General features: G+C 73.4%; 189 protein-coding genes and 6 pseudogenes (1 of these 195 only partly in view). 74 read left to right on the top strand and 121 right to left on the bottom strand.

Annotated features, from left to right (window positions below; translation table 11 throughout):
• Positions 1-128: 128 nt before the first annotated feature.
• Entirely contained in the window at positions 129-1,337 is a 1,209-nt protein-coding gene (locus DEJ43_RS31760; RefSeq protein WP_015037528.1) for a low temperature requirement protein A, read from the top strand.
• A 19-nt stretch (positions 1,338-1,356) separates the two neighbouring features.
• On the opposite strand, the gene DEJ43_RS31755 is transcribed toward DEJ43_RS31760, so the two are convergent.
• From DEJ43_RS31755 to DEJ43_RS31735, 6 genes are all read right to left on the bottom strand, one after another.
• Positions 1,357-3,270: an alpha/beta hydrolase gene (locus DEJ43_RS31755; protein ID WP_015037527.1), complete on the bottom strand. Its 1,914-nt coding sequence runs from the start codon at positions 3,268-3,270 to the stop codon at positions 1,357-1,359.
• Positions 3,271-3,345: 75 nt separating this feature from the next.
• Positions 3,346-3,510, bottom strand: coding sequence for a hypothetical protein (locus tag DEJ43_RS38645; protein ID WP_158506275.1), 165 nt, complete (start codon positions 3,508-3,510; stop codon positions 3,346-3,348).
• A gap of 58 nt (positions 3,511-3,568) precedes the next feature.
• Positions 3,569-3,955 (bottom strand): hypothetical protein, encoded by a 387-nt coding sequence (locus tag DEJ43_RS31750; RefSeq protein WP_015037526.1) that lies wholly within the window; start codon positions 3,953-3,955, stop codon positions 3,569-3,571.
• A 101-nt stretch (positions 3,956-4,056) separates the two neighbouring features.
• Entirely contained in the window at positions 4,057-5,487 is a 1,431-nt protein-coding gene (locus tag DEJ43_RS31745) for an amino acid permease (RefSeq protein ID WP_078508803.1), read from the bottom strand.
• Between the two features lie 71 nt (positions 5,488-5,558).
• Positions 5,559-7,727: a phage holin family protein gene (locus tag DEJ43_RS31740; RefSeq protein WP_015037524.1), complete on the bottom strand. Its 2,169-nt coding sequence runs from the start codon at positions 7,725-7,727 to the stop codon at positions 5,559-5,561.
• 170 nt (positions 7,728-7,897) lie between these two features.
• Entirely contained in the window at positions 7,898-8,314 is a 417-nt protein-coding gene (locus DEJ43_RS31735; protein ID WP_015037523.1) for a hypothetical protein, read from the bottom strand.
• 136 nt (positions 8,315-8,450) lie between these two features.
• On the opposite strand from DEJ43_RS31735, the gene DEJ43_RS31730 reads away from it, so the two are divergent.
• Together DEJ43_RS31730 and DEJ43_RS31725 are read left to right on the top strand one after the other, a co-directional pair.
• On the top strand, positions 8,451-9,230 hold the full coding sequence (locus tag DEJ43_RS31730; RefSeq protein ID WP_015037522.1) for an MBL fold metallo-hydrolase: 780 nt from the start codon (positions 8,451-8,453) through the stop codon (positions 9,228-9,230).
• Between the two features lie 17 nt (positions 9,231-9,247).
• Positions 9,248-9,859, top strand: a pseudogene (locus DEJ43_RS31725) (DedA family protein); the annotation flags it as partial.
• A 117-nt stretch (positions 9,860-9,976) separates the two neighbouring features.
• Here the strand turns inward: DEJ43_RS31725 and DEJ43_RS31720 are convergent.
• The 3 genes from DEJ43_RS31720 to DEJ43_RS31710 all read right to left on the bottom strand — a co-directional run bounded on the left by DEJ43_RS31720 (position 9,977) and on the right by DEJ43_RS31710 (position 13,725).
• On the bottom strand, positions 9,977-11,017 hold the full coding sequence (locus DEJ43_RS31720) for an MBL fold metallo-hydrolase (RefSeq protein ID WP_015037520.1): 1,041 nt from the start codon (positions 11,015-11,017) through the stop codon (positions 9,977-9,979).
• A gap of 73 nt (positions 11,018-11,090) precedes the next feature.
• Positions 11,091-12,323 carry an aminotransferase class I/II-fold pyridoxal phosphate-dependent enzyme gene (locus DEJ43_RS31715; RefSeq protein WP_015037519.1) on the bottom strand — a complete coding sequence of 411 codons (1,233 nt, stop codon included), beginning with the start codon at positions 12,321-12,323 and terminating at the stop codon, positions 11,091-11,093.
• A gap of 154 nt (positions 12,324-12,477) precedes the next feature.
• Positions 12,478-13,725 (bottom strand): sulfite oxidase, encoded by a 1,248-nt coding sequence (locus DEJ43_RS31710; RefSeq protein WP_015037518.1) that lies wholly within the window; start codon positions 13,723-13,725, stop codon positions 12,478-12,480.
• A 174-nt stretch (positions 13,726-13,899) separates the two neighbouring features.
• Here DEJ43_RS31710 and DEJ43_RS31705 point away from each other — a divergent pair, with 174 nt between their 5' ends.
• The gene (locus tag DEJ43_RS31705; RefSeq protein WP_015037517.1) at positions 13,900-14,418 is read left to right on the top strand and encodes a GNAT family N-acetyltransferase; all 519 of its coding nucleotides are present in this window, start codon (positions 13,900-13,902) and stop codon (positions 14,416-14,418) included.
• A gap of 102 nt (positions 14,419-14,520) precedes the next feature.
• Positions 14,521-15,366 (top strand): methyltransferase domain-containing protein, encoded by an 846-nt coding sequence (locus tag DEJ43_RS31700; protein ID WP_015037516.1) that lies wholly within the window; start codon positions 14,521-14,523, stop codon positions 15,364-15,366.
• 46 nt (positions 15,367-15,412) lie between these two features.
• On the opposite strand, the gene DEJ43_RS31695 is transcribed toward DEJ43_RS31700, so the two are convergent.
• Together DEJ43_RS31695 and DEJ43_RS31690 are read right to left on the bottom strand one after the other, a co-directional pair.
• Complete coding sequence (locus tag DEJ43_RS31695; RefSeq protein WP_015037515.1) at positions 15,413-15,640, bottom strand: hypothetical protein; 228 nt, start codon at positions 15,638-15,640, stop codon at positions 15,413-15,415.
• Positions 15,641-15,719: 79 nt separating this feature from the next.
• Positions 15,720-17,810, bottom strand: a complete 2,091-nt coding sequence (locus tag DEJ43_RS31690; protein WP_015037514.1) for a DUF5107 domain-containing protein — start codon at positions 17,808-17,810, stop codon at positions 15,720-15,722.
• 179 nt (positions 17,811-17,989) lie between these two features.
• Between DEJ43_RS31690 and DEJ43_RS31685 the strand changes: the two genes are divergently transcribed.
• A complete protein-coding gene (locus DEJ43_RS31685; RefSeq protein ID WP_015037513.1) occupies positions 17,990-18,322 on the top strand; it encodes a DUF6204 family protein in 333 nt (110 codons plus the stop codon).
• Between the two features lie 149 nt (positions 18,323-18,471).
• On the opposite strand, the gene DEJ43_RS31680 is transcribed toward DEJ43_RS31685, so the two are convergent.
• Together DEJ43_RS31680 and DEJ43_RS31675 are read right to left on the bottom strand one after the other, a co-directional pair.
• Complete coding sequence (locus tag DEJ43_RS31680) at positions 18,472-18,822, bottom strand: hypothetical protein (RefSeq protein ID WP_015037512.1); 351 nt, start codon at positions 18,820-18,822, stop codon at positions 18,472-18,474.
• Positions 18,819-19,070: a lipopolysaccharide assembly protein LapA domain-containing protein gene (locus DEJ43_RS31675; RefSeq protein ID WP_015037511.1), complete on the bottom strand. Its 252-nt coding sequence runs from the start codon at positions 19,068-19,070 to the stop codon at positions 18,819-18,821. The genes DEJ43_RS31680 and DEJ43_RS31675 overlap by 4 nt, the downstream gene beginning before the upstream one ends.
• A gap of 176 nt (positions 19,071-19,246) precedes the next feature.
• On the opposite strand from DEJ43_RS31675, the gene DEJ43_RS31670 reads away from it, so the two are divergent.
• The gene (locus DEJ43_RS31670) at positions 19,247-20,041 is read left to right on the top strand and encodes a GntR family transcriptional regulator (protein ID WP_015037510.1); all 795 of its coding nucleotides are present in this window, start codon (positions 19,247-19,249) and stop codon (positions 20,039-20,041) included.
• On the opposite strand, the gene DEJ43_RS31665 is transcribed toward DEJ43_RS31670, so the two are convergent.
• Positions 20,038-20,928 carry a LysR family transcriptional regulator gene (locus DEJ43_RS31665; protein WP_015037509.1) on the bottom strand — a complete coding sequence of 297 codons (891 nt, stop codon included), beginning with the start codon at positions 20,926-20,928 and terminating at the stop codon, positions 20,038-20,040. The two genes, DEJ43_RS31670 and DEJ43_RS31665, sit on opposite strands and share 4 nt — an antisense overlap.
• Positions 20,929-21,104: 176 nt before the next feature.
• Between DEJ43_RS31665 and DEJ43_RS31660 the strand changes: the two are divergent.
• Together DEJ43_RS31660 and DEJ43_RS31655 are read left to right on the top strand one after the other, a co-directional pair.
• Positions 21,105-22,252, top strand: a pseudogene (locus DEJ43_RS31660) (alkene reductase).
• Between the two features lie 303 nt (positions 22,253-22,555).
• Positions 22,556-23,644 (top strand): adenosine deaminase, encoded by a 1,089-nt coding sequence (locus tag DEJ43_RS31655; protein WP_015037506.1) that lies wholly within the window; start codon positions 22,556-22,558, stop codon positions 23,642-23,644.
• 25 nt (positions 23,645-23,669) lie between these two features.
• Here the strand turns inward: DEJ43_RS31655 and DEJ43_RS31650 are convergent, their stop codons facing one another.
• The 6 genes from DEJ43_RS31650 to DEJ43_RS31625 all read right to left on the bottom strand — a co-directional run bounded on the left by DEJ43_RS31650 (position 23,670) and on the right by DEJ43_RS31625 (position 32,841).
• Positions 23,670-25,460, bottom strand: a complete 1,791-nt coding sequence (locus DEJ43_RS31650; protein ID WP_041663102.1) for a CocE/NonD family hydrolase — start codon at positions 25,458-25,460, stop codon at positions 23,670-23,672.
• 160 nt (positions 25,461-25,620) lie between these two features.
• Positions 25,621-26,538, bottom strand: a complete 918-nt coding sequence (locus DEJ43_RS31645; RefSeq protein ID WP_041664429.1) for a S66 peptidase family protein — start codon at positions 26,536-26,538, stop codon at positions 25,621-25,623.
• Between the two features lie 77 nt (positions 26,539-26,615).
• Complete coding sequence (locus tag DEJ43_RS31640; protein ID WP_041663101.1) at positions 26,616-28,619, bottom strand: S9 family peptidase; 2,004 nt, start codon at positions 28,617-28,619, stop codon at positions 26,616-26,618.
• Between the two features lie 24 nt (positions 28,620-28,643).
• Positions 28,644-29,978: a M20/M25/M40 family metallo-hydrolase gene (locus tag DEJ43_RS31635; protein WP_015037502.1), complete on the bottom strand. Its 1,335-nt coding sequence runs from the start codon at positions 29,976-29,978 to the stop codon at positions 28,644-28,646.
• Positions 29,971-30,804 carry a M55 family metallopeptidase gene (locus DEJ43_RS31630; protein WP_015037501.1) on the bottom strand — a complete coding sequence of 278 codons (834 nt, stop codon included), beginning with the start codon at positions 30,802-30,804 and terminating at the stop codon, positions 29,971-29,973. Before DEJ43_RS31630 ends, DEJ43_RS31635 begins: the two co-directional genes overlap by 8 nt.
• A 96-nt stretch (positions 30,805-30,900) precedes the next feature.
• A complete protein-coding gene (locus DEJ43_RS31625; RefSeq protein ID WP_015037500.1) occupies positions 30,901-32,841 on the bottom strand; it encodes a hypothetical protein in 1,941 nt (646 codons plus the stop codon).
• Between the two features lie 173 nt (positions 32,842-33,014).
• On the opposite strand from DEJ43_RS31625, the gene DEJ43_RS31620 reads away from it, so the two are divergent.
• The gene (locus DEJ43_RS31620) at positions 33,015-34,220 is read left to right on the top strand and encodes a hypothetical protein (RefSeq protein ID WP_015037499.1); all 1,206 of its coding nucleotides are present in this window, start codon (positions 33,015-33,017) and stop codon (positions 34,218-34,220) included.
• Positions 34,221-34,263: 43 nt separating this feature from the next.
• Here the strand turns inward: DEJ43_RS31620 and DEJ43_RS31615 are convergent, their stop codons facing one another.
• The 4 genes from DEJ43_RS31615 to DEJ43_RS31600 form a co-directional block, all read right to left on the bottom strand.
• Positions 34,264-35,541, bottom strand: coding sequence for an FAD-dependent monooxygenase (locus DEJ43_RS31615; RefSeq protein ID WP_106433776.1), 1,278 nt, complete (start codon positions 35,539-35,541; stop codon positions 34,264-34,266).
• Positions 35,542-35,586: 45 nt separating this feature from the next.
• A complete protein-coding gene (locus DEJ43_RS38400; protein WP_015037497.1) occupies positions 35,587-38,625 on the bottom strand; it encodes an ATP-binding protein in 3,039 nt (1,012 codons plus the stop codon).
• A 107-nt stretch (positions 38,626-38,732) separates the two neighbouring features.
• The gene (locus DEJ43_RS31605; RefSeq protein ID WP_015037496.1) at positions 38,733-41,228 is read right to left on the bottom strand and encodes an MFS transporter; all 2,496 of its coding nucleotides are present in this window, start codon (positions 41,226-41,228) and stop codon (positions 38,733-38,735) included.
• Between the two features lie 238 nt (positions 41,229-41,466).
• The gene (locus tag DEJ43_RS31600) at positions 41,467-41,910 is read right to left on the bottom strand and encodes an SRPBCC family protein (protein ID WP_015037495.1); all 444 of its coding nucleotides are present in this window, start codon (positions 41,908-41,910) and stop codon (positions 41,467-41,469) included.
• 147 nt (positions 41,911-42,057) lie between these two features.
• On the opposite strand from DEJ43_RS31600, the gene DEJ43_RS31595 reads away from it, so the two are divergent.
• From DEJ43_RS31595 to DEJ43_RS31585, 3 genes are all read left to right on the top strand, one after another.
• Positions 42,058-43,089 (top strand): Rv2578c family radical SAM protein, encoded by a 1,032-nt coding sequence (locus DEJ43_RS31595; RefSeq protein WP_015037494.1) that lies wholly within the window; start codon positions 42,058-42,060, stop codon positions 43,087-43,089.
• A gap of 143 nt (positions 43,090-43,232) precedes the next feature.
• Positions 43,233-44,825, top strand: coding sequence for an alpha/beta hydrolase (locus tag DEJ43_RS31590; protein WP_041663099.1), 1,593 nt, complete (start codon positions 43,233-43,235; stop codon positions 44,823-44,825).
• 91 nt (positions 44,826-44,916) lie between these two features.
• On the top strand, positions 44,917-45,393 hold the full coding sequence (locus DEJ43_RS31585; RefSeq protein WP_015037492.1) for a RidA family protein: 477 nt from the start codon (positions 44,917-44,919) through the stop codon (positions 45,391-45,393).
• Here DEJ43_RS31585 and DEJ43_RS31580 read toward each other — a convergent pair.
• Positions 45,364-45,966, bottom strand: a complete 603-nt coding sequence (locus tag DEJ43_RS31580; RefSeq protein WP_041663097.1) for a HEAT repeat domain-containing protein — start codon at positions 45,964-45,966, stop codon at positions 45,364-45,366. The two genes, DEJ43_RS31585 and DEJ43_RS31580, sit on opposite strands and share 30 nt — an antisense overlap.
• Before the next feature lie 305 nt (positions 45,967-46,271).
• Between DEJ43_RS31580 and DEJ43_RS31575 the strand changes: the two genes are divergently transcribed.
• The 9 genes from DEJ43_RS31575 (at position 46,272) to pssA (ending at position 57,144) form a co-directional block, all read left to right on the top strand.
• Entirely contained in the window at positions 46,272-48,053 is a 1,782-nt protein-coding gene (locus tag DEJ43_RS31575; RefSeq protein ID WP_015037490.1) for a 3-hydroxyacyl-CoA dehydrogenase family protein, read from the top strand.
• 115 nt (positions 48,054-48,168) lie between these two features.
• The gene (locus tag DEJ43_RS31570) at positions 48,169-48,999 is read left to right on the top strand and encodes a TetR family transcriptional regulator (RefSeq protein ID WP_015037489.1); all 831 of its coding nucleotides are present in this window, start codon (positions 48,169-48,171) and stop codon (positions 48,997-48,999) included.
• A 386-nt stretch (positions 49,000-49,385) separates the two neighbouring features.
• Positions 49,386-50,723, top strand: a complete 1,338-nt coding sequence (gene ccrA, locus DEJ43_RS31565; protein ID WP_041663092.1) for a crotonyl-CoA carboxylase/reductase — start codon at positions 49,386-49,388, stop codon at positions 50,721-50,723.
• Positions 50,724-50,737: 14 nt separating this feature from the next.
• Positions 50,738-52,759: a protein meaA gene (locus tag DEJ43_RS31560; protein ID WP_015037487.1), complete on the top strand. Its 2,022-nt coding sequence runs from the start codon at positions 50,738-50,740 to the stop codon at positions 52,757-52,759.
• The gene (locus tag DEJ43_RS31555) at positions 52,756-53,721 is read left to right on the top strand and encodes an HpcH/HpaI aldolase/citrate lyase family protein (protein ID WP_015037486.1); all 966 of its coding nucleotides are present in this window, start codon (positions 52,756-52,758) and stop codon (positions 53,719-53,721) included. Before DEJ43_RS31560 ends, DEJ43_RS31555 begins: the two co-directional genes overlap by 4 nt.
• 4 nt (positions 53,722-53,725) lie before the next feature.
• On the top strand, positions 53,726-54,250 hold the full coding sequence (locus DEJ43_RS31550; protein WP_015037485.1) for a MaoC family dehydratase: 525 nt from the start codon (positions 53,726-53,728) through the stop codon (positions 54,248-54,250).
• 3 nt (positions 54,251-54,253) lie between these two features.
• Positions 54,254-55,459 (top strand): acyl-CoA dehydrogenase family protein, encoded by a 1,206-nt coding sequence (locus DEJ43_RS31545; protein ID WP_015037484.1) that lies wholly within the window; start codon positions 54,254-54,256, stop codon positions 55,457-55,459.
• A 169-nt stretch (positions 55,460-55,628) separates the two neighbouring features.
• Positions 55,629-56,285 (top strand): phosphatidylserine decarboxylase, encoded by a 657-nt coding sequence (locus DEJ43_RS31540; protein ID WP_015037483.1) that lies wholly within the window; start codon positions 55,629-55,631, stop codon positions 56,283-56,285.
• Complete coding sequence (gene pssA / locus DEJ43_RS31535) at positions 56,278-57,144, top strand: CDP-diacylglycerol--serine O-phosphatidyltransferase (protein WP_041663089.1); 867 nt, start codon at positions 56,278-56,280, stop codon at positions 57,142-57,144. Before DEJ43_RS31540 ends, pssA begins: the two co-directional genes overlap by 8 nt.
• A gap of 69 nt (positions 57,145-57,213) precedes the next feature.
• On the opposite strand, the gene DEJ43_RS38725 is transcribed toward pssA, so the two are convergent.
• Entirely contained in the window at positions 57,214-58,215 is a 1,002-nt protein-coding gene (locus DEJ43_RS38725; RefSeq protein ID WP_015037481.1) for a GNAT family N-acetyltransferase, read from the bottom strand.
• 58 nt (positions 58,216-58,273) lie between these two features.
• On the opposite strand from DEJ43_RS38725, the gene DEJ43_RS31520 reads away from it, so the two are divergent.
• Positions 58,274-59,113, top strand: a complete 840-nt coding sequence (locus DEJ43_RS31520) for an NAD-dependent epimerase/dehydratase family protein (protein WP_015037480.1) — start codon at positions 58,274-58,276, stop codon at positions 59,111-59,113.
• 4 nt (positions 59,114-59,117) lie between these two features.
• On the opposite strand, the gene DEJ43_RS31515 is transcribed toward DEJ43_RS31520, so the two are convergent.
• From DEJ43_RS31515 to DEJ43_RS31495, 5 genes and pseudogenes are all read right to left on the bottom strand, one after another.
• On the bottom strand, positions 59,118-60,383 hold the full coding sequence (locus tag DEJ43_RS31515; protein WP_015037479.1) for an ABC transporter substrate-binding protein: 1,266 nt from the start codon (positions 60,381-60,383) through the stop codon (positions 59,118-59,120).
• 99 nt (positions 60,384-60,482) lie between these two features.
• Positions 60,483-61,580: pseudogene (locus DEJ43_RS31510) on the bottom strand (branched-chain amino acid ABC transporter permease); the annotation flags it as partial.
• Complete coding sequence (locus DEJ43_RS31505) at positions 61,573-62,463, bottom strand: branched-chain amino acid ABC transporter permease (protein WP_015037477.1); 891 nt, start codon at positions 62,461-62,463, stop codon at positions 61,573-61,575. The pseudogene DEJ43_RS31510 and the gene DEJ43_RS31505, both read right to left, overlap by 8 nt.
• Positions 62,460-63,422: an ABC transporter ATP-binding protein gene (locus tag DEJ43_RS31500; RefSeq protein ID WP_071892261.1), complete on the bottom strand. Its 963-nt coding sequence runs from the start codon at positions 63,420-63,422 to the stop codon at positions 62,460-62,462. Before DEJ43_RS31500 ends, DEJ43_RS31505 begins: the two co-directional genes overlap by 4 nt.
• Positions 63,419-64,237, bottom strand: a complete 819-nt coding sequence (locus tag DEJ43_RS31495; protein WP_015037475.1) for an ABC transporter ATP-binding protein — start codon at positions 64,235-64,237, stop codon at positions 63,419-63,421. Before DEJ43_RS31495 ends, DEJ43_RS31500 begins: the two co-directional genes overlap by 4 nt.
• 205 nt (positions 64,238-64,442) lie before the next feature.
• Between DEJ43_RS31495 and DEJ43_RS31490 the strand changes: the two genes are divergently transcribed.
• Entirely contained in the window at positions 64,443-65,642 is a 1,200-nt protein-coding gene (locus DEJ43_RS31490) for a PucR family transcriptional regulator (protein ID WP_015037474.1), read from the top strand.
• A 399-nt stretch (positions 65,643-66,041) separates the two neighbouring features.
• On the opposite strand, the gene DEJ43_RS31485 is transcribed toward DEJ43_RS31490, so the two are convergent.
• Positions 66,042-67,193 carry a glycerate kinase gene (locus tag DEJ43_RS31485; protein ID WP_015037473.1) on the bottom strand — a complete coding sequence of 384 codons (1,152 nt, stop codon included), beginning with the start codon at positions 67,191-67,193 and terminating at the stop codon, positions 66,042-66,044.
• A gap of 112 nt (positions 67,194-67,305) precedes the next feature.
• Between DEJ43_RS31485 and DEJ43_RS31480 the strand changes: the two genes are divergently transcribed.
• A complete protein-coding gene (locus DEJ43_RS31480) occupies positions 67,306-69,012 on the top strand; it encodes a BCCT family transporter (protein WP_015037472.1) in 1,707 nt (568 codons plus the stop codon).
• Between the two features lie 70 nt (positions 69,013-69,082).
• Positions 69,083-70,168, top strand: a complete 1,086-nt coding sequence (locus tag DEJ43_RS31475; protein ID WP_015037471.1) for an ADP-ribosylglycohydrolase family protein — start codon at positions 69,083-69,085, stop codon at positions 70,166-70,168.
• Positions 70,169-70,296: 128 nt separating this feature from the next.
• Here DEJ43_RS31475 and DEJ43_RS37660 read toward each other — a convergent pair whose 3' ends face one another.
• Both DEJ43_RS37660 and DEJ43_RS31470 read right to left on the bottom strand, forming a co-directional pair.
• Positions 70,297-70,458 (bottom strand): hypothetical protein, encoded by a 162-nt coding sequence (locus DEJ43_RS37660; RefSeq protein WP_015037470.1) that lies wholly within the window; start codon positions 70,456-70,458, stop codon positions 70,297-70,299.
• Positions 70,459-70,574: 116 nt separating this feature from the next.
• Entirely contained in the window at positions 70,575-70,778 is a 204-nt protein-coding gene (locus tag DEJ43_RS31470; protein ID WP_015037469.1) for a type II toxin-antitoxin system VapB family antitoxin, read from the bottom strand.
• Positions 70,779-70,841: 63 nt separating this feature from the next.
• On the opposite strand from DEJ43_RS31470, the gene DEJ43_RS31465 reads away from it, so the two are divergent.
• Entirely contained in the window at positions 70,842-71,585 is a 744-nt protein-coding gene (locus DEJ43_RS31465) for an SIR2 family NAD-dependent protein deacylase (RefSeq protein ID WP_015037468.1), read from the top strand.
• A gap of 33 nt (positions 71,586-71,618) precedes the next feature.
• Here DEJ43_RS31465 and DEJ43_RS31460 read toward each other — a convergent pair whose 3' ends face one another.
• The 6 genes from DEJ43_RS31460 to DEJ43_RS31435 all read right to left on the bottom strand — a co-directional run bounded on the left by DEJ43_RS31460 (position 71,619) and on the right by DEJ43_RS31435 (position 77,659).
• Positions 71,619-72,122 carry a methylated-DNA--[protein]-cysteine S-methyltransferase gene (locus tag DEJ43_RS31460; protein ID WP_015037467.1) on the bottom strand — a complete coding sequence of 168 codons (504 nt, stop codon included), beginning with the start codon at positions 72,120-72,122 and terminating at the stop codon, positions 71,619-71,621.
• 6 nt (positions 72,123-72,128) lie between these two features.
• Positions 72,129-73,613 carry a DNA-3-methyladenine glycosylase 2 gene (locus DEJ43_RS31455; protein WP_041663087.1) on the bottom strand — a complete coding sequence of 495 codons (1,485 nt, stop codon included), beginning with the start codon at positions 73,611-73,613 and terminating at the stop codon, positions 72,129-72,131.
• Positions 73,614-73,726: 113 nt separating this feature from the next.
• On the bottom strand, positions 73,727-74,494 hold the full coding sequence (locus DEJ43_RS31450) for a metallophosphoesterase (RefSeq protein WP_015037465.1): 768 nt from the start codon (positions 74,492-74,494) through the stop codon (positions 73,727-73,729).
• Positions 74,495-74,619: 125 nt separating this feature from the next.
• Entirely contained in the window at positions 74,620-75,240 is a 621-nt protein-coding gene (locus tag DEJ43_RS31445; RefSeq protein WP_015037464.1) for an L-threonylcarbamoyladenylate synthase, read from the bottom strand.
• Between the two features lie 18 nt (positions 75,241-75,258).
• Positions 75,259-76,677 carry a phytoene desaturase family protein gene (locus DEJ43_RS31440; RefSeq protein WP_051026215.1) on the bottom strand — a complete coding sequence of 473 codons (1,419 nt, stop codon included), beginning with the start codon at positions 76,675-76,677 and terminating at the stop codon, positions 75,259-75,261.
• Positions 76,678-76,822: 145 nt separating this feature from the next.
• Positions 76,823-77,659 (bottom strand): inositol monophosphatase family protein, encoded by an 837-nt coding sequence (locus tag DEJ43_RS31435; RefSeq protein WP_015037462.1) that lies wholly within the window; start codon positions 77,657-77,659, stop codon positions 76,823-76,825.
• Between the two features lie 112 nt (positions 77,660-77,771).
• Here DEJ43_RS31435 and lplAB point away from each other — a divergent pair, with 112 nt between their 5' ends.
• The 3 genes from lplAB to DEJ43_RS31420 all read left to right on the top strand — a co-directional run bounded on the left by lplAB (position 77,772) and on the right by DEJ43_RS31420 (position 80,732).
• A complete protein-coding gene (lplAB, locus tag DEJ43_RS31430) occupies positions 77,772-78,839 on the top strand; it encodes a lipoate-protein ligase LplAB (RefSeq protein ID WP_015037461.1) in 1,068 nt (355 codons plus the stop codon).
• 38 nt (positions 78,840-78,877) lie between these two features.
• Positions 78,878-79,765 (top strand): hypothetical protein, encoded by an 888-nt coding sequence (locus DEJ43_RS31425; RefSeq protein ID WP_015037460.1) that lies wholly within the window; start codon positions 78,878-78,880, stop codon positions 79,763-79,765.
• A 154-nt stretch (positions 79,766-79,919) separates the two neighbouring features.
• Complete coding sequence (locus DEJ43_RS31420) at positions 79,920-80,732, top strand: serine protease (RefSeq protein WP_106433775.1); 813 nt, start codon at positions 79,920-79,922, stop codon at positions 80,730-80,732.
• Here DEJ43_RS31420 and DEJ43_RS31415 read toward each other — a convergent pair.
• Positions 80,686-82,227, bottom strand: a complete 1,542-nt coding sequence (locus tag DEJ43_RS31415; RefSeq protein ID WP_015037458.1) for an NCS1 family nucleobase:cation symporter-1 — start codon at positions 82,225-82,227, stop codon at positions 80,686-80,688. The genes DEJ43_RS31420 and DEJ43_RS31415 overlap by 47 nt on opposite strands.
• 244 nt (positions 82,228-82,471) lie before the next feature.
• Between DEJ43_RS31415 and DEJ43_RS38385 the strand changes: the two genes are divergently transcribed.
• Positions 82,472-84,904 (top strand): AfsR/SARP family transcriptional regulator, encoded by a 2,433-nt coding sequence (locus DEJ43_RS38385; protein ID WP_233448007.1) that lies wholly within the window; start codon positions 82,472-82,474, stop codon positions 84,902-84,904.
• Position 84,905: 1 nt separating this feature from the next.
• Here DEJ43_RS38385 and DEJ43_RS31400 read toward each other — a convergent pair whose 3' ends face one another.
• The 4 genes from DEJ43_RS31400 to DEJ43_RS31385 all read right to left on the bottom strand — a co-directional run bounded on the left by DEJ43_RS31400 (position 84,906) and on the right by DEJ43_RS31385 (position 92,347).
• Entirely contained in the window at positions 84,906-85,721 is an 816-nt protein-coding gene (locus DEJ43_RS31400; protein ID WP_015037454.1) for a 4'-phosphopantetheinyl transferase family protein, read from the bottom strand.
• An 81-nt stretch (positions 85,722-85,802) separates the two neighbouring features.
• Positions 85,803-88,364, bottom strand: coding sequence for an FtsX-like permease family protein (locus DEJ43_RS31395; protein WP_181399403.1), 2,562 nt, complete (start codon positions 88,362-88,364; stop codon positions 85,803-85,805).
• Positions 88,364-89,143, bottom strand: a complete 780-nt coding sequence (locus tag DEJ43_RS31390) for an ABC transporter ATP-binding protein (protein ID WP_015037452.1) — start codon at positions 89,141-89,143, stop codon at positions 88,364-88,366. Before DEJ43_RS31390 ends, DEJ43_RS31395 begins: the two co-directional genes overlap by 1 nt.
• 147 nt (positions 89,144-89,290) lie before the next feature.
• A complete protein-coding gene (locus DEJ43_RS31385) occupies positions 89,291-92,347 on the bottom strand; it encodes an AfsR/SARP family transcriptional regulator (protein ID WP_015037451.1) in 3,057 nt (1,018 codons plus the stop codon).
• A 138-nt stretch (positions 92,348-92,485) separates the two neighbouring features.
• Between DEJ43_RS31385 and DEJ43_RS31380 the strand changes: the two genes are divergently transcribed.
• Positions 92,486-93,205 carry a 4'-phosphopantetheinyl transferase family protein gene (locus tag DEJ43_RS31380; protein ID WP_041663086.1) on the top strand — a complete coding sequence of 240 codons (720 nt, stop codon included), beginning with the start codon at positions 92,486-92,488 and terminating at the stop codon, positions 93,203-93,205.
• A 76-nt stretch (positions 93,206-93,281) separates the two neighbouring features.
• Here DEJ43_RS31380 and DEJ43_RS31375 read toward each other — a convergent pair whose 3' ends face one another.
• The 17 genes and pseudogenes from DEJ43_RS31375 to DEJ43_RS31310 all read right to left on the bottom strand — a co-directional run bounded on the left by DEJ43_RS31375 (position 93,282) and on the right by DEJ43_RS31310 (position 121,852).
• The gene (locus DEJ43_RS31375; RefSeq protein ID WP_015037449.1) at positions 93,282-94,238 is read right to left on the bottom strand and encodes a daunorubicin resistance protein DrrA family ABC transporter ATP-binding protein; all 957 of its coding nucleotides are present in this window, start codon (positions 94,236-94,238) and stop codon (positions 93,282-93,284) included.
• Between the two features lie 5 nt (positions 94,239-94,243).
• Positions 94,244-94,462: an MbtH family protein gene (locus DEJ43_RS31370; protein WP_015037448.1), complete on the bottom strand. Its 219-nt coding sequence runs from the start codon at positions 94,460-94,462 to the stop codon at positions 94,244-94,246.
• 4 nt (positions 94,463-94,466) lie between these two features.
• The gene (locus DEJ43_RS31365) at positions 94,467-95,831 is read right to left on the bottom strand and encodes a cytochrome P450 (protein ID WP_015037447.1); all 1,365 of its coding nucleotides are present in this window, start codon (positions 95,829-95,831) and stop codon (positions 94,467-94,469) included.
• Positions 95,832-96,092: 261 nt separating this feature from the next.
• On the bottom strand, positions 96,093-96,917 hold the full coding sequence (locus DEJ43_RS31360; RefSeq protein ID WP_041663085.1) for an ABC transporter permease: 825 nt from the start codon (positions 96,915-96,917) through the stop codon (positions 96,093-96,095).
• Positions 96,917-108,937: a non-ribosomal peptide synthetase gene (locus DEJ43_RS31355; protein ID WP_483027955.1), complete on the bottom strand. Its 12,021-nt coding sequence runs from the start codon at positions 108,935-108,937 to the stop codon at positions 96,917-96,919. The genes DEJ43_RS31360 and DEJ43_RS31355 overlap by 1 nt, the downstream gene beginning before the upstream one ends.
• A gap of 99 nt (positions 108,938-109,036) precedes the next feature.
• Positions 109,037-110,446 (bottom strand): annotated as a pseudogene (locus DEJ43_RS38875) (amino acid adenylation domain-containing protein); the annotation flags it as partial.
• Between the two features lie 183 nt (positions 110,447-110,629).
• A pseudogene (locus tag DEJ43_RS38870) lies at positions 110,630-111,889 on the bottom strand (condensation domain-containing protein); the annotation flags it as partial.
• Positions 111,889-113,001, bottom strand: a complete 1,113-nt coding sequence (gene sbnA, locus DEJ43_RS37655; RefSeq protein ID WP_015037444.1) for a 2,3-diaminopropionate biosynthesis protein SbnA — start codon at positions 112,999-113,001, stop codon at positions 111,889-111,891. The pseudogene DEJ43_RS38870 and the gene sbnA, both read right to left, overlap by 1 nt.
• Before the next feature lie 29 nt (positions 113,002-113,030).
• Positions 113,031-114,080, bottom strand: coding sequence for a 2,3-diaminopropionate biosynthesis protein SbnB (gene sbnB, locus DEJ43_RS31350; protein ID WP_015037443.1), 1,050 nt, complete (start codon positions 114,078-114,080; stop codon positions 113,031-113,033).
• 115 nt (positions 114,081-114,195) lie between these two features.
• Positions 114,196-115,371, bottom strand: coding sequence for an acyl-CoA dehydrogenase family protein (locus tag DEJ43_RS31345; protein WP_015037442.1), 1,176 nt, complete (start codon positions 115,369-115,371; stop codon positions 114,196-114,198).
• Positions 115,368-116,093 carry a hypothetical protein gene (locus tag DEJ43_RS31340; protein ID WP_015037441.1) on the bottom strand — a complete coding sequence of 242 codons (726 nt, stop codon included), beginning with the start codon at positions 116,091-116,093 and terminating at the stop codon, positions 115,368-115,370. The genes DEJ43_RS31345 and DEJ43_RS31340 overlap by 4 nt, the downstream gene beginning before the upstream one ends.
• Positions 116,090-116,962, bottom strand: a complete 873-nt coding sequence (locus tag DEJ43_RS31335) for a hypothetical protein (protein ID WP_015037440.1) — start codon at positions 116,960-116,962, stop codon at positions 116,090-116,092. The genes DEJ43_RS31340 and DEJ43_RS31335 overlap by 4 nt, the downstream gene beginning before the upstream one ends.
• Positions 116,959-117,234 (bottom strand): acyl carrier protein, encoded by a 276-nt coding sequence (locus DEJ43_RS31330; RefSeq protein ID WP_015037439.1) that lies wholly within the window; start codon positions 117,232-117,234, stop codon positions 116,959-116,961. The genes DEJ43_RS31335 and DEJ43_RS31330 overlap by 4 nt, the downstream gene beginning before the upstream one ends.
• A 29-nt stretch (positions 117,235-117,263) precedes the next feature.
• Positions 117,264-118,562 carry a type III PLP-dependent enzyme gene (locus DEJ43_RS31325; RefSeq protein WP_015037438.1) on the bottom strand — a complete coding sequence of 433 codons (1,299 nt, stop codon included), beginning with the start codon at positions 118,560-118,562 and terminating at the stop codon, positions 117,264-117,266.
• Positions 118,559-119,953 carry a preATP grasp domain-containing protein gene (locus DEJ43_RS31320; RefSeq protein WP_015037437.1) on the bottom strand — a complete coding sequence of 465 codons (1,395 nt, stop codon included), beginning with the start codon at positions 119,951-119,953 and terminating at the stop codon, positions 118,559-118,561. Before DEJ43_RS31320 ends, DEJ43_RS31325 begins: the two co-directional genes overlap by 4 nt.
• 17 nt (positions 119,954-119,970) lie before the next feature.
• Positions 119,971-120,900 carry a 3-oxoacyl-[acyl-carrier-protein] synthase III C-terminal domain-containing protein gene (locus DEJ43_RS31315; protein ID WP_015037436.1) on the bottom strand — a complete coding sequence of 310 codons (930 nt, stop codon included), beginning with the start codon at positions 120,898-120,900 and terminating at the stop codon, positions 119,971-119,973.
• Between the two features lie 223 nt (positions 120,901-121,123).
• A complete protein-coding gene (locus DEJ43_RS31310) occupies positions 121,124-121,852 on the bottom strand; it encodes a DUF4097 family beta strand repeat-containing protein (RefSeq protein WP_015037435.1) in 729 nt (242 codons plus the stop codon).
• Positions 121,853-122,111: 259 nt separating this feature from the next.
• Here DEJ43_RS31310 and DEJ43_RS31305 point away from each other — a divergent pair, with 259 nt between their 5' ends.
• Both DEJ43_RS31305 and DEJ43_RS31300 read left to right on the top strand, forming a co-directional pair.
• Positions 122,112-122,819 (top strand): aspartate/glutamate racemase family protein, encoded by a 708-nt coding sequence (locus DEJ43_RS31305; protein WP_015037434.1) that lies wholly within the window; start codon positions 122,112-122,114, stop codon positions 122,817-122,819.
• Between the two features lie 10 nt (positions 122,820-122,829).
• The gene (locus DEJ43_RS31300; protein WP_015037433.1) at positions 122,830-123,543 is read left to right on the top strand and encodes a thioesterase II family protein; all 714 of its coding nucleotides are present in this window, start codon (positions 122,830-122,832) and stop codon (positions 123,541-123,543) included.
• Here the strand turns inward: DEJ43_RS31300 and DEJ43_RS31295 are convergent.
• Positions 123,521-124,939, bottom strand: a complete 1,419-nt coding sequence (locus DEJ43_RS31295) for a class II 3-deoxy-7-phosphoheptulonate synthase (RefSeq protein WP_015037432.1) — start codon at positions 124,937-124,939, stop codon at positions 123,521-123,523. The genes DEJ43_RS31300 and DEJ43_RS31295 overlap by 23 nt on opposite strands.
• A gap of 222 nt (positions 124,940-125,161) precedes the next feature.
• Here DEJ43_RS31295 and DEJ43_RS31290 point away from each other — a divergent pair, with 222 nt between their 5' ends.
• The gene (locus DEJ43_RS31290; RefSeq protein ID WP_078508925.1) at positions 125,162-126,676 is read left to right on the top strand and encodes an anthranilate synthase component I family protein; all 1,515 of its coding nucleotides are present in this window, start codon (positions 125,162-125,164) and stop codon (positions 126,674-126,676) included.
• Positions 126,677-126,782: 106 nt separating this feature from the next.
• The gene (locus DEJ43_RS31285; RefSeq protein WP_015037430.1) at positions 126,783-127,415 is read left to right on the top strand and encodes an anthranilate synthase component II; all 633 of its coding nucleotides are present in this window, start codon (positions 126,783-126,785) and stop codon (positions 127,413-127,415) included.
• On the opposite strand, the gene pdxR is transcribed toward DEJ43_RS31285, so the two are convergent.
• Positions 127,393-128,781 (bottom strand): MocR-like pyridoxine biosynthesis transcription factor PdxR, encoded by a 1,389-nt coding sequence (gene pdxR, locus DEJ43_RS31280; protein ID WP_015037429.1) that lies wholly within the window; start codon positions 128,779-128,781, stop codon positions 127,393-127,395. The two genes, DEJ43_RS31285 and pdxR, sit on opposite strands and share 23 nt — an antisense overlap.
• A gap of 142 nt (positions 128,782-128,923) precedes the next feature.
• On the opposite strand from pdxR, the gene trpD reads away from it, so the two are divergent.
• Complete coding sequence (trpD, locus tag DEJ43_RS31275) at positions 128,924-129,988, top strand: anthranilate phosphoribosyltransferase (RefSeq protein WP_015037428.1); 1,065 nt, start codon at positions 128,924-128,926, stop codon at positions 129,986-129,988.
• A gap of 74 nt (positions 129,989-130,062) precedes the next feature.
• Here trpD and trpC read toward each other — a convergent pair whose 3' ends face one another.
• The 11 genes from trpC to DEJ43_RS31220 are packed head-to-tail and all read right to left on the bottom strand — an operon-like array spanning position 130,063 to position 139,059.
• Complete coding sequence (gene trpC / locus DEJ43_RS31270; RefSeq protein WP_015037427.1) at positions 130,063-130,992, bottom strand: indole-3-glycerol phosphate synthase TrpC; 930 nt, start codon at positions 130,990-130,992, stop codon at positions 130,063-130,065.
• Between the two features lie 49 nt (positions 130,993-131,041).
• Positions 131,042-132,151 (bottom strand): hypothetical protein, encoded by a 1,110-nt coding sequence (locus DEJ43_RS31265; protein WP_015037426.1) that lies wholly within the window; start codon positions 132,149-132,151, stop codon positions 131,042-131,044.
• Complete coding sequence (locus DEJ43_RS31260; RefSeq protein WP_015037425.1) at positions 132,148-132,858, bottom strand: 2-hydroxychromene-2-carboxylate isomerase; 711 nt, start codon at positions 132,856-132,858, stop codon at positions 132,148-132,150. The genes DEJ43_RS31265 and DEJ43_RS31260 overlap by 4 nt, the downstream gene beginning before the upstream one ends.
• A gap of 1 nt (position 132,859) precedes the next feature.
• Positions 132,860-133,606, bottom strand: a complete 747-nt coding sequence (fabG, locus tag DEJ43_RS31255) for a 3-oxoacyl-[acyl-carrier-protein] reductase (RefSeq protein WP_015037424.1) — start codon at positions 133,604-133,606, stop codon at positions 132,860-132,862.
• Positions 133,603-134,154, bottom strand: coding sequence for a 3-hydroxyacyl-ACP dehydratase FabZ family protein (locus DEJ43_RS31250; protein WP_015037423.1), 552 nt, complete (start codon positions 134,152-134,154; stop codon positions 133,603-133,605). Before DEJ43_RS31250 ends, fabG begins: the two co-directional genes overlap by 4 nt.
• Positions 134,151-134,564 carry an ApeI family dehydratase gene (locus DEJ43_RS31245; protein ID WP_015037422.1) on the bottom strand — a complete coding sequence of 138 codons (414 nt, stop codon included), beginning with the start codon at positions 134,562-134,564 and terminating at the stop codon, positions 134,151-134,153. The genes DEJ43_RS31250 and DEJ43_RS31245 overlap by 4 nt, the downstream gene beginning before the upstream one ends.
• Positions 134,565-134,574: 10 nt before the next feature.
• Positions 134,575-135,693, bottom strand: a complete 1,119-nt coding sequence (locus DEJ43_RS31240) for a beta-ketoacyl synthase N-terminal-like domain-containing protein (RefSeq protein ID WP_015037421.1) — start codon at positions 135,691-135,693, stop codon at positions 134,575-134,577.
• A complete protein-coding gene (locus DEJ43_RS31235) occupies positions 135,690-136,655 on the bottom strand; it encodes an acyl-CoA thioesterase family protein (RefSeq protein WP_015037420.1) in 966 nt (321 codons plus the stop codon). Before DEJ43_RS31235 ends, DEJ43_RS31240 begins: the two co-directional genes overlap by 4 nt.
• Complete coding sequence (locus tag DEJ43_RS31230) at positions 136,652-137,455, bottom strand: alpha/beta fold hydrolase (RefSeq protein ID WP_015037419.1); 804 nt, start codon at positions 137,453-137,455, stop codon at positions 136,652-136,654. The genes DEJ43_RS31235 and DEJ43_RS31230 overlap by 4 nt, the downstream gene beginning before the upstream one ends.
• The gene (locus DEJ43_RS31225; RefSeq protein ID WP_015037418.1) at positions 137,452-138,756 is read right to left on the bottom strand and encodes a beta-ketoacyl-[acyl-carrier-protein] synthase family protein; all 1,305 of its coding nucleotides are present in this window, start codon (positions 138,754-138,756) and stop codon (positions 137,452-137,454) included. The genes DEJ43_RS31230 and DEJ43_RS31225 overlap by 4 nt, the downstream gene beginning before the upstream one ends.
• Positions 138,757-138,798: 42 nt before the next feature.
• Complete coding sequence (locus DEJ43_RS31220; RefSeq protein ID WP_015037417.1) at positions 138,799-139,059, bottom strand: acyl carrier protein; 261 nt, start codon at positions 139,057-139,059, stop codon at positions 138,799-138,801.
• Between the two features lie 221 nt (positions 139,060-139,280).
• Here DEJ43_RS31220 and DEJ43_RS31215 point away from each other — a divergent pair, with 221 nt between their 5' ends.
• From DEJ43_RS31215 to DEJ43_RS31200, 4 genes are all read left to right on the top strand, one after another.
• Entirely contained in the window at positions 139,281-139,979 is a 699-nt protein-coding gene (locus DEJ43_RS31215; RefSeq protein WP_015037416.1) for a 4'-phosphopantetheinyl transferase family protein, read from the top strand.
• Positions 139,976-140,215: a hypothetical protein gene (locus DEJ43_RS31210; protein ID WP_015037415.1), complete on the top strand. Its 240-nt coding sequence runs from the start codon at positions 139,976-139,978 to the stop codon at positions 140,213-140,215. Before DEJ43_RS31215 ends, DEJ43_RS31210 begins: the two co-directional genes overlap by 4 nt.
• Before the next feature lie 73 nt (positions 140,216-140,288).
• Positions 140,289-141,080: an ABC transporter ATP-binding protein gene (locus DEJ43_RS31205; RefSeq protein ID WP_015037414.1), complete on the top strand. Its 792-nt coding sequence runs from the start codon at positions 140,289-140,291 to the stop codon at positions 141,078-141,080.
• Positions 141,080-142,741 (top strand): ABC transporter permease, encoded by a 1,662-nt coding sequence (locus DEJ43_RS31200; protein WP_015037413.1) that lies wholly within the window; start codon positions 141,080-141,082, stop codon positions 142,739-142,741. Before DEJ43_RS31205 ends, DEJ43_RS31200 begins: the two co-directional genes overlap by 1 nt.
• A 7-nt stretch (positions 142,742-142,748) precedes the next feature.
• Here the strand turns inward: DEJ43_RS31200 and DEJ43_RS31195 are convergent, their stop codons facing one another.
• Together DEJ43_RS31195 and DEJ43_RS31190 are read right to left on the bottom strand one after the other, a co-directional pair.
• Complete coding sequence (locus DEJ43_RS31195; protein WP_015037412.1) at positions 142,749-143,708, bottom strand: LysR family transcriptional regulator; 960 nt, start codon at positions 143,706-143,708, stop codon at positions 142,749-142,751.
• A 155-nt stretch (positions 143,709-143,863) separates the two neighbouring features.
• On the bottom strand, positions 143,864-144,607 hold the full coding sequence (locus tag DEJ43_RS31190) for an AfsR/SARP family transcriptional regulator (protein WP_015037411.1): 744 nt from the start codon (positions 144,605-144,607) through the stop codon (positions 143,864-143,866).
• A 441-nt stretch (positions 144,608-145,048) separates the two neighbouring features.
• Between DEJ43_RS31190 and DEJ43_RS31185 the strand changes: the two genes are divergently transcribed.
• From DEJ43_RS31185 to DEJ43_RS31175, 3 genes are read left to right on the top strand one after another with little or no spacing between them, the layout of a single operon-like run.
• On the top strand, positions 145,049-146,599 hold the full coding sequence (locus tag DEJ43_RS31185; protein WP_015037410.1) for a tryptophan halogenase family protein: 1,551 nt from the start codon (positions 145,049-145,051) through the stop codon (positions 146,597-146,599).
• Between the two features lie 31 nt (positions 146,600-146,630).
• Entirely contained in the window at positions 146,631-147,926 is a 1,296-nt protein-coding gene (locus DEJ43_RS31180) for a cation:proton antiporter (protein WP_015037409.1), read from the top strand.
• Positions 147,923-148,447 (top strand): flavin reductase family protein, encoded by a 525-nt coding sequence (locus DEJ43_RS31175; protein ID WP_015037408.1) that lies wholly within the window; start codon positions 147,923-147,925, stop codon positions 148,445-148,447. Before DEJ43_RS31180 ends, DEJ43_RS31175 begins: the two co-directional genes overlap by 4 nt.
• Positions 148,448-148,596: 149 nt before the next feature.
• On the opposite strand, the gene DEJ43_RS31170 is transcribed toward DEJ43_RS31175, so the two are convergent.
• Together DEJ43_RS31170 and DEJ43_RS31165 are read right to left on the bottom strand one after the other, a co-directional pair.
• Positions 148,597-149,565: an ArsR/SmtB family transcription factor gene (locus DEJ43_RS31170; protein ID WP_015037407.1), complete on the bottom strand. Its 969-nt coding sequence runs from the start codon at positions 149,563-149,565 to the stop codon at positions 148,597-148,599.
• A gap of 168 nt (positions 149,566-149,733) precedes the next feature.
• Entirely contained in the window at positions 149,734-150,084 is a 351-nt protein-coding gene (locus DEJ43_RS31165) for an ArsR/SmtB family transcription factor (protein WP_015037406.1), read from the bottom strand.
• Positions 150,085-150,461: 377 nt separating this feature from the next.
• Between DEJ43_RS31165 and DEJ43_RS31160 the strand changes: the two genes are divergently transcribed.
• The 4 genes from DEJ43_RS31160 (at position 150,462) to DEJ43_RS31145 (ending at position 155,115) form a co-directional block, all read left to right on the top strand.
• A complete protein-coding gene (locus DEJ43_RS31160; protein WP_015037405.1) occupies positions 150,462-150,653 on the top strand; it encodes a hypothetical protein in 192 nt (63 codons plus the stop codon).
• A 19-nt stretch (positions 150,654-150,672) separates the two neighbouring features.
• A complete protein-coding gene (locus DEJ43_RS31155) occupies positions 150,673-152,991 on the top strand; it encodes a TOMM precursor leader peptide-binding protein (RefSeq protein WP_015037404.1) in 2,319 nt (772 codons plus the stop codon).
• Positions 152,992-153,114: 123 nt separating this feature from the next.
• A complete protein-coding gene (locus DEJ43_RS31150; protein ID WP_015037403.1) occupies positions 153,115-154,452 on the top strand; it encodes a sensor histidine kinase in 1,338 nt (445 codons plus the stop codon).
• A 51-nt stretch (positions 154,453-154,503) separates the two neighbouring features.
• Positions 154,504-155,115 carry a response regulator transcription factor gene (locus DEJ43_RS31145; protein WP_015037402.1) on the top strand — a complete coding sequence of 204 codons (612 nt, stop codon included), beginning with the start codon at positions 154,504-154,506 and terminating at the stop codon, positions 155,113-155,115.
• Positions 155,116-155,200: 85 nt separating this feature from the next.
• Here the strand turns inward: DEJ43_RS31145 and DEJ43_RS31140 are convergent, their stop codons facing one another.
• The 4 genes from DEJ43_RS31140 to DEJ43_RS31125 all read right to left on the bottom strand — a co-directional run bounded on the left by DEJ43_RS31140 (position 155,201) and on the right by DEJ43_RS31125 (position 158,077).
• A complete protein-coding gene (locus DEJ43_RS31140; RefSeq protein ID WP_051025961.1) occupies positions 155,201-155,830 on the bottom strand; it encodes a hypothetical protein in 630 nt (209 codons plus the stop codon).
• A gap of 104 nt (positions 155,831-155,934) precedes the next feature.
• A complete protein-coding gene (locus DEJ43_RS31135; protein WP_015037400.1) occupies positions 155,935-156,141 on the bottom strand; it encodes an MbtH family protein in 207 nt (68 codons plus the stop codon).
• Positions 156,138-157,451, bottom strand: coding sequence for an ATP-grasp domain-containing protein (locus DEJ43_RS31130; RefSeq protein WP_015037399.1), 1,314 nt, complete (start codon positions 157,449-157,451; stop codon positions 156,138-156,140). The genes DEJ43_RS31135 and DEJ43_RS31130 overlap by 4 nt, the downstream gene beginning before the upstream one ends.
• Positions 157,445-158,077, bottom strand: coding sequence for a 2OG-Fe dioxygenase family protein (locus DEJ43_RS31125; protein WP_158506274.1), 633 nt, complete (start codon positions 158,075-158,077; stop codon positions 157,445-157,447). The genes DEJ43_RS31130 and DEJ43_RS31125 overlap by 7 nt, the downstream gene beginning before the upstream one ends.
• A 549-nt stretch (positions 158,078-158,626) precedes the next feature.
• On the opposite strand from DEJ43_RS31125, the gene DEJ43_RS31120 reads away from it, so the two are divergent.
• From DEJ43_RS31120 to DEJ43_RS31095, 6 genes are all read left to right on the top strand, one after another.
• Positions 158,627-160,384 (top strand): non-ribosomal peptide synthetase, encoded by a 1,758-nt coding sequence (locus tag DEJ43_RS31120; protein WP_015037397.1) that lies wholly within the window; start codon positions 158,627-158,629, stop codon positions 160,382-160,384.
• A gap of 32 nt (positions 160,385-160,416) precedes the next feature.
• Complete coding sequence (locus DEJ43_RS31115) at positions 160,417-161,457, top strand: methyltransferase (protein ID WP_015037396.1); 1,041 nt, start codon at positions 160,417-160,419, stop codon at positions 161,455-161,457.
• A complete protein-coding gene (locus DEJ43_RS31110) occupies positions 161,457-162,242 on the top strand; it encodes a thioesterase II family protein (RefSeq protein WP_015037395.1) in 786 nt (261 codons plus the stop codon). Before DEJ43_RS31115 ends, DEJ43_RS31110 begins: the two co-directional genes overlap by 1 nt.
• Positions 162,239-163,477, top strand: coding sequence for a cytochrome P450 (locus DEJ43_RS31105; RefSeq protein WP_015037394.1), 1,239 nt, complete (start codon positions 162,239-162,241; stop codon positions 163,475-163,477). The genes DEJ43_RS31110 and DEJ43_RS31105 overlap by 4 nt, the downstream gene beginning before the upstream one ends.
• A 95-nt stretch (positions 163,478-163,572) precedes the next feature.
• The gene (locus DEJ43_RS31100; RefSeq protein WP_015037393.1) at positions 163,573-164,829 is read left to right on the top strand and encodes an ATP-grasp domain-containing protein; all 1,257 of its coding nucleotides are present in this window, start codon (positions 163,573-163,575) and stop codon (positions 164,827-164,829) included.
• 40 nt (positions 164,830-164,869) lie between these two features.
• Positions 164,870-166,186: an MFS transporter gene (locus DEJ43_RS31095; protein ID WP_015037392.1), complete on the top strand. Its 1,317-nt coding sequence runs from the start codon at positions 164,870-164,872 to the stop codon at positions 166,184-166,186.
• On the opposite strand, the gene DEJ43_RS31090 is transcribed toward DEJ43_RS31095, so the two are convergent.
• Genes DEJ43_RS31090 through DEJ43_RS31040 form a run of 11 tightly spaced genes read right to left on the bottom strand, consistent with a single transcriptional unit; the run spans position 166,154 to position 180,896 of the window.
• Positions 166,154-166,561, bottom strand: coding sequence for a hypothetical protein (locus DEJ43_RS31090; protein WP_015037391.1), 408 nt, complete (start codon positions 166,559-166,561; stop codon positions 166,154-166,156). The genes DEJ43_RS31095 and DEJ43_RS31090 overlap by 33 nt on opposite strands.
• Positions 166,558-167,772, bottom strand: coding sequence for a cytochrome P450 (locus tag DEJ43_RS31085; RefSeq protein ID WP_015037390.1), 1,215 nt, complete (start codon positions 167,770-167,772; stop codon positions 166,558-166,560). The genes DEJ43_RS31090 and DEJ43_RS31085 overlap by 4 nt, the downstream gene beginning before the upstream one ends.
• Before the next feature lie 56 nt (positions 167,773-167,828).
• Positions 167,829-168,794: a 3-oxoacyl-[acyl-carrier-protein] synthase III C-terminal domain-containing protein gene (locus tag DEJ43_RS31080; RefSeq protein WP_015037389.1), complete on the bottom strand. Its 966-nt coding sequence runs from the start codon at positions 168,792-168,794 to the stop codon at positions 167,829-167,831.
• Positions 168,795-169,730, bottom strand: coding sequence for a 3-oxoacyl-[acyl-carrier-protein] synthase III C-terminal domain-containing protein (locus DEJ43_RS31075; protein WP_015037388.1), 936 nt, complete (start codon positions 169,728-169,730; stop codon positions 168,795-168,797).
• Complete coding sequence (locus DEJ43_RS31070; protein WP_015037387.1) at positions 169,727-171,271, bottom strand: AMP-binding protein; 1,545 nt, start codon at positions 171,269-171,271, stop codon at positions 169,727-169,729. The genes DEJ43_RS31075 and DEJ43_RS31070 overlap by 4 nt, the downstream gene beginning before the upstream one ends.
• The gene (locus tag DEJ43_RS31065; RefSeq protein ID WP_015037386.1) at positions 171,268-172,482 is read right to left on the bottom strand and encodes an OsmC family protein; all 1,215 of its coding nucleotides are present in this window, start codon (positions 172,480-172,482) and stop codon (positions 171,268-171,270) included. The genes DEJ43_RS31070 and DEJ43_RS31065 overlap by 4 nt, the downstream gene beginning before the upstream one ends.
• 43 nt (positions 172,483-172,525) lie before the next feature.
• Complete coding sequence (locus DEJ43_RS31060; RefSeq protein ID WP_015037385.1) at positions 172,526-173,809, bottom strand: trans-sulfuration enzyme family protein; 1,284 nt, start codon at positions 173,807-173,809, stop codon at positions 172,526-172,528.
• Positions 173,794-175,035, bottom strand: a complete 1,242-nt coding sequence (locus DEJ43_RS31055) for an NAD(P)/FAD-dependent oxidoreductase (RefSeq protein ID WP_015037384.1) — start codon at positions 175,033-175,035, stop codon at positions 173,794-173,796. The genes DEJ43_RS31060 and DEJ43_RS31055 overlap by 16 nt, the downstream gene beginning before the upstream one ends.
• Positions 175,032-179,447: a non-ribosomal peptide synthetase gene (locus tag DEJ43_RS31050; RefSeq protein ID WP_015037383.1), complete on the bottom strand. Its 4,416-nt coding sequence runs from the start codon at positions 179,445-179,447 to the stop codon at positions 175,032-175,034. Before DEJ43_RS31050 ends, DEJ43_RS31055 begins: the two co-directional genes overlap by 4 nt.
• Entirely contained in the window at positions 179,444-180,607 is a 1,164-nt protein-coding gene (locus DEJ43_RS31045) for a cytochrome P450 (RefSeq protein WP_015037382.1), read from the bottom strand. Before DEJ43_RS31045 ends, DEJ43_RS31050 begins: the two co-directional genes overlap by 4 nt.
• 34 nt (positions 180,608-180,641) lie before the next feature.
• The gene (locus DEJ43_RS31040) at positions 180,642-180,896 is read right to left on the bottom strand and encodes a phosphopantetheine-binding protein (RefSeq protein WP_015037381.1); all 255 of its coding nucleotides are present in this window, start codon (positions 180,894-180,896) and stop codon (positions 180,642-180,644) included.
• A 642-nt stretch (positions 180,897-181,538) separates the two neighbouring features.
• On the opposite strand from DEJ43_RS31040, the gene DEJ43_RS31035 reads away from it, so the two are divergent.
• From DEJ43_RS31035 to DEJ43_RS30985, 11 genes are read left to right on the top strand one after another with little or no spacing between them, the layout of a single operon-like run.
• Positions 181,539-182,195, top strand: coding sequence for a Phenylacetic acid catabolic protein (locus DEJ43_RS31035; RefSeq protein ID WP_041663080.1), 657 nt, complete (start codon positions 181,539-181,541; stop codon positions 182,193-182,195).
• Positions 182,196-182,233: 38 nt separating this feature from the next.
• Positions 182,234-183,355 (top strand): radical SAM protein, encoded by a 1,122-nt coding sequence (locus DEJ43_RS31030; RefSeq protein WP_015037379.1) that lies wholly within the window; start codon positions 182,234-182,236, stop codon positions 183,353-183,355.
• Between the two features lie 55 nt (positions 183,356-183,410).
• On the top strand, positions 183,411-183,665 hold the full coding sequence (locus tag DEJ43_RS31025) for an acyl carrier protein (protein ID WP_015037378.1): 255 nt from the start codon (positions 183,411-183,413) through the stop codon (positions 183,663-183,665).
• Positions 183,662-184,888 (top strand): beta-ketoacyl-[acyl-carrier-protein] synthase family protein, encoded by a 1,227-nt coding sequence (locus DEJ43_RS31020; RefSeq protein ID WP_015037377.1) that lies wholly within the window; start codon positions 183,662-183,664, stop codon positions 184,886-184,888. The genes DEJ43_RS31025 and DEJ43_RS31020 overlap by 4 nt, the downstream gene beginning before the upstream one ends.
• On the top strand, positions 184,888-185,712 hold the full coding sequence (gene fabI, locus DEJ43_RS31015; RefSeq protein WP_015037376.1) for an enoyl-ACP reductase FabI: 825 nt from the start codon (positions 184,888-184,890) through the stop codon (positions 185,710-185,712). The genes DEJ43_RS31020 and fabI overlap by 1 nt, the downstream gene beginning before the upstream one ends.
• The gene (locus DEJ43_RS31010) at positions 185,709-186,653 is read left to right on the top strand and encodes a beta-ketoacyl-ACP synthase 3 (RefSeq protein ID WP_015037375.1); all 945 of its coding nucleotides are present in this window, start codon (positions 185,709-185,711) and stop codon (positions 186,651-186,653) included. Before fabI ends, DEJ43_RS31010 begins: the two co-directional genes overlap by 4 nt.
• Positions 186,650-187,537 carry an alpha/beta hydrolase family protein gene (locus tag DEJ43_RS31005; RefSeq protein ID WP_015037374.1) on the top strand — a complete coding sequence of 296 codons (888 nt, stop codon included), beginning with the start codon at positions 186,650-186,652 and terminating at the stop codon, positions 187,535-187,537. The genes DEJ43_RS31010 and DEJ43_RS31005 overlap by 4 nt, the downstream gene beginning before the upstream one ends.
• Entirely contained in the window at positions 187,495-188,892 is a 1,398-nt protein-coding gene (locus DEJ43_RS31000; RefSeq protein WP_071892255.1) for an MFS transporter, read from the top strand. Before DEJ43_RS31005 ends, DEJ43_RS31000 begins: the two co-directional genes overlap by 43 nt.
• The gene (locus DEJ43_RS30995) at positions 188,892-189,575 is read left to right on the top strand and encodes a 4'-phosphopantetheinyl transferase family protein (protein ID WP_015037371.1); all 684 of its coding nucleotides are present in this window, start codon (positions 188,892-188,894) and stop codon (positions 189,573-189,575) included. Before DEJ43_RS31000 ends, DEJ43_RS30995 begins: the two co-directional genes overlap by 1 nt.
• The gene (locus tag DEJ43_RS30990; protein ID WP_015037370.1) at positions 189,572-189,967 is read left to right on the top strand and encodes a hotdog family protein; all 396 of its coding nucleotides are present in this window, start codon (positions 189,572-189,574) and stop codon (positions 189,965-189,967) included. Before DEJ43_RS30995 ends, DEJ43_RS30990 begins: the two co-directional genes overlap by 4 nt.
• Before the next feature lie 40 nt (positions 189,968-190,007).
• Positions 190,008-191,534, top strand: coding sequence for a long-chain-fatty-acid--CoA ligase (locus tag DEJ43_RS30985; protein ID WP_015037369.1), 1,527 nt, complete (start codon positions 190,008-190,010; stop codon positions 191,532-191,534).
• 3 nt (positions 191,535-191,537) lie between these two features.
• On the opposite strand, the gene DEJ43_RS30980 is transcribed toward DEJ43_RS30985, so the two are convergent.
• The 3 genes from DEJ43_RS30980 to DEJ43_RS30970 are packed head-to-tail and all read right to left on the bottom strand — an operon-like array spanning position 191,538 to position 195,612.
• Complete coding sequence (locus DEJ43_RS30980) at positions 191,538-192,998, bottom strand: amidase (protein WP_015037368.1); 1,461 nt, start codon at positions 192,996-192,998, stop codon at positions 191,538-191,540.
• 59 nt (positions 192,999-193,057) lie between these two features.
• Positions 193,058-194,365, bottom strand: a complete 1,308-nt coding sequence (locus DEJ43_RS30975) for an amidohydrolase (protein WP_015037367.1) — start codon at positions 194,363-194,365, stop codon at positions 193,058-193,060.
• On the bottom strand, positions 194,362-195,612 hold the full coding sequence (locus DEJ43_RS30970; RefSeq protein ID WP_015037366.1) for an MFS transporter: 1,251 nt from the start codon (positions 195,610-195,612) through the stop codon (positions 194,362-194,364). Before DEJ43_RS30970 ends, DEJ43_RS30975 begins: the two co-directional genes overlap by 4 nt.
• Before the next feature lie 101 nt (positions 195,613-195,713).
• Here DEJ43_RS30970 and DEJ43_RS30965 point away from each other — a divergent pair, with 101 nt between their 5' ends.
• Complete coding sequence (locus DEJ43_RS30965) at positions 195,714-196,769, top strand: Lrp/AsnC family transcriptional regulator (protein WP_015037365.1); 1,056 nt, start codon at positions 195,714-195,716, stop codon at positions 196,767-196,769.
• Between the two features lie 89 nt (positions 196,770-196,858).
• Here DEJ43_RS30965 and DEJ43_RS30960 read toward each other — a convergent pair whose 3' ends face one another.
• Positions 196,859-197,620: a DUF4253 domain-containing protein gene (locus DEJ43_RS30960; protein ID WP_015037364.1), complete on the bottom strand. Its 762-nt coding sequence runs from the start codon at positions 197,618-197,620 to the stop codon at positions 196,859-196,861.
• Between the two features lie 173 nt (positions 197,621-197,793).
• Positions 197,794-198,246 carry a MerR family transcriptional regulator gene (locus DEJ43_RS30955; protein WP_015037363.1) on the bottom strand — a complete coding sequence of 151 codons (453 nt, stop codon included), beginning with the start codon at positions 198,244-198,246 and terminating at the stop codon, positions 197,794-197,796.
• 28 nt (positions 198,247-198,274) lie between these two features.
• Here DEJ43_RS30955 and DEJ43_RS30950 point away from each other — a divergent pair, with 28 nt between their 5' ends.
• Positions 198,275-199,045 carry a methyltransferase domain-containing protein gene (locus DEJ43_RS30950; RefSeq protein ID WP_015037362.1) on the top strand — a complete coding sequence of 257 codons (771 nt, stop codon included), beginning with the start codon at positions 198,275-198,277 and terminating at the stop codon, positions 199,043-199,045.
• An 807-nt stretch (positions 199,046-199,852) separates the two neighbouring features.
• Positions 199,853-200,335, top strand: coding sequence for a hypothetical protein (locus DEJ43_RS37650; protein ID WP_015037361.1), 483 nt, complete (start codon positions 199,853-199,855; stop codon positions 200,333-200,335).
• Here DEJ43_RS37650 and DEJ43_RS30940 read toward each other — a convergent pair.
• From DEJ43_RS30940 to fabV, 6 genes and pseudogenes are all read right to left on the bottom strand, one after another.
• Complete coding sequence (locus DEJ43_RS30940) at positions 200,313-201,626, bottom strand: hypothetical protein (RefSeq protein ID WP_015037360.1); 1,314 nt, start codon at positions 201,624-201,626, stop codon at positions 200,313-200,315. The two genes, DEJ43_RS37650 and DEJ43_RS30940, sit on opposite strands and share 23 nt — an antisense overlap.
• 640 nt (positions 201,627-202,266) lie before the next feature.
• Positions 202,267-202,770 carry a hypothetical protein gene (locus tag DEJ43_RS37645; protein WP_041663078.1) on the bottom strand — a complete coding sequence of 168 codons (504 nt, stop codon included), beginning with the start codon at positions 202,768-202,770 and terminating at the stop codon, positions 202,267-202,269.
• 885 nt (positions 202,771-203,655) lie between these two features.
• Positions 203,656-204,060, bottom strand: a complete 405-nt coding sequence (locus tag DEJ43_RS30930; RefSeq protein WP_041663077.1) for a RidA family protein — start codon at positions 204,058-204,060, stop codon at positions 203,656-203,658.
• Positions 204,061-204,397: 337 nt separating this feature from the next.
• Positions 204,398-204,672: pseudogene (locus DEJ43_RS38380) on the bottom strand (PIN domain-containing protein); the annotation flags it as partial.
• An 8-nt stretch (positions 204,673-204,680) separates the two neighbouring features.
• Positions 204,681-204,944 (bottom strand): hypothetical protein, encoded by a 264-nt coding sequence (locus DEJ43_RS30920; protein WP_015037353.1) that lies wholly within the window; start codon positions 204,942-204,944, stop codon positions 204,681-204,683.
• A gap of 85 nt (positions 204,945-205,029) precedes the next feature.
• On the bottom strand, positions 205,030-206,244 hold the full coding sequence (gene fabV / locus DEJ43_RS30915; RefSeq protein ID WP_015036930.1) for an enoyl-[acyl-carrier-protein] reductase FabV: 1,215 nt from the start codon (positions 206,242-206,244) through the stop codon (positions 205,030-205,032).
• Positions 206,245-206,984: 740 nt separating this feature from the next.
• On the opposite strand from fabV, the gene DEJ43_RS30910 reads away from it, so the two are divergent.
• A complete protein-coding gene (locus DEJ43_RS30910; protein WP_015037350.1) occupies positions 206,985-207,464 on the top strand; it encodes an HIT family protein in 480 nt (159 codons plus the stop codon).
• A gap of 51 nt (positions 207,465-207,515) precedes the next feature.
• Here the strand turns inward: DEJ43_RS30910 and DEJ43_RS30905 are convergent, their stop codons facing one another.
• Entirely contained in the window at positions 207,516-207,698 is a 183-nt protein-coding gene (locus DEJ43_RS30905) for a hypothetical protein (protein ID WP_145953727.1), read from the bottom strand.
• 303 nt (positions 207,699-208,001) lie between these two features.
• Between DEJ43_RS30905 and DEJ43_RS37870 the strand changes: the two genes are divergently transcribed.
• Positions 208,002-208,517, top strand: coding sequence for a hypothetical protein (locus DEJ43_RS37870; protein ID WP_181399512.1), 516 nt, complete (start codon positions 208,002-208,004; stop codon positions 208,515-208,517).
• Here the strand turns inward: DEJ43_RS37870 and DEJ43_RS30895 are convergent.
• From DEJ43_RS30895 to DEJ43_RS30860, 8 genes are all read right to left on the bottom strand, one after another.
• Positions 208,445-209,458: a TIGR03842 family LLM class F420-dependent oxidoreductase gene (locus DEJ43_RS30895; protein ID WP_015037348.1), complete on the bottom strand. Its 1,014-nt coding sequence runs from the start codon at positions 209,456-209,458 to the stop codon at positions 208,445-208,447. The two genes, DEJ43_RS37870 and DEJ43_RS30895, sit on opposite strands and share 73 nt — an antisense overlap.
• Positions 209,459-209,468: 10 nt before the next feature.
• Entirely contained in the window at positions 209,469-210,872 is a 1,404-nt protein-coding gene (gene hydA, locus DEJ43_RS30890) for a dihydropyrimidinase (RefSeq protein ID WP_015037347.1), read from the bottom strand.
• Between the two features lie 37 nt (positions 210,873-210,909).
• On the bottom strand, positions 210,910-212,190 hold the full coding sequence (locus DEJ43_RS30885) for an aspartate aminotransferase family protein (RefSeq protein ID WP_015037346.1): 1,281 nt from the start codon (positions 212,188-212,190) through the stop codon (positions 210,910-210,912).
• Positions 212,187-213,029 (bottom strand): nitrilase-related carbon-nitrogen hydrolase, encoded by an 843-nt coding sequence (locus DEJ43_RS30880; protein WP_015037345.1) that lies wholly within the window; start codon positions 213,027-213,029, stop codon positions 212,187-212,189. Before DEJ43_RS30880 ends, DEJ43_RS30885 begins: the two co-directional genes overlap by 4 nt.
• Before the next feature lie 333 nt (positions 213,030-213,362).
• Positions 213,363-214,808 (bottom strand): hypothetical protein, encoded by a 1,446-nt coding sequence (locus DEJ43_RS30875; RefSeq protein ID WP_015037344.1) that lies wholly within the window; start codon positions 214,806-214,808, stop codon positions 213,363-213,365.
• A gap of 115 nt (positions 214,809-214,923) precedes the next feature.
• Positions 214,924-215,307, bottom strand: a complete 384-nt coding sequence (locus tag DEJ43_RS30870; RefSeq protein ID WP_015037343.1) for a PPOX class F420-dependent oxidoreductase — start codon at positions 215,305-215,307, stop codon at positions 214,924-214,926.
• A 10-nt stretch (positions 215,308-215,317) separates the two neighbouring features.
• A complete protein-coding gene (locus DEJ43_RS30865) occupies positions 215,318-216,541 on the bottom strand; it encodes an alginate lyase family protein (protein WP_015037342.1) in 1,224 nt (407 codons plus the stop codon).
• A 41-nt stretch (positions 216,542-216,582) separates the two neighbouring features.
• The gene (locus tag DEJ43_RS30860) at positions 216,583-216,966 is read right to left on the bottom strand and encodes a winged helix-turn-helix transcriptional regulator (protein ID WP_015037341.1); all 384 of its coding nucleotides are present in this window, start codon (positions 216,964-216,966) and stop codon (positions 216,583-216,585) included.
• A 61-nt stretch (positions 216,967-217,027) separates the two neighbouring features.
• Between DEJ43_RS30860 and DEJ43_RS30855 the strand changes: the two genes are divergently transcribed.
• On the top strand, positions 217,028-217,711 hold the full coding sequence (locus tag DEJ43_RS30855) for an NAD(P)-dependent oxidoreductase (protein WP_015037340.1): 684 nt from the start codon (positions 217,028-217,030) through the stop codon (positions 217,709-217,711).
• A 38-nt stretch (positions 217,712-217,749) separates the two neighbouring features.
• Here DEJ43_RS30855 and DEJ43_RS30850 read toward each other — a convergent pair whose 3' ends face one another.
• Both DEJ43_RS30850 and DEJ43_RS30845 read right to left on the bottom strand, forming a co-directional pair.
• Complete coding sequence (locus DEJ43_RS30850; protein WP_106433769.1) at positions 217,750-218,313, bottom strand: mycothiol transferase; 564 nt, start codon at positions 218,311-218,313, stop codon at positions 217,750-217,752.
• Between the two features lie 66 nt (positions 218,314-218,379).
• Positions 218,380-218,631, bottom strand: coding sequence for a helix-turn-helix domain-containing protein (locus DEJ43_RS30845; protein ID WP_015037338.1), 252 nt, complete (start codon positions 218,629-218,631; stop codon positions 218,380-218,382).
• A gap of 32 nt (positions 218,632-218,663) precedes the next feature.
• Between DEJ43_RS30845 and map the strand changes: the two genes are divergently transcribed.
• Positions 218,664-219,431, top strand: coding sequence for a type I methionyl aminopeptidase (map, locus tag DEJ43_RS30840; RefSeq protein ID WP_041663076.1), 768 nt, complete (start codon positions 218,664-218,666; stop codon positions 219,429-219,431).
• 179 nt (positions 219,432-219,610) lie between these two features.
• Here the strand turns inward: map and ggt are convergent, their stop codons facing one another.
• On the bottom strand, positions 219,611-221,422 hold the full coding sequence (gene ggt, locus DEJ43_RS30835; protein WP_015037336.1) for a gamma-glutamyltransferase: 1,812 nt from the start codon (positions 221,420-221,422) through the stop codon (positions 219,611-219,613).
• Between the two features lie 105 nt (positions 221,423-221,527).
• On the opposite strand from ggt, the gene DEJ43_RS30830 reads away from it, so the two are divergent.
• Positions 221,528-222,259, top strand: a complete 732-nt coding sequence (locus DEJ43_RS30830) for a hypothetical protein (RefSeq protein ID WP_015037335.1) — start codon at positions 221,528-221,530, stop codon at positions 222,257-222,259.
• On the opposite strand, the gene DEJ43_RS30825 is transcribed toward DEJ43_RS30830, so the two are convergent.
• A complete protein-coding gene (locus DEJ43_RS30825) occupies positions 222,210-223,496 on the bottom strand; it encodes a cytochrome P450 (protein ID WP_106433768.1) in 1,287 nt (428 codons plus the stop codon). The two genes, DEJ43_RS30830 and DEJ43_RS30825, sit on opposite strands and share 50 nt — an antisense overlap.
• Before the next feature lie 222 nt (positions 223,497-223,718).
• Between DEJ43_RS30825 and DEJ43_RS30820 the strand changes: the two genes are divergently transcribed.
• Complete coding sequence (locus DEJ43_RS30820) at positions 223,719-225,287, top strand: alpha/beta fold hydrolase (RefSeq protein ID WP_015037333.1); 1,569 nt, start codon at positions 223,719-223,721, stop codon at positions 225,285-225,287.
• Positions 225,288-225,325: 38 nt separating this feature from the next.
• On the opposite strand, the gene DEJ43_RS30815 is transcribed toward DEJ43_RS30820, so the two are convergent.
• The 3 genes in view from DEJ43_RS30815 to DEJ43_RS30805 are tightly spaced (at most 18 nt apart) and all read right to left on the bottom strand, a layout consistent with a single transcriptional unit that may run on beyond the window.
• Positions 225,326-226,183 (bottom strand): amino acid ABC transporter permease, encoded by an 858-nt coding sequence (locus DEJ43_RS30815; RefSeq protein WP_015037332.1) that lies wholly within the window; start codon positions 226,181-226,183, stop codon positions 225,326-225,328.
• Positions 226,180-226,824 (bottom strand): amino acid ABC transporter permease, encoded by a 645-nt coding sequence (locus DEJ43_RS30810; RefSeq protein WP_015037331.1) that lies wholly within the window; start codon positions 226,822-226,824, stop codon positions 226,180-226,182. The genes DEJ43_RS30815 and DEJ43_RS30810 overlap by 4 nt, the downstream gene beginning before the upstream one ends.
• An 18-nt stretch (positions 226,825-226,842) precedes the next feature.
• Positions 226,843-227,142, bottom strand: the 3' portion of a protein-coding gene (locus DEJ43_RS30805; protein ID WP_015037330.1) for a glutamate ABC transporter substrate-binding protein. Its footprint extends 618 nt past the window's final position; 300 of the gene's 918 nt are visible here — the last part of the coding sequence; its start codon lies beyond the right edge, outside the window; its stop codon occupies positions 226,843-226,845.

Here is a 227,142-nt window from a genome sequence, read left to right as displayed (position 1 = left end):
GGTGTCTCCGAGCATGCCGGGCGGGCGGCGGGGGGTCGATTACGTGGGAGGTCATGCGGGCGGTCCTGGCGTGAGTATTGTTCGCGCCGGGGTGGCCGGGAGCGGTCTGCCCGGAGGGGGAGAGACGGATGGTGTGGAACGGGGAACGGGCCCGCATGGTGGCCACCGGGGACGATCACAAGGTGACGCCCGCGGAGCTCTTCTTCGACCTGGTGTTCGTGTACGCGATCACCCAGGTCACCGCGCTGATGGCGGTCGCGCCGTCGCCGCTGCGGGTGGTCGGCGGGATGGTCGTGCTCGCGCTGCTGTGGTGGTGCTGGTGCTGCTTCGCCTGGCTGGGCAATGTCGTACGGGCCGACTCCGGCGCCCTCTTCGGGGTGCTGGTGACGGTGATGGCCGTGGTCCTGATCGTGTCGCTCGCGGTGCCGGAGGTCTTCGCGGACGAGCCCGGCGGTCTTTCGGCGCCGTTGCTGTTCGTGCTCTGCTACGGCGCGGTGCGGGTCCTGCACCTGGCGTCGTACTGGCTGTCCGGCCCGGGTGACCGCGCCCTGCGCGTCACCCTGCGGCGTACGGCCCTGGCGTCGGTGCTGCCGCCGCTGGTGCTGCTCCTGATCGGCAGCGCGTACAGCGGGCGGGTCCAACTCCTGCTCTGGCTCGGGGCGGTGGCCGTCGACTACGGCGGCATCTACGTCACCGGTTCCTCCGGATGGCGGGTCAACTCCCCCGGGCACTTCGCCGAGCGGCACGGCTTGATCGTGATCATCGCGCTCGGCGAGTCCATCGTCGCGATGGGCGTCGGCGTCTCCGGATTCCCGCTCACGGTCGCGGTGCTGGGCGCGTCCGCGGCCGGGCTGCTGCTCTCGGCCGGGCTGTGGCGGCTGTACTTCCGGCAGCTCGGCGAGGCGGCCGAGCACCGGCTGGCGGCGCTGGACGGCGACGACCGCACCCGCTTCGCCCGGGACGTGTACACCTTCCTGCACCTGCCGTTGGTCGCGGGCGTGGTGCTCTGCGCGCTCGGCATGAAGAAGGCCCTCCAGCAGGTCGCCGACACCGGCCACTACGGCCTCGCCGAGCCGCTGCACGGGGTCGTCGCCTGGTCGCTGACGGGCGGGGTGGGGGTGTATCTGCTGGGCGCGGCCGCGATCGTGCTGCGGACCACGGGCCGCCGCCCCTTCGCCCTTGCCGCGGGCGGCGTGTGCTGCCTGGCGGCCGGCCCGCTGGTCGGTCTGGTGCCGGCCCTGGTGGCCCTGGCCGCCCTGGCCACGACGGCGGCGGCCCTGGTCTGGGTCCACGGCCGGCGCACGTCGGGGACGTTCGAGGCGGTGGAGGCGGCCTGAGCCGGCCGGTCCCCCTCGGTCAGTACGCCGCCGGGCGGTGGGCGATGAAGGCACGCAGGCGCCTGGTGTCGGCGTCGGTCCAGCCGGGCGGCGGGAGGACGGCCGCCCAGCCGTCGACGGCCCCCGCCCCGTAGCGGTGGCCGTGCGGGGCGTCGACTCCGTACGAGACGGCCATGTCCACGGAGGTCTGCCAGAAGGCGACGAAGGGGAACCAGCTGATCTCGGGGGTGATGTCGGGGCCGAGGGGTTCGTCGAGCCAGGCGGGGCGGCTGAGCAGGAGGTCGGGCGACCACCAGACGACGGGGTCGGAGGCGTTCTGCAGGTAGACCGCGCGCGGGTGTCCCCAGGCGCTCGCCGGGCGGGCCAGGTCGGTCTCCGGGAACTGGGCGAAGCGGATCCGCGTGCCGCCCCGGTACTGGGGGCGCCAGACGGGGCTGCCGGGGTCGCGGTCGCGGCGGATCTCGCGGGAAATCGGGGAGAAGTTGGGGGCGCCCATGAGGAGGGCGCCGTCGGTGGAGGCGAGCAGGTCGTCGGCGCCTTCGAAGGAGGCCTCCACGGCGTAGGCGCCGAGGCTCTCACCGGTGACGACGAGCTTGGGCCGCCGGTCGGCGGGCAGGGTGCCGAGCCGGTCGCGCACGGCGTCGAGGAGGGCGCGGGTGGCCTGGCCGGCCTTCTCCTTGTCGACGAGGAAGGAGACCCAGCTGGGGAGGTACGAGTACTGGACGGCGACGATCGCCGTGTCGCCCCCGTACATGTACTCCAGGGCCTCGGCGACGTTCGGGTCGACCCAGCCGGTGCCGGTGGTCCCGGCGACGGCGAGCACCGCGCGGTCGAAGGCGCCGGTGCGGTCGAGTTCGCGGACGGCGAGCCGGGCCTGGGCGGCGAAGGGGCTGCCGTCGTCGAAGGCGGCGGGCAGCGCGGAGGGTATGTAGACGCGGACGGGGGCCCGGGCGGGGCGGCCCGTCCAGGCGGTGAGGGTGGCGCGGGTGGGTGTGGAGCCGGTGAAGTTGCGGCCCTGGTAGCCGAGGTCCGTCCAGGGGATGAGGGAGCCGGGTCCGCCGGAGACGAACCGGGAGGCGGGGCGGCGGATGCCGTCCTTGGTGCCGCCGTTGGTGGCCTCGGCGATGCGGTCGGCGAGGTCGACGACCCCGCGGTCGAAGACGATGTCGCGGACGCCGACGAGGACGACGAGGGTGGACAGGACGGCGCCGACGGCGAAGGCGACGGGGCGGGGCAGGAGCCGGCCGAGCAGCCGGATCAGGGTGACGGCCCCGAGGCGTACGGCGCGGGCGACGAGGAGGGCGGCGAGCAGCAGGCCGAGCGCGATCAGGGCGATCATCGGGGTGTGCCAGGTGAGGGCGGGCGGCAGTCCCTGGAGGACCCGCAGCTGACGCTGCATCCGGGCGCTCTCGGAGATGAGCCAGACGGCGAGGACCGGGCTGAGCAGCCAGTACGCCTGCCAGCAGCGGGTGCGGAACCACTCGGGCGGCCGCCACGGCGCGAGGGCCCGGTAGAGCCAGGCGAGCCCGGAGCCGAGGGCGTACCCGATGACGGCGGTGATGCCGCCGACGAGCCCCTGGAGGTACCAGGGGCGGGGCACGAGGGAGGGCGTGAGGCTCGACCAGAAGAAGACGGTGGCGAAGCAGAGCGCGACGAGGTCGGGCCACCGTCGGATGCGGTACGCGGGGTCGGGGCGGTCCCAGTAGGGGCGCCGCGCGAAGGCGAGCAGCCGGTCGGCGGCGCGCCGGCCGACCGACGCGGCACGGGTGCCCCTGCGGGGTGAGATGCCTGTGCCTGTGCCTGTGCCTGTGCCTGCGCCTGGTCCTGTGCCTGGTCCTGGTCCTGTGTCGGTGTCCGGGCCGGTGGGCGGGTCGTCGGCGGGTTCGGGTCCGGCGGACCGATCGGGGCTGGTGTTCCGGTCGGTCGAGGTCATCGGGACAGCCTGGTACGCCCGGACGCCGGTACGCAATCAGATTTCGCGTGGGCCGCGTCCGGGCGTGACGGAGGGTCAGCGGACGGGGTCCTCCCGGTACGGGGCCGGCTCGGGCTCAGGGGAGGCGGCGGGTTCGGGGGCCGGGGCGGCGGGTTCGGACGCCCTGCGGTCGGCGCGTCCGGCGCGCGAGGCCTCGGCGCGCAGCAGGGCCTGGAGGACGGCGTACGGGTCGACGGGCATGACGAAGCTCCTCGTGGTGCGGGGGTGATGTCGAGAACTGCCGGGAGGTGCGGGCCTCTCAGCAGCGCATCACCACGCACCGGAGCGCGTCGCCGCGCGGGGCGGGGCCGGGGGCCGGGACGGTGGTACGGGAGGGGCGGCGGGCGCCGCGGGGGTGCCGGTGTCCGGGGGCGGGCCGGGCGCCCGTGCGGTGCCGCCGGGTCCGGCCGGGCAGCCCGGCCTCGGCGGCGGCCGGGTCGTGGGTCTCGCCGCCGGTGTCGGACGCCGGGGAGGCGGCGGCCGGCCGGAGCTCGGCGCCGCCGGTGAGCGTGGCGGCCGCCCCGGTGCCGAACAGCGCGGCGACGACGAGGAGCAGCACGATCCAGCGGCGCCGGGCGGGCCGCGGACGTGCCGGGCGGCCCGCCGGTCCGGCGGGCGCACGGGTCGTCCGGTGCACGGGGCTCACGGTGAACCGTCCTGCCCCGCCCGAACCCCCGGGAGGCGCGCCGGAGCGCAGATCCGCCCGGGCGGCCTAAGAGGTGTCCCCCGCCGGACGCCCCCGCCCCCCTACGGCCGGGCTTCCCGGACCTCCGGGGCCTCCGGGGTGTCCGTGGTGCGGTCGTCACCGCCGGCGCGCTGCCTGCGGGCGGACATCCCCGCGTACACGAGCACGCCCGCGAAGAGGAACAGCACGCCCTGGTAGACCGCCGCGTAGCCGGAACCGGCGACCAGCCAGAGGGAGAAGCCGAAGGCGGCGAGGGTGAGGACGGTGTCGCGGATCAGACGGGGGCGGTGGACGCGGTCGGACCGCCCGGAGAGCAGGAAGGAGAACTGCGCGGCGGAGGAGAGCAGATACGGCACGGTGGCGGTGAAGGTGGTGACGAGGACGAGGGTCTCGAAGACCCCCTCGGCGCCGGCCGTGTAGTTGTAGACGGTGAGGAGCGAGGCGAGGACGACGGTCACGAGGACGCCGGCCGTGGGGACTCCGCGCCGCTTGCGGGCGAAGGCCTTCGGGAAGAGGCCGTCGCGCGCGGCGGCGTACGGGGTCTGGGCGCTGAGCAGCGTCCAGCCGTTGAGCGCGCCGACCATCGAGACGAGGGCCATGCAGGCGACGGCCGTGCCGCCCCAGGTGCCGCCGAACATGAGGTTGACGGAGTCCGTGAAGGGGGCGTCGGAGGCGACGAGCCGCTCGTGCGGGACGGTGCCGAAGACGGACAGGGTGGTGAGGAGGTAGAGCAGGGCGGCGCCGAGGGTGCCGAGGACGGTGGCGCGGCCGACGTTGCGGCGCGGGTCGCGGACCTCGCCGGCGCTGACGGCGGCCGACTCGACGCCGAGGTAGCTGAAGAGCAGGATCGCGGCGGAGGCGGAGACGGCGCCGAGGGCGCTCCCGTCGGTGGCGCGGAAGGGGCCGAGGTTGGCGCTGTCGAAGGAGAGCAGGCCGCCGACGGCGACGAGCAGCAGCGGGACGAACTTGAGCACGGTCGCGACGAGCTGCACGGCGCCGACGTAGCGGGTGCCGGCGAGGTTGGCGAGGGCGGGCAGCCACTGGAGGAGGAGCGCGGCGGCGATGGTCGCGGGCTTCGATCCGTGGAGCGGGACCAGCACGTCGAGGTAGCCGACGGCGGCGACGGCGAGGGCGGCGTTGGAGACCCAGGTGGTGATCCAGTACGACCATGCCGTCAGGAATCCGGCGAAGTCGCCGAAGGCCTCGCGGGCGTAGACGTAGGGCCCGCCGGTCAGCGGGTGGCGGTGGGCGAGGCGGCCGAAGACGAGGGCGAGGGCGATCGCGCCGAGGGTGAGGACGCCGAAGGCGAGGAGGCTGATGGTGCCGAAGGGGGCGACGGAGGCGGGCAGCAGGAAGATGCCGCCGCCGATGATGTTGCCCATGACCAGGGCGGTCGCGACGGGGAGGCCGAAGCGGCGGGAGTGCCCGCGGCCGGCGGGGGTGCCCGTGGCGGCTTCGGTGTCGCGCTGTGGAGTTGTGGTGGCCGTGCTCATCGGGTGGTGCGCCTTCGCCGTCGTTCGGACATTCCGGGCCATCGTCCGGTAGTGCCGAACAGGCGTCCAAATCAGCGGTTTTTGTCCTGTGCGACCGGCCGGTCAACCGGAAGAAGTGATTCCGAACCGCCCGTGGGCGGCGAAATCTCCAGCGGCACCTGCGGACCCGAGCACTCCCGGAGCCAGCGCCGCAGCACCTGGTGCACCTGCTCCGCGCCGACCAGCTCCTCCCCCGCCGCCACGGGCGGCGACAACTCCGGCGGGGACAGCAGGAAGGGGTGCGACTGCTCGCCGCCGAGACCGCCGTGCGAGCCGATCTGCTCCTCGAAGGCGTGCACGGTGCCGGTCGCCGGGTCGTACATCGAGTTGACCATGATGTCCGCGACGTGCGGGAAGCCGTCCGTCCGCCGCACCGCGCGCGCCGCGCCCGGCCCGAAGACGGCGAGCGGCCCCCCGTCGTCGAGCTCGGCCACCGGCACCTCCACCCCGTCACGGGCGAGCACCACCGAACCGTGCTCCTCGCTCGCCACCAGCACGAAACCGATGCCCGGATGGTGGGCGAGGGCGCGCAGCAGCGCCGGATGGCGGCGATCGATCTCCTCCCGCGTCATCCGGTGCGGCACGTCGGGGAACGAGACGAGACCCAGGTTTCCGGAGGCGAGGACGATCGGCTCGGAGGGACGGGCGGGCAGCTCCTTCGCCGTCTCGCCGGTCTCGTCCACGGGCCGGTGCAGCGCGAGCCGCAGCGCGTCCCGCGCCGCGTCGCGCGCCTCCGAGCCGCCCCCGGACCCCGCCCCGGGACGCCCCCGGCGGATACGGCGCACCCGCCGGGGCACCGGAAGGCCGCACCCCGCCCTGACCAGCTCCTTGAGCGTCAGCCCGTACGCCCCCTCGAAGGTCTCCCCCGGGCTCTGCCCGTGGTCGGAGAGGAGCACGATCCGGTACGGGCGCGGGGCGTGCTCGGCGACGGTGGCGATCAGCGCCACCGAGCGGTCGAGGCGCCGCAGGACCTGGTCGGTGTCCCGGCCGTGCGGGCCCGAGTGGTGGGCCACCTCGTCGTAGGCGACGAGGTCCGCGTAGACGGCGGTCCGCCCGGCGAGCATGTCGCCCATGACGGCCGCGACCACGACGTCCCGCTCCACGACCGTCGCGAAGGCGCGGACGAAGGGGTACGTGCCGCCGCGCGAGACCCTCGGGGTCTCGCGGCGCAGCAGCGCCCCGGTCGACTGGAAGATCTCACGGAAGCACTCGGCGACCAGCGATCCGGCGGTGCGGACGGCGTTGGCCGGGTCGGAGAAGTACGCGAAGTAGCCGGCCCGCGAGCGGTTGCGCCGGCCGCGCCGTGCGGCCATCGACAGGACGAGGGCGAGCTGGTCGGCGCCGCCGCTGAAGAGGTTGCCGCGCGAGGCGCCGTCGACGGTGAGGAGGCCGCCGTCACCGGTGCGGCGCACCGCCCGGCGCTGGAGCTCCACGGCGCTCGCGGGCCGGTTCGACACCATCACCCGGCCGGTGTCCTTCTCGTACCAGCGGAAGGCGGGCACGTCCTCGTTCGAGCCGTGCAGGATGCCGAGCTGGCTCGCGCCGGTCTGGCTGGACCAGTCGGTGCGCCAGGGCGTGAGCCGGTGGCCCGCCTCGAGCCAGGACGCGACGGTCGGCATGAGCCCGTCGGCGACGGCGCCGCGCAGGACGTGCAGGCCGACGCCGTCGAGCTGGAGGAAGACCGTCCCCGGGGCCTGCTCGGGCGAGCCGTCCGAGACCCGGGGGCGGGTGCGGCCGGTGAGCCGGTAGAGGCGGCGGCGGTAGGCGTCGTCGTCGCGGACGGCGAGGCCGGTGGAGGTGGCCGAGGCGACGGCCGACATGACGGCGGCGACCACGACGGCGGTCTCGGGGTCGGCGGTGCCGCGGCCGTCGGGGACCAGCCAGAGCGCGACGAGCAGCAGCGAGCCGTTGAGGAAGAAGACGAGCAGACCGAGCACGAGGGCCGGGACGAGCAGCAGGGCCCGCACGATCAGCGGCCACACGAGCGCGCCGAGCAGACCGAACGCGCCGGCCGCCGCGGCCGCGGTGAGCGCCGTCCTCGTGAAGGTGTCGCCTTCGGCGGACTGCAGCGCGAAGGCGGGGAGCAGGGCGGCGAGGATCAGCATCGTGAGCGTGGAGACCGCCCAGACGGCGACCACCCGCCCCAGTGCCCTGCCCGCGGACCGCCAGCGCTCGGCGCCACCCCATCGCCCGTCACCCACGCCCGCTTCACCTTTCGCCCGTTTCCTGTCCCAAGCGTGGCACAACGCCCACGGCCGGCGGGGAGAACGGGTGACGGCGGCGGGCCAGGGTGTGTCAGGTCGGACGTGGACGAGGGGCCCTCACGGGTGCGGGGAGGGGCGGTTCCGCCAGGGGGCCCGGGCCCCTACGGTCAGGAGCCGTCGTAGCCCGCCGTCGGCATCGAGAGGCGCCGGTGGACACCGGCCTTGGCGGCCGTGTCGTACACCGGTTCGCACGCGGGGCCTTCGGGGCAGGCGGTCTCCACCCGCACCCCGCGCCGGGCGCACTCGGCGCGGAAGCCGGGCACGGAGGTCAGGGCGCGGGCGAGGACCCGCTCGTTGGCGGCGACGAACAGGTCGACCGCGCCCGCCTCCACGTCCACCCAGAGCGCCGCGTGGTCCGGCCGGAGTCCGTAGAACAGCAGCTGGCGGGCGACCACGTACCCCTTTTCGTCGGCCCAGCGGGCACACACCGCGTACTGGCCGCGCGTGTCGACAAGGAAGGGGTCGCTGTCCAGCTCTTCGAGCGGGGTGAGGCTGGCGATCGCCGCCACCCGAACGTCGTCCATGGGCCGACCCTACTGCGGTACGGCACGGCCGAACATCCTCCGGTGCCCGCTCCGGACATTTACCCTCGATGGGGAGTTGGGGAACGGTCACGGACATCGTGCACGGCGGCCCCGGCCCACGAGAACGGAAGGCGGCATGCCGGTGGAGGTCACCTGGTGGGGTCACGCGACCTGCACGGTCGAGGACTCCGGGGTCCGCTTCCTCACCGATCCGCTGTTCGCGCGGCGGCTCGCGCACCTGCGCCGTCGGCGCGGGGCCGTGCCGCCGCCGGAGGCCGCGGCCGCCGAGGCCGTCCTCGTCTCGCACCTGCACTCCGACCACCTGCACCTGCCCTCGCTTGCCCGGATCGCGCCCGGGACCCTGCTCGTCGTACCGCGCGGCGCCCCCGCCGCCGTACCGGGACTGCGCAGGCTCGAAGCGAACGGGGTGCGGCTCGCCGAGGTGGAGCCGGGCGACACGGTGACGGTGGAGGGCGTGACGGTACGGGCCGTGCCCGCGCGCCACGACGGACGGCGGCTGCCGGTCGGGCCGCACCGCGCTCCCGCGCTCGGGTACGTCGTCGAGGGCGAGGCGCGGACGTACTTCGCCGGGGACACCGGACTGTTCGACGGGATGGCCGAGGCGGTCGGGCCGGTGGACGTGGCGCTGCTGCCGGTCGGCGGCTGGGGGCCCTACCTCGGGCACGGGCACCTCGACGCGGGCCGGGCGGCCGAGGCGCTGGCCGCGCTGTCGCCGGCGGCGGCGGTGCCGGTGCACTACGGCACGTACTGGCCGATCGGGCTCGACGGGGTCCGCCCGCACGAGTTCCACGCGCCGGGGGACGAGTTCGTACGGCACGCGGCGCGGCTCGCGCCGAAGGTGACGGTGCACCTGCTCGGCCACGGCGAGCGGGTGCGGCCGGAGGTCGCCCGGTGAGCGAGGGGTTCACCGGCATCCTGGCGGCGGCCGGCGACCTGCCGCCGGAGTCGACGCAGCAGGCCGTCGGCTACCCCTCGCTGTTCCTGCTGGTGGCGCTCGGCGCGCTGGTGCCGGTCGTGCCGACGGGCGCGATCGTCAGCTCGGCGGCGGTGGTCGCCTTCCACCAGTCCTCGCCGTTCGCGCTGCTGTACGTGTTCCTGGTGGCGGCGTTCGCCGCGTGCCTCGGCGACGCGGCGCTCTACTGGCTGGGACAGCGCGGGATCCGCTCGCGCAACGGCTCCCGGTGGCTCGCCTCGCTGCGGGGCCGGGTCACCCCCGAGCGGCTCGCCCACGCGCAGGAGCGGCTCGACACCCATCAGGTGTCCGTGCTCGTGCTGTCCCGGCTCGTGCCGGCCGGGCGCATCCCCGTGATGCTGGCCTGCCTGCTGTCGGAGATGCCGCTGCGGCGGTTCGTCCGGGGCGACGTCGCCGCCTGTCTGGCCTGGGCGGCGACGTACCAGCTGATCGGCATCCTGGGCGGCTCGCTCTTCCCCGAGCCGTGGCAGGGCGTGGTCGCGGCGGTCGGCCTCACGGTGCTGATCAGCGCGGTGCCCGCGCTGTGGCGGCGGCTCAGGGGGCGGGCGGCGGCGGACGAGCCGTCAGGACAGGAGACGTCGGGACAGGGGACATCGGGACACGGGACATCGGGACACGGGGTGTCAGGCCAGGGCACGTCAGGGGGCGGGACGTCAGGGCGCGGGACCTCAGGGCACGAGCACCCGTGAGCCGCCGACCGGCAGGTCCCACAGGTCATCGCGGGACAGCCCGGCCTGCTCCCAGGCGGCCCTGACCCGGGTGAGGGGTTCGAGGACGGGCTCGGAGGACAGCACGAAGGTCGCCCAGTGCATCGGGGCCATCCGCCGGGCCCCCAGGTCCTGGTGGGCGCGGACGGCCTCCTCCGGGTCGGTGTGGACGTCGCTGAGCCACCAGCGGGGGTCGTAGGCCCCGATGGGGAGCAGGGCCAGGTCGATGCCGGGGTAGCGGCGGCCGATCTCGGCGAACCAGTGGCCGTAGCCGGTGTCCCCGGCGAAGTGGACGCGCCGGCCGGACCGGTCGGTGAGCACCCAGCCTCCCCACAGGGAGCGGCAGGTGTCCAGGAGGGTGCGCTTGGACCAGTGGTGGGCGGGGACGAAGTCGAAGCGCACGCCGTCGAGTTCGGCCGCCTCCCACCAGTCGAGCTCGGTCACCCGGGTGAACCGGCGGCGGGCGAACCAGCGGCCGAGGCCGGCCGGGACGAAGACCGGGGTGTGCCGGGGCAGCCGCTTCAGGGTGGGGGCGTCGAGGTGGTCGAAGTGGTTGTGGCTGATGACGACGGCGTCGACGCGCGGCAGGTCCTCCCAGCGGACGCCGACCGGGGTGAGCCGGGCGGGGGTGCCGAAGATGCGGCGGGACCAGACGGGGTCGGTGAGGACGGTCAGCCCGCCGATCCGCAGCACCCAGCTGGCGTGCCCGGCCCAGGTGACGGCCAGTGTGTCGGGCCCGGCCGGCGGGAGCGGGCCGGGCTCGAAGGGCAGCAGCGGGATGTCGCGGAGGCCTTCGGGGCGGGGGCGTACGGCTCCCTCGCGGGCGAAGCGGGCCAGCGCACGCACGCCGGGGAGGGGGGCGGTGAGCCGGTCGGCGAAGGTACGGGGCCAGTCGGACCGCAGCCGGCCCACCGGCTGGAGCCCGGGGGCGGGCGGCGCCGGGGCCGTGGCGGCGCGGGGGGCCTGTGCGGCGCGCGCGGGGTGTGCCGTCCGTTCCGTCATGTGCGGGCTCCGTTCTGCGCGGATCGTTCGGCCGGGACCGGAGGGTCGAGGGGTGCGGCTTCGGGGGGCGTGGTCACCGGAGTTCCTCCAGGGCTCCTCCGAACTCGGCCAGTCTCCGCGCCACATGGGGCAGCTCCTCCGGGTCCCGTGCGCCGAGGGTCTCGGCGCGTTCCTCCTCCCTCCTGCCCAGGAACATGCCGGTACCGAACCTCACCCGGAGTGCGCCGAGCTCGTCGCCGAAGCGGTGGCCGCCGGTCACGGGGGCGCCGAGCCGGTCGGTGAGGTGGTTCTCCAGCTCCAGGGAGTCGGTGACACCCCGGGCGGCGAGACCGGCCCGCAGCGGCCCGAGGTCGGCGTAGAGGTGGCGGCCGGCCTGCGGCGGCCGGGCGAGGGCCCCGGCGGCGAGCACGGCGCGGTGCGCGGCCCCGGCGAGGCGCCCGTGGACGGCGGCGGCGCGCCGGGCGCGTACGGTCACGTCCTCCGGCTCGTCGAGGGCGTGCGCGGCGGCGGGGGCGACGGGCCCGGGCACGACGGCCCCGAGGGCGGTGAGCACGTCGAGGACGCGGGCCCGGCGGTCGGTCCAGCGGTCGGCGCGGGACGGGTCGGTGGGCGGGAAGCGGGCGACGGCGCAGGGCCAGGCGGCCGGGGCGAGGGCGCCGCCGAGGTCGGAGAGGATCGTCACGTCGTCCGGGCACATCTCGGCGGGACTGAGGAGCACGGTGTCCTCGGGGTGGTGGCGGGTGTCGCGCCAGGTCTCGTCGCTGATGACGTGCAGGCCCTCAGCGACGGCCGCCTCGCAGGCCTCGCGGACGAGTTCGGGCGGGGCGACGGTGCCGGTGGGGTCGTCGGCGACGGAGAGCAGCAGGACGCGCGGGTCGCCGCCCTCGGCGCGGATCCGGCGGACGGTCTCCATGAGGGCGTACGGGTCGGGGACGCCGCCGGCCTCGGCCGGGGTCGGCACGTGGTACGTCGGGCGGCCGAGGAGCCGGGCCTGCGGGGTCCACCAGGCGGGGCAGGGCCGGGGCAGCAGCAGGTCGCCGCCGTGGGCGGCGACCAGGGCGAGGAGCAGGGCGGGGGCGCCGGGTCCCGCGACCACGTCCTCGGGGTGGGTGCGCAGGCCGCGCCGCCACCAGTAACCGGCGGCGGCCTCGCGCAGCACCGGGCCGCCGCCGGGCGGCTCGGGCGCGGTCCGGCCCGCGGCGGCGGCGAGGAGTCCGGCGAGCCCCGGCAGGACGGGCAGCCCGGTGTCGGTGGCCGGAGGGCCGTAGCGCACCGGGCCGCGGCCGTCCGGAGCCGTCTGCCGCATGTCCCGTACCTCCTGAGCGCACGGGGGCGCCGGCACGGCACCCCCGTGCCCTTTATACGAAGGTTCGTCCGGTTCCGCCGCTCCAGGCGTCATTCAGGCGTCATTCAGGCGACGGTCGGGCGGCGGGCGAGCGGGCGGCGGGCGGGCCGCGGGCTCAGACGACGGTCACCGGGTGGCGCACGACGGCGTTGAAGAGGTAGCCCTGCGTGTTGTGGACGGCCCGCTCGGGCTGGGTGTTGCCGGCGGTGTCGGTGGTGCGGGAGAGCAGGGTGACGGGTCCGGTGCTCCGCGGGCGCCACGGCACGCTCCAGCGCACCCAGCCGTCCCGGCGCGGCGTGTCGTGGAGGTGGGCGCGCCGCCAGTGGGCGCCGCCGTCGGTGGACACCTCGACCGAGCGCACGGGCGCGAGGGCGGACCAGGCGCGGCCGGTGAGGCGGTGGACGCGGCCGGACTCCAGGGTGGCGCCGAACGGCAGCTGGTAGGCGGACTTGAGCGTCTGGCGGCTGATCGGGGCGCTGCCTCCGGCCGGGTGGGCGGCGCCGAAGAGGCGGTACCAGTCGGTGGACCAGGGCGAGCTCAGCGGCCGGGTGGAGACCTCGATGTCGCCGAGCCATTTGATGGAGGCGATGCCGACCCAGGAGGGCACGACGAGCCGGACGGGGTGGCCGTGGTCGTACGGGAGGGGCTCGCCGTTCATCTCGTACGCGAGGATGACGTCGTCGAAGGCCTTGGCGACCGGCAGCGGGCGGCGGACCCGGCCGTAGTCGATCCCGCCGGAGACGTACGGGTCGTCGAGGCCGCGCGGCAGGAGGTCGACGGCGTCCCGCGCGATCCCGGCCCGCCGCAGCACGTCGGCGAGCCGCACCCCGCGCCAGCGGGCGGCCCCGACGGCGCCCAGGGTCCAGGCGGTGCCGGTGACCGGTTCGCCCTGCTGGCTGGCGTAGAGGCTGCGGCCGTTTCCGGCGCACTCGATCAGGGCCGTACGGGTGACGGAGGGCAGGTCGCGGAGCTGGCCGTAGGTGAAGTGGACGGGGCCGCGGCCGTGCAGTCCGTCGCCCCAGAGGGTCAGCCGCCAGTCGGCGGCGTCGAGGACGGGGGTGGAGGTGTGGTTGCGGACGAAGAACCGGTCGGCGGGCGTGAGCGCGCCGGTGTCCCCGAAGGCGTCGAAGCGCGCTTCGGCGTTGGTGCCGCGGACGGTGAAGTGCTCGGACGGGAGGGCCTTGACGATCCCGGGCGCGGAGAGGAGGCCCGGGGTGGCGAGGGGCCCGGAGGCGGGCGCGGCGGGCGTGGGTGCGGCGTGTGCGGGTGCGGCGGTGGCGAGCCCGCCGAGCGCGGAGACCGCGGGGGCCGCCGCGAGGACCTTGAGCAGGGAGCGGCGGGCGGGCACGGGCGGGTTTTGCACGGGACTCCTCGGCGGGTTGAGGGCGCAACCACCGGGCGGCGGCGGGCCGATCCTAGGCGCGCGGGGCCGCTCCTGACGGCCCGTTCATGGTGCTGTCACACAGGCTTCGTCAGGTCGGAAGGGTCGCTCCGGAAAACGGCGGGCGGGCCGGCCGTCCTCGGCCGACAATGCCGCATGGTGATCCGTGAAGCCCTTCCCGAGGACGCGGCGGCTGTCGCCGCCGTGCAGGTGCTGTCCTGGCGGGCCGCCTACCGCGGCCTGGTCCCCGACGCGTATCTGGCGGCCCTGGACGTCGAGGAGCGCACCGCCGTGTGGCGGGCGCGGCTCGCGGCCCCGGACCGGCCCACGGTCCTGGTCTCGACGGGTCCCGGCGGGCGGGTGCGGGCCTTCTCCTGCTTCCGGGCCTGGCCCGACGAGACGTTCGCCCCGGGGACCACGGCCGAGCTCGCCGCCCTGTACGCCCTGCCGGAGGCGTGGGGCACGGGGGTGGGGAGGGCGCTCCTCGCGGCGTCCGCCGAGGCGCTCGTGGAGGCGGGGTTCCGCGCGGCCGCGCTGTGGGTCTTCGAGGGGAACGCACGGGGGCGCCGCTTCTACGAGGCGGCGGGCTGGCGGCCGGACGGCGAGGTCGTGCGGGAGGAGACGGGTGGCCGGGAGCTGGCCGAACTCCGCTACGGGCGCGACCTGTTCGCCTGAGCCCCACGACACGGCGTGTCCACATGGCGATACGCGGGTCTCATCATTCGACATCACTGCGTACGGTGGTGAGCACGCAACCACACCGAGGGAGCCGCTTCGATGACGCACGCCTCCGCCCCTTCCGCCCACCCGGCAGCCCATGAGACCGCCGTCTACACCCACGGCCACCACGAGTCGGTCCTGCGCTCGCACACCTGGCGGACCGCCGCCAACTCCGCGGCCTACCTGCTGCCCTCGCTGACCGCCGGACTGGACGTCCTGGACGTGGGATGCGGGCCCGGCACCATCACCGCCGACCTGGCGGCGCTGGTCGCGCCGGGCCGGGTGACGGCGGTCGACGCCGCCGAGGGCGTACTGGCGAACGCCCGCGCGGTCGCGGCCGAACGCGGCCTGGGCAACGTCGAGTTCGCGGTCGCCGACGTGCACGCCCTGGACTTCCCCGACGACTCCTTCGACGTCGTCCACGCCCATCAGGTGCTCCAGCACGTCGGCGACCCGGTGCAGGCCCTGCGCGAGATGCGACGGGTCTGCCGCCCCGGCGGCGTCGTCGCGGCCCGCGACAGCGACTACGGCGCCTTCACCTGGTTCCCCGAACGGCCCGCGCTGGACGGCTGGCTGGACCTGTACCACCGGGTCGCCCGCGCCAACGGCGGCGAACCGGACGCGGGCCGGCGCCTCGTCTCCTGGGCCCGCCGGGCCGGCTTCACCGAGATCACCACGACGGCCGCCACCTGGTGTTTCGCCACGCCCGACGAGCGGGCCTGGTGGAGCGGCCTGTGGGCGGACCGTACGACCGGCTCCGACTACGCCGAACTGGCCGTGTCCGGCGGCCACGCGACCCGCGCCGAACTGACGTCGATCGCGGAGGCCTGGCGCGAATGGGGTGCGCGGGAGGACGCCTGGTTCATGGTCCCGCACGGCGAGATCCTGTGCCGGGTGTCCTGACCGGCCGCCCGATCACGTCGCCCGGTGGAGACGTGGCCCAGGACGGTCAGGAGAAGTCGTGGACGCCGAGGCAGTCCGGGTCCTGGAGCGGGCAGCTCGGGTGGGGTGTGCGGTCGGGCGGTGGGGGCGGGGGCGGTTCGTCCGGGATCGCCGGGGGCGGGGGCAGCGCGAAGGCCTCGCAGAGGCAGGCGCCGCACGTGCCGGAGAAGCGGGGTTCGCCGTGCCGGAAGCGCGGATGGCCGCATCTGCACTCCTGTGTCGCCCACGCCGCCATCGCCGGACCTCCGATCCCCCGCTCGGTCGCGTCACGGATCAGGGTAGCGGCCGGGACGCTCGCCCCGGCCGCTCCTTTCTCAGCTCGGGCGCATCCTGAACTCGTAGGCGTCCGGCAGGGGTTCGTCGGTGAGCCGGGCCCAGATCTCGCCGAGGATCTCCGCGCCCTCACTCAGGTCCGCGACCTCGAATCCCGCGTCGAAGACGGCACGGGCCTCGTCCCGCCGGCCCTCGGCGAGCAGCAGCCGGGCTTCGAGCAGCCGGAAGGCACCGCGTCGGCGGGCCGGCTCCGGGAGCCGGGACCACAGGGCCCGTGCGCGGTCGGGCCGGCCGACGGCGAGGAGCGCCTCGATCGCCTCGCGGGCGAGGGCGGCGGCCACGGTGTCCCCCGGGGCCGGGTCCGCGCCGTGCCGCGCTACCGGGGCCCGCACGGGCCGGTCCGTCCCGGCCCCGTCGCCCCCGGCCCCGTCGTTCCCGGCCCCGTCGCGCCCGCTCCGGTCCCGCCCGCTCCGGTCCTGCCCGCTCCGGTCCTGCGCCTCGTGGCTGGTGAAGGCCTCCGTGAAGCGTTCGGCCGCGCGGTCCGGGTGGCCGTCCTCCCGGTCGGCGACGGCCAGGCAGTACAGCAGCGGCCAGCGCACGGTGGCCTCCTTGAGGCCCCGCTCCCAGCTCCGTACGGCCTGGGCCCGGTCACCGGCGTGCCACTGGGCGATGCCCAGGTGGTACTCGGTGGAGGGGTCGGCCGGGGCGGTCTCCAGCATGTCCCGCCACGGCGCGGCGACCAGCGGCGCGCCCGGTGCGGCGCCCTCGGCCGGGGGCGGCAGGACGCCGGTGCGGAGCAGCTCCCGCCAGGGCTCCTGATCGGGGCCGATCGTCGACTCGGGGAAGGGCGTGCCGGGCAACTCGTGTCCCCCGCGCAGGACTTCAAGGGCTCCCCAGCCCGATCCGGTCGCCAGGACCTCGTCCGGCGCGGTGTCGGCGGCCCCCTCCCGCCAGGCGGTGTACGCCGTGTCGACGGCGGCCCGGGGCAGCGCCCCCGCGAGGGTGCGCTCGACGTCCGCGCGGGCGGCGGCCCAGTCCTCGCCGAGGACGGTGGCGGGGTCGGCGGCGAGCGGTCCGTACGCCTCCAGCCAGCTGAACTCGGCGCCGCCCGCGAGTTCCAGGTGTTCCAGCTGGGTGCGGGCGAGCCCGGCCTGGATCTCGGCGTACCCGGGGGTGCCGGGCTCCGTCAGCCACTCCTGCCAGCGCCGGCCGCCGCGCCCGGTGCCCCACACGAAGAGCTTGCGGCCGCGCAGCGGGTCGGTGGAGGTCTGGACGAGGCCGGTGCCGTCGCCGTCGAGGGCGGCGATCCAGCGGCGCTGCCCCTCGGGCAGGTCGTAGAACCAGTCGGCCGCGTGGGAGCTGCCGCGCGGGTACGAGCGGTCCGTGCCGTCCTCGGACGCGGGCACGGGGACGCGGCGCAGGCCGCGTTCGTAGCCGTGGTGCCAGGCCGCGTCGGCGGGGACGAGGACCCGGCGGTCCTCGGGGACGGCGATGTTCGACCACCAGTAGACGGGGGCGGGGCGCTCGTGGGGGTTGCGGATCCGGACCCCGACGTACAGGAAGTCGGAGCCCTCCGGGAGCCAGAGGTCGACCTGGAAGGGCAGGTCACGCAGCCGCTCCCACTCCCAGAGCCGGAGCATCGGCCCGCCGTCGGGGGCGCGGACGGTGGCCGCGTGGAGCGGCGCGCAGGACAGGGTGGTGTGGCCGGTGGCCCCGATGTTCCATTCGACGCCGCCGGAGAACCAGGCGCCGTTGAGGGCGAAGGCGGCGGGCTGGAACACCGGGTTGCGGTAGAGGAGTTCGCGACCGGTGGGCTTGTGGTGGAGGGAGTGGACGCGGCCGCCGAGGCCGGGCAGCACCGTCACCCGGAGCCGGTCGTTCTCGATCACGATCGTGTCGAGGTCCGTGGGGATGCGCTCGCGACCGTACCCGTCGCGCACGGGTGCGGGCAGCAGGCTGCGCAGCGGGGAGCGGCCGATACCGCGGGCCATGTCGCGCGGGAGCTCCGCGAGGGTCGACGCGTCGACCGCGTGGCCCCCGGCGCCGGCGGGGGTCCGCAGGGCGGGCAGCGGGTTGTCCGGGCCCAACGGGGCGGCGGGCAGCGTCAGTACGGCTCGTCGTACGGTCGTCATCGCCCCATCGAACACGCCGTGGCCCGTCCTGACCAGGGGCTCTCCGCATCGGGCTTCGGCAGGGCCGGGGGTCCGGGGGCCGCCCGGATATTCCGGGCGGCGGGGCGGTCGCCGCCCGTACTGTGGAGGGTCGGCGCGCCGGGTGGCAGCCGGGGAACCAGCACCGAGGAGTACGAGGAATGGGCACGCAGCACACCTACCGGGTCATCGTGCGCGGCACGTTCGACGGTCTGTCGGAGGAGAGCCGGACCCGGCTGCTCGCCGAGGTGGACGCGCACGGGCTGACCGCGATGCAGTTCACGGAGGAGGGCTCGCTGGCCTACGACCGGACGCTGAAGCACTTCTCGTACCGGCTGGTCGTCGTCTCCGACGCCGAGGACGGCGAGGAGATGGCGGGCGCGCTCGCGGAGGACCGGGTGGAGACCGCGCTCCGGGAACTCGGCCACGGGTACAAGGCGCTGCGCTCCACGGTGACCGACCTCGACACGATGAAGATCAACTACAAGCGCTGAGCGGCGGGCCCGTCAGCGGATCGGGGGGCGGGTCCGTCAGCGGACGACGGGGGCGCGCCCGTCACCGGACGGCGGGCGCGGGTCCGTCAGCGGCGGGCGCGGGTCCGTCAGCGGCGGGCGCGGGCCTCTCAGCGGCGGGCGCGGGACCCTCAGCGGCGGGCGGTGCGGACGCGTGGCGGGCAGGTCTCCCCCTTCCGTACGACTCCGATCATGACGGTGGTCCTGCGGTCGAGGCCGGTGCCCGCCGCCGGGTACTGCGTGCAGACCTGCCAGCGCGGCGGCCAGAGCACCCGCCGGTCCCGCCCGCTGACGTCGTGGACGTCGAGCCGGGTCCGGCGGTCCAGACGGGTGAAGACCTGCCACAGGCCCCGGCCGAGGAAGTCCGGCATCGGACGTGTCCCGGCCTCCTCGCCGGCCGTCGCGGTCTCCTCCGTGGAGCTGACGGCGACGGCCGCGAGCGCGAGGACGGCGCCCGCGCCGACGACGGCGCGCCGCCTCACTTCCGCCTCCGGGCCGCGGCGTAGTAGCCGCAGGCGGCGCCGAGGAGCGCGGCGGCCAGCAGGGCCAGGTAGAGCGGCATGGTCACCTCGGGGATCAGGAGCCTGATCCTGACCTCGCGGGTGTTCTCGAAGATGAAGACCAGGGTGATGGCCGCGAGCAGGATCATCCCGATCCGGCCGGGGGTGAAGGCCCCGGCGAGCCGGGACCTGCCCCCGTCGGGTGTCCGTGTCGTCTCCTTGGGACTCATGCCCGCCCTCTCCGTCCGTCGTGCCGTCGGCCGTACCCGACCACCGCCGTGGGACCAGAATGGGGTGATCGGGGCCGCTCCGGGACGGCGAGGAGAGCCGTACGGGTGACTTGTCAGACAACGTGAGCCGACTACCGTGGTCCCGGACACCGGCGGAGACGAGGCGAGGAGCGGCCGTGGCGGTCAGCGGACAGCGGCGGCGACCGGTCGTCGCGCTCTACGAGCGCATCGCGGACGCCGTCCACGACGGCACCTATCCCCCGGGCTCCACGCTGCCCTCCGAGCCGAAGCTCGCGGCGGAGCTTGGGGTGAGCAGGCCCGCGCTGCGCGAGGCCCTGCTGCTGCTCCAGGAGGACGGGCTCCTGACCGTACGGCGCGGGGTCGGCCGCACGGTCAACGACCGGCCGCCCCGGCGCGGTTTCGAGCACGTCCAGGCCCTGGAGGAGCTGATCGGGCCGGGGGCGCCGCTGCGGGTGCGGGCGCTGTTGCGGACGGTCGAGGAGCCGACCGACTTCACCACCCAGCACCTGCTCGCCCCGGCCCGCGCCGAGCTGCGGTTCTGGGAATCGGTGCTCACCGGGGAGGGCACGGCGGCGGCGCTGAGCCACGAGTGGGCGGCGGCCGACGAGCTCCTGGACCGGGTCCACCCCGAGTTCGCGCGGGCCCTGCGGGCGACGGACACGGAGGCCCGGGCGGCGACGGCCGCGGGTGGCGCGGTGCGCGGGCCCGGGCCCGCCGTCTCGATGCTCTCGGTCCTGCTCGGAGCCTCGCGCGAGACGGCCCTGAGCGCCCACAGCGGCATCACGGCGACGCTGCTCGGGCGTCGGCGCGGGGAACAGCTCGGCCGGCCCGCGGACACCCCGGCCGTACTCGTCACCCAGGTGGTGCGGGTGGGTGAGACCCCGGTCCTGGCCGCCAAGCACATGCTCCCGACGGGGGCGCCCGCCCTGCCCGTGCTCCAGTCGCACTAGGCCGTGACGCCCGCCACCTCGCGGACGGTGTCGGTGAAGGCGCGGGTCCGGGCGTTCTCGGTGCCCGTCGGCCAGAACGCCCCGTACTCGATGGGCTCCGCGTCGCTGAACGGCACCCAGGCCACGTCCTGCCGGGCGTAGTAGCGGCTCGCGCCCTCGCAGGCGGGCGAGACGCCCTTCCCGCGGCCGACGAGGTTCAGCACCTCCGTCCAGTACGTCGTGGAGATCCGCGCGATGGGCCGGCCGCCCGGGGTGTGCCGGGGATAGTGGCGGTCCACCCAGTACGGCGGCTGGTCCCCCTCGACGGCGACGAGCGTGGTCTCCGCGAGGTCCTCCAGGGACACCGACGCGCGTCGCGCGAAGGCGTGGCCGGCGGGGACCATCAGCACGCGGCGTTCGGAGAACAGGACCGGGCCGAGGGTGAGGTCGGGCTCGTCCACCGGGCCCTCGCTGACCTGGAGGTGCAGCCGGCCGCTCCTGATCGGTCCGAAGGATTCGAAGAGCTGGACCTCGTGGATCTCCACCTCGCAGCCCGGACACCGGGCGCGGAACACGTCGGCCGCCTTCAGGAGCAGCTCCGCGACCATGGGGCTCGAGTAGCCGACGTGGAGGACCTCCGTCACGCCCCGCCCCGCGGCCTTCACGCGGTCGACGGCCCGCCGCAACTGCTCCTGGACGGGCAGCAGGTCGTCCCGCAGCTGCCGGCCCGCCGGGGTCAGGGCGACATGCCGGCTGGTGCGTTCGAACAGCGCCACGCCGAAGCGGCGCTCCAGCTTCTTGATGGTCTGGCTGACCCGCCCCTGGGCCAGTCCGAGCCGCTCGGAGGTGCGGCGGAAGTGCAACTCCTCGGCCAGCGTGAGGAATGCCTCGATCTCGTGTCGCTCCACCGCCGGCCTCCGTCGCTCACATCCCCCACCACCGGTGAGTCCGGGTCACCGATCGTAGACGAGATCGATCTTGTTCGGCGCGCCGGTCCGTTCGAGAGTGGGTCCCCCGGAGCATCCGGGAGGACGGTGCGCCCGGCGTACCGAGCGAGGTGTCCTGTACGAGGGGGAGAACCACCATGACCAGCGTCTTCGACAGCGTCCGGCTCGGCGAACTGCCGCTCCCCAACCGTCTGGTGATGGCCCCGATGACCCGGAACCGGGCCTCCGCCGACGGCGTTCCGACGCCGCTCATGGCCGAGTACTACGCGCAGCGGGCCTCCGCGGGGCTGATCATCGCCGAGGCCTCCACGCCGAACGCCGTGGGGCAGACGTATCCGAACATCACCGCGATCCACAACGACGCACACGTGGCCGGCTGCGTCGGGTCACCGAGGCGGTGCGGGAGGCCGGCGGCCGGATGTTCCTCCAGCTGCAGCACGGCGGGCGCATCGGCCACCCCGACAACAGCGGCGGTCTGACGCCCGTCGCCCCCTCCCCGATCGCGCTCCCCGACACCATCTTCACGTCCGGTGGGCACCGGCCCGCCGTCGTACCGCGCGAGATGACCACCGAGGACATCCGGGAGACGGTGCACGACTTCGCCGCCGGGGCGCGCAGGGCCGACGAGGCCGGGTTCGCCGGGGTCGAGGTGCACGGCGGCAACGGCTATCTCCTCCACCAGTTCCTGGCCTCGGGCACGAACCACCGCACCGACGCCTACGGCGGCTCTGCGGCGGGCCGCATCCGGTTCGTGCGGGAGGTGGTCGAGGCCGTCGCCGAGGCGATCGGCCCCGACCGGGTGGGCCTGCGCATCGCCCCCGGGGTGACCGCCAACGGCATGCACGAGGACGACGCCGACGACGTCTACCCGGCGCTCGTCGACGCCCTGTCCGACAGCGGCCTCGGCTACCTCCACGTCGTCTTCGCCGACCCCGACGAGCCCCTCTTCCAGCACATCCGCAAGCACTGGGCCGGCACCCTGATCGCCAACCCTGCGCTGCCCTGGCCGGGCCCGCTTCCGGCGGACGGCGGCAGGCACGAGGTCGAGCGGCTCCTGGCCGCCGGGGCCGACCTCGTCTCCCTCGGCCGCGCGTTCCTGGCCAACCCGGACCTGGTGGAGCGGCTGCGCGTCGGCGCGCCCCTCAATCCCCTGCGGGACAGGGGACTGATGTACGTGGGCGGGGCGGACGGCTACACCGACTACCCGGCGCTGGAGACCGCTCCCGGCCGTACCGAGGCATCGGCCACGGCGTCAGCACCGGCACCGGCACCGGCCGCTTCCTGACCTCGCCGTCGGCCTGCGGGGCCCGGGCGGTCGGCGGGGGCCCGCGACGCCGCTCCGGTCCTGGACGGGGGTCAGGGCCGGGCGGGGCAGGGCAGGGCAGGGCCCGCCCGCGCGGCGGGGCAGGGCGTGGGCCGTGCGGCGGGGGCAGGGCTCGGGCCGTGCGGCGGGGCGGGCGCGGGCTGCGCGGCGGAGGCGGGCGCGGGCCGTGCGGCGGGGCGGGCGCGGGCCGCGCAGGAGGCGGGGCCCAGGCCGCGCGGTGGCCTTCGCAGCGCGCTCCTCCGGCGTGGCGTACACTTCCCCGCCATGCACTTGTCTGACAACCCTGCCACGCCTGCCGCCGCCACCGTCTCCGAGTGGATCCGCCGGGCCCCCAAGGCCGTCCTCCACGACCACCTCGACGGCGGGCTGCGCGCCGCGACCATCGTCGAGCTGGCACGGGAGTGCGGCTACACCGCGCTGCCGACCGAGGACCCGGCCGCGCTCGCGGTCTGGTTCCGCGACGCCGCCGACTCCGGCTCGCTCGAGCGCTACCTGGAGACCTTCGCCCACACCTGCGCGGTGATGCAGACCCGCGGGGCGCTCACGCGCATCGCGGCCGAGTGCGCCGAGGACCTGGCGGCGGACGGTGTCGTCTACGCCGAGATCCGCTACGCCCCCGAGCAGCACCTGGAGGGCGGCCTGACCCTCGACGAGGTCGTCGAGGCCGTGAACGAAGGCTTCCGCGAGGGCGAGCGCCGCGCCGGCGGCCGGATCACCGTCCGCACCCTCCTCACCGGCATGCGCCACACCGACCGCTCCCTGGAGATTGCGCGGCTCACCGTCGCGCACCGGGACAACGGCGTGGCCGGCTTCGACATCGCCGGCGGCGAGATAGGCAACCCGCCGGCCCGCCACCTCCCCGCCTTCCAGCACCTGAAGCGGGAGAACTGCCACTTCACGATCCACGCGGGCGAGGCCGTCGGCGCGGAGTCGATCCACGAGGCCGTGCAGGTCTGCGGCACCGAGCGGATCGGCCACGGCGTGCGGATCACGGACGACATCGCCGAGGACGGCACGCTGGGCCGGCTGGCCTCGTACGTCCGGGACAACCGGATCGCCCTGGAGGTCTGCCCGACCTCCAACCTCCAGACCGGCGCCGCGAAGGACTACGCCTCGCACCCGATCGACGAGCTGCGCCGCCTGGGCTTCCGGATCACGCTCAACACCGACAACCGGCTGGTCTCCGGCACCACCATGAGCGAGGAGTTCCAGCACATGGTGGACGCCTTCGGGTACGGCCCCGAGGTGTTCGAGGAGTTCACGGTCGCCGCCCTGGAGGCCGCCTTCCTGCCGCTGCCGGAGCGGCAGCGGCTGATCGACGAGGTCGTCCGCCCGGGGTACGCGGCGCTCTGACCGCGCCGGTCCGGGCGACGGCGGGTCAGCCCACCGTGCCCTGGACCAGGGGCAGTTCGAGGGTCCCGGTGTCGTCGGGGGTGCTGGCGACGGTCACCGGCTTGACTCCTCGGTTGCCGGAGTACGCCGTGTCGCTCGCGGCGATCACCAGCTCCAGCCGGTGGCCGGTCTCGTAGCGGTGGACGACGGCGGGCAGTTCGACGGTGAAGGGGCGGGTGACATCGGGCACCCGCACCGGCGCCACGAGCCGGTTGACCAGGGTCTTCGTGCCGTCGGGGGCGACGTCGTAGAGCTTGGCGAAGAGCACCAGCTTGTCGGCGGCGTCGCCGGAGTCCTGGACCCGCTCGGCCGCCGGGGAGTCCACCTTCAGGGTGGCCTTCGGGGCGCCGACGAGGTCGACGGGGGCGGTGAGCGGGGCGGTGGTCCAGCCGAGGTAGGTCCCCGGGGTGTCGTACGGCCGGGGGTCGGGCAGTCCGATCGTCCCGGCGAGCGAGGACTCCGAATGGCTCGTCGGGACCAGCCAGTTGCTGTACCGGCGGGACCCCTCGGCGACCTTGGCGCGGTTGTCGACGAGCTTGCCGTCGCCGGAGAGGTACAGGCGCTGGCTGAGCGCGGGGACGCCGTCGGCCGTGCCGTAGCCGCTCTGCCCTTCGCGGTACCAGGCGAAGGCCGGGCCGGTGTCCGCGGCCGTGTTCTTCCGCAGGTACCGGTCGAACCATCCGAGGATCCGCTGCCCGACGTAGCTGCTCTCCAGGTTACCCTGCCCCAGGTCGAGTTCGCCGGGCTTCTGACCGCCGCTGTGACCCCAGGACTGCCAGATCATCCGGGTGTCGACGCCGCGCTCGCGCAGCCGGTCGTAGGTGGCCCGTGCCTCGTTGAGGTTGAACAGGGTGTCGGCCTGGCCCTGGACGAGGAGCGTGGGGGCGGTGATCCGGTCGACGTACGAGACCGGGGAGACGCTGCGGGCGTAGGCGAGCATCTTGTCGGTCGCGGCCTTCGGGTAGCGGCCGGAGTTGAGGAGCCGCACGGTGTCGCAGGCGTCCGTGACGAAATGCAGACAGCCGAGCGAGTTGATCCGGCTGGGGTCGAGGGAGGGGACGAGGAGCGGCTGACCCTCGCCCATCAGATAGAACCCGTTGGCCCACTGCCATTTGAAGACGCCCGGGGTGTCGCGGTCGGCGGCGTTGGGGGCGAGGGAGTACGCGAGGTCGTTCCAGGTGATGAGCGGGACGAGGGCGTCGACGCGGGGGTCGACGGAGGCGGTGGCGAGCTGCACCGCGCCGCCGTACGAGCCGCCGATCATGCCGACGCGCGGGTCGCCGGCGCCGTCGCGGGTGACGAAGTCGGCGCGGGTGCCGTCGTCGGCGGCCAGGGCGCCGGCGAGGAAGTCGACGAGCCGGGCGGCGGCGCGGCCGTCGGTCTCCGGAGCGTCGAGCGATATCAGGCAGCCGGACTTGCCGAAGCCGAGGCCCGAGTAGACGAGGCCCACGTAGCCGCGCTCGGCGAAGGCCTTGCCGATGGCGTCGGTGGAGCCGTCGTTCTTGCTGCCGCCGAAGCCGTTCGTGGCGAGGACGGCGGGCGCGGGGTGCTCGGCGTCCACTCCGGCCGGCCGGTAGAGGTCGGCGTCGACGGCACAACTCCGGCCGCCCGCCTGGACGGTGAACCGCAGCGGGGTCACGGTGTAGGCGCCGGCGGCGGTCTCGGCGCCGCTCGCGGGGGCGGCGAGCGCCAGGGGCGCGGCGAGCGCGGCCGCGCCGGCCACGAGCGCGAGGACCTTGCGGGATCGGGGCACGGCACGGGACACAGGGACCTCCATGCTGAGGACGACACCGGGGGGACCCAGTCGCCTACCGACTGGTAGGTACCTGGGCAGCGCCCATGCTGTGACACGTGTCAGAGCCCGTCAACGCTCCGGACGAAGGTTGTTGACGGAGATTCGGTGAAGACGGGGCCCGGGGGCCGGCCCGCCCGGCGCCTCAGCGCAGGGCGGGTACGTCGAGGGTGAGGGTGCCCCGCTCCGCGTCGAGGGTGCCGCTGATCCCGAGGGGCATGGTCAGCGCCGTCTCGCTGTGGCCGAAGCCCATCTCCTCCACGACCGGCACCCCGAGGCCGCCGAGGCGGTCGACGAGGACGGCGCGTACCTCCTCGTAGGGGCCGCACTCCACCCAGGAGCCGAGCCCGATGCCCGCGACCCCGTCGAGGTGTCCGGAGCGCAGGAGTTGGGTGAGGATGCGGTCGAGTCGGTACGGCTCCTCCCCCACGTCCTCAATGAGCAGCAGCCCGCCCCGGGCGGACGGTCTGCCGTGCCGGGTGCCGAGGTCGGCGGCGAGGAGGCTGACGCAGCCGCCGAAGGTGACGCCCCGGGCCCGCCCCGGCACCAGGGCCCGTGCCGTCTCCAGGCCGAGGGTCAGGACCGATTCCGGCTCGAACAGGGTGGCGCGCAGCGACTCCCGGGTCCGCGGGTCCGAGAGGAAGGTCCCCGCGGCGACCATCGGGCCGTGCAGGGTGGCGAACCCCGCCCGGACGGCGAGGGCCTCGTGCAGGGCGGTGACGTCGCTGTACCCGACGAACGCCTTGGGGCCGGCCTCCCGGATCGCCCGCCAGTCGACGAGGTCGACCATGCGCTGTGCCCCGAATCCGCCGCGCGCGCAGAGGACGGCGGAGACCGTGGGGTCGCACCAGGCCTCGGTCAGGTCCCTGGCCCGGTCGCGGTCGGCGCCCGCGAGATGGCCGAGGGTGGGGTGGGTGTCCAGGACGTGCGGGGCGACGACCGGATCGAGGTCCCAGCCGCGCAGGACGTCGAGCCCGGCCCTCAGCCGCTCCTCGGGGACGGGCCCGCTGGGGGCGACGACGGCGACCCGGGCGCCGGGGCGCAGCCGCTCGGGCCGGGTCAGCGGTCCGACGTGCGGCCGGGCCGCCGCCTCGCCGTGGCCCCCGGTGGGCGCGGGTTCGGGCGCGGGATCGGGCGCGGTCACGTCCGGTACTCCAGGTCGGGCACGTCCGTCCGGGTGATACCGAAGACGCGTGCGTACAGGGCGAGTTCGGCTTCGAGGGCGCGCACCATGGTGTCCGCCCTGCGGAAGCCGTGGCCCTCGCCCTCGAAGGCGAGGTAGGCGTGCGGGACGCCCCGGCCGGCCGTGCGGGTGAGGAAGCGCTCGGCCTGGGCGGGCGGGCAGATGACGTCGTCGAGGCCCTGGAGGAGCAGGAAGGGCGCGGTGACCCGGTCGACGTGCTCGATCGGTGAGCGCTCCTTGTAGCGGGCGGGCACCTCGTCGATCGATCCGATGAGGCCGTGGAGGTACTGGGACTCGAAGTCGTGGGTCTCGTCGGTGGCCCAGCCCCGCAGGTCGAGGATGGGGTAGATGATCGTGCCGCAGGCGTACACGTCGGTGGCGACGAGGGAGGCGGCGGTCGTCCAGCCGCCCGCGCTGCCGCCGCGCACGGCGAGCCGGGCGGGGTCGGCGGTGCCCTCGGCGGCGAGCGCCGCCGCGACGGCGGCGCAGTCCTCGACGTCGACGACGCCCCACTGTTCGCGCAGCCGCTCCCGGTACTCCCGGCCGTAGCCGGTGGAGCCGCCGTAGTTGACCTCGGCGACCCCGATGCCCCGTGAGGTGAAGTAGGTGATCTCCAGGTCCAGGACGAGCGGGGCGTGGCCGGTGGGTCCGCCGTGCGCCCAGATCACGTACGGCGGCAGCTCGTCCGGCGGGCCGGTGAATCCGGGGTGGTGGGGCGGATAGATCTGGGCGTGGATCTCCCGGCCGCCCGGTCCGGTGAACGTACGGACGCGGGGCTCGGGGTGGTGGGCGGGGTCGACGGCGTCGGTGTGCGCGGCGCCGACCACGCGGGTGCGGCCGGTGCGGGTGTCGAGTTCGACGAGTTCGTAGGAGCTGTGGGGGCCGGCGGCGACGCCGATCGCCCGGGTGCCGTGGGCGGCGAGCGTGGGGGCCCATTCGGTCCAGGGCCCCGCGGCGTCGACGAGGGCGCCGCGCTCCGGGTCGAGGATGCCGAGGGAGGTGGTCCCCTTGCCGTGGACGACGGCGATCAGCCCGTTCTCCAGAGGGGCGAACCAGTTGAGGCCGATCTTCCAGAGCGGGCCGCCGAACTCCTCTGCGCGAGGGCAGAGGGCGGCCTGTTCGCCGAGTCCGCCGCGCGGGTCGAGTTCCGCCCGGTAGAGGTTCCACCAGCCGGTCCGGTCGCTGACGAGGAGCAGCCGTCCGGCCGCGTCCCAGTCGACCTGCGGGATCGACTCGGCGGGGCCGCCCGCGACGGTCGTGGCCCCGTGGAAGGTGCCGTCGGGGGTGACCTCGGCGAGCTGGACCTCGGTGCCGTCCCAGGGCATCCGGGGGTGGTCCCAGGCGATCCAGGCAGCCCGTCGTCCGTCCGGGGAGAGCCGGGGCCCGGTGACGAACCGGTGGCCGTCGTCGGAGAGTTCGCGGACGGCAGCGCGGTCCTCGGCGGCCGAGCCGTCGAGCGGTACGGCGGCGATCACCCGGCGGACGTCGGTGGGCGAGGGTCCGGTGAACTCCTCCAGGACGCACCACACCTCGCCCCGCTCCCGGTGGATCACCGGGTCCACCCAGCGCAGTCCGCCGCCGGTGCCGGAGACGGGGGTGAGGGGCCGGGGCGTGGCGTCGGGGCCGGCGTCGGGCTCGTACGCGTAGAGCCGCTGGTCGGGGAAGTGGCAGAACACCAGGAGCGGGCCGCCGGCCGGGCGGGGCACCGCGGCCCAGGGGAGGCCGCCGTACTCGATGACGCGGCTGCGGACGTTCCACGGGGCGGGCAGCACGCCCTCCTCGGTGCCGTCGGCGCGCCGCCGGACCAGGGCCCGCCGGCCGCCTTCGGCGGGGCGGGGCTCCGTCCACCACAGTTCGTCGCCGACGACGCCGGGGTACTCGGGCCGCCCGTCGTGGGCGGCGGCGAGCGCCGCGTCGACGGGTGACGGCCAGCTGCCGTAGGCGGCCGTGGTCGTGGTCATCCCAACTCCCCCTGTCACGCGGTCCTAGGCGGACCTCAGATAGTGGTCGAGCACCCGGACACCGAAGTGCAGGGCGTCCACGGGTACGCGTTCGTCGACGCCGTGGAAGAGGGCACCATAGTCCAGACCGGGGGGCAGCCGGAGCGGCGAGAAGCCGTATCCGGTGATGCCTAGCCGGGAGAACTGCTTGGCGTCGGTGCCGCCGGACATGGTGAACGGCACGACGTGCCCTTCGGGGTCGAAGCGCTCGACGGCGGCCTTCATCTTGGCGAACGTCGGCGAGTCGACGGGGGCTTCCAGGGCCACCTCGCGGTGGTGGAACTCCCACTCGACGTGCGGTCCGGTGAGCTCGTCCATGGTGGCGGCGAACTCCTCGTCGGTGCCCGGCAGGGTCCGCCCGTCGATGTGGGCGACGGCCTGGCCGGGGATCACGTTCACCTTGTACCCGGCGTCGAGCATCGTCGGGTTGGTGCTGTTGCGGAGGGTGGGTTCGACGAGGGCCGCGGCGGGGCCGAGCTTGTCGAGGAGGAGGTCCACATCGACGACGGGCCCGCTGGTGTCGACGTCGAGGCCGTACACGGCGGCGAGTTCGGCGAGGGCGGCGCGGACGGTCGCGGTGAGGCGGACCGGCCAGGTGTGCGAGCCGATCCGGGCGACGGCGTCGGCGAGCCGGGTGACGGCGTTGGCCGTGTTCACCTTGGAGCCGTGGCCCGCCCGGCCGTGGGCGGTCAGTTTCAGCCAGGCGGTGCCCCGCTCCCCCGCGGCGATCGGGTAGAGGGTGGTGCCGGGCTGCGGGTGGAAACTGAACGCCCCGGACTCGCTGATGCCCTCGGTGCAGCCCTCGAAGAGCGCGGCGTGCCGGTCGGCGAGGAAACCCGAACCGTCCTCGGCGCTCGCCTCCTCGTCGGCGGTGTAGGCGAGGACGATGTCGCGGCGCGGCCGGACGCCCTGCCGGGCCCAGGAGCGGACGACGGCCAGGACCATCGCGTCCATGTTCTTCATGTCGACGGCGCCGCGGCCCCAGACGACTCCGTCGCGGACCTCGCCGGAGAAGGGGTGGACGCTCCATTCGGCGGGGTCGGCGGGCACGACGTCCAGATGGCCGTGGACCAGGAGCGCGTCGGCCGTCGGGTCGGTGCCGGGGATGCGCGCCACCACATTGGTGCGGCCGGGGGCCCGCTCCAGGAGGGTGGGCTCGATCCCGGCGGCGGCGAGCCGCTCGGCCGCGTACTCGGCGGCGGGGCGCTCGCGGCAGTCGCCGCCGCCCCGGTTGGTGGTGTCGATGCGGATGAGCTCGGAGGTGAAGGTGACCACCTCGTCGAGCGCCGTCGTGTCCGGACCCCGGACCTCCTCAGCCATACTGCTCCTCCACCGCGGCCGAGACGATGGTCGTGACCGCCTTGAACGTGCGAATTGCCTCGTACATCGTCCCGCTGGTGTACGCGACGCGCCGCTCGGCGGCGCGCGCCACGCCGGGAACCACCGTGGCGGCCGCGCCCAGGTGCTCGGCGTCGAATTCCAGCTCCACCGTGAAGGGGCCGCCGCGGACCGGTTCGTGGCGCACGGCGAGCGCGGCGCCGGTCTTCGCCGCCGCGCGGATGTCGGCGGCGGTTCTCGCCGGGGTCCGGCACACCGCCGCGTACCGCGAGACGTGGTCCTTGACGGCGACCTTGGGCGCCTCGGGGGCGTATCCGAGGGCGTCCTCGCAGGTCAGGTCGTCGCCGGTGACGAGGACGACGGGGACGCCGTACTCCGCGACCACATGGGCGTTGAGCAGGCCCTCGCTGGCCCGCTCGCCGTTGAGCCAGACGCCGGTGATCGAGTTGGCGAGATAGGTGTGGGCGAGGACCCCCTCGGCGCCGGCTCCGGTGTGGTACCCGACGAAGGCGATGCCGTCGACGTCCCCGTGCTGCACGCCCTCGACCATGGACAGCGACTTGTGCTTCCCGGTGAGCATCTCGGCCCGCTCGTCGAGCCGCTCCAGGAGCAGGTTCCGCATGGACCAGTGCGCTTCGTTGATGAGGACCTCGTCCGCGCCGCCGTCGAAGAAGCCGAGCACCGCCGCGTTCACATCGGAGGTGAACATCGAGCGGCACCGCTCCCACTGGGGCGTGCCGGGCAGCACGTCGGCGGGCCAGGTGACACCGGTCGCGCCCTCCATGTCGGCGCTGATGAGGATCTTCATGTCTGGCACCGTACGCGCCGCCCGGCGGCGTCACCACCCCTGTGGAAAACCGCCGTTGGAGTGGACCACTGACGATCACCGGGACGGCGGTACGGATCACCCGGACGCCCGCGCGTACCCCCTGGGGTCCTCCTCGGCGAGGCGCCGCAGGGCGGCTTCGGCCCGTGTCTCCGGTGGGGTTCCGTCGTCGGGGAGGTACCAGAGGAACTGCCGTTCCCCCTGCCCGGTCCCGGCGCCGTCGGCCGTCTCGCCGTCGGCCGCCGGCGGGCCGTGGAAGGTGACCACGGTCGTCTCCGGCGACCAGTGGTCCGTGGAGATCCAGCCGCGCCGCAGCCCCCAGCGGGTGAGCAGCTCCGGGCGCTCGCGCAGCCCCGCGCCGATCAGCCACGCGGTGCGGCGGGCCGGCCAGCTCCAGCTCTGGTCCCGCTCGGCGCGGGCGATCTCGGCGTCGTACGCGTCGGCGTCGAAGCGGTACGCGGGGAGGTCGGGCCATCCGCTCGGGGCGCCCGGCCTCCGCCAGCCGTCCCAGACCACGTGGGCGCCCTCGCGCCGCACGGTGACGTGGAGCGCGCCGCAGCAGCCCTCGGTGCAGTACGCCTCGGCGATCCGCACCTCGCGGGGTTCGGGCCCGGCCCGCAGGGCGCCGTTGGCCAGGAGGCGCTCGGGCGGTTCGCCGGGGCCCCGTTCGAAGGCCACGGGGACGAGGGGCCGCCCATCGACGAGGAGGCGGGTCTCGACGCCGTCCGGGTCATTGGGGTCGGCGACGGCGACCTCGATCCGGAGGCGCGGTGCACCGGCGGCCTCCTGGGGCCGGGCGGCCCGGAGCTGCCGTACGGCACGGCCGATCCAGTCGGCGCGGTGCCGGTCCCCGGGCGCGGGAACGTCCCCGGGTTCGGTGACGACGCCGGGTTCGGTGACGACCCCGGGCGGGGTGACGTCCGCAGGCGCGGCGACGACGGCCCCGGGCGCCGCGAGGTCCCCGGGCGCGGCGACGACTCCGGGCGCCGTGCGGTCCCCGGGCTCCGCCGTGTCCCCCACGGCGGACAGCAGCAGCGCCATCAGTTCCCGTCTGCGCCCCGGCGGCCAGGGCAGCAGGTGCGCGGGGCCGCTGTGGAGGCCCTGGGCAAGGGTGACCAGGCGGGCGCGGTGGTCGAGGAGCGGGGGCAGTTCGTGGGTGCGGGCGGCCACCGCCTCGTACAGGTCGACGGCGCCGTCGTACCTGCGCAGCTCGTCCTGGTAGCCGCGGCCGCTGCCCATCCGAGTGAGGAGGCGCAGCGCTTGGACGAGGAGTTCGGGGCGGTCCGGCTCCCGGCGCAGGAGCGCGGGCAGGTCGAGGGCTTCCGCGAGGCGCCGGGCGTGCTCGGGGCCGAGGTCCCGTGGGGCGTAAGAAAGCCCGGAGAGCCGTTCGCGTACGGCGGTCCCGTCGTCGGCGGCCAGCGCGTCGGTGACTCGTCTCAGGGCGTCGCCGCGGGCGAAGTGGACCAGCCACAGCACGGCGGCGGCCTGCCGGTCCAGGCCCTCAAGGGCGGTGACGGCGTGGCGGCCGAGGCCGTCGAGGAGACCGAGGGTGCGCAGGTACGGCACGTCCTCGGGCTCGCCGAGCCGGGTCAGGAGGCCGAGGCCCGCGGCCACGGCGCGGACGGTCGTCCCGTGCCGGGTCAGGCACCGCGCGAGTGCGCGGGCCCGGTCCCGGTGGGCGGGCTCGCCCGGCAGGGGGATCGCGGTGAGGGCCGCGAAGACGGCCCGCTCACGGGCGGGGGTCGCGGCGAGCACCCGCTCCAGCTCCACGGCGGCCCGCTCGGGGTCCGGGGCGGTGAGGAAGGGGCGGACGAGCGCGGGGACGGCGAGGCGGGCCTCGCGGGTGGTGAGGACGGGGGCCGTGAGGTGCGCGGTGGCCGGGTCACGCGACGGGCGCGCGCCCTCGGGCAGCGGAAGGCCGCCCTGGGGAAGGGGAGCGTGGGGTGCGGCGTCGCGCAGGCCCTTGGCGTACGCGTGGAGGGAGGGTGCGAGCGTCGTGCGCTCGTACGGCGCGCTCATCGCGCGGGGTGGGACTCGATTCCGTAGGTCATGGCAGCATCCTGTGCGTCGACCGTCCGCCGCGCCAACGCTTTTTCCCGCGCCCGCCGCGTGGAAGAGGACGAACCGTCATCAAGGGGTGCGTATAGGCTGTCGGCCGCAGTTCTCGTACCCGACCTTCCGGAGTGCTCTCGGTGACCATCGCCCTCGACCCTTCCGACACCTCCCCCGCCGTCCCCGCGCCCGCCGACACCTCGGAGGAGTTCTGGGTCCAGCAGCCCGACCCGCAGGCCGCCGCGCCCCACGCGGAGACCGAGACGGAGCCCGCGCCGGGGTCGGAGCCGCAGGCGGAGTCGGAGCCGGCGGGTGATGAGCCCGCCGCCGAGGAGGTGGCCGCGGCCGACCTCGACCCCGTCGTCGTCCGCGACGCCGAGGACTTCGGGGTCTACGCCCGCACCGGCGGCTGGGCCTTCGCGCTCAAGGTGGCGCGCAGCGTCCGGCCCGGCGGCCAGCCCGCCGAGGGTACGGCCGCGACGAAGGTCTCCGCGAAGGCCTTCGCCCGGCTCGCGGGCTGCTCGCCGGAGCGGGTCATGCGCTACTACAAGGCCTGGGACATGGCGGCCGACGACGGTCTCGTCCCGCAGTTCGAGGTGCTCGTCCCGGGCGAGGACATCGAGCTGCCCGAGGCGGACGTCTGGCTCTCGTACTACACCTCCCGCAACAGCGCGACGTCCGTGCGCGGTCAGGCGATCACGGCGGCGGCCGAGGCGGAGGGCATCCGGCCGACGAAGGCCCTGGAGGTCGCCGAGAACCCGACGGCGCTGCGGGCCGCGATCCTCGCGGACCCGGGCACGGCCGAGGCGGCCCGCGGCGCGCTGCTCGACCGGATGAAGGAGGACCCGGCCCTGCAGACCGAGATGGCCCGTGCCATCGCGCGCACCGACGATCTGAAGAAGGCGGTGGCGAGCGAGGCGAAGGCCGCCGACCGCATCGGCTACGTGCGCCAGATCGTCGAGAACGGCCAGATCAAGACCCCCGCCGGGCAGACCGTGGACGCGCCGGCCGAGCTGCGGGCCGAGGCCGAGCGCCACCTGTCCCTCCTCGACGAGCTCGACGACTCCGAGGAGGCGGGCGAGTGGGCCGGTGAGGCCTACGACACCGTCAAGGGCCTGGTGGCCAAGGCCGTCGAGGAGGATCCGGCGCTGCGCGTCCAGGAGCGGCGGACGAAGTTCTACAACAGTCTGCAGAAGGCGACGAAGGTCTTCGAGGAGCTGACCCTCGACGAGGTCCTTGAGGAGGAGATCTTCGAGGACGACATGCTCCAGCGCCTCGAGGCCCTCCAGGAGGCGATCAGCTCCTGCATCAACACGCTGCGCAAGGCGTCCTCGACACCTTCCTAGCGGTGTCTTGCCGATCAGGCCGGGCGCACGGCCCCGCGCGGGGTCACCCGGCCTGCCCGTAGTCCCGCAGCGTGATGTTCTCCGCGGTCCTGCGGGCGATCCTGGCCGCCATGTTCTTGCCCGGCAGATAGGGCAGGAGCTGGTAGTAGCGGTTGAGGAGGCCGGCCATCAGGCGGCTGCCGGGGACCATCAACCGGGCGACGCCGTCGCCCATCTTCCGGCAGCCCTCGGCGTACTCCCGCAGCTCCTCCTCGTAACGGGCGAACGCGACCCGGTGGTCGCCGTGCGCGGCGGCCAGTTCGCCCGCCAGGACGTACGCGCCGACGAGGGCGAGTCCGGTGCCCATGCCGGACAGCGAGGAGGGGCAGTAGGCGGCGTCGCCGAGCAGGGCGACCCGGCCGCGGGACCAGGAGTCCATCCGGACCTGGCCGACCGAGTCGAAGTAGAAGTCGGGCGCGTGCCGCATGGCGTGGAGCAGCCTGTCGCACTCCCAGCCGGTGCCGGCGAACTGCTCGGCGAGGACCGCCTGCTGGCGCTCGACGTCGCGCCGGCCCAGGTCCAGGGCCTCGGAGGCGAAGTAGAAGACGGCCTTGGCCTCGGCGTTGTGGCGGGCGCTGTAGAGCGCGGCGAGCTTGCCGGCGGTGCGGTAGGCGTGGCCGGTGTGGTCGAGGCCGAGGTGGTTGGCGGTGGTGAAGATCGCGCAGTGCACGCCCAGGTGGCGCACGAACCGCTCCTCCGGTCCGAAGGCGAGCCGGCGGGTGGTGGAGTGGAGTCCGTCGGCGCCGACGACCAGGTCGAAGCGGCGCGGTGCGGCGCGCTCGAAGGTGACGGTCACGCCGTCGGCGTCCTCGGTGAGCGAGGTGACGGAGTCCCCGAAGACGTACTCGGTGTGCTTCTCGGTCGCGTCGTGGAGGATGCGGGCGAGGTCGCCACGGAGGATCTCGACGTCTCCGGCGAACAGGTCGGCGGGCAGCTTCGCCTGCGGCTTGCCCGCGCTGTTGACGTACGACATGGAGCCCATGCCCGTCCTGGCGGCCCGGACGGCGTCCAGGAGGCCCATGCGGCGCAGGACCGTCAGGTGCGCCTCGCCGCGGAAGTCGACGGCGTAGCCGCCGTCGCGGAGCGCCGGGGCGCGCTCGACCACCGTGACGTCGAAGCCGTGGCGGTGGAGCCAGAGGGCGAGGGCGGGGCCCGCGACGGAGGCGCCGGAGATCAGGACGTGGATGTTCTTGCCGGTCTTCGGGTTCTTCTTGTTCGCGTTCGTCGTGTCGGCGTTCTTCGCGTTCGGGTTCTTCGTGTTCGTCGTCTGCGCGTTCGTCATGGGCAGAGCTTCGCCGGGGGCCCTCACCCCGGGCTCACCGCGCGCTCACCGCTCCTCACCGGCCTCCGCGATGCTCGCCACGACGTCCTCCGGGAGGCCCAGCAGGCGGAGCGCGCCCGGGGTGTCGGGTCCCATGACGGCGGCCGACCCGCCCGCTTCGCGGTACCGGGTGCGGGCCGTGCCGGAGTCGCCGCGCGCCTCGGCGATCCGGCCGAGTCCCGCGAGGGTACGGACCCGGGTGCCGACGCTCCTGATCCAGTGCGGGTCGGCCCGTTCGAGGGCTTCCGTGTAGAGGCGCTCCGCCCCGGCCGGGTCCCCGGCGAGCAGGGCCGTGTCGCCGAGCCCGCGCAGGGCCGCCGCGAGGCCGGTGGAGCTGCCGGCGCGGCGGGCGAGGGCGGCGGCCCTGTCGTAGTCGGCGCGGGCCGACCCCGGGTCCCGGCCGATGTGCTGGTCGCCCCGGTTGACGAGCAGGTCGGCGCTGTCCTCGAGGGCGCCGATCCGCTCGGTGAGCGCGAGGGCCTCGTCGGTCAGCGCGGTCGCCCTGGCGAGGTCGCCGCGCCCGGCGGCGAGGCCCGCGAGGGCGTCCAGGGCGAGCGCGGTGCCCCACCGGTCGCCGAGCGCGCGGAAGTCCTCGGCGGCCGTGCCGAAGGCGCGTTCGGCGCGGTCGGTGTCCCCTTCGCCGAGCGGGCCGAATCCGGAGACGTACCGAGCGGTCGCCCGCGCCCACGGCTCGGGGCTGTCGTGCAGGGACGAGACGAGGGCGAAGGCGCTCCGCGGGTCGGCCTCGCCCGCGCTGCGCAGCATCCACAGGAGGAGGGCGACGGGGTGGCGGCCGGTGCGCCCGTCGGCCCAGGCGGCGGCGAGTGCCTTCTCGGCGCTCGTACGGTGGCGCTGCCACACCGGGCGCCCGGCGGTGCCTGAGGCGGCGAGCAGCACGCACAGCACGTACTCCTCGCCGAGGCCGGGCGGGGGCTCGCCGTCCAGCTGGTCCAGGAGCGCGATCGCCGACGGTGCGACCGAGGCGGAGGCGCCCCGGATCCAGAGGTACGTGGAGGCGGCGGCCAGCAGCCTCAGGCCCGCCGCCGTGTCCGGGGCGTCGACCGTCCGGCGTACCGCCGCGAGGAGGTTGCCGTGCTCGGCGGCGAGGACGGGCAGCCACTCCAGCTGTTCGGCCCGCCGCAGGTGGGGGTCGGCGGTCCGGAGCAGCTCCAGCAGCCACTGTCCGTGGGCGCGTTCGACGACGTCCCGTTCGGTGAGGGCCCGCGCGGCGGAGGCGTCGGCGGTGCAGACCCCCTCGCGGGAGGCGCGGTCGGCAGTGATCCCAGCGGTCGCCTCACCGGAGGCCCGCTCGCCGGGCGCGGGTTCGGCAGGGGTCGATTCGTCCTCGGGGGCGTCGAGTCGTTCCGAGGCGTACGCGGCGATCGTCGCCAGCATCCGGTAGCGGCCGCCCGCCACCTCCAGGAGCGATTTGTCGACGAGCGACTCCAGCGTCTCGTCGTCGGTCGCGCAGACCCGCGGCGCGGCCCCGGCCGTCGCGCCGCCGGCGAAGACCGTGAACCGGCGGGCGGCCCGCCGCTCCTGCGCGGAAAGCAGGTCCCAGCTCCAGGCCACCACCGCGCGCAGGGTCCGGTGCCGCTCGTCGGCCGTGCGGCTGCCGCGGGCTCCGACTCCAAGCCGGTCGTGGAGCCGTGCCGCGAGGTCGGCGACGTCGAGGGTACGGACCCGGGCCGCCGCGAGTTCGATGGCCAGCGGCAGGTTGTCGAGCGCCGCGCAGATCCGGCCGACGACCCGCTGGTCGGCGGTGAAGCCGCGCCGCGCGGCGCGGGCCCGGTCGGTGAAGAGGCGCACGGCGGCGGCGCCGTCGAGCGGCCTGACCTGCCAGAGGTTCTCGCCGGTGATGCCGAGCGGCTCTCGGCTGGTCGTCAGGACGCGCAGTCGTGGACAGACCGCGAGCAGCCGCGCGACGAGCGCCGCGGCCTCCTCGACCACGTGCTCGCAGTTGTCGAGGACGAGCAGGAGCGTCCGGTCGGAGAGCGCGGCGGCGAGCCGGTCGGCGGGACTCCGCGCGCCCGCCCCGATGCCGAGGCCGTTCTCCCGCAGGCCCAGCGCGCTCAGGAGTGCCTGTGGCAGGGCGGCGCCGTCGCGCAGCGGTGCCAGCTCCACGAAGCAGACGTCGCCGGCCGCGGCCTCGTGGCGTCCGGAGACCTCGATGGCCAGCCGGGTCTTGCCGACCCCGCCGGGGCCGATCAGCGTGACGAGCCGGGCCGCCCGCAGCAGGCCGGCGACCTCGGTCACCTCGTCGCCGCGGCCGACGAACGACGTCAGCTGCGCGGGCGGCGCGGCGGGCGCGGGAGCCGAGTGGGCGCTCAGCAACTCCCGGTGGAGTTCGCTGAGTTCGGCCGAAGGATCGGCGCCGAGTTCGTCGGCAAGGCGCCGCCGGGTCTCCTCGTACACCATGAGCGCCGCGGCCTGTCCGCCGTCGGCGGCCAGCGCCCGCATCAGTAGTCCGGCCGGCCGCTCCCGCAGCGGGTGCCGGCCGACCAGTTCGCGCAACTCGGGTATGACGGCCCGCGGGTCGCCCAGTCGGCACTCGGCCTCGATCCGGTCCTCCAGGGCGCCGAGCCGGTGTTCCTCGAGGCGTACGGCGGCGGGCCCGGCGGTCTCGCCGTCGGCGAGGCCGTCGAGGGCGGGCCCCCGCCACAGGGCCAGCGCCTCGCGCAGCGGCGCGAGGGCGCCGGCGGGGTTCCCTGCGCGCAGGGCGGCGCGCCCTTCCTCCGCCAGGCGTTCGAAGCGGCCCGCGTCGACGTCGTCCGGCGCGACCAGGATGCGGTAGCCCGCCCCGGCCTGTTCGATCACGGCCCCGGAGCCGAGGGCCTTGCGCAGTCGGGAGATCTGGGACTGGACGGCGTGCGGGGACACCGCCCCGTCCGGGTCGGCGGCGTCGGCGAGCCGGTCCGCCGGCACGACCGCTCCGGGCCGGACCAGCAGCAGGGCCAGCAGCGAGCGACGGGCCGGACCGCCCAGCGGAACCTCGGTCCCGTCGTCGTACCAGGCCCGTGTCTCACCGAGGATTCCGAACAGCATGCCGGTGATTATCCACGGGAGTTGATCACTCTCCGGGGCCGTCGGCGGCGGTGAGCGCCCGGTGGGCGCTCACCCGCTCGCCTCCCGCTCACCGGCCGGTGCGGGCCTCAGTCCTGGTGGCCGAGTTGGAGGTCGCGTTCGGTGCGGCCGCCGCCGGCCATCTGGAGGACGGTGGCGACGGGCGGGTAGCCGGCGGCGATGACGGTGTACTCGCCGGAGGAGAGGTCCACGAAGCGGAAGGTGCCGTCGGCGCCGGTGGTGAGGGTGTCGACGACGTTGCCCGCCGCGTCGAGCAGGGTGACCCGGGCGTCCTCGACGGGGCGGCCGCCGCCGGCCCGTACGGTGCCGCGGAGCACCGCGCCGCCGGCCAGTTCGATGTCCTGGCGGGTCTCGCGGGAGGCCTGGACGCTGACGGGGAGCGCGGCGGGCCGGAAGGCGGGGGCGCTGGCGGCGAGCGTGTACTCGCCCGCGACCAGTTCGGAGATGACGTATCCGCCCTCGCGGCCGCTGCGGGTGGAGGCGACGACCTCGCCGCGGACGTCGGTGAGGGTGACGGCCGCGTCCCGTACGGGGGTTCCGTCGGCGGTGACGACGCTGCCCGCGAGCCGTCCGGCGCCGCCGAGGACGACGTCGAGCTCGATCGGCCGGTCGCCGACGGTGACGGAGACGGCCTGGGGCTGGTGTCCGCCGGCCGCAGCGATGAGGACGTAGGCGCCGCTGCCGGGGGCGCTCAGCGCGTACCTGCCGTCGTCGCCGCTGGCCCCGCGGCCGACCTGGCGGCCCTGGACGTCGATGAGGGTGAGGGCGGCCCGGGGGACGCGGCTGCCGTCGTGGTGTCGGACGGTGCCGCAGACGGGGAGTCCGGAGTGCGGCGCGGCGAGGGCGGTGGCCGCGGGGGCGGCGTGGCGGGCGTGCGGGACGGCCTGGACGCTGCCGAACTCTTCGGCTCCGGTGGCCTCGGTGGTGGGGCTGTGGTGGGACACCAGCGGTTTCTCCTTGAGGAAGAAGGCGAGGACGAGGCCGAGCACGAGGACCGGCACGAGGTAGAGGAAGATCCGCGGCATGGCGTCCGCGTACGCCTGGATGTAGGCGTCGCGGACGGCGGGCGGCAGGGTGTGCACCGTCTGCGGGGTGATCGACTCGGCGGGCGGCAGGGCGGTGGTGCCGCCGGCCAGGACGCCGGTGAGCCGGTCGCCGAGGGCGTCGTCGAGGCGGGAGGCGAAGAGGGTGCCGAAGACGGCGGCGCCGACGCTGCCGCCGATCTGGCGGAAGTAGTTGTGGGCGCTGGTGGCGGTGCCGACGTCGGCGGGGCGTACGGAGTTCTGTACGGCGAGGACGAGGACGGGCATCACCAGGCCGATGCCGGTGCCGAGGACGGCCTGCCAGAGGCTGTACTGGGGGCGGGGGGTGTCGACGTCCATCCGGGACAGCAGCCACATGCCGAGGACGGACAGGGCGCCGCCGAGCAGGGGGTAGATCTTGTAGTGGCCGGTGCGGCTGATGAGCTGGCCGGAGACGACGGAGGAGATGACGATGCCGCCCATGAGGGGGAGCATCATCAGGCCGGACTCGGTGGCGGTGGCGCCCTCGACCATCTGCAGGAAGCTGGGCAGGTAGCTGGCGGCGCCGAAGAGCGCGATGCCGACGACGGCGCCGACGAGGGCGGTGACGGTGAAGACGGAGTCGCGGAACAGCCTGAGCGGGATGAGGGGTTCGGGTGCGAAGTGCTCGACGACCAGGAAGAGCAGGGTGGTTCCGGCGGCGCCGCAGGCGAGGGCGATGACGACGCGGGAGTCCCAGGCGTACTCGGTGCCGCCCCAACTGGTGAGCAGGACCAGGCAGGTGGAGGCGGCGGCGAGGAGCAGGGCGCCGAGGACGTCGAGCCGTGCGGGGGCCGTGGGCTTGGGGAGTTTGAGGACGACGGCGACGACGGCGAGGGTGACGAGCCCGAAGGGCACGTTGAAGTAGAAGCACCAGCGCCAGGAGACGTGGTCGGTGAAGAAGCCGCCGAGGAGGGGTCCGGCGACGGAGGCGAGGCCGAAGGCGGCGCCGATGAGGCCCATGTAGCGGCCGCGTTCGCGGGCGGGCACGATGTCGGCGATGATCGCCTGGACGCCGATCATGAGGCCGCCGGCGCCGACGCCCTGGAGGGCGCGGAAGGCGATGAGCTCGTCCATGCTGCGGGACCAGCCGGCGAGTCCCGAGCCGATGACGAAGACGACGATGGCGAAGAGGAAGACGCCCTTGCGGCCGAGGAGGTCGCCGAGCTTTCCGTAGATCGGCAGGCCGATGGTGGAGGTCAGCAGGTAGGCGGTGATCGCCCAGGACATCCGGTCGAGGCCCTGGAGTTCGCCGACGATCTTCGGCAGGGCGGTGGCGACGATCATCTGCTCGAGCGCGGCGAGGAGCAGCGCGAGCATCAGGCCGCAGAAGACGAGCCGGACGCGGCGGGGGTCGAGGTGGGCGGCGGGTGCGGGGTCGGGCGATGGGGCGAGGCCGGCCGGCGGGCCGTCGGCGGCGAGCGGTTCCGGGTGGGCCGCTCCCCCGGCGTCCGGCGTGTTCTCGGTGCCCTCTGCGTTTCTCACGATCGTGCTCGCACCCACGTACCTGCTCCCCTCGTCACGGCGTCTGCGCCGCGCCATTCTTCGCATTGCGCGCGAAGGGGGAGCAAGTCGGGCGGTACGGGAGGCCGATGGCGCCCGGGGGTCCGAACGGCCCGAGGCTACGGCGCACTTGGGTCGCTCATCAGCGCGTTTACGAGGGGGCCCGCGCCCCCTGGCGCGCGGGGGCGCCAGTGCGGGGGTGCGGGCGATCCACTCGAATCGGTGAACGCTCCGGGCGTTACTTCTCGACCTCGTCCGCCAGCTTGGCGAGTACGGCGTCGTAGATCCGGCCGAGGCCCTTGGGCGCGAAGGTGCGCTCGAAGAAGCCGCCGACGCCGCCGGCGCCGTCCCAGACGGTGGTGACGACGGCGCGGGACTTGCCCTCGCCGGCGGGGGTGACGATCCAGGTCGTGACCATGGAGGAGTTGCGGTCCTTCTCGACGAGCTGCCCGTCGGTGGGCTCGGTGACCTCCAGGAGGCAGTCGCGGACGCGCTTGCTGGTGGCCTGGAGCTTCCAGTGGACGAGGGTGCCCTCGCCGTCGCCGCCCTCGCGCACCTCGTACTCGCTGAAGTGCTCGGGGAGCAGCTTCGCGCGCGTGCCGCTGTAGTCGGCCAGGGCGTCGAACACCGTCTCCGCGTCCGCGGCGATGATCCGTTCCGTGGTGGCCTCGACCTGCGCCATTGACTTCCTCCAGCTCGTGGTTCCTCAGGGGTGTGGGCCTAGAGAACCACGTGGGCTGCGGGGTGCGAAATCCGGGTTGCAACGATCAAGGGAACAGGTGTTCTATTCTGAGCGAACGGTCGACGCAGAGCCATCGAGGAGGCGTCCATGCGCTGGGACAATCTGGGCGACACCCCCGCCGCTCCCGCCGACATCGCCCTGTTCGGTACGGACGCGGTGACCACCCGCACCTTCGACACCCCGGAGTTCCGGGGCATCACCTTCCACGAGATCCGGGCCCGCTCGATCCTCAACCGGGTGCCGGGCGCCTCACGGATGCCGTTCGAATGGACGGTCAACCCGTACCGGGGCTGCACGCACGCCTGCGTGTACTGCTTCGCCCGCAAGACCCACAGCTATCTCGACCTCGACACCGGGCTCGGCTTCGACTCCCAGATCGTCGTCAAGACCAACGCCGCCGAGGTGCTGGCCCGCCAGCTCGCCTCCGCCCGCTGGCAGGGCGCGCACATCGCGATGGGCACCAACGTCGACTGCTACCAGCGGGCCGAGGGCAGATACCGCCTGATGCCGGGCATCCTCACCGCGCTGCGCGACCGGGCCAACCCCTTCTCGATCCTCACCAAGGGCACGCTGATCCTGCGCGACCTGGAGCTGCTCACCCAGGCGGCCCGGGTCACCGAGGTCGGCATCTCCGTCTCCGTGGGCTTCACCGACCAGGAACTGTGGCGCACGGTCGAACCCGGCACCCCCTCCCCGCAGCGCCGGCTCGACGTGGTCCGGACGCTCGGCGAGCACGGCATCGACTGCGGGGTCCTGATGGCTCCCGTCGTGCCCTTCCTCGGCGACCGGCCCGAGCAGCTGCGCGACACGGTCCGCGCGATCGCCGAGGCCGGGGCGAGTTCCGTCACCCCGCTCGTGCTGCACCTGCGGCCGGGCGCCCGCGAGTGGTTCATGCAGTGGCTGCGGCGCCACCACCCGGGCCTGGTGGGGCGGTACGAGCGGATGTACGCGGACGGGGCGTACGCGCCGACCTGGTATCAGCGCCGGATCACCCGTCAGGTGCACGAGCTGGCGGCCGAGTTCGGGATCGGGCCCGCGCACCGGGGCGCGCCGCGCCGGATCCCCGTACCGGAGGAGCCGGAGTCGGCGGCCGCCGCGGAGCAGCTGACCCTGCTGTAGCCGTCCGGGCGGACCGATCACCGGCCCGACCGCTCCTGGGATCATCGGACCGGTCACCTGACACGCCGTCGGATTCCCCTCCGTTCGGGTCAACTCTGGCCGGAAAAGGTCCTGCCGCGCCCCGTTCGGGGCACGGACGCCCTATGACCCCACGCGCAGGAATGCTGATCGCCGCAGGAGCGCTGGTCGCCGGGACGGTCACCGTCCTGCCCGCCGCCCCCGCGGGCGCCGGTGAACCGGCCCCCCGCCCGTTCCCCCCGCTCATCTGGACCGGCTGTGCCACCAAGGCGTACCCGAAGCTCCAGTGCGCCACCGTGAAGGCGCCGCTCAACCACGACGACCCGGCAGGCCGGACCGTCACGCTCGCCCTCACCCGGATCCCGCACACCGCCAAGACCTTCCAGGGGCCGCTGCTCGTGAACCCGGGCGGGCCCGGCGGCAGCGGTCGCGGCATGGCCGGGTACGTGGCGGCCTCGCTGCCCCCGAAGGTGGCCGCCGAGTACGACGTGATCGGCTTCGATCCGCGCGGGGTCGGCAAGAGCGAGCCCGCCCTCGACTGCAAGCCCGGTCACTTCGCGCCGGTCCGCCCGGACTCGGTGCCGGACGGCGCCGAGGGCGAGCGGCTCGCGGTCGAGCGGGCCCAGGACTTCGCCGCGGCCTGCGGCAAGAAGTACGCGGACGTGCTGCCGTACATCGACACGGTGAGCACCGCGCGGGACCTGGACGTCATCAGGCGCGCGCTCGGCGCGCAGAAGATCAACTACCTCGGCTACTCGTACGGCACCTATTTGGGCGCGGTGTACGCGCGGCTCCACCCGGACCGGGTGCGGCGGATGGCGCTGGACTCCGTGGTGAACCCGCACGGCGTCTGGTACGAGGACAACATCGCCCAGGACTTCGCCTTCGACACCCGGCACAAGGACTTCATGGCCTGGGTGGCCAGGCAGGACGCGGTGTACAAGCTGGGCACGGACCCGGCGGCGGTCGAGGCGGCCTGGTACCGGATGCGGGACGCGCTGCGCGCGAAGCCGGCCGGCGGGAAGGTCGGGCCGGGCGAGCTGGAGGACACCTTCCTGCCGGGCGGGTACTACAACGGCTACTGGCCGCGGCTCGCCGGCGCGTTCTCGGCGTACGTCAACGACGCGGACCCGGCGCCGCTGACCGAGGCGTACGAGCGGTACGGGGAGGCCGACGCGGCTGCGGACAACGGCTACTCGGTCTACACGAGCGTGCAGTGCCGGGACGCGGCCTGGCCGCGCGACTGGAGCGTCTGGCGCAAGGACAGCTGGGACGTGCACGCGAAGGCGCCCTTCTCCACCTGGAACAACGCCTGGTACAACGCGCCGTGCGCGTTCTGGCCGGTGGACTCGCTGACGCCGCCGGACGTCAGCAACGACCAGGTGCCGCCGGTGCTGATCCTCCAGGCCACCGACGACGCGGCGACGCCGTACGAGGGCGGGGTCGCCCTGCACCGGCTGATGCGCGGCTCCAGCCTGGTCGTCGAGGAGGGCGGCGGGAACCACGGCGTCACCTTCGGCGGCAACACCTGCCTGGACGACCACCTGGCCGACTACCTCGCCACCGGCGAGGTCCCGCGCGGCCAGGACGGCGCCGAGGTGGACGCGGTCTGCGCCGCGCTCCCGGAGCCGAAGCCCGCGCCGCTCACCCGGTCCGCCGGGGCCCCGGCCGAGCCGTCCGGCTCCGTGCTCCACGGCTTCCTCGGCCACGTGCGCTGAGGGTCGCGGGCCCCTGGACCGGCCCCTGAGAAATGCCCGCGCCCCCCGGGGGGTGCGGGCATTGTCAGTGCCGTGCGCGAGGATGTCGGACATGACGAGCCACCTCACCCACGTCCCCGCCCCAGAAGGCGTCGCCGCCACCCCGCAGTACAGCCATGTCGTGTGGGGGACGGGACGCTTCGTCGCGATATCCGGCCAGTGCGCCCTCGACGCGTCGGGCGCGGTGGTCGGCGAGGGCGACGCGGCGGCGCAGGCCCGGCAGGTCTTCGCGAACCTCGGCCGCTGCCTGGCGGCGGCGGGCGCCGGGTTCGGAGACGTGGTGAAGCTGACGTACTTCGTGACGGACCTCGCCCATCTGCCCGCGATACGGGAGGCCCGCGACGCCCACTTCGCGGGGGCGCCGCTGCCGGCCAGTTCGGCGGTGCAGGTGTCGGCGCTGGTCCGTCCCGAACTGCTGCTGGAGGTCGAGGCGTTCGCGCTGGTGTCGGAGCGGGGGCGCGAGACCGGGACGGCCGGGGGCTCCCGTCCGCGGTTGCGGTCAGTGGGCGGTGGCGAGCCGGCTCAGTGACGCCCGGGCCGCCGCGCCGAGCCGGGGGTGCGGGAGCGCGGCCTCCAGGGCGGGGCGGGCCCGGGGGTCGCCCAGGGCGCCGAGCCCTTCGACGCAGGCGAGGCCGACCCGCCAGTGGGGGTCGTCGGCGGGCAGCCGCCGTTCGAGGACGGTGATCAGGGCGGGCACGGACTCGGGGGCGCGCAGGGCGGCGAGCAGCCGGACCGGCAGCAGCGCGTAGGCGACCCGGAGTTCGTTGGTGGCGAGGGCGGCCGCCGCGCGGGCGGTCCGGGGATCGCCGAGCCGGGTCAGGGCGTGGGCGGCGGTGACGCAGCGCTCGGGGTCGCGGTGGTTGAGGAGGAGCACGAGGGCTTCGAAGGCGCGCCGGTCGCCGGTGACACCGAGGGCGTAGGCGGCGATCTCGCGGGCCCAGAGGGGCTGTCCGGGTGCGGTGAGGACCTGGTGCAGTTCCTCGGGATCGGTTGTTTCCGTGAGGCGGGTGAATGCCGCCGCGGCCTCTCCGGAGTCATTCCCGATCTCGTCCCGCAATCGATCGATCATCGAGCAGAATTCCGGATCCTCGGCGTATTCCATGAATCCGAGCCTATCCGCGATCCAGATCACATTTTCCTCAACTTCCCGGGACTGGCGCGCTCGTTACCCGCCGGTTAGTCTCAGGTGAGCGGGGCACCCCCCGCGCTTCTCGCAACGGCCTGGTGACGCAGCCGTTGCGGGTGTCGGTCGGTTCGGCAGTTTCGACGTGACTCCGGGACAGAGTCCGTCGCCCCCTTTTCCCAGGGCATCGCCCTTTTCTTCCCGGGCAGAGCCCCCGCTCTTTCCCGCGCCCTTTCGTGCGCGCACTGCCCTCAGTCGTCACTCTTCCTCTCTGGAGTCCCCTGATGGACACCCCTCTCTCCACCATCGCCGTCGTCGGTCTCGGCACCATGGGCACGGGTATCGCCGATGTCCTCGCCCGGGCCGGCCGCGAGGTCATCGGCATCGACATCAGCGACACCGCCGCCGCCCAGGCCGTCGCCGCCCTGGAGGCCTCCACCGCCCGCGCCGTGGCCCGCGAGCGGATCACCGAGGAGGAGCGGCAGGACGTCCTGGCCCGCTTCCGTACCTTCTCCGACCTCCACGCGGCCGCCGAGGCCGACCTGGTCATCGAGGTCGTGCCCGAGTCGTACGAGGCGAAGCAGGAGGTCTTCCGGGCCCTCGACGGGATCGTCCGGCCCGGGACGATCCTCGCCACCGGCACGAACGCGCTCTCGGTGACCCGGCTCGCCGCCGACTCGGCGCACCCCGAGCGGGTCCTCGGTCTGCACTTCTTCACCCCGGTCCAGGCCATGAAGCTGGTCGAGGTGGTCTCCTCGGTGCTCACCGACCCGCGGGCCGTCGACGCCGTCACCCGTCTGGCCCAGGACCTCGGCAAGGAGCCGGTGGCGGTCGGCGACCGGGCCGGTTTCATCGCGGACGGGCTGCTCTTCGGCTACCTGAACCAGGCCGCCGCCATGTACGAGGCCAAGTACGCCTCCCGCGAGGACATCGACGCGGCCATGAAGCTGGGCTGCGGCCTGCCGATGGGCCCGCTGGCGCTGCTCGACCTGATCGGCGTCGACACGGCCCGTACGGTCCTCGAGGCCATGTACGCCGACTCGCACGACCGGCTGCACGCCCCCGCGCCGATCCTCAAGCAGCTCAGCGAGGCCGGTCTGACCGGCCGCAAGTCGGGCCGCGGTTTCTACACGTACGAGGCGCCGGGCTCCGGCGAGGTCGTGCGGGACGCGCTGACCCCGCTCGGCTCCGCCGAGGCGGCCGGCGGCCGGGAGGTCCGCTCGGTGGGCGTGGCCGGCTCGGGCACCATGGCCTCCGGCATCGCCGAGGTCTTCGCGAAGGCCGGGTACCAGGTCGTCCTCGCCGCCCGCTCCCAGGAGAAGGCGGACACGGCGAAGGCCCGGATCGCCAAGTCGCTGGCCCGCTCGGTCGACAAGGGCCGGATGACGGGCGAGGCCCGTGACGCGACGCTGGCCCTGATCACCCCGGCGGGCACGCTGGACGCCTTCGCCGACGTCGACCTGGCCCTCGAGGCGGTCGCCGAGGACCTGGCGGTCAAGCAGGAGCTGTTCGCGCGGCTCGACAAGATCTGCAAGCCGGGCGCGGTGCTCGCCACCACGACCTCCTCGCTGCCGGTGGTGGCCTGTGCCCGCGCCACCTCGCGCCCGCAGGACGTCATCGGGATGCACTTCTTCAACCCGGCTCCGGCGATGAAGCTGGTCGAGATCGTCCGTACGGTGCTGACCGGCGACGACGTCCACGCGACGGTCCGCGAGGTCACCACGAAGATCCGCAAGCACCCGGTGGACTGCGGGGACCGGGCCGGCTTCATCGTGAACGCGCTGCTCTTCCCGTACCTGAACAACGCGATCAAGATGGTCCAGGAGCACTACGCGACGCTGGACGACATCGACGCCGCGATGAAGCTGGGCGGCGGCTACCCGATGGGGCCGTTCGAACTGCTCGACGTGGTCGGTCTTGACGTCTCCCTCGCGATCGAGCAGGTGCTGCACCGCGAGTTCCGCGACCCGGGTCTCGCCCCGGCCCCGCTCCTGGAGCACCTGGTGGCGGCGGGCTGCCTGGGCCGCAAGACGGGGCGCGGCTTCCGCGAATATGCCCGACGCTGAGCCGGGTGCGGCCGGCTGGGGCGGTCTGCTGAGTCCCCCGGGCACCGTCGGTGTCCCGGGGGCCTCCCCGCCCCCACCTGGGCACACTCCCCCGCCGATGCAGTACGTTCGGACCATGCCCAAGGCCGCGAAGACACCCCGTGCCACCACCCCGTCCGACGCTCCGGAGAGCGCGGCGGGGACCCGTGCCGCCGCGCAGCGGCTCAAGATGCGCCGGGAGCTCGCCACGGCCGCGATGGAGCTCTTCGCGACCAAGGGGTACGAGGCGACCACGGTCGACGAGATCGCCGCCCGGGCCGGGGTCGCGCGGCGGACGTTCTTCCGCCACTTCCGCTCCAAGGAAGAGGCGATCTTCCCTGATCACGACGACACCCTGGTGCGGGCGGAGGCGGTGCTGAACGCGGCCCCGCCGCACGAGCACCCGCTCGACACGGTGTGCCGGGGCATCAAGGAAGTCATGAAGATGTACGCGGGGTCCCCGGCGGTCTCCGTGGAGCGCTACCGGCTCACCCGTGAGGTGCCGACCCTGCGGGAGCGGGAGATCGCCTCGGTGGCCCGCTACGAGCGGCTGTTCACCCGCTATCTCCTCGGGCACTTCGACGAGCGCGACCACCACGACGGCAACGACGACCCGCTGCTCGCCGAGGTGGCCGCCTCCGCGGTGGTCACGGCCCACAACCACGTCCTGCGCCGCTGGCTGCGGGCGGGCGGCCAGGGCGACGTGGAGGCCCAGCTGGACCACGCCTTCGCGATCGTCCGGGAGACCTTCGGCTCGGGCATAGGCGCGGGCCGCCCGGCCCCTTCCTCGTCCGCTCCGCAGGCCGCCGAGCCGGCGCCGGCCGTGCGGGCCTCCACCACGGGGGACGTGGTGGTCGCCGTGGCCCGCACGGACGCTCCGCTCGACGAGGTCATGCGCACCATCCAGCAGGCGCTGTCGCAGCGCTGACACCCTCTCTCCACGACGAAGGCCGCCCCTCCGGGGGCGGCCTTCGTCCGTTTTGACCTGCGATTCGATCGATCATCGCTCACATGTGACCGGCAGATTGCATATGAGTGAAATTGTTGGCACGCAGTGCCTTGTCACGTGACACGCGGTGCCATACGTTGATGTTGTCCGGGCGGCCGGCGCGCAGAGGTCTCCTCGTGCGCCGGCTGTCCCCACAAGCGATCGTGATTGTGCGCCCGGACGCCTGCGTCACAGGCACCCTCCGCGCTCACCAGGCGCAGCCGCACCACCCCGCCGAACCGACGGCACACCTCCACAGCAGCACTCCAAGACGTAACCCTCAGCGCGTCCTCCCCTCAGGACGCCGCACCGCCGGAGGCACCCCCGTGAAGGACATCCTGGACGCGATCCAGTCCCCGGACTCCACGTCCGCCGACTTCGCGAACATCCCGCTCCCCGAGTCGTACCGCGCCGTCACCGTCCACAAGGACGAGACGGAGATGTTCGCCGGGCTCGCCAGCCGCGACAAGGACCCGCGCAAGTCGCTCCACCTCGACGACGTGCCGCTGCCCGAGCTCGGCCCGGGCGAGGCGCTGGTCGCCGTCATGGCCAGCTCGGTCAACTACAACTCGGTCTGGACCTCGATCTTCGAGCCGGTGTCGACCTTCGGCTTCCTCGAGCGCTACGGCCGGCTCAGCGACCTCAGCAAGCGCCACGACCTGCCGTACCACATCATCGGCTCCGACCTCGCGGGCGTCGTGCTGCGCACCGGCCCCGGCGTGAACTCGTGGAAGCCCGGTGACGAGGTCGTCGCGCACTGCCTCTCGGTCGAGCTGGAGTCCTCGGACGGCCACAACGACACCATGCTCGACCCCGAGCAGCGCATCTGGGGCTTCGAGACCAACTTCGGCGGCCTGGCGGAGATCGCCCTGGTCAAGTCCAACCAGCTGATGCCGAAGCCGGACCACCTGAGCTGGGAGGAGGCGGCCTCCCCGGGCCTCGTCAACTCCACCGCGTACCGCCAGCTGGTCTCCCGCAACGGCGCCGGCATGAAGCAGGGCGACAACGTCCTCATCTGGGGTGCGAGCGGTGGACTCGGCTCGTACGCCACCCAGTTCGCGCTGGCCGGCGGCGCCAACCCGATCTGTGTCGTCTCCTCCCCCGAGAAGGCCGACATCTGCCGGGCCATGGGCGCCGACGCGGTCATCGACCGCAACGCCGAGGGCTACAAGTTCTGGAAGGACGAGAACACCCAGGACCCGCGGGAGTGGAAGCGCTTCGGTTCCAAGATCCGCGAGCTCACCGGCGGCGAGGACATCGACATCGTCTTCGAGCACCCCGGCCGCGAGACCTTCGGCGCGAGCGTCTACGTCACCCGCAAGGGCGGCACCATCACCACCTGCGCCTCCACCTCGGGCTACATGCACCAGTACGACAACCGCTACCTGTGGATGTCGCTCAAGCGCATCATCGGCTCGCACTTCGCCAACTACCGCGAGGCGTGGGAGGCCAACCGCCTGATCGCCAAGGGCAAGATCCACCCCACGCTCTCCAAGGTCTACTCCCTGGAGGAGACCGGCCAGGCCGCCTACGACGTCCACCGCAACCTGCACCAGGGCAAGGTCGGCGTCCTCGCCCTCGCGCCCGAGGAGGGCCTCGGCGTCCGCAACCCGGAGCTGCGCGCCCAGCACATCGACGCCATCAACCGCTTCCGCAACATCTGAGCCCGGGACCATAGATGACTGAGCGTCAGAAGGACCGGCCGTGGCTCATGCGGACGTACGCCGGTCACTCGACCGCCGAGGCGTCCAACGAGCTGTACCGGCGCAACCTCGCCAAGGGTCAGACCGGCCTCTCGGTCGCGTTCGACCTGCCGACGCAGACGGGCTACGACCCCGACCACATCCTCGCCCGCGGCGAGGTCGGCCGGGTCGGGGTCCCCGTCTCGCACCTCGGTGACATGCGGCGGCTGTTCCAGGACATCCCCCTGGAGCAGATGAACACCTCGATGACCATCAACGCCACGGCGATGTGGCTCCTGGCGCTCTACCAGGTGGTCGCGGAGGAGCAGGGCGCGGACACCACCCGGCTCCAGGGCACCACCCAGAACGACATCGTGAAGGAGTACCTGTCGCGCGGGACGCACGTCTTCCCGCCCGGCCCCTCCCTCCGTCTCACGACGGACATGATCACCTACACGGTGAACAACATCCCGAAGTGGAACCCGATCAACATCTGCAGCTACCACCTGCAGGAGGCGGGGGCCACTCCGGTCCAGGAGATCTCGTACGCGATGTCCACCGCGATCGCGGTGCTCGACGCCGTACGGGACTCCGGCCAGGTCCCGGCGGACCGCTTCGGCGAGGTCGTCGCCCGCATCTCGTTCTTCGTGAACGCGGGCGTCCGCTTCATCGAGGAGATGTGCAAGATGCGCGCCTTCGGCCGCATCTGGGACAAGGTCACCCGCGAGCGGTACGGCATCGAGAACGAGAAGCAGCGCCGGTTCCGCTACGGCGTGCAGGTCAACTCGCTCGGCCTGACCGAGGCGCAGCCGGAGAACAACGTCCAGCGGATCGTCCTGGAGATGCTGGCCGTCACCCTCTCCAAGGACGCCCGCGCGCGGGCCGTGCAGCTGCCCGCCTGGAACGAGGCGCTCGGGCTGCCGCGCCCCTGGGACCAGCAGTGGTCGCTGCGCATCCAGCAGGTCCTGGCCCACGAGTCCGACCTCCTGGAGTACGAGGACATCTTCGCCGGTTCGCACGTCATCGAGGCCAAGGTCGACTCGCTCGTCGAGGAGTGCCTGGCCGAGATCGACCGCATCCAGGAGATGGGCGGCGCGATGGCCGCCGTCGAGTCCGGATACCTCAAGTCGCAGCTCGTCTCCTCGCACGCCGAGCGGCGGGCCCGGATCGAGGCCGGCGACGAGAAGATCATCGGCGTCAACATCTTCCAGTCGACCGAGGAGAACCCCCTCACCGCCGACCTGGACACCGCCATCATGACGGTGGACCCGGCGAACGAGGCGCGGGTGGTCGCCGCCCTCCACGAGTGGCGCGACAACCGCGACGAGACCCGCGCCCAGGAATCCCTGGCGACGCTGAAGGCGACGGCTGCCGGTGACGGCAACCTCTTCGCCGCCACCCTGGAGTGCGCGCGTGCGGGCGTCACCACCGGGGAGTGGTCCTGGGCGCTGCGGGACGTCTTCGGCGAGTTCCGCGCCCCGACGGGCGTGTCCTCGGCCCCGGTCGCGGTGACGGCCGAGGCGGGCACGCCGCTGGCTCTCGTACGGGAGAAGGTGGCGCGGACCGCCGAGGAGCTCGGCTGCGGGCGGCTGCGGCTGCTCGTCGGCAAGCCGGGCCTCGACGGGCACTCCAACGGGGCCGAGCAGATCGCCGTACGCGCGCGTGACGCCGGTTTCGAGGTGGTGTACCAGGGCATCCGGCTGACGCCCGAGCAGATCGTGGGCGCGGCCCTCGCGGAGGACGTGCACTGCGTCGGCCTCTCGATCCTCTCCGGCTCGCACGCCGAGCTGGTCCCGGACGTCCTGGAGCGCCTGCGGGAGGCGGGCGCGGCCGACGTGCCGGTCATCGTCGGCGGGATCATCCCGAACGCCGACGCCGCAGAACTGAAGCGTGCGGGTGTGGCCGCCGTCTTCACGCCGAAGGACTTCGGCATCACGGAGATCATCGGACGTATCGTCGACGAGATCCGGACAGCGAACAAGCTCCACCCCCTTGAAAAGACGGAGGTCTCCGCATGACCAGCCCCGTGAACCGCCTGCGTCCGCGCCGCTCCTGCCTCGCGGTGCCCGGTTCCAACCCGCGCTTCCTGGAGAAGGCCCAGGGCCTCGCCGCCGACCAGGTCTTCCTGGACCTGGAGGACGCGTGCGCCCCGCTGGCCAAGCCCGAGGCCCGGCACACCATCGTGAAGTTCCTGAACGAGGGCGACTGGACCGGCAAGACGCGCGTGGTCCGCGTCAACGACTGGACGACCCACTGGACGTACCGCGACGTCGTCACGGTCGTCGAGGGCGCCGGCCAGAACCTCGACTGCATCATGCTGCCGAAGGTCCAGGACGCCCAGCAGATCGTGGCGCTCGATCTCCTGCTGACCCAGATCGAGAAGACGATGGGCTTCGAGGTCGGCAAGATCGGCATCGAGGCGCAGATCGAGAACGCCCAGGGCCTCACCAACGTCAACGCGATCGCGCAGGCCTCCCAGCGCGTCGAGACGATCATCTTCGGCCCGGCCGACTTCATGGCCTCCATCAACATGAAGTCGCTGGTCGTGGGCGAGCAGCCGCCCGGCTACCCGGCGGACGCCTACCACCACATCCTGATGAGCATCCTGATGGCCGCCCGCGCCAACAACCTCCAGGCGATCGACGGCCCGTACCTCCAGATCCGCAACCAGGAGGGCTACAAGGCCGTCGCGCAGCGCGCCGCCGCCCTCGGTTTCGACGGCAAGTGGGTGCTGCACCCGGACCAGGTCGCCGCGGCGAACGAGATCTTCTCGCCCTCGCAGGAGGACTACGACCATGCCGAGCTGATCCTCGACGCGTACGACTACTACACGTCCGAGGCCGGCGGGAAGAAGGGCTCCGCGATGCTCGGCGACGAGATGATCGACGAGGCCTCCCGCAAGATGGCCCTGGTCATCTCCGGCAAGGGCCGCGCCGCCGGCATGCAGCGCACCAGCAAGTTCGAGATCCCGGAGGCGTAGGACCATGCAGTTCGGACGCACCTACGAAGAGTTCGAGGTCGGCGCCGTCTACAAGCACTGGCCGGGGAAGACGGTCACCGAGTACGACGACCATCTCTTCTGCCTGCTGACCATGAACCACCATCCGCTGCACATGGATGTGAACTACGCCGAGAACACGACGGACTTCGGCAAGAACGTCGTCGTGGGCAACTACATCTACTCGCTGCTGCTCGGCATGTCGGTGCCGGACGTCTCCGGCAAGGCCATCGCCAACCTGGAGATCGAGTCGCTGCGGCACGTGGCGCCGACCTTCCACGGCGACACGATCTACGGCGAGACCACGGTCCTCGACAAGACCCCGTCGAAGTCGAAGAACGACCGCGGGATCGTGTACGTCGAGACCAAGGGCTACAAGCAGGACGGCACCCTGGTGTGCGTCTTCCGCCGCAAGGTGATGGTCCCCACCGAGACGTACATCAAGGAGCGCGGCGGCGAGCAGCCCGGCCGCCCCACGCTCATCGAGCCCGCCAAGAAGACGGAGAAGTAAGCCATGGCCCGACTCGCCCAGACCGCCGGGCTCACGGACGTCCAGCAGGAGATCCTCAAGACCGTCCGGGAGTTCGTCGACAAGGAGATCATCCCGGTCGCCACCGAGCTGGAGCACCGCGACGAGTACCCCCAGCAGATCGTCGACGGGCTCAAGGAGCTCGGCCTCTTCGGTCTGATGATTCCCGAGGAGTACGGGGGTCTGGGTGAGTCGCTGCTCACCTACGCGCTGTGCGTGGAGGAGATCGCGCGTGGCTGGATGTCGGTCTCCGGCATCATCAACACCCACTTCATCGTGGCGTACATGCTGAAGCAGCACGGCACGCAGGAGCAGAAGGACTACTTCCTGCCGCGGATGGCGGCCGGCGAGACGCGGGGCGCGTTCTCGATGTCGGAGCCGGGCCTGGGCTCGGACGTGTCGGCCATCACGTCGAAGGCGGTGAAGGACGGCGACGAGTACGTCCTGAACGGCCAGAAGATGTGGCTGACCAACGGCGGAACGTCAACGCTGGTCGCGGTTCTCGTCCGAAGTGACGAAGGACACCCGGAGGGCACCGCCCCCCACAAGTCGATGACGACCTTCCTCGTCGAGAAGGAGCCCGGCTTCGGAGAGGTCCGCCCCGGCCTCACCATCCCCGGGAAGATCGACAAGATGGGTTACAAGGGCGTCGACACGACCGAACTCATCATGGACGGACTGCGCATTCCGGCCAATCGGGTCCTCGGCGGGGTCACCGGCCGAGGGTTTTACCAAATGATGGACGGCGTCGAGGTCGGCCGCGTGAACGTGGCGGCCCGTGGCTGTGGCGTCGCTCAGCGTGCTTTCGAGCTCGGTGTCTCGTATGCCCAGCAGCGGCACACTTTCGGCAAGGCGATCGCCCAGCACCAGGCGATTCAGTTCAAGCTGGCCGAGATGGCTACCAAGGTCGAGGCCGCTCATGCCATGATGGTGAACGCAGCACGCAAAAAGGACTCCGGGGAACGAAACGACCTCGAAGCAGGGATGGCGAAGTACCTCGCCTCCGAATACTGCAAGGAGGTCGTCGAGGATGCCTTCCGCATTCACGGCGGCTACGGGTTCTCGAAGGAGTACGAGATCGAGCGCCTCTACCGTGAGGCGCCGATGCTGCTCATCGGTGAAGGTACCGCCGAGATCCAGAAAATGATCATTGGTCGTCGGCTGCTCGAGGAGTACCGATTCCAGGGTTGATTGTCGGTTTTGAGTCGTTTCGGCCGCGAAGAAGATCACACCCTGTGTTCGTCTTCCGGCCGTCGACTCGGTTCCTGGCTTACCCAGTTGCGCCCCGCAACCGATAGCATCGAGGGAAAGCCGCCGTCCCCCGTTGCCAGTGCGGCATCATCCGCTACGAAGGTCATCCATGCCCCACAGCCAAACCTCTGCACACCGCGACAGCCTCACGGGCGTACGCATTGCGCGCGGAGCATCGCCGTGGCTTCTGCCGACCGTCGCCACCGCGGCGCTCAGCCTCGTGCGCGCGCGCAAGTCGAGGCGGGCCGCGGCCATCGCCGTGCCGACCACCGCGCTCGCGGCCGGCATGCTGTGGTTCTTCCGCGACCCCGAGCGTGAGATCGCTCAGGGCCGGGTCATCTCCCCCGCCGACGGTGTGGTGCAGAGCATCATGCCGTGGAAGGACGGGCGCACCCGGGTCGCCATCTTCATGAGCCCGCTGAACGTCCACGTCAACCGCGCGCCGCTGGCCGGCACCGTGACGTCCGTGGAGCACGTTCCCGGCGGGTTCGTCCCGGCGTTCAACAAGGAGAGCGAGAACAACGAGCGCGTTGTCTGGCACTTCGACACCGAGCTCGGCGACATCGAGATGGTCCAGATCGCGGGCGCCGTCGCCCGGCGCATCGTGCCGTACATCCCGCAGGGGACGAAGGTCGAGCAGGGTGACCGGATCGGTCTGATCCGCTTCGGCTCGCGCGTCGACATCTACCTCCCCGAGGGTGTCGAGGTCGCCGTCGAGGTCGGCCAGGCCACCACGGCGGGGGTGACTCGCATTGACCGTGATTGATCCCGACACACGGGCCGCCGACTGGGTCGCCGGCACCGATGCGGAAGCGGCCGAAGAGGCCGAGGAGATGCCGCTGTCGCTGAGGCTGTCCATAGCGGACGCCCTCACGCTCGGTAACGCCACGTGCGGATTCATGGCGGTGTACTTCACCACCACCGGAATCCTCATCCCGCACCTGACGGGCAGCACGGAGACCGGCATGGCGCGCAACAGCGCCGCCACCGCCGTGATCCTGATGCTCGCCGCGGCGATCTTCGACCTCTTCGACGGGATCGTGGCGCGCAAGCTCCGCTCCTCCCCGATGGGCGCCGAGCTCGACAACCTCTCGGACCTGATCAGCTTCGGTCTGGCCCCGGCCTACTTCGTGCTCGTGTACGGAATGGTCGCGGACGACGCGCAGCAGAAGGTCTCGGCGGTGGCCGCGATCGTGGTGCTGCTCGCCGTGGTGCTGCGGCTGGCGAGATTCTCCTGCGTGACCATGAAGGACGGCATGTTCCAGGGCATGCCGAGCCCCTTCGGCGCGCTGACGGTGGTCTCGATCGTGCTCCTGGAGCTGCCGTTCATCCCGACGCTGCTCGCGATCATCGGGGTCGCCTGGCTGATGGTGAGCCGGGTCGAGTACCCCAAGCCGCGGGGCATCCTCGCGGTGGCGATGCTCAGCTGGATCGTCGGCGCGATGGGCATGCTGGCGGCCTGGGCCTTCGACGCTCCGGGCGGACAGTTCCTGCTCCAGACCGGCTGCGCGCTCCAGGTCGTGATGGGCGCCGTGATCCCCCTCTTCGCGACGGCCCGTCGAGTGAACACCTTCCGCGGCAACCGGCGTGAGAGCCGGGAGGCGCGAGCGGCACAGCTGCCGTAACCCGTACGGGAAAGGGCCCCGGAGGCGATCGCCTCCGGGGCCCTTCCGCGTGCCCGGACCGGGTCGGGGCTAGCCGAGGCGCTTGTAGTAGAGCGTGGTCGGGCGCAGCACGCCCGCCGGGTCGGCGGCGAAGTCCGGGATCGTGCCGGCGGCCGTCCAGCCCGCGCCCCGGTAGAGGCGCTCGGCGGGGCTGTCGGTCTGGGTGTCCAGGACGAGCAGGCGCAGACCGGTGGCGGCGGCGTGCGCCTCGGCCGTGGCGAGCAGCCGGTACCCGAGGCCCCTCCCCCGGGCGGAGCGGTGGACCAGGAGCCGGGCGATCTCGCCGCGGTGGGTGCCGTTGGCGGCGCCGCCGCGGATGAGGGTGACGACGCCGGTGAGGCTGCCGTCGGGTCCGTGGGCCGCCCAGACGTCCCGGGCGCCCTCCTCGGCCTCCTCGGCGACACGGGTCCACCAGGCGGCCGCCCGGTGGCTCTCCAGCGGCGCCAGGAAGCCGACGGAGGCGCCGGAGTCCACCGCGTCGACGAGGAGCGCGGCGAGGCCGGCGGAGGCGTGCGCCCGTACGGCGTCGGGGGTGAGGCGCTCGATGACGTCGAACCGCTTCTCCAGGCAGACCAGGTCGGGCCGCTCGTCCCAGGAGGCGACGGTCTCGAAGCCGAGGCTCCGGTAGAGGGCGAGCGGCTCCTCCCGCCAGTTCCAGACGGTGAGGCGTACGGCGGGTGCCCCCGAGGCCGCTGCGCGGCGCAGGGCCTCCGCCATGAGGGCCTTCGCGAGGCCCTTGCGCCGGGCTTCCGGCGCGACCCAGAGCCGCTTGATCTCGGGCGCCCGGCCCTCGTACGGGGCCTTGAGGACGACACAGCCGGCCGGGAGGTCCTCGCCGGGCGGCGTGGCGAGCAGGACCGTGTCGGCGGCGAACGCGGCGGCCGGGTCCTCGACCTCGGCCCGGTATACGACGGGGAGCTGGGCGACCGCCTCCACCGCCGTGCCCTTCTCGGCCTGGTTGACCAGGTGGTACGCGGACAGCAGGTCGGCAAGGCGGGGGTGGGAGCGGTTCTCCTCGATGCGCGCAGTCATGGGCCCGAGCTTCACACCGCGATGTTTCGGGCACGTGAAGATCTTTTACGCTGGGCCGATGCGTGTACTGGTAGCGGGCGCCACGGGCGCCGTCGGTCGTCAGCTCGTGCCACGCCTCCAGGCGGCCGGGCACGAGGTCGTGGGACTGTCCCGGCGCGGGCCCGTGCCCGTGGACGTGCTGGACGCCGGGGCGGTGCGCCGGGCGGTGGCCGAGGCCGCGCCGGACGTGGTGGTCCACCAGCTGACGGACCTGGGGTCGGCCGACGGGGCCGCGAACAACCGCGTACGGGTCGAGGGCACCCGGAACCTGGTGGACGCGGCGCGGAGCGCCGGCGTCCGGCGGATCGTCGCACAGTCGATCAGCTGGGCGTACGCCCCCGGGGACGGGCCCGCGGACGAGTCCGTGCCGCTCGACCCGACCGAGGAGGCGCCCAGGTCGCGGATCGTCGCGGGGGTGCGGGCCCTGGAGTCCGCGGTCGCCGAGCTCCCGGAGGCCGTCGTCCTGCGGTACGGCGTCCTGTACGGCCCCGGCACCTGGTACGCCCCGGGGGGCCCGGTGGCCGCCGCGCTCGCCGGGGACCCGGCCGCCCGGTTCCTCGGGAGCACCGCGGCCGACGCCTCGGTGAGCTCCTTCGTGCACGTCGCCGATGCCGCCGACGCGGCCGTACGGGCCCTGACCTGGCCCCCGGGCGCGTACAACGTGGTGGACGACGAGCCCGCGCCCGGTCACGACTGGCTGCCGGTCCTCGCGGCGGCGCTGGGGGTCCCGGCGCCCCGCCGCAGCGAGGGCCGGGCGCCCTGGGCGCGGGGCGCGCTGAACGCGCGGGCGCGCGGGCTGGGCTGGGCCCCGGTCCGGCCGTCCTGGCGGACGGGCTTCGCGGACCAGGGCACCGGCTGACCGGTCAGGGCGTGTAGGTCTTCGCCGCGTCCGAGACGAACGGCGGGCGGACCGTGCGCATGCCGCCCGGGACGCTCTTGTCCGGCTGGATGATCACGGACTCACGCGACGACGGGGCCTTGGGGTCGCCGAGGTCGTGGGTCATCCCGAAGCCGGCGTCGTACGAGGTCATCGTCAGGAGCGCCTTGTCGACGCCGGCCCGGGTGAGGTCCTTCTCCGCGCAGGCCTTCTTCAGGGCCTCGCCGAAGACGCTCGCCGCGGTCCAGCCGGCCACGATGCCGTTGTCCAGGGCGTCGCTCGGGTAGGCGGCCCGGTAGTCCGCGACGAGCTTCTTCGCGGTCGGGGTGTCCGCGCCGATGGGCAGGCTCGGGGAGGCGAACCAGTACATCTTCTCCAGGGCGGGACCGGCCTGGGTGCCGAGGAGCTGCGGGGCGAAGGCGGAGTTGTTGCCGACGACCGGGACGCGGAGGCCGGTGGCGGCGGCGACGCCGACGAGGGAGGCGGCCTGGCGCGGGCCCGCGCTGATGACGATGCCCTTGACGCCGGCCTGCTTGAGCGCCGCGACCTGCGCCGACATGTCGTTGTCGGTGGGCTTGATCTTCTGCTCGACGACGGTCAGACCCGCCTTCCCCGCCGCGTGCTTCGAGCCCTTGAGCGCGTTCTCGCCGTAGTCGCCCTCGAAGTAGACGTGGCCGAGCTTGTCGCCCGACTTCAGGCCCTTCTCCTTGACCAGGAAGTCGACGGCGTTGATGGTCTCGACGTCGTACGTGGCGCCCAGGACGCGGATGTACGGGGAGCCGAGCAGGGAGGCCGACCAGGCCTGCGGGAGGACGAGGGCCTTGTCCTGGCCGTCGACCCGGGGCTTGACGGCGGCGACGAACGGGGAACCGATGAACTGGGCGTATCCGACGACCTTCGGCTCCAGCTCCGTGTAGGCGGCGAGGGCCTTCTGCGGGTCGTAGCCGTGGTCGCGGACCGTCAGCTCCAGCTGTCGGCCGCAGATCCCGCCGGCGGCGTTGACCTGCTTCACGTACAGCTGCTGGGCCTGGGTGACGCTCTTGCCGAGGGTGGCGTACACGCCGGTCATGTCGGTGAGGGCGCCGAGCGAGATCGTCTTGTCGGTGACGCCCTCGCCGGTCTTCACCCCGCCCGCCCCGGTCTGCTTGCCGTCGCCGGTCTTGGCCTTGGAGCTGCATCCGGCGGCGGTGAGGGCGACCAGTGCGGCGAGCGCGGCGGCCAGGCCCCGCACGGCCTGTCGTCGGTGGGTCATCGTGCCTCCCCTGAGGGTTCGGTGGTGGTGGTCGGGGTGGGGGTGGTGGGGGTGGGGGGGGGTGGGGGTGGTCGGGGTGGGGGTCTTGGGGCTGTGGGGGCTGTCGGGGCTGCTGCGGCCGCTGCGGCCTCCCGGTTTTCCGGGCCTTCGGGCCGCCAGCCCGGCCAGGCCTCCGGGGAGGAACAGGACCACCGCCACGACGGCGGCGCCGTACAGGTAGCGCGCGGCCTCCCCCGGTGCGATGCCGCCCGTCCCCGGGGCGGAGACCAGCGGCAGCGCGTCGCTGTAACGGTTGAGGAGCTGCGGCAGCAGGGAGACGAAGACGCCTCCGGCGACCGCGCCCGCGACCGAGCCGAGACCGCCGATGACGATCATGGCCAGGTACTCCAGGGACAGCGCCATGCCGAAGTACTCCGGCACCGTGCGCTGGAAGACCAGGGCCAGCAGGACCCCGGCGAGGCCCGCGTACATGGACGACAGGACGAAGACGGCGGCCCGGTAGCGGGCGACCGGGATGCCCATGACGCCGGCGGCGATCCGGTGGTCACGGATCGCGTTCATCGCGCGCCCCGGGCGGCCCCTGAGCACGCCCCGGGCGAACAGGAAGCCGGCCAGGAGCAGGACAAGACCGAGGTACCAGAGCTTCTCCACCGCGCCGAACGGCACCTGGGCGACCAGGAGTTCGGTGTCGTCGAAGGTGAGACCGAAGAGGGAGAGCGGCGGGACCGCACGGCCGTTGTAACCGCCGGTGAGGTCATGCGCGTTGAACAGCACGTGCTGGCCGATGAAGATCAGCGCGAGGGTGGCGATGCCGAGGTACGCGCCCCGCAGCCGGCCCGCGATCGGGCTGAACACCCCTCCCGCCAGGCCCGCGAGGGCGACGGCGAGGACGGCCGCGAGCCAGCCGGGCAGACCCAGTCCGGCGAGCCCGTCGGCGCCGTCCCCGGCGAAGGCGCAGTAACCGTACGCGCCGACGGCGAGGAAGAAGGCGTGCCCCATGGAGAGCTGCCCGGTGGCGCCGGTCAGGAGGTTGATGCCGATCGCACCGAGGGCGGCGGCCATCGCGAACAGACCGGCCTGCAGCCAGAAGCGGTCCAGGTAGAAGGGCAGGACGAGGAGCAACAGACAGGCGGCGGCTCCCCCGTACACGGCGGGGCTGCCGACCCTCAGGCCGCCCCGGGCGAGGGTCTCAGACACGGGCGAGCTCCTTCGTGCCGAAGAGTCCGGCCGGGCGGATCAGGAGCACCGCGACCATGACGAGATACGGGGCCAGGTCACCGATCCCCCGGCCGAGGAACGCCAGGTCGCCCTGGTAGCCGGTGGCGAGGGACTCGGTGACGCCGACCAGAAGGCCGCCGACGAGGGCGCCCGTGGTGGAGTCGAGGCCGCCGAGGATGGCGGCGGGAAAGGCCTTGAGCGCCGCGAGCGAGGTGGCCCGCTCCAGACCCGGGGTCGGGAAGACGGTCAGGAAGAGCGCGGCCACGGCGGCGAGGCCGCCCGCGACCGCCCAGGCGCCGAGGGAGACCCGACCCAGCCGGATGCCCATGAGCGCGGCCGTCTCCTGGTTCTCGGCGGCGGCCCGCATGGCGACGCCCCAGGACGTGTACCGGAAGGCCAGCAGGAACGCCGTGATGAGGAGGGCCGCCGCGAGCAGCGCGGCGATCCGGGTCTCCGCGATCGTGACCCCGCCGACGGTGACGACGGCGTCGCCCCAGGGGTCGCCGAGGGCCAGGATGTCGGTGCCGATCCGGCGGGTCAGCTCGGTGGCGAGGAGGATGTCGACGCCGATGGTGACGATGGCGAGGACACTGTGGTCGCTCCCCCGGTGCCGCCGCATCACCAGGAACTCGACGGCCGCGCCGACCACCGCCGCGCCCGCGACGCCGGCGAGCAGCGCGGGCCAGAAGCCGATCTCGTCGTGGAGCACGGCCGTGACGTAGCCGCCGGCCAGGAGGAGCGACGCGTGGGCGAAGTTGACGACCTCCGTGGCCCGGAAGATGACCACGAAGCCGAGGGCGATGAGGGCGTAGATCGAGCCCAGGGAGATGCCGTTGATCAGGAACTCGGCGAAGGTGCTCACGCGGCGGACTCCTCTCCGAGATAGGCGCGGACGACCGCCGGGTCGTTCTGCACGTCGGCGGGGGCGCCGTCGGCGATCCGGCGGCCGAAGTCGAGGACGGTGACGGAGTCGGCGAGGCGCATCACCAGGCCCATGTCGTGCTCGACGAGGAGCACCGAGATGCCGAGGCCGTCGCGGACGCCCGCGATGACCGAGGCGGTGCGGCGCCGCTCGTCGGCGGTCATCCCGGCGACCGGCTCGTCGAGCAGCAGCAGCTTCGGCTCCATGCAGAGGGCGCGGGCCAGTTCGGCGAGCTTCTGCTGCCCGTACGGGAGCGAGCCCGCCGGCCGGTCGAGCTGCCGCTCAAGGCCGACGAAGGCAGCGATCTCCCGGACCCTGGCACGGTGGCGCGCCTCCTCCCGGGCCGCCGAGGGGAGCCGGAGCCCGGCGGCGACGAAACCGGTGCGGGTCAGCCGGTGCCGGCCGAGCATCAGGCTGTCCTCGACGGTGGCGCGGGGCGGCAGGGCCAGGTTCTGGAAGATCCGGCCGACGCCGAGGTCCGCGATCCGGTGCGGGGACAGCGCGGTCAGCTCGTGCGGACCGAGACGGACGGAGCCCTCGGTGGCGCGGTAGACGCCGGAGAGGACGTTGAAGCAGGTGGACTTGCCCGCGCCGTTGGGACCGATGAGGGCGTGCACGGTACCGGGACGGACGGTGAAGCCGACACCGTCGAGGGCGGTGAGCCCGGCGAACCGGACGGTGAGACCACGGACTTCGAGGGCGAGCGGTGGGGCGGAGGGGGTGGTGGGCGCTTGGGGGCCGGGGGGTGGGGCGCCGTCGGGTACCGGCTCGCGGCTGGGCTGACGGGTGGGCTCACCGGCGGGCTGCGGTTCGGGGCTCCCGGGCGGGGGTGGCGTCGCGGGGCCGGGCCCACGGGTGGGCTCCCGTTCGGGGCCCCCGGGCGGGGGTGGCGTCGTCATCTCGTCTCCTCCCAGCGGGACAGGACCGGGTGCGCGGCGTCGGCGCGAGCCGCGTCGGCGGCCGCCTCCTCGTCCACGACACCCAGATAGCGGCGGCGCACCTCGTCGGAGGCCGCGAGTTCGGCGGCCGGGCCGGACAGGGTGACCTCGCCGACCTCCAGGACGTACGCGCGCGAGGCCAGCCGCAGGGCGAGCGCCGCGTTCTGCTCGACGAGCAGCACCGCCGTGCCCTGGGCGTTGATCTCCCGGACCGCGTCGGCGATCCGGGCCGCCATCAGCGGAGCCAGGCCCAGCGACGGCTCGTCCAGGAGCAGCAGATCCGGCGCGGCCATCAGCGCACGGCCCACCGCCAGCATCTGCTGCTCGCCGCCCGAGAGCAGCCCGGCGGGCTGCCGGGCGCGCTCGGCGAGCACCGGGAACAGCTCGTGGACCCGGCGGAGCGCGGCGGCCTTCGCCGCCCGCCCCCCGCGGCTGCCGAGCGCCCCCGCCCGCAAGTTGTCCTCCACCGTCATCCGCGCGAAGACCTGACGCCCCTCCGGCACCTGGGAGACGCCCGCCGCGACGACCCGGTCGGGCGGCAGCCCGTCGAGCGGCCGGCCGTCCCGGCGCACCGTGCCGGAGACCACGGCGCCGCCGTGGAACCGCAGCGTGCGCGAAACGGCCCGCAACAGCGTCGACTTGCCGGCGCCATTGGCTCCGAGGACGGTGACGATCTCGCCCGCAGGGACCGTCAGCGACACCTGCCGCAGCGCCCGTACCGGCCCGTATCCCGCCGTCAGGTCCGTCACCTCAAGGGCGGGTGCGGTACCTCCCATGACTCCCCTTTCCCCGGCCGGCTCGCCACACGGGGTCCCCGGCCGCTTCGATGGCGCTCACCCCAGCACCGCGCCGGACCGCGCGTCCACGGCCCGCGGCCGAAACGCTGCCGGTGACCAGCAGCCGCGCCGACGGGCTGTGCATGCGCACAACGCTGCGCGTCAGGGCTGTGCGCGGGGGCCCCGGGCGGTGGATCCTCCCGGCATGGGACGGCGCAGACGGCGGACCGGTGACGACTGGAAGGTGCTCGCACAGGCGTGCACCGCGCTTCTGGAACGGGTACCGGAGCTGGTCGACGAGCATCTGAGGGAACTCCACGCGTACGAGCCCGCCTACGGGCGGATCCTGCCGTACGACCAGCACTGGCAGGAGGCCCGCGAGGCGATGCGGATCGGGATCGAAATGATCTCCGCGCCGCGGAACTCGCCCCGGCGCGACCTGGAACACGCCGACGAGATGGGCCGGCGGCGGGCCGCGCAGGGCATGCCGCTCGAACTCGTCGTCCACGCCTACCGGCACGCCGGACACCTGGTGTGGGACGCGCTGATCGAAGGCGCGGGAACGGACACGGCGCAGCTCGCGGCGCTGATGCAGTCGGCGACGACGGTGTGGTCGGCGGTGGACGCGCAGGCCGACACGGCGTCGGAGGCGTACCGGACGACCGAGCTCGAACTGCGCCGGCGCACCGACGAACAGCTCCAGGCACTCCTCGACGCGCTGCTCCAAGGCCAGCGCTCACCGGAACTGGTGTCCAGGGCCGCGGCCGGCCTCGACCTGCCCGAGCAGGGGCGGTACGCGGTGGTGGTACTGCGCTACGACCGGCGGGAGGAACGGGAACCGTTCCACCGGCAGGTGCAGGGCGAAGGCGTGCGGTTCCTGTGGCGGATGGGCGCGGACTGCGAACTGGGCGTGGTGGCGCTCGCCGGCGACACCGGACTCGACGCGCTGTCCGAACTCCTCGACGGGCGGTGCCCGGGGCCCGGCGGGATCAGCCCCGTCGTGGTCGGCCTGACCGAACTGGGCCGCGCGCGGCGGCTCGCGGAACTCGCCCTGCGGACCTGCCCGCCGGGCAGCCGCGAGATCGTCCGGCTCGACCGGCGGATGGCCGGCGCGCTGGTCGTCGCCCAGCCGGAGATGGCCGGCCTGCTGGTCTCCGACGTCCTCGGCGGACTCCTCGAGCTCGACCCGGCCGACCGGGCGGTGCTGCTGGAGACGCTAGACGCGTGGCTGGAGTGCGAGGGGTCGGCGGGGCGGGCGGCCGGGCGGCTGTACTGCCACCGGAATACGGTGTTCAACCGGCTGCGGCGGTTGGAGCAGCTGACGGCGAGGTCGCTGTCGCGACCACGGGACCTCACGGAGATGACCCTGGCACTCGACGCCTTCCGCTTGACGCGCCCGGCGTAGCACCCCGGACCCGCCTGGACGGCGCCCACCCCCACGGGGGCCCGCGCCCGCCGTGTGGGCCCGCGCCCGCCGCCGTGTGGGCCGGCCCGCCGCGTGTGGGCCGGCCCCGCCCCCGTGTGGACCGGGCCCGCCCGGTGTGGGCCCACGGCCGCCGCCGCGTGGGCGCCGGGCCCCGCCCCGCCGTGTGGGCAATCGTCCCGCAGGGCGGGACGGGTGGGCACACGGGACGGCGCGCTTGGCGGCGCCTCCGCCCCTTGTGCCTGGACCCGCACCGAGCAGCGCGCCGCACCAGGGGTGCGGGTTCAGGAGCGAAAGCCTAGGCCCGGCAAGGGGCGCCGTCCGTTGTGCCCACCCGTTCCGCCCCAGCGGAACGAATGCCCACAACGGGGGGCGCGGGGGCTACTGGAGGAAGTCCCTGGCGATGTTGGCGGCTACTTCTTCCAGGAGGGGGCCCGCGTTGGGCATGGACTTGGTGGGGTCCGGCTCCAGGGCCGTCAGGGGGTACGCGCGGCGGATGCCCGCCGCGCCCAGGGCCTCCGGCGGAAGGGCCAGGCGGCCGCAGACCGCGACGACCTCCTTGCCGGCCGCACGCGCCGCCGCCGCGACCCCCGCGGGCGCCTTCCCGTGGAGGGTCTGCTCGTCGAGGGAGCCCTCGCCGGTGATGACCAGGGTCGCCCGGGCCAGGGCGGGGGCGAAGCCGAGGACCTCCAGCATCAGCTCGATGCCGGGACGGAAGCTCGCGCCGAGGATGAGCGCGCCGTAGCCGATGCCGCCCGCGCCGCCGGCGCCGGGGGCGACCGCCGCCTCGGCGGCCCGGGGGCCGACGGCCTTCTCCAGGACGGTGGCGAAGTGGGCGAGGGCCGCGTCGAGGGTCCGGACGTCGTCCGGGGTGGCGCCCTTCTGCGGGCCGTAGACGGCGGGGGCGCCCTTGGGCCCGGTGAGCGGGTTGTCGACGTCGCTCGCGAGGATCAGGTCGACCGAGGCGAAGCGGGGGTCGAGCCCGCTGAGGTCGGCCGTGGCGAGGTCGGCGAGGGGCGCGCCGCCGGGGCCCACCGGTTCCCCGGACGCGTCGAGGAAACGCGCGCCGAGTGCGGCGAGCATGCCGGCGCCGCCGTCGGTGGTGGCGCTGCCGCCGACGCCGAAGACGAGGGTGGTCGCGCCGGCGTCGAGCGCGGCGCGGAGGAGCTCTCCGGAGCCGTACGTGGTCGCGGTGAGGGGGGCGAACACGCCGGGCGGGAGGAGCTGGAGGCCGGAGGCCTCCGCCATCTCGACGACCGCGGTGCCGTCGCGCAGCGCGAACGCCGCGGTGACCGGTTCGCCGAGGGGTCCGGTCACCTGGACCTCGCGTCGTTCGAATCCGGCCGCGACGGCCGCCGCGACGGTGCCGTCGCCGCCGTCCGCGACGGGGAGCGTCTCCACCGTGAGGTCCGGGACGACCCGTCGCAGTCCTGCTGTGACCCGCTCCGCGACCTGTACGGCCGTGAGCGAGCCCTTGAACTTGTCGGCCGCCACGAGCACGTGTGCGACCTGAGTTGCTGCCCCGTCCGTCACCTTGCATCCCTTGCTTTCGAACGTGCAGTCGCGCCGAGGCCGACCCTATCCGTACCGCCGGACGGCGTGCCACCCCCGGATCGGCGGATATTTCGCACCATAGTGGGGTCACATGAGCACGGAACCGGTCGGTCGGACCCCCCAGGAACAGCAGGAGCGGCGGGAACGGGACGCGCCCGACGGCAAGGTCATCGGGATCGGGATGGCGGCGGTCGTCGCCGTGGTGGCCTGGGCGGCTCTCGGTGAGGAGTCCTTCGACAGTGCCTCGTCTTCGGCCCTGCGGTGGGTGCTCGCCAACTTCGCCTGGCTGTTCGTGGTGGCCGCGGACACCTTCCTGGTGCTGTGCGTGGTGATCGCGCTGAGCCGGTTCGGCCGGATCCGGCTGGGCGCGGACGACTCGGAGCCGGAGTTCACGAACCTGGCGTGGATCGCGATGATGTTCAGCGCCGGCATGGGCATCGGTCTGATGTTCTACGGGGTCGGGGAGCCGCTCACGCACTTCCTGAGCCCTCCCCCGGCGAGCGGGGTCCCGGCGGGGACGGGTCCGGCGGCCCGTACGGCGTTGGAGTACTCGTTCTTCCACTGGACGCTGACCCCGTGGGCGATCTACGGCATCGCGGGTCTCGCCCTCGCGTACGCGGGTTTCCGCAAGGGTCGAGGGAACCGGCTGAGCTCGGCGTTCGTGCCGTTGATGGGGGCGCGCCGGGCGGATTCCTGGCCGGGCAAGGCGATCGATCTGCTCGCGGTGTTCGCGACGGTGTTCGGTACGGCGACGAGTCTGGGGCTGGGGGCGCTCCAGGTCGCCGAGGGGCTGAACCTGACGATGGACGTGGAGAACTCGACGGCCACGCAGCTGGTGATCATCGTGTCGCTGTCGGCGGCGTTCGTCCTGTCGGCGTTTTCGGGCCTCCACAAGGGCGTGAAGTGGCTGTCCACGCTGAACATCGTCCTCGCGGCCTGTCTGATGCTGTTCGTCTTCCTGCTGGGGCCGACGGTCTACGTCCTGGACACGATCCCGGCCGCGGTCGGCGGCTATCTGCACGAGCTGCTGCCGATGGCGAGCCGGACGGGGGCCTTCACGGACCGTGACTGGCTGGGGGCCTGGACGATCTTCTACTGGGCGTGGTGGCTGTCCTGGGCGCCGTTCGTCGGCACCTTCATCGCCCGGATCTCGCGCGGGCGGACGATCAGGGAGTTCCTGGTGGGTGTGCTGCTCGTGCCGTCGGGCGCGACGGTGGTGTGGTTCTGTGTGATGGGCGGTACGGCGATCCGGCTGGAGTCGACGGGCGCGGCGGACCTGGCCACGGCAGTGAAGGACGGGGCGGAGGCCTCGCTGTTCGCGATGCTGGAGGCGCTGCCGATCGGCACGGTGACCTCGGTGATCGCCATGATCCTGGTGATGACGTACTTCGTGACCAGCGCGGATTCGGCCTCGCTGGTGATGGGCTCGCTGACCAGCCGGGGTTCGCTGCACCCGCCGACGTGGCTGGTGGTGGCCTGGGGCGTGCTGATGGCCGCGGTGGCGGCGGCGCTGCTCGTGGTGGGCGGTCTGAACTCGCTCCAGACGGCGACGATCCTGGTGGCACTGCCGTTCGTGGTGGTGATGCTGGCGCTGTGCTGGGCGCTTCTGAAGGAGCTGCGGGAGGATCCGGGGGCGGGTCCGGCCCGGCACCACGCCCTGCACGGGCTTGGGGACGCGGTGCGGGCGCTGGTCGGCGAGGCGATCACCGAGCAGGGCGGGTCACGGCACCATCGGCTGCGCCGGGCGGCGAAGGCCCGCACGGACCCGGAGCCGCCGGAGGGCACCCCGCCGGGCTGACGGTCCGACCCGCGTGGCACGGCAGTCGCCCCGGCGCGCGGGCGGCCCCCTGGTTCGGTACACCGGAGGTATGGGTCTCACGCACGGCGAACTCGCGGACCGCGTCCTGGGCGGCTGGACGGGCCGGATCGCCGGGAACATGCTGGGCAAGCCCGTCGAGCAGGGGGAGCACTGGACGCGGGAGCGCATCGACGCCTATCTGCGCCTGACGGACGCGCTGCCGCTCACGGACTATCTGCCTCCGCCGCCGCCCGGCGCCTCGGGTTTCGTGCTGCGGCCCGAGTGGGAGCGGTGCGTGCGCGGCGGTGTCGACGGCAGCTGCCGGGACGACGACGTCGACTGGTCGATCCTCGGGCTGCATCTCCTTGAGACGTACGGCTTCGGCTTCTCGACCGAGCAGGTGGGCCAGGAGTGGCTGCTGCGGCTGCCGTACCTGCAGACCTTCACGGCCGAGCGGGTCGCCTACCGGAACCTCGCGAACGGGCTGCGACCGCCGCTGACGGCCACGTACGACAATCCGTACCAGGAGTGGATCGGTGCGCTGATCAGGGCCGACGTGTACGGGTGGACCTCGCCCGGCGATCCGCGCCGGGCCGCCTCGCTGGCCCGCAGGGACGCGGTGCTCTCGCACACGGGGAACGGGGTGTACGGGGCGATGTGGGCGGCGGCGCTGATCGCGGCGGCCTTCACCGCGCCGGACGTGCGGTCCGCGCTGGAGACGTCCCTGGAGCGGATTCCGGCGAGCTGCCGGCTCGCCAGGACCGTCCGGGACACGATCGCGCTGCACGAGGCGGGCCTCGACCGGGACGCGACGCTGACCACGCAGGCCGAGCGGACGGCGGGGCTCGGCTGGATCCACACCGTCCCCAACGCGGCCGTGCTGACCGCCGGACTCCTGTACGGGGAGGGCGACTTCACCCGCACGATCGCGCTGACCGTGCGGGGCGGCCTGGACACCGACTCCAACGGCGCGACGGCCGGTTCGGTGGCGGGGGTGATGTGCGGGGCCGCCGCGATTCCGCCGCGGTGGAAGGAGCCGCTGCGGGACCGGGTGGACAGCGCGGTGTTCGGCTTCGGCGGGGCCCGGATCGGCGAACTGGCCGAACGGACCGTGCGGTTGGCCGAGGAGACGGGCCCTCCCCCGGCCGGCTCCTAGGGCGGGTATCGAAAGCACGGACAGGCCGGGCGGGGTGATGTCCCGCTCCGGCCCGTCCGCTCTCTGCCACTTGACCGACCCCTGACCTGATGGCGAAACGCCGCGGCGTGCCGGGGCGTTTCCTCAGTTCAGCGCAAGCCGTCGGTGTCGTCGAGCTCTTCGCCGATCGGGAGTGGCTGACGGTCATCCCCCGGGTCATCGCTGTAGACGGCCGCGGAGACCGCGCTGTCGTAGGCGTCGTCGAGGCCGTTACCGCTTGCGTCGAGTATGTTCTCCCAGTCAATTCCCATGCCTACGAGCCTACTCGTCGTGTTCGAGGAACCGAGCGAAGCCTGATCCACTTTCGATACACGGCCTGGAACAGGTGCCGGGGGGTGGGTGTGGTCGGGCCGGTGGGTGTACGTCGTCAGCCCTGCGGGGGTTCCGGCGGGAGCATCTCGCCGGTGCGTCCGGCCTCGTCGCGGCTGGCGGTTCGGGCCTCGGTGCGGTGTCCGCGCGCGATGTAGTCGCGGACGACGGCCTCGACCGCGTCCTGGGGGTTCCCGATCCCCGCCAGCACCATGACTTCCACGACGAGCTCGGCGTCGAGCGTGATGTTCACCTTGGCCATGGCGGGAACGTAACACCCGTAAACCCGTTCGCGGGGCGGATCGGTGATCCCTAGGCTCGTCTCATGACGATGGTCGCGATCCTCAGCGGAGCCGGTATCTCGACGGACTCCGGCATCCCCGACTACCGGGGGCCCAACGGCGTCTGGCGGCGGGACCCCGAGGCCGAGCGGCTGGTCACCTACGGGCCGTACATGTCCGACCCGGAGATCCGCCGCCGCTCGTGGCGGATGCGGCTCGACGGCCCGGTCCTGAGCGCCGAGCCGAACGGGGCCCATCACGCGATCGCGGCGTTCGAGCGGACCGGCGGCCACGCGCTGCGGGTGATCACGCAGAACGTGGACGGGCTGCACCAGGCCGCCGGTGTGCCCGCGCGGAAGGTCCTCGAACTCCACGGCTCGGCACGGTCGGTGGTGTGCACGGCCTGCCACGCCCGGTCGTCGATGGCGGAGGCGCTCGACCGCGTACGGGCCGGTGAGGACGACCCGGCGTGCCGGGTGTGCGGCGGGATCCTGAAGTCAGCGACGGTGATGTTCGGGCAGCGGCTCGATCCGGTGGTGCTCGGCGACGCCATGGCGATCGCCAAGGCCACCGAGGTGTTCGTGGTGGTCGGCAGCAGCCTCCAGGTCCAGCCCGCGGCCTCCCTCGCGGGCATCGCGGCCGAGCACGGGACCCGGCTGATCATCGTGAACGCCGAGCCCACCCCGTACGACCCCGTGGCCGACGAGGTGGTGCGCGAACCGATCGGCACGGCCCTGCCGGCGCTCCTCGACCGGCTCCGCAAGACCGGGCCCGCGAGCCCGGCCTGATCGGCGGGCCCGGCCTGATCGGCGGGACGCCCCCTAGAACAGGGCGGCCGGTTCCGCCGTGCCCGATTCGAAGGCGAGCAGCCGCTGTTTGCGGTCGAGGCCGCCGCCGTAGCCGGTGAGGCCGCCGCCCGCTCCGATCACCCGGTGACAGGGCACGATGACGCTGACCGGGTTCTTGCCGTTGGCGAGGCCGACGGCACGGGAGGCGCCGGGGCTGCCGAGGAGCTCGGCGAGTTCGCCGTACGTCCGGGTCTCCCCGTACGGGATGCGGCGGAGTTCCGCCCAGACGCGGAGCTGGAAGTCGGTGCCGACGAGGTGCAACGGCAGGTCGAACTCGGTGAGTTCACCGGCGAAGTAGGCGTCGAGCTGGCGGATCGCCTCGCCGAAGGGGCGCGGGTCGGGCTCGCCGAAGGTCTCCTCGGGCGGGCGGTGGCGCTGCCCCGTCATGTGGACGCGGCTGAGGACGCCGTCGACGGCGACGAGGGTCAGCGGCTCGTACGGGCTGTCCACGACGGTGTGACGGACGGTGGGAGCCATGGCGGTTCAGTGTCCTTCGCTGGGCAGGAGGTTGATCGGGTGGTCGTCGGTCGCCCAGAGGTACTGGACGGCGTAGGCGCGCCAGGGGCGCCAGTGGGCCGCGCGGGCGGTGAGGGCGGCCGGGGTGCCCGGCAGTCCGAGTCCCGCGGCGGCCCGCCGGACGCCCAGGTCGCCGGGGAGGAAGGCGTCGGGGTCGCCGAGGGCCCGCATGGCGATGATCTCGGTGGTCCAGGGGCCGAACCCGGGCAGGGCGAGCAGCCGGGCCCGGGTCTCCTCGCGGTCGCCGGCGGGGCCGAGGGAGAGCGTTCCGTCGGCGAGGGCCCGGACGAGGGTGAGGAGGGTGGTGCGGCGGCTGCGCGGCAGCGCCAGGGTTTCGGGGTCGAGGGCGGCGAGCGCGTCGGGGCCCGGGAAGAGGTGGGTCAGGCCGCCCTCGGGGTCGTCGACCGGGGTGCCGTGCGCGGTGACGAGCCGGGCGGCGTGGGTGCGGGCGGCGGCGGTGGAGACCTGCTGGCCGAGGACGGCGCGGACGGCGAACTCGGCGGGGTCGACGGTGCCGGGCACCCGGCGGCCGGGCGCCTCGTCGACGACCGGTGCGAGCAGCGGGTCGGCGCGCAGCCGCTCGTCGACGGCGACGGGGTCGGCGTCGAGGTCGAGGAGGCGGCGGCAGCGGCTGATGGCGTGGGTGAGGTCGCGGGGGTCGGTGAGGGAGAGTCGGCAGGCGATGTGGTCGGCGCGCGGGGCGAGGGCGACGATGCCGTGCCCGTACGGGAGGCGCAGGGTCCTGCGGTAGGCGCCGTCGCGCCACTCCTCCACGCCGGGGACGGCGGTCGCGGCGAGGTGGCCGAAGAGGTTGGAGGGCTCCAGCGGGGCGCGGAACGGTAGCCGGAGGCTGATGACGCCCGGGGTGGGTGTCCGGTCGGGGGCCGGTCGGGCGGCGCGGGCGCGGAGCTCGCCGGGAGTGAGGGCGAAGACCTCGCGGACGGTGTCGTTGAAGGTGCGGATGGAGGAGAACCCGGCCGCGAAGGCGATCTCGCCGAGCGGCATCGGGGTCGTCTCGATGAGGACCCGGGCGGTCTGGGCGCGCTGGGCGCGGGCCAGGGCGAGGGGTCCGGCGCCGAGTTCGGCGAGGAGCTGGCGTTCGATCTGGCGGGTGGACCAGCCGAGCCGCCGGGCGAGCCCGGGGACGCCCTCCCGGTCGACGACCCCGTCCTGGATGAGCCGGACGGCGCGGGCGACGGCGTCGGCCCGGACGTTCCACTCGGGTGAGCCGGGGCTGGTGTCGGGGCGGCACCGCTTGCAGGCCCGGAATCCGGCGCGCTGGCAGGAGGCGGCGCTGGCGTGGAACTCCATGTTCTCGGGCTTGGGCGGGACGACCGGGCAGCTGGGGCGGCAGTAGATCCGGGTGGTGCGGACGGCGGTGAAGAACACGCCGTCGAAGCGGGCGTCCTTGGACTGGACGGCCCGTACGCAGCGCTCGGTGTCGGTGTGCATGAGTCCAGGATCGGGCACGGAGGGGCGCCCGGGCTGGCGAGAAAACGACATGGACGTCCGCCGACGTCCATGTCGGGTCCTGCCCGTCGGGTGCCGTCGTGGGCGTCCCGCCGTCAGACCGGCACGGTCCGGTAGTGGGTGGTGAGCCGGCCGTCCTCGTCGAGGACGTGGAAGGCGAGCGCGGGCGGCAGGTCGAGGTGGACGTGCGGGTGGGTGTCCGGGCGCTCCCAGGGGAGGCGGATCGCCGAGACGACCCCGGGTGCGACGAGCAGCGGGCGGCCCGCGAAGGTCGTGGCGGCGGCGGTGTGGGCGTGGCCGGCGAGGAAGGCGGCGAGGTGGGGGTGGCGGTCGGCGAGCGCGGCGAGCCGCTCCTCGCCGAACTGCCGGACCGCGTCCACGTACGGGGTGTGCAGCGGGACGGGCGGGTGGTGGAAGGCGACGAGCACGGGTACCTCGTGCGGGGTGCCGGTGAGGACGCCGTCCAGCCACTCCAGGGTCTCGTCCTCGAGGAAGCCCTCGTCCTTGCCGGGGACGGAGGAGTCGCAGAGGGCGACGACGAAGCCCTCGCCCCGGAGCAGCTGGTTGACGGGGGCGCCGGGGCGGTCGTCGTCCCCGGTGGCCGGGTCGAGGAGGCCGGCCCGGAAGGCGGCCCGGTCGTCGTGGTTCCCGGGGCAGACGAGCAGCGGGTGCCGGGAGCTGAGGAGCTCCCGTACGACTGCGTACTCGTCCGGGCTGCCGTGGTCGGCGATGTCTCCGGTGACGAGGACCGCCGCCAGGTCGTACGGCAGCTCCTCCAGGTACCGCAGGACGGCGCGGGTGCGGTCGACGCTGCGCGGTTCCCCGTCGACATGGATGTCGCTGACATGGGCGATGACGATCACGTGGCTCGGTCCTCCGTCGGTCTCACGGGCGGCTGGGTGCCGTCCGACCGTACGGTGATCGTGGTCCGGTCGTAAGGGCCGATCGCCGACCGGTGGCCCGCCCCGCCGGGGGCGGGGCGTGCGGGCTACTCGAAGCGGGTGGTGTCGCCCGCCCCTCGGCGCAGGATCTCGGGCTCGCCGCTGGAGAAGTCGACGACCGTGGTGGGTTCGGTGCCGCAGTCGCCGGAGTCGAGCACCGCGTCGACCTGGTGGTCGAGGCGTTCCTTGATCTCCCAGCCCTGGGTCAGCGGCTCCGTCTCGTCGGGCAGCAGCAGGGTGCTGGAGAGCAGCGGTTCGCCGAGGTCGGCGAGGAGCGCCTGGGTGACGACGTGGTCGGGGATGCGGACGCCGACCGTCTTCTTCTTGGGGTGCAGGAGCTGCCGCGGCACTTCCTTGGTCGCGGGCAGGATGAAGGTGTACGCGCCGGGGGTGGCGGCCTTGACCGCGCGGAAGACGTCGTTGTCGATGTGCACGAGCTGGCCCAGCTGGGCGAAGTTCTGGCACATGAGCGTGAAGTGGTGCCGGTCGTCGAGGTCGCGGATGGTCCGGATGCGGCTGATGCCGTCCCGGCTGCCGAGTCGGGTGCCCAGCGCGTAGCAGGAGTCGGTCGGGTACGCGACGAGCGCCCCGTTCCGGATGCTGTCGGCCACCGTGCCGATGGTGCGCGGCTGGGGGTTGTCGGGGTGCACGTCGAAGTACTTCGCCATGAGAGGCAGTCTAATTTTTCAGCCGGAGGCGCGCAGACGGCGCCAGACCGCCTTCGCCGCGTTGTGGCCGGACATGCCGTGCACGCCGGGGCCGGGCGGGGTGGCGGAGGAGCAGAGGAAGACCGCGGGGTGCGGGGTGGCGTACGGCCGCAGCGACAGGGTGGGGCGCAGCAGGAGCTGGAGGCCGCGGGCGGCGCCGCACGCGATGTCGCCGCCGACGTAGTTGGCGTTGTGGGCGGCGAGTTCGGGCGGTCCTGCGGTGGCGCGGGCGAGGACGCGGTCGCGGAAGCCGGGGGCGAAGCGCTCGATCTGGCGCTCCATCGCGTCGGTGAGGTCGCCGCGCCAGCCGTTGGGCACATGGCCGTACGCCCAGAACACGTGCTTGCCGTCGGGGGCGCGGGAGGGGTCGACGAGGCTGGGCTGGGCGGTGATGAGGAAGGGCGCGCCGGGCGCGGTGCCGGAGGAGGCCTGGCGCAGGGCGGTGTCGATGTCGCGGGCGGTGGGGCCGATCTGGACCGTCCCGGCGCGGCGGGCGGCCTCGGCGGTCCACGGGACGGGGCCGTCGAGCGCGTAGTCGATCTTGAAGACGCTCGCGCCGTACCGGTAGTGGTCGTAGTGGGCGCCGAAGCCGGCGATCCGGGCCAGGGCGGTGGGCGAGGTGTCGAAGACGTAGGCGCGGGCGGGCGGCAGGTCGTCGAGGCGCTTGACCTCGAAGTCGGTGTGGACGGCGCCGCCGAGGTCCTTGAGGTACGCGGTGAGGGCGTCGGAGAGGGACTGCGAGCCGCCCCGGGGCAGCGGCCAGCCGACGGCGTGGGCGGCGAGCGCGAAGACCAGGCCGACGGCTCCGGTGGCGAAGCCGCCGAGCGGCGCGATGACATGGCCGACGAGTCCGGCGAACAGGGCGCGGGCCTTCTCGTCCTGGAACCTCCGCATGAGCCAGGTGGACGGCGGGAGGCCGGTGAGCCCGAAGCGCGCGAGGGTGACCGGGTCGCGGGGCAGCGCGGTGAGCGGCAGCTGCATGAAGTCCCGCGCCAGGGTGTCCCACTTGCCGGCGAACGGGGCGACGAGTCTGCGGTACGTCCCCGCGTCGCGCGGCCCGAAGGAGGCGGCGGTCTCGGCGACGGAACGGGCGAGGACCGCGGCGGTGCCGTCGTCCCAGGGGTGGGCCATGGGCAGTTCGGGGTGGAGCCACTCGAGTCCGTACCGCTTCAGCGGCATCGTCCCGAAGACCGGCGAACCCGCGCCTAGGGGGTGCACGGCCGAGCAGGGGTCGTGGCGGAAGCCGGGGAGGGTGAGCTCCTGGGTCCTGGCGCCCCCGCCGACGGTCGGCTTCGCCTCGAAGACGGCCACGGAGAGGCCGCGGCGGGCCAGTTCGACGGCGGCGGTCAGTCCGTTGGGCCCCGCGCCCACGACGACGGCATCGAGCATGGACGTCACCTTCGACACCTTCGGACTCCTTCGTCGTCAGCCGATGGCCAAGGCTCCCAGGATAGGCCGGGGCGGTCGCCGCCCGGGGTGCGGGCCGGGCGCCGTGACGGGGCCGGGCCGGCGTGCCCGCCGAGGCGGCCCCGGGGCACTGCCGTCACCGTCCCCCGAGGAGGCCGCGGACGCGTTCGGCGGTCGCCGCGTCCCGGGCCGCCGTGAACGGCAGCGCGTTCCCCCCGGTGATGCGGAAGGGCTCGCCCGCGAGGGTCGTGTGCGCGCCGCCCGCCTCGGTGACCAGGAGCAGTCCGGCGGCGTGGTCCCAGGCGTACTCCCAGGAGAAGGCGGTGGCGTCGAGGGTGCCGCGCGCGACGGCCAGGTACTCCAGGCCGGCGGAGCCGCACGGCCTGGGGTTCACCCCCTCGGTGACCAGGCCGAGCAGGGCGGCCTTCTGGTCCGGGGTGGTGTAGTCGGGGTGGGAGGTGGCGACCTCGATCGGCGCGCCCGCGGCGGGTGAACCGGAGCGCAGGGGAAGGCCGTTGAGCGTGGCGCCGCGGCCGCGGACCGCGGTGGCGAACGCGTCGAGCGCGGGCGCGAACGTCCAGGAGGCGAGCAGCTCGCCGTGCCGGGCGAGGGCGACGAGGGTGCAGAAGGCGGGGTCGCCGTGGACGAACTGGCGGGTGCCGTCGACGGGGTCGACGATCCAGACGGGCGCGTCGCCGCGCAGCGCGTCGTACACGGCGGGGTCGGCGTGGACGGCCTCCTCCCCGACGACCACCGAACCGGGCAGCAGCGCGGTCAGGGAGGCCGTGAGGTGGGCCTCGGCGGCCCGGTCGGCGACGGTGACCAGGTCGTGCGGGCCGTTCTTCTCGACGATGTCGTCGGCGGCGAGCTGCCGGAAGCGCGGCATGATCTCGACGGCCGCCGCCTTGCGGACCGCCTCCTCCACCTCGGTCGTACGGCCGCCGAGGACGTGCTCAAGGAACTCTTCGCTCATGTGTCCAGCTAAGCACGCGGGGCTGACAACCGGACCTTCGCTTTCGTCACCGTCCGTTTCCCCGGGGAGTACCCTTTGGCCGAGTTCACCCCTTACATGCAGGGAGGGTTCCGTGCACGGCGCGTACCACGGTGAGTACAAGGTCCCGGGCGGAAAGCTCGTGGTCGTCGACCTCGACGCGGAGGACGGGGTCCTGCGGAACGTCCGGGTCGCGGGCGACTTCTTCCTGGAGCCGGACGAGGCGATCCTGGCGATCGACCGCGCCCTGGAAGGCGCGCCCGTCGACACGGACGCCGCCGGGCTCGCGGCGCGGATCGACGCGGCGCTGCCGCCGGGCACTCGGATGTTCGGCCTGACCGCGGAGGGCGTCGGGGTCGCGGTCCGCCGGGCGCTCGCCCACGCCACCGACTGGACCGACTACGACTGGCAGCTGATCCACGAGCCGCCGCAGTCCCCCGCCCTGCACATGGCGCTCGACGAGGTCGTCACGGCCGAGGTCGCCGCCGGCCGCCGGCCGCCGACCCTGCGGGTCTGGGAGTGGGGCGCCCCCGCCGTGGTCATCGGCAGCTTCCAGTCCCTGCGCAACGAGGTCGACGCGGAGGCGGCGGAGCGGCACGGCATCCAGGTGGTGCGGCGGATCAGCGGCGGCGGGGCGATGTTCATCGAACCGGGCAACACGATCACGTACTCGCTCTCCGTGCCCGACGCCCTCGTGCAGGGCCTGTCGTTCACCGACAGCTACGCCTATCTCGACGACTGGGTGCTCGGCGCCCTCGGCGACATGGGCGTCCGGGCCTGGTACCAGCCGCTCAACGACATCGCCACCGACGCCGGGAAGATCGCGGGCGCGGCGCAGAAGCGGATCGTGACGGGCGCCGGGGCGGTGCTGCACCACGTGACGATGGCGTACGACATCGACGCGGACAAGATGACGGAGGTGCTGCGGATCGGCCGCGAGAAGCTGTCCGACAAGGGCACGAAGAGCGCGAAGAAGCGGGTGGACCCGCTGCGGCGGCAGACGGGCCTGCCGCGCGAGACGGTGATCGAGCGGATGATCGCCTCCTTCCGGGGCCGGTACGGCCTGTCCGAGGGCCATCTCACGGAGGACGAGCTGACGCGGGCGAAGCAGCTGGCGGTGTCGAAGTTCGGCACGGCGGAGTGGACTGCGCGGGTGCCGTAGCCGGCGCCCGGGGGCCAGGGGCTGGCTAGGGTTGCCCCATGCGTGTCGAGGGGCCGGTGAAGCCGGGGTTGCGGATGGAGTGCGCCGACGGGCGGCGGCTGGTCCTGATGCAGGGTCACGCCCCCGTGCTCTTCGCCCGGCAGCGGGCCACCCACTGTGGCCTGCACTACGCGCGCACCGGCCGGTACGTCTCCCCGCTCGCCCCGCTCCGGGCCGAACGGGCGCGTGCGGTCGCGGAGTTCGCGGAGCCGGGAGAGGCGGAGTGGTGGAAGCGCTGGGCCGCGCACGCGGAGGCGGAGCTGCGCGGGGCCGCCGAGGGGCCGCTCCACGCGGGCGACTGGCTGCTGCTCCCGGACGTCCACCGGTGGTTCAAGGCCGTCAACTGGCCCACACTCCTGGCCCACGACCCGGACCGGGGGCATCTGACCTGGTTCGGATACGGGGATCCGGTGGAGGACGCGCGGGATCTGCTGCCGCTGCGGGCGCTGTCGGTCCCTGAGGCGCCGCGGGTGAAGGCGTACCGCCGGCAGTACCGGGAGGGTGTGCTGCCGCCGGTGTTCGCCTGGTGGATCAGCGGGCTCCACTCCCCCGTCGTGCTCGACGGTCACGACCGCGTGACGGCGGCGCTCGCGGAGGGCGGGCGCCCCAAGGTGCTGATCCTTGCGCGGGCGGTCGTGGACGACCCGTGGGTGGCGCGGCTCTCCGCCCGTCCCGTGGAGGAGTATCAGAAGCGGGTCGCCGCCCTGGAGGGGCCGCTCGCCGCGTCGCGGATCGCGCACCTGAGCCGCAGTCTCGCCGACGACCTGACCGCGATCATCGGCGGGTACGACCGCACCCTGGCCTGGCCGTTCCCGGGCGGCGCCGGCGCCTGGGACGCGGCGGCGGCCTCGTACGTCTCCGGCTGGGCGCCGGACGTCGACCGCTGATCGCCCGTCGGTCACCGGTCCGGCCGCGGGGTCAGGTGACCGTATCCCGTCGGCGTCGTTGAGCCCACGCGGGCCGGGACCGGCGCGGGAGGACGTGCGGAAACGTCTCCGCACCCCTCGGCCGGGAACCCGGCGTCGACAGTACGGAGATCAGGTGGGACGGGCGAACAGGCTCATGGCGACGGTCGCGGGCGCGGTGCTCGCGGTGAGCCCCCTCGGGGTCGCGCCGCCCGCGGGGGCGGTCGTCGGCGGGCAGGAGGCGCGGCCCCACCAGTACCCCTTCATGGCGGGCCTCGTGGACGTGCTGGAGCGGCGGGTCATGTGCGGCGGGGCACTGATCGGCGACCGGTACGTGCTTACCGCGGCGCACTGCCTGACCGGCTCGTACAGCAGCCCGTCGCGCGTGGGCGTGCTGCTCGGCGACCACGACCTGACGACCGGGTCCGACAGCCCGCACGCGGTCCTCGCCCCACCCGCCCGGTTCTTCCCGCACCCGGAGTACGACCCGGAGACCCAGCGCAACGACATCGCCCTCGTCGAGCTCGCCGCCCCCGTCGCCCTCAACCGTGACGTGCGCCCGATCGGCCTGCCCACCCCCGCCGCCCCCGGCGGCTCCGAGCCCGCCCGGGTGGAGGCACCGGGCTGGGGCACGACCTCGTTCGGCGGCCGCACCTCCGACGTCCTGCGGACCGTGGCGCTCACCACCATGAGCAACTCGGCCTGCGCGAGCCGGGGCATGGCGCAGGTCGTGCCCAGCCAGATCTGCACGTACGCCCCCGGCCGGGACACCTGTCAGTACGACTCCGGCGGCCCCCTGGTCCGGACGCTGCGGGGACGGCCCTACGTCGTCGGTCTGGTGTCCTACGGCAAGGAGTGCGCCACCGACACTCCCGCCGTGAACACCCGCGTGCGCTCCTACCTCAGCTGGATCGAGCGGACCGCCGGCCGGCTCCCCCGCGCTTCATGAGGGCCGTGTAGAGGAGCAGCGCGGCGGCCAGGCCCACCGCCCAGCCGTAGTCGGACAGGGGTTTCAGGACGGGGATCAGTCCGTCCTCGGGGAAGGGGCCGGTGCCCGGGGCGGAGTGGGAGCCGCCGACGGCGAGGACCCCGCCGACCGCGAAGGCGAGCACGGCCGCCGGGTTCCAGCCGCGCCGGTACCAGTAGGGTCCGTCGGCCCGGTAGAGCCCGGCCAGGTCGAGGACGGTGCGGCGGACGAGCCAGTAGTCGGCGATGAGGATGCCGGCGACCGTCCCGAGGAGACCGCCGACGAGGCCGAGCCAGGTGAAGATGTACAGCTCGGGGGTGGCGGTCAGCTTCCACGGCATGACGAGGACGCCGACGACGCCGGTGATCAGCGCGCCCGTACGGAAGTCGATCAGTCTCGGGGCGAGGTTGGCGAGGTCGTACGCCGGGGAGACGACGTTGGCGGCGATGTTCACCGAGAGGGTCGCCACGAGCACCGTCACCAGGGCGAAGAGCAGACCGAAGACGTTGTCCGTCTTCGCCGCGAGCGCCACCGGGTCCCAGACGGGCGCCCCGTACACGGCCTGCGAACCGGAGGTGACCAGCACCGAGAGGAGCGCGAACAAGGTCATGGTGGTGGGCAACCCCAGGCTCTGCCCCAGGACTTGGGAACGCTGTCCGGCGCCGAAGCGGGTGAAGTCCGGGATGTTGAGGCTGAGGGTCGCCCAGAAGGCGATCATGCCCATGAGGGCGGGGAAGAAGACCGGCCAGAAGTCGGCGCCCCAGCCGAGCTTCGACGGCTGGTCGAGCAGCGGCCCGAGGCCGCCCGCCTTGGCGGCGACCCAGCCGAGCAGGACGAGCGCGCCGACGATGACGAACGGCGCCGCCCAGTTCTCGAAGCGGCGCAGCGCCTCCATCCCCCGGTAGATGATGGCGAGTTCGAGCGCCCAGAACAGGACGAAACAGAGCCAGAGCGTCCACGGCTGGCCGCCGACCCTCGGCACGTCCGCCCAGCCGCCGCCGAAGACCTTGTCGAGCAGGACGAAGACGCCCTGGCCGCCGATCCACGTCTGGATGCCGAACCAGGCGCAGGCGACCCCGGCCCGCACGAGGGCGGGCAGGTTCGCGCCGCGCAGCCCGAAGGAGGCGCGGGCGAGCACGGGGAAGGGGATGCCGTACTTGGGTCCCGCGTGCCCGGTGAGCAGCATCGGGAACAGCACGACGACGTTCGCGAGGGCGATGGTGAGGACCGCCTGCTTCCAGTCCATGCCCAGGGCGACGAGACCGGAAGCGAGCATCCACGACGGGATGTTGTGGGCCATGCCGACCCAGAGGGCGGCGAAGTTGTACGTGGTCCAGCGGCGTCCGGCGAGCGGGACGGGGAGCAGGTCCTCGTTCACGAAGCGGGGGTCGCCGGGAGTGGCGCCGGGGGGCAGTTCGACCCGTCCGGCGGGGGAGGCGGGTCCGGTGGGTCTTCCTGGAGGGACGGTCGCGGTCATACGGGGCAGCCCTTCGTTCGTTCGGCGGGGAGGACGGAACGGGGCCCGGTCACTGCCGTGGTGGCCGCCGTGACACCACCTCCCCTGTCTCCCCGGCGAAGCGCGGCCGCATGCGTCGCAGCGGCGACGCGGTGGCCGATATCGCCCCCTCCGGGGCCGGTTCGCTCGGCGATATCGGCCCGATAAGGCGGCCGATTACTTTCCGGAGTCCAGAACGGACGCGTGTGCCAGGAGAGGGGGGCTCATGGACTTCCGGCTTCTCGGGCCGATCGAGGCCGAACGGGCGGGCGGCGGCACGGTCCCGCTCTCCGGCAGCAAGGTCCACACCGTGCTGGCGGCGCTGCTGCTCGCGGAGGGCCGGGTGGTCTCCGACACCCGGCTCGCCGCGCTCCTGTGGGCCTTCGACCCGCCGGCCACGGCGGACGCGCAGATCTACACGTACATGTCGAGGCTGCGCAAGCACCTCGGCGAGGAGGTCGAGATCGTGCGGCGCCGGCCGGGCTACGTGCTGCGGGCGCCCGGCGCGCGGATCGACCTGGCCGAGTTCACCCGGCTCTCCGCGCTGGGCCGCGCGGCCCTCGCCGAGCGGCGCTTCGAGGACGCGGCGGCGCTGCTGCGCGAGGCGCTCGGGCTGTGGCGGGGCACGGCGCTGGCCAACGCCACGGAGGAGCTGATCGACGCGGAGCTGCCGCGGCTGGAAGAGGCGCGGATGATCGCCCTGGAGAGCCGGATCGAGGCGGAGCTGGCCCTCGGCCGGCCGGAGGAGACCGTCGCCGAGCTGACCGGCCTGGTGGCCGAGCACCCCGTACGGGAGCGGCTGCGGGCCCAGTTGATGACGGCGCTCTACCGCTGCGGCCGGCAGGCCGACGCGCTGCACACCTACCACGAGGGCCGCGCGCTCCTCGCGGACCGGCTGGGGGTGGACCCCGGCGAGGCGCTCGGCTCGGCGTACCGGTCGGTGCTGAAGGGGGACGGGCAGGGCGACGCCCGGGCGCCCCGGGCGGCGGCCGGGGTCGCCGCGGCCCGGGACGCGGGCGGTCGGGGCGCGGGTGGGCGGGACGTGGGAGGTCGGGGCACGGGCGGGCGGGGCACGGGCGACCGGGGCAGTGGCGGTCGGGACGTGGGCGACCGGGGCACGGGCGGTTGGGGCGTGGGCGGTCGCGGGACGGGCGGTCGGGGCACGGTGGTCCGCTCCTCGGCGGTCCCGTCCTCGGCGTCCGACGCCTCGGGGGCCGGGGCCTCGCCGGCCTGGGCCTCGACCGTCCAGTCCTCGGCAGTCCGCTCCTCGGCGGTCCCGTCCTCGGCGGCCGACGCCTCGGCGGTCCGGGCCTCGGCGGCCGGGGCCTCGCCGGCCTGGGCCTCGACCGTCCAGTCCTCGGCGGTCCCAGGCGCGGTGGCGGGGGCCTCGACGGGCCCGTCCTCGGTGGTCCGCTCCTCGGCGGTCCCGGGCGCGGTGGCCGGGGCCTCGACGGGCCCGTCCTCGGCGGTCCGCTCCTCGGCGGTCCCGTCCTCGACGGCCAGGGCCTCGGTGGTTCGCTCCTCGGCGGTTCCGTACTCGGCGGCCGGGGCCTCGTTGGTCCCGGGCGCGGGCCATCGGGGTGGCGCGTCGTCGGTCGTCGTGGCCGGTGTCGGGTGGGTCGTGCCGGCCGGGTTGCCTTCCTCCTACGGGGAGTTCGTCGGGCGGCGGTCCGAACTCGCCGTGCTGCACGAGCGGTTGGGGCGGGAGGACCGCCGGCCGCGGCGCCTCCTGATCGCCGGGCCGCCCGGGGCCGGCAAGACCGCGCTCGCGGTGCGCGCGGCGCACGACCGCGCCGCCCGCTTCCCCGACGGTCAGCTGTACGTGGAGCTCTGCCGGCCGGACGGCACTCCGCGCGACCCCGCCGAGGTGCTGGTCCGGCTGCTGCGGGCCCTCGGGGACGCACCGCCCGCCGCGCCCGACGACCTGGAGGAACTGGTACGGCGCTACCGGACCCGCACCTCGGGTGCCCGGCTGCTGCTGGTGCTCGACGGCGCGGTGGACGACCGGCAGCTGGCTCCGCTGCTGCCGGGCGCCGCCGAGGCCGCGGTCCTGGTCACCGGCCAGACCCGGCTGGCCCGGGTGGCGGGCGCGGACACCCTCGCGCTGCCCCTCCTGGACGACCCGGAGGCCCGGGAGCTGCTCGGCTCGCTGGCCGGCGGGGACCGCCTCGCCGCCGAACCGGACGCCACCCGCGCGCTGGTGACGTACTGCGCGGGACTCCCGCTGGCGCTGTCCGCCGCGGGGGCCCGGCTCGCCGCCCGGCCGCACTGGCCGGTGGCACGGCTGGCGGCCCGGCTCGCCGATCCGGACGACCGGCTGGACGAGCTGGCCTACGGCGACGTCAGCGTCCGCGAGTCGCTGCTGCGCTCGGTGCGCCGCATGGACCGTACGACCCTGGACACGGTGACCGCGCTGGCCGGCCCTGCCGCGCCCTTCCGGGCCGCGGAGGCCTTCTCGGCGCGCGAGGCGGCGGAGGTTCTCGGCGCGCCGGAGGACGAGGTGGAGGACGCCCTGGAGGCCCTGGTGGAGCGCGCGCTGCTCCCGCAGCCGGGGCTCGACGGGGACGGCAGGCCGCTGTACCGCCGCGGGGAGCTCGTACGACTGCTCGCGGCCGCGCTGACGCCGCGTGAGCCGGTGGTCCGGGCCGCCGCGCGCTGAGCTACGTGCGGTCGTCGCCGTAGGCGTGGTGGTGGACAGGTCCGTGGCCCGCCGGGCCCTCCGGGCGGGCCAGCGCGGCCACGACGCCCTCGACGAGGTGCAGGTCCTCCACGGTCCAGGTGGCGATCCGGACCGGGCCCCGGTCGGCGGGACGGGTGTCGAGCCGCCCGAGCGCGGTGCCGGACAGGCCGAGACCGGTGGCCTTGGCCACGGCCTCCTTGCGGGTCCAGATCCGGAGGTAGGCCCTGTCCCGGTCGGGGCCCGGCGGCAGCCCCCTGAGGTGCCGCCGCTCCCCCGGGGTGAGGTCCGGATCGGCGAACCGCCGGTCCGTGACCGGCCGCAGGGCTTCGGCGTCGACGCCGATCGAGGCGCCCGCGCCGAGGGCGAGCAGCCCGTGTCCCGCCGTACGGCTCACGCTGAGGACGAGCGGTACGCCCGGTACGACGAGCCGCGGCGGTCCGTGGCCGGTGTCCGCGCAGCCGGGGCAGGCGCGGCGGCCCAGGGCGAGGTCCCGGGGGTCGAGGCCGAACAGCTCGCCGAGTGCCCGGCGTACGATCGCGCGGGAACGCACGAAGGCGGCCGCGTCCCGCTCTGCGGGGATGGCGAGCGCCCGCCGGAACTCCTCGGTGTCCAGCAGGGGCAGGTCCTCCGGGTCGGTGCACTCCGGCGCCGTCCACCACCAGACGTGGGCCTCTCCCCGCTCCCCGAGCACCCGGACGACGTCCGCCGCGCGGTCCGGCTCCCGGTCGGCCGGGTGTTCCGGCTCCCGGTCCGGCCCGTGCCGCCTTCCCCGCGCGGATTCCTCGTCCGACGCCATGGGTGGTCCTCCTTCCCGCCCCCGGGTCGGGGGCCTACGGCGGAACGGCCGGGGGCGGTCGCCCCCAGCCGTTCCGCCCCGCTACTGGCGTGCGCCGATCACGTCGGCCGGCCGGCCCGTCAGGGCCAGGCGGCCCGGCAGCAGCGTCGCCAGGAACGTCAGGACCGCGGCGAAGGCCACCACCCCCGCGTACGTCGCGGCGTCGAAGGACGGCGAGGCCGAGCCCGTCATGCCGAGGCTGAACGCGGTGAGCACCGCGTACGCGATGCCCGTGCCGAGGGCCGCCGCGACCAGCAGGACCACTGCGGCCTCGATGCGGAGCATGCCCATCACCTGGCGGCGCGTGGTGCCGACGAGGCGGAGCAGGGCGAACTCGCGGGTGCGGTCGGAGACCGACACGGCCAGGGTGTTGACCACGGCGATGGCGGTGAAGGCGATGATCAGGCCCATGGCGACGTAGTTGACCTCGGCGTTGGACTGCTGGACCTCCGCCTGGAGTTCGGCCACCTGGCCGGGGTCGAGCACGACGGCGCCGGGCAGGCCGCCGAGCGCCGCGCGGAGCTCGTCCCGGCCGGGTCCGGCGGTCCCGTCGGTCGTGACGAGGAGCGAGGAGGCCAGTGGGTTGTCGACGTGCCGCGAGACGAGCGCGTGGGACATCGTCAGGTCACCGAAGCCGAGGCCGCGTGCGTAGACGGCCACGACGGTCAGTTCGGTCTCCGTCCCGTCGCCGAGGGTCAGCTTCAGCGGGTCGCCCGGCTTCTTGCCGAGGCTGTCGGCCGCGACCTCGCTGAGCGCGACGCTCCGCGCCCCGAAGCCGTCGAGAGCGCCGCCGGTGACGCCCGGGTCCCAGGTGCGGCTCAGGCCGTCCGTGGAGACGCCCTGGGCGGCGTACTTCTCCAGGCCCACCCGGACGGAGGTGCGGACGACCTCCGTCACCGCCGTGACGCCGGGGAGCCCGCGGAGCCGCTCGGCGGCCCCTGCGGGCACGCCGGGGCCGGCGGAGGCGACGATCCAGTCGGCCTTGTTGCCCGCCCGGGCCTGCGCGGTGGCCGCCCCGCCCATCGTGGTCTGGACGAAGAGCACCGTGCAGGCCATGCCGACGAGCAGGGCCAGCGGGGTGACGGCCGAGGCCAGGCGCCCGGTGTGGGCGCGGGCGTTGGCGGTGGCCAGGTGGCCGCGGACCCGGGAGGCCCGGAGCGGGACGCCCAGGACCGTCACCGCGACGCGTGCGATCAGCGGGCCGAGCAGCGCGACCGCGACGGCGAGCACCACGACCGACAGGAAGGTCACCGGGGTGGAGGCGGGTTCGGTGCGCAGTGCGGTGAGGACCGCGAGGAGCACCGCGCCGCCCGCGAGGAAGGCGACGCCGGCGCCGAGGCGGCCCCAGCCGGTGTTCCGCCGCTCCACCGCCGCTTCGGCGAGGGCCTCGGCGGGGCGGATGCGGGCGGTGCGGCGGGCGGTGATCCTGGCCGCGGTCCAGGCGCCGATCAGGGCGGCGCCGAGGGCGGCGAAGAGCGGGAAGACGCTGAGGGTGACTCCGAGGGTCTCCGGGATCGCCCCGAGGGCGACGAACCTGCCGTGCAGCCAGTACGCGAGGGGCAGGCCGGCGACGGAGCCGAGCACACCGGCGAGGAAGCCGACGATGAGCGCCTCGCGGCCGATGAGCCGGCGCACCTGCCTGGGTGTCGCGGCGACGGCCCGCAGCAGGGCGAGTTCGCGGTGGCGCTGCTGGACGGTGAGGGCGAAGGTGCCGACGACCACGAGGACCGCGACGAGCAGCGAGGTGCCGCCGATGGCGCCGCCCATGGAGACCAGCTTGATCCGGGCCTTGGCGGCGTCGAGGAACTCGACCGGGCCGCGCTCGCCGCCGGTGACGACCTGGGCGGTGGTGCCGGCGAGGGCCTGGGTGACCCGGGCCTCGATGTCGGTCGTGGACACGCCCGGTTCGGGCAGCACGCCGACGGCGGCGACGAGGCCGGGGCGGCCGGAGAGCCGTTCGGCCTCGGCGTCCGAGAAGAACAGCGAGGTCTGCTGCGCGAGGTCGCCGCCGGCGGGCGCGGCGATGCCGGACACCCGGTAGGCGCGGGGGGCGCCGGTGGACTGGACGGTCAGCCGTGCTCCGATGTCGATCCGGGCCCGGGTGGCGAGTTCGCGGTCGACGACGACCTCGTCGGCGCGGGCCGGGGCGACGCCGCCGGTCAGAGTGAACGGGGTCAGCGGGGCGGAGGTCCAGGAGTGGCCGTACGAGGGTTTGCCGTCGACGCCCGGGACGATCCCGCCCCGCGGGGTGACCGCGTACGCCGGGAAGGTGGTCTCGGGCAGCGCGGAGCGTACGCCGGGGAGCGCGCCGAGGGTGCGGGCCGTGTCGGCGGGGAGCCACACCCGCTCGCCGAGCGGCTTGGACTTCTCCTTGGTCTTGGTCTTCCCGCCCTTGTTCTTGACGGTGACCTGGTGGACGTTCTGGTCGGCGGCGACGATCACGGGGGTGCCCGCGTACCGCTCGGTGCCGATGGTGCCCCTGAGGCCGGTCTCCAGGAGGACGCCGCAGGCGGTGACGAGCGCGGCCGCGCAGAAGAGGGCGAGGAAGGCGCCGATGAACCCGCCTTTGCGGGCGCTCAGGGTCCGGAAGGCGTACCGCAGCATCAGGCCCACGCTCCCAGGTGGGTCATGCGGTCGGCGACGCGGTCGGCGGTCGGTGCCCGCATCGTGTCGGCGATCCGGCCGTCGGCGAGGAAGAGGACGGTGTCGGCGTACGAGGCGGCGACGGGATCGTGGGTGACCATGACGACGGTCTGGCCGGTGGTGTCGACGCAGGACCGCAGCAGGGAGAGGATCTCCTTCGCGGTGACGGTGTCGAGGGCGCCGGTGGGTTCGTCGCCGAAGATGACGTCGGGGCGGGTGATCAGGGCGCGGGCGATGGCCACGCGCTGCTGCTGGCCGCCGGAGAGTTCGGCGGGACGGTGGCCGGCCCGGCCGGCCAGGCCCACCCGGGTCAGGATCTCCTCCAGCCAGGCGGGGTCGAGCCGTTCGCCGGCCAGCCGGAGCGGCAGCTCCACGTTCTCCCGCACGGACAGGGCCGGGATCAGGTTGAAGGCCTGGAAGACGAAGCCGACGCGCTTGCGGCGCAGCTCGGTCAGCCGGGTCTCGTTCATCCCCGCCAGCGCGGTGTCACCGATGTGGGCGGCGCCGCCGGTGGGCCGGTCGAGGCCGGCGGCGCAGTGCAGGAAGGTCGACTTGCCGGAGCCGGAGGGGCCCATGACGGCCGTGAAGGAGCCGCGCTCGATGCCGACCGTGACCCCGTCGAGTGCCCGTACGGCGCGCCCGCCCTTGCCGTACTCCTTCACGACGGCTTCCAGGCGCAGGGCGGGTCCGGGAGATCCGGTGCCGTCTTGGCGGCGGAGGGTGTTCGTCTCGGTGCTCATGTGCGGCCGGTCCTTCCAGGACTTCGTGAGAGGGGGACGTCGGATGCCCTTCCGCCCGTGGCGGCGGGAACGTTCCCCATGCTCGGCCGCGCGTCCATATCGCCCCCATACGGAAGGACGATCGTCGCCCGGAGATCTATACCGGCCCTATACGGGAGCTCCGGCGGGCCCGGAGCCGCCCGCGCGCAGCGTCCGGAGCGCGTCGGCGGCGCGCTCCTCCCAGGGCGGGGCGCCGATCTCCCGGAAGAGGGTGAGCGCCTCGGCGAGCAGGTCCTCGCCCTCCTCGGGGCGTCCCCATCCGCCGCGTGCCCGGCCGAGGGCGAGCAGGATCTGGCCTTCGATCATCGGGCTCCAGCTGCCCCGGGCCACGTCCAGGGCCTCCAGGAACGTGCGCTCCGCCGCGGTGTCGTGTCCGGCCCGCTCGCGGGTCTCCGCGAGTCCCAGGAGGGCGTAGGAGAGACCGACGAAGTCCGACTTCTGCCTGACGAGTGTCGCGGTCCGGAGGAACTGGCTCTCGGCCTCCGGCAGTTGACCCAGGGCCAGGTGGACGCGGCCCATGCGGTGATGGGCCTGGGCGAGGCCTCGCTGGTTGCCCGTCGACTCCTGGTGGAGGCTCAGAGCCTCCCGGCTGAGCTCCAGGGCCTCCTGCGGCTTCCCCAGGTCGAGGTAGGTCTGGGCCATGCTCTGGAGGGCGTGTGCCTCGCAGCAGCGCCCCTTCGACTCCCGGTAGAGCGCGATGGCCTCCCGCAGCCGTTCGAGTCCCTTCTCGTAGTCCCCCCGGAACCGGTCGACGAGCGCGAGGATGCTCAGGGCCTGCGCGCGGCCGTGCGGGACCCCCGCCTCGGTGTACAGCGCGAGGGCCGTCTCCTGGCGGGCGGCGCACGCGTCGAACCTGCGCTGCCGCATGTCGACCACGCCCAGCTGCTGCTCCATCGCCGCCATGCCGCGCACGTTGCCCGCGCGCCGCGCCGCCTCCAGCGCGGTCTCGCCGCAACGGACCCAGTCCGCCATGTAGTTGCGCGACTCGAAGAGCACCTCCATGTACATGACCAGCTCCCAGGCGGTCTCGTCCGCTCCCGCTCCCGCCGCCTGCTCCACCACGGCGATCAGCGAGAGCCGCTCGGCCTCGAACCAGCGCATCGGGTCCGCGAGCAGCTCCTCGACGAACCCGGGATCGAGCGCCCTGCGGGGCGTGTCGCCGCACACGATGTCCCGGGCCGATCCGTACTCGCGCCGGGACGCCTCCTCGGCGATCGTCAGAAACGCGCGGAAGACGCGGTCGCAGGCCGCCCGCCGGTCCTCATCGGACTCCTCGGCGCGGGCTCGTTCGGCCGCGTACAGCCGCATCAGGTCGTGCGGCCGGTAGCGCAGCTGCCCGGTGCCGTCGACGCCCGCGACCTGGAGGAACTGGGCGTCGACGAGGTGCTCCATGAGGCGTTCGGCCTCCGGCGGCGCCACGTCGAGCAGGGCCGCCCCGACCCAGGCCGTGTAGTCGGGCACGCCGAGCAGTCCGAGGCGGCGGAAGAGCCGGGCGGCGTTCCGGTCGAGGTGGCGGTAGCTCAGGCCGAAGCCGGCCCGCACCTGGGAGTCGCCCTGGCTGAGTTCGTCGAGGCGGCGCTGCTCGTCACTGAGCCGGGTCACCATGTGCCGTACCGACCAGTGGGGTTTGGACGCCAGCCGGGCGGCGGCGATCCGCACGGCGAGCGGCAGCCGGTCGCACAGCTCCACGAGACGGGCCGAGTCCTCTGGCGCGGCGCGGACCCGGTCCTCGCCGGCGATGTGTCCGAGGAGTTCGACGGAGCGGTCCTCGGGGAGGAGCCCCAGGTGGATGCGGGCGGCCGGGGGCCAGGTGACCAGCCGCTCCAGCTGCTCGCGGCTGGTGACCAGGACGGTGGAGCCGCCGCTGCCCGGCAGGAGGGGTTCGATCTGCGCGTACGTACGGGCGTTGTCGAGGACCAGCAGGACGCGGCGCTCGGCGAGCACGCTGCGGTAGAGGGCGGTCCGCTCCTCCAGACCGCTCGGCACGTCGTCGCTCGGCACCCCGAGCGCGCGCAGGAAGCGGCCGAGGACGTCGTCGGCGTCGGTCGGCGCGTGCTGTTCGTCGTACCCCCGCAGGTCGACGAAAAGCCGCCCGTCCGGGAAGCGTTCGGCCACGCGGTGGGCCCAGCGGACGGCCAGTCCGGTCTTGCCGACCCCGGCGACCCCCGTGATCAGTCCTACCGTGGGTGCGCTCCGGGTCCCGGTCCGCTCTTCCAGCAGGCTGTCCAGGCAGGCGAGTTCGTCGTCACGGCCGGAGAACCCCGGCACGTCCGAGGGGAGTTCGGACGGGACGAGGCGCGCTCGCCGGCGCGGGGACGCGGCCGGGGACACGGCCTCGGCGGCGCCGCCGGGGCGCCTGGTGGCCGGACCCGCGGCGTCGACGGCGAGAGCCGGGTCGTCCTTCAGGATCGCGTCGTGCAGGCCGCGCAGCTCCGGGCCGGGGTCCATGCCCAGCTCGTCGACGAAGCGGCGGCGCGCGGCGCGGTAGCTCTCCAGCGCCTCGGCCCGCCGCCCGGACCGGTACTGGGCCAGGACGAGGTGGTACCAGGCACGCTCGCGCAGGGGGTGTTCCTGGACGGCGGCGGCCAGTTCGGGCAGCAGCGACCTGTGCCGGCCCAGGTCGAGCCGGACCGCGGTCAGGGCCTCGCGGGCGTGGACGCGGCTCTCCTCCCAGCGGGCCGCCTCCTCCTCCACGAGCCGTCCGGCGACCCCGGCGAGCGCGGGCCCGCGCCACAGGGCGAGCGCCTGGGCGTAGCGGCGCTCCGCCTCCTCGGGGCGCCGCTCGCGGACGGCCGCCTCGGCGTCGGCGAGCAGCTCGGTGAAGGTGGCGGTGTCCAGGGCGTGGCCCTCGGCGCGCAGCAGATAGCCGGGGTGCGCGGTGACGATGACGTCCTCGGGCGCCGTCTCGCCCGTGCCCCTGGGGGACTCGCCCTTGAGCGCCTTCCGCAGGGCGGCGACGACGATGGCGACCTGGGTGCGGGCGGTGGCCGGGGGGCTGCCGCCCCACACCTCCTCCACGAGGGTGTCGACCGGCACGATCCGGCCGGGGCTCAGGAGCAGCAGGGCGAGCACCGTGCGCTGGCGCGCACCGCGTACCTGCACGGTCCGCTCCCCCGCGGTGACCGCCAGGGGCCCGAGTATGCCGAAACCGAGTCGCTCGCCCATCGTTCTCCCCCCGTCGCTGACCGGGCAGGACAGCGTGATCACTCTATCCGCGCCGGTCCCCTCCCGGCGTGGCCTTATGTGCGGCCCACAGTTCGCCGGGGCGCCTGCGCGACCGTGCGGCGGTGGCACAATCGCGGCGTGATCGAGGAGCTGATACCCGCGCCCGCGAGCGCCGCGCACACCCGGGTCGACTCCGCGGCGGCCGTGCGCGCCCTGTTCCCGGAGGAGGCCGCGGCCGTCGCGCGCGCCGTGCCGAAGCGGCGGCAGGAGTACGCGAGCGTCCGCATGTGCGCCCGGCTCGCGATGGGCGCGCTGGGCGTCCCCTCGGTGGCGCTGCTCTCGGGGCGGCGGGGGGCGCCGCGCTGGCCCGAAGGTCTGGTGGGGAGCATGACGCACTGCGCGGGGTACCGGGCGGCCGTCGTCGGCCGGGTCTCCGACTACCGGGGGCTCGGCATCGACGCCGAGCCGAACTCCCCGCTGCCCGAGGACGTCCTGGAGTACGTCTCGCTGCCTCAGGAGCGGGACCGGCTCCGCGCCCTGGGCGCGGCCGCCCCTGACGTGTGCTGGGACCGGCTGCTGTTCAGCGCCAAGGAGGCGGTGTTCAAGGTCTGGTACCCGCTGACGGGGCGTGAGCTGGACTTCGGGGAGGCCGACGTCCGCATCGACGCGGGGGCGGGCACCTCGGCCCCGGGACCGTACGCCTCCGGCACCTTCTCCGCCGACGTGCTGATCCCCGCCGGCGGGCCTGACGGGGCGCATCTGAAGCTGCTCGAAGGCCGCTGGCTCTGCCGTGACGGTCTCGTCGTGACGGCGATCGCCCTGCGGCGGCGGACGGACGGTCCGCCGCCGGGGCGCTGACCGGCACCTCCGGGCCCGCGGCGGGACGACGCGCGGGGGATGGATGCGTCGCCGTCGGGGCCCGGAGGGGCCGGGGTCATTCCGCGGGCTTGCCCGTCAGATGCGCGAACACATCGTCCAGGGTCGGCCTGCGGACGGTGAAGTCGCTGACCTCGACTCCCGCGTCCCGCAGCGCGATCGCGACGTCGGCGACGCTGCCGAGGCCGTCGTCCAGCTGGACGGCGACCGTGCCCTTCTCCGCGTCCACCGACGGCACCGTGGTGAGGGCGGGCCCGAGGGCCGCGAGGACCGCGGGCACGTCCGACGGCGCCGGCACCGTCACGTCGAGCCACTCCCGGCCCACCTTCCGCTTGAGGGCGTCGGGGGTGCCGTCGGCGATCACCCGGCCGGAGTCCACGACCGCGATCTGGTCGGCGAGGAAGTCCGCCTCCTCCAGGTACTGCGTCGTCAGGAGCAGGGTCACACCGTTGGCCACCAGCTCGCGCACCAGCTCCCACAACGCCATCCGGCTGACCGGGTCGAGACCGGTGGTCGGCTCGTCGAGGAACAGCACGGGGGGCGAGGTGATCAGGCAGCTCGCGAGGTCGAGGCGCCTGCGCATGCCGCCGGAGTAGGTACGGGCCGGCCGGTGCGCGACGGCCGTGAGGCCGAAGCGCTCCAGGAGCTCGTCCGCGCGCCGCCGCGCGGTCCGGCGGCCGAGGTGCAGCAGCCGGCCGAGCAGCACCAGGTTCTGGTGCCCGGTGAGGACCTCGTCGACGGCCGCGTACTGGCCCGCGAGGCCGATGCGCCGGCGTACCTCGTGCGGCTGCCGGGCGACGTCGAAGCCGGCCACCTCCGCGTGTCCGCCGTCCGGTGCCACGAGGGTCGTGAGCACCTGCACGGTGGTCGTCTTGCCCGCCCCGTTGGGTCCGAGCAGGCCGAGGACCGTGCCGGAGCGTACCTGGAGGTCGATGCCGGAGAGCGCCTCGACGTCCCGGTACCGCTTCCGCAGGCCCTCGGCCCGGATGGCCGTCTCCACCTCTGCCGTCCCCACCGGGCTCAGCCGACCGGGTCGGCGGCCCGCTCGCGCAGGCTGCGCGGGCGCATGTCCGTCCAGTGCTCCTCGACGTACGCGAGGGCCGCGTCGTGGCTGCTCTCGCCGAGGGCCACGGTCCAGCCGTCCGGGGTCCGCGCGAAGGCGGGCCAGAGGCTGTACTGCTCCTCGTCGTTCACCAGGACGAGGAACGTGCCGTTCTGGTCGTCGAAGGGGTTCGGCATGTGGTCACTTCCCATCTGTCGCGGACTCGCGGGTCCGGTCGACTGTGGCAGGGGGCGCTGACACCGGGCTGATGCCGCTGGTGCCGGACGCGGCGGGGCGGTCGATGCGGACCGGGAGGCTGGTGTACCCGTACACGAAGTTCGAGTGGAGCAGCCGCGGTCTGCCGAGGAGTTCGAGGTGTCCGGCCTTGTCCCGGAGGGCGCGGAGCATCGCCTCGACGTGGGTGCGGCCGAGGAACGCGCCGATGCAGAAGTGCGGCCCGTGGCCGAACGCCACGTGTTTGTTGGGCGTACGGGCCAGGTCGAAGCGCTCCGGGTCGGCGAAGACCTCCTCGTCGAAGTTGGCCGAGCTGTTCCACAGCGTGACCACGTCGCCCGAGGCGATCGTGCGGCCGCGGATCTCGACGTCGGTGAGCGCGCGCCGGCCGAAGTGCATGGCCGGGGTCGTCCAGCGCAGCACCTCCTCCGTGGCGGTGGCGGTGTCGACGAGGCCCTCCTTCAACGCCTTCCACTGGTCGGGGTGTTCGGCCAGGGCGATCACGGCGCCGACGGAGGACATCCGGCTGGACTCGTCGCCGCCGAGGATGAGGCTGTAGCAGTTGAAGACGATCTCGTCCTCGGTCAGCGGCCGTCCGTCGACGGTGCCGGTGGCCAGGGCGCTGATGACGTCCTCGCCGGGGTCCCGGCGGCGCTTGGCGGCGAGCTCGGAGAAGTACAGGAGGATCTCGTTGCGCGCGAGCCACTCCTCCTCCGCCCCGTGCTCCGCGCTCGTACGGGAGAGGGTCATGGTGTTCCAGTGGACGAGCTGCTCGCGGTCCGCGACCGGGACGCCCATGAGGTCGCCGATGGTGTTGATCGGGATGTGGTCCGCAAGGTCGACGACGAAGTCGAACGCGCCGCGCTCCAGGGCCTCGTCGAGGAGCGCGACGGTACGGCGGTTCACGCCCTCCACGACCGGGGCGAGGACCCGGGGGGAGAAGGACTTGAGCATGAGGTTGCGGATCTCGCGGTGGCGGGGCCCGTCGGTGACGGCGAGCATCTTCCCGGACGCCGAGTCCTCGCCCTGGAGCAGGGTGGCGAGGACGTTGCCGCGTTCGGAGGTGAAGCGTTTGTCGTCCCGGTAGACGGCGACGACGTCGGCGTGCCGGGACAGCACCCAGAACGGGGGCGCGCCCGGGGTGGCGCGGTGCCGGTGGACCGGGCTCTCGGCGCGGAACCGGGCCCACATCGCGCGGAGTTCGGGGCGGGTGAAGGTGAGCGGATCGGTGAGGTCGACGCTGTCGGGGTGCGGGGCCTGCGGTCCGTGAGGGCCGGGGGCCGGCGGTCTGTCGGACTCGGCGTCGGTGGGCTGCGGTGCGATGGGTCGCATGGCGGGTGCTCCCTTCGGAACACGGCGGAGAGGGGACGTGGACCGCGGCGCACGGCGAAGGTGGGCAGATGGGTGGAGGGTTGTTCCGGTCGGTGGGGCGGGTTGCTGTCGTGCGGTGGAGCGGGGTCGTGGGGCGGGTGTGGTCGTGTCGTGCGGTGAGCGGTCCGGTGGACGTGTGGTGCGGTGTGGAGCGGACGTGCGGTCTTGCGGACTTGCGGTGGAGCGGGGGCCGCGGCGCCGGCCGGCGCCGCGGCCCCGGTCTCACGAGGCCGCTGTGCGGAAGCGGCGCAGGCTGAGCAGCACGGTGACGACGAAGACGGCGCTCAGCGAGATCGCGACGGCTAGGGACGCGTGCTCGCCCGGGAAACTCCCGCCGGTGGCCGTGGGGTTGCCCCACAGCTCGCGGGTCCGGGTGACGACGGCGCTCACCGGGTTCCAGTCGGCGATCGGACGCAGCCAGGACGGCAGCCGGTCGACGGACTGGAAGGCGTTGGACAGGAAGGAGAGCAGGACGGTGACGAGCCCCGCGACCACGTTGATGGTCTCCATGTTGCGGGAGAACAGGCCCAGCAGGACGCCGACCCAGAGCATGGCGTACATGAACACGGCGAGCAGCGCGAAGCCGGCGAACACGGCGAGCGGGCCGCGCTCGGGCCGCCAGCCGAAGAGCACGCCGAGGGCCGTGACGACGGCGAGCCCGATGAGCCCGACGGCGAGGTCGCCGAGGGTGTGGCCGAGCAGGACCGACGGCCGGGCGATCGGCAGGCTGCGGAACCGGTCCACGAGCCCGCCGCGGAGGTCGGCGGCGACGGCCACGGCGGTGGGGCCGATGCCGGCGAGCCCGACCTGGGCGGCCACGCCGGCGAACATGTACGTCTGGTAGTCGGAGCCGCCGGTGACCGACAGGGACCCCTGGAAGAGGTAGCCGAGCACGATCATCGAGACGAGCGGGTTCATGATGATGCCGATGAGCCGGCCGGGGGCCTGGCGCAGCCGGTTGAGTCGCCGGCCCGCGACCGCGAGGGACTCCACGGCCAGCGCGACGGGCGGCGCGGGCCTGCGCGGCGGGACGAGGGTCGTCGCCATCACCGGTCACCGCCCCGGGTGCCCTCGTCGCCGCCGGACGCCCCGTCGCGCGCCGCGTCGAGCCGGGCCAGCGCGGCGTCGACGGCACGGCCGACGACGGCCTGCGGGCCGGGGTGCATGAGGTACTCGTGGCCGCAGTCGACCGGATGGATCCGGAGGTGTCCGTCCACGTGGGGCTCCCATCGTCGGGTCTGGTCGTCGAGTCGGTCCGCCGTCCACTCCCGGGTGGCGGTGAAGAGGTGCATGTCGCCGGTGAACCGGCCGGCGGTGAACCGCTCCATCAGCTCCCCGTGGGTGCGGGAGAGGCGCAGGAGCCTCGGGATGCCCCGCTCGCCGAGCTCGGCCAGCGGGTGGTTCTCCCGCCGCAGGACGTCGAGGAGGCCGGCCGGGGTGAGCGGCTGGTCGGCGAAGGCGGCCCGGCTGTGACCGAGCGACTCCAGGGCCCTGAGCAGCAGCTCCTGCTCGTCGTCCGTGTCCTCGCGGCCGGTGCTGCCGAGGTAGCCGTCGAGGTTGGCGAGGAAGTCGACCTCCTCGCCGGCCTGCTGCAGCTGTACGGCGATCTCGTGGGCGAGCACGCCGCCGTACGACCAGCCGAGGAGGCGGTACGGGCCGTGCGGGCTGATCCGCCGGATGTGCCCGATGTACTCGGCGGCCACGGCCCGGATGTCGTCCGGGGCCGGGGCGGCGCCGCCGACGGCCGGTGACTGGAGGCCGTACAGGGGGTGGCGCCGGTCGAGGTACCGGGCGAGTCCGACGTACGGGAGGCTGAAGCCGAGCCCGCTGTGCACGAGGAAGACGGGCGGCGCGTCTCCGCCCGGCCGGACGGGGAGCACGATGGAGAACGGGTCGAGCAGGTTCTCCTGGTCCGGTCCGGTCTTCTCGGCCCGGGTGGCGAGCGCGGCGACGGTGCGGTGCAGGACCACGTCGGCGACGCTGAGCCGCAGTCCGGCGGCCTGCGCCCGGCTGACGAGCCGGACGGCGAGGAGGGAGTGGCCGCCGAGGTCGAAGAAACTGTCGTCGACCCCGACCCGTTCCAGACCGAGGACCTGCGCGAACAGCGCGCACAGCGACTCCTCGACCGGGTCGCGGGGCATCCGCGAGGACACCGCGGCGCCCAGGTCGGGGGCGGGCAGGGCCTTGCGGTCGACCTTGCCGCTCGGGTTCAGCGGCAGGGTGTCGAGGACCACCAGCACCGGCACCATGTACTCGGGGAGCGCGCGGGCCACGAAGGCGCGGACCGCGGCCGTGTCGACGGACTCACCGGGCGCCGGGACGACGTAGCCGACGAGAACGCCGGACCCCGGCCCGTCGGCACGTGCGACGACGACCGCTCGTGCCACCGACGGGTGTCCCAGGAGGACCTCCTCGACCTCGCCGGGCTCCACGCGGAAGCCGCGCACCTTCACCTGGTCGTCGGCCCGGCCGAGGAACACCAGCCTGCCGTCCGCGGACCAGCGCACCACGTCACCCGTGCGGTACATCCGGCCGCCGTCGGTGCCGAAGGGGCACGCCACGAACCGCGAGGCCGTCAGACCCGCCCGGCCCACGTACCCCCGGGCCACGCCCGCGCCCGAGAGGTACAGCTCACCGGCGACACCCGCCGGAACCGGGCGCAGCCCGGCGTCCAGCACGTACACACCCGTGTTCCGGATCGGACGCCCGAGGGTCACCGGCTCGTCCGCGACGAGCTGGACGGCGGTGGACCAGATGGTGGTCTCGGTCGGGCCGTAGAGGTTGGTCACCTCGGCGGCGTGCGCGGTCAGCGCCTCGGCGAGCGCCGGCGGCACGGCCTCGCCGCCGACGAGGACCCGCAGGCCGCGGACGGCCTCGGGCTCGCGGGTCACCAGTTCCTGCCAGAGCGCGGGGGTGGCCTGCATGACCGTGACCCCGGCCCGCCGGACCAGCGCGGTGAGGGCCTCGGGGTCGAGGACGAGGCCGTCCTCGCCGACGACGACGCCGGCACCCGAGAGCAGCGGTACGTACACCTCGAGGCCCGCGATGTCGAAGGACCAGGTGGTGACGGCGAGCAGCCGGTCACCGGCGTCCATCGGGAACCGCTCGGCCATGGAGAGCAGGAAGTTCATCAGGTTCCGGTGCTCGATGGCCACGCCCTTGGGCCGGCCCGTGGAGCCGGAGGTGTACAGCACGTACGCCTTGTGCTCCGGGTGGAGCGGGGCGGCCCGTTCGGCGTCGCCGATGTCGGCGGCGTCGCGCGCGGCGACGGCGGCGACGGTCCCGGGATCGTCGAGGACGAGCCGGGGCACTCCCGTGTCGGGGAGCCGGCCCGCGGTCGCCGTGTCGGTCACCAGGAGGGCCGGGCGGGCGTCGCCGAGGACCAGTTCGATCCGCTCGGCGGGGTGCGCGGGGTCGACGGGCAGGTAGGCGGCGCCGGACTTGAGGACGGCGAGGAGCGCGACGACCATCTGCTCGGTCCTCGGCAGCCCCAGCGCCACCAGGCGCTCGGGACCTGCCCCCCGCTCGATCAGCTCCCGGGCCAGCCGGTTGGCCCGCGCGTTCAGTTCGGCGTACGACAGCTCCGTACCGCCGGAGACGACCGCGACCGCTTCCGGGGACCGGGCGGCCTGCCGCTGGAAGGCCTCGGGGAGCGTGACCGGCGACTGGGGCTGCGCGGTGTCGTTCCACTCGGTGAGGATGCGGTGGCGCTCGTCCGCGGTGAGCAGTTCGATGCCGCTGACGGGGACGTCGGGGTCGCCGGCGACCTGCTGGAGGAGGCGGGCGAGCCGGGCGGCGACCGAGGCCGCCGTCGACTCCTCGAAGACGTCGGCGCTGAACTCCAGGAAGCCTTCGAGGCCGCCGGGGGCGCCCTGGGCGTCCTGCCGCTCCATGAGGGTGAGGGACAGGTCGAACTTGGCGGTGTCGGCGCCGACGGGTTCCTGGGTGACGGTCAGGCCGGGGAGTTCGAGGTCGGCGTGCTCGTTGTTCTGCAGGGAGAGCATGACCTGGAAGAGCGGGTTGCGGCCCATGGACCGCACCGGGTCGAGGACTTCGACGAGCCGCTCGAAGGGCACGTCCTGGTGCTCGAACGCGCCGAGCGCGGTCTCGCGGGCGCGGTCGAGGAGCTGGCGGAAGGTCGGGTCCCCGGACACGTCGGTCCGGAGCACCAGCGTGTTCATGAAGCAGCCCACGAGCTCGTCCAGGGCCTCGTCCAGACGGCCCGCCACGGGCGAACCGATCGGCACGTCCTCCCCCGCCCCGAGCCGCGACAACAGCGCGGCGAGAGCGGCCTGCAGGACCATGAACACCGAGCCGCCCGACTCGCGCGCCAACCGGACCAGCGCGGCGTGCGCGCCGGCGTCCAGCGTGAACGGAACCGTCCCGCCCCGGTGCGACATCACCACCGGACGCGGCCGGTCGAACGGCAGCGCCAGTTCCTCGGGCATGCCGGCCAAGCGCTGCCGCCAGAAGTCCAGCTGACGGGCGACCGCGCTCGACGGGTCCGCCTCGTCGCCCAGCAACTCCCGCTGCCAGACGGCGAAGTCGGCGTACTGCACGGGCAGCACCGACCACTCCGGGGCCGCTCCCCCGCACCGGGCCGCGTAGGCGCGCGACACGTCACGGGCGAGCGGGGCCACGGACCAGCCGTCGGCCGCGATGTGGTGGACGACGAGCAGCAGCAGGTGCTCGTCGTCGGCCGTGCGGAACAGGTGGGCGCGGAGCGGGATCTCGGTCGTCAGGTCGAAACCGCGACCCGCCGGGACCGACACCGCGTCCCCGGCGTCCGTGTCCCTTGCGTCCCTGGCGTCCCTGGTGTCCCGCACGACCAGACCCGGCCACACCTCGGCCGCGTCCAGGACGACCTGGCGGGGCTCGCCGTCGACCTCCGGGAACACCGTCCGCAGGCTCTCGTGCCGCCCCACCACGTCGGCGAGGGCCGCGTCGAGCGCCGGCACGTCCAGGGCGCCCGAGAGCCGGACCGCGAAGCGCATGTTGTACGCGGCGGACTCGGGGCCTTCGAGCCGGTTGAGGAACCACAGGCGGCGCTGTGCCGAGGAGGTCGGCAGGGCGCCGGTGCGCGGGACGGCGGCGAGCGGGGGCCTGTCCCGCTCGCCGGTGCGGGCCCGGTCGGCGAGCGCGGCCACGGTGGGCGCCTCGAACACGTCCCGGATGGAGAGGGCCGTGGAGAGCGCGGAGCGGGCCCGGCTGACGAGGCGGGTGGCGAGGAGGGAGTGGCCGCCGAGGTCGAAGAAGCTGTCGTCGATGCCGACCCGTTCGAGGCCGAGGACCTGCGCGTACAGGGCGCACAGCACCTCCTCGACCGGGTCGCGGGGCGTCCGCGAGGAGACGACCGCGCCCAGGTCGGGGGCGGGCAGGGCCTTGCGGTCGACCTTGCCGCTGGGGGTCAGCGGCAGCTCGTCGAGCGCCACGACGATCGGCACCATGTACTCGGGCAGGGACCGGGCCACGAAGGCGCGGACCGCGGCCGTGTCGAGCGACACCCCGGGCGTCGGGACGACGTAGCCGACCAGGACGCCGGCACCGGGACCGTCGGCACGTGCGACGACGACCGTGCGGGCCACCGACGGGTGTCCAAGGAGGACCTCCTCGACCTCGCCGGGCTCCACGCGGAAGCCGCGTACCTTCACCTGGTCGTCGGCCCGGCCGAGGAACACCAGCCGGCCGTCCGCGGACCAGCGCACCACGTCACCCGTGCGGTACATCCGGCCGCCGTCGGTGCCGAAGGGGCAGGCCACGAACCGCGAGGCCGTCAGGCCGGCCCGGTCCACGTACCCCCGGGCCAGTCCCGCGCCCGAGAGGTACAGCTCACCGGCGACACCGGCCGGAACGGGTCGCAGCCCGGCGTCCAGCACGTACACGCCCGTGTTCCGGATCGGACGCCCGATCAGGGTGGCCGGGCCGAGGTTCACCTCGTCCCGGGCGCCGTGGGTGGCGACCGCGCCGACCTCGGAGGCGCCGTAGAAGTTCACCAGGCGGGCCGAGGGCAGGGCGGCGCGGAAGCGGTCCACGGTGGCGGCGGGCAGCTGCTCGCCGCTGCAGATCCAGACCGCGCAGCCGGCCATGCGCGGCAGTTCGCCGCTGTCGATGAAGGCGTTCAGGAGGCTGGGCACGACGGTCAGCCGGGCGATGCCGTGCCGGACCACCGCGTCCGCGAGATCGGGGACGCTGCGGGCGGTGTGGGCGTCGACCAGGACCGTCGACCCGCCGGACAGCAGCGGGGCGAGGAGCTCGGTGATGCCGTCGATGACGCTGACCGGCGACTTGGCGAGGACGGCGGCCGTGCGCTGCTCGGGGAACTCCTCCGCGAACCAGGTCAGCCGGTTGACCAGGGCCCGGTGGAGACCGGTGACGCCCTTGGGCCGGCCGGTCGAGCCGGAGGTGTAGATGACGAAGGCGGGACGGTACGGCCCCGCCGGGGCCGGCCGCTCCTCGTCGGTCACGTCGGTCGTGGGCAGGTCCGCCCGGGCGGCCGTGGTGGCGGGGTCGTCAAGCAGCAGCGTCGGCAGCTCCGTCGGCGGCAGCGTCGCGGCGGTCGGGCCGTCGGTCAGCAGGAGCGCGGGCCGGGCGTCGTCGAGCATGAGCGCGATCCGGTCCGCCGGGTAGGCGAGGTCGAGGGGGAGGTAGGCGGCGCCGGACTTGAGGACGGCGAGGAGCGCGACGACCATCTGCTCGGTCCTCGGCAGCCCCAGCGCCACCAGGCGCTCGGGGCCGGCCCCCCGCTCGATCAGCTGCCGGGCCAACCGGTTGGCCCGCGCGTTCAGTTCGGTGTACGACAGCTCCGTACCGTCGCAGACGACGGCGACCGCTTCGGGGGATCGCGCGGCCTGGTCCTCGAAGAGGGCGGCGACGGTGGTGTCGGGGTTGCCGCCGGTGGTGCCGCTCCAGTCGGTGAGGATGCGCTCGCGCTCGGACGCGGCGAGGACCTCGATGCCGCCGACCGGGAGGTCGGGGTCGCCGGCGACCTGGTGGAGGAGCCGGACGAACCGGGCGGCGACGGAGGCCGCGGTCGACTCGTCGAAGACGTCGGCGCTGAACTCCAGGAAGCCGTCGAGCCCGTCGGCGGTGCCGTCGGCGTGCTGCTGCTCGACGACGAAGAAGTTCAGGTCGAACTTGACCGAGTCGACGGACGGCGGCTCGAACGCGGCGCGCACGCCGGGGAGTTCGAGGTGCGCCTGCTCGTTGTTCTGGAGCACCAGCATGACCTGGAAGAGCGGGTTGCGGCCCATGGACCGCACCGGGTCGAGGACTTCGACGAGCCGCTCGAAGGGCACGTCCTGGTGGGCGAACGCGGACAGGGAGGTCTCGCGGGCGCGGTCGAGGAGCTGCCGGAAGGTCGGGTCGCCTGACACGTCGGTCCGGAGCACCAGCGTGTTCATGAAGCAGCCCACGAGCTCGTCCAGGGCGTCGTCCAGGCGGCCGGCGACCGGCGAACCGATCGGCACGTCCTCCCCCGCCCCGAGCCGCGACAACAGCGCGGCGAGAGCGGCCTGCAGGACCATGAACACGGAGGCGCCCGACTCACGCGCGAGCCGCACCAGCGCGGCGTGCGCGTCGGCGTCCAGGCGGAACGGAACCGTCCCGCCCCGGTGGGACATGACGGCGGGCCGGGCCCGGTCGAAGGGCAGCTCCAGTTCCTCCGGCATGCCGGCCAGACGCTCGCGCCAGAAGTCCAGCTGGCGGGCGACCGCGCTCGACGCGTCGGTCTCGTCGCCCAGCAGCTCCCGCTGCCAGACGGCGAAGTCGGCGTACTGCACCGGCAGCACCGACCACTCCGGCGCCCCGCCGGAGTGGCGCGCCGCGTAGGCCCGCGACAGGTCGCGGACCAGGGGGGCGACGGACCAGCCGTCCCAGGCGATGTGGTGGACGACGAGCTGGAGGAGCTGCTCGCCGGGGGCGGTGCGGTACAGGTGGGCGCGGACCGGGATCTCGGTCGTGAGGTCGAAGCCGCGCGCCGCGCGGGCCGCCGAGAGCGACGCCGCGCCGGCGGCGTCCAGGTCCGTCACCTCAAGACCGGACCAGACGTCGGCCGCGTCCAGGACGACCTGCCGGGGCTCGCCGTCGACCTCGGGGAACACCGTCCGCAGGCTCTCGTGCCGCCCCACCACGTCGGCGAGGGCCGCGTCGAGCGCGGGCACGTCCACCGCGCCCGACAGGCGCACGGCGAAGGACACGTTGTAGGCGGCCGACTCGGGGTCGAGCCGGTTGAGGAACCACAGCCGGGTCTGGGTGAAGGAGAGCGGGAGGTGGCCGGCCGGGTCCTCACGGGGGGTGCGGCGCAGCGCGGGCCGGACGGTGTCGCCGGTGCCGAGGCGGGCGACGACTCCGGCCACGGTGCGGGCCTCGAAGAGGGTACGGATCGGCATCTCGACGTCGAGCGCGGTCCGGGCCCTGCTGACCACCCGGGTGGCGAGCAGGGAGTGGCCGCCCAGCTCGAAGAAGTCGTCGTCGATGCCGACGTCGGAGATCTGGAGCAGCTCGGCGAAGATCCCGCAGAGGATCTCCTCGACCGGGGTGCGGGGCGCGCGGCCGCGCCGGGTGCGGGTCTCCTCGGGGTCGGGCAGTGCCTTGCGGTCCAGCTTGCCCTGCGGGGTGAGCGGGAGTTCATCAAGGCTGACGATCGCCGCGGGCACCATGTACTCGGGCAGGACGGCGGCGAGGGCCTCGCGCAGGACGGCGGCGTCGGCGCCGCCGGGGGTCGCGGGGACCACGTAGGCGACGAGCCGGTCCTCCTGGCCGTCGGCGCTCCGCACGACGGCGGCGGCCTGGCGGACCTCCGGCCGGGCGGCGAGTTCGGTCTCGATCTCGCCGAGTTCGACCCGGAAGCCGCGCAGCTGCACCTGGTCGTCGGCGCGGCCGACGTAGTGGAGCTGTCCGTCGGGGCGCCAGTTCGCGAGGTCGCCGGTGCGGTACATGCGGGCGCCGGCGGGACCGTACGGGTCGGCCACGAAGCGCTTCGCGGTCAGGTCGGGCCGGTGCTGGTAGCCGCGGGCGAGGTTGCCGCCGACGTACAGCTCGCCGACGGCTCCGGCCGGGACCGGGCGCAGCGCCTCGTCGAGGACGTAGACGCGGTGGGCGCCGGTCGGGCGGCCGATGGGCGGGTGGCCGGCGCCGCGCAGCGGGTCGCTGACGGTGGAGGCGAGCACGGCCTCGGTGGGTCCGTAGCCGTTGAACATGCGGACCTGTCCGGCCCAGCGTTCCACGACGTGCGGCGGGCAGGCCTCGCCTGCGACGATCAGGGTGAGGTCCTCGGGCAGCCGGGAGCCCTCCGGCAGGGCGCCGACGACGACGGGCGGCAGTCCCGCGAGGTTGACCCGGTGCCGCTGCAGCAGGTCGACGAGGGGCTTGCCGGGGACCCGGCAGTCCTCGTCGGCGACGACGAGGGTGCCGCCGGCGAGCAGGGAGAGGCTGAGCTCCCACACGGAGGCGTCGAAGCTGAACGAGGCGAACTTGAGGACGCGGGCCCGGTGGTCGACGCCGAACTTCTCGACGAGGCTGGCCACCATGGCGGCGAATCCGGCGTGGTCGACGGTGACGCCCTTGGGCCGGCCGGTGGAGCCGGAGGTGTAGATGACGTACGCGGGGTGGCGGGGGTCCAGGGGCTGGGGGCGGTCGCCGTCCTCGGGTGCGTGGTCGGGCAGGGCGGCGAGTTCGGCGGTGGTCCGCTCCTCGTCGAGGAGGAGGACGGCGCATTCGGCGTCGGGCAGCCGCCCGGCGAGTTCCGTGGTGGTGACGAGGGTGGCCGGGCCGCTGTCGGAGAGCATGTAGGCGATGCGGTCGGCGGGGTACTTGGGGTCGATGGGCAGGTAGGCGGCGCCCGCCTTGAGGACGGCGAGGAGGGCGGCGGTCATGTCGACCGGGTCGGAGAGGGCGAGGGCGACGGTCCGCTCGGGTCCCGCGCCGCGGGCGAGGAGCAGCCGGGCGAGCCGGTTGGCGCGCCGGTCGAGCTCCTCGTACGTGACCTCGGTGGCGCCCGAGACGATGGCGACGGCCCGCGGGTTCTCGGCGACGCGGGACTGGAAGAGGGCGGGGATGACGGGCCGGGCGGTGTCGTCGGCCCGGCCGCCCCATTCCCTGACGAGCCGCCGGTGCTCGGCGGTGTCGTCGAGGGTGAGCCGTCCCACGGGGGTCGCGGGGCGGGTCACCACGGTGCCGACGACCTCGACGAGCTGCCGGAGGGTCTCCTCGACGGCGGTCCGCTGGTGGGCGGCGGGCCGGTACTGGAGGGTGAGGGTGAGCCGGGGGCCGGGGTGGACGAGGACGGCGAGGCCGCGTTCGGCGGCGAGCCGGGTGGTGCCGTTGCCCAGGCGCAGCGCGGGCACGAGGGCGTTCAGCTCGTCCAGGTCGGCGCGCGGCTGGTTCTGGAAGCTGAAGACGGTGTCGAAGAGGTCGCCGGCGCCGGCGAGCCGCTGCACTTCGCCCAGGCCGATGTGCTGGTGCTCCAGGAGGTCGGTCTGCTGGGCGTAGAGGCGCTGGACGAGGTCGGTGAAGGGCTCCGCCGGGTCGAGGGTGACCCGCTGCGGCAGCATGTTGAGGAAGAGGCCGACCATGCCCTCGACGCCGGGGAGCTCGGGCGGCCGGGCCGAGCTGACGGTGCCGAAGACGAGGTCGCCGCGGCCGGTGCGGCGGCCGAGGACGACGGCCCAGCAGGCCTGGAGGACCGTGTTCAGGGTGACGTTGCGGGCGCGGGCGAAGGCGGTGAGGTCGGCGGTCAGGTCCTCGGGGAGTTCGTGGACGAGGGACTCGGGCGGCCGGGTGCTCTCGGCGTGTTCGCCGGTGGACAGGACGGTGGGTTCGGTGACCCCGGCGAGCGCGGTCCGCCAGGCGGCCTTGGCGGCCTCGGTGTCCTGGGCGGCGAGCCAGCCGAAGTAGTCGCGGTAGGAGGGTGCCGGGGGCAGGGCTGAGGCGTCGCCGCCGGCCGCGTAGAGGGTGAAGAGTTCGCGGGCGAGGATGCCCATGGACCAGCCGTCGGCGAGGAGGTGGTGCAGGGTCCACAGCAGCCGGACGCGTCCGCCAGGCAGCCGGATCGCGGTGAAGCGGAGCAGCGGCGCGGCCGTCAGGTCGAAGCCGCGTTCCCAGTCGGCCTCGGTGATGCGGGCGGTCTCGGCCTCGCGTGCGGCCTCGGACGCGGTGCCGGTGAGGTCGACGTCCGTCCAGGGGGCGGTGACCCGGCCGGCGACGGACTGGACGCGCTGCTCGTCCGGGGCGGCCTCGGGGAAGGAGACGCGCAGTCCGGGGTGGCGTGCGAGGAGGGCGTCGGCGGCGGCGCGGAAGGCGTCGGTGTCGAAGGGGCCCTCGATGTCGAGGACGGTCTGGAGGAGGTAGCTGTCGGTGCCGTGCCGTTCCAGTTCGGCCTGGATGAGCAGGCCCTGCTGGAGCGGGGAGAGCGGCAGGGTCTCGTCGCGGGGGCCGCGCTCGGCGGCCCGCGCGGTGTGCCCGGCGAGGGCCTTGAGGGCGCGGAACCAGGTGCGGGCGATGTCCTCGGCGTCGGCGTCGGGGAAGAGGTCGGCGGCCCAGATCCAGTCCGCGACCAGGTAGGGCCCGTCGGCGCGGTCCTCGGTCACCGGGGTGACGGCGAGGACGTGCCGCAGCGGCATGCGGGGGTGGACCCCGGTGCCGATGACGGCGTCCTCGGTCACCAGCGACCAGTCTCCGCTGGGGGCTTCGGTCTGGAAGCGGCCGAGGTAGTTGAAGCCGATCTCGGGGACGCCGTGGCGGGCGAGCGAGGCGAGGGTCTGCGGGTTGAGGTGGCGCAGCAGGCCGTAGCCGAGGCCGTGGTCGGGCAGGCGGCGCAGCCGGCCGCGGGTGTCCTGGAGGGCGGTGCCCGCGGTGTCGCCGCCGGCCCACAGGTCGTCCCAGTCCACGAGCGGGCCGGGGCCGAGGAGGACGGGGTAGACGCTGGTGAACCAGCCGACGGTGCGGGACAGGTCGACCTCGTCGGTGAACTGCTCGCGGCCGTGGCCCTCCAGTTCGACGGTGGTGCCGTCGCAGTCGCCTCGGCCGTTGCGGCGGCGCCAGTCGGCGACGGCCATGCCGAGGGCGGTGAGCAGCAGGTCGTTGATCTCGCCGTCCTCGATGCCGCGGACGCCGGCGAGGACGGCGGCGGTCGTCTCGGAGTCCAGTTCGAGGCGCAGCCGGCGCGCGGTGCCGTAGACGTCGCGGAGCGGGTCGAGGACGCGGTCGCCGAGCGGGGCGGCGCCGCTGCCGAACTGCTCGTTCCACAGGGGGAATTCGGAGACCCGGTCGGTGGTACGGGCATGCGCGCCGAGGAGTTTCGTCCAGGCGCGGTACGGGGTGGGGACCGGGTCCGGGCTGTCGCCTGCGACGGCGGCGGCGAGGTCGCCGGTGAGGACGCGCCAGGAGACGCCGTCCACGCACAGGTGGTGGGTGAGCCAGAGCAGCCGGCCGGTGCGGCCGGGGCCCCGGTCGAGCAGGACGAGCTGGGTCACCCGGCCGGTGTCCGGGGAGAGCCGGGCGCGGGCGAGGCCGGTCTGTTCGCGGACGGCGTCGGCCAGCGCGCGGGGGTCGTCGGCGAGGTGCGACACGTCGACGTGGTGGACGACGTCGGCGGCGGTCACCGCGCCCGGCGGGAGGGCTTCGAGGGACCAGAGTCCTTCGACGGGGACGGTGAGCCGGGTGCGCAGGGCGGCGTGCCGGTCGAGGAGTGCGTCGACGGCGGAGGCGAGGACGTCGGGGCCGAGGTCCGCGGGGGTGCGCAGGACGACGAACTGGCTGTACTCGCGGGAGCGTTCGTCGAGGGAGGCCAGGTCCTCGCGCAACTGGTGCGCGATCGGAGCGAGTTCGATCTCGCCGGTGTCGTCGTGGCCGCCGGCGGCCGGGCGGGCGGGCCCGTCGGCCGGGGTGGCGGCGGCGACGGCGCGCGGGGTGCCGTGCTTGCGGATCAGCAGCGGGGTGACGGCCAGGCCCGCCTTGCGGGCGTGGCTGACGGCCTGGATGGCGGTGATGCTGTCGCCGCCGAGTTCGAAGAAGTTGTCGTCGGCGCCGGCGGGGACGCCGAGGACCTCGGTGAAGACGGCGCAGAGGATCTCCTCGCCCCGGGAGCGGGGCGTGGCGGGGTCCTGTGCGGCGCTCGCCCGGCCGGTGGCCGGCCTCGGCAGGGCCTTGCGGTCGACCTTGCCGTGCGCGGTCAGCGGGAGCGCGTCGAGGACGAGGAGGTGCTGCGGCACCATGTACGCGGGCAGGGTCGCCGCGAGGTGGCCGCGGAGCGCGCCGGTGTCGGGGCGGGTGTGCTCGCGGGGGACGCAGTGGGCGACCAGGTGCTTGCCGCCGGAGGCGTCGTCGACGACGGTGACGACGGCGTCGGCGAGGTCGGGGTGGCGGCGCAGGGCGGTCTCGATCTCGCCGAGTTCGATGCGGTGGCCGCGGATCTTCACCTGGTGGTCGCGGCGCTCCAGGAAGACGAGTGCGCCGTCGTCGTCGCGGCGGACGCGGTCGCCGGTGCGGTACATGCGGGAGCCGGCGGCGCCGTACGGGTCGGGGACGAAGGTGCCGGCCGTGCGGGCCGGGTCGCCGAGGTAGCCGCGGCCGACGCCGGTGCCCGCGACGTACAGCTCGCCGGGGGTGCCGTCGGGCAGCGGCCGCAGGTCGTCGCCGAGCACGTACAGGCGGGTGTTGCGGACGGGGACGCCGATGGGGACGGGCCCGTCGGCCGCGGGGGCCCGCCGGATGTGGGCGTGGGTGACGTCGTCGGAGCACTCGGTGGGCCCGTAGGCGTTGACGAGCGGGGTTCCGGGGTGGCGGGCCAGCCAGCGGTGGCACAGGTCGGCGGGCAGCGCCTCGCCGGTGACCATGAGGTGGCGCAGGCCCGGCAGGTCGACGCCGGTGCCGGTGAGGTCCCAGGCGTCGAGGGCGGCGCGCAGCAGGGAGGGCACGACCTCCAGGACGGTGACGCCGTCCTCGGCGGTGAGCGCGAAGAGGAGGTCCGGGTCGGCGGCGGTGTCCCGGCCGACGACGCGGACGCGTCCGCCGACGACGAGCGGGGCGAGCATCTGCCAGACGGAGATGTCGAAGGTGACGGGGGCGTTCTGCACGAGCGTGTCGCGCTCGGTGAGGGCCAGGTCGTCGACCTTGGCGAGCAGGTGGTTGACCATGCCGGCGCGGTGCACCATGGCGCCCTTGGGCTGCCCGGTGGAGCCGGAGGTGAAGATCACGTACGCCAGGTCCTGCGGGGTCCCGGCGAGCGGCGCGAGGGCGGCCAGCGGGTCCTCGGCGTCGTCGGGGGTGACGATCCGCACGGGCCGTCCGGCGGCTGCGGCGGCCTGTTCGGCGAGGGCGTGGTGCGGGGCGTCGGCGATCAGCCGGTCGATGCCGTGGTCGGCGATCAGGGCGGCGGTGCGGGCGACGGGCGCGTGCGGGTCGAGCGGCACGTAGGCGGCGCCCGCGCCGATGACGGCGAGCACCGAGGTCACGTAGCCGACGCCGGGGGTGACGAGGACGCCGACGAGTCCGCCGCCGGGCAGGGCGCGGGACAGCGCGGAGGCGCGGCCGACCAGGGAGGCGTACGTGACGCGAGCGTCGTCGTCCTCGACGGCGATCGCGTCGGGGCGGCGGGCGGCCTGCTCGCGGACCCGCTCGACGAGGCTGTCGAACTCCGCGGGGCGCTCGGGGCCGAGGGCGGTGCGCAGCCAGTCGGCGTGGCCGTCGGCGGTGGCGCCTGCCGGGTCGCCGGGGGCGTCGAGGCCGCCGAGGCGCTCCTCGCCGGCGGCGGTGGCGAACCGTCCGAGGAAGGCGGCGAGCCGGTCGAGGTGCCGCTCGGTCTCGGCCTCGGTGTAGCGGTCGGGGTTGCCGTTGAGGTGGATCTCGATTCCGCCGCCGGGGGTCTCGACGAGGGTGACCATGACGTCGTCGACGAGTCCGGTGGACAGGTTGTGCACCTCGGCCGTGCACGGCCCGAGGTCGAGGCCGGTCTGCTGCGGCAGCAGGTTGACGAAGGGGCCGAAGGGCCGGCGGTCGTCGCTGCGCAGCCCCATGCCGCGGCGGATGGCGCTGACGCGGTGCCGCTGGTGCCGGAGCACCTGGGCGAGCTCTCGGGAGGTGGCCCGGAGCAGGTCCGCCTTGGTGAGGGTGGGCCGCACGGGGACGCGCAGCGGCAGGTAGTTGGCCATCATGCCGGGCACGGCCCGCTGCTGGGCGGTCATGCGGGCGGTGACGGGCAGGGTGAGCAGCACCTCGTCGGTGCCGGAGGTGCGCTGGGTGTACAGGGCGACGGCGGCCATGGCCACGGTGGGCCAGGTGACGTCCGCGCGGCCGGCGCTCTCGCGCAGGGCGCGGGCCGTCTCCTCGGGCAGCACGACGGAGCGGCGCAGGGAGCCGTCGGGGAGTCCGGCGGTGGGGGCCCGGCGGGAGAGCGTGGCGAGTTCCGGCGGCTCGGGGAAGCGCCGCTGCCAGAACTCGGCGTCGCGGCGGGCCGCTCGGGAGGCCTGGTAGGCGGTCTCGGCGGCGGCCAGTTCGCCCAGCGGCGGCAGCGCCCCGGCGGGGGCGGGGGCGGCGGGATCGGCCGCGTACAGCTCGGCGAGCCGGTGCCACAGCACGGTCTGGCTGAAGCCGTCGCACAGCAGGTGGTGCACGCACAGGTAGAACAGGGTGCGGTCGGGGGCGACGGTGAGGAGCGCGGTCCGCATCAGCGGGAAGTCCTCGATGCGCAGGGGGACGGCGAGGTCCCGCCGCATCCAGTCCTGGGCGGCGGCCGCGGGGTCGTCGGTGTGCCGCAGGTCGACCTCGGTGAGCGGCGGCTCGGGGAGCGGTTCGACGCTCTGGCGCGGCTCGCCGTCGTGGTCGGTGAAGCGGGCCCGCAGGCACTGGGCCTCGTCGACGAGGCGGCGCAGGGCGGTGCGGAAGCGGCCGGTGTCGAGCGGGCCGCGGATGTCGAGGTAGCCGGCCGAGTTGTACGCGCTGGCGGGTCCGGCGTCCCGGGCGTCGAGCCAGATCTCCACCTGGCCCGCGGTGAGCGCCGGTCCGGCGCCCGGAGTCGATGTCATCACAGGCTCCCAGTGGTGGTCGGGCCGACCCGGGCGGGATCGGCGGAGTGGTGCGGGGCGGGCTGCGGGTGGGGCGGGGAGGGCCGGCTGCCGGGGTCGGCGGGGGTGGGCCCGCCGGCGGGTCCGGCCGGGGCCGGCGGTGGGGTGAAGGGCTCGCCGGTGAGGGCGTCCGGGCCGAAGGACTCGTCCACCCAGCCGTCGTCGTAGACGGTGTCCAGGTAGCGCTCGCCGAGGTCGGGGGCGATGGCGACGGCCGTCAGGTCGCCGTCGGGACGGTGTTCGCGCAGCCAGCGGACGGCGCCGCTGAGCACGGTGCCGGTGGAGCCGCCGAGCAGGAAGCCCTCGCGCAGCAGCGCCCGGCAGGCGCGCACGGTGTCCTGTTCGGGGACGATGACGACGTCGTCGACGACGGAGGCGTCGAGGATGGCGGGCCTGACGCTGGTGCCGAGGCCGGGGATGAGCCGGGGGGACGGTTCGCCGCCGAAGTTGACGGAGCCGACCGCGTCGACGGCGACGATGGTCACCGCCGGGTGGTGTTCGCGGAAGTAGCGGGCGCAGCCCATCAGGGTGCCGGTGGTGCCCGCGCCGACGAAGAGGATGTCCAGGTCGGGGAAGGCCTTGGCGATCTGCGGGGCCGTCGACTGGTAGTGCGCCGTCCAGTTGCCGTTGTTGGCGTACTGGTTGAGCCAGTGGAAGTCGTCGTGCTCCTCGCACAGCCGGCGGACCAGGTCGAGGCGGGCGCCGAGCAGCCCCCGCTCCGGGTGCGGCCGGGAGACCACCCGTACGTCGGCGCCGAACCGCTGCATGAGCCGGCGGGACGCCTGGGTGCAGCGGGAGTCGGTGACGCAGACGAAGCGGTAGCCCCGGCTGACGGCGACCAGGCTGAGGGCCACTCCGAGGTTTCCGGAGGAGCTCTCGACGATGGTCATGCCGGGGCGGAGCGCCCCGGCGCGCTCGGCGGACTCCACCATCTCGTTCGCGGCGCGGAGTTTCACCGAGCCCGCGAAGTTGAAGCCCTCGCATTTCAGATAGAGGGGATATCCGGTGACCCGCCGGACGTCGACGAAAAGGTCGTCGACGTCGAATTCCTGCGGCGTCGTGATGACTGGCATGCGTCTACTCCCGCCCGATGCGCGCGTGTTCAGCCCGTGGTGGTCCGCCGCTGTCCGTAGCGGTCCAATTCGTGGAAGAAGTCGTCGACGACGTGCAGTTCGCCTGCGTCGCGGACGAGGTCGTGGACGTACTTGCCGACGGCGAGGTCGAGCACGCCGAGCCCGAACGGGGAGAACACCAGCGGCTGCGCGGGATCGGGCCGGACGGCGCCGGTGATCACGTCGTACAGAGTGCCGGTGAGGAACTCCCGGTTGCCGGTGCGCTGTTCGGCGAGGTGGACCGAGGTGTCGGCCTTGAGGCAGTGCTCGACGTCGTCGACGATGTTGGCCGAGGCCAGGATGATCTCGGGTGCCAGGTCGCGCAGCGAGACGTGCAGCACGAGCGGGCGGTGGGCGAAGAGCCCGGGGTCGGTGACGTGCGGCTTCCCGGCGACGGTGGCGAAGACGACGAGGTCGCAGGAGCGCAGCAGGTCGTCGGCGGTCTCGTGGACGGTGACCGGGGCCCGCTCGCCGGTCTGCTCCAGGTAGACGCGGAAGTCGCGCGCGTACTCGGGGTTCAGGTCGTGGACGCCCACGTGCTCGAACTCCCAGCCGGTGGCGGCCAGGAAGGTGTGGACGTAGCGGGCGATGAGTCCGGTGCCCACGATGCCGAGCCGCCGCGGCCGGGGCCGGCCCTCGGAGAGCCGGTCGGCGGCGAGCGCGGCGGACGCGGCGGTCCGCACGGCGCTGATGATGGAGGCCTCCATGCAGGCGAACGGGTAGCCCGTGGCGGGGTCGTTCAGGAGGAGGGCCGCCGAGGCGCGCGGCAGACCGGAGGTGATGTTGGCGGGGAAGCTCGAGATCCACTTGATGCCGTCGACGCCGATGTCGCCGCCGCAGGAGGCGGGCAGCGCGATGATCCGCGCGTCGGGCCGGTCGGGGAAGCGCAGGAAGTACGAGGGCGGGTTGACGGTCCGGCCCGCTCCGTGGAGCCGGTAGGCGGCCTCCACGATCTCGACGACCTGTTTCTCGCGGCCGGCGAGGGCGGCCTGGACCTGCCCGCCCGGTATCACTGCGAAGGCCGGGGACGGCTTCACCATGACGTGTCCACCTTTTCAGACTCTCGGACGATGACGTCCCGGTTCGGCCGGGGACGATGGGTGCATGCTTGCGCCGGGCCCTGACGCCGGGCTGATCCGCCTCTGACGGGCGCCCTCAGCGGACGGCGAGGGGCGGCGCGGCGCGGTCGATCTTGCCGCCGAGCAGGCCCTGGAAGAGGGTGAGGCGCTGCATGTTGGCGGTGCCTTCGAGGAACTCCATCGCCCGGGCGTCCCGGGCGAGTTTGTCGAGCAGCGGGTGGTCGAGGCGCGCGCCGGGCCCGAAGAACGAGCAGGCCGCGAGGGTGGCGTCCTCGGCGAGCCGGGCGGTGCGGAGTTTGGCGGCCGAGGCGAGGTGGCCGTCGGTGCCGCGGGCGTCGACGGCGGCCGCGGCGTGGTGCACCAGGAGGCGGGCCGCGTCGACGCGCCGGACGAGGTCGTCGAGGCGTTCGCGTTCGGCGGCGCGCAGGGTGCCGCGGTGGTCGGCGACGTACTCGAGGGCGGCGCGGGCGATGCCGACGGAGATGGCGGCGACGCCCGGGCGCAGCAGGTTGAACGTCTGCACGAAGGCCCAGACGCCCCGCCGGGTGGCGGGCAGGTGCCGGCCGAGGAAGTGCTCCTCGGGGACGGCGACGCCGTCCATGGCGATGGAGCTGATCCGGGCGCCGCGCAGTCCGATCATGTCGAGCGGTGCGGCGCGGAAGCCGGGGTCGGTGGTGTCGACGAGGACGGCGCTGATGCCGAGCGGCCCGGGGCCGCTGCGGGCGAACACCACGCCGAGCTGGGCGCGCGAGGCGTTGCCGACGTAGCGTTTCTCCCCGCTGAGCAGGGCGCCGTCGGCGGTGCGGGTGAGGGTGCTGCGGAGGGCCGCGGCGTCCGAGCCGCCGTCCGGTTCGGTCAGGGCGAAGCAGGTCCACAGCGGCTCGCTGAGCATCCGGCCGTAGAACCACTTCTTCTGGGCCTCGTCGGCGAAGAGGCCGACGGCGACGCCGGCGAGCAGCGGGCCGGGCGAGGCGACCAGGGTGCCGACGTCGGCGCAGGCCAACTCCTCCATGACGACGGCCCGTTCGAGGGCGGAGTCGCCGTAGAAGCGGTGCCCGTCGATCTTCTCCGGCTCGTGGCCGTAGGCGGCGGGGATGCCCATGGTGGCAAGGTGGCGTACGGCCGGGAGGTCGAAGTGGTGCCGGATCGCCTCCGGGTCGCGGTCGATCTCCAGGGCGAGCGGGCGCAGTTGCTCCCCCCACTCGCGCAGCCGGGCGCGCAGCACGGCGAGGCGGGCGTCCACGTGGGTCACGGTGTGACCTCCTCGCCGGTGTGGGCCTCGGCGAGGAGCTCCGAGGCGTACGCGGTCAGGCCGGGGCTGTCCATGAGGTAGCCCGAGGCGCCGAGCAGCCGTACCTGTTCGCGGTCGGCGGCGGTGATCCGGCGGTGCAGGTGGCCCAGCATGCCGGTGTCGAGGTCGCCGGGGGCGGTCCCGGTGAGGACGGCGCGGACCTCCAGGTGCTCGACCAGGACGTCGGCGACGGTGCCTTTGACCAGCTGCTGCTGGAGGACGGTGGTGTCGCCGGTGCGCCGGTGGGCGAGGTGGGCGACGCAGGCGGACCGCAGGCCTTCGGAGAGGCCGAGGCGCAGCCAGACGAGCCCGCGGGCGTACGCGGCGGCCGCGGCCTCGTCGGCGGTGTCCGGGCGGCGGTCGCCGTCCGGTGCCGGGCGGGTGACGCGGGTGGTGACGACCGTGCCGCCCGGCAGGGGCGTCTCGGTGAGGACGGTCTCCCGCCGGCGGTCGCGCGGCCGGCGCCGGCCGCCGGCCCAGATCTCCCCGGCCTCCGCGTGGGTCCGCGCGTCCACCACGGCGTGCCCGGCGGGGCCGCAGGGCAGCAGGCCGGGCAGCGCGGCGGAGCCCAGCGCGGCCAGCGCGGGGGCGAGGCCCTCGCGCCGGGCCACGCCGTGGACGTGCTCCGCCGCGCCGTGTTCGTGTTCCGGCGGTGCCTGGCCGCCGGGGGCGAGGGTGGTCATGCGTCTCTCCGGAGGAGGCAGGCGCTGAGTTCGCCGGTCTCCGGGTCGTGGTCGAGCAGGGCGAGACGGTCCTCGTGCGGGGCCCGCTCCGCCTCGGCGAGCAGCTCCGTGAGCGTGGCGGAGGCCGGGAGTCCGGCGGGGGCCGGGAGCCGCCGGCCGGTGTGGCCGGGCAGCGCCGGGCCCGCGCCGAGGGCCGGGCCGAGGACGAGGGGCGTGTCCGGGCCGCAGCCCAGTTCGGCGAGGAGCCGCGGGGCGAGGGCGGCGACGTCCTCGGCGGTGGCGCCGGAGGCGCGGCGCACCGCGAGCTCACCGGCGCCGCCGTCGGCGGTGAACAGCAGGGCGGCGCCCGCGTCCCCGGCGAGGTCGCGGCCCGTCTCGTACGGCAGGGTGGCCTGGTCGAGGACGAACACGGCGGCCGAGCGGTAGCCGTGCCGCCTGACGTACCGGCCGGCCACCTCCAGCGCGACGAAGGGCGCCGCGGAGCCGCAGTCGGCGACGGTGAGCACCTGGGGGTCGCCGGGGACGAGCACGGACAGCGCGGTGACGGCGGCGAGCCGGCAGTCCAGGTCCGGGGTGGTGTGGGCGACGACGACGAGCTCGGTCTCCACGGGCTCGGGGGACAGTTCCGCGAGGAGCGCCGCGGACATTCCGGCGAAGCTGTTGCCGGTGCCGCGGGCGGCGACCTCCGGGCGGGGCTCGACCCCGTACAGCGTGGTGAGGTCGGCGAAGTGGCGTACGGAGAAGGCGTCGTCGATCCGGGCCGTACCCTCCGGGAACGTGCGGTGCACGGCCCCGGCGAGCCGGAGCGGGAACGCTCCGGCGGCCGCGGCCGCGGCGGCGCGGGGGGCGAGGGCGGGCTGCACGGTCATCCCCGGGCACCCGATTCGGCCGCGATGAAGTCGGTCAGCGAGCGCACGCTGGCGAAGTGCGCCATCTCCAGCGAGTCCGTGTCGAACTCGATGTCCAGCGACTCCTCCAGGCGCATCAGCATCTCGAAGACGCCGGTGGAGTCCAGGCCCAGCTCGTCGAAGAGCCGGGAGTCCTCGGTGAGTTCCGGCAGGTCGTAGTCGAGGACGTCGTGCAGGGCCGCGGAGATCTCGGCGACGATCCGGGCACGGTCGGTGGTGGTCGTTCCGGGCATGGTGGGAGTCCTTCCGGCGGTGGTCGGGGTCAGTTGGCGGCGGTGGCGCGGGCGTGCAGCACGGCCTGCGGGAGCCGCTGCTTGCTCAGCAGGTCGGCGGGGCGGTCGGGCTCGCGGACGAGGTGGGCCCGCCCGTCGACGACGAGCACCTCGGCGGGGTAGCCGTGGCTGAGGAAGTTCACGGGGGACGCGGTGGGGCCGTAGGCGCCGGAGCGGTCCACGCCGAGCAGGTCGCCGGGGGCGAGCGGCGGCAGCTGGATCTTCTTGGCCAGGGTGTCGTTGGGGGTGCACAGCGGGCCCGTGACGTTCCACGTCTCGGTGCCGGTCTCCTCGCCGGCGCCGCTGAGCAGCCGCATCGGGAAGTTCCGCTTGACGAACGAGCCGATGCCGACCGCCGCCATGTGGTGGTGGGTGCCGCCGTCGGTGACGGCGAAGTTCTCGCCGAGCGAGGTCTTCACGTACCGGACGCGCAGGACGTACGTCCCGGCCTCGGCGGTGAGGTAGCGGCCGAGCTCCATGACGAGCCGGGTGCTCGGGTGGCGGTCGGCGAAGCCGGCCAGGACCGGGTTGAGGTCGGTGGCCAGGACCGACAGGTCGAGGTCGTTCTCGCCGTCGAAGTAGGCGACGCCGAGTCCGCCGCCGATGTCGACGAGTTCGAGCGGGAAGCCGAGGGCGGCGGAGAGCCGTTCGGCGAGGTCGAAGATGCGCGTGGAGTTCTCGACGACGGACTGCTCGCTGAGGATGCGGGTGCCCATGTAGACCTGCACGCCCATCAGGCGGACGTGCGGGTGGCGCGCGGCGAGGTCGGGGTCGGCGAGCAGCTGTGCCTCGTCGATGCCGAACTGGCGGGGCTTGCCGCCCATGGTGAGGCCGGAGCCCTTCACCGAGAAGGCGGGGTTGACGCGCAGCGCGACGGGGGCGCGCACTCCGCGCTCCCGGGCCAGTTCGTCGATGAGGGCGAGCTCCTGCGTCGACTCGCAGACGAGGGCGGAGATGCCCTCGTCCAGGCAGGCGGCGATCTCGTCGCGGCTCTTGCCCGGGCCGAGGAAGATGATGTCCTCGGGGGCGACGCCGGCCTGCCGGGCGGTGAGGAGCTCGGTCATCGAGCAGACCTCGGCGCGGGCGCCGTGGGCGTGCAGCAGGGCGCAGACGGCGATGTTGGGGTTGGACTTGAGGGAGAAGAAGAACTCCAGGCGCGGGTCGAAGGCCTCGCGGAGCGCCCGCATGCGGCCTTCCAGCGCGTCCCCGTCGTACAGGTAGAACGGGGTGCCGTAGGTCTCGGCGAGTTCGGCGACGGGTATGCCCTGGACCTCGTGTCGTGTGCTCATGCCGCGTTGTCCTTCCGTGCCGCGAGTCGCGCGGCGATCTCCGTGTCGAGGGCCCCGACGCGGTCGTCGGACTCCGCGACGAGGACCCCGTACAGGCGTCCGTCGACGGTGTGTCCGGCCGTCTCCGCCGTCTCGGCGAAGCCCGCGTTGACCGTGGCGTGGTTGTTGACGAGCAGGCCGCTGCCCCGGGCCGGGTCGAAGAGGAGCCCGTCGAGCAGGGTCCGGGTCTCGGCGAACGACAGGGGCGTGGTGAGCCGCAGCGGGTAGTGGCGGGCGACGGCGATGCGTCCTTCCCCGACGAACCGCTCCTCCAGGCCGACCTGATAGGTCGACATGTTGTGCCGGGCGTTGATCTCCACGACCGGGTAGAGGCCGCCCTCGGGGTCGAGCATGGCGTCGACGCCGACGACCCCGAAGTAGCCGTCGCCGGCGAGGCGCTTGCCGAGCCGCTCGGCGGCGTCGACGACCGCGTCCCGCTGGGCGGGGGTGAGCCGGGCGGGCATCCGGTGTCCCTTGTGGACGCCGCCCTCGGTGAGCTGTTCCTTGACGAAGTCGAAGTGCGTGCCGCCGTCGCGGCCGACCGTGAACTGGTAGTTCAGGTCGGTCTCCTTGGCCACCCACTCCTCGACGACGAAGGCGAGGGAGCCGTTCCCGGAGCGCTCGGCCTGCTTGCGCACCATGCCGAGGATCCGGTCGGCCCTGCGCGGGCTCTCCAGGACGGCGATGCCCTTGCCGGAGACGCCGAACGCCTCCTTCACCACGTACCGCGAGCCGGTGTCGGCCGTGGCGGCGGCGAACGCGGCGGCGAGTTCGTCGAGGGTCTCGCAGGCCCAGCCGCGGGGCTGGCGCAGGCCGAGCTCGTCGGCGACGCGGCGGCTGTACACCTTGCTGTTGACCGCCTTGCAGGTCTCCGGGCCGGGTCCGGCGAGCGGCAGACCCGCGGTCTTCGCGAACCGTCGCTCGTCGGCGGAGATGCCGTGCGCGGTGACCTGGCAGCCCTGCCCCGACGGCCCCGCCAGGGCGGAGAGGGCGGCGAGCAGCGCCGGGTCGTCGAGGGCGTCCTCGGTGACGGTGCGCTGCGGGTCCTGCCGGCCGGGCACGTGGATCCGGGGCAGGTCGACGCCGAGTCCGGCGAGGAAGTCGAGGTAGTCGTCGTCCGGCCGGGTCTTGAGGACGACGTGGTCGGCGCCGCCGCCGAGGAACAGGGCGAACTCGTCCATGTGGTTGACCACGGCGTTGGCCGTCGCGGCCGACAGACGTGGCAGGGTGTGCTCGCCCTTCGCCCACTGCTGCTCCACCTCGAAGTTGCCGAGGAACAGCAGCGGGGTGTCGGGCGCCCCGGTCAGGGCCGTCGCGAGGCGCGCTCGGAAGCCCGGAAGTGTGCCGCTCATGTGCCGTCCTCTCGGGGTCAGTGCTGGAGGACCGCCGCCGCGAACGACTGGCCGAGGCCCGCGGAGGTCATCAGGTAGAAGCCTCCGGGCCGCAGCAGGCCGAGTTCGCGCGCGGACTGGTAGTTGACGAAGGGGTCGGCGCAGAAGCAGTGACCGGTCTTCGCGATGTTCTCCAGGAAGATGCGGTCCTGCGGAATGCCGAGGTTCTTGCCGGCGACCGTCCAGGAGACGCGGTTGACGTTGTGCGGGAGCACGAGGTCGAGATCGCCGACACCGATTCCGGCGTCGGCGAGCGCGTCGTGGATGACGTCGGCCATGACGTCCTGGTAGATGCGCTTGGCCTCCCTGGCACCCTCGGGGTCCAGGTCGATCACACCGTCGTCCCGGCCGATGATGCGGGCCCGATAGCCCAGCACCCGGTCACGGGGGCCGTTCGCGCTGACGAGCAGGGCCGTCATGCCCTCGCCCATGATGGAGACGTCCTCGACCCACTGGGAGAACGGGGTGAACGTCTTGTCGCCGGCCAGGACCAGGGCGAGGGCGTCCGGGTCGGGGTCGGCGGCCAGCAGGGTGCCCGCCACGTCGAGGGCGAGCAGTCCGGTCGCGCAGCCGTGGTCGGCCACGGAGAACACGGTCGCGTGGCGCAGTCCGAGCGCCTCGCGCACCTGCTGGAGGGGGCTGACGGGATAGGGCGCGGTGGTGCGCAGCCCCTTGGCACGCACCACGTAGCGCACGCGGTCTTCCTGGCCTGCGAGGGCCTCCAGCTTCCCGGCCGCCGCGAGCAGCAGTTCGGCCTCGGACTGGTCGGGCGCCTGGCAGATCCGTTCCAGGCCGTAGAGCCTGGTGAACCTGCGTACCTGCTGGTCCGTGAGGCCCAGCGGTTCACGCAGTTCTTCCACGGGTATGGCGGGTGGCAGGTAACTCGACACCGCTTCGAGCGAGGTCATGCGCCGGGCCTCCTTGAGTGGTCGGAGCCACTCAAGACTCTTCAGAGGCGCTGACAGCGGGCTGACGCCGCGCTGATCGCCGCCTCCGCCGGGGCCCTGCCGGCATTCGGAGCGGGGCCTTCCGGCGGGCGGCGCGGGGCCCTGCCGGCGTTCGGAGCGGGCCTTTCCGGCGGGCGGGGCGGGGCCTTTCCGGCGGGCGGGGCGGGCCGGGGCCCGCCCGGGCTCAGCTGTTCCTGACGGTGATGTCGCCGTTGCTGGTGCGCACGCCGAGCTCGTACTTGCCGGCCGGGTCGCTGGGCACGTCGACGGTCCGGTCGCCGTTGTTCGAGTCGACGGTCACCTTGTAGCTGGCCTTGGGCACGGTGAGGGTGACGTCGCCGTTGGAGGTCTGGGCGCGGACGTCGGCGGGGGTGTCCGGGGTCAGGTTGATCTTGCCGTTGGAGGTCTGGGCCTGGATCCGGTCGCCCTTGATGCCGGTGCCGTTGATCTGGCCGTTGGTGGTGCGGACCTGGACGGTGCCGGTGACGCCGTTCATCTCGATGCGGCCGGAGCTGGTCGTCACCGCGACCGAGCCGACCTGGGCCAGGCGGATCGCTCCGCTGGAGACCTCGCCGTTGACCGGGATGCCGGCCGGGACGTCGACGGTGTAGTTGACCGAGCAGCGGTTGCCGCAGCCGCCGAGGATCAGGACGCCGTTCTCGATCCGGTGGGTGGCGCCGGTGGGCTGCTCGCCCTGGAACTCGATCTTGCGGTGCAGCGCGAAGGGGCCGTCCTTGACGCCGTTGACCGTGACGCCGCCCGAGCCGTTGTCGAGGCGGACCGAGGTGAACTTGCCGGAGAGGGTGCTGTCGTCCTCGTAGGTCTCGCCCTGCACCATGCCGCAGGAGGTGAGCGAGCCGACGGCGATGCCGGAAACCGCGATGATCCCGAGGCCGCGGAGTAACTGACGCATGAGGTCCCTCAGTTCTGGAGAGTGGCCCGAACGGGCACGGGGGGGGAAACCGGTCCGGACCCCTGGTGGGCCCGGCGCTCTGCGACGCTATCGCACCTGCAACCGAGCGACCATGGGGCAAACCCCCGGGTCCCGACGTGGGCTGACCGTACCCCCGAAGCGGTGACCGGGGCGGTCGCGGCGGCGCCCCCTCGGCGCGGCCCGGCCGGTGTCAGCGGGGTGTCAGCGGGGCATCAGCGGCGGGGCCCAGCATCGTCCCATGACTGCGGCGACGACCCTGCCCCCAGGCAGAACGCTGGGCGTACTCGGCGGAATGGGGCCCGCGGCGACCGCGGAGTTCCTGCGGCTGCTCGCCCTCGACGTGCCGGCGTCCCGGGACCAGGACCACCCCCGGATCGTCATGCTCTCCGACCCCGGCATCCCCGATCGCACCGCGGCCGTCCTCGGTGACGACACCGAGGCCGCGCGCCGCATTCGCAAACATCTGTTCACCCTCGTCGAATGGGGGGCCGATCTGCTGGCGATCCCCTGCAACACCGCGCACGCGCTGCTCGACGACATCGCCTCCGAACTCCCCGCCCCGCTCGTCGACATCGTCGACGCGACCCTCGACGAGGCGGTCCGCCTGAGTCCGGAGGGGGGCTGGCTCACGGCGACCACCGGGACCGTCGCCAGCGGCGTCTACCAGAAGCGGGCGGCGGCCCGGGGATACCCGCTGCACGTGCCCCGCGACGCCGAGCAGGAGCGCGTCCACGCGGCCGCCGGCCTGGTGAAGGCGGGGCGGACCGAGGAGGCAGCCGGCGCCTTCCAGGACGTCGTGACCTCCCTGCTGCGGCGGCGCCCGCTGCCGGTGCTCGCCGCCTGCACCGAACTCCCGCTCGCCCACCGGGCCTCCGCGCTGCCGCCGGAGTCCATGGTCTCCAGTCTGCACGCGCTGTCCCGCGCCTGCGTCGCCGCACTGCTCTGAGGAGGGCCCCATGCCGTGGACCCGTACGACCGCACCGCGGGCCTCGGCCCCGGTGCGGCTCTTCTGTTTCCCGCACGCCGGCGGCTCCCCCCTGTTCTTCCGGGGGTGGGCCGCCGCGCTCGACGGGACCGAGCTGTACACCGTCTGCTACCCGGGCCGCGCCGAACGCCTCGGTGAGGAACCGTCACGGGACCTGCGCGCGATGGCCCGCCGGATCGGCGAGGAGATCGCCGCCCAGGACGACGGCCGGCGGGTCGTCCTCTTCGGGCACAGCATGGGCGCGCTCGTGGCGTACGAGACGGCCGCCGACCTCCAGGAGCGCGGGGCGCCGGTGGCCGGGCTCGTCGTCTCCGGGGCGCGGGCACCGCACCTGCCGCGCGCCGACGCGCCCGAGGGCCCGGAGGGCGCGCTGCGGACGCTGGCCGAACTGGGCGGCACCGACCCGGAGTTGCTGGCCGACCCGGGTTTCCGCGACCTGATCCTGCCCGCCCTCACCGCCGACTTCGCCATGCTCGGCGACTACCGGCAGCCGGACCGGCCGCCGCTGTCCTGTCCCGTCACCGCGCTCGTCGGCGACTCCGATCCCCGGGTGGCGCCCGAGCAGGCCGCCGCCTGGCAGGAGGCGACCCGCGGGGAGTTCCGGCTGCGGACGGTGGCCGGCGGCCATTTCTACCTGGCCGCCGAGCCTCCGTTCGACGTGCTCAGGGACGGCTGCCGGGTGTGAGCGTCGCCGGACGCTCGCGGTACATCTCGGCGAGGAGGAAGGCCAGGTCCAGGGACTGGTCGTGGTTGAGCCTCGGGTCGCAGGCGGTCTCGTAGCGCTGGGCCAGGTCCTCGGTGCGAACGGCGTTGCCGCCGCCCACGCACTCGGTGACGTCGTCGCCGGTGAGTTCCACGTGGACGCCGCCGGGGTGGGTGCCGAGGGCGTGGTGCACCTCCATGAAGCCGCGGACCTCGTCGAGGACGGCGTCGAAGCGGCGGGTCTTGTGGCCGCTCGGCGCCGTGAACGTGTTGCCGTGCATCGGGTCGCTGACCCAGCACACCCGCGCCCCCTCCGCGGTCACCTTCTCCACCAGGGTGGGCAGCACGTCACGGACCCGGTCGGCGCCGGCCCGGACCACCAGGGTCAGCCGGCCCGGTTCGCGGGCCGGGTCGAGGCGGTCGATGAGGCCGAGGACGTCGTCGGCGGAGGCGGTGGGACCGAGCTTGACCGCGATCGGGTTGGCGATCCGCGAGAAGTACTCGACGTGCGCGCCGTCCAGGTCCCGGGTCCGCTCCCCGATCCACAGCAGGTGCCCGCTGGCGGCGTACGAGCGGCCGGTCTCCCCCTCGGGTCGGGTGAGGGCGGCCTCGTAGTCGAGGAGCAGGCCCTCGTGGCCGACGAAGAACTCGGCGCTCGTCAGTTCGCCGAGGCCGACCCCGCAGGCCTGCATGAAGGCGAGGGTGCGGTCGATCTCGTCGGCGATCCGCTCGTAGCGCCGGCCGGCCGCCGAACCCGCCACGAATCCCTTGTTCCAGTCGTGCACCTGCCGCAGGTCGGCGAAGCCGCCGGTGGTGAGCGCGCGGACCAGGTTGAGGGTGGTCGCGGACGCCTCGTACATCCGCCGCATGCGCCACGGGTCGGGGGTGCGGGCCTCCTCGGTGAAGGCGGCCCCGTTGACCGCGTCCCCCCGGTAGGAGGGCAGGGTCAGGCCGTCCCTCGACTCGACGGGGCTGGAGCGGGGCTTGGCGTACTGCCCCGCCATCCGGCCCACCTTCACCACCGGCAGGGCGGTCGCGTGGGTGAGGACGACGGCCATCTGGAGCAGGGTCCGCAGCTTGCCGCGCACCCCCTGGGAGGTCGCCTCGCCGAAGGTCTCCGCGCAGTCGCCGCCCTGGAGGAGGACGGCCTCGCCCCGGGCGACGGCGGCCATCCGCTCGCGCAGCCGGTCGCACTCGGCGGCCAGGACCAGCGGCGGCGCCTGGGTCAGCCAGCGCGTCGCGGCGGCCGCCTCGCGCCGGTCGGGCCAATCGGGCTGCTGGGCGGCGGCGAGCGTCCGCCAGGAGTCGCCCGGCCCGCCGGCCGCCCAGGTCTCTCCGGATTCGCCGGGCTGTCCGGTCTCGCTGGATTCGTTTTCCATGGTCCGAGCTCCCTTTCCGTGCGCAGGTCCGAACGAAAACCATGGAAAGCACAGTGCATTACGGCGGCCGGGGTCAAGGAATTCGGAAGTGGTCCGTATCGGCGCCGGGGAATTGGTCTGGCACGCCGGGGTGGTCACGCGGTTCTCTTTTCATCGTCGGGAGGGATCGACCGCTGCCCGAGGACGATTTCGAGAATGCGACGGGAGTTCACCGTGACGGAGATGACGGAGCATGGATCCATCGAGGTACGGGTCGTGGCCGACGCGTTGCCGTGGCACGACCCGCTCGATCTGTACACCGGGTTGGGGGAGGCGCTCGGCAGCTCGGAGATCTTTCTCTTCGAGGACCTGAGCGGGGACGGTCCGCGGCAGCGGCGCTCCGCCACCGTGGGCGTGGGCCGGATCGCGGAGATCCGCGGGTTCGCCGGCCATGTCGAGATCGACGGCGCGCCGGAGGTGGTGCGCGCGCTCGTGGCCGCCGCCGAGGCCGCCGGGCTCCGGCCGGAGGCGGGCGGGGAGGGTGGTGCGCACCGGCTGCGGCTCGGCTCCTCCGACGAGCTGTGGGAGCTGGCGGCCCGCGCCCAGCGGCTGTTCGTCCTCGACACCGCGCTCCCCGCGGACGAGTACGCCTTCGGGTTCCTGACCACGTTCGCGTACGAGTCCGCCTGGCACATGGACGAACTGCCGCCCCGGACCAAGGAGTCGGCCGGGCCCGACGTGACCCTGACGCTGTTCCGGGACACCGTCCGGTACGGGCCGGGGGGCGTGCGTCTGCTCAGCGCCGACAGTCCGGCCTTCCCGGCGCGCCCGGCCGGCCTGGACGTCGCCGTGGAGGTGTGGGCCGCGGCCCAGCGCCCGGAGGACGACCCCCGGTCCGCCGTGCCGCAGGCCCCGGCGCCCCGCGAGGTGCGCGACAGCGTCAGCCGCTCGACGTTCCTCGACTGGGCCGGGCGCTGCCTCGACCACATCGCGGTCGGTGACATCTACCAGATCCAGATCGGCCACCGCATCGACGTCCGGACCGCGCTGGGCCCCGTCGACGTCTACCGCCGGCTGCGCGGCCGCAACCCCTCGCCGCACATGTACCTCCTGCCGCGCGCCGGCCGGACGCTGATCGGCGCAAGCCCCGAGCTGTTCTTCCGGATCGAGGACGGCGCCATCGTGATGCGCCCCATCGCGGGCACGGCCCGGCGCCACCCGGACGACCACGAGGAGAACGAGCGGCGGGTGAAGGAGATGCGCGAGAGCGAGAAGGAGCGCGCCGAGCACATCATGCTGGTCGACCTCTGCCGCAACGACATCGGACGGGTCTGCCGGCCGAGCGTCCAGCCGGTCGACCGGCTGATGGCGGTGGAGACCTTCTCGCACGTGTTCCACCTGGTCTCGACCGTCTCCGGCGAGCTGGAGCCGGAGGTCGACCCGTGGCAGGCGGTCCGGGCCACGTTCCCGGCCGGCACCATGACCGGCGCCCCCAAGCTCCGCGCGATGGAGATCATCGACGGTCTGGAGCAGGAGCACCGCGGCGCCTACGCGGGGGCCGTGGGCGTGGTCGACGTGCGCGGCTGGAGCGAACTGGCCCTGTGCATCCGCACGATCGAGTACGACGGCGCCGTCTACTCCACGCAGAGCTCGGCCGGCCTGGTGGCGCAGTCCGACCCCGAGGCCGAGTGGCGCGAGACCCTGGCCAAGATGGGCGCCGCCTACTGGGCGCTCACCGGCGCCGAACTCCTGGCATGACCGGCGCGCCGCCGCGTCGGCCGCCGCAGCCGCCGCCTTCCCGGCCGAGCCACCCGACCCGTCCGACCCACCCGAACGCCCCGACGCCGCACTGGAGACGCCCGGTATGAAGGTCCTGCTGATCGACGCGTACGACAGCTTCGTCCACATCATCGACCAGTACCTCCGCACCCTCGGGGCCGACACGGAGGTCGTACGGTCGCGCACCCGCTCCCCCGAGGAGCTCGCCGCCGCGCGCCCCGACGCGGTGGTGCTCGGCCCCGGCCCGGGGCACCCCGCGGACTCCGGTCACGTCGAGCTCGTCCACCGCTTCGCCGGCCGGGTGCCGCTGCTCGGCGTCTGCCTCGGCCACCAGGCCATCGCCCTGGCGTACGGCGGCCGGGTCGACGTCGCCGACGAGCTCATGCACGGCCGGACGAGCACGGTGCGCCACGACGGCGCCGGCATCTACCGGGGCCTCGGCAACTCCCTCGAAGCCACCCGCTACCACTCGCTGGTGGTCGCCGAGCCGCTGCCCGAGGAGCTCCTGGTCACCGCCGTCGCCGCCGACCACGGCTATGTGATGGGTCTGCGGCACCGCTCGCTCGCCGTCGAGGGCGTGCAGTTCCACCCGGAGAGCATCATGACGACGGCGGGCCTCACCCTCCTGGAGAACTTCCTCTCCACGGCCGGGTCCCCGACGCCCGGAGGGGCCGCAGCGCACGAGGACGCCGGGCTCACCGGCGCACGGCCGCGCTGATCTCCCGTACGGCCTCGGCCACGCCCGAGCGCGGCAGATGGGTGTGCCCGACGACGAGCGCGGGCGCGCCGCGGAGCGGCCGGGCGTGGTAGGCCGCCGCGCCCCGCACCAGCACCGACCGGCCCAGGGCGGCGCTCACCAGCGCCGCCTCGTCGGCGTGCCGGGGCAGCCGGAGGTACGCGTGATGGCCGGCGGCCCGGCCGGTGACCACCGCGCCGGGCAGATGGCGGCGCACCGCCTCGTCCAGGGCCTCGCGGCGGCCCCGGCAGTGGGCGTTGAGCCGGCGCAGGTGCCGGTCGAACATCCCGCCGCGGAGCAGTTCCGCGAAGGCCAGCTGGGTCAGCGTCTCGGTGCCCAGGTCGTGCCGGGCCCGGCCGCGCAGCAGCGGCTCGACGAGCTCGCCGGGGACGGCGAGCCAGCCGAGTCTGAGCCCGGGCGCGAGCGTCTTGCTGGCGGTCCCGGCGTAGAGGACGCGGTCCGGGGCGAGGCGCTGGAGCGCCGGCGGGCGGGGCGTGCGCTCGTACCAGAGGCCGCCGTCGTAGTCGTCCTCGATCACCCAGCCGCCGACGGCCCTGGCCCACCGGACCAGGGCCTCGCGCCGTCGTGCGCTCAGGGTCACCCCGGTGGGGAACTGGTGGGCGGGGGTCACGAGGACGGCCCTGGCGCCGGTCGCGGCCAGCGCCTCGACGTCGATGCCCTCCTCGTCGACGGGGACGGGCACGGGCGTCAGCCCGCTCTCCCCCAGGAACCTGCGCTGCCCCGGGTGGCCGGGGTCCTCGATGGCGAGCCGGTCCACGCCGTGCCAGGGCAGTACGGAGCAGAGCAGGCCGAGGGCGTGCCCGAAGCCGGCGACGACCATGATGGTGCCGGCGTCCGCGCGCACCCCGCGCGATCGGCCCAGGTAGTGGGCGAGTTCGGTGCGCAGGGCGGGTTCGCCCGCCGGCGGCGGGTAGTCGTGGTCGGCGGGTGTGGCCGCGTCGAGGACGCGCTGGTAGCAGGAGAGCCACTCCCGCCGGGGGAAGGCGGGCAGGTTGCGTCCGCCGGCCCGCAGGTCCCAGCGGGTCTCCGGGCCGCTCCCGGCGTCCAGCAGCGCCGGCACGACGGCCGGCTCGGCCAGGTGCGGGCCCACCCGGGTGCCGGCGCCCCGGGTCGCCTCCAGATAGCCCTCGGCGACGAGCTGGCCGTAGGCCTCGACGACGACGCTGCGCGAGACGTCGAGGTCGTCGGCGAGGGCGCGGCTGGACGGCAGCCGGGTGCCGGGATGGAGGACTCCCTCGGATATCTCGTTCTTGATGAACCGCTGGATCTGCGCCGTCAGGGAAACCTCGGAATCCCTCACGATGTCCATGGACATGTGCAGTGCCACAGCACTTCCCTCCCTCTGGCGGGCTCGCGTGGAAATTGGACCGTACGGCTCGTCGGACAGTGGTCTGGAATACCGTTCGGGCGGTCAGCAGACTGGCAGTCGACACGTATTCGTATTCGGATATCGGGCTGAGGAGAATTCCATGAGCGTGAGCGCCGAACCGCTGACGCCCGGCTGGCCGGATCTGCTGGACGCCCTGCTGAACGGCCGGAGCCTTTCCGCGCGGGACACGGAATGGGCGATGGACGACGTCATGTCGGGCCGGGCCGGACCGGTGCGGCTGGCCGGGCTGATGGTGGCGTTACGGGCCAAGGGCGAGACGGTCGAGGAGATCGAGGGCCTGGTACGGGCCCTGTACCGGCACGCGGTACGCCTTGAGGTGCCGGGTCCCACCCTGGACATCGTGGGCACCGGCGGCGACGGATCGAACAGCGTCAACATCTCGACGATGTCCGCGATCGTGGCCGCCGGCGCCGGGGCCCGGGTCGTCAAGCACGGCAACCGCTCGGCGTCCTCGGCCTGCGGCTCGGCCGACGTGCTGGAGGAACTGGGGGTCGCGCTGCGCCTGGAGCCGGACGCGATCGCCGCGGTCGCGGAGGAGGCCGGCATCACCTTCTGCTTCGCGCCCGAGTTCCATCCGGCGCTGCGGCACGCGGCCGGACCGCGCCGGGAGCTGGGCATCCGCACCGTCTTCAACGCGCTGGGCCCGCTGGTCAATCCGGCCGCGCCGACCGCCTGCGCGGTGGGCGTCGCCGACGCGCGGCTCGCCCCGCTGCTCGCCGGGGTCCTCGCCCGGCGGGGTGTGTCGGCGCTGGTCTTCCGTGGTGACGACGGCATGGACGAGCTGACGGTCACCACGACCTCCACGGTCTGGTCGGTGCACGAGGGCGCGGTCCGCGCGGAGCGCTTCGACCCGTGGGACGTCGGCATCGCGCGGGCGGAACCGGCCGCGCTGCGCGGCGGGGACCGCGCGCACAACGCGCGGGTGGCCCGCGAGGTCCTGGCCGGCGCCCGGGGTCCGGTACGGGACGCGGTGCTGCTGTCGGCGGCGGCGGGCCTGGTCGCCCTCGAGCCGTCCCCGCGCCCGTTCACCGAGCGGCTGCGTCCGGCCCTCGGCCGGGCCGCCGCCTCCATCGACTCGGGCGCGGCGGCCGCGGTCCTGGACCGCTGGCGCACCCTCACCACCAAGCACGCCGACGAGGGGTGATGCCGAAACCGGACCGCCCGTCCTCCCGCCCGGGGAAAGCTCGGGCGGGAGGACGGGCGGTCCGGCGAAGCGGATCACGGGTGCGGACGCCCGGCCGTGGTCGTGGCCGCGGCCGGGTTCGGGTCTCCGGACGGGACCGTGGCCGTGCTCGGGTCCCCGGGCGCGGGCGCGACCGAAGTGAGGGCTCCCGGTGCGGTCGTCGTCGGCCGGGCGGTCCGGTCGCGGCCCGCCGCCGTCAGGGCGCGGACCGCCTCGCGCGGTGCGCCGCCCGTCACCAGGCAGGTGCCGACCAGGACCGCGTGCGCGCCCTGGCGGGCGTACGCGGTGACGTCGTCCGGGCCCCGGACGCCCGACTCGGCGATGGTGACGACGTCCTCGGGGATCAGCGGCGCGACGCGGCCGAAGGCCGACCGGTCCACCTCCAGGGTGCGCAGGTCACGGGCGTTGACGCCGATCACCCGGGCGCCCGCCGCGAGGGCCCGCTCGGCCTCGCCTGCGTCGTGGACCTCCACCAGCGGGGTGAGGCCGATCTCGGCGGCCTGGGCCACGAGGTCGGCGAGCAGGGGCTGTTCGAGCGCGGCGACGATGAGCAGCACGAGGTCCGCGCCGTGGGCGCGCGCCTCCCACAGCTGGTAGTCGCCGAGGACGAAGTCCTTGCGCAGCACCGGCACCCGGACCCGGGCGCGTACGGCGTCCAGGTCGGCGAGGGTGCCGCCGAACCGGCGCCGCTCGGTGAGCACGCTGACGGCGCGGGCGCCGCCCGCCTCGTACGCGGCGGCGAGGGAGGCCGGCGAGGGGATGTCGGCGAGCCGCCCCTGGGACGGGCTCGACCGCTTGACCTCGGCGATCACCCCGGTGCCCGCGTCGCCGCGCAGCAGCGCCGCGCAGTCCCTCGCGGGACCGGCGGCGGAGGCCCGGTCCCGCAACTCCCGCACGGGGAGCCGGCGTCGGCGTTCGTCCAGGTCCTCGCGGACCCCCGCGACGATGTCGTCGAGCACGGTCACAGCGCTCTCCTCCCGGCCGGCGCGGTCACCGGTCCGGTGGTACGCCCGCTCACCGGCATCGCCACACCGTCGGCCGGGGGGAGCCGCCGGTCGTCGTCCTGCTCCAGCCCGCGACGGAACCGTCGTCGGCGGAGACGTTCAGTCCGGCGTTCGGCAGGGTGGTGACCCGGCGGTCGAGCTGCCAGACGCCGTCGTCGCCGGAGGTCCAGCCGAGGGACTGACCGGTGCGGTTGACCGACAGGAGGCTCAGACTTCCTTCGGGGCGCAGGGGCGTCCCGTTCGTGTCCCAGAGCACGCCGCGTTCCTCGGTGCCGGACCGGCCGTAGGTCGTGCCGGCCACCCGGCCGGCGGCGATCGAGGCGGCCCGTACCGTGACCGTGCCCGAGGGCAGGGTCAGCTTGCGGGCGGTTCCGGCGCGCCAGAGGTGGACGGCGGTGCCGTCGAAGGCGTCGGTGGTCACGGGGGTGTGCTCGACGAGCACGGTGCCGTCCTGGTCGATGCCGGTCGCCCGGGTCTGCCCGGCGGGCAGGCCGGTGAGGGCGACGACGGTGCCGGGTGCGGCGGCGGGCCAGATGACCGCCTGGTCGACGGTGTACACGTACGTTCCGGAGGTCCGTTTCCGGCCGACGTGGCCGACGATGTCGCCGGCGTCGTTGATGCCGGTGGCCGCGGAGCTGGTGGTGCCGGCAGGTTCGGGAAGGCGTTCCAGCGCGCCGCCCCGCGAGCGGAAGGCGTGCTCCTCGCCGAGCGGGCCGCCGTGGCCGACCATCGTCCCCGTCCGGTCGACGCCGGTCACCTCGGGGTCGTGGAGGTCCGCGGGGACGGGGTACGCGGTGGCGGCGCCGTTCTTCCAGCGCAGGACCGTGCGGTCCGAACCGCCCCAGGGCGAGACGAACTCGCCGTGTCCGGCGTGGCCGCCCGCGCTGTCGGCGGCCGTGACGACGCCGCCGCCGTTGAGGTCGGCCGGTACCGGCAGCACGGTCGCGGTCCAGGCGCAGGCCGCCGCGCGCGGGGCGGCCGCCTGGGCGGCCGGGAGCGGGGCGAGGGCGGTCGCCAGGAGGGCGAGCGCGGCTCCGGCGACCCGCGGGCCGGTGACCGCCCGCCGGGTGCGCCGGGCTCTTCGGGGGTCCGGTGTCAGGGACTTCTCGGGGGTGTTCATCCGCAGCCTCCCGCGTGGCCGTCGTCGACGGACCGTGGTCCGAGTCCTACCGCGGCGCCGACCGGTTCCGGCAGCCGTCCTGCGGGCGCCGTGCGCTGCCGGAGGTGGCCGACGAAGTCGCCTAGGCGGTCCAGGCCCCAGAACCGGCTGTAGCCGTGGACGAAGAAGGGGACGCCGAAGACGCCGTCCCTGTCGATGTCGTGGAGCAGCCGCAGTCCCTCGCGGCGCAGTTCGGGGTCGTCGGCGGCGCCGGCGGCGGCCCGGGCGTCGATGCCGATGCCGGTGGCGATGTCGGCGACGACGGCCGGGTCGCAGATGTCGCGGCCCTCCTCCCAGCGCGCCCGGTAGGCCGCCGCGATGTACTCGGGGCCGCGTCCTTCGCGCAGCGCGACGAGGTACGCGAGGTGCGGGACCTCCCACACCGGCGCCCGGTCGACCGGCCAGGTCAGGCGCAGTCCCCGGGCCTTGGCGAGCCGCCCGACGTCCTGGAGGACGTACAGGTGCTTGGCGCGGGACATCGGCGTGTAGGGGAAGCTGCCGCCGGTCTCGGTGAGCATCTCCTCGCTGAGTTGGTCGGGTTCGAAGAACGGCCGCCACTCGACGGCGGCCGCGATGTCGGGGTATTCGTCGAGCAGCGTGCGGTAGGCGAGCCAGGAGTAGGGGCTGCGCAGCGAGAAGTAGAACCGCGGGGTCCTGTCGGCCGCCATGTCAGATCACCAGGCCGCCGTCGACGCCGAAGACCTGCCCGGTGATGTACGAGGCGCGGTCCGAGGCCAGGAAGGACACCAGGTCGGCGACCTCCTCGGGGCGGCCGAAGCGGCCGAGCGGGACGCGCGCGGCGAGCCGTTCGCCGGCGTCCTCGCCGAGCGCCGAGGTCATGTCGGTCTCGATGAAGCCGGGGGCGACGCTGTTGACGCGGATGCCGCGCGGCGCGACCTCCTTGGCCAGGGCCTTGGAGAAGCCGATGATGCCGGCCTTGGACGCCGAGTAGTTGGTCTGGGTGGCGTTGCCGTACACCCCGGCCACCGAGGACATGGTGATGACGACCCCGGTGCGGCGCTTGAGCATGGCGAAGACGGCGGCGCGGCAGATGTGGTACGTGCCGTCGAGGTTGACGCGCAGCACCTCCTGCCAGGACTGGCCGTTCATCATGATGAGCGGGTTGTCGCGGACGATGCCCGCCGAGGAGACGACGACGTGGATCGGGCCGAGCTCGTGCTCGGTCGCCCGGACGAAGTCCTCGGCGTCGAACTGCTCGGCCACGTCGACCTGGCGGACCAGCACCTTCGCGCCGGCCGCCTCGGCCTCCTTGGCCACGGTCAGCGCCTCCTCCTCGCGCGAGCGGTAGCAGAAGGCGATGTCGTAGCCGTCGGCGGCGAGGCGCTGGACGACGCTGCGGCCGATGCCCCGGGAGCCTCCCGTGACCAGGGCGACGCGGTTGTCTGCGGACATCATGACCTCTCGTCGGTTGTCGTTGCGGTGGTCCCGGCCGCCGGGTCGAGGACCTCGGCGGGGCGCAGGGCGAGCGTCAGCTGCCCCACTTCCAGGACCGTCCGGTCCCCCACGGTGGTGGTGCCGGTGGTGAGGACGGTGGCGCCGAGGTCGCGGACCATGCGGACCTCGTGGACGAGGAGCGACCCGGGCGGTACGGGGGCCAGGACGCGCACGTCGCGGACCCCGGCCAGCAGGGCGACGTCGCCCGCGAGGACGTCCGGGTTGGGCCGCTCCCAGCAGGCCAGCAGGACCGCGCTCTGGGCCCAGGACTCCAGCAGTGCCCCGAGCGGGAGGCCCGGTGGGCGGTCCCCGTCGCCGGGGCCCGGGTGGAAGCCGGGCCCCGTGGTGTCGGCGGTGCGGTGGGCGACGAGCCGGCGGCCCGGTTCCACCGTCACCACCCGGTCCACGAGCAGCGCCGGAGGGCGGTGCGGGATGACCGAGGTGATGCGGGCGGTCGTCGCGGAGTCTCCCGCCGACGTGGTCACGGGTTCTCCAGGGTGCGTGTTCACGGGTTCTCCTGCGGGTCGTCGCTCTCCCGCGGGTAGTGGAGGGTGATCTCGGCGGCGGGCCGGGTGTCCGCGCTGACGGAGGCGACGGCGCGGACCCCGTCGGCGGCCCGCTCGACGCGTGCCTCGACGACGATCTCCTCGCCCGGCCGGACCGGGCTGAGGAACTTCGCCTTGCGCACGACGACCGGATGGTCCCGGGGTGCTCCGGCGCCGGCGGCCAGCTCGTACACGTACTGGACGAGGCTGAAGCCGGGCACCAGCGGGAAGCCGGGGTAGTGGCCCGCCAGGAACGGGTCGTCGGCGGGCACGGCGAAGGAGGTCCGTACGGTCTCCTCCGCCGGGCCGGTCCGCTCGGGGCCGTCCGCCGTGCGCGGCCGGTCCACCAGGCCGAGGGCTTCTTCGAGGGTCATGGTCGTCTCCTCATCCGCTCAGCAGCGCGCAGCCGACCGTGCCGTCCCGGTCGATGCCGGTGACGAGCGCGAGCTGCCCCGCGGGCAGTCCGCCGCCGGCCGCGCGGGCGAGGACGGCCGCGGTCTGGAAGCCGGTCGCGGCGGCGGAGGTGTCGCCGAGCAGCGGCCGGCAGCGGATCCATTCGGGTTCCCGGCCGGCCGGCAGGGCCCGCCGCACGGCGTCCTCCTCGCCTTCGGTGCCGAGCGGCACCACGAGCCGGACGTCGTCCGGGTCGGCGCCCGCCTCGTCCAGGAGGGCGCGCACACAGGTGGTCAGGGCGTCCGCCGCCTCGTCGGGCCGGTGGTAGGCGCGGAAGCGGGTGCCGAGGAGCCGGGCGAGCGGGGTGCGGCCCGCGTCCCGCGCGGCCTCGGCGGATTCCAGCAGCCAGGCCGCGCCGCCCTCGCCGAGCGGGGGACGGGTGCCTTCTTCGGCGGCGTGCCACTCCAGCCAGGCCCGCTGCTCGGAGTACTCCTCGGCGACGCCGCACAGCACCCGTTCGCAGTGTCCGCCCCGGTGGAGCCGGCCGGCGTAGCCGAGCACGAGCAGCCCGGTCAGCCAGCCGCCCGCGACGGTGGTGTTGGGTCCCTTGATGCCGTGCCAGATGGCGCTCTGGCCGGCCGCGCGGTTCATCACCGTGTTGGGGAAGCGGGCCGGGTCGACGAGGTAGGGCCGGTCCCCGGTGAGGGAGTCGCGGGTGAAGTCCATGATGCTCTGGACGCTGCCGGACCCGGTGCCCAGGACGAGGGCGACGCTCTCCGGCCGCTCGACGAGGGCGGGGCCGCACTCGTCGAGGAGGTGGCCGAAGGTGGAGACGGCGAGGGCGGTGACCCGGTCCATCGTCCGGGTCCCCTTCTTGCCGAGGGCGCCGGCCGCGGTGAACTCCGGTACGACGGCGCCCTGCCGGTACGGCCCGGGGAAGGCCTCCGGGTCGAGGTCGGCGAGCGCGCCGGAGGCCGAGCCGATGCCCTCGGCGTAGGCGGCGGCCTCCATGCCGTACGGCGAGACCGACGACCAGGCGGTGAAGACGAGTTCGTCGGTGGCCGGGGCCCCGGTCCCGGCCGCCCGGCTCGCCACCCCGGTGGCGGTCATGCCGTCCCCCGGCCGACCGCCTTGCCCGCCTTGCCGCTGAGCGCGTTGATCAGGCGGTCGTCGAAGTCGACCAGGCTCCAGTCGGCGCGGTTCTGGATGACGGCCCAGCCGTGGGTGATCCGGCCGGTGGTGGTGGGCACCAGCACGCCGTCGCGCAGCACGTAGGTGTCCATGCGGGCGGTGTAGGTGTAGCGCTTGAAGATGTTCTCGACGGTGAAGACGGTGTAGAGCGTCTCCTCCATGCGGGCCTCGTCGAGGACGGTGATCCGCGAGTGCGGCACGACCGGGATCCAGTCCTGCTCGTCGAGCAGGGTCTTGATGGAGACGCCGCGGTCCTCCAGGAAGAGGTCGACGACCTCCTCCATCTGCCGCAGGTAGCCGGACATCTGCACGCGCTCGGTGAAGTGGCAGTAGAAGTACGGCATCCGCCAGGCCCAGCCGAAGGCGTTGCGGCCCGCGGTCAGCTGCTCCAGCGGGTCCGTGCCCGGCTGGACGGGGATGGCCTCGGCCCCGGCGCCGAGCCGGTCGACGACGTACCCGGCGAGCTCGGCCGGCGCCTCCTCGGCCTCGTGGCCCCGCGGGTCGAAGCGCAGCTGGACGGCGACCTTCGAGACGACGGCCTTCACCTGCTCGCCGCCGCGCTCGGTCGTCATCTCGACGACGAGGCGGAGCCCGTCGCCCTTGTCGGGGGCGGGCCGGACGACGGCGGTGGCGACGGAGTCGATGTGGAAGGCGGTGAGGATCTTGGTGTCGAGGTCGGTGATGTCGACGCCCAGGCCGCACCGCTCGTACAGCTCGCCGGCCGGGAAGCCGCGCTGCCGCAGGTGGTCGTAGACGGCCTCCTCGACCATGTAGTTGACGTGCTTGAAGCCGATCCAGGTGCAGATGTTCGACCCCTCGTAGCGGGGCCGGATCTCCAGGCTGGTGCTGCCGTCCGTGGCGGCTGCCGTGCTGCTGCTCATGTCATCTCCAGTCGGGGAACGGGGGCGGCGGCGGAGTGCCGCGCCGGACGGGGACCTACGGCGAGGAAGTCGTGCACGAGGCGGGTGACCCGGTCGGGGTCCTCCACCATGGGGAAGTGCCTGCACCCGTCGAGGAGTTCGAAGCGGGCGCCGGGCACGGCCGCCGCGAGGGCGCGGCCGTCGTCCGCGCGCGCCGCGATGTCCTTCTCGCCGGACAGCACGAGGAGCGGGGAGCGGACGGCGGCCAGGTCCAGGAAGGGCGTGCGCAGATACGACTCGAAGAACCGCATCCAGCCGTAGGGCCCGATCTGGTCGCGCAGCCGCAGGGCCATCCAGTCCCGGTGCGTCTTGGCGTACCGCTGGGTCTCGCCGACCTCCAGCGCCTCCTCGAAGACGCGGTGGAAGTCGTTGAGGTAGTACGAGATCACCGACCAGTCGAAGTCCTGCGGACTCGACCGGTAGAAGGGGCTGATCAGCACCGTGGGCCGGGGGGCGACGAGTCCCGCCGCGCCGGCCTCGGTGAGCAGGTTGGCCGCGTACGAGTGGGCCACCACGGCGTCGTACGGCTCCTGGAGCAGTTCGACGAGGCAGTCGGCGGGCCGGGGCAGGGAGCCCCAGCCCTCGCTGTGGGCCATGGCCCGCCAGGGCAGGTCCACGTCCCACAGTTCGAGGCGTCCGTCGGCCCGGGCCGCGAACGGGTCCCAGACCGAGGGCCGGCCGCCGAGCCCGTGCAGCAGGAGCACCCGCAGCGGGTCGTCGCGCGTGGCGGGCCGGCGCAGCCGCGGGGTCACGGCTGTCATGCGGCCGTTCCCGTGGCGTGGCCGTCGGCGGTGTCCGGGGCGGACCGGACGGTGCCGCCGGACGGGCCGGTGGTGTCCGGCTCGTACCGGGCGAGGATCACCACGGCGTTGTTGCCGGCGAAGGCGAGTGCGTTGTTCTGCACGATGCGCACGTCGGCGGGGCGTGCCTCGTTGGGCACCGGGTCCAGGCCGCACTCGGGGTCCGTCCGACGGTGGTTGATCGTCGGTGGGATGAACCCCTCGGTGATGGCGAGGGCGCAGGCGGCCGAGGCGAGGGCGCTGGCGGCGCCCATGGTGTGGCCGAGCATCGCCTTGATGGACACCGTCGGCGGGGGGTCGGCGAACACCTGGCGGATGGCTCCCGCCTCGGTGACGTCGTTGGCCTTCGTCCCGGTGCCGTGCGCCGAGATGAAGTCGATGTCCTCGGGCTTGACCCCGGCGTTGCGGTGGGCCAGCTCGATGCAGGCGGCGAGGCTGTCCCGGTCCGGGGCGACCGGGTGGTGGGCGTCGCAGTTCAGACCGTAGCCGAGGATCTCGGCGTAGATCCGGGCACCGCGGGCGAGGGCCGATTCCAGGCTCTCCAGGAACAGGATGCCGGCCCCCTCCCCGGTGAGGATGCCCTGGCGGTCGACGTCGAACGGCTGGCACACCTCGGGGGCGATGGTGCCGAGCCGGTAGAAGCCGGTGAAGGTCTTGCGGCACACGGCGTCGGCCCCGCCGGACAGGGCGACGTCGACCTCGCCGGACCGGATCGCGTCGAATCCGGAGCCGATGGCGTAGTTGCCGGCGGCGCAGGCGGTGGGGATGGTCACCGCCTCCACGTCCCGCAGCTCCAGCTCGCGGACGATGCTGCTGGACAGCATCCCCGCGGAGGAGCGGCGGGCCACCACCGGGTCCAGGTGCTCGGGCCCGGAGGCGAGCTGGCTCTCCATCAGGCCGTCGAGGTCGTGCGACTCGCCGTCGGTGGTGCCGACGGAGACGAGCACCCGGCGGGAGCGCAGCTCCTCCAGGGCCATGCCGGCGTCGGACACGGCCATCCTGGCCGCGGCGACCGAGAACTGGCCGGCCCGGCCCAGCTCTCCGGGATCGACGCGCTCGATCCACTCCGACGGGTCGAAGCCTTCGATCTCACAGCCGTTGGCGTACGCGTATCCGGTCGTGTCGAAGGCCGTGATCGGCTTGACCCCGCTGCGGCCGGTGCGCAGCCCGGTCAGGAACTCGGTGGCCGAGGTACCGATGCTGGTCACCGTCCCCAGGCCGGTGACGACGACCCGGTGCGGTCGCCGGCGCTCAGTGCTCATCGCTGTCCCCTCTGTCGGCTCTGTCGAATCCGTGCGGGGCGGCTAGGCGGAGAGGCCTTCCTGGACGACGGCGACGACGCCGTCCAGGTTCACCATCCGGACGAGCTCGGTCTGGTCGATCTCGATCTGGAAGGTGCGCTCCAGGGAGGAGAGGATCTCGATCGAGCCGAGCGAGTCGGCGTTGTGGTCCTCCTTGAAGAGACTCGTGTCCGTGACCTCGGCCGGCTCGATCTCGAGGATCTCGCAGACGATCTCCTTGATCTGGGCACGCTGTTCGGCGCTGATCGCGACCGTGCTGGTCATGTTGGCCTCCACGTTGGTTGACGCAGCTGTTGACGAGGAGTCTTCTCGGGGGCGCTGACACGGAACTGACGAGCAACTGACTCCGGCCCGGGGGGCGTTCCGGCAGCCCCGTGGGCTGCGTTGTTCGGCGTCCGCTGAAACACCTGGCCGCGCGTGGGCGGGGGCGTCAAGGTGATCGATGGACACCTCCGAGCCGCCCCCGCCCCCGCCTGGAGAATGGATTGAACCCCCGCCTCGCACCCCGCCGGATCACCGTCGTCGTCACGCCCACGCCGGGCCTCGACGCCGCGGCCTCGCGCGCCGCGGTGCTGGGCGCCGCCACCCGCGTCTGCGGGATGGCCCCGGGCTCGCTGCGGCTCGGCCACGACGAAGCCGGCCGTCCGCTGCTGTCCGGTCTGGGCGACGGGCTGTGGGTGAGCCTCAGCCACGGCCGTGGCCTCGCCGCCCTGGCCCTGTCGGACGTGGGACCCGTCGGCGTGGACGTCGAGGTCCCCCGCCGGGTGGCCGCCGAGCAGCTCGCCCACCGGTGGTTCGGCCCGGCGGAGGCCGCCTGGGTGTCGGCACGCCCCGGGGCCGAGCGGGACCTGGCGTTCTTCTGGCTGTGGACGCACAAGGAAGCGATGGGCAAGGCGTACGGCACGGGGCTGGACACGGGCGGCCTGGAACGGCCCGGCCCGCTGCCGCGCCACTGGCCGCCGGTCCCGGGCCGCCGGCTCCACCCGCTGCCCGGGCCGGAATCCGCACCGGGCACCGCCCCGGGGCCGCACTCCGTGGCGGCGCCGTTGGCCGGGCCCCGTGCGGTGCTCGCCGTGGCGGCGCTGGGCCCGGAGGCGCCCGGCACCCCGGTGGAGCTGCGGCTGTGCCCGGCGCCGCCGCTGCGCGCCGGGCACCTCACCAGTCGAAGGGAAGCGACGCCATGAGCGGCGGACTCATCGCCATCCTGATCACGTTCATCGTGGTGCTCGGTCTCAGTACGAGCACGGTCGCCTACTTCGTCCTCCAGCGACATCGCGCGGACGGGGTCGCGATGGCCCAGTACCGGCTGCTCGCCGAGGAGGCCGTGGCACGGCAGGAGTCGCTGCACCGGACCCTCAGAGAGCTCGCCGACCGGCTCTGCGCCGTCGAGTTCATGCTGCGCAGCGTCGACGAGGGCTGAGCCGCGGGCCGGACCGGCCGGGCACCTCACGTACCCACGCAAGAACCAGCACCAGCACCAAGGAGACCCATCCATGAACAGCACGCCGCAGCGCGGTGCCGACGAGGTCGTCGTACTCAGCAGGGTGCGCCGCGCCTACGGCGCCGAACACACCGGTGTGGTGGCGCTCGACGGCGTGTCGATCGGATTCCGGCGCGGCACCTTCACCGCCGTGATGGGGCCCTCGGGATCGGGGAAGACCACCCTGCTCCAGTGCGCGGCCGGCCTGGACCGGCCCACCTCCGGGTCGGTCCTGCTGGACGGCGTCGAGCTGACCGGCATGAGCGAGCGGAAGCTGACGAAGCTCCGGCGCGAGCGCATCGGTTTCGTCTTCCAGTCGTACAACCTGCTGCCCGCGCTGACCGTCGAGGACAACGTCACCCTGCCCCTGCGGCTCGCCAGTCGCAAGGCCGAACCGGGCAGCGTGGCGCGGGTGCTGGAGCAGGTGGGTCTCGCCGGCCGCGGCAAGCGCCGGCCGGACGAGCTCTCCGGAGGCCAGCGCCAGCGGGTCGCCATCGCCCGCGCCCTCATCACGGAGCCCGCCGTCATCTTCGGCGACGAGCCCACCGGAGCGCTCGACACCCACACCGCCCTCGAAGTGCTGCGGCTGCTGCGCTCGGCGGTGCGGGACGGCGGGCGGACGGCGGTGATCGTGACGCACGACCCGGTGGCCGCCTCCCATGCCGACCGGGTCGTCTTCCTGGCCGACGGCCGGATCGTGGACGAGGTGTACGGCGCGTCCGCGGAGACGATCGCCGAGCGCATGACCCATCTCGGCGCCTGGGCCGAGCACCCCGCCGTTCACGTCCCCGGAGGATCGGTCTGATGTTCGGCCTGGCTCTGCAAACCCTGCGCCACCGCAAGAGCGGTTTCGTCGCCTCCTTCCTCGCCCTCTTCCTCGGAGCCGTGATCGTCGCCGCGTGCGGGGGTCTGATGGAGACCGGCATCCGGGCCTCCGCCCCGCCCCCGAGGACCGGCACCGGCCACGCCGTGGTCCTGTTCTCGCCGATCGAGCACGAGGCGACCCGACTGGTCTCGCTCTCCGCCGTGTTCGGCGGGATCGCCGCCATGGTCGTGGTGTTCGTCGTCGGTTCCACGCTCGCCGTGCTCGTCCAGCAGCGCATGCGCGAGATGGCCCTGTTACGGGCGGTGGGCTCGCTGCCCGGCCAGATCCGCCTTCTGGTGGTGTCCGAGACGCTGGTGATCGGCGCGCTCGCGACGGCGCTGGCCCTGGCGCCGGGGCACTACGCGGGCCGGCTGATGCTGGAGCGGTTCGCCGAGGGCGGCATGGTCTCACCCGAGATCCCGTACCGCGCGGGCTGGATCCCGCTGGTCACGGCCGCCGGAGCGGCCCTGCTCGCGGCCGTGGCCGCCGCCTGGATCGCCTCGCGCCGCGCCGCGCTGATCCGGCCCGCCGCCGCGCTCGCCGAGTCGGGGCTGCAGCGCCGCTGGATCAGTGCGCCGCGGCTGGTGTTCGCGCTGCTCTGCCTCGCCGGCGGTACGGCCCTGGCGCTGGTCACCGCGCTGGTGATGCCGGGGTCCGTCGCCGCGAGCACCGCGGGTCCCACCGCGATGCTCTGGGCCTCCGGCGTGGCCCTGGTGTGCCCGGGGCTCACCGGGGCGCTGATCGCGGTGCTGCGGCCGCCGCTGCGTCTGCTGCCAGGACCGGCCTGCGGCCTGGCCGCCGACAACGTCCGCGCCCGGGCGGTCAGGACGGCCGGGGCGGTCACTCCGGTGATGCTGGCGACGGGGCTCGCCGCGGGGCTGCTCTACCTCCAGACGACCACGGACGCCTCGGCCCGTGACGCCGCGCGGGACGCCCGTACGCGTGCGGCCGTGAGCGCGCCCGTGGCCGTGGCACCGGCCGGCCTCGCGGACCGGACCACCGTCCACGGCCCGGCCGCCGTCACGGTGAGCACGGCAGGCGCGGCTGGCAGGGCAGGCTCGGCTGGCGCGGCGGACGACCGTGCCGAGCGCGTCGTCACCGTCGCGGCCGCGCCTGTCGCGGCTGCACCCGTCGTGGCCGCGCCCGTCGCTCCCGTCATGGCCGCCCCCGGCGGGGGCGCGCGGGCGGCGTCGTCCGGCGGTGGGTCGGCCGATGCCTGGATCAACTTCCTGCTGGCCGGCACCATCATCGGCTACGCCATGATCTCGCTGGTCAACACCCTGGTGGTGGCCGCGTCCGAGCGCCGTGAGGAGTTCGCCCTGCAGCGTCTGGTGGGCGCCACCACGGGCCAGGTGATGCGGATGATGTCGGTCGAGGCGCTGCTGGTGGCCGTGATGGGAACCGTCCTCGGCTCCCTGGTCGCCGCCGCGACGCTGGTGCCCTTCCGGCTGGCGCTCGACGGGCGGTGGCTGCCCGGCGGGCCGGTGTGGATCTATCTCGCGATCGTCGGCCTCGTCACCGCGCTGACCGTGGTGGCCACCCTGGTGCCGGTCCGGCTCGCCCTGCGCGTCCCGCCCGCGGGGGCGCCCGCCGCGCCGTGACCCGTCCTCAGGGCGCGGGGAAGGGCCCGAGCTCGGTGAACTCCTCCGGATGGTCGACGATCCACGGCCAGTACCGGGGGATGGTCCGGGCGTAGTCGCGGTAGTAGCGGCGGACCGTCTCCAGGAGGCCGCGCCGCATGGACTCGGCCAGTGCGTCCCCGCGCCACACCAGGAGCAGTTCGGTGCGCTCGGTGTCCCGGATCGGCACCAGCGTCACCTCCTTGGTGGCGCCGGTGGGGGTGGTGAGGGCGGCCGCGTCGGCGTCCCTGACCCAGTTCATCGCCTCGTGGTGGCCGTCGACGTGGTGCAGCACCTCGGGGTCGGTGCCCGCGACCCTGGCGAACAGCTGCTTCTCGATGGGGTGGAACCAGTGCTCCCTGGCGTACCGGATCCACCGCAGGCCGGTCAGGTCGCGGACGTCCACGACGCTCCGGCCGGCCAGCGGGTGCCCGGGCGGTACGGCCAGCCAGACCGGTTCCCGTACGACGACGGCGCCGGCCAGCGGCGGTTCGAGGCCGGTGGTGGCGGTGCCCGGCCTGCCGGTCACCAGGGCCGCGTCGAGCGCCCCGGCGCGCGCCGCCGCCACGGCGGCGGCCGGGGCGAGGGTCTCGGTCCGCACCTCGACGACGGGCAGCGCCTCCTGGAGCACGGCGCGCAGGGACGGCGGCGTCCATTCCGTGTTCCCGAACCGGAAGACGTCCGAGGTGTACGCGGTGGCTTCGGCGATCACGAGGTCGGCCTGGCGCACCAGGTCGGCGAGCATGGGGGTGAGCCGCTCCCCGAGCGGGGTGGGGGTCACGCCGGAGCGGGTTCTGACGAACAGTTCGCCGCCGAGGGCCTTCTCGATGCGCCGCAGTTGCGCGGTGAGGCTCGACTGCGGGAGGCCCAGTTCGGCCGCGGCCTTCGAGATGCTCCCCGCGCGGTCGATGGCCGTCACGACTCTCGCGTGGCGTAACTCGACGTTCACCTGTCCCCCGTGTCTGGCCGGCCCCTGTGGACGTCCCCCTGACGGACACCCCGGGAGGATCGCCACGCTAACAGGGGGGACTGACACCGTCCATGTCGGCGGGGCGGGGCCGCGGGGGCGCCCCGGGAGGGGCGGCGGGGAAGGGGGACGCCCCCCTAGGCCAGGGCGGGGGCGGAGTGCGCGAGGGCGCGGCGCGGCTCGCCGAGCGTCTCGTCCTGCCGGAGGATCGCCTCGTAGGCGTGGTGGAGCGCGCGGCCGGGTTCGAGTCCGAGGTCGCCGGCGAGTCGGGCGCGGGCCCCGTGGAAGACCTCGAGGGCCTCGGCCTGGCGGCCGTCGCGGTAGAGCGCGAGCATCAGCAGTTCGCTCAGCCTCTCCCGGCCGGAGTGCTCGGCGGCGAGCTGGCGCAGTTCGGAGACGGGGACCCGGGCGGCGTCGACCGAGAGCCGGGCGGCGGTGAGGTCCTCGTAGGCCGTGATGCGGCGCTCCTCCAGGTGGGCCGCCTGGATCCGGCAGCGCAGTCCTTCGCTGGTGTCGAGGAGTGCGGGTCCGCGCCACAGGGCGAGGGCGGCCTCCAGGGTGTCGATGGCGCGCGCCGGGTCGGGTCCCGTCAGGCCGGCGCCGGTGCCGGCGAGTTCGAGGAAGCGGTGGGCGTCCACGGCCTCGGCCGGGGTGTCGAGCACGTATCCGTTGCTCGCGGTCCGGAGGATCTCGGCGCCGTCCTGGCCCGTCACGGTCTGGAGCAGCTTGCGGAGTCTGCGGACGTTCGCCTGGAGCGCGTTGCGCGCGTTGGCCATGGGCTGATCGGCCCACAGTTCGTCCACCAGCTGATCGGCGGTGACCGGTATTCCGGGGGACAGGGCGAGCATGGTGAGGACGACGCTCGCGCGCTGCGAGGCCATCGTGTAGCGCTTCCCTCCGTGCGAGAGGAAAAGCGAGCCGAGAACATTGATTTCCACAGTCGGAACCCCCATGTCAACACGCGGACATGGAGCATCATGCGCGAAGTCGGGGAGCTCCGGGAAATACCACCTCGCGCGCCGGGACATCGCTCTCGGGTATGCCCCAGCACCCGCTGCCACCTGCGGCTTTCACCTGAAAGAAAAAACCTACAGGTGTTTCCACGGGCTTTCTCAGGCCTCCTGAGAAGCATTCCCGCGGAGTGTCCCGCACATACCTGACACCGTACTGACATCCCGTCAATTGCGTTTCCTGATCGGGACTTCCGACGGGTCTCAACTGCGATATTCGGCGGGTACTGAAAGACCTCGTGCTCGTTTCACGTCCGGCCTAGAGTCGTTCTTCGGTGGCGCCATCCCAAACTTCCCACCGAAGGAGTCGTCGTGCTCAACCGAGTTGTGATCGTGGGCGGCGGAACGGCCGGCTGGATGACCGCCTCGTACTTCAAGGCCGCGTTCGGGGAACGAATCGACATCACCCTCGTCGAATCGGGCTCCGTCGGAGCGGTCGGTGTAGGCGAGGCCACGTTCAGCGACATCCGCCACTTCTTCGAGTTCCTCGGACTCAAGGAGAAGGACTGGATGCCGGCGTGCAACGCCACGTACAAGCTGGCCGTGCGCTTCGAGAACTGGCGGCAGCCGGGACACTACTTCTACCACCCGTTCGAGCAGATGCGTTCGGTCAACGGCTTCCCGCTGACCGACTGGTGGCTCAAGAACGGGCCGACCGACCGCTTCGACAAGGACTGCTTCGTCATGGCGTCGGTCATCGACGCCGGACTGAGCCCCCGGCACCGCGACGGCACCCTCATCGACCAGGCCTTCGACGAGGACGGGAACGAGATGCAGGGCCTGACGATGTCGGAGCACCAGGGGAAGACCCAGTTCCCCTACGCCTACCAGTTCGAGGCCGCGCTCCTCGCCAAGTACCTCACGCGGTACTCCGTGGAGCGGGGCGTGAAGCACATCGTCGACGACGTGACGAAGGTCGAGCTCGACGAGCGCGGCTGGATCTCCGCCGTGAAGACCGCCGAGCACGGCGACATCACCGGCGACGTGTACATCGACTGCACCGGCTTCCGCGGCGTGCTGATCAACCAGGCCCTGGAGGAGCCGTTCATCTCCTACCAGGACACGCTGCCCAACGACAGCGCGGTCGCCCTCCAGGTGCCCATGGACATGGAGCGGCGCGGCATCCGGCCGTGCACGACCGCCACGGCCCAGGACGCCGGGTGGATCTGGACGATTCCGCTCACCGGGCGGGTCGGCACCGGGTACGTGTACGCGAAGGACTACCTGTCCCCGGAGGACGCCGAGCGCACCCTGCGCGAGTTCGTGGGGCCGGCCGCGGCGGACGTCGAGGCCAACCACATCAAGATGCGCATCGGCCGCACCCGTAACTCCTGGGTGAAGAACTGCGTGGCCATCGGCCTGTCCAGCGGCTTCGTGGAGCCCCTGGAGTCCACCGGCATCTTCTTCATCCACCACGCCATCGAGCAGCTCGCCAAGAACTTCCCCGGCGAGGACTGGAACCCGGCCCACCGCGACCTCTACAACAACGCCATCGCCCACGTCATGGACGGCGTACGGGAGTTCCTGGTGCTGCACTACGTCGCGGCCAAGCGCTCGGACACCCAGTACTGGCGCGACACCAAGACCCGCGCGATACCGGACTCGCTCGCCGAGCGCATCGAGAAGTGGAAGGTGCAGCTGCCGGACAGCGAGTCGATCTTCCCGTACTACCACGGGCTGCCGGCGTACTCGTACATGTGCATCCTGCTCGGCATGGGCGGCATCGACCTCGCGCCCTCCCCGGCCCTCGCGCTGTCCGACCCGTCGGCCGCCCTCCAGGAGTTCGAGCTCATCAGGGAGAAGACCGAGCGTCTGGTCAAGGTGCTGCCGAAGGCCTACGACTACTTCACCCAGCTGGGCTGACGGCGCCCCCGGCCGGAAAGGACCCCCCACCATGGACGTCCTCAACTCGTGGCCCCGGATCCCGCACGCCGTCGCGGTCCTGTGCGTGGTGGCGGTCATCGCCTTCGCGGGCCGGTGGGCCGCACGGCTGGCGCGCCAGCCCGTGGTCGTCGGGGAGGTGACCCTGGGGCTGCTGGCCGGACCCGCCGCGCTCGCGCTGGTGGGCCGGCCGGCCTTCGAGGCCGCGCTCCCCGACCAGGTCCTCCACCTCGTCGCCTTCGTCGCCGAGGCCGGTCTGGTCTTCTACCTGGTCGGCCTGGCCCATGAACTGCGGGCCGGGCCCCCCGGGGCCTCCGGGCCCGACCGTCGCGGGGCGACCGCGCTGACCGTGGGCGCCCTGGCGTTACCGCTGCTCACCGGTCTGCTGCTGGTCGGCTGGGTGCAGCTCACGGACGACGCGGCGGCCCGCGGCACCGCGCCGCTGCCCGCCTTCGCCCTGATGGTCTCGGTGGCGATGTCGGTCACGGCGGTGCCCGTGCTCGCCCGGATCCTGACCGAGCGCGGGATGTCCCGCACCACGGCGGGCCGCCTGGCGATGACCTCGGCCCTCGTCATCGACGCCGTCGCCTGGCTGCTGTTCACCGCCTCGGTCGCCCTGGCGTCCGGCGAGGCCGCCGGTCTCGTCCGCAGTCTCGCGGCGGTCGCCCTGGGCATCGGGTGCGCGACGGCCCTCGGCCTGGCCCTGCGCACCGGGACCGCCCGCCGTGCGGCGAAGCGTTTCCCCGCTGTCGCCGCCCTCCTTCTCGGCGCCGCCGCCCTCGCGGTCGCGCTCACCATGAAGGACCTCGGCATGACCGCCATCCTCGGGGCGGCGATGGTCGGCTTCGCGGTCCCCGGGGGCGAGTCCGAGCCCTGGACGCGCACGGTCTCGGCCGTGTCGCGGACCGGGCGGGCACTGGTCCCCACGTTCTTCGTGGTCTCGGGGATCGCGCTGCTCGACGACGTCTCCCCCGCGGCGTCCTGGACGCTGATCGCCTGGACGGTCGCGCTGGGCTGCCTCGGCAAGGGCCTCGGCTCGTACGCGGGCGCCCGGCTCGACGGCCGGCCGCCCCGGCTGGCCGTGCGGATCGCGGTCCTCATGAACACCCGCGGCCTGACCGAACTCGTCGTCGTCCAGGCCGGATACGCGGCGGGCATCCTGTCCGCGGCGATGATGCTGGCGCTCACCGTGATGGCCCTGGTGACGACGGCCATGACCGGCCCGCTGCTCGACCTCCTCGACCGCGGGAGCGACCCGCCCCGGGTCGAGCCGGTTCCCCTCACCACGACAGAAAGCGGAAGACGATGACCGAACCCGCGGTCCGGACCCCGCCCGCCCCGCAGTCCACCACCGCCGGCGGATTCCGGACGATGATGAGCGGCTTTCCCACCGGCGTCTGCATCGTCACCTGTGTGGACCCCGACGGGACCCCGCGCGGGATGACGTGCTCCTCACTGTGCAGCGTCTCCCTCGACCCGCCGACCCTGCTGGTGTGCCTGCGCGCCGGCAGCCCCACCCTCCAGGCGGTCCTCGACAGCGGCGGGTTCACCGTGAACCTGCTGCACGACGGAGCGCGGGAGGCCGCCGAGCTGTTCGCCTCCGGCGACCCGGAGCGCTTCCGGCTGCTGCCCTGGGAGCGGGCGCCGGGAGCGCCGGGACCGCATCTGGTCCGGGACGCCCACACGATCGCGGACTGCAAGGTGACCCTGACCCAGCGGACCGGCGACCACGTCACCGTCTTCGGCGAGACCCTCGCCATCCGGCGGCAGCAGGAGCGCCCGCCGCTCCTGTACGGGCTGCGGGAGTTCCGCTCCTGGTCGGCGGCGTGACCCGGGAGGCCCGCCGCTCCCCCTGACCGTCCGGCGCACACGGGAACCCGCCCGGCCCTCGCGGCCGGGCGGGTTCCTGTGCGTGGCGGGGCGGGCGGGTGCCCGCGTGGGGCGGGCGAGTTGTCCGCGCGGGGGCCGGGAGCCGGGATTCAGGCCGTGGGCCGGACGGCGCCGCGGGCCAGCGGCTCGCGGCGCGGGCCGCGCGGGCCGCCGGCCGGGCGGGCGGGCCGCCCGTCGAGCAGGGCGAGGCCGAGCGGGGAGACCGAGTGCAGCATGGAGTTGCGGACCCGGCGGCTGGTGATGAGGCCGGTGCTCCGGAGCACGGCGGCGTGCTGACTGGCTCCGGCCCGTGAGATGCCGAGCCGGTCGGCGAGTTCGGAGGTGGTGCAGGCGGCCCGCAGCACCCGCAGGGCGGCCGCCCGGGTCTGGCCGACGAGCGCGCCGAGCGCCTCGGGGGTCTCGTCGGGCTCCGCCCACAGGACGGCGGCCTCGTGGGCGCGGGGCGGGGCGGAGACCACGAGGGTCGGCCGCCCGGTGCCGTCCTGGAGCCAGATGAGCTGCCCTGGACGGTGGTTGAGGAAGACGGAGGGGGCGAGCACCAGGCCCCGGCCGCCGAGCACGACGTCGCCTTCGGGGCCGTCGGGGATCTCCAGGACGGGGGACGTCCAGGTGATCCTGGGGTGCGCCGTGGAGAGCAGCTGTTCCACTCCGCCGGCCATCACGGCCCGGCCGCGCGCCTCGCAGTCCGCCTCCAGGTACTCCAGGATCTTGTCCCAGTACGGGGCGACGGCCGCGCGCCAGATGTCGGGCAGGTCGGGCCGGTTGGCCGTTCCGGGGGCGGGTGGCGGGACGGCGCCGGGGGGTGTCGCACGGCCGGGGTCCGCGCCGCATTCGAGGGCGCGGCGGACCAGGTCGTCGAGTTCGGCGCCGGGCCCCTTCCCCGGCCGGGGCGGTGGCGGCGGCAGCCGTGTGCCGACCTGTCTGCGCCATCCCGCGTACGGGGCGCCGACGCCGCGGCCGAGGAGGAACGCGGCGAACGCGGTCTCGACGAGCGGCCCGGCGCTGGTCCTCAGCCGGGTGCGGGCCAGGTCGACGCTGGAGAAGTGAATGCGTTGCACGGTGAAGGCCCCCGAATCTCCACGACGGAAAGGTGGACGAGCTCGTCCGTCCGCCGGGACGGTTGCGGCGCGCGGGGCCGTGACGCGCCTGCGAGCCGGACCCGGGTGGTGCGCGCGGACGACGGACCGCCCGGCCCTTCGGACCGGGCGCGTCGCTTCATGCTCGGTTCATCCGCTGACGCCCCGCTGACCACGCTCTGACGCCAGGGCGTACTCGCCGCGGAGCGCGCTGTCGCCCTGGACGGCGGCGAGGACGCCGGCCACGTTCAGCCGCACGTCGAAGGGGACCAGCTCGAAATACCGCAACGCCTTGCCGTCCTCGGACAGTTCGAGGGTGCCGACCACGATGCCGGCCTTTTCCAGCCGCTCCAGGTGCATGTAGAGGAGGGGCCGTGAGATCACCAGGCACCGGGCGAGCTCGCTGACGTACCGCCGTCCCCTGGACAGCTCGGCGACGATCCGGAGGCGCTGCGGGTGTCCGACGGCAGAGAGAACAACAAGGAGTTCCTCACCGGTCATGACCCATCTCCCACCGTTCGGAACGTATCCGGCGAGCCGTTCTCGCCTCGGCAACTGTAAGCGATTCGCACGTCAGGAGGTATCTCTGATTCTCACGGCTAGGGGGTGAGGGATTCATACGCGCGGCCTGGTGAATTCACGTGGTCAAGCCACGGACCGGCCATCCATGGCCGGTCACGGCCTGGCACGATCGAAACGGAATTCAGGAATCCGATCGGACGGCACATTTCCGATTGTATGGTCCGCGTGAAATGTGGAACTCCCCCGAAGCCATGAGAACTTCACACCCGCACAGTGATTACCACACTGTTCCGTTCCGCCCGTCCGGTGAAGAATTACCCCCGAGATTGGCCGCCGAACACTGGAGAGTGGAAGAGATGACGATCGCCGTCGCACCACCCGCCCGCCGTCCCGAGCCGACCGTCGCGGGCGCGCCCCGGTCCGCCGTGCGCCACCTCGTCATCGAGGACCTCGACGCGCTGCCCGAGCAGCAGGGCGCCGCGATGCTCAGCATCTGCATCGTCTCCGTCCCCGTCGACGGCCCCACCGCTCCCGCCCCGGCCGCGTAGGCGCCGAGACGGGGGCGGCATGCTCAGCGAGGGAGACGGCGGGGCGCCCGCCGACGACCGCACACGACTCGGCTTCCGACGGCACCTGCGGGCGACCGTCGTACCCGGCGAGGCGGTGTACCTCGTCTCGCACCGCGGGGTCACCGCGCTCCACGGAGACCCCGCGGAGGTCTTGGCGCCGCTGCTCGACGGAAGCCGCAGCCCCGCCGAGGTACTGGGGGAGGCCGCTGCCGCCCTCGGCCCCGAGGAGGCGCTGCGGGCGCTGCGGGCCCTGGAGGCCGCCGGCCTGCTGACGCTCCGCGCCGCGCCCGCCGGGCCCCCGGCCGCCCCCCACCGGCCGGACGCCGCCGCCGAGGCGTACTGGGACCTGGCGGGCCTGGACGGCGCGCGGGCCGGAGCGGCCGTCGCCCGGGGCGCCGTACGGGTCGTCGGGGCCGGCGGCGTCGGCACCGACGAGGTGCGGGACGCCTGCCGCGCTTCCGGGCTCGGCCTCGCGGGTGACGGCGAGGAGGCGGCCCTCACGCTCGTGGTCTGCGACGACTACCTGTCCCCCGCCCTGTGCGAGATCGACGTCGCCCAGCGGGCCGCCCGCCGCCCCTGGCTGCTGGCCGGGGTGGGCTCCGCCGCCGGCTGGATCGGTCCGTTCTTCCGGCCGTACGAAGGCCCCTGCTGGCACTGTCTCGCGCACCGGCTCCGGGGGCACCGCCGCTCCGAGGAGCCGCTGCGGCGCGCCCTCGGCCTGGCGGGCCCGCCGGCCCGGCCGCAGGCGACGCTGCCCGCGGTGCGCGCCCTCACCGCGCAGCTCGCGGTGGTGGAGGCGGCGCAGTGGCTCGCGGGCCGGCGCCACGCCGGCCAGGACTCCGTGTACGTCCACGACACCCTCGGCCCGCACGGCCCGCGCGGCTCCGCGCACCCGGTCGTCCGGCTGCCGCAGTGCGCCGCGTGCGGCGATCCGGAGCTGGTGGCCCGGCGGATCTCCCGCCCGTTCGTCGCCCGGCCGCGCCCCAAGACCACCGAGGACCTCAACGGCCACCGGGCGCTCACCCCGGCCCGGATGCTGGAGCGCTACGGGCCCCTGGTGGACCCGGTGACCGGGATCGTCAAGGAGATCCGCAGCGCCCCGGGCAGCCCCGACTTCGTGCACGCCTACCTCTCCGGCCACAACCTGGCCATGCGGAGCACGACCCTCGGCGGACTGCGCGCCGGACTGCGGTCGCTCAGCGGCGGCAAGGGGCTGACCGAGACGGAGGCCCGGGTCAGCGCCCTGGGCGAGGCGGTCGAGCGCTACAGCGGCACCCGGCAGGGCGACGAGCCGGTGGTGCGCGACTCCTACCGCGGGCTCGGCCCGGCCGCCGTGCACCCCAACGCGAGCCAGCTCTACCACGAGCGCCAGCTGCGCGACCGGCACGGCTGGAACGCGCGTGGCTCCCGACTCCAGTACGTACCACCGCCGTTCGACGAGGCGGCGGCCACCGAGTGGACGCCCGTGTGGTCGCTCACCGGGGGCGAGCAGCGGCTGCTGCCCACGTCGATGCTGTACTTCAGCGAGGAGCCGTCCCCGGACGGGATGTGCGCCGACTCCAACGGCAACGCCGCGGGCAGCAGCCCCGAGGACGCCCTAGTGCAGGGCTTCCTCGAACTGGTCGAGCGCGACGCGGTGGCCCTGTGGTGGTACAACCGCACCCGGCAACCGGCGCTCGACCTCGACGCGTTCGCGGAGCCGTACCTCGACCGGACGATCGACGGCTACGCGGCGCTGCACCGCGAGGTCTGGGCCCTGGACCTCACCTCGGACTTCGGCATCCCGGTGATCGCGGCCCTGTCCCGGCGCACCGACAAGCCGGCCGAGGACGTGCTCTTCGGCTTCGGCGCCCACTTCGACCCCCGGGTCGCGCTGCGCCGGGCCGTCACGGAGATGGGCCAACTCCTGCCCCTCGTCGCCGAGGTGACCCCGGAGGGCAGCGGCTACCGGATCGACGACCCCGACGCGCTCGACTGGTGGCGGCACGCCACCCGGGCCGGGCGGCCGTACCTGGCCCCCGCGCCGGGGCTGCCCGCGCGCGGCCCGGCCGCCTGGGCCTACCGGCCCACCGCCGACCTCCGCGAGGACGTCACGGCGATCACCGAGACGGTACGGGCGCGGGGCATGGAGCTGCTCGTCCTGGACCAGACCCGGCCGGACCTGGAACTCCCCGTGGTGAAGGTCGTCGTCCCGGGGCTGCGGCACTTCTGGGCCAGGTTCGCCCCCGGCCGGCTCTACGACGTCCCCGTCACCCTCGGCCGGCTCACCGCCCCTACCCCGTATGACCAGTTGAACCCGGTCCCGCTGTTCGTCTGACCTCTACACCGGCCCCGCTTAATCGCGCCGGTGTTCGTGCGGAACGCATACACTCGGCTCCGCATGCCCGCACCACGGGAGCATCAGAGGCCACGGACAGGGCACCAACGGGCGGACGGACCAATGCCACGTCACGATGAACACAGCGCGCACCAGGACGGGTTACCGGACGCGGGCACGACGAGGTCACCCCTCGACGCCCACGACCTGCCCGCCCCACGGCTTGCCCGGAACATCCTCACGGTGGCCCTGCTCGGCTATCTGAGCGTGACGGCACTGAACCTCGCGGGCGAACAGCACCGTCTCCCCGAGCTGATCACCTCGGGCGTCTGCCTGGTCCTCATCTTCTTCCTCCAGCTGAGCCACTCCCGGCCCGGAGCCCGCCACGCCCCCGTGCGGCGGTGGGCGACGACGCTGTCCGCGCAGGCACTGCTCACGTATCTGCCGATCGCCGTGTTCCACTCCCAGTGGGGAGCCATGGCCGGCTTCCTTGCGGGCTCCTTGCTGCTGCTCCTGCCCAGCCGCTGGGCCTGGCCCGCGTACGGCGTCGTCGGACTCACCATGCTGGGCCCGCCGACCCTCGACGGCCTGACCTTCCAGGAGACCTTCTACCTCTGCCTGTCCACGCTGCTGACCGGCCTCGTCGTCTTCGGCCTGTCCCGCATGACGGAGCTCGTGCAGGCCCTGCACGCCACCCGGGGCCAGCTCGCGGGCCTCGCCGTCACCAAGGAGCGGCTCCGCTTCGCCCGCGACCTGCACGACCTCCTCGGCTACACGCTCTCCGCGATCACGCTGAAGAGCGAGCTCATCCACCGGCTGATCCCCACCCATCCGGAGCGGGCGATGCACGAGGTGAGCGAAGTCCTCGTCATCTCCCGCCAGTCGCTCGCCGACGTCCGCTCCGTCTCCAGCGGACTGCGCCGGATGTCGCTCGAACAGGAGCTGGGAGCGGCCCGGTCGCTGCTCCAGGCCGCCGACGTCGACGTGCGCACCGACATCCGGCTGGCCGGGCTCGACGGGCAGGTGGACTCGATGCTCGCCGCCGTGCTCCGCGAGGCGGTGACGAACCTGCTGCGCCACTCCGACGTCCGTACGTGCACGCTGGAGGCCGTCCAGGAGCACGGCTGGGTCCGGCTCACCGTCATCAACGACGGGGTGGATCCCGCGTACCGTGACGAGTCGCCCGACAGCGGCAGCGGTCTCGGCAACCTCAGGGCGCGGCTCCTGAACGCCTCCGGCCGGCTCACGGTCGCACGGGGTCCGGCAGGAACGTTCAGCCTGACGGCCGAGGCACCGGCCCGCCCCGCCGGGGGCCCCGCCTCCGCGGCGGACCCCCTCTGCCCGGAGCCCGCCGCCCCGGCGGGCCCGGCCTCTCCGGCCTCACCCGCCTCCCCCGCCTCCCCCGCCTCACCCGCCTCACCCGACGACGACCCGCGGCCCCTTCCGGACCCGGCGGTCTGACCGCGCACCCTGCCCCCGACGGCCGCGATCCGGCCGGGAAGGACCTTCATCATGCCGATCCGCATTCTGCTGGCCGAGGACATGAACATGGTGCGCGGTGCGCTCGTGGCCCTGCTCGACCTGGAGGACGACCTCGAAGTGGTCTGCGAGCTCGAACGCGGCGACCAGATCGTGCCGTCCGCCCTGGAGCACCGCCCGGACGTCGCCATCATCGACATCGACCTGCCCGGCACGGACGGCCTCACCGCCGCCGCCGAGCTGCGTGAACAGCTGCCGGAGTGCCGGGCCCTCATCCTCACCAGTCTCGGCCGCCCCGGAGCGCTCCGCCGCGCGCTGTCCGCCCAGGTCGCCGGCTTCCTGCTCAAGGACGCCCCGCCGAACGAACTGGCCGAGGCCGTACGGAACGTGGCCGCCGGCCGACGGGTGATCAACTCCCAGCTGGCGCTCTCCGCGTGGAACAGCTCGCAGAGCCCGCTGACGACCCGGGAGACGGAAGTGCTGCGGCTGGCGGCGGAGGGCCTCGAGCCGATCGAGATCGCGGGCCGGCTGAGACTCTCGCTGGGGACTGTGCGCAACTACCTGACGTCCGTGGTGACCAAGCTGAACGCGCGCAACCGGGTGGACGCCATCAAGATCGCGATGGACGCCGACTGGCTGCTCTGACCGGGACGGGCGTCAGCGCGAAGAGCCGCACCGGCCCGACGGGCGAGGCCCGCACCGGACCTCCGGGCAAGGCCCGCGCCGACCGTCACAGCGAAGGCTCCTCCGCCTGGCCCTCCCGTACGAGCATCCCCGCCGCCGCCAGGTACTCCAGGATCTCCCTGGTCACCGAGAGCGGCAGCGGCAGGGCACGCGCCACCGCCTCGGGCGTGACGGAGACGGCCAGCATCGCGACCACCCACATCGGCTCCGGGCGGTGCAGCTGCACCCGGTACTCCGCGCCGCCCCGTTCGAGCCGGAAGCCCTTGGACTCCAGGAGCAGCGTGACGCCCTGGCGCAGCCGGACCTGGTCCGTCTCGCCCAGCCGCGGCAGCACGAACACCGCGGGCCGGGTGAGCGGCAGTACCGAGAGGAGCGGGCCCCGCAGGTCCGCGAGGCCCAGGGTGCGCACGACCAGGTGGGAGAGCCGCTGCAGCGCGGGGAGGAGCACCAGGTACACGCCGGCCCGGTAGACCGGGCCGTCGGGCGCGGGGCCGACGTTGCTCAGCAGGACGGGCCCGAGCTCCATCCGGTAGAGGGCCTCGCGCAGCACCGGATGGGCATCACCGATGCGCTCGCCGCCCCAGGGGCCGACGAGCAGAAGACCGCCGTCGCCCTCCCGCTCGACAGCGACGTCCTCTCGCAGGGACCAGAGGTGCACGGTCCCGGGTTCACCCATACTCCGCACGAGTATTCCTCGACTTGACACCACGATCGCATCGAGTATCCGGCCTGGCGCGGTGTCCGCGGTAGCCAAGAATTCACGGATCGGTCATGAATTTCTCATACGGCCCTTCCGGGGGAATCGCCCCGGCTCGTGTCGTTCGCACTGGCTTCGATGTACTCGACGCAGGAGTCCCGGAGGGAAACGCCGTAGACGGACTTCCAGCCCTGCGGAACGTCGATCCCGCCGGGCCACAGCGAATGCTGTCCCTTGTCGTTCACGAGCACGAGGAAGCGGCCCTCCGGGTCGTCGAACGGGTTCGTCATCGCAGGTCATCCCCGTCGCCGGGGGCGGGTTCCACGGTGAAGATCTGCCCGGCGCGGGTCCTCGCGAGCTCGTCCACCTCGGCGCGGAAGGCCCGCGGATCGTGGTCGGGACCGTCCGCGAAACACTCCAGGATTCCGGCGCGGGCCATGTAGGAACCGTCGCTGCGCGAGCGGTCACCGGCTTTGGCGGTGGGGTGGAGGGTGATTTCCCGGTGCGTGGTGTCGGGCAGCGGCCGCACTTCGGTGACGGTGCCGGGCGGTGTCTTGAGAAAGGCCGTCGCACCGATCCCCAGAGGTACGGTGGGGAATTCCGGGAGCCGGTCGATCGAACCGTGGTAAGAGGCGATGTGGACGTCGTACGGACTGTAGCCGTAGACCCGCTCGACCAGGTCCATGATGCCGTCGCCGCCGGGACGGGCGGCGACCTCGACCACGCTGAGCCGGTCCCCGTCGACCAGGACCTCGACGTGGGCGACGCCCCGGTCGATGAGCAGGGCCTCGCAGGCGTCGAGCGCGACCTGGCGCAGGGCCTCGTTGTGCGTCTCGGCGCTGGGCACCAGCTGGCCCATCTCGGAGAAGTAGGGGGCCCCGGCCTTGGACTTGTCCGTGACGGCGAGGACGGCGCGCTCCCCACCGAGGTTGGCGACCTCGACGGAGACCTCGTACGGGGCGTCGACGAACTCCTCGGCCTGGTAGCGGCCGTCGGCGAAGTCGTAGGTGGGGGCGACCTCCAGGAGTCCGTCGCGGCAGTAGTCGAAGGCCGCGGGGAGGTCCTCCGCCGAGGACACCAGGACGGTGCCGACGTTGCCGGCGAAGTCCCGGGGCTTCAGGACCAGCGGGAGGCCGAGTTCGTCGGCGGCCGCGCGCAGTTCGTCGAGGGTGCCGAAGGTCCGGTGCCGCGCGCAGGGGACGCCGGCCCGCTCGAAGGCCAGCTTCATCGCGTGCTTGTCCCGGGCCAGGGCCAGGCAGTCGTCGGAGAGGGTGGGCAGGTCGTAGTGGCGGGCGATCGCCACGGAGACGTGCACGGTCATCTCGATGACGGGCACCACGGCGTCCGGCCGCAGGCCGGTCTCCTTCTCGAACTCCCGGACGGCCGCGAGGGCCTGTTCGGCGTTGTAGTAGTCGGCCTTGAGCACATGGTCGAAGAACCGGTTCGCCAGCGGGGCCGCCGGACGGGTGCTCATGCCGAGGACGGGGCCGGGGTAGCTGCGCAGGGCGGAGACGACGGCCCGCTCGCGCAGCGGGATGTCGGCGCCGAGCAGCAGCAGGTAGCGGCCGCCGTTGCGCTCGGCGGCGGTGCGGTTCAGCATTCGTCGTCCGCCAGGCCACCGCGTCCGCTGACGTCGTAGGTGGTGACGACCACGTCGCGGTAGGCCGGCCGGCCCGGCACCTTCGGGGTGATGGGCGTGACGTAGTGGACGACGTGCTCGTCGGCGAAGTAGAGGGTCTCGCCGGGTGCCATCACCCGCTCGAACAGCATGTCCCCCTCGTCGCTCTCGACGCCGTCGACCTTGGCCTCGCGGACCAGGGAGATGCCGCCGGACATGTTGTCGTGCGCGATGCAGGTGGCGGAGACCAGGTCGTAGCCGTCGCGGTGGAAGCCCTCGGGGACCGGGAGGCCGACCTCGTCGTCGGTGGCGACGATGCGGATCTGGTGACAGTTGATCTCGAACTCTTCGGCGTTGAGCAGCTCACGGGTCCGCGGGTCGCGCACGAGCCGCTCGGTGAATTCCTGGGCGGCCGGGCCCAGCGGGATGGCCTGCCGGGTGAATCCGCCGGCGTAGTGGTTGATCTTCTTGGCCTGGAAGAAGGAGAGATCGGTGAGCCATTCGATCGAGTCACCCTTGATCGCGGCCCGCCCGAAAGCGCGGTAGCGGAATCGGTCGCCGTCCTTCAGGAATTGATCGAGCGGCAATTCTGCATAACTCTCGATCATGGCGTCCGTTATGTGACCGATCGAGCTGTGCAGGCAATAACGCATTCTTTCCTCCTCGACGCCCGCTGGGGGCGGCACACGACTTATCGATCAGCAAAGCACGCGCCCGGAGCGCAGGTCAATACGTGTCTTACCCGGCGCGACTCAGCCTCTCGGAAGTAAATCTTCCGCTTTTTGCCTGCCTATGGGAAACCCCTCGAAGGGGGAGAACAGGACAGGAATGCATTCGATTATCGGCATCGCGCATCCGGTAGTCGGAGCAGGAAAGCCCCACAAACGGATGTACCAGGTGGCGGCGGATCTTCCGATTGCCGAAAACCGGCCACGGCTTCACCTCCCGGCACCTATGGATCTTGGCCAGAATGCGCCGCCCCCCACCGGCCGCAGGCCCGTATGATCTCAGCCAAGACCTTCTCGGGGCGTGCCGTGAAACCGCCCCTCCCGCCTGCAATTCAGTGCATCCGCGGCAGGCCGCGGAAAAGCGAAAGGATCGCATCCGCCTTGGATGGTTACGAGCCCGGAAAACCCCCGCTCTGCATCCACGAAAAGGTGGCCCGGCAGGCTGCCGCGCATCCGCACCGGCCGGCCGTCGTGTGCGGCACCGAAACCCTGACGTACACCCAGCTGGAGAACCGGGCCGAGGACTTCGCCCGGCGGCTGCGTGACGCGGGCGTGGGGCACGGCGACGTCGTCGGCGTGCTCGCCCACCGCTCCACCGCGCTCATCGTCACCCTGCTCGCCGTCCTCAAGGCCGGCGCCGCCTATCTGGTCGTCGACCCCGGCGAGCCGGACGGCCGGTGCGCCCGCCTCCTGGAGGACGCGGGGGCCGGCGTGGTCGTGGCCGAGGAGGAACGGGCGGGCCGGGTCCCGCCGCACTGCCGGCTGCTCGGCATGCCCGGTCCCGACGAGCCGGCCGCGCGCCCCGAGGCCGCCGCGCTGCCCGCGGGCCACCCGGACCAGCTCGCCTACGTGAGCTACACCTCCGGCTCCACCGGCGAGCCCAAGGGCGTCGGCGTCCCGCACCGGGCCGTCGCCCGGCTGCTGTACGCGCCGGACTGGATGGAGATCCACGGCGACGACGTCTTCCTCGAACTCGCCCCGGTCGCCTTCGACGCCTCCACCATCGAGATCTGGGGCCCGCTGGTGAACGGCGCCCGGCTGGTGGTCCACGCCGGCCGGACCGTCGAACTCGACCAGCTCGCCAAGGAGATCCAGCAGGAAGGCGTCACCGTCCTGCTGCTCACCACCGGTCTCTTCAACCAGATGGTGACCCAGCACCTCGAAGCCTTCGAGGGCGTGCGCCACGTCCTGACCGGCGGCGACGTCGCCTCGGCCAGTCATGTGCGCCGGCTGATGGACGCGTACCCCGGGCTGCTGTTCACCAACGGCTACGGGCCCACCGAGAACACCTCCTTCACCACCTGCTGGACCACGGACACACCGCCGGCGGCGGACGAGTCCGTGCCGATCGGCCGGCCGATCAAGGGCACCCGCATCGCGATCCTCGACGCGGAACTGCGCCCCGTGCCGGACGGCGAGACCGGCGAGCTCTACACCTCCGGCGACGGGCTCGCCCGCGGTTACGTCGGACGGCCGGGAGCCACCGCCGAACGGTTCGTGGCCGACCCCTACGCTCCCGAGCCCGGCGCCCGCATGTACCGCACCGGGGACCTGGTCCGGCGGCGGCCCGACGGCCTCGTCGAGTTCCTCGGCCGCGCCGACCAGCAGGTGAAGATCCGGGGCTTCCGGGTCGAACCCGGCCATGTCGAGGCGGTCCTCACCCGCTACCCGGAGGTGCGCGACGCGGTCGTCGTCCCGCAGGCCGACGCCTCCGGGAACAAGCGCCTCCTCGCCTACGTCCTCCCCGAGCCCGAAGCGGCCGAGGCCGCCACGGCCGCACCGGACGGCGCGGCCGGTCTCGCCGCACGGCTCCGCGAGGCCCTGAGCGCCGAACTGCCGCCCCACCTGGTGCCCTGGGCCGTGCTCCTGCGGCCCGAACTCCCGCTGAACCGCAACGGCAAGGTCGACCGCAAGGCCCTGCCCGCCACCACCCGCGTCGCCCGCGGCCTCGGCACCCCCCTGGTCCTGCCGCGCACCCCGCTCGAAGAGCGCCTGGCGGCACTGTGGGGCGAGGTCCTCGGCGTGGAACCCGTGGGCGTGCGGGACGACTTCTTCGCGCTGGGCGGGCACTCCCTGCTCGCCGCGCAGCTCATCGCCGCGCTCCGGCGGGAGACCGGCCAGGACGTCTCCGCCCGCACGCTCTACCTGCGGCCCACGATCGAAGAACTGGCCGCCGAGCTCTCCTAGCTCCGGCCGTACCTCCAGAGAGGACGAGAAACGTGACCTTCGACAAGACCACCCAGCGCAGCCTTGAGGCCGAGATCGAGGCCAGTGGCCCCGCCCCCGCCCTGGCCGCCGCGGCCGCCCTGATGGAGATGGGCGACCGGCTCGGCATCACCGACGCCATCACCGTGGGCGAGGAGTTCACCGTGGGGGAGATAGCGGCCGTCACCGACCTCCCCGAGGACGGCGTGGCCGGCTACCTGGAGGCCCTGGAGTCGGCCGGCATCATCGACGCCGTGCCCGGTGCCGCCACCACCGGCGCGTCCGCCCGCTTCCGTACCGCGGCCGACTACGCCCGCATCCAGCACCAGGCGGGCTACCTGTCCTGGACCATGAACGCGAACCGCCCCTTCATCGAGAACGCCCGCGCGTACCTCACCGAGCCGGGCAGGCCCACCGGCGCCTACACCCGGGACGGCCGGCAGGTCGCCATCAGCTCGCAGTGGATGGGCGCCGAGGCGTTCTACCCGGCCGCGCTCGACGCCATCTTCCGCCTCGAACCGGGCCACATCGTGGACCTGGGCGCGGGCACCTGCCGGCTGCTCATCGAGGTGCTCCAGGCCTTCCCCGACTCCACCGCCGTCGGCCTCGACCTCGACCCGGCGTCCTGTCGCGCCGCCGAGAAGGCGGCCGTCCAGGAGGGCGTCGGCAGCCGTCTCACCGTGGTCGAGGCGCCCATCCAGTCCGTCGCCACGGACCCGGGCCCGCTCGCCGGAGCCGACGTCATCCACGCCGGGTTCGTCTTCCACGACATGATGCCGGAGGAGGAGCACGTCGCCGACCAGGTGCTCGCCCAGTGCCGCGAGGCGCTGCGCCCCGGCGGCGTCATGGCCATCACGGACGCCGTCCCGTACCTGCGCAACCCCCGCGAGCGGGCCTTCAGCGCCATCGTCACCTACTACCACCGGCAGTTCATGAAGCGGAAGCTGCTCACCGAGCAGGAGTGGCAGGACAAGCTGCTCGCCGCCGGCTTCAGCTCGGTCGAGGTCGTCGAGCTCGGCTTCCCCACCGGCCGCCTGTTCCTCGCGAGCCGCTGATGGCCGCGGACGGATCCGGCGCCTGGTTCCCGTATCCCGCCCAGGGCGCCGACGAGGGCTCGCCGCTGCTGTTCTGCCTCCACCACGGCGGCGGCGGGGCCTCCGCCTTCCGCGACTGGCAGCGGCTCCTCGGCCCGGGCGTCGAGATCGTCCCCGTCCAGCTGCCGGGGCGTGAGGGGCGGCTGGCCGAGCCCGCCGAGCGGTCGATCACGGCGCTCACCGAGCGGCTCACCGGGCCCCTGCTCGAACGGGCCGGCGAGCGGCCGTACGCCTTCTTCGGCCACAGCATGGGCGCGCTCCTGGCCTACGACCTCAGCCACGCGCTCGGCGCGGCCGGACGGCCGCCGGCGCACCTGGCCGTCTCCGGCTACGTGCCGCCGCACGTGCGCCCCGCGACCTCGGTGCACACCCTGTCCGAGGAGGCGTTCCTCGCCCACGTCACCGGCCTCGAGGGCACTCCGGCCGCGATCCTGGAGAACCCGACCCTGCTCGAACTGGTGCTGCCGGTGCTGCGGGACGACTTCGCGGCCTGCGAGACGTACGCGTACGTCGACCGCGGTCCGCTGGACGTGCCGATCGCCGTCTTCGCCGGCGAGTCCGACCCCAGCGCGCCGTCCGCGCTGACGGCCCGCTGGGCGGAGCTCACCGGCGCCGGCGCGAGCGTGGACGTCTTCCCGGGCGGCCACTTCTACCTCCAGGACCGGCTGCCGGAGCTGCTCCAGGCGCTCCGGACCCGGCTCGCGCTGTTCCCCGTCGCGTCCCAGGACGGGGGTGGCACGCCGTGATCCCGGCCACGGAGGAGAACCCGGCCGCGGCGCCGCGGGTGCCGGACCTGTCCGACCCGCTGCTCCACCAGCGCGGCGAGGCCGGACCGGTCCTGGCGCGACTGCGGCGCGAGGAACCGGTCTGCCAGGTCACCCGGGCGGACGGCTCGACGTTCTGGGCCGTCCTGTCGTACGAGCTGATCACCCAGGTCCTCGCCGACGCCGCCACCTTCAGCTCCACCGGCGGGATGCGGCTCGACGCCGATCCGGTGGCGACCGCCGCCGCGACCGGCAAGATGATGGTCATCACCGACCCGCCGCTGCACGGCATGATCCGCCGGGTCGTCAGCTCGGCGTTCACCCCCCGCATGGTGCTCCGCCTCGAGGAGACCATGCGGACCATCTCGGTCGAGGTCATCGAGGCCGCCCTCGGGCAGGACTCGATCGACTTCACCGAGGTGGCGGCCCGGCTGCCGCTGTCGGTCATCTGCGACATGCTCGGCGTGCCGCGCGCCGACTGGGACTTCATGCTGTCCCGCACGATGACGGCCTTCGGGGTGAACGGCGACGACGGGCCCGAGCAGCAGCAGCGGGTGGCGACGGCCCACACCGACATCTTCCTGTACTACGACGAGCTGATGCGGCTGCGCAGGAAGGAGCCGCAGGAGGACATCATCAGCGCCCTCGTGCACGGCCGGATCGACGGCAGGCCGCTGACCGAGGAGGAGATCATCCTCAACTGCAACGGGCTGATCTCCGGCGGCAACGAGACCACCCGGCACGCCACCATCGGCGGACTGCTCGCGCTCATCGAGCACCCCGAGCAGTGGCGCCGGCTCCAGGAGGAGCCGGAGGTGCTGCCGACCGCGGTGCAGGAGATCCTGCGGTTCACGACGCCCGCCATGCACGTGCTGCGCACCGCCACCCGGGAAACGGAACTGGCGGGGCGCCGGATCAAGGCGGGCGACATGGTCGCGCTCTGGCTGGCCTCGGGCAACCGGGACGAGACCGTCTTCGCGGACCCGGACCGCTTTGACATCGGGCGGCGCGAGGTGAACCGCAACCTCACCTTCGCGTACGGCAGTCACTTCTGCATCGGTTCGGCGCTCGCCACCACGGAGCTGAACACCTTCTTCGACGTCCTCAGACAGCGGGTCGCACGGCCCGAACTGACCGGAGAGGTACGGCGCATGCGCTCCAACCTCATCGGCGGCATCGAGCACCTGCCGGTCCGCCTGGTCCCCCGGGACCGCTGACGCGGCGGTGGAGTTCCTGTGTTTCCCCGGGCGGTGACGCCCGGTCGCAAGACCGCTCGGAACGTCTCCGCGCGGATGGGTGAGGGGGGAAGGTCGTGTCGGAGCGTCCCGTGATCGTCATCGGCTTCGTGCCGGCGGCGCTGGAGTCGCTGGCGGAATTCCGGCCGGACGGTTCGGTGATCCTGATCGAGGAACCGGACGTGATCCGCAAGCGCGACGTGCGGGCCGCGACGGCCGGCGTGCCGGTGGTCGGGGAACTCGTCGAGTGGGAGTACCAGACCGCCGGCGCCGCCGACGAGTTCTTCGCCCTGCACGGCGACCTGGAGCCCGCCGCGGTGGCCGCCATCCAGGAGTACGGCACCCCGTTCGCGGCCCGGCTCGCCGAGCGGTACGGGCTGCCCGGCGCCGGACTCGGGGCGGTCCAGCTCTTCCGGGACAAGGCGCTGCTGCGCAAGGTGACCCGGGCGGCCGGTGTCGCCAATCCCGCCTCGACCGAGGTCGAGGGCCCGGCGGAGGTCGGCGCGTTCATGGCCGGCCACCCCGGTCCGGTGATCCTCAAGCCCGCCAACCGGCAGGCCTCCGTGGGGACCAGGGTCCTGCACTCCCCCGCGGAGATCGAGGCGGCCTGGGAGGAGTGCCTCCGCCAGGACGAGGGCGTGTACGTCCCCGACCGCCCGGTCCCGCTGCGCATGCTGGTCGAGGAGTACGTCAGCGGCAGCGAGTACAGCGTGGAGCTGCTGGTCGACGACGGCCTCCCGGTCTTCGGGAACGTCACGGCCAAGAGCCTCTTCCCGGGGCCGCGGCCGGTGGAGATCGGCCATGTGGTCCCCGCCGACGTCCCGGACGCGCTGGCGGCCCTGCTCCGCGAGCGGACCGCACGCGTGCTGCGGGCCGTCGGATTCGGCACCGGCATCGTGCACTGCGAGTGGATCGTCAGGGACGGCACGCCCTATCTGGTGGAGTGCGCCGGACGGTGGGCGGGCGACGGCATCATGGACGCGATCGAGCGGGCGTACCGCACGGCGTTCGTCCGCGGCTTCTGGTCCCTGATGCTGGGCGAGAGCGCCGTCGGCCCCTTCCCCGACCGTGCCGAACAAGCCGTCGCCATCCGGTTCCTGAGCGTGGACGCCGGAGTGGTCGAGAGCGTCCACGGCGTCGAGGAGGCCGCCGCGCTGCCGGGGGTCGTCCTCTGCCGGGTCACCGTGGCCCCCGGCGACGAGACCCGTGAGGTGCGCAGCTCGTGGGACCGCGTCGGGGTCGCCATGGCCGTCGCGCCCACGGCCGCCGAGGCCGGCCGGCTGGCGGAGGAGGCGCTCGGCCTCGTCGAAGTCAAGGTACGTCCCTCCCGCTGAGGCCCGACGCCTCCTTGCGTACGTGAAAGGCAGGAAGCCCATGTCCGCGCCGGACGAGAAGGGCCCCAAGGTCCTCCCGGCCCTGAGGGCCGCGCCGTTGGCGGCCCGCTACCTCCTCGGTGGCGCCCTGCTCAACCAGATGGGGGCCTTCCTCCAGACGTTCCTGGTGCTCTATCTGGTGCACAAGGGCCTGGGGGCGTCGCTGGCCGGTATCGCCCTCGGCGCGTACAGCCTGGGCGCGGTGGTGGGGACGCTGGCGGGCGGGGAGCTGACCCACCGGCTCGGCGCGCGCACCACCATCGCCGCGTCGATGGCCGGCTCGGCGCTCCTGGTGAGCTGTGTGCCGCTGCTGAGCCGGCCGGGCCAGGGTCCCGTGCTGATCGCCGTGACGGCCCTGACGGGTGCCATCACCCAGGCGTACCGGCCGGCCGCCTCGACCATGCTGAGCGATCTGATGCCGGACGAGCACCGGGTGATGGCGTTCTCCATGTTCCGCATCGCCATCAACGTCGGTGCCGCGCTCGGGCCGCTGATCGCCTTCTGGCTGATCACGGTCGACTGGGACCTGCTGTTCTGGTTCGACGGGGCGACGGCGCTGCTGTACGCGCTCCTCGCCCTGGCCGTGCTGCCGCGGCGGACCCGCTCCACGGCCGGCCCGCGGCCCGCCGCGGACGCCCCGGAGGACCCGGGCGCCGGGGCGTCGCGCTCCGTCTACGGCGGCATGGTCCGCGATATCCGGTTCGTCCTCTATCTGGCGGCGATGGCCCTGATGGCGATCGTCTACGTGCAGTACACGGTCGCCCTTCCGCTGGAGCTCGACGCCGCCGGGCTGACCTCCACGTACAGCATCGCCCTCACCCTCTCCTCGACGGTCCTGATCACCTGCGAGCTGGCGGTCACCGCCCGGGTGAAGGGGTGGCCTGCCCACCGGGTCGCCGCCGCCGGGACGGTGCTCATGACGCTCGGCATGGCCGGGTACGGCCTGGCCTCGGGGTCGACGGTCGTCGTCCTGCTGTGCACGGTGGTCTTCGTCAGCGGTCTCATGACCAACGGGCCGACGATGTTCGCCTACCCGGCGACGGCCCCGCTGCGGGTGAAGGGCCGGTACATCGGCACCTCCCAGGCCGTGTTCGGGCTCGGTTCGGCGCTGGGGACGGTCCTCGGCGAGGCCGTCTGGCGCCACTACGGCGGCGGCGTGTGGCTGATGTGCGCCGCCGCCGGTGTGGGGTCCGCCGTCTGCTGCCACCTCGGCATGCGCGGTCTCGGCCCCGCCGCCGGGGAGGCGGAGCCCGCCGCCGCGCTCGCTCCGGCCGGCGGGCCCCGGTCAGCGGACGAGGACCCGCGCGTCGACGGCTGACGGTCCCCGGACCGTGACGACCAGCGCGGTCCGCCGGGACTCGGCGCGGAGCAGCGCCTCGGCGTACCGGACGGGCGTGTCGGCGGGGGCTCCGGCGGCCACCGTGAGGCCGATCGGCACGGCGTGCGTGAGGCCCGTCCGCTCGTCGAACTCCCGCAGGACGGCGGCGTTGAACGCCCCGTCGAGGAGGGCGTGCCCGCCGGAGGGGTGCGCGTCGTAGGCGGGGAACGCGTCGGTCGCGACGAGCAGCAGCTCGACGTCGGCCGGCGCGATTCCCGCGTCGCTCAGCGCGTCGGCGGCCGCCGAGGCGGCCCGGGCGAAGGGGCCGTCGCCCGGCGGCCGGGGTTCCGGGTGCGCGGGTCCCGTGGCGCTCATCCGGCGGATTCCCGGAAGCCCAGGTCGAGGGAGGCGAAGCCCCTCAGCATCGGGTTGGGGATGCGCTCGGGCTCGTGCGTCCGGAGTTCCAGGCCGGGGAGGCGGTCGAGCAGGGTCCGGAAGGACACCTGGCCCTCGAGCTCGGCCAGGGCGGCGCCGACGCAGACGTGCGGGCCCCACCCGAAGGCGAGATGGCCCGTGGGGTTGCGGGTGAGGTCGAAGGTGTCGGGGTCGTCGAAGGCCTCGGGGTCGCGGTTCGCCGAGCCCAGCATCAGGACGAGCCCGTCGCCCTCGCGCACCTCGGCGCCGCCGAACTCGAAGTCCTCGCGGGCCACCCGCCGGATGAACTGGAGCGGGCTCTCGAAGCGCATGATCTCGCGGACCGCGCTCGGCATCAGCTCCGGGCGGGATTCCAGGAGGGCGCGCTGCTCCGGGTAGCGGAGGAGGAGTTCGACGCCGTTGGCCACGAGGTTGCGGGTGGTCTCGTGTCCGGCGACGATGATCTGGGTGCAGTTCGCCAGGACCTGCTCGGCGGTCATCCACTCGCCCTCGCTCTCGGCGCTGAGCAGCAGGCTGACCAGGTCGTCGCCGGGGTTCTCCCGCCGCTCGGGCAGGAGTCGGGCGAAGTAGTCCATCATCGCGAGGAGCCCGTCCTGCGCGGCCCGGAACATCTCCAGGGTGGGGCGCAGCGAGCCGGCGAAGTTGAGCAGGTCCTCGGACCAGACGACGAAGGCCGGGTAGTCCTCCGGGTTCACGCCGAGCATCTCGGCGATCACCTTGGCGGGGAAGGGGTGTGCGTACTCCGTCATGAACTCGGTGCTGCCGCGTTTGACGAAGGCGTCGATCAGGTCGTCGCAGACCCGCTGGATCTTGGGCTCCATGGTGGTGATGAGCCGGCGGGTGAAGCCCTGCTGCATCAGCTGGCGCAGCTGGCGGTGCTCGGGCTGGTCGTGCAGCACGATCCAGCGGCTGATGGCCTCGTTGAAGCGGGCGAACTCGGGGCGCACCTCGGCCGGGAACTGGTTGACGAACCCGCCGGCCTTGCGGGACGCGGAGAACCGTTCGTCGCGCAGCGCGGTACGGATGTCGGCGTGGTGCGGAAGGAACCAGGTGCGCCCGGTGTTGGCCGAGCTCAGGTGCATTCGGCCGGTCTCCCGCATCCGCTGGTACACGGGGTAGGGGTCGCGGAGGAACTCCGGCGTGATCTCCATGGGCGGTGAACTCCTGTCGGTACGGGAAGACTTCACGGGCTCTGCGGCTAAGCGGTTCAGCGGGCGCTGACCGCGGTCAGGCCCCAGGTGGACGGGCCCGTGGTGAGCATCAGGACGGCCTCCCCCGGCCCGATCCGCCCCGCGCGGTGCAGATCGGCGAGGTCGATGAGCGTGTCGGCCGCGAAGCAGTGCCCGAGGCGGGCGGTGTTGGCGGTGAACAGCCGGTCCCGGGGCACGTCCGCCAGGGCGGCGAACTCGGTCAGGACCTGGTCCGAGTAGTGGTTGGAGAGCAGCCAGGCGAACCCGTCCCGGGGCGTGTCGAGGGCGGCGCGGCAGGCCCGGACGCCCTTGACGATCTCCAGGTGCTTGCGCAGCCCCTGCCCTTTGGCGAGGCCGCGCATGGCGGCGCTCGACTGCTGGACGGTGGTGTCGAGGCGGAACTCCCCCGGCAGTGCGGAGGAGACCAGGCAGGAGGCGGCGGCGTCGCCGTTGACGGTGACCGCGTTGGGCATCGCCCGGTACTCGCCGGGCAGCGGCGGGACGGCGTCGCTGCTGACGCACAGCACGGTGCGGTGGACCCCGGCGGCGACCAGGGCCCGCGCGAGCCGGAGGACCGAGCCGGTGTTGCCGGACTCGGCGAGCCAGACCAGGGTCAGCGCCGCGTGGCCGAGGCCGAGGGGTTCGAGGACGGTACGGGCGATCGTGCCGGTCAGCTCCGCCGGGTCGCCCGGCGGGGGCCGGCCCTCGCCCCAGTAGCTGCACGTGCCGTAGAGCACGGCGTCGACCCGGGCCGGGTCGGCGCCGGAGACGGCGAGCGACTCGGCGACCGAGCGGGCCGCGAGCGCGGCCGGGGTCTCCTGGGCGACCGAGCAGTTGACGAAGCCGTGGGCGCGCAGCCGGTCGAGCAGGTCGGCGGGGGTGTCCTCCGGTACGGCCTTGTCGAGGGGGACGGAGTCGCCGACGGCGTAGCCGAGCCCGCCGAGACCGATGCCGGGTTCGGCGCGGGAGGGGGAGCGGGTCATTCAGGCCTCGCAGCGGACGAAGGAGGTGGCGCTGTAGAGGTAGTTGGCGCCCACGCCGATGGCGAGGACGGCGTCGCCGGGCGTGGTGCCGCCCTGCTCGGCGAGGTCGCCGAGGGTGATCAGCTGGTCGTAGGCGAAGCAGTGTCCGAGCGTGCCGATGCCCTCGGTCGGCACCCGGTCGAAGGGGATGCCGAGGGTGGCGGCGAAGTTGCGGAGGACGGGCCGGGCGTGGTTGGCCAGGACCAGCTTGGCGTACGCGTCGGGGGCCCGGCCGGTCGCCTTGGTGAGCCCCTCGACGACTCCGGCGAGGGCGCCCGTGAAGCCGTCGATGTAGGGCAGCAGGTCGCGCTGCGGGTGGAGGGCGTGCAGTTCCGGCCGGTAGCGGTGTTCGACCCGCTCGACCAGGTAGCCGTCGGTCCGCGCGCGGGAGACCAGGCAGCAGACGGCGGTGTCGCTGAAGACGGACACCTCGCCCGGCAGGACGCGAGCGGCCCGCCGGTCGTCGAGCACGTCGACGCCGATCAGCAGCACGTTGTCGAGGTCCTGGGTGGCGGCGAGTCCCTGGGCGACGGTGAGCGCCGAGGAGAAGTTGGTGCACTGGCCGAGGTACATGCCGAGCGGGAAGGCGTCGCGGATGCCGAACCGGGCGCAGAGCGCGGCGAGGTCGGCGTGGTCCTCGTACGCGGAGAAGGTGGACGAGAAGAACAGCACCCCGTCGACGGCGGAGGGCGCGAGTCCGGTGCGGTCCAGGGTCTCGCCGAGGCAGTCGGCGTAGAGGCCGGTGGCCGGGCCGTCGTGGACCGCGTAGCGGGCGAGGCCGCCGCGGCGCAGCCGGGTGACGGCGGCGGCGTCGGCCGCCCCGGCGTCGACGAGTGCGTCCAGGTCGTGCCAGCGGCCGTGCCGGCGGCTGAGTCCGCTCAGGTGGACGGCGGTCATCTGCCCTCCCAACGTCGTGCCATCTCGTGGCGGTCCGTCTTTCCGTTGCTGGTCAGGGGGATCTCGTCGACGATGCGGAACCGGCTGGGCACCATGTACCGGGGCAGGTGCCGGACGGCGTGCCGGCGCAGTTCGTCGGCGAGCCCGCCGGGCGCCGGGGCGCTGGGGCGGACGAAGGTCACGATCGACCCGCCGGTCCCGCTGACGATGGTCGCCGAGAGGTCGACGGCGGGGTGGCCGAGCAGGCAGGCGTCGATCTCCTCCAGCTCGACGCGGTTGCCGCGGATCTTCACCTGGCTGTCCTTGCGGGCGTGGAAGTAGAACTCCCCCCGCTCGTCCCGGGAGGCGAGGTCTCCGGAGCGGAAGGCGCGGCGGCCGGTGCCCAGCGGGCTCGGCACGAGGGCCGCCCCGGTGGTCTCCGGGTCCTGCCAGTAGCCGTCGAAGAGCGCGTCGCCCTCCACGTACAGCTCGGCGACCTCCCCCGGCCGGTCCTCCGGTGTGCCGTCGGGGCGGACGAGGTACATCCGCATGCCGTCGATGGCGCGGCTGCCGAAGGGCACCCGGCCTTCGCGGTGGGGGATCTCGCCGGGGAGCACCTTCCACGCGCAGGCGATCGACTCGGAGTGGCCGAAGCCGTTGACGATCCGGGCCGCGGGCAGGGCGCGGCGCAGTTCCTGGAGACCGTGCAGGGGGAAGCCCTCCCCGGCGTACAGGATGGTGTCGAGCGGGGTGTCGGCGAGCAGGTCCGCGGCCCCGGCGTCCAGGACGCCGCGCCAGATGGACGGCACCCCGTTCATCTGCTCGACCCCGTGGTGCCGCAGGTGCCGGACGAGCCCCTGGGGCTGCTGGAGGAGCAGGGCGGGGACCTGGACGAGGCAGCCGCCGGCGCCGAGGGCGAGGCCGAGGTCGAGCAGCGAGAAGTCGAACTGGAGGGGCGAGGTGCTGCCCAGGCGGACTCCGGGCCGTACGCCGAAGCCGCTGAAGCCCCGGTAGAACGAGACGACGGCGCCGTGGCTCATCACGATGCCCTTGGGTTCGCCGGTGGAGCCCGAGGTGAAGATGATGTACAGCGGGTCGGACGGCGCCGGGGTGTGCCGCTCCCCCGGGGCCCGGCCGGCGCCGGTCAGCTCCAGCCGGCCGTCCGGGCCGAGCGTCCCGGTGGCCCTGCCGGGGGCCTGCGGCGGGGTGCGGCCGGGCGGGGTGACGTGCGCGCGGGGCGTGGTCCTGCGCAGGATGTTGGCCTTGCGTTCGGCCGGGAGGTCCGGGCCGACGGGGACGAAGACCAGGCCGAGGGAGGCCGCGGCGATCTGCAGGGCCACGGCCTCGGGGCAGGGGCTGAACTCCAGCGCGATCCGCTCGCCGGCCCGCAGTCCGTGCGCGTGCAGGGTGTCGGCGAGGGCCGCCACCCGCTCGGCGAGCAGGCCGTGGCTCCACTCCTGGTCGCGGCAGACGAGGGCGGGCGCGTCCGGGGTGTGCCGGGCGGCGCTCAGCAGGTAGGTGTGGAAGAGGGCGGGGTCCGGCGCCGGTCCGCCGGGTCTCACGCGGAGCCGGAGGCCGCGGCCTCCGCCGCGCGGGCGGCCTCCTGCTGCTGGCGGGACAGTTCGTCGCGGAAGGCCTCGGCCGCCTCGCTGCTGCTGAGGTAGCTGGTGTCGGGCGCGCCGGGGCGGCCCAGTTCGACGGCGACGGAGTTGGGGCGGGCGAGGGTGGCCAGGAGCACGGAGCGGTTCAGGGCCGCGGTGAGGACGGCGGTCAGCTCGGCCGCGTCGGCGTCGCTCGTGAGGGCCAGGTCGAAGCCGAGGTCGTGGAAGCGGCTGGGGACCTCGCGGAGCACGTTCTGCATGCCGCGGATGTCGAGCCGGCCGCCGCTGCTGACGTGCAGCTCGTCGATCGGCGTGCCCGTGGCGCCGGTCTCCTCGCGGACGAGGCCGAGGAGTTCGCCGCAGACGGCGGAGAGGAGCAGTTCCTGCGGGTTGGGGCCCTTGCCGATGCCGAGCATCTGCTTGGACTGGTCGACGACGAGGACCGAGGTGGCCTCGCGGCGGGTCCCGTCGTGCTCCAGGGAGGTGCGGGCGTGGACCTCGGTGCCGTACTCCCAGCGCAGGTGGACCTCGAACAGCGCCCGGCCGGCGGGGGCGCCCTCCGGGGCGGGGGCCGGGGTGTGGGGCAGGGTGAGGATCTCCTGGCTGCCGTCGCCGCGGGTGACGAGCGCCCGGAGGGTGAGGTCGGCCTCGTCGAGGAAGACCCGGTGGTTCGGACTGAACGCGGTGACCAGGCGGTTGACGCCCTGGACCACGTCGTCGGCGGCGCCGCAGGTCACGGTGCAGCGCCAGGCGAGGCCGGTGAGGCCGGCCCCGGCGGCGGGCTGTCCCGAGGCGTCGAGGGGCAGTTCGGCCCGGGCGGTCAGCTCGACCTCGTCGAGGGCCACGCCGCGCCCGGTGAAGCCGTTGATGTGGGTGATCAGCGCGCAGGCGCCGAGGGCGGCGAGCGCGGACTCGTACGGGCTGGTGAGCGGGTCGAGCCGGCCGGCGGCGGGGACCGCCGGGTCGTCGGCCCGCGTACGGTGGGAGAGCTGGTCGACGCGGAAGCCGCGGGCCATCCGGACGGAGCCGTGCCGGGCGGTGCGTACGTGGGTGGCGACACCGTCCCGGGCCGGGTGCCCGGTGACCCGGAAGTCGATCAGTGCCTCCGCGGGCTTCTCCCGGATCTCGTGGATGAGTTCCGACACTCCGCTGATGTTCAGTCCGTTGCGCATGCTGGTCTCCTGGTCGCCGTCGCTGCGGGGGTGGTGGGGGTGGTCACAGACCGGTCAGTGCCTGGTCCAGGTCGGCGATCAGGTCGGCGGCGTCCTCGATGCCGACGGAGAACCGGACGAGACCGGGCTCGATGCCCACCTCCCGGCGCTGACGCTCGGTCAGGACGCTGTGGGAGGTGTTGAACGGCAGGCTGACGAGGGACTCCACGCCGCCGAGGCTGGTGGCCACCACGGGCACCCGGAGCCGGTCGAGGAGCCGCAGGGCGCCCTCGTCCCCGGAGACCACCTCGAAGCTGACCATGCCGCCCCAGGCGTCGGGGCTGTAGGCGAACAGGTCCTTGTAGGGGTAGTCGGGCAGCGAGGGGTGGTGGACCCGGCGCACGGCGGGGTGCTGGGCGAGGAACGCGGCGACGGCGGCGGCGTTCTCGGAGTGCGCCCGCATCCTGGGCACCAGGGTCTTCAGGCCGCGCTCGAGGAGGAAGCACATCATCGCGTCGAGGGAGCCGCCGAACTTCAGCATCTGGCTCCACAGCCGGTCCACGTACTTGCGCGGTCCGGTGGCCACGCCGGCGGTGACGTCGCTGTGGCCGTTGAGGTACTTCGTACAGCTGTGGATGACGATGTGCGCGCCGTGTTCGAGCGGGCGGACGTACAGCGGGGTGAGGAAGGTGTTGTCGATGACGAGCAACAGGTCGAGCTCCTCCGCCAGTTGGCCGAGCTCGACCAGCGGGATCGCCTTGAGCAGCGGGTTCGTCAGGGTCTCGAAGAACAGCACCTGCGTCTCGTCGCGGACCGCCGCCCGGATCTCCGCGATGTCCGTGGGGTCGACGAACGTCACGGTGCGGCCCAGCTGGTGCATGTCCTCGCGCAGCAGGTTGTACGTGCCGCCGTACACGTCACGGGAGCTGACGATGTGTCCGCCGTGGTTGGTCAGGGCGAGCAGGGCGGTGGTGATGGCCGCCATGCCGGACGAGAAGAGCAGCGCGCTCTCGCCGTTCTCCAGCGCGGCGATCTTCTCCTGGACGGCCCACTGGTTCGGCGAGCCGTAGCGGCCGTAGATCGCCACGTCCCGGATGTGGCCCTGGTCGAAGGCCTTGTAGGTGTCCTCGGAGAAGACGAAGGTGCTGCTCTGGAAGATCGGGGTGCCGACGGCGCCCGTGACCGGGTCCACGTACGTCCCCGCGTGGACGCTGCGGGTGCTCGGCCCGGTCCCGTCCACCACGGTCTGCTGGGGCAGCCGGGGGCCGGGGACGCGGCCGCGCTCCAGGCTGTTCGTCCACTGGTGCTCCTCGCTGGAGCCCGGGGTGTTGCCTATCGCCCTTGCCATGAGGGTGCCCTTTCGTTGTTCCGTGCGCTGGTCAGTCCCATGACGACGCGGTCCGCGTCGGTGCCGTGGAAGAGGTTGATGCCGACCCGGCCGACGCCGTCGTCGCCGGTGCGCGGGTAGCCGAGACCGAGGGCGAACACCCCGGGGACCGGGCCGCCGTGCCGGGACAGCACGCGGCAACCGTCGTCCACGACCGTGGTGCCGCGCCGGACCCGCACCGGGATCGGCTCGCCGGCGGCCGTGCGCAGCGGCACCTCGGCCGTCCGGTAGCCGGAGGCGTGCACGAGGAGCGCGGAGTCGGCGGTCGCCCGCCGGGCCTCCGGACTGCCGGCCGCGCAGAGCCGCACCCGGGGTTCGAGGCCGCGGACGACCCGCTGGCACATCTGCCGGCTGCGGCCCCGCAGTCCGCTGAAGCGGTTGACCCGGCCGCTGTCCGGACAGACCGTCAGGGTCTGTCCCGGCAGGGAGCCTTCGGCGCGGGCCCGCGTCATGCTGTCGTACGACAGGGCCAGCGAGCGGTGCACGACGGTGATGGCCCCGGCCGTGACCCGGTGGCCGAGCTTCTCCAGGAGCAGTTCCACCGTGGCGAACCCGCTGTGCGAGGCGCCGATCACGACGATCCGGCCGCCGCCGCGCAGCACTCCGGCGGCCCGGTCGAGCGATCCGGTGAGGAGTTCGGCCGAGCCGACCACCCGCTCCGGGTCCACGTCGAGGTCCCGCGCGGTACGGGCGGTGTCCTCCCACGCTCCGGTGGCCAGGACGACCGTGGCCGAGGTCGCCAGTTCCCGGCCGTCGGCGCCGAGGCTCGTCCAGCCGCCGTCCTCGTCGTGGCGGAGCTCCGCGACGCGCGCGCCGAGCAGCACGGCCGGGTCCGGGAGCACCTCCTGTTCGAGGACGGTGGAGACGTCGTTGAGGAACCGGCCCACCAGCCGCAGCGGGACCGGCTGTTCGGCGGAGAGGGACAGTTCGCGGCCGGCCGGCATCCGCAGGGCGGGGCCGAGTGCCCCGTCCGGCCTCACCCCTTCGAGGAAGTCACCGGCCCGGGAGTTGGAGTGGATGGCGTACGGGAAGCGGGAGTCCAGCAGCCGCGCCCGGTCCGGCGCCGCGTCCAGGAAGCACAGTCCGGCGTCGGACAGCCACCCGAGGCGTCCGGCCCGGTCGGCCGCGAGCGGGACGCCGAGGGCCGCGGCGCCGAAGCCGACGACCTGACAGTGGTACCCCCTCACCGGTCGCTCACGCTCCCGAGGATCAGCCCCGCGACCAGGTCGGCCCGCTCCTCGGCGACGATCGAGAAGTGGTCGCCGGGGACGTGCAGGAAGCTGGGCGCCCCGGGCCCGGCGTGCGCGGCCGGCACCCGGCTCAGCGGTCGCAGGTACCGCCCGGCGGGGCCGCCGAGCCCCTGCTCCGATTCCAGGACGTGGGTGCGCACCGCCCCGTGGGGGGTGAACCGATGGCCGGCGAGCGCCTGGCTGTGGGCCCGGTAGAGGGCGTACAGGGTGCGCAGGCTGCCGGCGGTCAGCGAGCCGAGCGCCGGGTGGGCGGCGGTGGCGAGCTCCAGGGCGCGGGCGAGGGCCGCCTCGCCGGTGAGCCCGGCGAGTGGCCGCGCCGGTACGGCCGCCCGGCCGCCGGAGAGGTTGACGAAGAAGGACCTGATCAGTTCGTCCTCTCCGGCCGTGGTGTCGCCGTCGGCGAGCCACGGGTCCAGCATCACGACGTCGGCCCGGGCCGCGACCGCGTCCGCGCCCGTGGTGAGCAGCCGGGCGGTCTCGTGGGCGACGACCGAGCCGAAGGACCAACCGGCCAGCCGCACCGGTGATCCGTCGGCGAACAGCGGGCGCAGCTCGGTGGCGTACTCCCGGGCGAGCGCGGCGACGGAGTCGAGCGGGGGGCGCTCGCCGAGGGTGCCGGGCGCGCGCAGCCCCCAGACCGTGTACGTACGGGTGAGGCGGGTCAGCAGCGGGCGGTAGCACAGGACGTCGCCGCCGACCGGGTGGACCAGGACGAGGGGTGGTCCTCCGGCGGCCGAGAGCCTGCTCAGGCAGGGGACGGCGGCGGGCGCGGCCTCCGTGAGGAGCGTCGTGAGCCCGGCGGGGGTGGCGGCCTCGTACAGGGCGGTGAGCGGGAGGCGGATGCCGAGTTCGGCTTCGAGCCGGTTCATCATGCGGGCGGCGGTCAGCGAGTCGCCGCCCTGGTCGAAGAAGTCGGAGTCGGGGGTGGCCGGGCCGAGCAGCTCCGCCCAGAGGCGGAGCACCACGGCCCCGGCCCCGGCGGCGGCCGGGAGCACGGCGGGGCGCCCGTCGGCGGGGCGGTCGGTGCCGGTGTCCGGGCTGATGCCCGAGGCGGTGTCCGCGCCGACGCCCGGGGCGCTGTACGGGGTGTTGTACGGGGCGCTGTCACCGGCCAGCGCGGCCCGGTCGACCTTGCCGTTGCCGGTCAGCGGGAAGCGCGAGTGCACCCGGTAGCCGCGCGGCACAAGCTGGGGCGGGAGGGTGTCCCGCAGGTGCCGCCGGGCGAGGGCGGGGAGGTCCGCGCCGTCGGTGCCGGGCCGCGGGACCAGGTGGGCGACGAGGGCGCTGCCGCCGGCCGAGGGCTGGGCCAGGACGATCGCCTCGGCGACGCCGGGGCAGCCGAGGAGGTGGGTCTCGATCTCGCCGAGTTCGACCCGGAAGCCGTTCACCTTGGTCTGCTGGTCCTCGCGGCCGAGGAACTCCAGGGTGCCGTCCGGCCAGTAGCGGCCCCGGTCGCCGGTGCGGTACAGCCGCTCTCCGGTGCCGGGCCGGGTGAGGAACGCCCGCGCGGTGGTCTCCGGGGCGTTCAGATAGCCGTCGGCCAGGCCCCGGCCGCCGATGTACAGCTCGCCTGGCACCCAGTCGGGCCGGTCGGCGAACTCCTCGTCCAGGACGGCGTAGTACTGGTTCTCCAGGGGTCTTCCGTAGGGGACGGAGGTCCAGTCCGCCGGGACACCGCCGCGCGGCACCTCCTGGACGTTGGACCAGACGGACGCCTCGGTGGCGCCGCCGAGCGCCAGGCAGCGGGCCCCCGGCGCGACGACGGCCAGGTCGTCCGTGACGTTCAGCGGCACCCAGTCCCCGCTGAGGAGCACGTGCCGGAGCGAGCCGAGCGGAGCGTGGCCGCCGCTGCGCACGTAGTCGGCGAGGAGGCCGAAGTAGGCGGGCACGCTGTTCCAGACCGTGGCGCCGTGGTCGGCCGCGAGGCGGTACAGGTCGCCGATCTCGCCCCGGGGGACATCGGCGGCGATGACGGCCGCGCCGGCCGCGAGCGCCCCGAACACGTCGTACACGGAGAGGTCGAAGGTGTACTCGGAGACCATCAGGAGCCGGTCGCCGGGGCCGACGCCACACCGCCGGCCGATGTCCCTGAGGGTGTTCGCCGCGCTTTCGTGGCGGATCATCACCCCCTTCGGCACACCAGTGGTGCCCGAGGTGAACAGGACGTACGCCAGGGCTTCCGGGTCCTCCGCCACGGGGAGCGGCGCTCCGCTCCGGTCGCCCGGCGCGGGCACGAGCGCCGCCGCCAGGTCGATGACGGCGGGCCGGCCGGGGCCGTCGGCGAGGAAGCCGGGAGCCGCGAGCACGGTGCGCAGTCCGGCCCGCTCGATCACCTGCCGGTGCCGGCGCTCGGGCCAGTCGGGGGCGAGCGGGACGTAGGCGCCGCCGTGGTAGAGGACGCCGAGCAGCGCGGCCACCTGCCGCCAGTCCCTGGCCGCCACCACGCCGACGGGCTCTCCGGGCGCGTGCCCCGCGGCGGCGAGCGCGTCGGCCACGGACCGGGCGTGGGCGTCCAGTTCGGCGTAGCTGACGGTGCGCTCCCCGCCGAGGACGGCGGGCCGCTCGGGGTGCTCGGCGAGCCGCTCGCGGAACAGCCCGTGCAGGGTGGCGGGGGCGCGCGGGACGCGGGTGGCGTTGGCGCTGCGCCGGGCGGCCGGGCCGCCGGGCGGAGTGAGGTCGAAGGAGGTGCGCTTCCAGGCCTGCGGGGAGGCGGCGAGCTCGGTGAGGAGCTCCCGGTAGGCGGTGAACATCTCCTCCACCAGACCGTCGGGGAAGCGGCCGTCGAGGGTGTCCCAGTTGACGAGCAGACCGGTGGCCAGCTCGAAGACCTGGTGGTCGAAGGCGACCTGGGGGGTGTGGACGCCGCCCTGGATCCGCCGCCAGCCGAGCCGCTCCAGGAAGACGCCGCCCCGGGTGCCGGGGCCGAGGACGGGGGCGAAGACGACCGCCGCCACGCCGTCGAGCCTGCGGGAGCTGCGGTTGGCCTCCCGGAGCACCTCGACGCCGCTGAGGATGCCGTGCTCCAGGCCCTCGTGGAGCCGGTCGCGCAGCTCGGCGGCCCGCTCGGCGAACGTACCGCCGGGCGTGCGCGGTCCGCGCTCCAGGAGCAGGGTGCTGGAGAAGTTGCCCACCACCCGGTCCACGTGCGGGTGGTACGGCCGGCGCTCGCCGTACATGACGTTCAGGACGAAGTGCTGGTCCTTGGACCAGTGGCCCAGGATCTCGCAGAAGGCGGCGCCGAGGGCGGTCGCCGGGGTGAGGCCCTGGGCGCGGACCAGGGCGCCGAAGCACTCCCAGACGTCGGCGGGCAGCAGGAACGAGCGGCGGGTGACCGGGCCGTCGTCCGTGCCGCCCCGGCCGGGACGCGACGGGAGGACGGGAGAGGCGGGCAGCCGGCCGGCCCGCTCGGTCCAGTACGCGCGGGCCGCGGCGTGGGCCCTGCTGCCCCGCTCGGCCTCCACCGCGTGCCGGTAGGCGGCGTAGTCGTACTCCAGCGGCTGAAGGGACCCGCCGTCGAGCAGGGTCCGCAGTTCGTCGGCGAAGACGGTGCCGGACTGGCCGTCGAAGACCAGCAGGCGGCCCCACACCTGGACGCGGTAGAACGGGCCGAGGTCGAGGACCCGCAGCCGGAGGTTGATCCCGGACTCCGGCGCGGGCCGCTCGGCGCGCAGCTCCGCGAGGCTTGCCCGCAGGGCCTGTTCGGCCTCCTCGGGCGACAGTCCCGTGAGGTCCCGGAACTCCACGGGGCAGGCGCCGGCCACCGGGCCGGCGCTCTGGGTGCCGTCCTCGTGGAAGCGGGCCCGCAGCATGGGGTGTCGCTCGGCGAGGGCCGTCAGCGCGGTGCGCAGCGCGGCCACGTCGAACGGGTCGCAGTCGTACTCCTCGTGGAAGACGGCGGGCCCGGAGAGGGGCAGCCCGCTGTGCTCCCCGACGAGGTACGCCTGCTGGAGCTGACTGAGCGGAAAACGCACGGGGGCGCTCCCCGCGGCCGATGGGCCGGCCCCGGGCTCGGTACGCGCGTCTTCCGGACCAGGTCCCGCTTCGGGGCCGGGTCCGGCCGGGGGCGCGGTCGGCGGCGCGTCCCCGGTCGGTTCCGCCGCCGCCGTCTCCAGCCACTCCACGAGACGGTCGAGCGAGTCGTGCTCGAACACCAGGGTGCGCGGTGCCTCGACGCCGAACTCCCGGCCGATCCGCTCGGCGAGGGAGAGCGCGAGCAGCGAGTAGCCGCCGAGCTCGAAGAAGGAGCCCGCGGTGTCGCCGTCCGCGTCGATCTCGAGTGCCGCGCGCCAGAGTCCGGCCAGTCGCCGGGTGCGGTCGACGGCGGCCTCGGGTGCTCCGAGAACAGTCATGACTCTCCTTTGGGTCCCAGCCGCATCCGCAGGGCCTGGGGCCTGCGGAAGGTCGAGCCGGTGATCGGCGGCAGCGGGTCGTCCACCGCGCGCAGCCCGGGGAAGCGGGCCAGCAGGGCCCCGACGAAGGCCTCGGCCACATCGAGCGCGATGTGGGTGCCGAGGCAGGAATGGGCGCCGTGCCCGAAGGTCAGCGAGCCGTGGGTGGACCGCTCCGGGCGGAACTCCTCGGCGTGCTCGAAGACTTCGGCGTCCCGGTTGCCACTGGCCAGCATGAGTTTGAGCGCGCTGCCCGCCGGTACGGGTACGCCGGCCAGCGTGGTGTCCCGCCGGGCGAACCGCACGGTGTCGTGCTGCGGCGGCTCCCAGCGGAGCGTCTCCTTGACGAACGCCCGCAGCCGGCCGGGGTCGGCGGCCGCCGCGGCCGCGTGCCCGGGGTGACGGGCCAGGCAGTGCAGGGTGTTGGAGATGAGGCCGGTCGAGGTCTCGAAGCCCGCGGCGAGGGTGAGGGTGGCGAGACCGACCGCCTCCCGGGCGGTGATCTCGCCGTCACGCACCCAGCCGTGCACCTCGCCGAGCATGGAGCGGGGCGGCGCTCCCGAGGTGATCAGCCCGAGCAGGTACTCCTCGAGCTCGGCCCGGAGCGCGGAGGCACGGCCGAAGTCCCCGCTGCTGCCGTCCAGATGGCCGACCAGGTACTCCACGGTGTGCAGCAGCCAGTCGTGCCGTTCGGCGGGGACGCCGAGGAAGGTGGCGGTCGCGGTGAGCGGGACGGCGCGGGCCGGTCCGGCCACCATGTCGAGCACGGTGTCCGCCGGGAGCGCCGCCACGGCGGTCCTGGCCCGTTCTCCGGCGGCCGCGCGGAACGCGATGTTGTCGCGCTGTCCGAGCAGCAGCCCGGCGAGCGGGCGGCGCAGCCGCTGGTGGCGGGGGCCGTCGAGGTCGAGCAGGGTCTCGCCGAAGACCTGGCGGCTGACCCGGAAGGGGTACTCGACGGTGTAGTCCGCTCCGGTGAGGCAGGCGCGGATGTCCCGGTGGCGGAAGACGCAGAACATCCGGATCTCGTCGGACCACCAGACCGGCTGCTCGGCGCGGAAGCGGGCGTACCGGGGCCAGGGGTTGGCGAGGAAGTCGGGGGCGAGAAACGCGATGCTCCTCATGCCGCCCCCTCGGGCTCGACGCGGTGACAGCCCATCAGCGGGCGATGAAGCTCTCGTAGATGGTCGAGATCGAGGCGAAGGACTCGATCCCGGCGTTCTCCAGGTCGACGGGTTCGCCGCGCAGCCGCTCCACGAGGACGATCACTTTCAGGACGCTGAAGGAGTCCAGCACTCCCTGGTCGAAGAGGTTGTCGTCGGCCGTGACGGTGGTCAGGTCGACGTCGAGCTCGAAGGTCGACAGGAAGGTGCGGAACTCCTGGTCGAAGGTGTCCCGGGTGATCGCGTTCATGGCACTCCAAACCGTCTGCGGGCGCCGGCGCGCCGGTCTACTAGTGGTTTTTCGGACGAGTCGGATGGCTGGAACAGCTGCGTTTGACTGAGTCCCGGCGGGTTAACCGGGGTTTACCCTGGCCAGGAGACGACTACCAGTCAAGATCGAAGTCAATTCGCGTGTCATTTTCGGCTGAACGCCGACGCATTTTGATCACTGGATTCCCCGGCGCAGAATATCCGGCTCCGCCACCGGTCAAATCGACGGAACTCACACCTCCAGCCCGCCAGACGGCATTTCTTGCGCCGCCGGACAGGTGACCGCTGAGTAGCATCCACCTGTTGGACAGGGGCCCCGGTTCTCAGAGATGACCGTTTACTCCCGATTTGATCTCCTGGTAAATGCCGCATTGTCCGCATTCTTCGGCAGGTTCACTCCGGCGAAACGTTACAGCTGGATTTCAACGCCGCCTTTGAGACAAGACTTGCCAGCCGGTCGATTCCGGCCGAAGGATTGCTGCGTCCTGCCCCCCGGGCCGACCCCGCACGGCACCTCAGCCGGCCCTCGCCACCTATTCAGAACGAGGTGAAGATCCCCATGGGCATGTCCCTTTTGGATGACGAAGCGGTAGTTGTGCGAACTCCGGACGAATTCCTCGCCATGCCGGAGGAATACCGCGAGATCGCGCTCCGCCAGATCATGGTCAACACCGAAGGAGAGCTCTCCGGGGGCGACGACTACATCCAGGTCTTCCTGCCGCTCGCCCCCAACGCCGAGGAGCGCCAGGTCTGCGCCGAGCGCGCGGTCGAGGAGTACGACCACTACAAGCTGGGCAAGGCGGTGCTCGCCAACATCGGCGTGGACACCGGCTACATGGAGACCCAGACGCTGGCCGAGCGGACCATGTTCGCCGACCAGACCCTGCACACCTGTACCACCTGGGCCGAGCGCGGCATCTTCTCGTACATCGGCGAGGAGACCGCGATGGTCATGATCTCCGAGTTCGCGGAGAGCAGCTACAAGCCCTGGGCCGAGGCCGTCCGGACCATCATCCTCGACGAGAAGGTGCACATCGCCCACGGCGCCCGCGTCTGCCGCAACCTCGCGCAGACCGAGGAGGGCCGCGTGGAGCTCCAGCAGGCCCTCGACCGCCTCTGGCCGACGTTCGTGAAGATCTTCGGCAGCCCCCGTTCCGAGCGGGCCCGGCTCGCCGTCAAGTTCGGGCTGCGCAAGACGACCAACGGCGAGGCCTGCGACCTGTGGCGGGAGAAGGTCACCCCGCGCATCCAGAAGCTCGGTCTGACGCTGCCCGAGTGACCGCCCATCAGGTCCCCCACGACAGAGGAGCCACGTCCATGGCAACGACCGTCACCATCACGGAGCGTCCACCGAGCCGCAGAGAGGCCAAGGAGCGCACCGCTGCCCTGCTGGCGGCCCGTCCGGACCTGGCCGACCGGCTGCACCGGGTCCGCCGGCTCGGCCGCACCGTCCGCTCCTGCGAGGTGCACCTGACCAACGCGTGCAACATCCGCTGCAAGGGGTGCTGGTACTTCGAGGGCGGCTTCGACACCGCCGTGAGCGAGCTGTCGGACCTCGACAAGATCCGCGCGTTCGCGACCCGGCTCCGCGAGGAGGGCGTCAACCAGGCCACCCTGATCGGCGGCGAGCCCACCCTCGTACCGCGCCGCGTCGAGGCGTTCGTCGAGCACCTGCCGTACATCACGATCTCCACCAACGGGCTCCGCCCGATGCCCCGGCAGGGCTTCGAGGAGATCGCCATCGCCGTCAGCATCTTCGGCGGCGGCCCCCTCGACGACGACCTGCGGGCGATCCGCGTCAACGGCTCCAAGTTCACCGGTCTGTTCGACACCGCGCTGTCGCACTACAAGGACGACCCGCGGGTCATGTTCATCTTCGCCCTCTCCGAGGACGGGGTGGCGCACATCGAGCCGACCGTGCGGAAGATCGCCGAGAACGGCAACATCGTCACCTTCAACTTCTACAGCGAGCACGGCACCGAGAACCCGATCCGGATCGCGAACGAGCGGCGCATCCTCGACGAGGCCCTGCGCGTCCGGGACCTGTACCCGCACGCCGTGGTCAGCCACCCGTACTTCATCCGCACGCTGATCACCGGCACCACGCACTGGGGCGGCCGCTTCGGCTACGACGTCTGCCCCAGCATCAGCGTCGACCTGCCCGCGCACGCCGACCGGGTGGCCAACGGCAACCCGGTGATCCCCGGCTTCGCCGCCTGGGGCGCCGACTACGAGACGCTGCAGTTCTGCTGTACCTCCGGCGACTGCAACGGCTGCCGCGACAGCCAGGCCGTCTACAGCTGGCTGATGGTGAGCGCCTCCCGGTTCCTGCAGAGCGAGCAGCGCCTGGAGGAGTGGCTGGACATCTCCGAGAGCTACTGGCGGCAGTGGCACTGGTCGCCGCTCCACGCAAGCAAGGCCGGCACGGTCTCGTCCTGATCCGCCGTACGCCCCCCGTCCCGCCCCGCCCCTCCTGTTCCCGACGAGGAGTCACATGTCCGACGTGATCGACCGCACCGCCATCGCCACCTTCGTCACCGACGCCCTGATCGAGCTGGGCGTCGACCGCTCCGACATCGTCGCCGACGCCGCGCTCGACGACCTGGAGGTCGACTCGCTCGACATGGTCGAGCTGAGCCAGTCCATCAAGCGGGAACTGGGCGTGCCCGTGAAGCCCAAGGACTTCGACGACGTCGAGACCTTCGAGCAGCTCCTGAACGTCTGCTGTACCCGAGCCGGCCTCGCATGACCACAGCGGTGATCACCGGCGTCGGGGCGGTCACCCCCCTCGGCGTCGGTGCCGGCGTGCTGCACCGGCGGGCGGTGGCCGGCGAGAGCGGCGTGTCCGGCGGTACGGGACACTGCGCGGGCTTCCACCCCGGCGATCACCTCTCCCGCAAGGAGCTCCGCCGCACCGACCGGTTCACCCAGCTCGCCCTCGTCGCGGCCCAGGAGGCGCTGACGCAGGCCGGCTGGAAGGCCGGAGCACTGCCGTACGACCCCGGGCGGATCGCCACCGTCATCGGCTGCGGCCTCGGCGGCACGGCCAGCTTCGAGGCACAGCAGGAGGTGCTCGCCGCCCAGGGCGCCGAGTACGTCTCCCCGTTCATGGTGCCGGCGATGATGGCGAACGCGGCCGCCGCCCACCTCTCGATGGTCCACGGCCTCACCGGCGAGTCCCTCTGCGTGACCTCCGCGTGCAGCAGCGGCGCCCAGGCCGTCGGCACCGGGATGCGGCTGCTCGCCTCGGGCGCGGCGGACGCCGTCGTCGTCGGCGGCGCCGAGTCCGCCGCGTCCCCGCTCATCGCCGCCGCGTTCCGCAACGCCGGTGCCCTCTCCCCCACCGGCACCTCCGTGCCCTTCGACCGCGACCGCGACGGGTTCCTGCTGGGCGAGGGTGCCGGGGTGCTGGTCCTGGAGACCGCCGAGGGCGCCGCCCGCCGCGGCGCCGAAGTACTCGGCTCGGTGCTCGGCTACGGCGCGAGCTCGGACGCCCACCACCTCACCGCCCCCGAGCCCAGCGGCAGGAGCGCGGCGACGGCCGTCGTCCGGGCCATGACCGCGGCCGGCGCGGAGCCGGGCGACCTCGCCTACATCAACGCGCACGGCACCGGCACCCTCCTCAACGACCAGCTGGAGAGCGAGGCGCTGCGCTCGGCGCTCGGCGCGGCCCTGCCGGCCATCCCGATCTCGTCGAGCAAGGCCGCGATCGGCCATCTGCTCGGCGCCGCGGGCGCGGTGGAGGCCGTCGCCACCCTCCAGGCGCTCCGCCACGCGACCGCGCCGCCCACGGCCGGGCTGCGCGAACCGGACGAGCGTCTCGGCCCGCTGGACCTGGTCCGCACGGCCCGGCCGCTGCCGATGGACCGGCCGGACCGGGCACTGCTCGGCCTCTCCACCTCCTTCGGGTTCGGCGGCCACAACGCCGCTCTCGTGCTCGCCTCCCCCGGCGTGCGGAAAGGCCAGGACTGATGCTCGACTTCGAGGGACGCCGCTATCTCGTCACCGGGGTGCTCAACGAGGACTCCATCGCCTGGCACACCGCCGCGGCGCTCCAGGAGGCCGGGGCGGACGTGCTGCTGACCGGCTTCGGCCGGTCCCGCCGGATCACCGAGGCGGCGGCCGCGTCGCTGCCCTCGCCGCCCGAGGTGCTGGAGCTCGACGTGACCCGGCCGGAGGACTTCACCGCCCTGGCCGGGGAGCTCGAGAAGCGCTGGGACTCCCTCGACGGGGTCCTCCACGCCGTCGCGGCCGCGCCCCAAAGCGCCATCAGCGGGAACTTCCTCACCACGGACGCCGAGAGCGCGGCCTTCGCCTTCCACACCAGCGCCTATTCGCTGCACGCCCTTGCCACCTCCCTGGCGCCGCTGCTCGGCAAGGGCTCGGGCAGCGTCGTCGGACTCGACTTCGACTCCTCGGCCGCCTGGCCCGGTTACGACTGGATGGGCGTCAGCAAGGCGGCGCTCGGCGCGGTCTGCCGCTATCTCGCCCTCTACCTGGGCCCGTCCGGCATCCGCGTCAACCTCGTCGCGGCCGGCCCGGTGGAGACCGTCGCCGGACGCGGCATCAGCACCTTCGACCGGATCGCGGACCGCTGGGAGGCCGAGGCTCCGCTCGGCTGGGACCGGGCCGACGTGGCCCGGCTCACCGGGCCCGTGCTGTTCCTGCTGTCGGGGCTCTCCGCCACCGTCACCGGGGAGATCGTGCACGCCGACGGCGGCATGCACGCCGTCCACATGGGGAACCCCCGAGCGGTCCCGCCGGCCGCCGGGTCGACACAGGAGGCCCAGCGATGACAGTCGCGATCGTCGGCATCGGTGCCGCGCTACCCGAACGGACCGTGCCCAACAGCCACTTCACCCACCTGGACACCTCGGACGAGTGGATCACCCGGCGGACCGGCATCAAGGAGCGGCGGTTCATGGCCGAGGACGGGCACCTCGCCGACCTCGCGCTCGACGCCTGCCGCGACGCCCTGCGCTCCGCGGGCCGGGAGCCCGGCGACGTCCCGCGGCTGATCGTCGCCACCACCACCCCGGACCGGGTCACGCCCGGACTCGCGGTCGAGGTGGCCTCCCGGCTCGGCATGCCGTACGCCGCGGCCTTCGACCTGCACGCCGCCTGCGCCGGCTTCGTCTACGCGCTCGACCACGCGACCGCGCTGATCGAGTCGGGGCGCGCCGCGTCCGTCCTGGTGTGCGGCGCCGAGGCGCTGACCAGGATCACCGACCGCGACGACCGCTCCACCGCGGTCCTGCTCGGCGACGGCGCCGGGGCGGTGCTGCTGGCCGACGTGCCCGGCGCCCCGGCCCCACGGTTCGTCCTCGGCTCCGACGGCGACCTGATCCCCGCGCTCTACGCGGACCGTCGGGACCGGGTGCTGCGGATGGACGGCCGGGAGATCTTCGTGCACGCGGTGGCGCGGATGAGCGAGGCCACCCGGGAGGTGCTGGCCCTCCAGGAGCTGACCGGCGACGACCTGGACCTGTTCATCCCGCACCAGGCGAACGCCCGGATCATCCACGCCGTCGCCAAGGAGATCGGCTTCCCCGAGGACCGGCTGTTCCTCAATGTGCACCGGGTGGCCAACACCTCCTCGGCGTCCATCCCGATCGCGCTGGCGCACGCCCGGGACGAGGGCCGGCTCGGCGCGTCCGGGCTGCTCGGGGTGGCCGCCTTCGGGGCGGGGATCACCTGGGGCGCCGGGGTGGTCGGCTGGCGCCTGGAGGACGCGTGAGGCACTCCCGTATCCCGGTGCTCGCGAAGATCACCGCCCGGGACGCCGCGACGTCGACGCTCCGGGCGCTGGCGCAGCCCGACCCCGCGGCGCCCGTGGTGGTGGTGCTGCCCGCGATGGGCATGTCCGCGCGGAACTACACCCCGCTCGTCCGGGCACTGCACCGGGCCGGCCTGACCGTGGTCACCACCGACCTGCGCGGGCACGGCGAGAGCCTGCCCGTACCGGCGCGCGGAGTCGGGTTCGGCTACCGGGAGATCGTCGAGGAGGACATCGGCGCCGTCCTGCGCGAGACCGCGGCCGCGTTCCCCCACGCGCCCGTCCTGCTGCTCGGCCACAGCCTGGGCGGCCAGCTCGGCCTGATCCACTGCGGGCTGCGGCAACCGCGGCTCTCCGGTGTCGTCCTGGTCGCCTCCGGCTCGGCCTGGTACCGCTGCTTCGGCCCGCTCGCCGGCCCGCGCCGGCTCCTGCTCAGCCAGGTGTACGCGGCGGTCGCCGCCCTGCTCGGCCACTGGCCGGGCGAGCGTCTCGGCTTCGCCGGACGGGAGTCGGCCCGGCTGATCCGGGACTGGTCCCGGCAGGTGCGCACGGGCCGTTACGAGGTCCCCGGCGCGGCCGGTGACTACGAGCGGGCCCTGCGGCGGGTGGCACTGCCGGTCCTCGCGGTGGACGTGGCGGGCGACGCGCTCGCGCCGCCCGCCGCCGTGGACCATCTGTGCGCCAAAATGCCCCGGGCCGACATCACTCGCTGGCACTACGGCCGCGACGACGCGGAAGGCCGTCCCCTGGACCACTTCCGCTGGATCCGGCACCACCACGGACTGATCGAGAGGATCACCGCATGGGCGTCCCAGGTCGTGGCGGCTCAGCCGTCCGCGCGGTAGGCGCGAAGGGGGGCAGGGGCCCCTCCGGGGCCGCCCTCGGGGTCGCGACCGCCTGTCTGGGCTTCTTCCTCATCATGCTGGACAGCACCGTGGTGAACGTCGCCGCACCGGTGATCGGCGACGAGGTCGGCGGCGGCATCAGCGGCATCCAGTGGGTCATCAACGCCTACGTGCTGGTCTTCGCCTCCTCGCTGCTCACCTCGGGGGCGGTCGCCGACCGGATCGGCGCGGTCCGGGCGCTCGGCGGCGGCCTCGCGCTGTTCGCCGCCGCGTCCCTGGCCTGCGCGCTCGCTCCCTCGCTGCCCTGGCTGGTCGCGGCCCGGGCCGTCCAGGGTCTGGGCGCGGCGCTGATCCTGCCGTCCTCGCTGTCCCTCGTACAGGAATCGGCCGAGGACGGCGCCGCCCGCGCGCGCCGGATCACCCTCTGGGCGATGAGCGGCGGGGTCGCCGTCTCCGCCGGGCCCGTCGTCGGCGGGGTGCTGACCAGCGGCCTCGGCTGGCAGGCCGTCTTCTGGGTCAACCTGCCGCTGTGCGCCCTCGGTCTGGCGCTGCGCCGGGCCCCGGCGTCCCCGCCCCGGCCGGCCCCGCTGGACCTCGCCGGGCAGGCGGCCGCCGTGGTCGCGCTGGCCTCGCTCACGTACGCCATCGTCGAGGACGGACCGCTCAGCCGCTGGGCCCTACCGGTCTTCGGGCTGGCGGCGGCCGGCTTCGTCCTCGCCGAGATCAGGGCGCCGCACCCGGTGGTCCCCGCGACGCTCGCCCGGTCGGCGCGGGCGCTGACGGCGGTGGGCACCGGCTTCGTGATGAACGCCTCGTTCTTCGGGATCGTGTTCGTCTTCACCGTGTACTTCCAGCAGTTCCAGGACCACGGGCCGCTCGTCACCGGGCTGATGTTCGTCCCGCTGACCGCCCTCACCCTGGTCGGCAACCTGATCGCCGGAAAGCTGATGGCGTCCCTGGGCACCTGGCGCGTCCTGGCCGTGTCCCAGGGCGTCGAGGCCCTCGGCTGCCTGGCGCTGCTGGCGGCCGGTCCCGGCGCGCCGCCCGCCCTGGTCCTGCTGTGCTTCCTGCCGATCGGGCTGGGCGCCGGAGCGACCTCGCCCCCGATGACCACCGCCCTCCTCGACGCCGTCGACCCGGCCCACGCGGGCGCCGCCGGCGGGCTCCTGGGCGTCATGCGGCAGGTCGGCGGACTGCTCGGCGTGGCCGTCTTCGGGGCGGTGATCTCGGGACTCGGCGTGACCTCCGGGGCGCGGCTCGCGCTCGCGCTGTGTCTGACGATGCTGGCGGTGTCGGCCGCGCTGGCCCACGTACAGGCCCGGCGGCATCCCGTACGAGAGGGAGGGGACGGCTGATGCTGTCGACCCTGCTGCCGGACGGCGTCGCCTGCGCCGAAGCCTTCGACGACCTGGCACCGGCACCGCTCTTCCCCGAGGAGGAACTCCTCGTCGCCGCCGCCCGGCAGGGCCGCCGCAGCGAGTTCGGCACGGCCCGGCTCTGCGCCCGGCGGGCCCTCACCTCGCTGGGGCTCCCGGCCGGGCCGCTGCTCCGGGGGCGGCGCAGGGAGCCCCTGTGGCCGGCCGGGGCGGTCGGCAGCATCACCCACTGCGCCGGGTACCGGGCGGCGGCGGTCGCCCGCGACCGGGACATGCTGGCCCTGGGCATCGACGCCGAACCGAACGGGCCGCTGCCCGCCGACGTGCTGCGCGTGGTGGCCTTCGGCGCCGAGCGGGAGTGGCTGTCCGGGTACGCCGCCGCGCATCCCGGCGTCCACTGGGACCGGCTGCTGTTCAGCGCCAAGGAGTCCGTCTACAAGGTCTGGTACCCCCTGATGGGCAGCTGGCTGGGCTTCGAGGACGTCACGGTGGCCATGGCGCCGCCCGGACCGGCCGGGGGCCGGTTCCGCGCCCGGATCGCGAGGTCCACGGCGGGCAGCGCCCTCCCCGCCGAGCTGTCCGGCCGGTGGGCGGCCCGCGACGGCCTGCTGGTCTCCGCGGTCGCGGTGCCGGCCGGGTCCGGCGCCCGGGAGGCGGCATGACGCTCGACGAGCTGAACGCCCTGATCTGGGGCGAGTTCCCCGAGCACGCACCGCACCACCGGGTCATCGCGGCCGCCCCGGACGCGCTGTCCCTGGCGGTCGACTCCGCCGACCTGCGGCGCGGCCCCGGCGGCTCGGTGTCCGGCCCCGACCAGCTCCAGCTCGCCGACCTGGCGGGCTACGCCCTGCTCAAGTACCGCGCCGGGCCGCACAGTTCGATCCGGCTCCGGTCCGCGCACCTGAGCTGTCTGTACGCTCCCGCACCCGGCGTCCTCACCGCACGGGCCGCCCTCCTCAAGCACGCCAAGCGCAACGCCGAGGTCCGCGTCGACCTCCTCGACCAGGAAGCCCGGCTCGCCGCCTCGGCCTCCCTGCTGTTCTCCGTCCGCTGAGCCGGCGCCCCGCGCCCCGCCATCCCCTGGAGAGACCGACATGACCGCTGCCGTACCCGCCGCCGCCCAGGGCAACCTGGCCGCGATCCTGCCCGCCACGGCGGCGCTCCACCCGGACCGGCCGGCCGTCCGGCTCGACGACGAGGAGCTGGACTTCGCCGCCCTCGACGAGCTGAGCGCCCGCGCCGCCGGCTATCTGCGGGCCCTGGGCATGGCCCCCGGCGACCGCGTGGCGCTGCTGCTTCCCAACACCCCCGTGTTCGCCGTCCTCTACTACGGCATCCTGCGGGCGGGCGGCATCGTCGTCCCCATGAACCCGATGCTCAAGGCCGGCGAGGTGGAGCACTGCCTCAAGGACGCCGGGGCGACGCTGCTGTTCACCTGGCACGAGGGCTCCCGGGAGGCGGCGGAGGGGGCGCGGCGGGCCGGCACCCGCCACCTCGGGGTGGATCCCGGCCCCTTCACCGAGCTGCTGCGGGGCCATGAGCCGGCCCCCTTCAGCACCGACCGGTCGGCCGAGGACACGGCGGTCATCCTCTACACCTCGGGCACGACGGGGCAGCCGAAGGGCGCCGAGCTCACCCACACCAACGTCCGCCGCAACATCGACGAGGCCGTCAAGGTGCTGCGGCTCGGTCCGGACGACGTCACCTTCGGCGGGCTGCCGCTCTTCCACTCCTTCGGCCAGGTCGTCGGGCTCAACTGCGCCGTGGCCGTCGGCGCCTGCCTCACCCTGCTGCCCCGCTTCGACCCCGCCCGCGCCCTGTCGGTGATCGCGCAGGACCGGGTGACGGTCTTCCTCGGCGTACCGACCATGTACACCCTGATGCTGGGCCTGGAGGACCGGGCCCGCCACGACGTGTCCTCGCTGCGGGTGTGCGTGAGCGGCGGTTCGCCGCTGCCGGTGGAGGTCCTGAACGGCTTCCAGGCCGAGTTCGGCTGCGCCGTCCTGGAGGGCTACGGCCTCTCCGAGTCCTCGCCGCTCGCCTGCATCAACCGCATCGACCGCGCCCGCGTGCCCGGCACCATCGGCTGTCCCATCGACGGGGTGGAGATGCGGGTGGTCGACAAGGAGGGCAAGGAGGTGCCGGACGGCGAGATCGGCGAGATCGTGATCCGGGGCCACAACGTGATGAAGGGCTACTGGCGCCGCCCCGAGGCCACCGCCACCACGGTCCGCGACGGCTGGCTGCACACCGGCGACCTCGGGACGCGGGACGCGGCGGGTGACTTCCGGGTGGTGGACCGCAGCAAGGACGTCATCATCCGGGGCGGCTTCAACGTCTACCCGAGGGAGGTCGAGGAGGTCCTCTACCAGCACCCGGCGGTCGCCGAGGCCGCGGTGATCGGCGTCCCGCACCCCACGCACGGCGAGGAGGTGGCCGCCGCGGTCGTCCTCCGCCCCGGCACCGGTGCCACCCCCGACGACCTGCGCGACTTCGTCCGCACCCAGGTCGCCGCCTTCAAGTACCCCCGCATCGTCTGGACGACGGACGCCCTCCCGAAGGGAGCGACGGGCAAGATCCTCAAGCGCACGATCGAAACCCCGCCGCACCTCCTGCCGTGACGCTCAGCGGAGCCTCGGGCCGACCGGGGGCCGGCGGTCCGGGGTGTAGGCCCAGGGCCTGAGGCGCTCCAGGGCCTTGCCGACGCGGAAGACGGTCGGGTCGTCGTAGGTGTGGCCGACGATCTGAACCCCCGTGGGCACGCCCCAACTGGACCGGCCGCTCGGGACATTGAGCACCGGACAGCGATTGCTGATGTTGAAGGGGGCGGTCATCGCCGCCCACAGGGGCTCGCCGTGGTCCACACCGTTCACCACCAGGCGGCCCAGGAGGTCGTCTCCGGCGGGCAGGCCGGGGACGGCCGTCGTCGGGCAGATCAAGGCGTCGAAGGGCGCCATCGCCTCGGCCAGTTCGCGCTGCATCCTGGTCTCGACGCGCAGGCCGTCCAGGTACGAGACGCGCTCGCGGGCCTCCGCCATCGTGTCGGCGAAGGCCGCCGCGTACGCCGTCATCCGGTCGCGGTGCTTCGCCTCGACCTCGGAGACGAGGGCCCCGAAGACGGTGGAGAAGTGGGCCGCGAGACTGATCAGGAGGTCGTCCCTGGTCCACGGGAGTTCGATCTCCTCGACCACCGCACCGGCGTCGGTGAGGGCGCGCGCGACCGCCCGGGTGGCGGCCTCGACCTCCGGGTGCACGTCGTACGCGCCCAGCCGGAGGCACAGGGCGAGGCGCATCCCCGCGACCGGGGCGTACGCGGTCGGCAGGACGAGCTTCGGGCGCAGGGACACGTGGTCGCGCGGGTCGGGCCCGGCCAGGACGTTCGCGAAGGTGACGCAGTCGTCCACGGTCCGGGCCATGGGCCCGTCACCGCGGTAGTGGTCGGCGGAGAGCGGGGCGACGCCGGGGATCCGGCCGTACGGGGCCTTGAAACCGACGGTTCCCGTGAAGGCGGCGGGGATCCGGGTGGAGCCGCCGATGTCGGAGGCGGAGGCGAGGAGCGTGGAGCCCGCCGCGAGCGAGGCGCCCGCGCCGCCGGACGAGCCGCCGGGGGTGAGGTCGGGGTTCCAGGGATTGCGGGTGACACCCCACAGACGGCTGTGGGTGAAGGTGGCGATGGAGAACTCGGGGGTGGCGGTGCGGGCGTGGATGATGCCGCCCGCCTCCAGGATGCGGTCGATCACGGGGGCGTTCTCGGTCGCGGTGGCGCCGACGTTGACGAGCGAGCCCTCGGTGAGGGAACGCCCGGCGATGGCGTGCTTCTCCTTGGTGGCGACCGGGATGCCCTCCAGCGGGCGCGGTGTCAGACCGCCCTTGCCGAGGAATCGGTCCTCGGCGTGCCGGGCCTGTTCGAGCGCTTCCTCGAAGAGCCGCTCGGTGAAGGCGTTGACGACCGGTTCCGTCTGCTCGGCGCGGTCGATCACCGCGCGCATCAGCTCCACCGGGGACAGCTCGCGGGCGTCGAAGAGCCGTCGGGCCTCGGTGGCGCTGAGGTAGGCGAGATCGGATCCGGAGTCGTGGGTGTTCATGCGGAAGCCTTTCCGGGTGGCGTGAGGTGTCGGCGTCGTACGAGGCGAGGGTGTGCGCGTCAGTCCTCCTGGCCTCCGGGCGCGGGGGCGTCCTCGGGGCACAGCCACGCGGCGGCTGCGGCGAGCAGGGCCGTCACGCCGATCCCGATCGTGGGGTCGGGCACGGGAGCGAAGTACGGCGAGTGGTTGGCGGGGACGGTCTCGGGCAGGCCGTCCGTCAGCAGCGTCTCGGGGTCGATGTCGCGGAAGAGCTCGGGGTCGGCGCCGCCGAAGTGCCAGAAGACCGAGGGGACGCCGAGGGCCGTGCCGAAGACGCCGAAGTCCTCGCTTCCGGTGAGGGTCTGGGGCAGGGTGAAGACCCGTTCCTCGCCGAAGACCCCGGCGATCGCCGTCATGACGGTGCTCGTGGCCGGCCCGTCGTTGACGGTGAGCGGGAAGGAGTTGAGCCTGGTGATCTCGGGGTCCTTAGGGGCGTCGGACGCGGCGGCCTCGGCGCGGACGATCCGTTCGACGGCCGCGAGGGTTCGGTCCCGCACCACGGTCGCGGTGGAGCGGACGTTGATCCGGAGGTCCGCGGTGTCGGGGATGATGTTCTCCTTCGTACCCGCGTGCAGCGAGCCGACGGTCACCACCGCGGTCTGCGCCGCCCCCGTCTCACGGGAGACGATCGTCTGCAGCCGCATGACGACCGCGGCGGCCATGACGACCGGGTCGACGGTCGACTCGGGCGTCGAGCCGTGTCCTCCGCGGCCGTGGAGCCGGACCCGCAGGCTGTCGGACGCCGCCATCACCGGACCGGGACGGGTCCCGACGAAGCCCGCGGGTGCGGGCGCCACATGCTGGCCCAGGCACACGTCGGCACGCGGGAAGCGGTCGAGGAAGCCGTCCTCGATCATGGCCGGCGCACCGCCGACCTCCTCCGCCGGCTGGAACACGGCGACGACCGTGCCGCGCCACTCCCCCCGGGCGGCGGCGAGCTGGGCGGTGGCGCCGAGGAGGCACGTGACGTGCATGTCGTGGCCGCAGGCGTGCATCACGGGCACTTCGTTGCCCTCGCCGTCGACGGCGGTCGCCCGGGAGGCATACGCCAGCCCCGTCCGCTCCTGGACCGGGAGCCCGTCCATGTCGGCACGGAGCAGGACCACGGGGCCCTCACCGTTGGCCAGGACCCCGACGACGCCGGTGCCGCCGACGCCCTCGGAGACCTCCCAGCCCTGCCGCCGCAGCCGGTCGGCGACGATCCCGGCCGTGCGGAACTCCTGGAAGGACAGTTCCGGGTGGGCGTGCAGGTCCTCGTAGAGGGCGCGCAGCCCGGGCAGCCGGTCCGGGAGGGCGGCCAGCAGGCGGGTGACGGAGGCGGCGGTCACGAGAGCTCCTTTGCGGGGGCGTGCAGGCGGGACGCGCCGGTGGCGGTCCGGAAGGAGGCGGCGTCCTGCGGGGTCAGGACGGCCATGACGGCGGCGATGACGGCGCCGAGGACCAGGGAGGCGAAGGCCACCTGGAAGGAGAAGGCGTCGGCGAGCGCTCCGACGACGGGCGGGACGACGATGCCGGCCACCTGGCCGCCGAGGACGACCACCGCGCTGCCCACGCCGACCTGTTCCGGGGCCAGCCCGCTCAGCGGGACCGCGAGGATCGGCATGTAGCAGAGGGCGACGGCGATCGAGGCGAGCGTCCCGAAGACGACGAAGCCGGTGAGCGAGGACGAGAAGGCGACCAGGAGCAGCGCGGCGGCCGCCACCGTCATGGCGGGCAGGATCACCGTACGGTGGTGGCCGCCGAGCCGGTCCGAGATCCGGCCGCCGACGACGATCGCCCCGGCGGCGGCGAGGGCCGGGATCGCCATGAGGGCGCCGGCCGCGGAGAGGGAGACTCCGTACTCTTCGCCGAGGTAGGACGGGACCCAGGTGTTGAAGCCCCAGACGATCGCGCTGTAGCCGAACATCATGGCGCTGAAGCGCCAGATCACGCCAAGCCGCAGGACACCGCCCGCGCCGGGGCGGGGCGTGCCGGGCGCCGGTTCGGTACGGGGCAGGGGGGCGGGGAGCCGCATCCGTACCGCCACCAGGACGACGACTCCGAGCGCCGCCGTCGAGAAGAACGCCGATCGCCAGCCGAAGACCGCGATCAGGGGTGCGACGAGGAGCGGGGTGAGGACGCCGGCGACCGCGTTGGAACTCATGATCAGCCCGTTGGCGGCCATCCGCTCGTCCGGCGTGGTCCGTTCGACGAGGACCTTCAGCGAGGCGGGCGGGAAGACGCCTTCGGCGGCGCCGAACGCGAACCGCATGAGAAGCAGGACGGCGAACGACCAGGCGAGACCGGTCAGCGCGGTGAACACCGACCAGGTCAGCAGGGCCCAGAGCGTGACCCGCCGCGCACCGTACCGGTCGGCGAGCAGCCCGCCGGGTATCTGGGCGAGGGCGTAGGCGAGGAAGAAGGCGGAGACGATCAGGCCCTGCTGCCCGCGGCTGAGGTCGAACTCGGCACCGAGAGAGGGCAGGACCAGATTGATGACGAGCCGGTCGGCGTAGTCGACCAGCCAGGCGGCGAACAACAGGACGATCGTGATCCGGACGGTTCTCCGGGCGGACTGCGAGGACGGAGCAGACACGCGGCACTCCTCATCACCGTGGCCGAGACTGGGCATCGGCCGGAAGTGCCCCTACCATCCGGGCTGTGACGGGAACGCCGGGAGAATTGCAGGAAAGCATCATGGATGGACCCCTGGCACCTGATTCCCGCTCGGCCTGTGCGGACGTACGCTTCTCCGAACTGGACCTCGCCCTCGTCGACGCCCTCCAGGCCGCTCCCCGCGCGCCGTGGTCGCAGATCGGCCGGGCGCTCGGTGTGGACGCGACCACGGTGGCCCGGCGCTGGGAACGGCTGCGGGCCGGCGGTCTGGCCTGGGTCACCGCGTACGACGCGGCGAAGTCGGCCACGGTCGCCTATGTCGAGGTGCGGTGCAGGCCGCGGGCGCTCGAAGCGGTGAGCCGCGCCCTGGCCGACATGCCCTGGGTCTTCAGCGTCGACGAGACGGCCGGTGACTTCGACCTCCTGGCCTCCGTCGCCGCCGCCGACCTGCCCTCCCTCGGCCGCTCGGTCCACGGCCTGATCGGCGGACTGAAGGGCGTCCGGTCCACGCGGACCCGCCTCGGGATCACGCTGTACAGCGAGGGGGGCGACTGGCGGATGCGGGCCATGGAGCCCGCGGGGCATGCGGAGCTCGCCGCTCCGCGGACTTCGGGCTCGACCGTGTACAGCGCCCGCATGCACCACCCTCCCGCACCGGAGGACCAGGCTCTGCTCGCGGCGCTCGGCGTCGACGGACGCCTCGGCTACACCGAGCTCGGGGCGAAGGCGGGCATGAGCGAACACACCGCCCGCCGCCGGCTCCAGCGGATGGTCCGGGACGGCGACATCACCTTCCGGTGCGACCTGGCCCATCCCCTCGCGGGACTCTCGACGGTGGTGCTCTACCGCACCGCGGTCCCCCACAGCCATCTCGCGGCCACGGGCAGCGTGCTGGCCCGGATGGAGGAGGTCCGCCTCGCCGTCTCCGTCAGCGGCTCGGACAACCTCCTCGTCATGGTCTGGCTCCGGGGCCTGCACGCCATCGACCCCTTCGAGGCCCAACTCACGGAGCGCTTCCCCCAACTGAAGATCAGCGACCGCACCGTCTTCCTCCGCTCCCGCAAACGCATGGGCCGCCTCCTCTCCCCCACCGGCCTCGCCACCGGCCACATCCCCTTCGCGCTGCCACGCGTGTGACTCTCCGCGCACGGGAAGGGGCCTGGGCGATGGACGTTCACCGCGAAGGTGCCAGGCGCGCACCGTCCCATCGGGGGCTCAAGTCCGTTTCAGTCCCACCAGAGTGACCACATCGTCGAGCGGGCCATCGTGTCGCCGGCCTCCACCGAATCCTGCACGGTGTCCATGCAGTACGCGTGCAGCTCTGCGGCGGCCTGCGCGGCGCCCCGCGGATCCAGAGGTGACCGGTCGACGACCAGCTCCAGGCGAGGGCCCATGGCGAAGAAGAACTCGGCGCCCCACTGCTCATGCCAGCGACGCAGGAGCGCGGAGGCGTCGAGGGGGGTCAGGGCACGGTCGCCGTATCCGGGCCAGTTCCACGTCGTGTAGAGGAACGGCAGAAGCACCGGAAGCTCGTACCCGCCGCGCGCGGCCACGAAATGCACCCATCGCAGGTCCTCCGTGAAGAGGTCCCGGGTGCCGGTCGCCCAACGCGACACCCCTGGCAGCGGCCGATCCACCGGAGGTACAAGCAGCGGTGCCAGCTGGTCGGGGTCGTAGACGGACCGCCAGAGGTCCAGGTCGTCGTCCACGTCGGCGGCCTCTTCCACCGCCCACCGGCAGGCCGACACCAGTATGGACGCCGCCCTCGCGTCGTGGTCCTGGCAGACGGCTTCGCCGACCCACTGCTGCAGCACACCGTCGTCGCGCCCCGCGTCTGCGCGTTCCAGGGCCATATCGGTCGGCGAGATCAGTGTGACGTACGGCCACCAGCCGGTCTCGCCGTGCCGGCCGCGCCACTCCTCCCAGACATCCCGTGCCCGCCGGCGCGGCACGCGCACACCGAGGACCTCCACACCGGCCGCCGTCACGGACCGTTCGACCTCAGCTGTGGGAAAGCAGCCCCTCAAACGACGAAGGAGATCGTCGGAGGAATGGAGCGGCCTATGAAGGAACGATGTCATGAGACGAGGACCCTAAACTCGACTTGGCTGCCGTGCTGCGGATTCGGGTGGAGACCAGCTCGCTCAAGACACGAACGTGCTCAATCGGGGACCTGGACGGCAATATCCGTGCCGCTGCGGTCCGTCACAGCCTGCTGGAAATGGGCGCACTGGGTGACGTCTTCGTGATCACAGCCGAGGGCGCATTCGATGAGGTCGAGGGATGCCTGCGCGGCGGCGATACGGGAGCGGAGCGCCTCGGCCTCTGCGCGCAGGATGTTCCGCCGCTGCACGGCATCGGCGGTAGTGGTCAGCGAGCGGATGGTGTCGAGGGAGAGTCCCGCGTCTTTGGCGCGCAGGATGGCGGCGACGCGTGTGAGGTCGGTGATGCGGTAGCGGCGGCGCCCGGCGGCGTCGCGCGCGGGGGTCAGGAGCCCCATCGTCTCCCAGTGACGCAGGACGTGCGTGGCCAGACCGAAGCGTTCGGCGAGGGCCCCGATGACCATCGAGTCACGCTCGCCGCCGCCGGGCGCCCTTTGCTCGCTTGACTTCATGCCGACATTAAGTCGCAGTCTGGCGCTCATGACCAGGGAAACGAAACAGACACCGCAGCCGGCGAACGACCTCGTGGCACGGCTCGACGCCGCCGACCGACTGCCGGGCGCCGAATTCCTGAGGGAGCTTTCCTATGATCTGCTCGGCGCCGAACCCGGAACGTCCGTGGTGGACGTGGGCTGTGGCGCCGGACGGGCCGTGGCGGAACTGGCCGAACGGGGCGTGAAGGCCATCGGTGTGGACCCGAGCGAGCGAATGATCGCCGCCGCCCGTGGCCGGTGGCCCGAGGCGGACTTCCGGGTCGCGGGAGCGTACGAGCTGCCGCTGCCGGGCGCCTCGGTGGTCGGATACCGAGCCGACAAGGTCTTCCACGAACTCGACGATCCGGAGCGGGCGTTGGCGGAGGCCCGCAGGGTTCTTGTGCCTGGAGGGAGGATCGTGCTGCTTGGCCAGGACTGGGACACCATCGTCATCGACTCCGACGATCCGGCCCTCACCCGCACCATCGTGCACGCCCGCGCCGACCTGACCACCGCCCCGCGTGCTGCTCGCCGATACCGCAACCTGCTACTGAACAGCCGCTTCAGCGATGTGACGGTCGAGGTGCGCACCGGCGTCTTCACCGGGTCGGCGATGTTGCTCTTGCTCACCGGACTGGCCGAAGCGGCCTGTTCCACCGGGGCCATTACGCGCGAGCAGAAGGACACCTGGATCGTCGAGCAGCGCGCACGGGCCGAGACCGACCGCCTCTTCCTGGCACTGCCGATGTTCATGGCAGCGGCGACGGCACCCGAGTGAGGCCTGCTCGAAAGCGAGCGGAAGCCGCGCGTCCACGCCCCACCCCATGCAACGACTCCCCCCAGCGCCTCCAGACGCGGCCCGACGCTCGAGGGGTGGGTCACTGTTCAGGCACACCCTGGGGCGCGTAAGGGCTGCCCCCGCAAGGCCTGGCGGCACACACTCCAGAGCTTTCTGGCGGCGTCGACCGTGAGTTCGGCGAGGTCGACGAGGACGCGCGTTGGGCTCGGCAGGCGTCCGTGCCCTTCTGGAAGGACTTCCTCAGCTGAGATCGCCCCGGCTGGCGCTGGCCGTTGGTGTGATCACGGCCTTCGGTGCTGCTCGCTGTCTCCTCCGTCTCGGCTTCCACAGAATGTCCCCGCGCGAGCCTTCCCCGAGGAGCGATGCCGAAGGGCCGCAGCACCCCGCGGCCGGACGGCGACACCTCCCAAAGGCAGGGTCGCCCACCCCCAGCAACAACCCGCGAGGTCAGCAGCCTGAACATCGATGTCTCGCTTGCACGGCCGCGAGAGCCGGTGGGACCCTCTCCTCGCCGTGAACATGATCGGCACAGGGGGAGGGCACGTGCGACATCTGTTGCGGGCCGGCATCGCTATGACAGCGATGGCCACGGCTGCCTTGACCGGCTGTTCGGACGGCGCCGGCAAGTCTTCTGCCGCACCGCCGTCCGCCGCCGCGTCACCGTCCGTCGCCCAGTCCGCATCACCATCTCAGCGGGCCACCCGCGCGGAGGTCGCAGACCGGACACGCGCGGCCCTCTTCCACGCGACAAGGGCCCAGCCCGATGCACCCGGTCCGGCGGGGCCCATGCTGATCGAGGCATGGCCGAACGGCAACGCGGCCTACGCCTGGGAGACCGGCGACCATCGGCTCTGCATCGCTTCGGTGGCCGGCGACCGGGTCTTCCAGCGGGCCTGCGCGACGCACCCGAACGACCCGCCTGTGGCGAAGGGCCGGAAGATCAGCGACCTCTTCACCTCGTTCGCGAACGGCTGGGGCCGCATCTTCGCCGCCGACCACCAGGAGGTCACGTCCGCGTCATGCGACGGCACGCCCGTCGAGGTCGTACGGATCGGCACCATGGCGAATGGAGTGCGCACGTTGTACGCCGTGTGGTTCTCCGACTACACCAAGGGCGAGATCCTCCTGACACTACGGCACGGCACCACGACGTCCCCTACATCGTTCCACCTCGGCGACGCCGGCGACCTCTCGTGCACGGCGGCGCCCGCCCGCACACTGGGGACTGCCGCCGCGCCGTTGTCCGTCAGTACCGCCTCCTTACCGTGATCGACCTGGGCATCCAGCCGGGAACTCTCGAGTCCGGGGGACGTATCGGTTCCACGTTCACGCCTGCTTCCCGTGCGGCCGTGAGAACCTCTCGCAGCGTCCCCTTCTTGAGCGTGTCCGCGTGACACTCCCGGCACTCGCCCGAAGGCCGGTGTCGCGACTCGACGTCTTCGACGGACGCACGTACGTGGACAAAGGCGTCTGTGGAGGCGTCCGCGCGGATCGCGTACCACGTCCCGCTGTGCTCAGCTTCGGGAAGCCCGGCCGCAACCTCGGGGCGCTGGGGTGTGTACAGGGTGTCTGCGTCGTGGCGGATGAGGAAGACCCGGTCGAGATGATCACAGGTGTCGGACGTCGGCGGATTGCTGTCCAGCCACTGGAGTGCTTCCGCGCGGTTGCCTGGCCCCCAGAGCAGGTCGCAGGGGTACGTTGTGTGCTCGAAGAGGGCGTCGAAGTGGAAGATCGTAGGGTCTTCGGCTGTTCCAGGTTCGAAAACGGCCTGGACGATGACGTATTGCCATTCGTCTTCATCGGTGTCCGAGCGGAGGTTCTCCGCATGGCCGATAGCGACTGAGCCGGTGGCCGGGTTCCAGGCGATGGCGGTGGCGCGACGCTCCACCGGAGCGGGATAGAGGCGTCCGCCCGGGGTGTCCTGACCCCAGAGCCGGTTGATCACCTCGGCCAGGTTGGACAGGGTGCGAGCCGCCTCAACCGGGCCGTGGAGGTGGAAGCCGCTCGGGTGAGCCACCATGTTCCTCAAGTCGGTGAGGGCCTTCTCCCTGCCGCGGTTTCTCTGACCGCGGAGGAGTCCCTCACGGCGGGCCCACCGGTACAAGCCGTCGAGGGTCCCGTTGAAACCGGTCCAGCTCCGGTCCGGACCCATCTGGATCCTGGTGCCCTTGAGCCCCTTATACCTCTCGACGAAGTCGCCGTAGTCGGTTACGTCTTTCAGGACGTGCACCTCGCCCTCTTTCGACCGCAAGGGCACTGCACCTTCGTGAAAGTTGATGAATCGGTCGCGCAGGGCCTGCTCGAACGCCAGGAGTGCCGCGTCGCCAACCATGGTGAACAGGTCGTAGCAGAGCACGCCATAGCGGTAGACGTGGCGCAGTTGCTCGAAGCGCTGCCGGGTACCGTCCGCCACGTTGTCGGCGAGTTCGTACTGGGCGATCACGTGCTGCTGAAACTCCAGCGCATCCTCGGGACTCAGCCGTCCCCCGAACCCGTAGGGATTGAACGGAAGTACGCGCTCGTCCACCGCTCGCAGGTCGGCCAGTGACAACCGATCCATCTAGAACCTCCTCAGACATGTGAAGAACCTGCCACCGTACGGCCCTGCTTGAAACGGTGACCACCACCTGAAGCTGCCCTCACCCCGAACGGAAACGCTCCGCCAGAACCACGTGAAACACGGGACAGGCAAGGCCGTTCCATAAGGCTCCGCGCTTCCGGGTCAGGCGCCGCCAGTCGACGAGCGTGCGCCCGACGGTGTGCGCCGGCACATCCCGAGCAGCCTGTATCCCTCGCATGAAATTGCGGGACTCCCGCTCCTTTCAGGTTACTTCGTCACTGGTACACAGCACATCTCGAAAGACTGGTCGCTGAACCAGACCGGCCCCAGCGGCAGCTGGGCGATGCTGGCCCAGTGCCCCGAGCGGTGGGCGGAGCTCGCCGCACACCCACCCCCTGGACCGGGCCGAGACCCGGGCCCTCGAGGACGCCCGCCTCCCCGCCGCCGGCACCAACGGCGCGGATCTCCCCGCCGATCTGGCCCCCGCTCTCAGCGAGGACCTGCTGCTCGCCTGCCTCCCGGCACTGTGCCTGCCCAAGCCGGCCGACCTGCCCAACCCGCGAGCGACCGCCCGCAGGACCCTGCACTTCATCACCAACCGCGTCCACAACAACCCCCGCCTCGCGACCCTGGCCGCCGACTAGCTGCACACAGCCACCGACGCCCTCGGCCAGCTGGTCAGCCCGCCCGAGAAGCAGGACGGCGACCACGACATCGGCGGTCGCATCCTGCGCCTCGCCGAGGACCTGACCCTCCTCAGCGCCAACCCCGACCAACTCGCCGTGGCCTGCGCCCAGCTCGCCCGGCTGGAGCAGCCGGCCGTCGTATCCCCCGCGCCGAGCCGGACCGTGATCCGCATCATCGACGACGTCGATCCCGACCACGACCGCCCGGCCCAGCCCCAGGAACACCACCACGAGAACCGCCGCGTCCAGCCCTGGCCGCCCTCGCCGCCACCCCGCACACCCCGCACGCCGCCGTTACCGACGGCCTGGACGGCCTGCACCCCGCGGAGCTGGCCTGGATCGCCGAGAACGCTGAGGACGCCGACTGGCTCCTGGACGCGGCAGCGCCCGTCCCGGCCGACGAGGACGAAGACGACGGCGTGCTGCGCCTGGTGAGCGACGAGGAACTCGCCAAGCACCCCGGCCCGAGGCCGTCCTGAAGTCCTGGCTCGACTCCCCTCGACCGGCTCCCGCTCCGAGATCTACCGGGCCGTCGTCAAGTCCCGGCACCGCACCCTGGAACACCCGATCCAGATCCCCGCCGACGAAAGCCTCTCCCGCAGCGAACTCGAAGTCGCGCTGCAGATCCTGCTGGACCGCTGCGCCGGAAACACCGACCGGTGGGCGGCGCTCGCCGCGATGAGCTTCGGGTACGACAGGAAAAGATCACCTTCGGACAGCTCCTCGACTCCCTGGACCCCGTACCCGCCGAAACGCAGACCTCCTGAGGCCGGCGTCTAAGCTTTGGTCCGTTCGTGGCCCGACGGTCGTCCTCGAGGTGGGGCATGCCGTAGACGTGTCCGTCCGGATGCCGGGCCAGGCAGGCCATCATCCACGCGGTCCGGGCGTCCATCCCCTCGCCGAGGCCGACGGCCAGCATGTCCCGGACCAGGGCGTTCAGCTGCCCCGGATTCAGGCCGAGGGAGCAGTAGAGCTCTGACGTGTCCATGGGCGCACGGTCCCACACGCCTACGGCAGCGGGGTGCAGCCGGCGGCCCGGCCCAGGGCGCGCAGGAGCTCCGGCTCCCATCCGCTACGGAGCACTACGGCCCCAACGCCAAGTCGTCGAGCAGCTGCTCGATGCGTGCCACGGACAGCACGCCCTCAGCGCCCTCGCTCCCTCGCCCACCCCGGACATGGCCGCTCTCGCCGAGCGCCTGGTCGTTACCCTCGCCCGCCCCGGGGACCCGGCGCGTCGTTCTTGTCGCTCATCGCGCACTCATCCGGCACTCCCGTCGGGACCTCGTTCGGGCGGTCCTTTCCGCGGGGGCGTCCACGCAAAGGAATCAGGCCGACCTCCTCACCTACGGCTTCACGTCGAGACGCACGAGTGCGCCGATCTCCACGAGTTGGTCCGGCAGGGCCAAGTCGGAGACTCCCATGACCGTGCTGGTGGGCCGGTGCTCCCCGAAATACTCGGCGTGAAGGTGTGCTGTCGTGTCGAAGTTCTCCCGCAAGTTCCTCACCAGAACCGTGGTCTCCACTATCTGGCTACGCTCGGCTCCAAACTGCCTCAGCACCAGATCCAGATTCTCCAACGTGGTGCGGACCTGCAGTTCGAAGTCGCCTACACCCACGAAGTTGCCGTGACGGTCATGAGACAGCTGCCCCGACACGTAAACCGTCTCACCGACCTGGGTGGCCTGGCTGTACCCGTACAACGACTCCCACGGCATGCCGAACCCGAATGCCTTCACCTGAGAACTCATGACTCACTCCCTTGATACAGCGCGCGGGGCCGTAGTTGCAGGTAGGCCCCTTGCGTGTAGAAGTTACGGGTCCGTACAAGCGATGCTTGTCTGGTAGCGCCGCCCGAGTGTTCTCTGCGCGCACAGAATTGGCTGCAGCGGGCTCCTCTAGGCGCCGGTGTGATGAGTGGAACCACTACGCCGACGACGAGGGCTCTGCCTCCTCACCGCATCCGTCGGCCAGCTCGTTTCACCTTCCAGTAGAGGATGAAAGTGGCTTACTCACAGCAAGGCCCCCCGACGATTACCGGGGCCGATTCGTTGCTGCTCAGGCCCTGTTGACCGTGTTGGGCTCAACAGGCTGGGCGGCGTGCTGCGTGTGGGCCTGGGCCCAGGTGGTCTCGCGGGCGACGGCCAGGCCGGCGGGTGGGTCGAGGTCCAGGACGGTGATGCCGGGCAGGGCGGCCAGGTGCTCGGCGGTGCCGGGGCGTGCGCGGTCGGCTTCGACGAGGGCGCAGGCGGTGCGTAGAGGTGCCGGCGGGGTTCGGCGTGGGCGCGGTGGATGAGGCGGGAGACGAGGATGTTCCCGGAGCCGGCCGCGGACATGGCGGTCTCGTCCAGGACGATGTGCATGGCGTCGCTCACGGGCGCTGCACCTGGGCAAGGCGGCGGTCGAGCTCGTCGTCCAGGGCGGCTTCTCCGCCGGCCGTGGGGTGGTAGCCGGTCCATGCGTTCAGGGCGGCCTTGGCCTGGTCGGCCCGTTCGGCTCGTTCGGCGGGGGTCAGCACGGTCTCGGGGAGGCGGGCGAGGTAGGCGCGCAGGGACAGGCCCTCGGCGGCGGCCACGGCGGCCGGCCGGTCGCGGGCTTCTCGGGGATTCCACCTCCCGGACCTTTCCGGCGGCATGCGGCCCCTACGTGACAAGTACGCCATCGACGAATAGTGAGAGCCTCCCAGCGGGGGCGTTCCGCGTGGCGGATTCGTGCCGGGATCAGGACGCGGGGGCGGGCCAGGGAATGTCGGTGGCCACTGCGGCGGTGTAGTCGACGCCCGGGACGGAGAATCCGTACAGGCGTTGGACTTCGGCATGGAACCAGCCGAGGTCGGCGAGACCGGCGATGGTGTCGGTCGTGGCGGCCTCCCAGCGTTCGGCGACTGCCGCCTGGACGTCGTCAGTGAGTTCCCAGGCGTCCAGACGGATTCGGCCTTCGTCATCCAGGGCGAGCGGCGCGGCACCGGTGAGCTGGTCCCACAGGGCGGCGAGCTGATGTACCGGTGGAAGCAAGTCCCGTCCAAGGACGCCGCGCAGCAAGCCGGTGTACAGGGCGATGCCGGGGATGGCGGTGGAGGACTGGGTGACGGCGGCGCCGTTGACGGAGGTCACGGCCCGCCCGCCCACCGTTTTGTCGAGCCGCTCGTTCAGGGTGCGGGCGGTGGCCTCCAGGTGAGCCTTGGCCGCGCCGATGGTGCCCTGCCGGTAGATCGCCGCGGTCAGCGGCGATCCGATGTATGACAGCGCGGCGGTAGCGAAGCCCTTGCCGAGCAGTCCCCGACCGGCCAGGTGGTCGATCCAGCGTTCCCAGTCCGCACCGCCCATAACGGCCACAGTCTGCTCGACATCGTCGCCCTCGGCCGGCCCGGTCTCGACCTCGCGCACCTCGGGAACGCCCTGGTCGTCGAAGACAAGGGTCTTGGTGCGGTTCGCCTGGCCGATCGGCTTGAGGACGGAGGTGTACGTGGTGCCGGTGTCCGGGTCGGTGCGCCGTGGCGCGGCCACCGAGTAGATCAGGTAGTCCAGCCTGCCGCCGAAACGCTGCTCGATGAGGCCGGCGACCTGGTCCTTCATCGTGTCGGAGAACGCGTCGCCGTTGAGAAAGACCAGATCCCTCCCGGCGGCACGGGCGATGTCGGCGGTGGTGGCGGTGCGGTACCAGCCTGCCGTAGCGGTACGCCGTTCGGTGGGGGCCTTCTCAAAGGAGACCATGATGCCGCGGATGCCGGCGCGCTTGAGTCCGGCGACAGCGGCCGCCAAGCCATATCCGGCCGAGGAGCCGATGATCAGAGCCACCGGACCGTCACCCTGCGGCACGTCGGCAGAGTCGGGGCATGCCTGCCACATGTCGGCCACCAGCCGCTCGCAGCCCGCTGGGTGGGAGTCGAGGAAGAGGAAGCCCCGGTTGCGGGGGATGAGAACGCGCTCGCTCACGATTGCAGTCCTTGGGTCGACTGGGCCAAAGCCGCGGCAACCAGCCAGGGTCACCACGCCTTGCAAGTCTGCGACAGGACGGACACGGAAAGTGGCCCCACTGGGGACAAGGATCATCAGCCGATCTTGGTGTGTTTCACTACTTCCAGCAGAGCCTCAGCCCCACAGCATTGTCTCTGAAGCGGCCGTCGCTCCCACGCCCGTGGCTCGTGGGATGCAGTCGAACGTCCCCTTCACCGGCTGCACGGACGCCGGCCGGCTCTTCCGTGAAGTCCGTGAGCGTGGATTCGGTGGGACGGTTCAGACGGTCCGCAGATACGTCGCGACTCTTCGAGACGGCACTGCCATACCTGTGCCAGCACCGATCCCAAGCCCACGCGCGATCACGTCCTGGATCATGCGTCGCCGTGAGCCGTTGAGCGAAGAGGACGAGGTCCGGCTCGGCGAGGTCTGCCTGGCCTGCCCCGACACCGCACGCGCCCGCGAGATCGCGCAAGGGGGGGTTCGCCCGGTTCATGAAGTTCGACATCGACGCCGTCACCGCTGGCCTGACCCTGCCGTACAGCTCCGGCGTCGTAGAAGGCCATGTCGACCGCATCAAGAAACGATCAAACGGCAGATGTACGGCCGAGCTTCGTTCCACGTCCTGGCTCCTCGCCTCACCTGGTTGGTCCTTGATCCGCGTGGGGAGGGTGGGGAGCGAAGAGCGGGGCTTGATCACCTGCGGGTAGGTTCGGGCCATGACTGGTGACTGGCGGAGGGACCGGATCGGGGCGGCTCTGCGAGGCGAGAACCCCACGGTGCTGCGGCGCCTGCACTCGGGCTTCGCGGTGATCGGCGACGTCCAGTTCCTGCCGGGCTACTCGGTTCTCCTCGTGGACGAGCCAGGTGTTCACCGGCTGTCTGACCTGCCGAGGGCCAAGCGGTTGGCGTTTTTGTCCGACATGGACCAGCTCGGAGAAGCGGTTGAGCGGGCCTGTCGGCGCCTGGACCCCGATTTCCGCCGGGTCAACCTGGAGATCCTCGGCAACACGGATCCGTTCTTGCATGCCCATGTCTGGCCGCGGTTCGAGTGGGAGCCGGCCGAGCTGGTGGGTAAGCCGGTGTGGCTGTATCCGCGTGACCGGTGGAGTGACGAGCAGTTCAAGCTCGGCTCGCAGCACGATGTGCTGCGGGATGCCATCGGCAGCGAACTGGACCGGTTGAGTGCGATGGCCTGACCGTGTGGGCCCGCCGACCGTCAGGTCGGCGGGCTCGGTGATCAGTGACGGTCACCTGTGCAGCTGCTTCAGCCGCACGGCGAGCAGGTGCTCGACGGTGCGCGTCTGGGCCTGCGCGGCAGCCTCGGTCGCCGCGCGCAGAGCGTCGTGGGTTCGCGGACGGGCCGCCAGCTCCACCACGCCCGCGAGGGAAAGGTCACCCGCCGCCAGCCCGAGCAGCAGAGGCCCAGGCAAGGTGCCCAGGAGCCCGGACCCAGAGAGCCGCAGGGACTGGGTAGCGGAGGCCGGACAGCTGTGCGTGGCGGAGGGCCTTCATCGTGTACGCGGCCAGTATCTTCTCGATGCGCTCGTACAGCCGACGGTGACTTCTGCCTAAGATCGCGCAGGGTCTTGCTGGTCAGTGCGACCGCCGAGGTGACCGCCATGACGGATGCCGCAATCACGAACGAGGCCGTGAGCCAGCCAGCTTCGATGCTCCAGCCGGTGGACAGTTGTCCAAGGGGCTGGAGGCTGAGCCCTGCGAACTCGAGAAGTGACATGGCCCGACCCGGCATGGCGCTCGGAGCGGCTCGCTGGATGATGGACGCGGCCACGAAGCTGTCGGCCGTCGAGCTTCGGCTGAGGCAGCTCGCCTGGGCCGCCGAGGTGCCGGCCACCCCGGTGGAGCTCGCGGCCGTCATCAACTCCCTGCGCTCCACCGCCTCGACCGTGCGGGAGCACGTCGACCGAATGGGCCTGCTCGCCCGCATCCTCGACGGCGACGTCCCGCTCGCCACCATCTTCCCCACCGGTGACCCGTGGGGCGTGGCCGCACGGGCGAGCGAGCGGATCGACTTCGGCGGCCCGGCGATCGTGCCGACCGTCTGGCAGCTCATCAAGCCGTGCTCGCGCGACCTGTCGGCATGCAGCACGGGTGGGTCGTCGGGAACAGGTGGACGGCCGCCGTCCACCTGCGCCGATGCAGGACCCGAATCGCTTCGTCAGTGCAGCGACGGAATGATGTCGGTGCCGTACGCGTCGATGGTGGCCTCGCGGTTGTCGTGCATGTTGTAGACGGCGAACTGGTCGACTCCCAGGTCCCGCAGGTGCTTCAGCTTCTCTACGTGGGCCTCGGCCGGGCCGAGGAGGCAGAAGCGGTCGACGATTTCGTCGGGGACGAAGGTGGTGTCGGGGTTGTCGGCGCGGCCGTGGTGGGAGTAGTCGTAGCCGTGCCGGTCCTTGATGTAGGCCGTCAGCTCCTCCGGGACCATGGACGAGTGCTCGCCGTACTTCGCCACCAGGTCGGCCACGTGGTTGCCGACCATGCCGCCGAACCAGCGGCACTGGTCGCGGGCGTGGGCCAGGGACTGCGGGGAGTCGTCCGCCGTCACGTACGCCGGTGCGGCGACGCAGATCGTGAGCGCGTCGGGGTCACGGCCCGCGTCCTGGGCAGCCTGCCGCACCGCCTTCACCATCCACTCCGTCAGGAACGGGTCGGCGAGCTGGAGGATGAAGCCGTCGGCCTTCTGCCCGGCGAGGGCGAGGGCCTTGGGGCCGTACGCCGCCATCCAGACCGGCAGCTTGCCGTTCTTGATCCAGGGGATGCGGATCGGGTTGCCGTCCACCGACGCCTCCCGGCCCTCCGCCAGGTCGCGGATGACCTCGATGGCCTCGCCGAGCCGGGCCAGCGTGTTCGGCCTGCGGCCGGCGACCCGCATCGCGGAGTCGCCGCGGCCGATGCCGCAGACGGTCCGGTTGCCGTACATGTCGTTGAGGGTGGCGAAGGTGGAGGCCGTCACCTCCCAGGTCCGCGTCCCCGGGTTCGTCACCATCGGGCCGATGTGCAGCTTGGTGGTGTTGGCCAGGATCTGGCTGTAGATGACGAAGGGTTCCTGCCACAGCACGGCGGAGTCGAAGGTCCAGCCGTAGCGGAAGCCGTTGCGCTCCGCCCGGCGCATCAGTCCGACGACCTGCGAGGCGGGCGGGTCGGTCTGCAGGACGAGTCCGAAGTCCAACGTCGTTCTCCTAGTTCAGGTACTGGCAGGTGGCACGCGGCACGAACGTGCCGTGGCCGGCGTGGCCGACGAACTTGCGCTGGTCGATGACGAGTTCGCCGCGCGAGAGGACCGTCTCGACCTGGCCGGTGACCGTCTTCCCCTCGTACGCCGAGTAGTCGACGTTCATGTGGTGGGTCTCCGCCGACAGGGTCTGGGTGGTGTGCGGGTCGTAGATGACGACGTCCGCGTCCGCGCCGGGCGCGATCGTGCCCTTCTGCGGGTACAGGCCGAACATCCGGGCCGGGGTCGCACAGGCGATCTCGATCCAGCGGCGGCGCGAGATGTGCCCGTCGACGACCGCCTGGTGGAGGAGGTCCATCCTGTTCTCCACCCCGGGCAGTCCGTTGGGGATCTTGGAGAAGTCGCCCCGGCCCAGCTCCTTCTGCCCCACGAAGCAGAACGGGCAGTGGTCGGTGGAGACCACCTGGAGGTCGTTCGTCCGCAGGCCCCGCCAGAGGGCCGCCTGGTGCTCCTTCGGGCGCAGCGGGGTCGAGCACACGTACTTGGCGCCCTCGAAGCCCGGCTCCGCCAGGTTGTCCGTCGACAGGAACAGGTACTGCGGGCAGGTCTCGCCGAAGACCGGAAGGCCCTTGTCCCGCGCGGTGGCGATCTCGGCGACCGCCTCCTCGGCCGAGACGTGCACCACGTACAGCGGCGCCCCCGCGACCCGCGCGAGCTGGATCGCCCGGTGGGTCGCCTCCGCCTCCAGGAGCGCCTTGCGGACCTCCCCGTGGTAGCGGGGGTCGGTCTCGCCGCGGGCCAGGGCCTGTTCGACGAGGACGTCGATCGCGATGCCGTTCTCGGCGTGCATCATGATCAGCCCGCCGTTCTCGGCGGAGCGCTGCATGGCGCGCAGGATCTTGCCGTCGTCGCTGTAGAAGACGCCCGGGTAGGCCATGAAGAGCTTGAAGGAGGTGATGCCCTCCTGGACGAGCCGGTCCATCTCCTTGAGCGTGTGCTGGTTGACGTCGGAGAGGATCATGTGGAAGGCGTAGTCGATCGCGCAGTTGCCGTCGGCCTTGGCGTACCAGGTGTCGAGTCCGGCCCTGAGGCTGTGGCCGACGCTCTGCACGGCGAAGTCGACGATGGTGGTGGTGCCGCCCCAGGCGGCGGCCCGGGTGCCGGTCTCGAAGGTGTCGGAGGCGGAGGTGCCGCCGAACGGCAGTTCCATGTGGGTGTGGGCGTCGACGCCGCCGGGCAGCACGTAGCGGTCGGTGGCGTCGATCGTCCGGTCGGCGGTCCACGCCGCCGCCGCGTCGGAGCCATGGGCCGCGAGGGCGACCACGCGGCCGTCCTCGATCAGCACGTCGGCGTGGAGTTCGTCGGCGGCGGTGACGACCAGGCCGCCCCGGATGACGGTACGGGTGCTCACGGGGACTCTCCCTGCTCGATGCGGCGGGACGGTGGGACTACAGCTCTCGCAGGGCCTGTTCGAGCATCGCCGCGCCCTCCTCCGCCTCGGCGACGGTGAGCGAGAGCGGTGGGGCGACGCGGAGGGTGCTGGTGTTGTGGCCGCCGCCCTTGCCGATCAGCAGGCCGTTCTCACGGGCGGCCTCCAGGACCGCGGCGGCCGCGTCCGGATCGGCCCGGTCGGTGTCCGGTTCGGTGAGCTCGATGCCGATCATGAGACCGCGGCCGCGTACCTCGCGGACCGCGGGGATACCAGCGCACGCGGCCCTGATCCGCTCGATGAGCAGGCCGCCGACCCGGCGGGCGTTGCCCTGGAGGTCGTGCTCCAGGAGGTACGAGAGGTTGGCGAGCCCGGCGGCCATGGTGATGGGCGAACCGCCGAACGTGGAGATCGAGTTGGCGTCGAGGCAGTTCATGATCTCGGCGCGGGCGACGACCCCGCCGACGGACATGCCGTTGCCGATGCCCTTGGCGAAGGTGAGGATGTCGGGCGGCCCGGCCTGGCCGTGCGCCTGCCAGCCCCAGAAGTGGTCGCCGGTACGGCCCCAGCCGGTCTGCACCTCGTCGGAGATCCACAGGATGCCGTGCCGGTCGAGGACCCGGCGGAAGGCGGCGTACAGGCCGTCGGGCGGGGCGGTGAAGCCGCCGACTCCCTGGATGGGTTCGGCGATCAGCGCGGCGACGTCCCGGGTGTGGCCGAGGAGGTCTTCGAGGTCGTCGACGCAGGCGTCGATGAACCGTTCGTCGGTGTACTGCGCGTACGGGCCGCGGGTGCGGACGGCGCCGTGCACGTACAGGGTCTGCAGCGGCGAGAGGCCGGTCGGCGACCAGGCCCGGTTGCCGGTGATGCCGACGGTGGAGAAGGAACGGCCGTGGTAGCTGTTCCGCATCGCCAGGATCTGGTTCGAGCGGCGGTACGCGGTGGCGAGGAGCAGCGCCGCGTCGTTGGCCTCGGTGCCGGAGGTGGTGAAGAAGACCCGGGCGTCGGGGATGCCGGAGAGGCCGGCGATCCGCTCGGCGAGCTCCACCATGGGCCGGTTGAGGTAGAGCGTCGAGGAGTGGATGATCCGCCCGGCCTGCTCGGAGACGGCCTTGGTGACCTCGGGCAGGGCGTGGGCGGTCATGGTGGTGAGGATGCCGCCGAAGAAGTCCAGGTAGCGGCGTCCTTCGGCGTCCCAGACGTGGCGGCCCTCGCCGTGGGTGATCTCGATGGGGTCCCGGTAGTAGAGGGCGACCCAGTCGGGGATGACGGCCTTGTGCCGGTCGAAGAGCTCGCTCACGGGCGCACCAGCCCGTCGTAGGCGTCGGGGCGTCGGTCCCGGTAGAAGGCCCACTGCTGGCGGACCTGCTCGATCAGGCCGAAGTCGAGGTCGCGGACGAGGAGTTCCTCGGTCTTGTCGGAGGCGACCTCGCCGACGAACTGGCCGCGTGGGTCGACGAAGTAGCTGGTGCCGTAGAAGTCGTTGTCGCCGTACTCCTCGATGCCGACGCGGTTGATCGCGGCGACGAAGTACTCGTTGGCGACGGCCGCGGCGGGCTGCTCCAGCTGCCAGAGGTAGGAGGAGAGACCCCGGTGGGTGGCCGAGGGGTTGTAGACCAACTGTGCTCCATTGAGGCCGAGTTGGCGCCAGCCCTCGGGGAAGTGCCGGTCGTAGCAGATGTAGACGCCGACCCTTCCGACGGCCGTGTCGAAGACCGGCCAGCCGGCGTTCCCCGGGCGGAAGTAGTACTTCTCCCAGAAGCCCTTGACCTGGGGGATGTGGTGCTTGCGGTACTTGCCGAGGTAACTGCCGTCGGCGTCGATCACGGCGGCGGTGTTGTAGTAGAAGCCCTCGCCCTCGACCTCGAAGACGGGGACCACGATCACCATGCCGGTCTCCCGGGCGAGGTCCCGCATCCGGCTGACGGTGGGGCCGTCGGGGACGGGCTCGGCCCAGCGGTAGTGCTCGGGCTCCTGGACCTGGCAGAAGTAGGGGGCGTTGAACACCTCCTGGAAGCCGATCACCTTGGCACCCTGCCGGGCCGCCTCCCGGGCGTGCTCCTCGTGTTTGGCGATCATGGATTCGGTGTCGCCGGTCCAGGTCGCCTGGACGAGCGCGGCGCGTACGACGTCGGTCATGAGCTGCTCCTTCGGCACGGCGTCAGAGAGCCTCTACGCACGTAGACGCGGTGCGTAGGAGGAGAACGTAAGCCCCGTCACACCGCGGAGCAAGACCGCCGCCGGGAAGCGGCCGGGTCGATCATGTTTCATACCCGAGTGGTCCACGTCGGACACGTACCGACACGTCCGGGCATGCCGGGGACGTACACGCGAAACCGGCTCCGGCGGCCCGCGCGGTCGGCGGTGCGACGGCGGTGCGACGGACACGCGACAGCGGTGCGACGGCCACGCGACGGCGCGCTTGCGGCGCGCCGGACACGCGACGGCCGCGCGACGCGCCCCGCCCCGCCGTCAGACCCCCGCGAGGCCCGCCACCCGCAGCGCGTGGAGCAGATCGCGCTCCCGGGCGGCGGACACCGCGCGGGCCGCCTCAAGGAGTTGCGGGACGAACACCCGGGGGTCCACGGCCGCCAGCCGGGCCGCGTCCTCCGGCACCCGGACCCGGACCACCGCGGCGAGCAGCCCGCGCGCCTCCCGGTGATGACCCTCGGCCCGCAGCGCGGCGCACGCCCCGGCGACTTCCTCGACCGGGCGCGCCACGCCCTGGCGCAGCAGCTGCTCGCAGTCGGCGGCCCGGCCCGCGTCGGCGAGCACGCCCGCGACGGCGGCGAGCCGGGCGGGCGGCAGCGAGGCCGCCTCCCAGAGCAGTACGGACCAGTCGGCGCCGAGTCCGGCCCGGTGCAGCTCCTCCGCGAGGGCGGGCAGCCGGGCGAGAGGCCCGGCGAGCGCCTCGCAGAGCAGGCCGTGGGCCTCGCCGCTCCGGCCCTGGGCGCGGAGCCGCCGCAGGGCGTAGACAGCGTTGACGGCACAGCGAGCGGCTTCGGCGGGGTCGAAGGGGCCGGCGGGACCGGCGGGACCGGCTTCGCGGCCCTCCGCCGTGCCACGGCCGGACTCCCCGGCACCCCCGAACCGCGCCCCGCGCGGCGCAGCCGCCCCACCCGGCAGTACGGGCACGGGGGCGGGCACAGGGGCCGCCCCCTGCCCGTCGTCCCCGTCCTCAACCCAGGCGTACCGAGCCCCTCGGGCACGCCCCCGAACCTTCCCGGACCGCCCGGCCCGGGCGGCGACGTCCCGGACGGGAGCCGGGGTGAGGGCCGCGGTCTCCTGGCGGGGAGCTCCGGCGGCGGACGCGGCGTGCCCGGAGGCCGACGCGGGAGCCATCGCCTCGCCGGCCCCGGCGGCGGGCTCGGGGCCCACGCGGGCCTGGCCGGCCCCCTCCGGCTCGCCCCGGCGCGGCAGCGTCGACAGCCCCGCCAGGCGGGTGGTCAGGTCCGTCACCCGGGAGCTCGCCCGCTCGCGGTCGTCGCGCGTCCACGCGAGCTGGTGTTCGAGGCGGGCCCGCTCCTCCGGGTCCGGGGGCGGGGCCGCGCCGAGGCGGGCCGTCAGCTCGCGGGCGCGGGTCTCGGCGTGGCCGAGTTCGCGTTCCATCAGCGCGCGGCGTTCGGCGAGCGCCGCCGCTCCGCCGGGCCGGCGGTCATGGGCACGGGCGGCCGCCGCGTACAGGGTCCTGCCCCGGGCGGCGAGCGGACCGTCGGCGGGCTCCCCGGCGTCCTGGAGGAGGGACGCGACGACGTCCCAGGGCAGGATCTCGGCCCCGTCGAAGCAGGCCCGCATCCCCTCGGGGTCGCGCTCGGCGAAGAGTGCGTACCAGCCGCCCTCCGCCGGGAGCCGCCGCGCCAGCTCCGTCAGCCAGCGGCTGAACGCGGCGACTTCCCCCGGGATTTGATACACCGTCATGTGACACGCACCTGCCCGCCGTCGACTGGAACCTTCCGGTCCGCGGGGTATTGGACCGCAGTCGTGTTACGGGACGACTACGGACCGTTTTCCTGCGCGTGCCCCACGGCCCCATTCACCGGAATCGCACGACGATCCCGGTGTGCGGGCGCTTCCCGAGCCGGACGATCATGGCCGGCACGTCGGTCAGCCAGTACTGCCAGGTGTACTTGCGCGAGAGCAGCCCCCGGATCCGGCGCAGCTCCTCCCCCGTCACCAGCCGGCCCTCGCCGGCGAAGCGTCCGGCGCCCTCGTCGATGTTTCCGCGCAGGTCGCAGAGGGCGACCTCGACCCTCGGGTCGTTCCGCAGCCGCTTGACCTTCCAGGAGTCGGTGCGGGTCCAGGCGTACAGCTCGTCGCCGTCCACCGCGTACCAGACGGGCGTCGCGACTCCCGTGCCGTTCTTCCGGTAGGTGGTGAGGCTGACGTAGCGGCCGCGCCGCAGCTCTTCGGGCATCATGCCCGGGAGCCTATGCCGGGGTCGGGTTCGAGGCGTGGGTGAGGGTCTCCCAGGCGACGAACAGGTCGTCCGTGCCGCCGGGCCGCTGGCTGACGGCGAGCTTCGCGGTCTCGGGGAGCTTCATGCCCATCCGCCCTTCGAGGTGGTTGAGCGCGACCTCGACGTCGGGGCCCATCGTGCGCTCGACCTTGCCGCCGCACAGCCACTTGGGGGCGGTCGCGCCAAGCTGGTAGCGGGCGTGGAACTCCAGGGCCGCGCCGATCCGTTCGGCCTCCTCGCGGTAGAGGTCGAGGCCCTGGTGCCAGGCGGTCTCGGCGATGTGGGCGGTGGCGGCGAGCGAGTACCCGATGTGCATGAAGTTGCGGCAGGTCTCCTGGCCGAGCCCGTCGGCGTAGGTGCGCTGCCCGAACCAGTACGTGGCGAGTTCGTCGGCGGTGTCGATGGTGCCGCCGGGCGGCGGCTTGGGCAGGGCGCCGTCGGACGACAGGTAGAAGTAGGCGGGGACGCGGGCGCGGTAGCGCCGTACCGCGTCCTCGAAGACCGTGCGGTCCTCCAGGAACACCGCCATGCCGATGGCGGCGTCGGTCATCGCCAGCTCCCAGTTGCCGTTGTAGTCGGGCACCCGGGCGGTGACGGCGGGCAGGTAGGCCTTGCGCAGCATCCACTTGAACCGCTGGACGGCGGGGCCCCGCCACGCCGGGTAGCCCGCGTGCACGATCTCGGCGGCGCGCGCCCAGGAGGAGCCCGACCAGGCGGTCTGCAGGTCGGCGTCGTCCCGGGTGTGCTCCTTCACGGTCTTCGACCAGGCGTCCATGATCTCGACGGCCTTGGCGGCGTGCGCGGCCTTGCCGGAGACGGACCACATGAGGGCGTGGGTGTAGGCGGCGATGGCGTCCTCGCGCTCGGCGACGCAGGCGTCCGTCCCGGCGTTGGACGCGCAAGCGACGGTCCTGGCCGGGTGCGGCGTGTAGTCGAGCGCGGCGTACTCGCTCTCGCCCATCGCCTCGTACGCGGAGGTCCAGGGCTCTTCGCCGGCCTCGACGTGGCGGCGGACCGCCGCGAGCTGGGCCCCGCCGACGAGGACGCCGGGGTGGCGGAACCGCTCGGGGGCGACGGCGGCGGGCGCGGCCTCCGTCCCGGTCCCCGCGCCGGTGGTCCCGGCGCCGCAGGCGGTGCCGAGCAGGAGCGCCGGGCCGAGGAGGGCGGCGAGGAGGATCTTCGGGCGACGGTGCACGGGTCCACGCTCGCCGAGGCCGCCGGGCCACGCATCCGGGGCTAGGCCCCCCGGATGACCTGCCCGTACGCGCTCCTGGCCTCGGTGATCTCGGGGACGTGGGCGCGTGTCCACGCGCAGGCGGCGTCGAGGGGATCGATCAGCGAGCGGCCGAGGGCGGTCAGCTCGTACTCGACCCGGGGCGGGTTCTCGTCGTACGCGGTGCGGGTGAGGAAGCCGTCGCGCTCCATGGCGCGGAGGGTTTCGGCGAGGACCTTGGGAGTGATCCAGTGAAGCGGGACGCGCAACTCGGAGAAGCGGCGCGGCCGCCCGTCCTCCAGGCAGCGGAGCACCACGGCGGTCCACTTGCCGCCCACGCGGATGGGTCGGACGTGGTCGGAGCAGTCCGGGTCGTGGAAGAGGTCGGCGGGCAGCGGCTGGTTCATGCGCCCGAAGCTAGCCCAGTACCGTTGAAGTAACCAGGTACTCCGGTTCTACGCTCCCGCCATGATCAACGACACGGGCAATGGCACGAGCAACGGCACGAGCAAGAACATCGTCGTCTTCGGGGCGGGTGGACGGGTCGGCCGCGCGGCCGTCGCGGAAGCGGTGACCCGGGGTCACCGGGTGACCGCGGTGGTCCGCGATCCGTCGAAGTACCCGGATCTGGCCGGGGATTCGGTCACGCTGGTACGGGGTGATGTCACCGACCCGGCCTCGGTGGCCGCCGCCGCGGCCGGCCACGACGCCGCCGTGAGCACCTCGGTCCGCCTCGACGTCGCCTCGGAGGAGTACTTCACGTCGGCGGCGAAGGCGCTGATCGCGGGTCTCGAAGAGGTGGGCGTGCGACGGCTGTTGACCCTGGGCATCGCCACGACGCTGGAGACGGAACCCGGGGTACGGGTCATGGACGCGCCCGGGTTCCCGGAACAGTGGCGGGTGTTCGCACAGGGCCACGTGGCCGAGTTCGACCTGCTGTCCACCGAGTCGGGACCCGAGCTCGACTGGCTGATGGTCGTGCCGCCGCTCGACCTGAACGCGGAGGCCGAGGTGACCGGGGGCTACCGGACGGCCGTGGGCACGGTGATCGACGGGACCGGCCGGATCGCCCACGCGGACCTGGCCCGGGCGCTCGTCGACGAGATCGAGGACCCGCGCCACAGCCGCGTCCAGCTGGCGGTCTCGGTCTAGCGGACGCCCGCCGCCACCCCACTCACCTGGCCTTCGACCTACTGGCCGACCCTGCCGTCGACGCATTCGCGCAGCAGGTCGGCGTGTCCGCAGTGGCGGGCGTACTCGTCGATCCGGTGCACCATCAGTTCCCGGATGGCGATGCCGTCCTTCCCCACGCGGGCGCCGAGGTCGTCGGCGTACGCGGCGAGGGCGGCGTCGGTGGCGGCCTGCTCGCGCTCCAGGTCGGCGTACGAGGCGTCCACCACGGCCTGGTCCGCGACGGCGCCGTCGAAGTCCGCGTCCCGCTTGCCGTACAGCTTGGGCAGCGGGTCGCTGTCGGTGATCCAGTTGCGCCAGTCCCGCTCCACCTCGGCGAGGTGCCGGATCAGGCCGAGCAGCGACATGGTGGAGGGCGGGACCGAGCGGCGGGCGAGCTGCTCCGGGTCGAGGCCCTCGCACTTCATCCGCAGGGTCAGGCGGTAGTTGGTGACGAAGTCCTGGACGGTGGCGAGTTCGCCCTCGGGGCCCGGGCCGTCGTTCTCGCGGGGGTCCTTGTCCGGGTCGGTCCACATGTCGGCGTAGACGGTCGCTTCGGTCCATCGCGCGGGCTGGTCGGTCATGTGTCGCATGATCGTCCGTCGCGGCCCGACAGGCCACCGATTTCCCGCGCCCGGCGGTCCCGGCCGTCAGACGGGCACGAGTGCGCACCGGACGATGAGTTCGTCCATGGAGAGGCCGAGGACCCCGGCGAGGGCGGCGACGGTGAAGAACGCCGGGGTGGGGGCCCGGCCGGTCTCGATCTTGCGGAGGGTCTCGGCGGACAGTCCGGCGGCCGCGGCGATCTCGACCATGGACCGCTCGCCGCGCGCCTCGCGCAGGAACCGGCCGAGTCGCTCGCCGCGCTCGCGCTCTTCGGGGGTGAGGGGTGTGCGCACCATGACGCCATACTAATACCGGTATAGTAATTGGAATGGTGGAGATCAAGACGAACGAGAACCTGGCCGCGATGCGTGAGGCGGGCCGGGTCGTGGCCCGCGCCCTCGCGGCCGTACGGGAGAAGGCGGCGCCCGGTGTGCCGCTGACCGAGCTGGACCGGGCGGCCCGCGAGGTCCTGACCGAGGCGGGCGCCGGATCGCCCTTCCTCGGCTACCGCCCCGAGTGGGCGCCGGTGCCCTTCCCCGCCGTGCTGTGCCTCTCCGTGAACGACGCCATCGTCCACGGCATCCCGGACGGGACCCGGCTCGCGCCGGGCGACCTGGTCTCCGCCGACTGCGGCGCGCTCCTCGGCGGCTGGGCGGGCGACTCGGCGATCAGCTTCACGGTCGGGCCGGCCAGGCCGGAGGACACCCGGCTGATCGCCACGGCCGAGGAGGCCCTGCGGGCGGGCATCGCGGCCGCCGTCGTCGGCAACCGCATCGGTGACATCGCGCACGCGATCGGCCGCGTGTGCCGCGCCGCGGGGTACGGCGTCCCGGACGGCTTCGGCGGCCACGGCATCGGTCGCACGATGCACGAGGACCCGGGCGTCCCCAACGAGGGACGCCCGGGCCGGGGGATGAAACTGCGCCACGGGATGGTGCTCGCGATCGAGCCGATGCTCATCGGGGGCGGCACGGACGACCACTACACGGCGCGCGACGGCTGGACGATCCGCACGGCCGACGGCTCGCGCGCCGCGCACGCGGAGCACACGGTGGCGATCACGGACGCAGGCCCGCGCGTCCTGACGGCCCTGTAGCCGCCACCCGGCGACGCCGGGGCCCCGGGGAAGGGCCTCGGCGTTACCTCCCCGCCTCGCCACCGGCGACGGGTCTCGCGCTACTTCCCCGTCGGCCCCGCCACTCGGCGACGCCGGGACCCCGGGGGGCGGGGCCTCGCGGCCCGGCGCCGCCGGAACCCCCCGGGAAGCGCCTCGCGCTACTTCCCCGTCGGCCGGACCACCATCGCCGAGCCGCCGCCCCTGCGGACCGTCTCCGCGGCGGCGAGCCAGCGGCCGTCGGGCAGGCGCTGGACGCCGGTCGCGGCGCCGATCTCCGGGTTCTGCCGGAAGCCGTGCCCGATCGCCTCCAGTTCGGCCCGCACCGGGCTGTTCCACAGGGCGGGTTCGAGCTCGGTGGTCGCCTGGTTGCGCTGGCTGGCGCGCGGCGCGGCGATCGCGTCGACGAGCGGCAGTCCGCGGTCGACGACCCCGGTGAGCGTCTGCAGGACGGTGGTGATGATGGTCGCGCCGCCCGGCGACCCGAGGGCCAGCACGGGCCGGCCGTGCCCGTCGAGGACGATCGTCGGGGAGATGGAGGAGCGCGGTCGCTTGCCGGGTCCCGGCAGGTTCGGGTCGTGCACCGCCGGGTTCGCCGGGGCGAAGGAGAAGTCGGTCAGCTCGTTGTTGAGCAGGAAGCCCCGGCCGGGCACGGTGATGCCGCTGCCGCCGGTGGACTCGATGGTGAGGGTGTAGGCGACGACGTTGCCCCACTTGTCGGCCACCGTGAGATGGGTGGTGTTCTCCCCCTCGTAGGTGGTCGGGGCCGCCGTGCCGCCGCTCGCGCACGGCACCGGGCTGCTCGGGTCGCCGGGCGGGAGGGGGCTGGTCAGGGCGGCGTCGTCACGGATGAGGCAGGCGCGCGCGTCGGCGTACCGCTGGGAGAGCAGACCGCGCGTCGGTACGGGCTCGAAGGCGGGGTCGCCGACCCAGCGGCCCCGGTCGGCGAAGGCGATGCGGCTCGCCTCGATGTACCGGTGGAGATAGCGCGCCGGGCTCGCGCTCGCGAGGTCGGTGCCCTCCAGGATGTTGAGCGCCTCGCCGACGCTCGTACCGCCGGAGGAGGAGGGCGCCATGCCGTAGACGTCGAGTCCGCGGTAGGAGACCTTCGTGGGCTTGCGGAACTCGGTGCGGTACGCGGCGAGGTCACGCTCCGTCAGGTCGCCGGAGCGGACCTTGCGGGTGGCGCCCGGTCGGACCGGGGGCGTCCGGACGGTGTTCACGATGTCCCGGGCGAGCGGCCCGTGGTAGAGCGCGCCGACGCCCTCGCGGCCGAGCGTCTTGTACGTACGGGCCAGGTCGGGGTTCTTGAAGACGGAGCCGACGACCGGCAACTGCCCGCCGGGCAGGAACAGTTCGGAGCTCGCCGGGAAGTCGCGGAACCGCGCCTCGTTGCCCGCGGTCTGGGCGCGGAAGGTCGCGTCGACGGTGAAGCCGTCGCGGGCGAGCCGCTCGGCGGGTTCGAGCAGGGTGCCGAGCCGCTTGGTGCCCCAGGCGTCGAGCGCGGCCTTCCAGGTCGCGGGGGTGCCGGGGGTGCCGACGCCGCGGCCGCTGGTCATGCCCTCCTCGAAGGGGATCGGCGTGCCGTTCTCCACGAAGAGGTCGGCGCCGGCGGAGCGCGGGGCGGTCTCACGGCCGTCGACGGTGTGCACGGTGCGGCTCTTCGCGTCGTAGTAGACGAAGTACCCGCCGCCCCCGATTCCCGCCGAGTAGGGCTCGGTCACCCCGAGCGCGGCCGCGACGGCGACGGCGGCGTCCACCGCGTTGCCGCCCTTGCGGAGCACCTCGACGCCGGCGGCCGAGGCGTCGGCGTCGACGCTGGCGACGGCCCCGCCGTAGCCGACGGCGACGGGCTCCTTGACGGGGGGTGGCGGTGTGATGGGTGGGGCCGTGGGCGGGGCGGCGGCACCCATCGAGAGCACCGTCGCCGCGACGGCGAGAACGGAGATCTTCCCAGCGGCGGAGCGACGCATTCCCTACCTCCAGTCAAGGACCGTCCGCGCAGCGTAACTTCCCCCGGGCCCTCGCGTCAGGACCGCCTCGAACAGGAGGCCGTTTCCCCGCTAGCATGCGCGCCCATGAACGAAGACCTGCGCAACATCGTGCTCGGGGTGCTCGCGACCGGGGTCAGCGCGTCCTTCGGCTGGCTCGGCCGCACGTACTTCTGGCGGCGGAGGCTCCACCGCAAGCAGGACTTCTTCGGGCTGCCGCGGAACTCCGAGTGCCTGCTCGTGGTGAACCGCGAGTCGGGCGGGGACAGCGCGGTGCACCGGTACGACGTGTTCGCGCTGCTCGAACTCTGCGCGCTCATCAAGGACTGCGGGGCGCACTCGCGCATCCTGCCGCAGGACCAGACGCACCAGGGCATCGGCGACCGGACGGAGTTCTGCGTCGGCGGCCCCTATTCGAACAGACGTATGGCCGCGCACATAGCGACCCTGCTCCCGGGTCTGACGGTGAACATCGACGTGGAGCCGAGCGAGGACCGGGGCTCCTTCCTGATCGGCGCGGACCGCTATCGCATGGAGGCGGGGGTCGCCGAGTACGTGATCCTGGCCCGGCTCATGGCCGGCGAGGAGTGCCGGCCGGTGTTCCTTTTCTGCGGCCAGCGGGCCATCACCAACCAGGCGGCCACCCGTTATCTCGCCCGCCATTACGAGGAGTTGGCCCGCCGCCACCGCTCCGGCTCCTTCGTGCTGCTCCTGAAGGTGGTCAACTCCCAGGCGTACGGCCCCGATGTCGTCGAGCTGGTGGCCGACGTCACGCGGGCGGCGCGGACGGCTCCCGAAGCCGTACCGGCAGCGACTTGACGCCGTTGATGAAGTTCGAGACGAGGCGGCGGGGCGGTCCGGCGAGCTCCAGGCCGCCGCAGGCGCGGCGCAGTTCCTCGTGGAGCACCCGGAGCTGAAGCCGGGCGAAGTGGGCTCCGAGGCAGACGTGCGGGCCGTCGCCGAAGGAGACGTGCGGGTTCGGACCGCGGCTGAGGTCCAGCCGGTGCGGGTCGGGGAAGACGCGCTCGTCGTAATTGGCGGAGGCGTGGAAGACGACGACCTTGTCGCCCCGGCGGATCGGCCGGCCGGCGAGCTCGGTGTCGGTGGCGGCGGTGCGCCGGAAGGAGAGCACGGGCGGGTGCACCCGCAGGAGTTCGTCCACCGCCGTACCGGTGTCGACCTCGCCGCGCCACAACCTGCGCTGTTCGCCGGGGTGTTCGGCGAGGGCGAGGAGTCCGCCGGGGGCGGCGGCGCGGACCGTGTCGTTCCCGGCGACGGTCAGCAGGAAGAAGAACATCTCCAGTTCCGCGTCGGCGAGTGCGGAGCCGGCGAGCACGCTCATCACGTCGTCGGCGGGACGGGCCCGCTTGTGGGCGGCGAGCTCCTGGGCGTAGCCGAACATCTCGGCGAGCATGGCGGGCGAGCGCGGGTTGACCGGCCGCCCCCGCTCGTCGAGGGCGGGCGGCTCGTCGGGGTCCTGGTACGCGATGACGCGCTCGGTCCAGGCGTGCAGCAGGCCCCGGTCGCTCGCGGGCACCCCGAGCAGGTCGGTCAGGTTGAGCAGGGCGTAGTCGTCGGTGACGGCCCGGACGAGGTCGACCTCGCCCGCGTCGACGGCCCCGGCGAGCAGCTGCCGGGCCCGTTTCCGCACGGTGGCCTCGAAGCGCTCGATCCGCCCCGGGGTGAAGGCCCGGCTCACGAGGCGCCGCAGCCTGCCGTGGGCGGGAGGGTCCTGATTGAGCATCATGCGCCGGATGAAGGGGAGGTCGGCGGGGTCGGGGTCGCGTATCTGGGTGGCGCCGAGACACGAGGAGTACGTGCCGGAGTCCTTGAGCACCCGGACGACGTCGGCGTGCCGGGTGACCGCCCAGAACCCGCTCCCGGCGGGCCACCCGAGGATCTCGGGCTCCTCCTGCCAGGCGACGGGGGCGTGATCGCGCAGGAGGCGGAAGCGGTCGTGCGGGATCCCGGTCGCGTAGATCCGGGGGTCGAAGACGTCGGGCACCTCGCTCGGCTCCGCCACCGTGCCTCCCGTCAGGGCTGAGGACGTCTCCATGATGGCAGGCCGGAGGCGGTTCCCGTAGGACGGAACGCACAGTTCGCGACCCTCGTCGGGGCCGCCCCTCGGGCGCCGCTCCGCCATCAATCGTTACCCCCACGTAACTTACCGACCGGTTACCCCAGGTAAGTGCCTGAGGTTACCGTCGGGTCACTTCACTGCCCCCCATTCAGTGCAGCCGTACTGCCTCCCCAGCAGTACCCCAGTGAGGAGTGACCCGTGCGCCGTACACCCCTGACCCTCGCCGTCTCGGCCGCCCTCGTGGCCGGCGCGGCCTTCGGGCTCGCCCCCGCCGCCCAGGCCGGAGAGGCCGGCCAGGCCGCCGGCACCGGCATCCGCTTCGTCGACATCACCGGCGAGGGCGGCACCGTCCTCAAGGCGAACGTCGTCTCCCCCGCCGGGTCCGCCGCCGGCGCCCGGCACCCCCTCATCGTGCTGCCCACCAGCTGGGCCATGCCCCAGATCGAGTACCTCGCCCAGGCCCAGCAGCTCGCCGACTCCGGCTACATCGTGCTGAGTTACAACTCGCGCGGCTTCTGGCAGTCCGGCGGCGAGATCGAGACGGCGGGTCCCAAGGACATCGCCGACGCCTCCAAGGTGATCGACTGGGCCCTGGCCCACACCGCCGCCGACCCCGCGAACATCGGCATGGCAGGCGTCTCCTACGGCGCCGGGATCAGCCTGCTCGCCGCCGCCCACGACCCCCGGATCAAGGCCGTCGCCGCGCTCAGCGGCTGGGCCGACCTCATCGAGTCCATCTACAGCGGCCGCACCCAGCACCTCCAGGCCGCCGCCCTGCTCGGCGGCGCCGGCTACCTCACCGGCCGTCCGGGGCCCGAACTCAAGCAGATCCTGGGCGACTTCCTCTCCTCCAACCTGGCCAAGGAGGAGGACATGATCGCCTGGGGGCGGCAGCGCTCCGCCGCCGAGCAGCTGGACCGGATCAACGCCAACGGCGCCGCGATCATGCTCGGCAACGCCTGGGGCGACACCATCTTCCCGCCCAACCAGTACGCGAGCTTCTTCGAGAAGCTCACCGGCCCCAAGCGCCTGGAGTTCCGCCCCGGCGACCACGCCACCGCCGAGGCGACCGGACTGCTCGGGCTGCCCAACGACACCTGGACCAGCGCCCACCGCTGGTTCGACCGCTACCTCAAGGGCGCCGACAACGGCATCGACCGCGAGCAGCCCGTCCAGCTCAAGTCCCGTTCCACGGGCGGCTACGAGGGCTACCCGGACTGGAAGTCCGTGCACGCCAACCAGCGCAAGTTCGGCCTCGACGGTACGCAGAAGGTCTGGGCGAACGTCGACTCCGGCGCCAACGGCGGCACCGTCCTGCTCACCAACGCCCTCGACCAGTTCCTCCGCACCCCGCCGATCGTCTCCGTCCCCCTCCTCCCCCGCGCCTTCGCCGGGGTGTGGCAGTCCGAGCGGTCCGACAGCCCCCAGCGGGTGCGCGGCACGGTGAAGGTGCACACCACGGTCACCTCCACCGAGGAGAGCGGCACCCTCGTCGCGTACCTCTACGACGTGGGCCCGCTCGGCGTGGGCAAGCTGGTCAGCAACGCGCCGTACACCTTCCACGACCGGACCCCGGGGAAGCCGTTCGGGGTCGATCTGGAGCTGTTCTCCACGGCGTACGACGTTCCGGCCGGGCACCGGCTCGCCCTCGTCGTCGACACCGTCGACCCGCTCTACGCGGAGCACAACCCGACCGGCGCGCAGCTGACCTTCTCCTCCCCGTCGGCCGACCCGTCGTACGTGTCGGTACCGCTGCGTTCGGAGTGATCACCGGCTGCTGCCGGGCGGGTGCGGCCCCTCGCTCGCTACTGCGGTCCCGGCAGCAGCGTCTGTGGTTCGGCCGGAGCGACGTCCACGGCCTTCGTCTTCGGGCTGTGGCGCTCTCTCCTGGCCACCCAGGTGGCGAACCAGGAGAGCAGCATGCACATCCCGATGTAGATCGGTGAGATGACCAGGACGACCGGGATGAACGGCAGGTCGTAGTCCAGGTTGGAGGCGATCAGCTTGCCCGCGTGCAGGAACTCCTCGTAGGTGATGAGGAATCCGAGCGAGGTGTCCTTGAGGGCGACCACCAGCTGGCTGATGATGGCCGGCAGCATGGCGCGGACGGCCTGCGGCGCCAGGACGTAGGTCATGACCTGGGTCTTGCGCATGCCGAGCGCGTACGCGGCCTCGCCCTGGCCGCGTGCGACGGCGTGGATGCCGGTGCGGAAGACCTCGGCGAGCACGGAGCCGTTGTAGAGGGTCAGTCCGGCGACGAGCGCGGGCAGCGCCTGCACCTTGAGCGCCACGAAGATGAAGAAGATCATCACGAGGACCGGCATGGCCCGGAAGAACTCGACGAGCAGCGTCGAGATCCAGCGCAGCGCCCGGTGCTCGGAGAGGCGCCCGGTGGCGAGGACCGCGCCCAGGGCCAGCGAGAGGACGGCGGCGTAGGCGAAGGCCTTCAGGGTGTTGCCGAGTCCTTCCAGCAGCAGCTCCTGGATGCCCTGGTAGAGGAAGGGCGACCACTTGGTGGAGGTGAACTGGTCGTTGTCGAAGAGGAGATAGAGGATCCAGCCGGCCAGCGCGAGGATCACCACGGTGGACGCGAGGCCGTAGAGGAGGTGGCGGCGCCGGGCGTGCGGGCCGGGGAGGTCGTAGAGGGCGGTGGACTCGGTCATCGGGCGACTCCCCAGCGCTTCTCCAGGACGTTGAACAGGGCGCTGATGCCGAGGGTGATGATCAGGTATCCGACGGCGATCCAGACGAAGGTCCAGACGATGTTGTAGCCGAGTTCGCTCAAGGTCTTGTAGGTGCCGAGGAGTTCGGTGACGCTGAAGGCGCCCGCGATGGCGGAGTTCTTGGCGAGCGCGATCAAGGTGGAGCCGATCGGCGGGATGACCGTGCGGAAGGCCTGTGGCAGCACGACCGTGCCGAGGGTCTGGCTGAAGGTCATCCCGAGGCTGCGGGCCGCCTCGCCCTGGCCGCGTGGCACGGTGTTGATGCCGGAGCGCAGCGCCTCGCAGATGAACGCCGAGGTGTAGCAGCCGAGCGCGAGGACCGCGAACAGCTCGAAGGGCAGCACGAGTCCGAAGCGGGGCAGGCCCAGCATGACGGCGAAGAAGAGCAGCGTCAGCGGGGTGTTGCGCAGCACGGTGACCCATACGGTGCCGAAGACGCGGAAGGATCCCACGGGCGCGACCCGGAACGAGGCCATGAGGAAGCCGAGGACCAGGGCCAGCGCGGAGGCGTAGACGGTGAGTTCGACGGTGCCGAGGAATCCCTCGCCGTAGAGCGAGAAGTTGTCGGTCAGGACGTCCATGTCGGGAGGCTCCTCCGGTCAGCTCGCCGGGTAGCGGTCGATGGCGGGCGGCTTCGGCGCGGGGACCCCGGAGAGGCCGAGGGTGGCGTCGTAGGCCTTCTTCCAGTCACCGTTCTTCTCGTGGGCGGCGAGGGCGTCGTCGAGGGCGAAGCGCAGGGCGTTGTCGTTCCGCGGGACGCCGATGCCGTACGGCTCCTTCGAGAACGGCTTGCCGACGACCTTGAGTTCGTCGGGGACCTTGGCCGCGTACCCCATGAGGATCGTGTCGTCGGTGGTGACGGCGTCGACCTGGTAGGTGAGCAGGTTGTCGACGCAGGC

The organism is Streptomyces venezuelae ATCC 10712, from assembly GCF_008639165.1.
GTDB lineage: Bacteria > Actinomycetota > Actinomycetes > Streptomycetales > Streptomycetaceae > Streptomyces > Streptomyces venezuelae.
This window is presented reverse-complemented; position numbering and strand designations above follow the sequence as displayed.

Bases quoted from the DNA above. Each gene is read 5' to 3' on its own strand.
- DEJ43_RS31210 (WP_015037415.1), top strand. From the start codon at position 139,976: ATGAGCGGCGGACTCATCGCCATCCTGATCACGTTCATCGTGGTGCTC.
- DEJ43_RS31095 (WP_015037392.1), top strand. From the start codon at position 164,870: ATGTCCGCGCCGGACGAGAAGGGCCCCAAGGTCCTCCCGGCCCTGAGG.
- DEJ43_RS31650 (WP_041663102.1), bottom strand. From the start codon at position 25,460: ATGGAGGTCCCTGTGTCCCGTGCCGTGCCCCGATCCCGCAAGGTCCTC.
- DEJ43_RS31455 (WP_041663087.1), bottom strand. From the start codon at position 73,613: ATGCACACCGACACCGAGCGCTGCGTACGGGCCGTCCAGTCCAAGGAC.
- DEJ43_RS31130 (WP_015037399.1), bottom strand. From the start codon at position 157,451: ATGCTGAACCGCACCGCCGCCGAGCGCAACGGCGGCCGCTACCTGCTG.
- DEJ43_RS31145 (WP_015037402.1), top strand. From the start codon at position 154,504: ATGCCGATCCGCATTCTGCTGGCCGAGGACATGAACATGGTGCGCGGT.
- DEJ43_RS31755 (WP_015037527.1), bottom strand. From the start codon at position 3,270: ATGACCTCGACCGACCGGAACACCAGCCCCGATCGGTCCGCCGGACCC.
- DEJ43_RS31295 (WP_015037432.1), bottom strand. From the start codon at position 124,939: ATGGAAAACGAATCCAGCGAGACCGGACAGCCCGGCGAATCCGGAGAG.
- DEJ43_RS31695 (WP_015037515.1), bottom strand. From the start codon at position 15,640: ATGGCGGCGTGGGCGACACAGGAGTGCAGATGCGGCCATCCGCGCTTC.
- DEJ43_RS31085 (WP_015037390.1), bottom strand. From the start codon at position 167,772: ATGGAGATCACGCCGGAGTTCCTCCGCGACCCCTACCCCGTGTACCAG.
- DEJ43_RS31035 (WP_041663080.1), top strand. From the start codon at position 181,539: ATGCCGGAGGAATACCGCGAGATCGCGCTCCGCCAGATCATGGTCAAC.
- DEJ43_RS31700 (WP_015037516.1), top strand. From the start codon at position 14,521: ATGACGCACGCCTCCGCCCCTTCCGCCCACCCGGCAGCCCATGAGACC.
- DEJ43_RS31685 (WP_015037513.1), top strand. From the start codon at position 17,990: ATGGGCACGCAGCACACCTACCGGGTCATCGTGCGCGGCACGTTCGAC.
- DEJ43_RS31490 (WP_015037474.1), top strand. From the start codon at position 64,443: ATGGGACGGCGCAGACGGCGGACCGGTGACGACTGGAAGGTGCTCGCA.
- DEJ43_RS31675 (WP_015037511.1), bottom strand. From the start codon at position 19,070: ATGAGTCCCAAGGAGACGACACGGACACCCGACGGGGGCAGGTCCCGG.
- DEJ43_RS31150 (WP_015037403.1), top strand. From the start codon at position 153,115: ATGCCACGTCACGATGAACACAGCGCGCACCAGGACGGGTTACCGGAC.
- sbnA (WP_015037444.1), bottom strand. From the start codon at position 113,001: ATGCCAGTCATCACGACGCCGCAGGAATTCGACGTCGACGACCTTTTC.
- DEJ43_RS30985 (WP_015037369.1), top strand. From the start codon at position 190,008: ATGACCGCTGCCGTACCCGCCGCCGCCCAGGGCAACCTGGCCGCGATC.
- map (WP_041663076.1), top strand. From the start codon at position 218,664: ATGGTGGAGATCAAGACGAACGAGAACCTGGCCGCGATGCGTGAGGCG.
- DEJ43_RS31140 (WP_051025961.1), bottom strand. From the start codon at position 155,830: ATGGGTGAACCCGGGACCGTGCACCTCTGGTCCCTGCGAGAGGACGTC.
- DEJ43_RS37660 (WP_015037470.1), bottom strand. From the start codon at position 70,458: ATGGGAATTGACTGGGAGAACATACTCGACGCAAGCGGTAACGGCCTC.
- DEJ43_RS30855 (WP_015037340.1), top strand. From the start codon at position 217,028: ATGATCAACGACACGGGCAATGGCACGAGCAACGGCACGAGCAAGAAC.
- DEJ43_RS30825 (WP_106433768.1), bottom strand. From the start codon at position 223,496: ATGGAGACGTCCTCAGCCCTGACGGGAGGCACGGTGGCGGAGCCGAGC.
- DEJ43_RS31555 (WP_015037486.1), top strand. From the start codon at position 52,756: ATGACCAGCCCCGTGAACCGCCTGCGTCCGCGCCGCTCCTGCCTCGCG.
- DEJ43_RS31080 (WP_015037389.1), bottom strand. From the start codon at position 168,794: ATGACCCGCTCCCCCTCCCGCGCCGAACCCGGCATCGGTCTCGGCGGG.
- DEJ43_RS31600 (WP_015037495.1), bottom strand. From the start codon at position 41,910: ATGGCGCAGGTCGAGGCCACCACGGAACGGATCATCGCCGCGGACGCG.
- DEJ43_RS30850 (WP_106433769.1), bottom strand. From the start codon at position 218,313: ATGACCGACCAGCCCGCGCGATGGACCGAAGCGACCGTCTACGCCGAC.
- DEJ43_RS31175 (WP_015037408.1), top strand. From the start codon at position 147,923: ATGACCGAACCCGCGGTCCGGACCCCGCCCGCCCCGCAGTCCACCACC.
- DEJ43_RS31075 (WP_015037388.1), bottom strand. From the start codon at position 169,730: ATGACCGCCGTCCACCTGAGCGGACTCAGCCGCCGGCACGGCCGCTGG.
- DEJ43_RS31200 (WP_015037413.1), top strand. From the start codon at position 141,080: ATGTTCGGCCTGGCTCTGCAAACCCTGCGCCACCGCAAGAGCGGTTTC.
- DEJ43_RS30980 (WP_015037368.1), bottom strand. From the start codon at position 192,998: ATGAACACCCACGACTCCGGATCCGATCTCGCCTACCTCAGCGCCACC.
- DEJ43_RS31625 (WP_015037500.1), bottom strand. From the start codon at position 32,841: ATGAGCGCGCCGTACGAGCGCACGACGCTCGCACCCTCCCTCCACGCG.
- DEJ43_RS31575 (WP_015037490.1), top strand. From the start codon at position 46,272: ATGGACACCCCTCTCTCCACCATCGCCGTCGTCGGTCTCGGCACCATG.
- DEJ43_RS31760 (WP_015037528.1), top strand. From the start codon at position 129: ATGGTGTGGAACGGGGAACGGGCCCGCATGGTGGCCACCGGGGACGAT.
- fabG (WP_015037424.1), bottom strand. From the start codon at position 133,606: ATGATGTCCGCAGACAACCGCGTCGCCCTGGTCACGGGAGGCTCCCGG.
- DEJ43_RS38725 (WP_015037481.1), bottom strand. From the start codon at position 58,215: ATGACTGCGCGCATCGAGGAGAACCGCTCCCACCCCCGCCTTGCCGAC.
- DEJ43_RS31560 (WP_015037487.1), top strand. From the start codon at position 50,738: ATGACTGAGCGTCAGAAGGACCGGCCGTGGCTCATGCGGACGTACGCC.
- DEJ43_RS31480 (WP_015037472.1), top strand. From the start codon at position 67,306: ATGAGCACGGAACCGGTCGGTCGGACCCCCCAGGAACAGCAGGAGCGG.
- DEJ43_RS31000 (WP_071892255.1), top strand. From the start codon at position 187,495: ATGGGCGTCCCAGGTCGTGGCGGCTCAGCCGTCCGCGCGGTAGGCGCG.
- DEJ43_RS31615 (WP_106433776.1), bottom strand. From the start codon at position 35,541: ATGACGAACGCGCAGACGACGAACACGAAGAACCCGAACGCGAAGAAC.
- DEJ43_RS31235 (WP_015037420.1), bottom strand. From the start codon at position 136,655: ATGAGCAGCAGCACGGCAGCCGCCACGGACGGCAGCACCAGCCTGGAG.
- DEJ43_RS30870 (WP_015037343.1), bottom strand. From the start codon at position 215,307: ATGATGCCCGAAGAGCTGCGGCGCGGCCGCTACGTCAGCCTCACCACC.
- DEJ43_RS31220 (WP_015037417.1), bottom strand. From the start codon at position 139,059: ATGACCAGCACGGTCGCGATCAGCGCCGAACAGCGTGCCCAGATCAAG.
- DEJ43_RS31060 (WP_015037385.1), bottom strand. From the start codon at position 173,809: ATGGCAAGGGCGATAGGCAACACCCCGGGCTCCAGCGAGGAGCACCAG.
- DEJ43_RS30815 (WP_015037332.1), bottom strand. From the start codon at position 226,183: ATGACCGAGTCCACCGCCCTCTACGACCTCCCCGGCCCGCACGCCCGG.
- DEJ43_RS31315 (WP_015037436.1), bottom strand. From the start codon at position 120,900: ATGACCTCGCTCGAAGCGGTGTCGAGTTACCTGCCACCCGCCATACCC.
- DEJ43_RS30950 (WP_015037362.1), top strand. From the start codon at position 198,275: ATGACCAGGGAAACGAAACAGACACCGCAGCCGGCGAACGACCTCGTG.
- DEJ43_RS31475 (WP_015037471.1), top strand. From the start codon at position 69,083: ATGGGTCTCACGCACGGCGAACTCGCGGACCGCGTCCTGGGCGGCTGG.
- DEJ43_RS31045 (WP_015037382.1), bottom strand. From the start codon at position 180,607: ATGAGGAGCATCGCGTTTCTCGCCCCCGACTTCCTCGCCAACCCCTGG.
- DEJ43_RS31635 (WP_015037502.1), bottom strand. From the start codon at position 29,978: ATGGCTGAGGAGGTCCGGGGTCCGGACACGACGGCGCTCGACGAGGTG.
- DEJ43_RS31715 (WP_015037519.1), bottom strand. From the start codon at position 12,323: ATGCGGCAGACGGCTCCGGACGGCCGCGGCCCGGTGCGCTACGGCCCT.
- DEJ43_RS31540 (WP_015037483.1), top strand. From the start codon at position 55,629: ATGCCCCACAGCCAAACCTCTGCACACCGCGACAGCCTCACGGGCGTA.
- DEJ43_RS31395 (WP_181399403.1), bottom strand. From the start codon at position 88,364: ATGCTGCGGTACGCCTTCCGGACCCTGAGCGCCCGCAAAGGCGGGTTC.
- sbnB (WP_015037443.1), bottom strand. From the start codon at position 114,080: ATGGTGAAGCCGTCCCCGGCCTTCGCAGTGATACCGGGCGGGCAGGTC.
- DEJ43_RS38645 (WP_158506275.1), bottom strand. From the start codon at position 3,510: ATGCCCGTCGACCCGTACGCCGTCCTCCAGGCCCTGCTGCGCGCCGAG.
- DEJ43_RS31265 (WP_015037426.1), bottom strand. From the start codon at position 132,151: ATGAACACCCCCGAGAAGTCCCTGACACCGGACCCCCGAAGAGCCCGG.
- DEJ43_RS31545 (WP_015037484.1), top strand. From the start codon at position 54,254: ATGGCCCGACTCGCCCAGACCGCCGGGCTCACGGACGTCCAGCAGGAG.
- DEJ43_RS31305 (WP_015037434.1), top strand. From the start codon at position 122,112: ATGACTGCGGCGACGACCCTGCCCCCAGGCAGAACGCTGGGCGTACTC.
- DEJ43_RS31585 (WP_015037492.1), top strand. From the start codon at position 44,917: ATGACGAGCCACCTCACCCACGTCCCCGCCCCAGAAGGCGTCGCCGCC.
- DEJ43_RS30830 (WP_015037335.1), top strand. From the start codon at position 221,528: ATGAACGAAGACCTGCGCAACATCGTGCTCGGGGTGCTCGCGACCGGG.
- DEJ43_RS31135 (WP_015037400.1), bottom strand. From the start codon at position 156,141: ATGACGAACCCGTTCGACGACCCGGAGGGCCGCTTCCTCGTGCTCGTG.
- DEJ43_RS30955 (WP_015037363.1), bottom strand. From the start codon at position 198,246: ATGAAGTCAAGCGAGCAAAGGGCGCCCGGCGGCGGCGAGCGTGACTCG.
- DEJ43_RS30990 (WP_015037370.1), top strand. From the start codon at position 189,572: ATGACGCTCGACGAGCTGAACGCCCTGATCTGGGGCGAGTTCCCCGAG.
- DEJ43_RS30930 (WP_041663077.1), bottom strand. From the start codon at position 204,060: ATGAGTTCTCAGGTGAAGGCATTCGGGTTCGGCATGCCGTGGGAGTCG.
- DEJ43_RS31705 (WP_015037517.1), top strand. From the start codon at position 13,900: ATGGTGATCCGTGAAGCCCTTCCCGAGGACGCGGCGGCTGTCGCCGCC.
- DEJ43_RS31590 (WP_041663099.1), top strand. From the start codon at position 43,233: ATGACCCCACGCGCAGGAATGCTGATCGCCGCAGGAGCGCTGGTCGCC.
- DEJ43_RS31245 (WP_015037422.1), bottom strand. From the start codon at position 134,564: ATGACCCTCGAAGAAGCCCTCGGCCTGGTGGACCGGCCGCGCACGGCG.
- DEJ43_RS30875 (WP_015037344.1), bottom strand. From the start codon at position 214,808: ATGACGGTGTATCAAATCCCGGGGGAAGTCGCCGCGTTCAGCCGCTGG.
- DEJ43_RS37650 (WP_015037361.1), top strand. From the start codon at position 199,853: ATGCTGATCGAGGCATGGCCGAACGGCAACGCGGCCTACGCCTGGGAG.
- DEJ43_RS31240 (WP_015037421.1), bottom strand. From the start codon at position 135,693: ATGACCGCCACCGGGGTGGCGAGCCGGGCGGCCGGGACCGGGGCCCCG.
- DEJ43_RS31595 (WP_015037494.1), top strand. From the start codon at position 42,058: ATGCGCTGGGACAATCTGGGCGACACCCCCGCCGCTCCCGCCGACATC.
- DEJ43_RS31010 (WP_015037375.1), top strand. From the start codon at position 185,709: ATGACAGTCGCGATCGTCGGCATCGGTGCCGCGCTACCCGAACGGACC.
- DEJ43_RS31570 (WP_015037489.1), top strand. From the start codon at position 48,169: ATGCCCAAGGCCGCGAAGACACCCCGTGCCACCACCCCGTCCGACGCT.
- DEJ43_RS30910 (WP_015037350.1), top strand. From the start codon at position 206,985: ATGACTGGTGACTGGCGGAGGGACCGGATCGGGGCGGCTCTGCGAGGC.
- DEJ43_RS31030 (WP_015037379.1), top strand. From the start codon at position 182,234: ATGGCAACGACCGTCACCATCACGGAGCGTCCACCGAGCCGCAGAGAG.
- DEJ43_RS31300 (WP_015037433.1), top strand. From the start codon at position 122,830: ATGCCGTGGACCCGTACGACCGCACCGCGGGCCTCGGCCCCGGTGCGG.
- DEJ43_RS31735 (WP_015037523.1), bottom strand. From the start codon at position 8,314: ATGGACGACGTTCGGGTGGCGGCGATCGCCAGCCTCACCCCGCTCGAA.
- DEJ43_RS31155 (WP_015037404.1), top strand. From the start codon at position 150,673: ATGCTCAGCGAGGGAGACGGCGGGGCGCCCGCCGACGACCGCACACGA.
- fabI (WP_015037376.1), top strand. From the start codon at position 184,888: ATGCTCGACTTCGAGGGACGCCGCTATCTCGTCACCGGGGTGCTCAAC.
- DEJ43_RS31065 (WP_015037386.1), bottom strand. From the start codon at position 172,482: ATGCGCAACGGACTGAACATCAGCGGAGTGTCGGAACTCATCCACGAG.
- DEJ43_RS31260 (WP_015037425.1), bottom strand. From the start codon at position 132,858: ATGGCGGCCGACAGGACCCCGCGGTTCTACTTCTCGCTGCGCAGCCCC.
- DEJ43_RS31550 (WP_015037485.1), top strand. From the start codon at position 53,726: ATGCAGTTCGGACGCACCTACGAAGAGTTCGAGGTCGGCGCCGTCTAC.
- DEJ43_RS31310 (WP_015037435.1), bottom strand. From the start codon at position 121,852: ATGCGTCAGTTACTCCGCGGCCTCGGGATCATCGCGGTTTCCGGCATC.
- DEJ43_RS31580 (WP_041663097.1), bottom strand. From the start codon at position 45,966: ATGGAATACGCCGAGGATCCGGAATTCTGCTCGATGATCGATCGATTG.
- DEJ43_RS30965 (WP_015037365.1), top strand. From the start codon at position 195,714: ATGGATGGACCCCTGGCACCTGATTCCCGCTCGGCCTGTGCGGACGTA.
- DEJ43_RS31335 (WP_015037440.1), bottom strand. From the start codon at position 116,962: ATGACCGTGCAGCCCGCCCTCGCCCCCCGCGCCGCCGCGGCCGCGGCC.
- DEJ43_RS31515 (WP_015037479.1), bottom strand. From the start codon at position 60,383: ATGACCCACCGACGACAGGCCGTGCGGGGCCTGGCCGCCGCGCTCGCC.
- DEJ43_RS31365 (WP_015037447.1), bottom strand. From the start codon at position 95,831: ATGCGACCCATCGCACCGCAGCCCACCGACGCCGAGTCCGACAGACCG.
- DEJ43_RS38400 (WP_015037497.1), bottom strand. From the start codon at position 38,625: ATGCTGTTCGGAATCCTCGGTGAGACACGGGCCTGGTACGACGACGGG.
- DEJ43_RS31090 (WP_015037391.1), bottom strand. From the start codon at position 166,561: ATGAGCGCCACGGGACCCGCGCACCCGGAACCCCGGCCGCCGGGCGAC.
- DEJ43_RS31415 (WP_015037458.1), bottom strand. From the start codon at position 82,227: ATGACCGCGACCGTCCCTCCAGGAAGACCCACCGGACCCGCCTCCCCC.
- DEJ43_RS31385 (WP_015037451.1), bottom strand. From the start codon at position 92,347: ATGGGCGAGCGACTCGGTTTCGGCATACTCGGGCCCCTGGCGGTCACC.
- DEJ43_RS31205 (WP_015037414.1), top strand. From the start codon at position 140,289: ATGAACAGCACGCCGCAGCGCGGTGCCGACGAGGTCGTCGTACTCAGC.
- DEJ43_RS31745 (WP_078508803.1), bottom strand. From the start codon at position 5,487: ATGAGCACGGCCACCACAACTCCACAGCGCGACACCGAAGCCGCCACG.
- DEJ43_RS30860 (WP_015037341.1), bottom strand. From the start codon at position 216,966: ATGAACCAGCCGCTGCCCGCCGACCTCTTCCACGACCCGGACTGCTCC.
- DEJ43_RS31230 (WP_015037419.1), bottom strand. From the start codon at position 137,455: ATGACAGCCGTGACCCCGCGGCTGCGCCGGCCCGCCACGCGCGACGAC.
- DEJ43_RS31110 (WP_015037395.1), top strand. From the start codon at position 161,457: ATGGCCGCGGACGGATCCGGCGCCTGGTTCCCGTATCCCGCCCAGGGC.
- DEJ43_RS31425 (WP_015037460.1), top strand. From the start codon at position 78,878: ATGCGTGTCGAGGGGCCGGTGAAGCCGGGGTTGCGGATGGAGTGCGCC.
- DEJ43_RS31630 (WP_015037501.1), bottom strand. From the start codon at position 30,804: ATGAAGATCCTCATCAGCGCCGACATGGAGGGCGCGACCGGTGTCACC.
- DEJ43_RS31495 (WP_015037475.1), bottom strand. From the start codon at position 64,237: ATGGGAGGTACCGCACCCGCCCTTGAGGTGACGGACCTGACGGCGGGA.
- DEJ43_RS31435 (WP_015037462.1), bottom strand. From the start codon at position 77,659: ATGAGCGAAGAGTTCCTTGAGCACGTCCTCGGCGGCCGTACGACCGAG.
- DEJ43_RS31400 (WP_015037454.1), bottom strand. From the start codon at position 85,721: ATGGCGTCGGACGAGGAATCCGCGCGGGGAAGGCGGCACGGGCCGGAC.
- DEJ43_RS31125 (WP_158506274.1), bottom strand. From the start codon at position 158,077: ATGATCGAGAGTTATGCAGAATTGCCGCTCGATCAATTCCTGAAGGAC.
- ggt (WP_015037336.1), bottom strand. From the start codon at position 221,422: ATGCGTCGCTCCGCCGCTGGGAAGATCTCCGTTCTCGCCGTCGCGGCG.
- DEJ43_RS31285 (WP_015037430.1), top strand. From the start codon at position 126,783: ATGAAGGTCCTGCTGATCGACGCGTACGACAGCTTCGTCCACATCATC.
- DEJ43_RS31640 (WP_041663101.1), bottom strand. From the start codon at position 28,619: ATGACCACGACCACGGCCGCCTACGGCAGCTGGCCGTCACCCGTCGAC.
- DEJ43_RS30920 (WP_015037353.1), bottom strand. From the start codon at position 204,944: ATGCCGCCGGAAAGGTCCGGGAGGTGGAATCCCCGAGAAGCCCGCGAC.
- DEJ43_RS31330 (WP_015037439.1), bottom strand. From the start codon at position 117,234: ATGCCCGGAACGACCACCACCGACCGTGCCCGGATCGTCGCCGAGATC.
- DEJ43_RS31370 (WP_015037448.1), bottom strand. From the start codon at position 94,462: ATGCCGAACCCCTTCGACGACCAGAACGGCACGTTCCTCGTCCTGGTG.
- DEJ43_RS31500 (WP_071892261.1), bottom strand. From the start codon at position 63,422: ATGACGACGCCACCCCCGCCCGGGGGCCCCGAACGGGAGCCCACCCGT.
- DEJ43_RS31445 (WP_015037464.1), bottom strand. From the start codon at position 75,240: ATGGCGAAGTACTTCGACGTGCACCCCGACAACCCCCAGCCGCGCACC.
- DEJ43_RS31340 (WP_015037441.1), bottom strand. From the start codon at position 116,093: ATGACCACCCTCGCCCCCGGCGGCCAGGCACCGCCGGAACACGAACAC.
- DEJ43_RS37870 (WP_181399512.1), top strand. From the start codon at position 208,002: ATGGCCCGACCCGGCATGGCGCTCGGAGCGGCTCGCTGGATGATGGAC.
- DEJ43_RS31040 (WP_015037381.1), bottom strand. From the start codon at position 180,896: ATGAACGCGATCACCCGGGACACCTTCGACCAGGAGTTCCGCACCTTC.
- DEJ43_RS31390 (WP_015037452.1), bottom strand. From the start codon at position 89,143: ATGAGCACCGAGACGAACACCCTCCGCCGCCAAGACGGCACCGGATCT.
- DEJ43_RS31020 (WP_015037377.1), top strand. From the start codon at position 183,662: ATGACCACAGCGGTGATCACCGGCGTCGGGGCGGTCACCCCCCTCGGC.
- DEJ43_RS31180 (WP_015037409.1), top strand. From the start codon at position 146,631: ATGGACGTCCTCAACTCGTGGCCCCGGATCCCGCACGCCGTCGCGGTC.
- DEJ43_RS31225 (WP_015037418.1), bottom strand. From the start codon at position 138,756: ATGAGCACTGAGCGCCGGCGACCGCACCGGGTCGTCGTCACCGGCCTG.
- DEJ43_RS31050 (WP_015037383.1), bottom strand. From the start codon at position 179,447: ATGACTGTTCTCGGAGCACCCGAGGCCGCCGTCGACCGCACCCGGCGA.
- DEJ43_RS31655 (WP_015037506.1), top strand. From the start codon at position 22,556: ATGCACTTGTCTGACAACCCTGCCACGCCTGCCGCCGCCACCGTCTCC.
- DEJ43_RS31520 (WP_015037480.1), top strand. From the start codon at position 58,274: ATGCGTGTACTGGTAGCGGGCGCCACGGGCGCCGTCGGTCGTCAGCTC.
- DEJ43_RS31690 (WP_015037514.1), bottom strand. From the start codon at position 17,810: ATGACGACCGTACGACGAGCCGTACTGACGCTGCCCGCCGCCCCGTTG.
- DEJ43_RS31465 (WP_015037468.1), top strand. From the start codon at position 70,842: ATGACGATGGTCGCGATCCTCAGCGGAGCCGGTATCTCGACGGACTCC.
- DEJ43_RS31460 (WP_015037467.1), bottom strand. From the start codon at position 72,122: ATGGCTCCCACCGTCCGTCACACCGTCGTGGACAGCCCGTACGAGCCG.
- DEJ43_RS31025 (WP_015037378.1), top strand. From the start codon at position 183,411: ATGTCCGACGTGATCGACCGCACCGCCATCGCCACCTTCGTCACCGAC.
- DEJ43_RS31165 (WP_015037406.1), bottom strand. From the start codon at position 150,084: ATGACCGGTGAGGAACTCCTTGTTGTTCTCTCTGCCGTCGGACACCCG.
- DEJ43_RS31720 (WP_015037520.1), bottom strand. From the start codon at position 11,017: ATGACGGAACGGACGGCACACCCCGCGCGCGCCGCACAGGCCCCCCGC.
- DEJ43_RS30880 (WP_015037345.1), bottom strand. From the start codon at position 213,029: ATGACCGACGTCGTACGCGCCGCGCTCGTCCAGGCGACCTGGACCGGC.
- DEJ43_RS31730 (WP_015037522.1), top strand. From the start codon at position 8,451: ATGCCGGTGGAGGTCACCTGGTGGGGTCACGCGACCTGCACGGTCGAG.
- DEJ43_RS30845 (WP_015037338.1), bottom strand. From the start codon at position 218,631: ATGGTGCGCACACCCCTCACCCCCGAAGAGCGCGAGCGCGGCGAGCGA.
- DEJ43_RS30940 (WP_015037360.1), bottom strand. From the start codon at position 201,626: ATGGATCGGTTGTCACTGGCCGACCTGCGAGCGGTGGACGAGCGCGTA.
- DEJ43_RS31470 (WP_015037469.1), bottom strand. From the start codon at position 70,778: ATGGCCAAGGTGAACATCACGCTCGACGCCGAGCTCGTCGTGGAAGTC.
- DEJ43_RS31290 (WP_078508925.1), top strand. From the start codon at position 125,162: ATGACGGAGCATGGATCCATCGAGGTACGGGTCGTGGCCGACGCGTTG.
- DEJ43_RS31190 (WP_015037411.1), bottom strand. From the start codon at position 144,607: ATGGCCTCGCAGCGCGCGAGCGTCGTCCTCACCATGCTCGCCCTGTCC.
- trpD (WP_015037428.1), top strand. From the start codon at position 128,924: ATGAGCGTGAGCGCCGAACCGCTGACGCCCGGCTGGCCGGATCTGCTG.
- DEJ43_RS31360 (WP_041663085.1), bottom strand. From the start codon at position 96,917: ATGGCGACGACCCTCGTCCCGCCGCGCAGGCCCGCGCCGCCCGTCGCG.
- DEJ43_RS30810 (WP_015037331.1), bottom strand. From the start codon at position 226,824: ATGGACGTCCTGACCGACAACTTCTCGCTCTACGGCGAGGGATTCCTC.
- DEJ43_RS38385 (WP_233448007.1), top strand. From the start codon at position 82,472: ATGGACTTCCGGCTTCTCGGGCCGATCGAGGCCGAACGGGCGGGCGGC.
- DEJ43_RS31160 (WP_015037405.1), top strand. From the start codon at position 150,462: ATGACGATCGCCGTCGCACCACCCGCCCGCCGTCCCGAGCCGACCGTC.
- DEJ43_RS31320 (WP_015037437.1), bottom strand. From the start codon at position 119,953: ATGAGCGGCACACTTCCGGGCTTCCGAGCGCGCCTCGCGACGGCCCTG.
- DEJ43_RS31325 (WP_015037438.1), bottom strand. From the start codon at position 118,562: ATGAGCACACGACACGAGGTCCAGGGCATACCCGTCGCCGAACTCGCC.
- DEJ43_RS30995 (WP_015037371.1), top strand. From the start codon at position 188,892: ATGCTGTCGACCCTGCTGCCGGACGGCGTCGCCTGCGCCGAAGCCTTC.